A 227,249-nucleotide genomic window follows, 5' to 3' on the forward strand; every position below is an offset into this window, starting at 1 on the left:
CCGTTGGCAAGCAGGTCGAGCGCGTACTGCACCTGCTGCGCCTTGTCCCCGGGCACGCGGCGCGCGATGTCGGCCGCGAGGCTGGCCGTGCGCGGGTTGCTGCCGGTGGGCACGTAGAGGTATTCGGGAAGGAGGCCGTTGCGCGTGTCGGGGCCGTGGCGGAACTGCGTGAAGGCCGTTGCGCGATAGCGCAGCAGATCGGTGACCGCGCGCGTCGAGAGCCACTGCAATTCGTTCGTCATCACGCTTTCGAGGCCCGGGGCCATGGGCGCGTCGGGCGTGGCGTCCAGCGTGAGGAGCCACGGCCGGTTGTTCGGCTCCAGCGTCACTTCGTAGCGCACGGGCTCGCCAGCCACCTGCAGGTGAGAACTCACGCCGAGGAATTCGGCGAACGACACACCCGGACGCGGCGCGAGCGGCCGCCACGTGCGCCCGTCGAACGAGGACAGCACCGGGCCGCGGAAATAGAGATCGGCCAGCGCCGGCGGCGCGCCGTCGAACTTCACGCGCAAGGCGATGCTGGAGTCGAGCGCGAGGCTCGCGATCGTGCCGACGTTCATCTCCGACGTGAGGCCGCTTCTGCCGGCCAGCGCGTCGTTCGGGATGCCCCAGAGCGGCGCGAAGCGCGGGAAGAGAACGAAGAGCGTCGCCATGATCGGCGCGCCGAGCAGAGCCATGCGCCCGCCGATCAGCGCGGCTTCGCGCAGCGACGGCCGGCCCGCGGGCATGTGCGCGTTCACGAGCGCGGTGAGCAGACCGAGCAGCGCGACGAGCATCGCCGCGGCCACCGGCAGCGACTGCGAGAAGAAGAAGTTGGTGAGCATCGCGAAGAAGCCGAGGAAGAACACCACGAAGGCGTCGCGCTTCGCGCGCAGCTCGAGCGTCTTCAGCGCGAGCAGCACCACGATCATCGTCACGCCCGCGTCGCGCCCGAGGAGCGTGCGGTGCGTGAAGAGTGTCGCGCCGAGCGTAAGGACGATGAGGAGGATCATCCACAGGCGGTTGGGCAAGGGCTTGCCGCGCACGGCGAGCGTGCCGCGCCACACCAGCACGACGGCCGTGAGGGCCGAACACCACAACGGCAGATGCGCGACGTGCGGCAGCACCACCCACCCGATCACCACGAGCAGAAAGAGCGTGTCGCGCGTGTCGCGCGGCAGCGCGGCAAGCCGCTGGCGCAGGTCGCTCAGCATGTGGCGAGCGCCTCCAGGCAGCGGCGCTTGTGCGCCTCGCCCGACCCGGGCTTCATCTGCAGGTGCGGCAGGCGCAGGCCGAAGTCGACTCCCATCTTGTCGGCCTGCAGCACCCAGGCGGTGAGCCGCGAGAGCTTGTGCTCGATGTCGAGATGGCCCGCGAGCGCGAGGTCCAGCCACAGTTCGTAGCGCTGCGCCTGCATCGTGTCGCGGCTCACGAGCTCGTTGCTTTTCGCGGCCTTCTTCCACACGACGAGCTTCAGCGGATCCCCGCGCCGGTAGGCACGCACCCCCTCGAACTCGCCGCTGTTCGTGATGCGCGCCACCTGCGCGCCGCCCGAGCGCGGCTCGCCCGGCGGCAGCGGCGGCGGGAAGGGCTCGGGCATCGGGTACACGAGCACCTGCGAGGCCGGCCGCCACACGGTCCACACGCGGAAGGTACCGAGCGGAAAGCGCGTCTCCGCGGTGAGCGGCGGCACGCGATGCAGGCCGCGCCGCTCGGGCTTGAAGGCGACCTGCACCGTGCAGCTGCCCTGGGCGGGCACGTCGGTCCAGCTCCAGCGGTCGGGGTGCGCCTCGTCGAGCATGGCGAAGCCGATGCCGTGCCGCACCGAGCGGCGCGCGTTGAAGAGGGTGATGGAGAGCGTCGCGCTCGCGCCCGCGAACTGCGGGTCGGGCGGCTTCAGATTCATCGTGAGCCCGCGCAGCGTGGAGTGGCATACGTGCATGCCGACCACGGCGCTGCCCGCGAGGAGGAAGGTGAGGAGGTAGCCGAGATTGAGCTGGTAGTTGATCGATGCGATGAGCAGCACGACCAGCGTGAGCGCGAGCATGAAGCCCGGGCGCGTGGGAAGGATGTAGACGTTGCGCTGCGTGAGCGTGATCGTGTCGGTGAGCGGCAGGCGAAGCTGCCACCACTGGCGAAAGCGCTTCCTGGCGTAGCCGAACGGGTTGAGGAGCGTCGCGATCACGGCAGGGGCACCGCCTCCAGCATCGCCTTGGCCTGCTCGATCGGGCCGCGGCCGGCGTCGCCTACCGGGATCATGCGGTGAGCGGCGGTTTGCGCGAAGATCGCCTGGATGTCGTCGGGGGCGACGTAGTCTCGGCCGGAAAGAAGCGCCTGCGCCTTCGCCGCGCGGATCACGGCGATGCCCGCGCGCGGGCTGAGGCCCTGCAGGAACCAGCGGCCGGACCGGCTCGTCGTCACGAGGTCCTGCACGTAGTCCAGCAGCGCGGCCGAGGCATGCACCTCCAGCACCTGCTGCTGCAGCGCCTGCAGCTCGATCGGCGAGAGGGTGTTGTGAAGCGTGCCGATCATGTCGCGCCGATCGGTGCCGGTGTAGAGCTCGCGTTCGGCCTTGCGGTCCGGGTAGCCGAGCGAAATACGCATGAGGAAGCGATCGAGCTGCGACTCCGGGAGGGCGAAGGTGCCGAGCTGGTCGTGCGGGTTCTGCGTGGCGATCACGAAGAAGGGAGAAGGCAGCACGCGCGTTTCGCCCTCCACCGACACCTGCTTTTCCTCCATCGCTTCCAGCAAGGCGCTCTGGGTCTTGGGACTCGCCCGGTTGATTTCGTCGGCGAGCAGCACCTGCGCGAAGATCGGACCCGGATGGAAGATGAAGGTTTCCTTGCCTCGGTCGTAGACGGAAACGCCGGAGAGGTCACTGGGCATCAGGTCCGCCGTGAACTGCACGCGGGAGAACTGCAGGCCGAAGGACCGCGCGAGGGCCAGCGCCAGCGTGGTCTTGCCGACACCCGGGACGTCTTCGATCAGCAGGTGCCCCCCCGCGAGCAGGCAGGCGACGCAGTCGCGCATCTGGGTGGGCTTTCCGACGATCACCGTGTTAAGCTGGTCGAGGAGCGTTCTGAGTTTTTGTTGTGGGTCCATGCAGGAACCTTACTGCAAATCGGGCCGATTGGAGACGAAGCGTGGGCAAGACCGGCTACTTCACCCACCCCGACTGCCGCCGCCACGACATGGGCCGCGGCCATCCCGAGTGTCCCGAGCGGCTCGACGCCATCGAGGACCGCCTGCTCGTCACGGGCGTGGGCGACGCGCTCGAACGGCGCGAAGCCCCGCTCGCGCCCACGGCGGACATCGAACTGGCGCACGACCGCCGCCACGTCGCCTCGATCCGCGGCCTGGCCGACGAGATTCGCGACCAGCAGGCGGCCGGCGGCGGGGAACTGCTCTATATCGACCCCGATACGGCGATGAACGAGTTCAGCTGGAACGCGGCGCTTCGGGCGGCCGGCGCGGCGCTCGCGGCCACGGACGCGGTGATCGGCGGCGAGCTGGAAAACGCCTTCTGCGCCGTGCGCCCGCCCGGGCACCACGCCATGCACGACCGGGCGATGGGCTTTTGCATCTTCAACAACATCGCCGTCGCGGCGCGCTATGCGCTCGAGCGGCACGGCCTGAAGCGCGTGGCGATCGTCGACTTCGACGTGCATCACGGCAACGGCACGGAAGACATCTTTTCCACCGACGAGCGCGTGCTGATGGTGGGCATCTTCCAGCACCCGTTCTATCCTTACAGCGGCACGAATCCGAAGTCGGACAACATGGTGAACGTGCCGGTGCCGGCGTATACGAAGGGTCCGGCGATCCGCGAGCTGGTGGAGCAGATGTGGCTGCCGCGGCTGGAAGAATTCAAGCCGGAGATGATCTTCGTCAGTGCGGGGTTCGATGCGCACCGCGAAGATGACCTGGGGCAGCTCGGGCTGGTGGAGGCCGACTACGAATGGTTCACGCAACAGATCAAGGCGGTCGCGAAGCGGCACTGCAAAGGCCGCATCGTCTCCAGCCTGGAAGGCGGCTACAACCTGAGCGCGCTCGGGCGCAGCGTGGAAGCGCACTTGCGCGTGCTGGCCGATGTCTAGCGGGTCATTCACAAGGCGACCGAGGCATCGTGCATCGTTCGTCATCCCCGCAAAAGCGGGGATCCAGGGCACCCCGTAACGCGTGGACGACACATCGATGAACGACGAACAACCCCTCCTCCTCGAAGAGCGCGACGCGCGCGGCGTCGTCACGCTCACGATGAACAGCCCGAAGACCTTCAACGCGCTCGGCGACGACATGCTCGCCGCGCTGCAGTCGGCCGTCGACCGCATCGCCTCCGACGGGTCGGTGCGCGCCGTGGTGATCGCAGGAAGCGGCAAGGCTTTCTGCGCCGGGCACAACCTGAAGGAAATGATCGCCCGGCCCGAACGCGCCTACTACGAGGACCTCTTCGCGCGCTGCAGCCGCCTCATGCTGTCGATCCAGGCGCTGCCCGTGCCCGTGATCGCGCGCGTGCATGCCATCGCGACGGCCGCGGGCTGCCAGCTCGTGGCGCAGTGCGACCTGGCCGTGGCCTCCACCGATGCGAGCTTCGCGATCAGCGGGGTGAACTTCGGCCTCATCTGCGGCACGCCGAGCGTCGCGCTCGTGCGCAACCTGCCCGTGAAGCAGGCGATGGAGATGATGCTGACGGGCGACTTCATCGACGCGAACGAGGCGCGCGAGCGCGCATTGGTCAACCGCGTCGTGCCGCCCGAACAGCTCGACGACGAGGTGGAGCGGCTCGTGGCGAGCATCGTCGCGAAGCCCCGCTTCGCGATCGCCCTGGGCAAGGAGCTGTTCTACCGCCAGCGCGAAATGGGCACGGCCGCGGCCTACCAGCTCGCCAACCAGGTGATGGCGACCAACATGATCCACGAGTGCGCGCAGGAAGGCGTGACCGCCTTCGTCGAAAAGCGCAAGCCGTCCTGGAAGTGAGCTGCCTTTCCCTCTCCCCCTCCGGGGGCGGGCTGGGGCGAGGACACTTCGCGCCACAACAACAACAACAACGATGACCGAACTCGATCGCCTGATCCGTGATCTCGCCCATGGCGCCGTGGGATGGGAGCTGCTCGCCCTGGTCGCCTGCATCGCGGCGGCGTGGGGCATCGCCTGGCTGCTCGGTCGCAGCCGCAACGAGGAATCGGTGTGGTTCGGCCGCGCGATCGTCGACGGGCTTCTCTTCCCGCTGCTGGCGCTCGTGCTGGTCTACTCCGCGCGCGGCGTCATGGGCAAGTTCCAGGCGGTGCCGCTCTTGCGGATCGCGGTGCCGGTGCTGATATCCCTCGCGGGCATCCGCTTCCTGGCGCGCGTGTTCACGATCGTGTTCCCGCGTTCGCCGCTTGCGCGACTGGTCGAGCGCCTGTTCTCGTGGCTCGCGTGGATCGCGGCCGTGCTGTGGATCGTCGGCCTGCTGCCCGACGTGATGGCCGAGATGGACAACATCGAATTCGCCTTCGGCAAGTCGAAGGTGACGTTGCTCGCGCTCGTGCAGGGAGTGCTTTCGGCCGGCGCGGTGCTCGTGTTGACGCTGTGGATTTCAGCCGCCATCGAACGCAACGTGCTGCGCGAGGCCGTGCACGATCTGTCGCTGCGCAAGGTGGCGAACAATTCGATCCGAGTCGTGCTGGTGATCGTGGGGCTGCTCTTCGCGCTGTCGGCGGTCGGCGTGGACCTCACCGCGCTGTCGGTGCTGGGTGGCGCCGTCGGCGTGGGCCTCGGATTCGGCCTGCAGAAGCTCGCTGCGAACTACATGAGCGGCTTCGTGATTCTCTGGGAGCGCAGCCTGCGCATCGGCGACACGGTGCGCGTCGACAATTTCGAGGGCGTGGTGGCGGACATCAAGACGCGCTACACCTTGATCCGTTCGTTGACGGGGCGCGAATCGATCGTGCCGAACGAGAAGCTCATCACCGAGCGCATCGAGAACCTGTCGCTCGCCGACCCGCGCGTCCTCGTGCAGACGGAAGTGACGGTGGGATACGACTCGGACGTCGATGCCGTGCAGCGCATCCTCGTCGAATCGGCGGCGGGCACGCCGCGGGTGATCGCGGAGCCGGCGCCGTCGCCGCGGCTGGCGCGCTTCGGGCCCGACGGGCTGGAGTGGGTGCTGTATTTCTGGATCGAGGATCCGGCGAACGGGCAGATGAACGTGAAGTCGGATGTGAATCTGCGGATTCTGAAAGGGCTGCGCGAGGCGGGGATCGAGATTCCGTATCCGCAGCGGGTGGTGGAAGTGCGTCATGCCCGGGAGGCACGGCCCCTCAATCCAGCGTCTGCCGATACCTCTTCAGCGCCACCGCCGACGCCACGACCATGAACGCGAGCAGCGGCCACAGCTCGCCCCATAGCTCCGCGAACCCCGTCCCCTTCAGCATGATCCCCCGCACGATCCTCAGGAAGTGCGTGAGCGGCAGCAGCTCCCCGATCGCCTGCGCCCACTCGGGCATCCCGCGAAACGGGAACATGAAGCCCGACAGCAGCATGCTCGGCAGGAAGAAAAAGAACGTCATCTGCATCGCCTGCAGCTGGTTGTGCGCCAGTGTGGAAAACGTGAAGCCCACGCCCAGATTCGCCACGATGAACACACCGATCATCGCGAGCAGGAGCGGGATGCTGCCCGTCATCGGCACGCGAAAGAGAAGCCACGCCGCACCGAGGATCACCGCGAGCTGCACGTACCCCATCACCACATAGGGCAGGATCTTGCCCGCCATCACCTCGGCCGGCCGCACCGGCGTGGCCAGCAGGTTCTCCATCGTGCCGCGCTCGCGCTCGCGCGTGATGGCCAGCGACGTGAGCATCACCATCGTCATCGTGAGGATCGTGCCGACGAGACCCGGAACGATGTTGTAGCGGGACAAGCCCTCGGGGTTGTACCGGCGGTGGACCACGACGTCATAGGGCAGCCCCTGCGCCTGCAGACGCATCAGCGGACCTTGCAGATCGCGCCTGAGCGCCTGCGCGGCCGCGCCCTGCAAGGCCGCGAGCGCCGGCCCCGCGGCCGACGGATCGGTCGCATCCGCGGCCAGCAGCAGCGCGGGTTTTTCGCCTCGCACGATGCGTTGCCCGAAGCGCGGCGGAATCACCACGAGGAACTGCACGTCGCCGGTCTCCAGCAGTCGCTCGGCCTCGGCTTCGCTCGTGCCGACGTGCGCGATCCTGAAATAGCCCGTGTTCTGCAGCGTGGCCACGATGCTGCGCGCCATGGGGCTCGCATCGGCCGAGACGAGCGCCGTCGGCAGGCCGCGCGGATCGGTGTTGATCGCGTAACCGAAGAGGATGAGCTGGATCACCGGAATGCCGATCGCCATCGCGAACGTGAGCCGGTCGCGCAGCATCTGCTGGAACTCCTTGATGAAGACCGCGAGCGTGCGGTTCCACGACAGGCCGATCATGCCGCGGCATCCGCGAAGTTGTCCTTCGCCCGGCCGATGAGACTCACGAACGCTTCCTCGAGCGTCGCGCCCGGCTCGAGCCCCGCCTGCCGGATCACCTCCTCGCCCGTGCCGCGCGCGAGCACCGTGCCGTACGCGATGTAGACGAGTTCGTGGCAGCGCTCGGCTTCATCCATGTAGTGCGTGGACACGAGCACCGTGATGCCTTCGGTCGCGAGCCGGTGGATTTCGTCCCAGAACTCGCGCCGCGCCTTCGGGTCCACGCCCGCCGTCGGCTCGTCGAGCAGGAGCAGCTTCGGGTGATGGATCATGCACGCGGCCAGCGCGAGCCGCTGCTTCCAGCCGCCCGAGAGCGTGCCCGCGAGCTGGTGCTGCCGCTGCACGAGGCCCAGGCGCTCGAGCGCGTCGTCGACTTCGCGCTGGCGGTCGGGCAGCTCGAAGAGGCGGCCGATGAAGTCGAGGTTCTGCCGGATCGTGAGGTCTTCGTAGAGGCCGAACTTCTGCGTCATGTAGCCCGCCTGCACCTTGATCCGGCGCGACTCGCGGATCACGTCGAGCCCGAGGCACGTGCCTTCGCCTTCGTCGGGCTTCAGGAGCCCGCACAGCATGCGGATGGTCGTCGTCTTGCCGCTGCCGTTCGGGCCGAGAAAACCGCAGATGCGTCCCGCGCCCACGCGCAGGTCCACGTGGTCGACCACCGCGCGCCCCGAATAGCGCTTCGTGAGCCCGCGCACGTCGATGGCCCACTGCGGGTCGGTCATGCGGGGTCGCTCATGAGCCGGTTGCGTTGCCCGCCGGACGCACGTCCAGCGGCTGGCCCGGACGCAGCCGCCGGGCATCCGCGGGCGCGGGCCGCGCCTCGATCAGGAACACGAGCTTTGCGCGCTGCGAATTCGAATAGATGACGGGCGGCGTGTATTCGGGCTGCGTCGCGATGAAGCTCACGCGCGCGTCGATCGGCGCGCCGCAGCCGTCGCACGAAAGCTTCACGCTGCGGCCGAGCGCGATCGAATGCAGTTCGTTTTCGGCGACGTAGAACCGCGCCTTGATGTTGGCAGCCGGCAGCAGCGCGAGCACGGGCTGCCCCGCCGCCACGAATTCACCGGGGCGGAAGAAGGTGTCGCTCACCACCGCGTCTTGCGGCGCCGTCTGCTGTTTCTGCCCCGTGCGCCACTGCGCCTGCTGCAGCGCCTGCTGCGCCGCTTCGACCTGTGCCTGCGCCGCGGCTTGCGTGTCGCCGCGCGCGGGCAGATGCGCGACCTGCAGCGCGGCTTCGAGTTCGGCCACACGCGCTCGTGCCTGCACGGCGGCCGCGCGCGACTGATCGAGGTCTTCGCGCGAGACGGCGCCGCCTTCGGCCACGCTCGACTTGCGCGCGAACTCGCGTTCGGCCAGGGCCTGCTGCGCGCGCGCCTGTTCGAGCTGGGCGCGTTGCACGGCGATTTCGGGTGGGCGGCGGCCTTTTTCGGTGTCGAGGGCCTGGGCGCGTGCGCTTGCCAGGCGCGCGCGCGCTTCGTCGCGGGCCGCCTCTTCAGAGCCGGATTCGAGTTCGAAAAGCGGTGTGCCGCGTTTCACCTGCTGGCCGGCGGCGACGGCAAGGCGCGAGAGCGTGCCCGCGAGCGGCGCGGCGATGTAGACGTAGTCGCCTTCGGCGTAGCCGGACCAGGGCTTGTCGCTGGAGTCGTTGCATGCGGCGAGCGCGAGGACAGCGGTCACGATCCAGGCGCTCGGTTTCATGGACCGGATCGTAGCGCCAAGATCGTGCTCACCGCAGAGGCGCAGAGAAACGCAGAGGGCCGCAGAGAGAATTCTTTCTTTTGTTCCTCTGCGGCCCTCTGCGCTCTCCGCGCCTCTGCGGTGAATGCCACAAGAGCGAAGACCCGCCCCTACCGCGGCGCCGCAGGATGCATCGAAGGCGGCTCCTGCTGCATGTACCCCTGCCCGTCCTTCACGCCCTTCCTGCCGAGAATCTGCCACGCCGTCTTCTGCCCGATCAGGCCCGCCATCGCTTCCAGTTCCTCGTCGGTGTGATTGATCGCCTTCGCGGGCGTGAGCAAGCGCCCGTTGCGCGGCTCGGGCTCGGCCCAGAACGACTGGTGGTATTCGGCCTGCGAGACGACCTGGTCGCCTCCCGCGTCGATGTCGATGGTGCCGTAGCAGTTGCAGAAATACGTGCGGTCCGCCTGGTTGGTGAAGATTTCCGTGTACACGCCCGTGCCGCGAATGCCCGCCGTGAGCGTCGGCGTCTGGATCGTGCGGGTGTTGCCGCGCGACCAGACGCTGATCACCGCGCCCGTGATCATCCGCAGCACGCTCACCGCGTCGAGCGTCGCGCCGCGCTCCACGGTCATGCGCGTGTTCTCGCGCGCGCCGAAGGCGGCATTGCCCATCACGAAGACGATGTGCGACCGCGGCCCCGTCTCGATCCGGTCGCCGGTCTGGATGTACGCGCCCGGCACGAGCTTTTCGCCGTTCAGGAGGATGTCGCCGCTGCGCTCCACCACGTTCGTGCGCTGCTGAGCCCACGCGGCGGAGAATCCGCCCATCGCGGTCCATGCGGCCGCCGCCCGCAGGAAGCTGCGGCGGCGAAACCAGAGAATCTCGTCTTCGGTGCGGCCAAGCAGGATGTGCTGTGTCATGGGTCTTCTCCGTGAGGGGGGGTCGATGCGGGCAAGTCGGGCGCTTCCTCGGGCGTCGCGACGAAGATGTCCCGGAAAGTGAAGTACATCGAAGTCGACATGATGGACATCACCAGCAGGCAGACGGGGATCATCGCTTCCAGCGTGGGCACGGTGCCGAAGAGCATCAGCACGAGATTGAGCGCGAGGCTCACGCCCATCAGGAAGACGAACCAGGTGACGCCGAACACGGCGAAGGCCCCGAGGTTGCGCCAGAAGGCGACCGCGCTGAAGAAAAGGCTCTTGGCGGGCCCGAGGCCGTGCCAGTGCACGAGCGCGGGCGCATGCGCGAAGAGCACCGCGAGCGGCAGTTGCAGCAGGGCGTAGACGAACACGCCCGTGCTCAGGCGGCCGAGGGCGGCGTCCACGGTGCCGCCCTGCGGGTCGGCCGCGTCGGGGCCCATGAAGGGGGCCACCGAGAAGAAGAGCACGAGCAGCGCCGCGGCGTAGATCGTGCCGAGCACGAGCATCGCACGGCCCCTCAGCTGCCCGGCCTGGAAGGCGCTCAGCAGCACCGACGGCATGGGAAACCGGCCCTCCGAGGCCTGCCGGCTCGCGGCCATCATGCCCAGCGTGGCGGCGGGCATCAGGACCATCGCGAGGAGCGGGCCGATCGTCGGCACCGCGGAAAGCAGGATGAACACCATGAAGAACATGAAGAAGAGTCCCGCGAGCGCCAGCGGCTGGCGCAGGAAGGTCTGGATGCCGAGCTTGACCCACAGGATGCCGGTGCGTGCCGGGACGATATTCAGTTTCACAGATGGATACGCAGGGAAGTCGTCATTGGACGCGGCAAAGTGACAGGCGAAGAGCATCGCCTCTTTCCGCTTGCGTGACAAATTTAACGGGTGGGCTCAATCCATGCGCAGCGGGTGGGCGACTCGTTCGCGCAACACCCTCTCGAAATGGGTCGGATCGTGCGGTTTCAGCAGCGCCGCGTCGCGGGGCAGGTGGAAGTCCCACAGGCGCGACACCCAGAAGCGCAGGGCGCCGGCGCGCAGCATGGCCGGCAGCAGCCCGCGCTCGGCCGCCGAAAGCGGCCGCACGCGCATGTAGGCGGCGAGCAGCGCCCGGGCGCGGTCGGGTTCGTGCCGGCCGGTGGCGAGGTCGATGCACCAGTCGTTCAGGCACACGGCCAGATCGAACAGCCAGCTGTCCACCCCCGCGAAATAGAAGTCGAAGACGCCCGTGAGCCGCCCGTCCTGGAACATGACGTTGTCCCGGAAGAGATCGGCGTGCACCGGGCCGCGGGGCAAGGCGGCGTACGCCGAGCCGGCGGCGACGTGGTTCTGGTAGGCGAGCTCGCCGGTGAGCAGCGCCGCCTGGCTTGCCTCGAGGAAGGGGAGCACGACCGGCACCGTCTCGTTCCACCACGCGAGGCCGCGCAGGTTCGGCTGCCGGCCCTCGTAGTCGCGCGCCGCGAGGTGCATGCGAGCCACCATCGCGCCCACCTCCGCGCAGTGATGCACGGCCGGGGCGAGCTCGCTGTGGCCCGGGAGCCTGTTCACGATCGCCGCGGGCTTGCCGCGAAGGCTGTGCAGGATTTCGCCCCCGGCGTCCGGTTGGGGGTCGGGCACGGGGATGCCGTGGTGCGCCAGGTGCTTCATCAGGTGCAGGTAGAACGGCAGGTGCTCGAAGTCCAGCCGCTCGAAGAGCGTGAGCACGTAGTCGCCCGATTCGGACGTGACGAAGTAGTTGGTGTTCTCGATGCCGCCGTGGATGCCGCGCAGTTCCTTCAGCGCGCCCAGGTTCAGCTTGCGCAGGAGCGCTTCGGCCTCGTCCGCGGAGACTTCGGTGAAGACGGCCACGGGTTCAGAAGGAAAAGACGTTCCAGACGCGCTTGCCGTTGGCGGCGGAAAGCCCGTCGCGCGCGTCGCCGGGGCGGTCGCGCAGCATGTGCGAAGGCTCGATCTCGTAGGCGGGCAGCGAGCTGTGCTTCGGCTGGACGGTGATGCGTTCGGCCTGGCCCGCGACGCGCAATTCGTCGATGCGCGTGGCGTCGTCCTCGGTCACGATGTGCTCGATCTTCTGGTTCTTGCGCGGGTCGAGCTTCTCGCGGGGCGCGTCGGGGGGTGTTTGTGCCAGGGCGGAGGAGGCCAGAGCCAGCGTGAGCAGGAGCGGGGCGCGCATGAGGGGGATTGTAGGTAGGTTTTTCGACGCAGAGGACGCAGAGGTTACGCAGAAGACGCAGAGGAATCAGAAGGTCTGGATCGGCTTCGAATTCTGAAGGGGACTTTCTTTGCGTCCTCTGCGTCACCTTCGCGTCCTCTGCGTAAAAGGTATCCCGCCCCCCGCGAGGCACAATCCAACCCATGAGCGAGCCCCAATCCAAGAAGGTGCTGCTGCTGGTCGACGGGTCCAGCTACCTGTACCGCGCCTTCCACGCCATGCCCGACCTGCGCGTGGTCCCGGGTGACCCCGCGAGTCCCGCGACCGGCGCCATCCGCGGCATGATCAACATGATGCAGAAGCTGCGCAAGGACGTGCGCGCGGACTATGCCGCCTGCGTGTTCGATGCGCCCGGCACCACGTTTCGCGACGACATCTATCCGCAGTACAAGGCCACCCGCTCGCCGATGCCGAGCGATCTGCGCGCGCAGATCGACCCGATCCACGAAGTCGTGCAGCTCCTCGGCTGGAAGGTGCTCAACGTGCCCGGCGTGGAAGCCGACGACGTGATCGGCACGCTCGCGTGCGTGGGCACGCGGCACGGCTTCGAAACCGTCATCTCGAGCGGCGACAAGGACCTCTCGCAGCTCGTGAACGAGTCGGTGGTCGTGATCGACACGATGAACGACCGCAAGCGCGACATCCGCGGCGTGGAGGAAGAGTTCGGCGTGCCGCCGCGGCTCATGGTGGACTACCAGGCGCTCGTCGGCGATTCGGTCGACAACGTCCCCGGCGTGGACAAGGTCGGGCCCAAGACCGCGGTGAAGCTGCTGCAGGAATACGGCTCGCTCGACAACCTGATCGCGCACGCGCACGAGGTGAAGGGCGCCGTCGGCGAGAACCTGCGCCGCGCCCTCGAATGGCTGCCCACCGGGCGCAGGATCCTCACGATCCGCACCGACTGCGACCTGAAGGACCACATCGCGGGCTTCCCCTCGCTGGAAGAAATCGCGATCGGCGGGCAGGATACCGAGAAGCTCAAGGTCTTCTACGACCGCTACGGCTTCAAGGGGCTCGTGAAGCAGCTCGAAATCCACGACGTGCCGCCGGAGCTGATCGAGGAGCAGCGCACGAAAAAGCGCGTCGGCCCGGGCTCCGCCGCGCCGATCGACGAGCCGGACCTGAGTGGCCTCTCGCGCGTCACGAACCTTCAGTACGACTGCATCTTCCACTGGGACGAGTTCGACCGGTGGCTCGCGAAGATCGAGTCCGCCGAACTCGTCGCGCTCGACACCGAAACGGATTCGCTCGACGAGATGCGCGCATCGATCGTGGGGCTCTCGTTCAGCATCGAGCCCGGCGTGGCGTGCTACATCCCGCTCACGCACGACTACCAGGGCGCGCCGGACCAGCTGCCGCGCGACGAAGTCCTCGCGAAGCTGAAGCCGTGGCTTCAGGACCCCGCGAAGGCGAAGCTCGGGCAGCACATCAAGTACGACCGGCACGTGTTCGCCAACCACGGCGTCGAAGTGCAGGGCTACGCGCACGACACGATGCTGCAAAGCTACGTGCTGGAAGTGCACAAGCCGCACGGCCTGGCGTCGCTGGCCGAGCGCCACCTCGGGCGCAGCGGGATCGACTACGAGACGATCGCGGGCAAGGGCGCCAACCAGATCGGCTTCAACCAGGTGCCGATCGACAAGGCCGCCGAATACTCCTGCGAGGATTCGGATCAGACGCTGGACGTGCACCTGGTGCTCTGGGACAAGCTGCAGCGGGACGCGAAGCTGCGCTTCATCTACGAGCTGGAAATCCAGTGCAGCGAAGTGCTTTACCGCGTGGAGCGCAACGGCGTGCTGATCGACGCGGCGGAACTCGAGCGGCAAAGCAAGGAACTCGGGGCGCGCATCATGCAATTGGAGCGCGATGCGCACGAACTCGCGGGACAGCCCTTCAATCTCGGCAGCCCCAAGCAGATCGGCGAAATCTTCTTCGGCAAGCTCGGCCTGCCCGTCGTGAAGAAGACGGCCAGCGGCAGCCCGAGCACGGACGAAGAGGTGCTCGAAAAACTCGCCGAGGATTTCCCGCTGCCCGCGAAGGTGCTGGAGCACCGCTCGCTCTCGAAGCTGAAGGGCACCTATACCGACAAGCTCGCGCAGATGCAGCATCCGCGCACGGGCCGCGTGCATACACACTACGCGCAGGCGGTGGCGGTGACGGGGCGCCTTTCGAGCAACGATCCGAACCTGCAGAACATTCCGATCCGCACGGCCGAGGGCCGCCGCATCCGCGAGGCCTTCATCGCGCCGCCGGGGCACCTGATCGCAAGCGCGGACTATTCGCAGATCGAACTGCGCATCATGGCGCACATCAGCGAGGACGAGGCGCTCACGCGCGCGTTCCGCGAGAACGTCGACGTGCACCGCGCGACCGCGAGCGAAGTGTTCGGCGTCGCGGTGAACGAGGTGTCGAGCGAACAGCGGCGCTATGCGAAAGTGATCAACTTCGGACTGATCTACGGCATGTCGAGCTTCGGGCTCGCGCGCAACCTGGGCATCGAGAACGCGGCGGCCAAGGCCTACATCGACCGCTACTTCCAGCGCTATCCGGGCGTGAAGCAGTACATGGACGAAACGCGGCTTTCGGCCAAGAGCCGGGGTTATGTGGAGACGGTGTTCGGCCGGCGCCTCTATCTGCCCGAGATCAATTCACCCAATGGCCCGCGGCGCGGCAGCGCGGAGCGGCAGGCGATCAACGCGCCGATGCAGGGAACGGCGGCGGACCTCATCAAGCTGTCGATGGTGAAGGTGCAGCAGGTGCTCGATGGCGAAAAGCGCCGCACGAAGATGATCATGCAGGTGCACGATGAGCTCGTGTTCGAGGTGCCCGAGGACGAAGTCGAGTGGGCGCGCGCCGAGATTCCACGGATGATGGCCTCGGTCGCGGAGTTGCGGGTGCCGCTTTTGGCCGAGTTCGGAGTGGGACCGACGTGGGAGAAGGCGCACTAGACCTGATGGCGGCGGCGGGGCTGTTTCTCCCTCTCCCTGTGGGAGAGGGTGGGGGTGAGGGCAGTGCGATCAGCGGGCCAGCAGGTTCTCGAACTTCGTGTGCGTGTGGTTGGCGTGCATCGCATCGCCCACTTCATCCTTGTAGTTGGCCGATGTCCCCCGAGTCCCGCTAGCATAGTGACCCACATGCTTGGCGAAGCTTCGCAACGCAGGCGTCGAACCGCGCACTTGGCGATAGTAGCTGTCGACAGACAGGCGCAACACCTCGCTCACGCTCACGCCCAACGACTTGACCAGGTATTCGACCTGCCGTTCGGCTTCGCCCTCGAATCTGCCGTTGACCCGCACGATGGACTCCTCTTTCATGTCATACAGCGTATGGCATCGACGCACGCCCCGCAAGCGCAGCGGCAATCCCTGCCCGCACCTACGATCCCTTGTGCCGAACGCGTTGCTGCTTCAGTCCGGCACCCCGCACCTCCACATGCGCGGTCTCGATCAACGCGCCGCCTTCATCGACCAGTTCGATCGCATGACGGCCCGGCCACGGCATCCACGCGGCCGTCGTGCCGCGCGCGATCTCGCGGCCATCCACTCGCCAACGCACGCGCGCGCCGGTTGCCGACAGCGCAAGCCGCTGGCGCGCGGGCGGGATGTCGGGGTCGAGCGCGATGATCGTGCCGTCGGCGGGCGTGCGAATCCTGCGCGCCGCCGCCATGGCGCTCTCGTCCTGCAACGCGATCACCGGCTGCCCGGTCCCGGCGATGAACCACTCGTCGCGTGAGGCCTCGACGTTGTCGGTGAAGCGGATGCGCGTCCGCTCCAGACCAGGTGGCGCAGCGGGCGCGCGCGATGGCGTGCGAGCGTGCAGATACCGCATCACCTCGGCCCACACCGGGGCGGCGCCGCTCGTGCCGCTCACGTCGTGCATCGGCTCACCGCTCGCGTTGCCAACCCACACGCCCACGGTATAGCGCTCCGACCAGCCCACCGCCCAGTTGTCGCGCATGTCCTTGCTCGTGCCCGTCTTCACGGCCGTCCAGAAGCGGGTGGCGAGCAGGCTGTCCGTGCCGAACGTCCGCGCCCGCGCGTTCGGATCGGAGAGGATGTCGCCCACGATGAACGCGGCCGCGGGATCGAGCGCCGCAACGGCCGGCGCGGGTCGGCCCGGCAGCCACTTCACGGCGCCCATGCGGCCCTGGTTCGCGAGCGTGCGATACGCGTTGGCGAGCCCGAGCAGCGACACTTCGGCGCTGCCCAGCGCGAGGCTGTAGCCGTAGTACTCGCCCGACTGCTTCAGCGCGAGGCCCGATGCGCGCAGCGCGCGCGCCATCGATTCCGGCGTGACCATCACGAGTGCGCGCACGGCCGGCACGTTCAGCGACGCGCCGAGCGCCGTGCGCACCGAGACCCAGCCCTTGAAGTGATGATCGTAGTTCTCGGGGATGTAGAGGCCCGACGCGGTCGGGATGCTCGCGGGCGAGTCGTGCAGAAGCGATGCGGCCGTGAGGCGCCGCTCGGCGAACGCCTGCGCGTAAAGAAAGGGCTTGAGAGTCGAGCCGGCCTGGCGCGGGGCCGTCACCGCGTCGACTTCCGGCGCGTCGCTCAGGTCGCCCGAGGAGCCGACCCACGCGAGGACGTCGCCGCTCGCGTTGTCGAGCACGAGCACGGCGCCGTCCTCGACATTGCGACTGCGCAGTTCACGCAGATGGCGGCGCAGCGACTCGGTCGCGAACCGCTGCACGTCGGCGCGCAATGTGGTGCGTATGCGCGCGCCCGGCGGTTGGCCTCGCACCGCGACGCGCGCGAAGTGCGGCGCGATCCCCGCGCTGCCCGGGTACGAGCTCGCGCGCAAGGCGCTCGCGGTGACGAGGTCGATGCTCGCGCAGTCGCGTGCGCCGCCGGCGTCGCGCAGCACGGCGCACGCGCGCTTCGCGACCTGAACCGCGGAGGCGTTGGGCGCGCGCACCAATGCCGCCGCGATCGCGCCTTCTTCCGCATCCAGTCCATGCGGCGCCTTGCCGAACAGCGTGCGCGACAGCGCGTCGATGCCGACGATTTCGCCGCGAAACGACACGAGATTCAGATACGCCTCGAGAATCTGCTCCTTGCGCCAGCGGGTTTCCAGCCACGCGGCCAGGGCGGCCTGCTCCAGCTTCGTGCCGAGGCCGCGCGGGCCACGCGAGCGCTTCACATCCTCGTCGAGCAGCCCGGCGAGCTGCATGGTGAGCGTGGAGGCGCCGCGCGTCCTGCGGTTCCACAGGTTCGCCCATGCCGCGGCAGGCACCGCGCGCCAGTCGATGCCGCTGTGTTCCCAGAAGCGGCGGTCCTCGGAGTACACGATGGCCGCGAGCAGCGCCGGCGACATGTCCGCAAGCGCCACCCAGCCGCCTCGGCGCACGGACGCGTCGGTGCGCACGCGCTGCAAGGTTTCACCGTCGCGATCGAGCACGAGCGTTTCCGAGGAACGCCACGCGTTGCGCACTTCGTCGAAGGAGGGCGTCGCCTGCGCGAGCGTGATGGCGCAAGCGCACAGGATCGCCGCGAGCACGCGCCTCATCGGCCTGGCTCCACCTTCACTCGCACGTTCGGAAGCTCGCCGAACATTTCCGGCGCGTACATCGCCTCCACGCGCGTGGGCGGGAGCGCGAAGTCGCCGACATTGTTCAGGCGCATCGTGTAGTCGACGCGCAGGTTGCCCTTCGGCACGTATTCGTAGTAGCCGCGGAAGCCCTCGAAGCTTCGCTCCTCGAAGGCGGGCCAGGCCGAGCCTGCTCGTTTCTCGCCTTGCGTGGCGATCTGCGAATCGTGCCCGAGGCCCGAGCCCAGCAAGGTGGCGCCACCAGGGACCGGGTCGGAGACCACGACCCACGTCATGTCCGCCGAGGCGTTGACTTCCAGCGTCACGCGCACGACGTCGCCCCGGCTCCAGCGTCCGGCGACTGCCTGCTCCACGGGCGCGATCGTCTTCTTTACTTCGTAGCCCGCGAAGAAGGGCGCGGCCAGCGGCACGGCCGCCACCGATTGCACGGTGAGCCAGGGCTTGCCCGTGCCCTGCTGCGCGATGCTGAGGGCGCGCGTCTCCTGTTTCGCGCCGGCATCCTGCGGCCAGGGCAGCAGCACGGTGTTGTTGCGCAGATTGCCGGGACTCGCGGGTGCACCGAAGACTCGCGTCTGCGGCAAGCCACCGGAGGCCGCGCCTGAGCCTGCGGCCCCCACGCGTTCCACTCGCGACCAGTCCACCGCAGCCGAAGAAGCGCCCAGCGATGCGCGCGTGGCGCCCGTGACCGCCGCGGATTCGAACTTTCGCGAGAACTTCTCGAGCGTGAGCCCGCCCCAGAGGTTGGCGGTGGTTGTGAGCCACGCGCCGCGCCGCTGGCGCGCGATGAAGCCGTTGGCCAGACGCCCCATGTCGTCGCTCCACGCGGGGTCGTCGAGCACGGCGAGGATGAGGCGCGCGGTGTTCACGTCGCCGTTGGCCATGAGCCACCACCAGAAGTCGTCGCGTTCCGTACTGAAGACGAGCTTCGTGCCCTGGTAGGAAAGCCGCGCCCGCAGCACCTGAGCGGCTTCGGCCAGGCGCTGGTCGCGCTGCGGGATGTCCGGCACGCGCTTCAGGATGTCGAGCCAGTCGATGACGGCACTCGTGGGCCACTGGTTCGGCGCGATCGTGATGCTCGCCAGGAGCCGCGCCGGCGCCTTGCCGTAGCGCGAGAGCGCTTCGATCGCCGCGAGCTTGCGCACGTCGAGGTCCTTGCGCGGCGCCCAGAAGTTGCGCTGGATGCGGCCTTCGACGAAGGCGGTGAGACCGCGTTCCATCGGCGCCCGCACGTCGTCGGGCAGCGCGAAGGCCGGATCGAGCGACGCAGCCTCGTGCGTCGCGGCCAGCACATACGCCGTGAGGATGTCGCTGCCGTGGTCGGCCTCGCCGTCGCGCGGCGGGAAGTAACTGGCGAGACCGTCCCGGTCGAGGTAGGAGGGCAATTGCGCGACGACGGCTTGCCACATCGCCGCGTCGCGCAGGCCGACCGACTTGCTCGCCTTCTGTTCGAGGCAGATGAAGGGATAGGCAGCGAACCAGTCGCGCACGCCGTCGAGGCCCTCGGCAAGCTTCGGCTGCAGCGCAAGGCGAATGCCGCCGCGCCCCGCGATCGCGCCCACGGGCGGCGCCACGTCGAGCGTGTAGGGCTTGTCCAGCTGCACGAGGGTTGCCTGCTGCACCGTGAGCGGCACGGCCGGCACGATCCGCTGGCTGATCTTCAGCGCATCGCGTGCGCCGCCGAGCGTGTCGCGCGCCTCCACTTCCCACAGGATCGCCTCGGTGCGCGTGAAGGCGAGCGACGCGGGCGCCGTCACGTTCCACTCGAGCGTGCGCGCTTCGGAGGCGGGGATGTCGATCGTCTGCGGCGGCAACGTGATGAGCGTCGCCCGCGGCGCGACCTCGACTCTCATCGCGCGGGCCGTGGTGTTGCGAAGCGTGAGCTGCGCGGCGAACTGGTCGCCTTCGCGCACGAGCGGCGGCAAGCCGCTGATGATCTGCAGATCCTGCGTCGAGCGGATCGTGGTCCGGCCGGTGCCGAACAAGCCCGTGCCCATGTCGGCAACGGCCACGATGCGGAAGGTCGTGAGCGCATCGTTCAGCGGCACGTCGACCGTCGCGCGCCCCTGCGCGTCGAGTTGCACCCGCGGATTCCACACGAGCAGCGTGTCGAGCAGCTCGCGCTGCGGACTCTTGCCGCCACCGCCGCCTGCCGGTGCGGCCTTTCTGCCGTAGTGGCGCCGGCCGATGATTTCCATCTGCGCGGTGGAAGTCTCCACGCCCCAGCTGCGGCGCTGCAGCATCGCTTCGAGCAGGTTCCACGTGTCGTTGGGCATCAGCTCCAGCAGCGCCTGGTCCACCGCGGCGAGCGCCACTTCCGCATTCGCGGCAGGCTGGCCGCCCGGCTGCGTCACCTGAATCGAGACACGCGCATGGCCGCGAACGGGGTAGGCTTCCTTGTCGGCCTTCACGCTCACGCCGAGTTCGTAGCCCTTCGTTCCCACGCGCACTTCGGCGAGACCCAGGCGGTACGCCGGTTTCGACAGATCGACCAGCGCGGTCGGTGCGACGTATTCGCGGCCTTCGAACCAGAACGCATGCCACCACTCGCGCGGCACCTTGTAGCCCCACGTGAAGAAGCTGTACCACGGCACTTCGCGCAGCCGGCCGCGCAATGCGAGCACGCTCACGTAGACGTTGGGTCCCCAGCCTTCCTCGATGCGAAGCTGCACGGTGGGATCGTCGCCGCGCAGTTGCACCACGTGCGACGCGATGATGCCTTCTCGCTCCACGGTGACCAGCGCGGTCGCGTAGCGAAACGGCATGCGCACCTGGAATTTCGCGGTCTCGCCGGGCTGATAGCTCTTCTTCTCCGGCAGCACGTCGATGCGATCGGTGTTGTCGCCGCCGAACCAGAGCTCGCCTTGCTTTGTGACCCACACGCTCGTCGCGGCCTGGCTCGCGTGGCCCTGCGCGTCGGTGGCGCTCGCCACGAGTTCGATCTCCCCCGCATCGTCGAACGACGCTTCGCAAAGGACGAGCCCGCGCGCATCGCTCTTGCCATCGCACACGGCGCCGAGATCGCGGGTCGATGTGCGGTTGTCATAGGTGTAGAAGCCCCCGACCATGCGCTTGCGGCTCGTCGTGGTGACTCGCGCCGTGGCCTTCACCGCCACCGGGACACCCGCCTGCGGCTTGCCGTCGAGCCCCAGCGCGATGGCCTGGAAGCGGATCTTGCGTCCCACGGAGACCCAGTTCTCGGCGCGGATGCCGGCGACCACCGCCGCGGGCCACAGCGCGTTCACGCTGCGCAACGTCTGCACTTCGCCGTTCGGGTCGGCGTAGCTCGCCTCGAGCACGAGTTCGCGTGCGCGGGGAGATTTCGGGATCGGCTCGATGGTGACTTGTCCCGTTCCGTTGCGGTCCAGCGTGACGGGCAACTTGTCCGCGACGATGCGCGAATCGTCCGCGCTTTGCGCATCCTCGTCGTCGGCCGCGCCTTCTTCGCGACGCTGTCGCGGCGGATCGAATCCGAATTCGTCGTAGTCGGCAAATCGTATGGCCTTCGTGCGAACCAGCGCGGAGACGCGCACCGGCAGATTGGCGGCCGCGCCGCCCGAGACGTAGTGGACCTCCACGCCGGCCGCGACACGCTGGGCATCGACCAGCGCGCCCTTTTGAGCCGGCGCGACGCGGCCTTCGAAGACCGGCAGCCGGAACTCCTCCACGCGGAACTCCACCGTCTGGAAGGAGCGCGACTCCGGCCCGCCCAGCGTGACCGAGTAGACACCCAGCTTCGCCGCGGGCGGCACCTGGAACCGCGACTCGGCGCTCAGGCCGCCGGTCGGCGTCTTGCGCCACGCGAGCGGTTGCGTGAATTGCTGGCCGCTGCCCACATGCGTCACCACCAATTCACCGGGAGGGTCGGGCGGCAGTCCCAGGCCGCGACTCGTTTCCACGCGCGCGATGTGCTTCATCGACACCGTCTCGCCGGCGCGCACGAGCGTGCGGTCAAGGATGCTGTGAAAGCGGCGGTCCGGTTGCGCTTCGCGGCTCACCGGCACGTTGAAGCGCCAGGGGTCGATGCCGCGATACCAGTCGCTGAAGGTGAAGGCGAGGTCCTCGCCGCTGTGCGCATCCTTCGTCCGCGCGCTCACGAAGTACGCCGCGCGGCCGCCGTCGTCGTCGCTGCCGCCGCAGCGTGGCGGCTGCGGCGCGATGGCCTTGAATTCGGCGATGCCCTGCGCGTTGGTGACGCCGCTCGCGACTTCGGTGCCATTGCAAGTCGAGACACGCACACGCGCATTGGGCACGACCGTGCCCTTGTCGAGCGTCGTCACCCACGCGATCGCGTTCTCGCGACCCAACTTGAAGTGCACGCCGAGATTGGTTACGAGCGCCGTCGTGCGGACGTACATCTTGCGGCGCGCGCCGTAGCGCGGATCGAGCAGCGATTGCGCGAGCAGCGGCGACGCAATCTCCACCACGTGAAAGCCGGGCTGCAGCGGAATGCCCACGACTTCGAAGGGCCGCGGGTCGTCGCCTTCCGCGCGCGGCAACTGCAGCACGCGCGTGCCCGGCTGGCCGTCCAGCAGGGACACCGCCCGCGCTTCCACGCGGTCGGGCTCCTGCGGGTCCACCACCGGCGGCAGCGGCACGCGCGAATCCGCCTTGGCCTGCGCGCGATCCACCCAGCTCTCGTGATACTGCTGCACCTTGAGCAGCCAGCGCACGATGTCCGCGTCGGCCTTCGGCTGCAGGTCGCCCACCTTCGACGGCGCGGCGCCCTGCACGCGCAGTGCCTGTTCCACACGACGCAGCGTCACGGGCAGCAGCGGGCCCGAATCGGGCTCGGCATACCGCTCGACGATGCCGAAGGGCGCGGCCGCGAATTTGGCGAGCGGCGGCATCGCGGCGGTAGTGAACTTCAGCGGGAACGCATCGGCATTGCGCAAGGCTCGCCCGGAGGCATCGCGGAAATCCCTGGGCAGTTCGACGGCCATCTCGGCTCGCTCGGCGAGCGGCCCGGGAAAGGTCACGGAGTCGACGACGCTCTCGGCGTCCGTTGCGCCCGCGTCCAGCTTCGGCGCGATCGTGCCTCGGGCCGTCTTCAGGCGGATCTGCTCCGCGTACTTGCGAGGCACCGGCGCGTTGAAGGTGAGCGTGACGGGACGGATCGGAAGGCAGGGCGACTGCGCGTTCTCGCGCTCGCAGCCGAACGCGATCGCGAACGGCTCGCGCACGCGGTATTCGAAGCGCTTCTCCACCGCGTTCGCGATGCCGCTGGGCGTGCGAACGCCTTTGCCGTAGACGATCTGCACCTTCGCGTCGGCAGGCAGCCGCCGGTTGCAAGCGAAGGTGAGGTAGCGCAGCGGCGTCTTCGCGGCCGCCTTGTCCACGCGCAGGGCCTCGAGCATCTCGTCACGTTCGCGGCCTTGCACGAGCCGCACGGGTACGCGTTCGCCGATGCCTTCGACCACGCAGCCGATGCCCTCCCGCACGCTCGCGAGCGTGGCGTCGCCGTTCAGGACGAAGAGAAACTGTTGCTCTTCGTCGATGCGGTCGCCCGCGGGACGCGCCCAGCGTACATAGGGGCCGCCCGTGTTGAAGCGCCATTCGCCCGCGGTGAGTTCGCCCTTGATCGGCTTGAATGCTTCGCGCGTTCGCAGGGTGCAGGCGATGCCGGGCGGAAGATCCTCGCGGAAGTCGAACACCCATTCGCGCTCGCTCGTCCAGCGGCCGTTGCCCGCGGTGGCTTGCGCATCGCTGCAGGTGATCTGCAGCGGCGCGGGCGCCTTCGGGTCTCCGAAGGCGAGCACGGCGTTATCGAACTTCGCGACCACCTGCCGCACGCGCGAGACTTCGCCCTGAGGCGAGACGCTCACGATGCGCGCCGCGTGCGCGCCGATCATGGTGCAGCAGCCGAGCAGGGCTGCCGCAAGGCGGATTCTTGTTTTTTTCGTCAGCACTCCGATCCCTCTCGCTTCGCTCTGGAGATGCGCACCTGGCGCGAAGCGAGATGATCGGTGCAGCGCTACGGTGGGTCAAGCGAGCCGAACTCGGTCGCCGCTGACGCTCCCTCTCCCTCTCCCTCCGGGAGAGGGTTGGTCTTCCCTACGCCGCCGTCATCGACACGAGTTCCTGCTGCCTTTGCCGCAACTGGTCCCGCAACGCCACCAGATCCATCCCCGGTGCCGTCCTCGCTTTCGGAAACAGCTCGTCGCGTTCCTCCTTCACGTGATGCTCGATCGCCCTGTTCAGGCGGGCCACGAGATCGTCCACTTCCGCGCTCGCCGCGCCTGCTTCGCGAATCTGCGCGATGAGTGCCTTGGCTTGCGCATGCTCTTCCTCGGCTTCGTCCAGCAAGTCGCCATCGGCGGGCAGTGCCTCGCGCAGCGCGGGGTAGAAGATTTCTTCTTCGATCTGCGCATGCACGCTGAGCTCGTCGCAGATCTTCATCGCGATGTCGAGCCGGTTCACGGCATCCGGCGAATCCGGCGCGACCGCAAGGCGCGCGTAGCCGACGAAGAGGTGCTTGACGGCAATGTGGTCCGCATCGAGCAACTCGCACGCGTCCCGGTATTCCATGGTGATCATTTCAGTTCTCACGTTGGGTCGTTCGACGAAGTTCACAGAAGCGGCGGATCCATCTCGCGGCCGAAATGGCGGTGCTTGCCCATCGCCGCGATGAAGGCCGCCGCGGCATTCGCCCCATCGGCCGCATCCGCCATGAGCAGGCCCGTGTCGCCTTGCGACTGGCTCTTGTCCATCGCGGCGGGCAGTCCGGCCTTGGCGAGCAGCGTCCGTGACGCGCCGAGCGCAAGGATGGTCTTGCAGTGGCGAAACTGGTCCTTGACGAATTCCAGCGCGTGGCCGTCCTGCGCGAGTGCGGCCACGGCGGCCTCGCCGTCCGGCAGCACGAGCGCATCGAAGAGGAAGCCGGGCTCGTTTTCCAGCGACGCATCGGCGTCGAGCGTCTCGCCGCCCGCGGTCGGCATCGGTCCGATGCGCGTCCCCACGAGGCGCGCCACCGCGCCGGCTTCGACGAGGGCCTTCTGCACGCTCGCGATCGATTCGCCTTCCACGCCGGGCGCCACGAGCAACGCGACCTTGCGCCCGCGGATGCTGCCGTCACCGGGCCGCGCCATCAACGAAAGCGCGGGCGACTTGCGCACTTCCGGCGTCGGCGGCTCGGCCAGCACGCGCGCAAGCGGCGCGGGCAGCGGGTCCATGCCGAGTCCCATGCCCACCTTGTTCGCGAGCCATTCGGAAACGTTGCGCAGCGACGCGACCATGCGCTCGCGCACGGCCGGGACCGTCACTTTCGAGAGCTCGAAGCGGAACGCATTGGCGATGTGGTCCTGCTCCACGGGCGTCTGGCTCTCGAAGAAGAGCGTGGCCTGCGTGTAGTGGTCCGCGAACTTCTCGGGCTTGGCGCGCACCTTGCCCTGCTCCTCCTTCGCGTGGATGCGCGCGGGCACCGAAACGAAGCCCTGCTGCGCGCCCGCCTGGAAGGGGCAACCACCCGCGAGCGAGTTGGGCTCGTACGACACGCGCCCCCGCGGGATCGCCTGGCGATGGAAGCCGTCGCGCTGGTTGTTGTGCACCTGCACGACCGGCGCGTTGATCGGGATCTCGTGGAAGTTCGGTCCGCCCAGCCGCGAGAGCTGCGTGTCGTGATACGAGTGGATGCGCCCGGCGAGCAGCGGATCGTTGCTGAAGTCGATGCCCGGGATGATGTTGGCCGTGCAGAACGCGACCTGCTCCGTCTCCGCGAAGAAGTTGTCGGGATTGCGGTCGAGCACCATGCGCCCGACGGGGCGCAGCGGCACGAGTTCCTCGGGCACGATCTTGGTCGCGTCGAGGATGTCGAAGCTGAATGCGTCGGCCTGCTCCTCGGTGAACACCTGCAAGGCCAGTTCGTATTCGGGGTACGCGCCGGATTCGATGCGTTCCCACAGATCGCGGCGATGGAAGTCGGGGTCGGGTCCGGCGATCTTCACGGCCTCGTCCCACACCAGCGAATGCGTGCCCGCCACCGGCGACCAGTGGAACTTCACGAACACCGACGCGCCTTCCTCGTTGACCATGCGAAACGTGTGGACGCCGAAGCCCTGCATCGTCGCGAAGCTGCGCGGAATCGCGCGGTCGCTCATCACCCACATCAGCATGTGCGTGGATTCGGGCATGAGCGACACGAAGTCCCAGAACGTGTCGTGCGCGCTCGCCGCCTGCGGCATCTGGTGGTGCGGCTCGGGCTTGACGGCGTGAATGAGGTCGGGGAACTTCATCGCATCCTGGATGAAGAAGACCGGGATGTTGTTGCCCACCAGGTCCCAGTTGCCTTCGTCGGTATAGAACTTCACTGCGAAGCCGCGCACGTCGCGCGCGGTGTCCTTGGAGCCGCGCTCGCCCTGCACGGTGGAAAAGCGCACGAAGACGGGCGTGCGCTTGCCGGCTTCCCGGAACGGCGCGGCCCGGGTGATGTCCGTGAGCGGCTCGTAGCATTCGAAGAAGCCGTGCGCGCCGGAGCCGCGCGCATGCACGATGCGCTCGGGAATGCGCTCGTGATCGAAGTGGGTGATCTTCTCGCGCAGCACGAAGTCTTCGAGCAGCACGGGGCCGCGCGTGCCGTACTTCAGCGAATTCTGGTTGTCCGAGACAAAGACGCCCTGGTTGGTCGTCATCGCGCGGCCGCTCGAGTCCACGCGCACCCGGTCGAGCGGCTCGATCGTGGCGTTCAGGCCGGCGGGCGCGACGCTGCCGGTCTTCTCGGAACCGTTTTCTTCCGACAGGGTGCTCGCCAGCGGCAAGCGCGACTCCGCTTCCACGGTCTTGCCGGGCGGCGGCTCGAGGCCGTTGGCGAAACCGTGTTCCGGCCCCTTGTTGGGATTGTCGGGCAGGCCGCGCGCCAGCGCGTCGGTTTGCGCGTGCTGCAGCGATTGGGGATCGTCCTCGGCGGCAAGGGCCTTCGCGGGGCCGCTGTCGGTGTTGCGGGCCGCGGCCTTGGGCGCGGCGGATTTCAAGGCTTTGGGGGGCTTCGAATTGGATTGGGTGGACTTCGGCATGGGTTCGATTTCAGAGATGGATCGCACCCGCGGTGACGACCTGTCACCGCCTGGGGCGTCTGAAATCTGCCAGCGGCCGCGGCCCGGCTCTGTGGGCCCTGTCCGACGCTCATGTCGGACTGGCGCTGCTCTTGCGTGGATTCGGCGAACGCGCGCTTCAGCTCGATTTCTCGGACCAGAGTTCACCGCCCGTCGCCCAGTTGGCGGGCTTCACGTCGAAGAGGATGACGTCGACGGATTCGGGCTTGCTCCCGAGCGCCTTCACGCAGGCCTGCGTGAGCTCCTTCACGAACTCGCGCTTCTGCTCGGGCGTGCGTCCTTCGAAGAGTTCGACTCGGATGGTGGGCATGGGGACTCCTTTTGCTTGGATGACAGGGCGTGAAGACTCGCAACGATACACTGCGGGGTTTCCCATGAATCCCATCCTTCCCATCGTTGTCGCGACGCTCGCGGCCGGCATCGGCAGCGTCTGGATCGCCGCGGGGATCATGCGAGTGGGCTGGCTTGCCGGCCACGACGCGCAGGCGCGCGGCAAGGGCGAGCAGCATCTGCTGAGCCTCGCGGCCGGAGCGCTCCTTGCCACGTCGTTCATGCACCTGCTGCCCGAAGCGTTCGAAAGCCGCAGGGACGCGCGGGACCTGCTCACGATGCTGCTCGCGGGCGTCGTGTTCTTCTTCCTGCTCGACAAGGCCGAGCTCTGGCACCACGGCCACGAGCATCATCATGACGAGGGCGAGGGCGAGGGCGAGGGCGAGGACGCGCACGGTCACGGCGCCCACGCGGCGCATCCCCCGACCGGGCATCGTCGCAAGACCCCCTCGCGTGGCGGCGGCTGGGCGGTCCTCACCGGCGACAGCGTGCATTGCTTCGGCGACGGCATCCTCATCGCGTCGACCTTCATGGCCGACCTGCGGCTCGGCCTCGTGGCGGCGCTTGCCGTGCTCGCGCACGAAGTGCCGCACCACATCAGCGACCTGGTCGTGCTGCGCCAGACGAGCGATCGCGGCGCCGCGCTGCTGAAGGTCTCGCTCGCGGGGGCGTTCACGGCGCTGGGGGGCGTCGCGGGATGGTGGCTCGTCGACCGGCTCGCGAACTACCTGCCGTTTTTCCTCGTGGCGGCGAGCTCCAGCTTCATCTACGTGGCGCTCGCCGACCTGATTCCGCAGCTGCAAAAGCGCCTGGGCGCACGCGAGACCATGCTGCAGATCGCGTGGCTTTTCGCGGGCATCGTGCTCGTGATGCTCGTCAGCAATCTCGCGCACGAGCACTGAAAGCGGCACCGCGCGGGCGCAACAGCCGCGCGAAGGACCGCGTCGGAAGTGTCGGCCGCGTCCGACAGCCGGTGTCGTGGCGTCCGACAAATTCATGAGGCTCACCGTCCTATCGTTGACGCAGATGGCCGCGTAGTCGCGGTCGTTCGTGCCGGCCGATGCGAAGGCCGGCAGCAAGGACATCCTCATCCACAGGAGAACGGCAGATGGCATCCAGAGATTACGAAGACCGCGACCGTCAAGGCCGCTGGGGCGCAAGCGCCGAGTCCGGCTCGCAGCAAGAGTCCGCACGGGGGCAGGGACTGGGCGGCGAATCGCGCAACTGGACCGGCGCCGCGGGCAACGGAGCGTCCGCCCAGCAGCCGGGGGGCGCTTGGGGTTCGCAGCAGGGATCGCAGGGACCGCAGGGCAGCTGGGATTCGCGTCCCGGCACGGAATTCGGCTCGCAACAGTCGGGCGGATACGGTGGCTATGGCGGCGAAAGCCACGGCTACGGCCGCGGTGACCGCGGCGAATATGGCGCAGGCCAGAACTACGGCCGCGGCGAGTTCGGCTCGCAAGGCGGCAGCGGCGACTACGGCAGCCACGGCGCCTGGAACCGCAACGCGGGTGGCGGCACCCACTCGGGCGGCTTCGGCGGCGCGGGCCACTACGGAGGCCAGCAAGGCCCGCAAGGTCAGCAAGGTCAGTGGGGCGGCAGCGGCCAGGGCTATGGGCAAGGCGGCGCATGGGGCGGCCAGCAAGGCGACTGGAACCGCTATGGCCAGCAAGGCCAGTGGGGCAGCGGCGGCGGCTCGCAGGGCGGGTCCGGCCAGTACGGACAAGGCGGCCACCAGGGCATGGGCCAAGGCGGTGGGTACGGCGGCGGATACGGTGGCGGTTATGGTGGCCAAGGTGGCGGCGGGTACGGCGGTACGGGCGGCGGCACGGGCGGCGGCACGGGCGGCGGCATGGGCATGCACTCGCAACCCGGCTACGGCGGCCAGGGCAACACGTACAACCAAGGCAGCTACGGCAACCAGGGCGGCGGCTACGGCCCGTATGGCGGCTCGCCCGGCCAGGGCGGCGGCTTCGGCAGCGGCTATGGCCAGCAGCCGGGCGGCGGCTATGGCGGCCAGACGTTCAGCGGCCAGGGTGGCCCAGGCTACGGGCAGGGCTACGGCCAGAGCGGAGGCGGCTACGGCAGCGCCTACGGCCAGGGCGACAGCTACGGGCAAGGCGGCAGCTGGGGACAGGGCAGCCACGGCGGCCAGGCAGGCGGCAGCTATGGTGCCTCGGGCAGCCATGCCCAGGGTCACGGCGGGCAGCATCACGACCCCGACTACCACCAGTGGCGCGAAGAACAGATTCGCAACCTCGACAACGACTACCAGACGTGGCGGCAGGAGCGCTATCGCAAGTTCTCCGACGAGTTCACGAACTGGCGCAACAGCCGCAGCGGCGGACTCGGCTCCGACACGGGCTCTCGCGGTTCCGCGAGCAGCTCGCAAGGTTCCGCCGGCACGCGGGGCGACTACGGCACCACGGGCCAGAGCGGCTCGAGCAGCCTGCAGGGCGGCGCGAGCGGCGGCACGAGTGGCGGCGGCACGAGTGGCACCACCACCAGCGGTACGAGCGGCATGAGCGTCGGCGCCGGCGGCAGCACGAGTGGCATCGGTGGAGCCGCGGGTGGTTCGGCGACGAGCGGATCGGGCACGACCGGCGGCGGCAGCACTTCGTCGAGCAGCGGTTCGCCGGGTCGCAAGTGAAACGCTGGAGTCCGCTCATGAAAAGACCATTGCATCCGCTGGCCGCGTGCATCGCGCTGGCATTCGCCGCCGGCGCGGCCCTCGCGGCCGGCTCATCCACGGCGCCTCCCACGCCGACCGCTCCCGCTGTCGCCACCGCGCCCGCCGCGCAGCCCGGCACGGGCACGCGCAACGCCGAGTCGAAGAAGGACGACAAGCTGTCCCACGGCGACCGCCGCTTCGTCGAGAAGGCCGCGGGCGGCGGCCTCTTCGAAGTGCAGATCGCGCAGCTCGCCCAGGCCAAGGCGAGCGACCCGAACGTCAAGAACTTCGCGACCATGATGGTGGACGACCACACGAAGGCGAACAACGAGCTCGCGCAGATCGCGAACGCGAAGAAGGTCGAACTGCCGGCGGCGCCGCCGCATTCGGACCGCAGGAAGATCGAGAAGCTCGGCAAGAAGACCGGCTCGGACTTCGACCAGGCCTTCATCGACGAAGTGGGCGTGAAGGGCCACAAGAAGACCATCCGGATGTTCGCGAAGGCCGCCCAGCAACTGAAGGACGCCGACTTGCGCGCGTTCGCTCAGAAGACGCTGCCCACGCTGCAGAAGCACTTGGCCGAAGCCGAGAAGATTCAGACCGCGATGAAGGGTGGCAGCAATCCCGCTTCCATGGGCAGCGGCCCGATGCCGCGAGGTCCGTCCGCGGGGACGCCCAGCCCGAAGAACAAGGGAAGCTGACCCGGTGAGGCGGCCGCGCGCGCTGCTGGGCGTGGCGGCCGCCGCGGCGCTCGCGGTCGCCGGGACGCCGTCGAACGCCGCGGCCCCTTCGCGAGCGGATGCCGCGGGCGAGCCGATGTTCGGTGCCACCCGGCCCGCCGGCGCGAGGCATCTCACGCCCGAGCAGCGCCAGGAGCGCAGGTTTCTACAGGATGCCGCCGCCTCCCTGCGATTCGCGTCCGATGCGTCGAAGCTTGCGCTGAAGAAGTCGAAGGACCCGCTCGTGCGCGAACTCGCAAGCGCGATCCTGCGCGAACACGAATCCAGGGCGGGCGATCTGCGCTGGCTGCTGCACGTGCGCGAGATGGCGCCCCCGATGCTTGCCGACGCCCAGGTGAAGGCGCTGAAGGTCCTGAACCGCGCGGGCGCACGCAGGTTCGACCGCCTGTATCTCGAAGCGGTGGGTCTGCGTTCGCGCTCTGCCGCCATCGCGGATGCCGAGCGCATGGCCACCGCCGCACCCGACCCCGCGGTGCGCGCGTGGGCCCGGTCCGTCCTGCCCGCGCTGCGCGATCAGTTCGCGATGGCCGAGAGGGACGCGACCGCGACGCGGCGCTTCTCACGCGGCTCGAGTCCGCACGCGGCATCGCGCACGCGCACGGTGGATATCTCTACTGCACCTGGTAGCCGGTGACGCGCCAGCGGCCGTCGCTTTCGCGCAGGGTTGTCACGATCTCCTTCGCGTCGGCCTTGCGCTCGAACTTGCTTTCGAAGAGCACGGTGACGTAGTCGCCGTCGGGGTAGCCGGGCAGCGACGTCTTGTACATCACCCCGGCGACTTCGCGCTCCACGAGCGCGCCGAGCGGCTCGCGCACCTTCGGAACGTTGTCCATCCACATGCCGAGCGACACGTTCTTGCGAAAAAGCGCGCTCGAACGTTCCCAGGCCGTGCCCCAGTCCCGGCGGTCGAGCAGGCCGATCCAGCCGGTCGCGGCCAGTTTGCCTTCGTTTTCCTTTTCGGTGTCCCGCTTCACGCCGCTCGCGGCCGCAGCGGGCGCGGCAGGTGCCGCCTCGGGAGGCGCCTTCCCGGATGGCTTGAGCTGCGCGAAGGCGCGCGTGACGGCCGTGAGGCCCAGAAGTGACAGGAGGTGAACTCGGCGCTTCATTCGTCTGGCTCTTCAATGCAATAGTCTGCGATGCGGGCAGTCTACCGCGTGGGCTGCGGACGCCCTCCGCCGGCTTCGTGCCGCTTCAGTCTCCGCGCCTCTCCGCGCCTCTCCTCATGCGCGCGCGAGGAGCTCGCGCATGAGGCGCGCATGCACCTGGCCCTGGTCTTCGAAGTTCGTGTTGAAGACGACGTGCACGCTCTGCGCGAGTGTCGCGAGGTGCTTGATTTCCGGCACCATCGCGGCGAGCTCGTCCCGGTGGTACCAGTAGTTGAAGCGCGCGCTCGAGGAAGGCGCTTTCGTGAGGTTCCAGGTGTCCGCGTTTCGCCCGTGCAGCCGCACGAGCGCGAGCATCGGATTCGTCACGGCCCACACGCAGGGCACGCAGTTGGCGAAGCCCTGCGGGCCGTCGACCACCGTGTGCACGACGCCGAGCCGCGATTGGAGCGCGAGCGTCTTTTCCGCATGGTCGCCTTCGAACCAGGTGCGGTTGCGAAATTCGTACGCGAGGAGGTGGCCGGGCATCTTCGATGCGCAACGCTGCACGAACGCGATGCCTTCGCGGTTGCGCAGGATGCCGGGCGAGAACTGGAAATGCACCGCGCCCAGCTTGCCGGCGGCCTTCAGCGGCGCCAGTGCCTCGGCGAAGCGGCGCCAGAGTTCGTCTTCGATCTCCGGCGGGAGGTCTCCGAGGTAAAGCGAACGCAGTGGCTTCGCACCGAGGGCCTGCCGGATGTCCTTGTGCAGGACCATCGGTTGCGCCGAATGGCCGGTGAAGAGCCGGAAGGCCTTCACGTTGAACACGAAGCCCGGCGGCGTGCGATCGGCCCAGAGCTGCGCGTTCTGCGGCGTGGGCATGCCGTAGTAGCTCGAATCGACTTCCACCATCGGGAACTGCGTGGCGTAGTAGCGCAGCCGCGCCTCGGCGGTCTTCGCTTCCTTCGGATAGAAGCGCCCGCACTCGATCAGGGTCTTGTCGGTCCACGACGCGGAGCCGACGAGGATGGATTCGCTCACTGGATCAATGTACAGTATCGGCTCAGAAAATGCAGCACCCTGAATCGACTGGCAATCCATCGGACCTTCCACCCGAGCGGTCCGACCCGCTCGCTTCGCTCAATCCGGCGCAACGCGAGGCCGCCACGCACGGCACGGGCGACACCGCTGGCGACAAGCGGCCGCTGCTCGTGATCGCGGGCGCCGGATCGGGCAAGACCAGCACGCTCGCGCATCGCGTTGCCAACCTCATCCGGCATGGCGCCGATCCGCAGCGCATGATGCTGCTCACCTTCAGCCGGCGCGCCGCGCAGGAGATGGAGCGTCGCGTCGAAGGCGTGTTGCGTCCCTTGCTCGCCGGCGCGAACGTCCGGCTGCCTTGGAGCGGCACGTTCCACAGCATCGGGGCGCGGCTCCTGCGCGAATACGCGCTTCGCATCGGGCTCGAAGACAACTTCACGATCCACGACCGCGCCGATTCCGAAGATCTCCTCGGGCTCGTGCGCCACGAAGCGGGCTTTCGCGAATCGAAGAACCGCTTTCCCCAGAAGGCCACGTGCCTGGGCATCTACTCGCGCGTGCTCAACACCCGCGAGCCGCTCGGCCGCGTGCTGCAGGCGCTCTACCCATGGTGCGTGCAGTGGGAAGACGAGCTGAAGAAGCTCTTCGGCGCGTACGTGGAAGCCAAGCAGCAGCAAAACGTGCTCGACTACGACGACCTGCTCGCCTTCTGGGCCGACATGATGGCCGAGCCCGCGATCGCGCGGGAGGTCGGCGCGCGCTTCGACCATCTCCTCGTGGACGAGTACCAGGACACGAACCGGCTGCAGGCCGAAATCATCTTCGCGATGAAGCCAAGCGGCGAAGGCGTGACCGTGGTCGGCGACGACGCGCAGTGCATCTATTCGTTTCGCGGCGCGACGGTGCGCAACATCCTCGACTTCCCGAACCGGTTCGCGCTGCCGGCGCGCATCGTGACGCTCGAGCAGAACTACCGCAGCACGCAGGCGATCCTGGATGCGAGCAACGCGGTGATCTCCGAGGCGCGCGAGCGCCACACCAAGAATCTCTTCAGCGACAAGGCCCTCGGGGGCCGCGCACGGCTCGTGCTCGTGCCCGACGAGGCGCAGCAGGCGCGGTGGGTTGCGGACGAGGTGCTGCGCGAACGCGAAGCGGGCACGGTGCTCAAGCGCCAGGCCGTCCTCTTTCGCGCGAGTCACCACAGTGCCGCGCTGGAGCTGGAACTCGCCCGGCGCAACGTGCCCTTCGTCAAGTTCGGTGGCCTGAAGTTCCTCGAGTCCGCGCACGTGAAGGACCTGCTCGCGGTGCTGCGATTCGCGCACAACCCGCGCAGCCGCATGGCAGGCTTTCGCGTGGCTCAGCTCGTCCCCGGCATCGGCGCCGCGACCGCGACGCGCCTGCTCGATGCGATGGCCGAAGCGCCGGAGCCGGACACGGCGCTCGCGCGATTCGAGCCCGCGCCCGGCGCGAGGAATGAATGGGCGCGATTCGCCGCGCTCTTCGCGAAGCTGCGCGACCGCGAGATCGCGTGGCCCGCGGACATCGAGCTCGCGAAGGCCTGGTACCTGCCGCAGCTCGAACGCATGCACGACGACGCTTCGGCGCGCAAGCTCGACTGCGAGCAGCTCGCGCGCCTGGCTGCCGGCTACGCGAGCCGCGAACGCTTCCTCACGGAGCTCACGCTCGACCCGCCGGAAGCCACGAGCGACTTCAGCGGCCCGCCGCTGCGCGACGAGGACTACCTCATCCTCTCGACGATCCATAGCGCGAAGGGCCAGGAATGGAAGGCGGTGCACGTGCTGAACGTGGTGGACGGCTGCATTCCGAGCGACATGGCCACGGGTTCCACCGAAGAGATCGAAGAGGAACGCAGGCTCCTTTACGTGGCGATGACGCGCGCGAAGGAGCATCTGCACCTCGTCGTGCCTCAGCGCTTCTACGTCACGCAGCAAAGCGGCGGCGGCGACCGCCACATGTACGCGGGCCGCACGCGCTTCATCGGCGAGGGGATGTTGCGCCACTTCGATCAGGTGACGTGGCCCGAGGCCGTGCCGGCGGTGAAGGGCGCCGCGGGACGCGAGGCGGCCGTGCTGCAGGTGCGGGAGCGCGCCCGCTCGGCGTGGCGCTGACGCTCTTGTGTTCATGCTCGTGCAAGCGAGCGCCGGCGGCTTGGCCGGCTTCCGGCTCAGTCCCCTGGTCTATCCATCAGGAGACCTTCTTTCAGGAGTGCCTCCACGATGTCTGCCTGACGGGCGTCCCGCCGCCTCTTCAGGGCCAGCCTGCTTCGCGTCTGCGAGGCCATCCAACGTTTGAACTCGACGAAGGTCTTTGGAGAGACTGTGCGCATGAGGGCCATGCGGCCGGACGAAGCCGCGACCACATGCTCGAACCTCCTGGCGGTGGTCAGGACCGAAGCCCGTACGGCCTGGACTGGCCACAGGTCGTCCTCGTCGTCCGAAAAGCGAAAAGGGTGCGGGTCGGCGCCTTCCGGCTGGCGCCGAAGGAAATCCACTTCGAAGCCTCGCGCATTCACGGCGGTTTCGTTCTGGCCCTCCTTGCGCCGAAAGCTTGGATCGGCACGCCGCAGCACGCCCAGCATCGATGTCTGCAGCTTGCCGAGGTCGGTCACGAACTGGATTCGCTTTCTCGCATCCCAAAGCAGGTCGATGTCCTGGGTTGCCAAGGCTCCCTGCACGATCCGGACCCCGGCGGCGGTTTCGTATGCGTAGAGCGCGTTCGTTCCGACCACGGCGAAGTGGTTGCCGAGGCCGACGTCCTCGAGAGTCCTCAACAGATCCACGACGGACGAAGGCACCCGACCCACCTTCAGTGCCCTGTTCAATCGCTCGGCCTCCAGCAGCGCCGACTGCAGTTGCGAAAGTCTGGACTGCGCTTGCGACTGCCCGGCCTTGAATGCGTCGTAGACCCGCTGAGTCGCGGCCGAGCGGGGACCGATGCGGCGCTGCCGGCCGCCCGCCAGCGTGCGCACCAGGTATTCGTAGTCGCCCTGGCGCTTCCAGTACATGCCGCCTTCATAGCGGCTGGCCTGGAGCTTGAGCCGGTTCCACTCCGAAAAGAGGGTCGACGAGTCGATCAGCTGTCGCGCCGCGCCGTCCGACAGGGGAAGGTAGTCCATGGCCGTGGATTTTCCGCTTTTTTGTTTTGGACGGCCACTTGTCTTTCTTGTATTCTTGACAAAAGAATAAATTCTTGTATTCTTGAATGAGAGCGGAGACGTACCCGGAGCAGCCGATGCCGAGAATCGAAATCGACGACGAGGTATTCGCGTTTCTTCAGGCGAGGGCCAGGCCGTTTGTCGATACGCCCAACTCCGCTCTGCGCAATCTGCTCGGGATCGGGCAGGCCGTTGCCTCGCCAGCGCCGACCGAATCCGATCCGGAGCTCGACGCGCTGCTTGCGCAGGCGGTTGCCCAGCCGCGCTCGTCCAAGGCTCCGAAGGTCGACCTGATGCAGCTCGTTTCGAAGGGTTCGCTGCGCGAAGGGCAGAAAGTCCACCTCATCGACTACCGTGGCAACCGCGTTCGCAAATTGAGTGCGGCGGTGTCTTCGGGCGCCCTGCTGTTCGAGGGGAAGCGCTACTCGATGAGTAGTCTCGCCACCGAATTGCTTAGACGCGAGGGCTACAGGAGCGGCGCGGTGCGCGGCCCGACACACTGGGTGATCGATGACGGGCGCACGGTCAAGGAGCTTTGGGACGCCAAAGGCTTGTCGAAGACGAGGAAGTGAATCCCCGTCGATCCGGGTCGGGATACTCCTGCGTCCTACGGGCACGCGATGGCCCAGCCGACAACGAGGCCGCGGTGCCTGCGTGGGTGGCGAGGCCGTTCACCTCGGCGATAATCGGTGAGTCATGCAACTCACCGGTTCCCCGAACTTCCGCCTCCTTCCGCGCGTCAGGCCCCACACCCTGTTCCGCTCCGACCACCTCGGCGCGCTCGACGAAGACGATGCGCGGCAGGTCCGCGCGCTCGGCATCACGCGCGTGCTCGACTTCCGCGGCGTGAACGAACGCGAGGAGGCCGTGTGCCGCCTGCCCGGCGTCACCGTGCATTCGCTCGCGATCGAGCCCACCGTCGTGCAGAAGATCGACGAGGCGCTCGAGCAGGGGCTCACGCTCTCGGGCGACGACGTGGTCGAGCTGATGCGCGACACCTATCGCGGCTTCGTGCGCACGAGCTCGGACCGCTTCGCGCAGTTCTTCGCCTATCTGCTCGCTTCCAACGAGCCGACGGTGTTCCACTGCACCGCCGGCAAGGACCGCACCGGTTTCGCGGCGGCGCTCGTGCTCTACGCGCTCGGCGCGTCGCATGAAGAAGTGATGCGCGACTATCTTCTTACGAACGAGCTCGTGCGGCCGAGAACACCGGCCGCCGGCCGGCTCGCGCCCGAGATCCGCGACGTGCTCTTCCGCGTGCAGCCGGAATTTCTGCTGGCGGCTTTCGAAGCCATCGAAGAGGACCACGGGACGCTCGACGCCTACCTGCGCGATGCGCTCGCGCTCGGGGAACGCGAGCGGCGAAGGCTTGCAGAGCTCTATCTCTGATCGCGCGGTCCGCGGCCATCCCTGCCGGACTCGGGGGAGCGACACGATCTTCAGCGACGAATGGATGTCGAAGCAAGGGTTCCCCACCGACGCGACGAACGCGGTCGAGCGTTGATCGCGCGGCCGCCGCCGCGCCGCTTTCCGTAACAGCGCCGCGACAGTCTCCTACGTAACGCAACGGGCAGAGCCGACAGTTCGCGCGCTTTGCGTGGACGCACACTGCCTTCACACCGCCGGAGACACCGGCGCCGAAACGAAGGAGCAGAGGCGATGCCAAATCAGGAAGAGTCCGCGACCGGCAAGCCGACGCAAGAGCGGGACCGTCCCTTACCGGACACCCGGCAGGACGACCGCGGAGATGGACCGGCGCGGCCGGGCCTCACCAGTGATGCCCAGCCCGACCTGGTCGCGCCTTCCGGCGTGAACCAGCGCGACCACGGGGCCGCGGAAGACCGGCCGGACGCCGGCGGCACGCTCGACTTCGACGACGGCGGCGACATGGTGCATCCGCGCGGCAAAGTCACGCGGGCCGGGCGCACCTGGGATGAGAAGAATCCATCCGACGCAGGGGACCTGGGAGCGCCGAACGTGGGAATGTCGGATCGCATCGGCCCGAGCGACCCCGACGCCAAACAGACTCGCGACGGCGACCGCCGTGAAGACCCTCGCGCAGACACTCGTGAAGACCCTCACGAGTAGGGCGGCGCGAGAAGCAGTACCCGGCACCGAAGGCAGGCGCATCATGGTCTACGCGATTTTCTCCGCCTCCGTATTGCTGGCCGTGGGCACCGTCTACGCCGCGGCCATCGGATGGCTCTACTTCTGGCAGGAGCGCCTGCTGTTCGAGCCGGCGCCGCTCGCGATCGACGACCCGGTGTGCAGCGACGCGGACACGCGCGAGTTCTTCATCGACGTGCCGGGCGCGCGCCTTTCCGTTGCCCACCTGAGGCTCGAGCGTCCGCGCGGGGTGTTCTTCTTCCTGCACGGCAATTCGGGCAACCTCAAGAAGTGGTTCACCGATCTCGACGCATTCCGCCAGGCCAACTTCGACGTCGTGATGTTCGACTACCGCGGCTTCGGCAAGTCGAGCGGCGAGATCGAAAGCGAGGAGCAGCTGCGTGCCGACGTGTGCGCGGTGTGGGAACACTTCGCGCCGCACTACGCGGGCAAGCGCGTGGTGATCTCGGGGCAGTCGTTGGGAACCGGGCTGGCGGCGGGCCTCGCGGCACAGTTGTGCGCCGCGGGCCACGCGCCGGACCTCACGCTGCTCGTGTCGCCCTACAGCAGCATGCGCGCGCTCGCGGCGGAGCTCTACCCATGGGTGCCGGAAAAGGTGCTGCGCTATCCGCTGCACACGCTCGAGCACGCAGCGAAGCTGTTGGGCCCCGTGATGCTGATCCACGGCAGCAAGGACGAACTGATCCCCATCCACCACAGCGAGACGCTTTGCAAGTCGATGCGGCGGGCCGAACTGCTGCGGGTGGACGGCGCGGGCCACAGCGACGTGCACCAGTATCCGAGCGTGCGCAAGGCGCTCGTGGCGGCGCTGGGGCGTCTTTGAATCGCGCGCATCCGGGCATGCGCGTTCACTTCGCGACGATCACCAGCGCAATGCCGGCGTCACGACCGGTGCGTCCCACAGAGCCTTGAGCTCCTCATCCAGCACCGTCACGGTGATCGAGGCGCCGGCCGTCTCGAGGGAAGTCGTGTAGTTGCCCACGAGCGATCGCGCCGGCGCGACGCCCCGCCGCACGAGCGCTTCGCTCGCCTCCCGATACAGCAGGTAGAGCTCCATCAGGGGGGTTCCTCCGAGCCCATTGACGAATAGCAGCACTTCGTCTCCCCGCACGGGCGCGATGTCCTTGAGGATGGCGTCGAGGAGGTCGGCCACGATCTCCGCCGCGGACCGGACTTGCGTCCGGCGCCGTCCCGGCTCGCCATGGATGCCGACGCCCACCTCCATCTCGTCTTCGCCGATCTCGAACGTCGCGACGCCCGCTTCCGGCACGGTGCAACTGGTGAACGCAACACCCATCGAAGCGGTTCGCGCGTTCACCTTGTCGGCCAGACGCTTGCAGTCGCCCAGTCCGTCGCCTCTCTCGGCTGCCGCGCCCACCATCTTTTCGACCACAACGGTGCCGGCGACACCGCGGCGCCCCGCGCCGTGCGCGCTCGTGTCGAGCGACACGTCGTCGTTGACCAGGACCGAGGCGAACTCGAGGTCCATCATGTCCATTGCCATCTGGAAGTTGAGGACGTCGCCCGCGTAGTTCTTGACGATGAAGAGCACCCCGGCCTCGCCTCCCACCGCCTGCGCCGCCGCGAGCATCTGATTCGGCGTGGGCGAAGTGAAGACCGCGCCGGGGCAGGCGGCATCGAGCATTCCCGATCCGACGAAGCCGATGTGCAGCGGCTCGTGCCCCGAGCCGCCGCCCGAGATGATCGCGACCTTGGAGCGATCGGGGTGCCTGCGCGCGAAGAACAAGGGATCGGCATTCAGCGTGACCAGCCCCGAGTGCGCTGCCGCGAAGCCCAACGCGCTTTCGAAGACGATATCGCTCGGTATGTTGGTGAACTTCTTCATGCGTCCCCAGCCGTTCCTGCATCATTATGGTCACGCTGTCAGCGGGCTGTCACGCGGTTCAGGCCAGGTTTTCGGCGGTGATGATTTCGATCCGCGGATTGCTCACGGCGAGCGCGCCTCGCACCTCTTCGCACAGGAGCCGCAGCACTCGTGCGGCGGTCATGATCCCGTAGTGCACGTCCTGCTGCAGCACGTAGGTGACGACGTTCGCCACGAGCAGCGTCCGATGCATTTCCAGCAGGTCGTGGACGGCGAAGCCGAGCGAGCTGTCGTAGCCGTACTCCTGCAGCGCGCGGCTGACTCCGTGCGAACCGGGACCGACGTTGTAGAGCGCATGGATGCGGCCGCCGACCTTCTGCGGATCGAGAAATTCCTTGGCGAACGCGTAGGCTTGCTCCTCGGCCTCCGGCATGTCGGGCAGCTCGAACAGCATCGCGTGGGGAAAGCGTTCCTCCAGCACCTGCGCGAAGCCGATGCGCCTGTCGATCTCGGCGGCGAAGCGCGTGGGCGGCGATAGCATCACGCAGCGGCTTTCCTGTGCGGAAGGCAGGCCGCGCCCGAGCAAGAGCCCCGCCGTGCGGCCCGCGGCGCGGTTGTCGGCGCCGACGAAGGTCTCGCGCTGCGAGCCCGGCACGTCGGAAAAGAGCGTGACCACGTGCACGCCCGAGCGCACCAGCTCGTTGATCGCGAGCTTCACTTGCGGCACGTCGGGCGCGAGCAGGGCGATGCCGTCCAGGTCGGTCATCTTCGCAAGCTCGCCCGCGAAGTCCGCGCCGTCGCTGTTGGGCAACCGGTGCGTGATCTCCGTGATGTGCTGGTGGCGAAAGTCGCCCGCGGCCTGAGCGACCATGCGGTCGATCATGTCGAAGAACCCGCGCCGGGCGGCCGGCAGCACGAAGCCGAAGCGGTAGTTCGGCGTCGCGCGCGGCCGGCCGCGCGTGGGAGCGCCGGCGCCCAGCGACGCCATCACCGAGCGGACCCGCTCGACCGTCGCCGGGTTCACGCCGGGGCGATTGTTCAACACCCGGTCGACCGTCGCTGTGCTGACGCCGGCTGCCTCGGCGATCTGGTTGATGGTTGCAGGCATTCCCCTCAATCAATCAATCGCCATCCTGGCATTGATGGGAATGTACTGCAGTTTTCGCCAGCCCGACACCGCAAGCGCCGGCCGCGGCATGCACGACGGCGTTCCAGGCCACGAGTGAGGACCATGATTGATTTGCATTGCAGCATAGGGTTTGTATTGATGGATTTATTAAATGATGTAAATACCATCAATCCCATCAGACGGTCGCCCCCGGCCTGGCGTGAGGTACCCGGCGCAGGACGCGGACGAGAGGCTGATGCGCGAGGCGGATGGGCCGCCTCGCATCTTCCGCAACTCTTGGAGACACTAGATGAGCAAAATCCGATCGAGCCTCTTGCGGCTGCTCGCCGGGGCATCGCTGGCCCTCACGGGGCTCGGCGCGCACGCGCAGGACAAGACCCTCACCCTGTGCTGGGCCGCGTGGGATCCGGCCAACGCATTGGTGGAGCTGTCGAAGGACTTCACCGCGCGCACCGGCATCCAGATGAAGTACGAGTTCGTGCCCTGGCCGAATTTCGCGCAACGCATGCTCAACGAGCTCAACTCGAAAGGCAAGCTGTGCGACTTGCTGATCGGCGACAGCCAGTGGATCGGCGGCGCGGCGGAGCAGGGGCACTACGTCAAGCTGAACGACTTCTTCGACAAGAATGGCATCGGCATGAAGGACTTCATGCCGGCAACCGTCAGGGGCTACTCCGAGTGGCCGAAGGGCACGCCCAACTACTGGGCGCTGCCCGCCATGGGCGACGCGGTCGCTTTCTCGTATCGCAAGGACTGGTTCTCCCGGCCCGAGCTGCGCGCGGAGTTCAGGAAGAAGTACGGCCATGAGCTCGAAGCGCCGAAGACCTGGGAGGAGTTCAAGCAGGTGGGCCAGTTCTTCCAGGGCCGCATGATCGACGGCAAGAAGGTCTACGGCGCGGCGCTTTATACCGAGCGCGGCTCCGAAGGCATCACGATGGGCGTGACCAACACGCTGTACGCCTACGGCTTCGAATACGAGGACCCGAAGAAGCCGTACGAGATGAAAGGCTGGGTCAACAATGCGGGCGCCCTGAAGGGCCTGAAGCTCTACAAGGAGCTGTACGACACCGTCACTCCGCCCGGCCACAGCAATGCGTACATGACCGAGAACCTCGACGCGTACAAGTCCGGGCAGGTCGCGATGCAGATGCAGTTCATCGCCTTTTTCCCGGGGATCTCCAAGGACCCGAACGTCGGCGGCGACAAGAGCGGCTTCTTCCCGATCCCCAGGGGCGACAAGCAATTCGCGCAACTCGGCGGCCAGGGCATTTCGGTCGTGCAGTACTCCGACAAGAAGGACATGGCGCTGCAGTACATGAAATGGTTCGCGCAGCCCGCCGTGCAGAAGAAGTGGTGGGATTCGGGCGGCTTCACGTGCCTGCAGTCGGTGCTGAACGCACCTGGATTCGACAAGAGCACACCGTACGCCAGGACGTTCCTGGACTCCATGAAGATCGTGAAGGACTTCTGGGCCGAGCCGTCGTACGCGCAGCTGCTGCTCGCGATGCAAAACCGCGTCCACGATTACGTCGTCGCCGGCAAGGGCACGCCCCAGGCCGCGTTGGACGGGCTCGTCAAGGACTGGACCGAGATCTTCCGCGAAGACGGCAAGCTGAAGTAGAAGCCCACCCCCCCCGCCAAGCGCCTTCGGCGCCTGCGCCTCGCGGGAAGCGCCGGCGGACCGGCCGCGAGCCGGGCCCGCGGGGGGCTTCCGAACGCGGAAGCGGCCAACCAGAGACAGACGATGAGGAGCTTACCGTGAAGCCTCGGTTTTTCATGCAAGGGAATGCGTCGGCCGGCATGCGGCTCGAAGCCGCCAGCCTGCCCGCTGCCGGCGGCGCGCTGTTGCGCCACGGCTTGTCCGACCGGGCGCTCGCGTGGCTCTTCGTCGGCCCCACGGTTGCGCTGCTGCTTGCGTTCAACATCTTTCCGTTGCTGTGGACGATCTGGCTGTCCTTCACGCGCTACCGCGCGAACCGGCCCGATGCGGGCAGCGCGTGGGTCGGCCTGGACAACTACCGCCGGGTCCTCGGCAGCGAAGCGGTGTGGGACCACATGCAGGTCACCGCGCATTTCATGTGCTGGTCCATCGCCCTCGAGATGCTGCTCGGCTTCGGCCTGGCGCTTCTGCTGAACCGCAAATTCCGCTCGCACAGCTTCTGGAGCACGGCCATCCTGCTGCCGATGATGCTCGCGCCCGCGGTCGTCGGCACGTTCTGGAAATACTTCTTCGAGCCCCAATACGGCATCTTCAACTACATCGTCGGCTTCTTCGGCGGTCCGCAGAAGTTCACCATGCTCGGCGACGTCGATCTGTCCCCGTGGGCGATCGTGCTCGTGGACACCTGGATGTGGACGCCGTACGTGATGCTGCTGCTGCTCGCGGGACTGCGTTCGATTCCGCCTTATCTCTACGAGGCCGCGGAGATCGACCGCGCGTCCGAGTGGACCAAATTCTGGCGCATCACCTTGCCGATGGTGTTGCCCTTCATCGTCCTCGCGCTGCTTTTTCGCTCCATCGAGAACTTCAAGATGTTCGACCTCGTGAACAACCTCACCAATGGCGGGCCGGGCTCGGTGACGGAGGTCGCGTCGATTTCGCTCGAGCGCGAAGCGTTCGAGAAATGGCGAACGGGCCACGCCTCGGCGTTCGCGATCATCCTCTTCGTCGCGATCTACGGCATGTCGCTCGTGACGGTGCGCTTCCTGGACAAGGTGAAACAGCGATGAAAGCCGCGCCGCACAGCCCCCTTGAGCCGAGCCGTCTTTCCAGGTGGTTCGCCGCTGTCGCCGTGGTCACCTACGCGGTGCTGTCGCTGATCCCGCTCGCGTGGATCTTCATGACGAGTTTTCGCACGCCGAGCGACGCGATCGCCTACCCGCCCAAGGTGTTCGCCGAGCCCTCGCTCATCGGCTACGTGAACCTGTTCACGACGCGCTCGCGCGTGTCGCAGGAAGAACTGCGATCGCTTCCGCCGCCGGCGGCATGGTATGAAAAGCTCGTGCGCGAGCAGCAGATGATTCTGGCCGGTCCCTCGCGCTTCAAGGACCGCTACGTCAATTCGCTTGCCATCGGCTTCGGCTCCACGCTGCTGTCGGTCGTTCTGGGCACCCTTGCCGCCTATGCGTTCTCGCGCTTTCGCGTGCCCGGCAAGGACGACTGGATGTTCTTCATCCTGTCCACGCGGATGATGCCGCCGATTGCCGTGGCGATCCCGATCTACCTCATGTTCCGCCAGGTCGGGCTGAGCGACACGCACACGGGCCTCGTCCTCATGTACACGGTGGTCAACCTGTCGCTTGCGGTATGGCTGCTCACGGGCTTCATGGACGAGATCCCGCGCGAGTACGAGGAAGCCGCGATGGTCGACGGCTACACGCGGCTGCAGGCTTTCCTGCGCGTGGTGCTGCCGCAGGCTGCAACCGGCATCGCGACGACCGCCATCTTTTGCCTGATCTTCGCCTGGAACGAATACGCTTTCGCGCTGCTGCTCACGAGCGGCACCGCGCAGACCTCCGCGCCATTCATCCCCACGATCATCGGCGAAGGCGGCCTCGACTGGCCCGCCATGGCCGCGGGCACGACGCTCTTCCTGCTGCCCGTGCTCGTCTTCACCGTCTTGCTGCGCAAGCACCTGCTGCGCGGCGTCACCTTCGGAGCGATCCGCAAATGACCGCACTCGCAAACACGCGCCGTCTCTTGCGCCGCGCACCCTGGGAGCGTGTCACGACGCTTGCGATCGGCACCGGCCTGGCCATGCTGATGCAGCCCTGGTCGCTGGATGTCTACAGCTACGGATTTCCCGTGCTGCTCACGGGCGTCGTCGGCCTGTCCGTTGCCGGCAAGCTGCCTCGAGGGGACCGCGAGTGAAAGGCGCACCCCCGATGCGACTTCCCCGATGCCCCGTCGGGCTGCGCCCTATCCACCTCGAGCTGCGCGGCATGGAGAACTGACATGGCCGAAATCTGCATCCGCAACCTTCACAAGCGCTTTTCGGACTTCACCGCCGTGAAGGACTCCTCGCTCGTCTTCGAGGACGGCCGATTCGTCGTGCTGCTCGGCCCGTCGGGCTGCGGCAAGACGACGACCCTGCGCATGATCGCGGGCCTGGAATATCCGACCTCCGGCGAGATCACGCTGGACGGGGACGACGTGACGTACCTGCGTCCGCGCGAGCGCGACATCGCCATGGTGTTTCAGCTGTTCGCGCTCTACCCGCACCTGGGCGTGCGCGGCAACCTCGAGTTCCCGCTGCGCAACGAGGGCGTGGCGCGCGCCGAGATCGACCGCCGCGTGGGCGAGGTCGCCTCCATTCTTCGCATCGGCCACCTGCTCGGCTCCAGCGTGTCGGGGCTTGCGGGGGGCGACAGGCAGCGCGTGGCGCTCGGGCGGGCCATCGTGCGTCAACCGAAGGCATTTCTGATGGACGAGCCGCTCGGGACGCTCGATGCGGAATTCCGCGAACTGATGTGCGTGGAACTGCGCAAGCTGCACGACCGGCTGAGGACCACGACGGTGTTCGTCACGCACGACCAGAACGAAGCCATGGCGCTCGCGGACCACATCGTCGTCATGGACCAGGGCGACATCCTGCAGGCCGACACCCCGCGCGGCATCTACGGCTTTCCGGCGTGCCTGTTCGTCGCGAAGTTCATCGGCCGCCCGGCCATGAACCTGCTCGAGGCCGATGCGCCGGTCGTGCGCGGCGACACGACCGTGCGCATCGCGCGATGCGCGGTCGCCGTTCCGCGCATCGAGGCGCCCGCGGCCTCGGTGGTGCTGGGCGTGCGGCCCGAGTACGTGCGCCTGTGCGACGCCGGCCGGGGCTGCCTCGGCGGGCGCGTGCGCCACGTCGAGTACTTCGGCTCCCACTGGGTCGTCGAAGTGCGGACCGATGCCGGCGCGCTGAAAGTGCTCGCCGACAAGTCGGCGCGGCCCGAGACCGGCCTGCAGGTCGGCCTCGAATTCGAGACGCGTCATGTCGTGCTGTTCGACGCCGCGACGCAAAGACTGCTCCCGAGCGAAACCACGCTCGCCCACACATCGGGAATGCGCCATGGCTAGCATCCAGCTGCAGGGGATTTCGAAGAATTTCGGCACTGTCGCGGCACTCGACGGCATCGACGTCGAAGTGGCCGACGGCGAATTCTTCGTGCTGCTCGGCCCGAGCGGCGCGGGCAAGACCACGGCGCTGCGCGTGATCGCGGGCCTCGAGCGGCCCGACGCCGGCCGCGTCCGCATGGACGGCGCCGACGTGACGTCGATGCCGCCCGCGCGGCGCGATTGCTCGTTCGTCTTCCAGCAGTATTCGCTGTACCCGCATCTGAGCGTCTACGACAACCTGGCGTTTCCGCTGCGCGCGCCGATGCGGCGCGTGCACGAAGCCGAGATCGGCCGGCGCGTCGAGCGCGTCGCGGCCACGCTGCGGATCGAAAGCAAGCTGCAGCGCAAGGCGACGCAGCTCTCCGGCGGCGAGATGCAGCGCGTGGCGATCGGCCGTGCCCTTGTGCGCGAGCCGCGCGTGTTCCTGATGGACGAGCCGCTGTCGTCGCTGGACGCCAAGCTGCGCGAGGAGCTGCGCGTGGAACTCGAGCGCGTGCACAAGGCGAGCGGCGCCACGGTCGTCTACGTCACGCACGACCAGGTCGAGGCCACGACGCTTGCCGACCGCATCGCGATCCTGGAGGCAGGCCGCATCCGGCAAGTCGGCACGCCCGAGCAGATCTACCGCTCGCCCGACTCGATCCCCGTCGCGCAGCGCCTCGGATCGCCGCAAATCAACGTGCTGCCGGCCGCCTGGTTCGGGCAGCAGCACGCCGAAGCCGTCGCGAACGTGGCGATCCGGCCCGAGGACGTGCGCGTCGGGGCGCGGGACGAGGGCTTCGACTGCACCGTCGTCGAATCGTCCCTGCTGAAGCATCACGTCGTCGCCGAGTACCAGGGCGTCGAGGTCCGCGCGCGCTTCATGGGCGACGTGGCGCCCGCGCCCCGATCGCGCATTCGCCTCGAGTTTCCACGCGAACACCGCTTGCTGTTCGACGCAGCCGGGCAGCGCGTGGCCTGACACATCGAAGGAAGGACCCCAGCATGAACACCCACGACATCGTCAGTGCCGCCGAGGCAGTGCAGGCCGCCATCATCGCCAACGAGGAGCACATCGAGTCGCTCGATCGCGCGATCGGCGACGGCGATCACTTCATCAACGTGAGGCGAGGCTGCGAGGCCATCGTGGCGCTGCGAAGCGACTTGCTGCCGCTCGCGCCGTCCGAAGCCTTCAAAAGGATCGGCATGAAGCTGCTGTCCACCATCGGCGGCGCCTCCGGCCCGCTCATCGGCAGCTTCTTCATCTCGATGGGCAAGGCCCTGGAGGGCCTCCCCGAGCCCGATGCGAGACAGTTCGCGCACGCGCTCGCAGCGGGCGTCGATGCGATCAAGACGCGCGGCAAGGCCGACGTCGGCGAAAAGACGATGCTCGACGTGCTGATCCCGACATCGCGGCTGCTGCTGCGGCTCGCCGGCGAAGGCAGCGACCGCGGCACCCTGTGCGCGAAGCTCAAGGCCGAAGCCGAATCCAACATGCTCGCCACGCGCGACATGATCGCGACCAAGGGCCGCGCGCATTTCCTGGGCGAGCGCGCGCTCGGCCACATCGACCCCGGCGCGAAGACGAGCCAGGTGGCGGTGTTCGCGGTGTGCGACTTGCTCACCGTGGGAGCGACCTCATGAAGAAATTCGTCAACGACACCGGCTCGCTCCTGCAAGAAGCGCTCGAGGGCCTGGCGGCCGCGCACGGCGAGCTGCTTGCGCTGCACCTGGAGCCGACCTTTGTGCGGCGCCGGCAGCGCTCGGTGAACAAGGTGGCTCTGATCTCCGGCGGCGGCTCGGGTCATGAGCCGCTGCACTGCGGCTTCATCGGCCAGGGCATGCTCGACGCCGCGTGTCCCGGGCAGGTGTTCACCTCGCCGACGCCCGACCAGATGCTGGCCGCGGCCGAATCGGTCGACAACGGGCGGGGCGTGCTCTTCATCGTCAAGAACTACGCCGGCGATGTCATGAACTTCCAGATGGCCACGGAGATGATGGACCGCCCCTGCGCCACGGTGCTGGTGAACGACGACGTGGCCGTCGAGCGCTCGACGCACACCACGGGCCGCCGCGGCGTGGCGGGCACGCTGATCGTGGAAAAGCTCGTGGGTGCGGCGGCCGAAGCCGGTGCGAGCCTGGAGCAGTGCAAGATGCTGGGCGACCGCGTGAACAGCCTCACGGCATCGATGGGCGTGGCCTTCACGAGCTGCACGGTGCCCGCGGCAGGCCGGCCGACATTCGACATCGGCGAGGGCGAGATGGAGTTCGGCGTGGGCATTCACGGCGAGCCGGGCCGCAGGCGCGGGCCGCTCAAGCGCGCGCGGGAGCTCGTGGACGAACTGATGGCCGCGATCCTGGGCGACCTGAAGCCGGCGCGGGGCCGCGAGGTGCTGCTGCACGTGAACGGCTTCGGCGGCACGCCGCTGATCGAGCTGTACGTCCTCTTCCATTGCGCAAGCCGGCTGCTCGAGCGCGAAGGCCTGAAGGTGGCGCGCTCGCTGGTGGGCAACTACACGACGGCGCTGGAGATGGCCGGCGCGTCGCTCACCGTATCGATGATGGACGATGAACTGAAATCCCTGTGGGATGCGCACGTGCGCACGGCCGCGCTTCACTGGTAGGCCCGCCCGCGCGAAGGCGTTACGATGGCGCGACCACCATGTCCGCCTCCCTGCCATCGAGCACGCGCGCCGATCTCCTGCTGAAGGTCACGCCGCCTCGCGTGCCTCGCCACCTGGTCGCGCGAACGAGGCTCGCGATCCGGCAAGGGCCGCTTCTGGATCGTCCCGTGGTGCTCGTGCAGGCTCCCGCCGGCTTCGGCAAGACATCGCTGCTCGCCCAGTGGAGGCGCGAATTCCTCGCGCACGGCTTCGCCGTCGCGTGGCTCTCGGCGCAGCCGCAGGACGATCCGCCGCGCTTCGCGCAAAGCCTCGCGCTCTCGGTGCGAGTCGGCGCGGGCCGTCCCACCTTCGGCCATGCGCTGCTCGCCGAGGCACCGGCCGACGCGCTCGAGGGCATCACCATGTGGCTCGCCGAAGTCGCGCAAAGCGCGCTCGACGTCGTGCTGTTCGTGGACGAGGCCGATCGCCTCCCCGCCGCTTCGCGCGAATCGCTCGCCTACCTCCTGCGCAACCTCCCCGCGAACCTGCGCGCGATCGCGGCGGCCCGGGCGGACTGCGATCTGCAGCTCGACGATCTCGTCGCCTATGGCGAATGCGCCGTCGTCGGCGCCTCCCAGCTGAGATTCACCTTGGACGACGCCCTGGCCGTCGTGCGCGGCCGCTTCGGTCAGGCGGCCGATGCAACGCAGGCCGCCCGCCTGCACGAAATGACCGAAGGCTGGCCGCTCGGGCTGCAACTGGCCCTCTCCGTGATGGGCGCGGCCGGCGCGGATGCGGGCCTGCCGGCGCTCGACTTGCATGGGGGCGCGCTGCGCGAGCAATTCGTGGGCTTCATGCTCGCCAACCTCGCGCCGGCGGACCTCGGCTTTCTCACGCGCGTCTCGCTGGTGGCGCATCTGCATCCGCGGCTCGCCGCGGTGCTCGCGGGCGAGGAGGGTGCGGCCGAGCGGCTTGCCCGCCTCGTGCGCGAAACGCCCGTCTTCGTCGCGGCTGAACAAAGCGAATGGGTGCGCATGCATTCGCTCGCGCGCGCGGCGCTCATGCCGCGCCTGCACGACCTCCCCGCGCAGGAGCGGCGCGAGCTGCATGCGCGCGCGGCCGACTGGTTCGCGCAGCAGGGCATGCTCGACGTCGCCGCGCAGCACGCGCTCGCCGCGGGGCACGACCGGCAGGCCTACGAGCTCGCCGAACGCAGCCTCTACGAATCGATGGTGAAGCGGGGCGAGCAGGGCAGCGTGCTCGAATGGCTTGCGCAGCTTCCGCGCGAGGAAGTCGATCGCCGGCCGCGCCTGCTGCTCGCCGCCGCATGGTCGCTCGCGGTGAGCGAGCGGCACCGTGAAGCGGGCGCGTACGTCGACCGGCTGCTCGCGAACCCCGAGGCGGATGACGAATTGCGGTGCGAATGCGCCCTCATCCTCGGCGGCGCCGCGAACTTCGCGGACGACCCCGACGCCTTCGCGGCGTTGCACGACCCGTGGGCGGACGCTCCCGCGCTGAAGGCGCCGCTGCTGCTGCAGATCCATGCGAATCGCAGCGCCTTCCGCGACCTGCTGGAGGGCCGGCCCGCGCTCGCGCGGCTGCGCCAGCAGCAAGGGCCGCACGCCGTCGGGTCGCTGAACCTGGACCGCTGGGGCGAGCTGATCGTGGGTCTCAGCTATCTGTGGGAGGGCCAGGTGGCGCTCGCGGACCAGCTCCTGCGGCCCACGCTCGCGGCGGCCGAAGGCGACCTGGGCCGGCGCAGCGCGTTCGCGACCATGGTGGCCTCCATCGTGAGCGCCGCCGCATGGGAAGAGGACCGGCCGCAGGAAGTCGCCGCGCTCATGGCCAACCGGCTCGACGTGCTGGAGCGCACGGGCCTGCCCGAATGCGTGCTGCTCGGCTATCGCACTCTGGCGCGCGCCGCGGCGGCCTCCGGCTCGGACCCGCGCGCGGGCGAACTGCTGGGTGCGCTCGACGCCGTCGGCATCGCGCGCAATCTGCCGCGCCTGCGCGTCGTGAGCCTGGCCGAGCAAGTCCGGCTGCACGCAAGCCGGTCACGCCGCGAGAGCTGCGCAGAATCGATGCGGCAGCTCGACGAGCTGGTCGCGCAGCACGCGCAGCGCGGCCCGCTTTGGCAGCGCGCGGTGGGTTCCGTGCGGGCCGTCGCTCACGCCTACGACGCGATCGCGGCGCAGGACTGGCGCTTGGCCGCCGAGCGGCTCACGGCCGCGGATGCCCACGCGCTCGAACTTCGCCAGGGCAGGCTGCACGTGGAGCTGCTCGGCCTGCGGGCCTACGCGCTGGACCGCTGCGGCGAACGCGCGCGGCCGCTCATGGCCGAGGCGATGGACCTTGCGCAGATGCACGGCCTGAAGCGGGTGTTCGAGGATGCGCATCCCGCGCTCGCCGCCTGGGTGCGCGAGCTCACGGGAACCGGCCCGGCCGCCGCGCCGAAGCCGGCCCCACTCACGGCCGGGCCCGCCGAAATGGCCCGCGCCATGCCGAGCACCGCCCTCACGCCGAAGGAGCGCGAAGTGCTGGCGCTCGCGGCGCGCAACCTGTCCAACAAGGAGATCGCGCTCGCGATGCAGGTGGGCGAGGAGACCATCAAGTGGCACATGAAAAATCTCTTCGCCAAGCTCGACGCGGGCCATCGCAAGCAGGTGGTGGCGCGGGCGCGCATCCTCGGGCTGCTCGCGCAGTAGCGTGGGCCGGCGGCCCCCCTCCCCGCTGGGGGGGATGCCATCGGGGCGGGGGCCTAATCTCGCGGGATTCGAGGAGACCTTCATGATTGCCGCATCTGCCGCCACAGCTTTCGCGTCGCCCGTTCGCATGTTGCGCGCCCAGCCGCTCACCTGCGCCATCGGCGCCGTCGTGCCCGACGTGAATCTCGGCGCGGCGTCGCGCGACCCCGCGCTCATCGCCGAAATCCGCGGGCTCCTCCTCGAGCACAAGGTGCTCTTCTTCCGCGACCAGGACATCACGCGGGCCGAGCACGTCGCCTTCGCGCGCCACTTCGGCGAGCTCGAAGACCATCCGGTGGCCGGCAGCGACCCCGACCACCCGGGGCTCGTGCGCATCTACAAGTCGCCCGAGACGCCGAACGACCGCTACGAGAACTCGTGGCACTGCGACGCCACGTGGCGCGAGAAGCCGCCTTTCGGCTGCGTGCTGCGCTGCGTCGAGTGTCCGCCGGTGGGCGGCGACACGATGTGGGCGAACATGGCGCTCGCCTACGCGAAGCTGCCCGAACGCGTGAAGGAGCAGATCGCCGGCTTGCGCGCGCGCCACAGCATCGAGGCGAGCTTCGGCGGCGCGATGCCGATCGACAAGCGCCTCGCGCTCAAGGCGCAGTTCCCCGATGCCGAGCATCCCGTCGTGCGCACGCATCCGGAGACCGGCGAGAAGATCCTCTTCGTGAACGCGTTCACCACGCACTTCACGAACTTCCACACCGCCGCCAACGTGCGCTACGGGCAGGACTACACCCAGGGCGCCGCCGCGTTGCTGCAGTACCTCATCAACCAGGCGATGATCCCCGAGTACCAGGTGCGCTGGCGCTGGCGGCCCAACGACGTCGCGATGTGGGACAACCGCTGCACCCAGCACTACGCCGTGATGGACTATCCGCCCTGCGATCGCAAGATGGAGCGCGCGGGCATCGTCGGCGAAGCGACGTACTGAGGCCACGCTCCGGCGCGCGGGCCCCCCCGACGGCGGGGGGACGAAGGGCGCATCGGCCGCCTAAGCTTCGAACCATCCCGCTCACCACCTCGCTTACCACCCCGCTCACCATCCAAGGAATCCATCATGCATTTCCTCGACGGCTCGATGTATCCCGAAAACCAGGACAAGCTCGTGATCACCGTGGCGCCCTACGGCCCCGAGTGGATGCCGGAAGATTTTCCGGAAGACATCCCGGTGACGATGCAAGACCAGATCCAGAAGGCGGTGGACTGCTACGACGCGGGCGCCACCGTCTTGCACCTGCACGTGCGCGAACTCGACGGCAAGGGCAGCAAGCGCCTGTCGAAGTTCAACGAGCTGATCGAGGGCATCCGCGCCCGCGTGCCGGAACTCATCATCCAGGTGGGCGGCTCCATCTCGTTCGCGCCCGAGAGCGAGGGCGAAGCGGCCAAGTGGCTGTCGGACGACACGCGCCATATGCTCGCCGAGCTGCGGCCGAAGCCGGACCAGGTGACTGTCGCCGTCAACTCCAACCAGATGAACATCGTGGAGCAGATGAGCGACGCCGACCTGCACGGCACCTCCATCGGCCAGCCCGAGCTGTACGAGGCGTACCGCGAGATGACGATTCCCGCCGGCCCCGGCTGGCTCGAAGAGCACGTGAGGCGCCTGTCCGCCAACGGCATCCAGTCGCACTTCCAGCTTGCCAACATCACGCAGCTCGAAACGATCGAGCGCATGATGCGGCGTGGCGTGTGCAACGTGCCTTTCATCCTCACCTGGGTGGCGATCGGCGGCGGCTTCGACGCGCCGAATCTCTACAACCTCGCCAACTTCGTGCGAGCCTGCCCGGACGGCGCGGTGCTCACGCTGGAGACTTCGATGCTCAACGTGCTGCCGCTCAACACGATGGCGATCGCGATGGGCCTGCACGTGCGCTGCGGCATCGAGGACAACATCTGGACGCAGGACCGCAAGCAGAAGATGACGTCCGTGCGGCAGATCGAACAGCTCGTGCGCATCAGCCGCGAGCTCGGCCGCGAAGTGGCGAACGCGCAGGAAGCGCGGCGCATCTACCGCATCGGCGAGTTCTACCGCGACGCGGACGAGACGCTCGCGAAGAACGGGTTCGCGCCGAACCGCAAGCGCGGCCAGCGCGGCTTCACGCACCACGCGCTCGCCACGGCGTGATGCCCGGTGGCGAGAGCGCAATCCGATCCCGAACGCAAACACCGACAGGAGACATCCCCATGACCCCCATGCACTCGTACCGCCGCCGCGCCGTCTGCGCCGCCATCCTTGCATGCGCCGCGACGTCGGCGTTCGCGTGGGCCGACAAGCCCGTGAAGCTCGTCGTCCCCGCGCCGCCCGGCGGCGTGATGGACGTGATGGCGCGCGTCGTCGGCGAGCAGCTCGCCAAGGACATCGGTCAGAACGTGATCGTGGAGAACAAGCCGGGCGCCGGCGGCGGCATCGGCATGTCGGCCGTGCTCAACGCGCCGGCCGACGGCAACACCCTGATGGTGACCGCGAGCAACGTGCTCACCGAGATCCCGCACGTGATGAAGACCGCTTTCGATCCGCTGAAGGACGTGAAGCCGGTGTACGCGGTCGCTCGCGTGCGCAACCTCCTCGTGTCGGGCACGGCGGTGCCGGCGCAGGATTTCAGGCAGCTCGTCGCCTACCTGAAGGCCGGCCCGGGCAAGTACAGCTACGCGTCGCACAGCCCGGGCACGGCGTCGCATTACGCCGGCCTCTTCCTGAACAACGACTACGGGCTCGATCTGCAGCACGTGCCCTTCGCCGGCGCGCCGCCGGCGCTCACGCAAGTGATGTCGGGCCAGATCACCGTGCTCTTCGACAACGTCATCACGTCGCCGCCGATGATCGCGGCGGGCAAGCTGCGGGCTTACGGCATCGGCGGCAGCACACGCAATCCGGCCCTGCCCAACGTGCCCACGTTCATCGAGCTCGGCCGCCCCGACCTCGACTACACGAACTGGTTCGGCTTCGTCGCCTCGGCCAAGGTGTCCGATGCGGACGTCGAGCGCATCGCCCGCGCCGTGCAGAAGGCGGCCGAAGTGCCCGCCGTGCGCGAGCGGCTCGTCGGCCTCGGCTTCGAGATCATGCCGCCGCAGACGCCCGCCGCCTTCGCGCAGTCCGTGCGCGCGGAGTACGCGCGCAACGCCGCGATCGTGACGAAGTTCAACGTGCAGCCGTGAACTGCGACAGCGGCACCGGCGCGGCGTTCGAAGTTGCCGCCGGCGGGCTGCATGGCTGAAGCGCGCGCACTGGCGGTCGAGCGGCTCGCGCCTGCGCGCGACACGCTGGCCGCGGACGCCTCCCGCGGGGCGATCGCGGGGGCCGTGGTGCTCGTCTGCCATCGGGACGAGGCCGTCTGGTTCGAAGCCTTCGGCCTCGAGGACCCGGGGGAACCGTCGCGGCCGATGCGCCGCTCGACGGTCTTTCGCATCGCCGCCATGTCGCGGCCTCTCGTGGCCGCGGCGGCGCTGTCCCTCGCGCAGGAGGGACAGCTGAGGCTCGCCGACCCTGTGTGCGAATACCTGCCCGAATTCGCGCACGTAGAGGTCGGGTGCGAAGAGGCCGTCAAAGAAGGCGGCAAAAAAGAAGGCCCTCGGCTCGTGCGGCATGCGCCCCGGCGTGCGATGACGGTGCTGGACCTGTTGCGCCACACCTCGGGCCTCACCTACGGCATGTTCGGCGATTCGGCCGTGCAGCGCCTCTACCGCGAGGCGGGCGTGATGGAGCCCGGGCAGAGCAACGCGGAGATGGCGCGCAAGCTCGCCCTCTTGCCGCTGCAATGCCATCCGGGCGAGCAATTCGAGTACGGCATGTCCACCGACTTGCTCGGGCGCGTGCTGGAAGTCGTGTCGGGCCACGCCCTCGGCCGCGTGATCGCCGAGCGCATCACCGGGCCGCTCGGCATGCGCGACACCGGCTTTCGCCTGCGCGAAGGCGCTCGCCTCGCGCGGCCGCGCACGGGCCCCGGTGCGCCGACAGCGGTGCTGTTCGACTTCGACCCCGCCTGCCCGCCGGCGTGGCAATCCGGCGGTGCGGGGTTGCTTTCGACGGCGGCCGACTATGCGCGCTTTTGCAGAATGCTGCTGGCAGGCGGCACGCTCGACGGCGCGCGAGTCCTCGACGCCAGGTCGGTGGACTGGATGCTGGCCGATCAGCTGCCGCGCGGCATCGGGTTCGGCACATCGACCGAAGGCCTCGGCATCAATGCGCCGCTGCCGCGCCTCGGGCAGGGCCACGGGCTCGGCGTCGGCGTGCGCACGCACGCGGGCCTCGCGCCGGTGCCCGGCTCGATCGGCGACTTCTTCTGGGGTGGCGCGCTCGGCACCTACTTCTGGGCCGATCCAGGCGAGCGGCTGGTGGCCGTGCTGATGCTTCAGGAAAACGACGTCGCGGTGCGCGGGCGCTACCGCGCCTTGCTGCGCCACGCCGTGTACGGCGCCCTCGCGTGACACGAAACGGAGAAAGACGCTTCATGAAAGACCTCACCAACCGCCGCTGGGTGCTGCGCCGCCGCCCCGCCGGAGAACTGCGCGACGACGACCTCGAGCTTGTCGAGGCTCCCGTGCCCGAGCCGCGCGAGGGCGAGGTACTCGTGCGAAACGTGTACCTGATGGTGGCGCCCACCAACCGGGTCTGGATGAGCGACATCGACCAGTACATGGCACCGGTGGCGCTGGGCGAGCCGATGCGCGGCATGACGATGGGCGTGGTCGTCGAATCCGGGCGCGGCGACATTCGCCCCGGTGACGTGGTCGAAGGCCCGATGGCGTGGGAGGAGTACTCGATCGCGCGGCACGTGCGCCCCGTGCCGCTGCACCACGGCCTGCCGCTGGCCGCGCTCGCGAGCGTGCTCGGCAGCTCGGGGCTGACCGCCTACTTCGGCCTCACCGACGTGGGCCGCCCGAAGGCGGGCGAGACCCTCGTCGTGTCCGCGGCGGCGGGCGGCGTCGGCTCGATCGCGGCGCAGATCGGCAGGATTCTCGGCGCCCGTGTCGTCGGCGTCGCGGGCGGCGAGCGCAAGTGCCGCTTCGTTCAGGAGGAATTCGGCCTGGCCGCGTGCGTCGACTACAAGCGCGGCGCGGTGCTCGAGGACCTGCGCGCGGCTTGCCCGGACGGAGTGGACGTGGACTTCGAGAACGTCGGCGGAGAGGTGATGGATGCCGTTCTCGCCCACATGAACGCGGGTGCGCGCATCGCGATGTGCGGGATGATCGCGAGCTACAACGCCACCGGAGACTGGTGGAGCCCGAAGCTCTTTCGCAACGTCATCATGAAGCGCGCGCTGATCCAGGGCTTCCTGATCTCGGACTACATCCCGCGGTTCGCGGAAGGCACCGCGCAGCTCGCCGAATGGGTGCGCGACGGCAGCCTCAAGTACCACGTGGACATCGTGGACGGCATCGAGCGTGCGCCGGAGGGGTTCGCGCGCCTTTTTTCCGGCGCGAATTTCGGCAAGCAGCTCGTGCGCGTCTCGCCGGAGCCGCTCGCGTGACGACGCCGTTCGACTTCGCGGGCACCACGGCCGTCGTGACGGGCGCGGCATCGGGCATCGGGCGCGCCATCGCGTGCGCGCTCGCGCATCGCGGCGTGAACCTTGGCCTCGTGGACGTCGACGCGCGGGGGCTCGCCGAAACGCAGGACCGGATCCTTGCGACCGGCAGGCGCGTGGCCGCGCGCACGGCCGACGTGTCGGACGACGCGGCGGTCCGCGCCGCCGCGAGCGCGTTCGACCGCGAGCTCGGGGCGATCCACCTTCTCTTCAACAACGCGGGCGTGGACGCGAGCGGCGCGCTCGAATCGCTTTCGCATGCCGACTGGCAGCGCGCCTTCGGCGTCAACGTGTTCGGCGTGGTGAACGGCCTCAGCCATTTCCTGCCGCTCATGCATCGGCACGGACAGCGCGCCCACGTGGTCAACACGGCGTCGGGCGCGGGCTTCTGGGTGAGCGGCGACGTGCGCATGGGCGCGTATGCGGCCACGAAGTACGCCGTCGTCGCGATCAGCGAGGCGCTGGAGCAGGAGCTCGCGGGGTCCCGCGTCGGCGTGTCCGTGCTGTGCCCCGGGCCGGTGGCGACGCACATCGCCGAGCGCTCGCCGCGCGCCGAGCGGGCATTGCGCGAAAGCATCGCGGCCGGCGCGGCGCCGCAGCTTGCCGCCGAAATCGCACTCGGGGGCGTGCAGCGCGGCGACTTCTACATCTTCACGCCCACGCGCATGCGCGCGCGCGTGCAGGCGCGCCACGAGCGAATCCTCGAAGCGCTCGACCGCGTGCCGCAAGCGGCGCCGTGAGCGTCCAGTCGCGCCCGCGGTGAGCGGGCCGGCCGTCAGAAGATGTGCCGAATGCCGATGTCCTGGGCGTTCACGCTGCTGTTGGGCGAAGTCGCGACGCCGCCCACCTGGTAGCCGGCGCCCGGGCCGTTCACGTAGTTCGAGTTCTTCACGCGCGTCACGGTGGCGATGATCGCCGTGCGCTTCGACAGGTTGTAGACGTAGCCGAGCGCCACCTGGCTCACCTTGCCTTCGGCCGCGATGTCGGACGTGCGCGTGACGCGGCCCCACTGGAATCGCACCTGGCCCGGGCCGGCCGGCACCCAGGCGCCCAGCACGTAGCCCTTCTTGCGGCCGTTCGCGCCGGCGGCGCCTTGCTTGTCCTCGCTGTACTCGAACATCGGCTTCACGACGCCGAAGTCGTAGGAGGCGCCGAAGCTCGTGGTGCGCAGGTCGCCGACCGCCGCGAGCGTCGTCTTGCCCATGGCGAAGTCGGCGTTGGCGGGACCCTTGGCGTAACTCAGGCGCAGCCCCGTGTACGAGCCGTCCTTGGGCGCCGTGCTTTGCGCTTCGCTCGGCGCATAGGCGAGCGTGGCGGCGAAGCCGCCGAACTTCGGCGTGACGTAGCTGATCAGGTTGGATGCGCGCAGATGGTTCACGCTGCCCACGGCCGTGTAGAACACGCCCGTGCCGCTGATGAGGCTGAAGCCCACGCCGTTGGACGTGAACGGATCGTACGTGGCATCGACCAGGAAGGTCGGCGTGTAGTTGCGGCCGAGCGAGAGTTCGCCGAAGCCGCCCGCGAGTCCGACGGTCGCGATGCGGTTGAACTGGAAGCCGCCGCTCGCCCCGCCCGTGGTGTTGGTCGTGGAGGCCCAGCCCGGCAGCGGGGTGGTCACGCCGCTGCCGCTGTCCACGAGCACGTCCCCTTCGAGCGTGAAGCTCGCCGAGAGGCCGCCGCCGAGATCTTCGCTGCCCCTGAAGCCGAGGCGCGACGACGCGTTGCGATTGGAGTTCATCGCGGTCACGCTGCTCACGCTGCCCGAAGCGTGCGTGAGCCCGACGTCGACCACGCCGTAAAGCGTGACGCTGGAAGATTGCGCGAAGGCCGGTGCCGAGGCCAGGGCGGCGCAGACGGCGGTGAGTCTGAGTTTCATGAGGTCTCCGTGGAGGATTTCGATGTGCGCGGGATGCGAACGCTTGCGCACTCGCGGTCTGCAATCTAGGCGCCCGAGTCTTCCGCGGCCCCACTCGCGTGGAGGGGGGAGGGCAAGGTGAAGGAGCGTGAAGGAGCGGCGCGGCGGTCGCTCCCACCCGACGGGAGGGGGGAATTCGCGCGTGGCCCGGCCTACGCTTGGGGCATGACGAAACCCGCCGTCCTCATCGTCCCCGGCCTGCGCGACCACGCGGCGCAGCATTGGCAGACGCTGCTGGCCGCCGAACTGCCCCGCGTGCGCTGCGTGCCCCCCATGGGTCGCGAGCGGCTCGATTGCGCGGCTCGCGTCGAGGCCATCGAGCGCGAGGCGCAGGCGATCGAAGGCCCGCTGGTCGTCGTCGCGCACAGCGCCGGCACGATCATGGTGGCGCACTGGGCGCGGCGCACCACGCGGCGCGTGCTTGGCGCGCTGCTTGCCACGCCGCCGGATTTCGAGCGGCCGATGCCCGAGGGCTACCCGACGCTCGACGCGCTGCGCGAAGGCGGCTGGCTGCCCGTGCCGCGCGGGCCGCTGCCGTTCGCGAGCATCGTCGCGGCAAGCCGCAACGACCCGCTTGCCGAGTACGGCCGCGTCGCGCGACTCGCGAACGACTGGGGCAGCTCGCTGGTCGACCTGGGCGAGGTGGGCCACCTCAATCCGGCATCCGGCTTCGGCTCATGGCAGCGCGCGCACGAATTCATCGACCGCATCGCGGCCACGCGGCAGGCGGCGTCCGATGCCTTGCCAACCCAGCCGCTTCCCAACTGAGGAGAACGCATCATGGCCCGTGCCATCCGATTCCATCAGACCGGCGGCCCCGAAGTGCTGCAGCTCGAAAGCGTCGAGCCCGGCGAGCCCGGACCGGGCGAGGCGCGCGTGCGCCACACACGCATCGCCGTCAACTTCATCGACATCTATTTCCGCACCGGGCGCTATCCGCTCGCGCTGCCGAGCGGGCTCGGCTCCGACGCGGTGGGCGTGGTCGAAGCGGTGGGGCCGGGCGTCGACTGCGTGCGTGCCGGCGACCGCGTGGGCTACCTGCTCGGCCCGCAAGGCGCGTACGCCGACGTCCGCGTCATGCCTGCCGACGTGCTGATCCCGCTGCCGGGCGGCATCGACGATCGCACCGCCTCCACGCTGATGATGAAGGGGCTCACGGCGCAGTACCTCTTTCGCCAGGTGCATCCGCTGAATGGCGGCGAGACGATCCTCTACCACGCCGCCGCGGGAGGCGTCGGCCTGATCGCCTGCCAGTGGGCGCGCGCGATCGGCGTCACGATGATCGGCACGGCCAGCACCGAAGAGAAGGCCGCCGTGGCGCGAGCCAACGGCTGCGCCCACACGATCGTGACGGGCGGCATGACCCCCGAGGACATGGCGCGCGAGATTCCGCGGCGCGTGCGCGAGCTGACCGGCGGCCGGGGCGTGCCGGTGGTGTACGACTCGGTTGGCAAGGACACGCTCGCGGCCTCGCTCGACAGCCTGCAGGTGCGCGGCACGCTCGTGAGCAACGGCACGACCTCGGGCCCCGTGACGCTCGACACCACGCTGCTCGCGGTGAAGGGATCGATCTGGGTCACGCGGCCCGCGATGATCCACTACGCCACCCCGCGTGCGCACATGCTCGCGATGGCCGACGAGCTCTTCGGCCACGTGCTGGCCGGACGCATCGCGAGCGAGCCCAGGCAGGAATTCGCGCTGGCCGACGCGGCCGAGGCGCACCGCGCGCTCGAGTCGCGCGGCACGACCGGCGCGACGGTGCTCGTGCCCTGAGGCGCACGGGCGAGGGCTGTGGTCCTCGGTCCTGCATGCGCATGCGCATGCGCTGCCGGCATCATTCGCACTGTCCGCGCGCGAGGTGGCGATGCTGCGCGTCTTGCAGGAGCGCTACGGCGTGACGGTTGCTCAGCCGAGCCAGCGCACGGCACCGTACACGAGCGCGGCGGCGGCTGCCGCGGCGAGCCCCACCATCACGTAGGCCCCGCGCACGATGTTGCGGATTTCCGCCTTGATCTGCGCGCGGTCGTTGACATTGGGAAACGGGCTCTGCGGCTCCGCGACGCCGAGGAAGCGGCAAAGCGGCCCCCAGCCTTCATCCACCGAGAACACGAGCAGCCGCTCGGGCGGCACCGCCGCCTTCACCTCGGCCACGTGTTCGTCGTGCCGGGCGATCGCCCGCGCGCGATCGTTCATCGTGCCGTGCAGCGTGCGCTGCCAGATGAGCTTGCGGCTCATCTCGCCGAACTTCGCGCCGAACGGCGTGAGCGCCTCCAGCACCTTGAACTGCCACATCGATTCGGTGAAGTAGATCGTGTCGATCGTGCTGTCGTACCACGCGGCCGCGCCGCGCGGATGCGTGGTGAGAATCACCTTCGCATCCGGATAGGCCGCCAGCAATTCGCGCCACACGCAGCACGCCGGATTGTCGACCGCGGCGGCGTAGTGCTCGAAGACCTGTTCCCAATCGTGCTGCTCGCCGCCCGTGCCGCGGGCAACGCGCAGCCAGAAGTCGAGGTGCGTCCGGTTGCGCGGGTTCTTGAGCACCTCGATCATGTGGTAGCAAGGCAGTCCGAGCTGATTGAGCGCGGTGTAGAGCGACATCGTGCCCGTGCGGCCGAACCCGGCGCCGATGACTTTCAGGGCCATGGGGAAAGCCTCCTCACGCAAAAGGCGCATCATGCCCTTTTCTTCGGCGGCAGGAGACAGGCATGAAAAGATTCGCGGCGCAGACGCTGCGCGAACGGTGCGCGGCCGTGCTTCGGGGCGCGGGCAGCAGCGAAGAGGAAGCGGCTTCGGTGGCGCGCAACCTGGTGTTCGCCAACCTGAGCGGCCACGACTCGCACGGCGTGGGCATGGTCCCGCGCTATGTCGACGCGGTGCTCGAAGGCGGGCTGCAGCCGAACGCGCGGGCCGCGGTCGTGCTCGATGTGCACTCCCTCATGACGCTGGACGGACAGCGGGGCTACGGCCAGGTCGTGGGTGAAGACGCGATGCGGCTTGCGATCGCGCGTGCGCGCGAGACGGGCAGCTGCATCTGCGCACTCGCCAACGCGCATCACCTCGGCCGCATCGGCCACTTCGCGGAAATGGCCGTGGCCGAGGGGCTCGTGTCGCTTCATTTCGTGAACGTGCTGTCGCGTCCCATCGTCGCGCCCTGGGGCGGCGCCGACGCGCGCTATGGCACCAATCCGTGCTGCATCGGCATTCCGCTGCGGGGGCGCGAGCCGTTCGTGCTCGACTTCGCGACGAGCCGCGTGGCGCAGGGGAAGATGCGGGTCGCCTACAACGAAGGCCGGCGCGTGCAGGAGGGGCTCCTGATCGACGAGCAAGGCCGGCCCACCACCGACCCCGGGGTGGCGGTCGTGCCGCAAGCCGGCGGCCTCTTCGGTGCGCTGCTGCCCTTTGGAGAACACAAGGGCTACGGCCTCGCCGTCGCGTGCGAATTGCTGGGAGGCGCGTTGACCGGCGGCGGCACGCTGCACCGCCCGGCCGATGGCCGCAGCTCGGTCGTGAACGGGATGCTCACGGTCGTGATCGATCCTGAGCGGCTCGGCACCGGGTCGGCGTTCGAGCAGGAAGCGCTCGCCTTCGTCGACTGGCTGAGGCAAAGTCCTCACGCGCCGGACAGCGACAAGGTGCGGATCGCGGGCGAGCCCGAGCGCACAGCTCGCGCGCAGCGCGAGCGCGAGGGCATCGAGGTGGACGAGACCACCTGGTCCCAGATCGTGGCGGCCGGCGGCAAGGTCGGGGTGGGAGTGACCCATCCGTGAAATCCGCTGGCAACCAAGGCGATGGCCGTCAATTGCTGTAGATTTGCACCATCTACAAAACGGGGAATTGGATATGCATCCCAGCTTGAATGTCGATGAAGCCGCGGTTGCCCGATTTTGCCGAAAGCATCACATTCGGCGCCTGGCGCTCTTCGGGTCTCAGCTGAAGGGAACGTCGAGGCCCGACAGCGACATCGACCTGCTGGCGGAGTTCGAACCAGAGCACATTCCTGGCCTGATCGGTGTGGCGGCGATGGAAATCGAGTTGTCCGATCTACTTGGCGGCCGCAAGATCGACTTGCGAACGCCCGAAGATCTTTCTCGGCATTTCAGGGACGAAGTCGTGCGCACGGCATTGGTTCAATATGCGCAGTGAAGACCGCATTCGACTCGAACACATGATCGGCGCCGCGCACGATGCGATTGGCTTTCTGACTGGACGCAGGCGCGAGGACTTGGATGCGGACCGAATGCTGCTGTTCGCTGTCGTTCGCGCAATCGAAATTTTCGGCGAGGCTGCGAGCAGGATTTCGGAGGATACACGCGTTGCCGGAAGCGCGATTCCCTGGAAAGCCATCATCGGAATGCGCAACCGCCTTATCCACGCCTACTTCGACATCAACGCCCAACTCGTCTGGGAGTCAGTCACCGTTGAGATTCCGGCGATCCTGCCCCTGCTGCAGCAACTCGCCGCACCGCCTGGAGCCGATTCGACCTTTCGCAATGGGACGGGCGATTCCTGAAGGGCGAACCGCTCGCTGAAGCGCATGGCCGATCGAGGACCGGGGAAAATCCGAGGAGCCTACCTACACTACTTTCCGCGCCTTCCGACGGATCCGAAGATCGAACGCCTCTACCGTGAACTTCCATGTCCAGGGAGTTCAGGAACGGCGGCGACGAAGCCGACCTCATCCAGAACGCTCCGGCGCGCAGCGGCTTTGTGCGCGTGCGGGGCGCGCGCGAACACAACCTGAAGGATGTGGACGTCGACGTCCCGCGCGACGCACTGGTCGTCTTCAGCGGCGTCTCGGGTTCGGGGAAGAGTTCGCTCGCCTTCGGCACGATCTACGCGGAAGCGCAGCGCCGCTACCTCGAATCGGTGTCGCCTTACGCCCGGCGGCTCATCGACCAGGCGGGCGTGCCGGACGTGGACAGCATCGAAGGCCTGCCGCCGGCCGTCGCATTGCAGCAGCAACGCGGCACACCGAGCACGCGCTCTTCGGTCGGCAGCGTCACGACGCTGTCGAGCCTCCTGCGCATGCTCTATTCGCGCGTCGGCCACTACCCGCCTGGACAGCCGATGCTCTACGCCGAGGACTTCTCGCCGAATACGCCGCAGGGCGCGTGCCCGCACTGCCACGGCCAGGGCCGCGTCTTCGATGCCACGGAAGCGTCGATGGTCCCGGACGATTCGCTCACGATCCGCGAACGTGCCATCGCCGCCTGGCCGCCCGCGTGGCACGGCCAGAACCTGCGCGACATCCTGGTGAGCCTCGGCCACGACGTCGACCGGCCCTGGCGCGAGCTGCCGCGCAAGCTCCGCGACTGGATCCTCTTCACCGACGAGACGCCGACGGTGCCGGTGTATCCGGGCTTCACTCCGAAGGAAACGCGCGCCGCGCTGCGAAGCCGAACCGAACCCGCGTACATGGGCACCTTCACGAGCGCGCGCAACTACGTCCTGCATACTTTCGCGGGCACGCAAAGTGCGCTCATGAAAAAGCGCGTCTCGCAGTACATCGTGAGCGCGCCATGCCCCGTATGCGCGGGCAAGCGGCTGAAGCCGGAGGCGCTTGGCGTCACCTTCGCGGGTCACGACATCGGCGCGCTGGCGGGCAAGCCGATCGAGGAGGCGATGGCGCTGCTGCGTCCCGCGGCCGAGGGCCGGCTGCAGGACGACGCTTTCGCGGGTGACAAGCTCACTCGCGAACAGTCGCGCCGCGCCACGGCCGCGCGTGTGGCGCGCGGCGGCGCGGCGCATGCGGGCGCGCCCGATGTCCGGCTCACTTCCGCGGTCTCCGAAGAAAAGCGCCTCGCGGCGCAGCGTCTCGCACGCGATCTCGTGGAGCGCATGAGCGTGCTGTGCGAACTCGGGCTCGGGTATCTGTCGCTGGATCGCAGCACGCCCACGCTGTCACCGGGCGAACTGCAGCGCCTGCGGCTTGCGACGCAGCTCGGCTCGCAACTGTTCGGCGTCATCTATGTGCTCGACGAGCCATCGGCCGGATTGCACCCCGCCGATGGCGAAGCGCTCGTCACCGCGCTGCAACGCCTGAAGGCGGGCGGCAATTCGGTGTACGTGGTGGAGCACGACCTGTCGCTCATGCGGTGCGCCGACTGGCTGGTGGACGTGGGACCGGCGGCCGGCGAGCGCGGGGGGCGGGTGCTCTATAGCGGTCCGCCCGCGGGCCTTTCGGAGATCGCCGAATCCGAGACGCGTCGCCATCTGTTCGCGAAAGCGCCGCCGCCCTCGCGCAAGACGCGGCCGGCACGAGGCTGGCTGGAGCTCAAAGCCATCACGCGCAACAACCTCGAGGCACTGGATGCCTCGTTCCCGCTCGGTTGCATGACGGCGGTGACGGGCGTGTCCGGGTCGGGCAAATCGACGCTCGTGACACGTGCCTTGCTGGAACTCGTCGCTCGGCACATCGGCAGCGCTTTGACGGAAGACGACGCGCAGCCGCACGACCTGCTGGACCCGGGCGCGGCGGCGGGCTCCTGGTCCGGCGGGCTTGCGGGCGACACTGTCGCGGTCCGGCGGCTCGTGCAGGTGGACCAGAAGCCGATCGGGCGCACGCCGCGCTCCAACCTCGCGACCTACACCGGACTCTTCGACGCCGTGCGCAAACTGTTCGCCGCAACGCCCGCGGCGCGGAAGCGCCGCTACGACGCGGGCCGCTTCTCCTTCAACGTGCCCAAGGGCCGCTGCGCCACCTGCGAGGGCGAAGGGTTCGTCTGCGTCGAGCTGCTTTTCATGCCGAGCGTGTACGCGCCGTGCCCGGATTGCCACGGCGCGCGCTACAACGCGCAGACGCTCGAGGTCCGCTGGCGCGAGCGCAGCATCGCCGACGTGCTGGCGATGACGGTCGAGGAAGCCGCGGCCTTTTTCGCCGAAGAGGCGCAGGTGCTGCGACCGTTGCAGCTGCTGCTGGACCTCGGGCTCGGCTATCTCCGCCTGGGCCAGCCCGCCACCGAGCTCTCGGGCGGCGAAGCGCAGCGCATCAAGCTCGCCACCGAGCTGCAGCGCATGCACCGCGGCGACACGCTCTACATCCTGGACGAACCCACGACGGGCCTGCATGCGGCCGACACCGATCGGCTGGTTGCGCAACTGCAGCGTCTGGTGGACGAGGGCAACACGGTCGTCGTCGTGGAGCACGACATGCGCGTCGTGGCGCAATGCGACTGGGTGATCGACATGGGCCCGGGCGCGGGGGAGCAGGGCGGGCGCGTCGTGGCTGCCGGTACGCCGCGCGAAGTCGCGATGTCGCACGAAAGCCGTACGGCGCCCTATCTGGCGCAGTGCCTGACATCGGCGCGTTGATCGCGGGGCGCAATGCGCGAGGAAACGGGGGATGCCTCCATAATGCCTTGTCGAGCCTGCGCCATGGATCTCAAGCAGCTGGAATACTTCGTCAAGGTCGCGGAGTTCGGAAGTTTCTCCCGGGCCGCGACGGCGATGCACGTGGAGCAGCCCGCCGTGAGCAAGCAGGTCCGCCTGCTCGAAGTCGAACTGCGGCAGACCCTCCTCACGCGTACCGGCCGCGGCGTGATCCCCACCGCCGCGGGACGCCTTCTCCTCGATCATGGCCGCGGCATCCTGCACCAGATGGCACGCGTGCGCGAAGAGCTCGGCCGCGTGCAGGGCGCGCTCGCCGGCCGCGTGGCCGTGGGCATGTCGCCGAGCATCGCGCGGGTGCTGGCTGCGCCGCTCATCCTCGACGTGCGCGAGCGGCTGCCGCAGGTGGTGCTCGCCGTGTCGGAGGGCATGACGCAGTCGATGCAGGAGGCGGTGGTCAACGGCAGCCTCGACGCGGCCTTCCTCTACAACCCCACGACGTCACCGGACCTCATCTCCACGCTCCTCGTCGAAGAGGAACTGTTTCTCGTGCAGAAGTCCGTGCGGCCCGGCGCCGAATCTCCCCGCGAGGCGAGCATCGAGGAACTCGCGCGACTGCCGCTCGTCATGCCGACGCGTCCGAACACGCTCAGGCTGCTCGTGGAAACCGAGATGGCCAGCCGCGGCTGCAAGCCGGTGATCGCCTTCGAAGTCGATGGTGTTCCGACGATCCTCGACCTCGTCGCGGACGGCGCGGGCAGCACGCTGCTGTCGCGCCGCGCCGTGAAGACTTCGCCGCATGCGGGCCGCTTCACGATCCGCCGGATCGCCGGGCCGCCGGTGAGGAGCCGCCTGAGCCTCGTCGTGAGTTCGCAAAGGCCGCCCACGCTCACGCAGCAGGCCGTGCTCGACATCATCGTGCCGCCGGCGCGCAAGCTGCTCGCTTGATGCGCGGCTGCCGATCCGAAGCGCCCGTGCCCTCACGAAGCCTGCGAACGCCGGGCGAGCATGTCGATCTCGATGCGCGCGCCGCGCGCGAGGCCGCTCACGCCGATGCAGGTGCGAGCCGGCCTTCGCCCCGGTGCGAAATAGCCCTCGTACACCGCATTCATCGCGGCGTAGTCCTCCTCGAAGTGCGTGAGATAGACGCGGCACACGAGCACGTCGGCAAGCGAGAGCGCGCAGCCCTCGAGCACGCGCGAGAGATTCGCCATCACCTGGCGCGTCTGCGCTTCGATGCCTTCGGGGTAGGGCGAATCGTTGGCCGTGCCCGCGAAGGGCATCTGGCCCGTGAGGAACACCCAGCCATCGCTTTCGACGGCATGCGAAAAGGGCGCGACCGGATCGGGCGCGCCGTGGATCATGTGGAAGATGGGAGGTGACATGGTGTTCAGTGTGATGCGAAGGCCGGGCCGGACGTGCGCAGCGCCTCCAGCCTATCGAGCAATCCAGCGGCCAGCGGCCCCGCCGCCGCGGCGTCGGCCGCCTGCGCGATCTGCGCCAACGACGAGAAGCCCACCAGCGCGCAGGAGATGCCCGGCTGCGACAGCACGTAGCGGATCGCGCCTTGCGCGGGCGCGATGCCTTCCGCGGCGAAGCGTTCGCGCACGGCCGGCGCGAGCCGCCACATGCGCTCCTGCTCCGATCCGGCTTCGGGCGGCGGCATCGCGGCGCCGAGCAAACCGGCTTCCAGCACGCGCAGCGCGATCGTTCCCATCCCGCATGCGGCGGCGCGGTCGCCGATGCCTGCGTAGTCGCGCAGCGCCGCACCCGCCGCGCAAGCCTTCCACGCGGTCGGATTCAACGCGCTGAAGCTCACGACGAGCGCATGGAAGCGATGGGCCTCCACCACGGTCCGAACGCAGTGCATGTCGCCTCCGTAAGCAGAGCATCCGAAGTAGCGAACGAGGCCGCGCGCGCGAAGGAAATCGAACGCTTCCATGACACCGGCGGGTCCCAGCACGTCATCGACGGTGAGCATCGCACCCGAGCCGAAAGCCGCGCGGGCCGCGCGTGCGGCACCGATCCGGTTGTGCAGATGGATGAGCGTGACGGGGCGCCCGAGCCTTTGCACGCTCGCTTCGACGGACCGAACCGTCGCCTGCGCGATGTCGCCGAAGTCCTGCGCTTCGAGCGCGACCTTGGTCGCGACGACCGGATTCGCATCGAGCTCGGCGAGCGCCTGTCCGAGATGCGCTTCCGACATGCCGCCGCCATAGACCGGCGCCGTGTCGAAATAGGTGATGCCGCGCTCGAGGGCGGCGCCCACGGCTTCGCGGCGTTCGGCCGCGCTCGCCTCGATCATCAACCCTGCCGTCGGCCCGCAGCCGAATCCGATTTCGGAGACGGCGAGTCCGGTGGCGCCGAGCGGCCGCTGCCTCACCAGGCCCTCCGTCCCTTCGCGGGGCCTTCGGCCGCTGAGAGTTCGTCGCGATACGCCGCCATCCAGTCGATGCCGGCCGGCGCGACGAAGTGACCGCCGCGCGCGCCGAGATAGCTCTCCGGCTCTTCCAGTGCCGGCGGCGCGTTGCCCGACTCGGCGAACTTGCGCGCCTCCGCGAGGAGGCGGCGGCGCGTGCGCACCACCATCAGGTCTCCCGGGCCGAGGTGCTCGTGCGAGTGGTCCGTGATCGGCCCCATGCTCTCGCACACGGCCTGGTCCTGCAGGTAGATGCTGTCGATGCCCGTGAAGATGATGTTGCGGCTCTGCGCCTCGCGGTCCAGCCCCCAGTCGTTGCGCTCGTTCGCGGTGACGCGGAATCGCCCGAGCCAGTCGCTCGTGTTCGGCAGGTACTCTTCCCGATGGCTCGGCGAGAGATGCACGCCGCCCAGCAGCGGCTCGCGCCTGGGCTGCGTGCGCTTCCACCTCAGGTAGATCGTCATCGTGTGTTCGTCGTCGAGCGGCACCCAGGCGCGCGCGTGCAGGTGGTCGTGCAGCGCGTTCTGCGGGAACTGCGTCCAGAACGGAAACATGAAGTGGCCGAAGCGCCAGTACGTCTTCTCGGCGCCGCCGATGGTGACGTTGCGGTAGGCGGCGTAGGCCGTGCCCCAGCGCGTGTCGCTCACGTGATACTGCGGCGAGCGCGGCGTGAGCGTGTGCTCCATGTAGTGGCCCTCGGGAATGTCCTCGGGCTTCACGTGGCCCATGTGCAGGAAGCCGACGTGCGACGTGTCGATGTCTCCTTCGAGGCTTTGCAGCCAGTTGCAGGCGCGCTGGATGAAGATCACGTCCAGCTCCGCCTCGGGCAGCAGCGTTGCCTCGATGGCAGGCAGCGGAGGCGGCTCGGCGCGCGTGCCCATGTAGACCCAGACGAGCCCCGCGCGTTCGGCTGTGCGATAGGCGCGCGCCTTCACGTTGGCCTTGAAGTCGAGCTGCGGCGGCACGCTCGGCATGTCGATGCATTGGCCGTTCACGTCGAACTTCCAGCCGTGGTAGACGCATCGCAGGCCCGCTTCCTCGTTGCGCGCGAGAAAGAGCGACGCGCACCGGTGCGGGCAGCGGTGATCCATGACGCCGACGCGGCCCTGGCCGTCGCGAAAGGCGATGAGCTTCTCACCGAGGAGCAGGAGGCGGATCGGCGCTCCGCCTCGCGCGAGTTCGCTCGACTTCGCGGCGGGCACCCAGTATTGCCGCATGAAGCGGCCCATCACCGTGCCGGGGCCGACGCGGGTGAGATCGATGTGGTCCTGTGCTGTTCTCATGGCGAGGATCGGAAGGGATGCTCCGGCAGGCCGGGGACGTCGCTGCGGTGTGCGAAGAGGCCGCCTGCAAGAGGCTGCGCGCTCGCTTCCTCGCTCGTGAGGCCCGCGGACACGGTCGTGATGAAAAGGGTGCGCAGGTCGTCCCCGCCGAACATGACGCTCGAGGGCTTGCGCACCGGCAACTCCACGCGCTGGAGCAACTCGCCGCGCGGCGAGTAGCGCGCGACGCGCGAGCCCTCGACCTCCGCGACCCAGAGGCATCCCTCGGCGTCGACGGTGCAGCCGTCGGGGCGGAAGCCCCGACCCGTGTAGTCGATGAAGACGCGGCGATTCGACAGGGACCCGCTGGCCGCATCGAAATCGTACGCATCGATGCGGCCGGGCATCGAATCCGTGTGATAGAAGGTGGCGCCGTCGGGGCTCCACGCACGGCCATTCGAGATGACGAAGCCTTCGTCCATGCACCGGGCGCGCAGGCCGGGGCCGACGCGGTAGAGCTTGCCCACGCGCGCGCGCGGTGCCGGGTCCGGATCGCGCGTGCCGATCCAGAGGCGCCCGGACGCGTCGCACGCCGCATCGTTGAAATCTTCCCGCGCGAAGTCGACGCCTTCGATCGGAAGCGTCCACGCCCGCTGCAAGTCGAAGTCCACCGCGCCCAGACCCTTCTTGAAACTCACGACGAGGTGACCGGCCGCGTGTTCCACGAGGGCCGTCGGCCTGGCAGGCAGCTTCATGAGCCCGGTGCGGCCTGTGGCCGGCTCGTAGCGCAGCAAGGTGTCCTCGCGGATGTCGATCCAGTAGAGCGCGTTGCGCGATGCCACCCAGAGCGGCCCTTCGCCGAGCGTCGCCCGGTATGACGTCACGCACTCGGCCACGCGCTCACTCGTCGGCACGCACGTAGCCGCTCGCCTTGGCGAGCACCTCCACGCGAGCGTATTCATCGCGCAGCGACTGCGCGAACTCCGCCGTCCCGCACGGCTGCGGCAGGATGCCGTGGATGCCCAGGCGCGGCGCGATGTCCGCGCCCTGGAACGACTTGAGGAACGAGTCCGCGATGCCGGCTACGAGCGGCGGCGGCATCTGCGCGGGGCCGAAGAGGCCGATCGTCGCGGTGCCGCTCACGTTGATGCCGTTTTCCTTGAGCGTCGGCAGATCGGGCAGCACCGGCGAGCGCCTTTCGCCGGAGACGGCGACGATGTGGATGCGTCCGGCCTTGTGCAGTTCGATCGTCGTGCTCATGCCCGTGATGTGCATCGGCAGGCGTCCCGCGGCCACGTCGAGGACGGCGACGTTGCTGTCCTTGTACGGCACGTGCGTGAGCGGCTCGTTCAGGCCGAGCGAGAGTGCGATGCCCACGAAGTGCGAAAGCGTGCCGTTGCCCGGCGAGCCGAATGCGGCCTTGCCCTTCTGTGCGCGAATCCACGCGATGAGCTCGGGCATCGTCTTCGCGCCCGTCATCGGCCCGGTGGAAATGCCGACGTCGAAGACGGCCGCGCCCGCGATCGGCGTGAAGTCCTTGAACGGGTCGTAGTCGAGCTTGCTGTAGATGTGCGGGTAGATGCTGAAGGGCCCGCTCGTGGCGAGCAGCAGCGTGTTGCCGTTGGGCGCCATGCGCCTCAGCTCGCCCATCGCGAGGCGCTGGCCGGCGCCCGCCTTGTTCTCCACGACGATCGCGCGTCCGGTCTGGTTGTGCAGCTTCTCGGCGACGAGCCGGGCCGCGACGTCCGTCGAAGTGCCCGCGGGAAGACCGACGAACAGGCGCATGGGCGGCAGGTCCGACTGCGCGCGGACGAACGGCGCGCCGGCGCCCAGCACGGCGGCGCCCAGGCCCTTGATGACGACTCGACGGGAACTCATGACGGCGACTCCTTGTCGGCAAAGTTGGAACGTGGGGCGAAGGAGAGGCGACGCGAAGACGCACGCATCACGCCTCCTCGAACGCGACGAGGCCCATGCCGGTGGTCATCGGCGCGTAGTAGTTGCGATGCACGCGGCGCGCCGCGGGCGAGATGGCGCCGCGCATGACCATCCACATGACGAGTTCGATGCCTTCGGCGCCGAAGCGCTCGATCATCTCCTGGTGCGTGAGGGCGAGCAGGCTGTCGGGGTCGGATTCGATCCGGTCCAGGAAGTCGAGATCGCCTTCGCGATTCAGGAACCCGAAGCGCGCGCCTTGCAGCTGATGCGACATTCCGCCGGTGCCGAGAATCGCGACACGACCGTCCGGCGCATACGAATCGATCGCGCGGCGGATCGCCTGGCCGAGGCGGAAGCACCGCCGCATGGTGGGCAGGGGATGCCGCAGCACGTTGACCGCGACCGGCACGCAGAGCACGGGCCAGCCCGCCGAGACATCGAAGCACATGCTCATCGGAACGAGGAAGCCGTGGTCGACGTTCAGTTCCTCGCAGACCGTGATGTCGAACTCGTCGTAGACCAGCGACTCGCACAGGTGCCACGAGAATTCGAGCGCGCCGGGCACCTGCGGCAGCGGCCGCTTGCCGAAGCCCGCGTCGGCCACCGCATAGCTGCCGGCCGCGCCGACGGCGAAGGTGGGGTACTTGTCGAAGAAGAAATCCGCGCCGTGGTCGTTGTAGACGGTGATCGCGATGTCGGGCTTCAGGCGCGCAAGCCATTCGCGCACGGGCACGTACGCGTCGAAGAGCGGCTTCCACTCGGGCGTCTCGTGCTTCGCCTGGTCCTGCGCGACGCCGATGGTGGGCACGTGCGACGTCCCGATGCCCGCGACGAGCCGTGCCATCAGGTCGCCCCCGCCTGCTCGCGCGTGGCGAGGAAGGCCTCGTAACTCTCGCCGCGCATCTGCGCGCCCATGCGGTAGAGAGGAAGCCCCGTCACGGAAGCGAGCTTGATGAGAAAGAAGATGTTGCCGCCGGCCTGAAGCAGGCCGTTGAAGTCGCGCGCGAGCACGAGCCGGGTCTCTTCCTCGGTGAGGCCGAACCGCGACAGGTAGGCGCCCTCATCCTGCCGGTACGCCTCGCGATTCGCGGCCTGCGTGAGCGAGTGGCAGAGGCGGTTGATGCGCAGGCCCTGGTGCGACTCCCTGAGGCCGAAGACCTGGGTGCCCGCGATGGGCCGCTCGCGATCGATCTGTGGGGTTGGCATGGAGGTCACGCTCCTGATGTGCCGCATCTTCCGCGCGTCGCGGGCGGGGAGGAAGGGGAGCGTCCTACTACCAGCTATTCCAACCGGGAATGCAAACCGGCTACCGCAACCCCACCTGCCGGTCCGCCATGTTCACGAGTTGCACGAGCGTCGGCCCGATCGTCTTCATCAGATCCGCGGGCTTCGCGCGGTAACCGGGCACCGCGCAGTTGAAGAGCAGGTTGCGCGGGCCGTAGCGGATGTTCGACGCCACGCCCACTGCGAGCACGCCCAGGCCCGCATCGCCCATGTTGATGGAAAAGCCGCGCTTGCCGTAGTTGGCGAGGCTGTCCTTCAGGCCTTCGGTGCTGCGCGTGTATTCGTCCGCGCGGTCCTGCCGGGCACGCGCGAGAAAGCGGTTGCGCTCGGCCACCGTGAGCCGCGCGAGCCACGCCCGGCCCATCGCGGTCTCGACGATGCCGCGCACCGCGCCCACGCCCGGGCGTTTCAGCGTGCCGTGCTCGTGCGCGCACGTCTCCACATAGACCACGTCGAGGTCCATCACCACGCCCACCGACACCGCGCCTTCGAAGCGGTCCGCCATCGACTGCATCGCGGGCCGAAGCTGTGACAGCAGCGGCGTGTTGATCACGTAAGGGTAGCCGAGCGTCACGGCGGCCGGGCCGATGAAGTAGCGGTCCAGCCGGTCGTCGTGGTCGAGAAACCCGAGCGCCTGCAAGCTGCGGCACAGCCGGCTCACGGTCGGGCGCGGCAGGCCCAGGCGCTCGGCGAATTCGCTGTTGGCGTGCGCGCGCGGGTCCTTCACGAAGCTTTGCAGGATCATGAGTCCCTTCGCGAGCGTGCCGGAGAAATTGGGGTCCTCGTCGCGAATGCGGCGCAGGTCTTCCTGGTCGTCGATCCGATGCACGGGGCGGTGCTTGCGCATGGCGCCATTCTCGGGCCGTGGCGGCGCGGACGCGCATCGCTGTTTCAATATTTGAAACTGCAGTTCGCAATTTCCGCCGCCGCGGCCTACAGTGCGCCGCATGATCCGCGACACCGCCCGCCTGAACGCCTTGCTGGACGACATACGCGCCTTCGTGCGCGATCGCTGGCATCCCATCGAAGACCAGGTCGACCGCGCCGGCGAAATTCCGCAAGCCGTGGTCGACGAGCTTCGCCGCAAGGGCTATTTCGGCTGGAGCATTCCCGAGGCGTATGGCGGCCTCGGCCTCACGTCGGAGGAACTCGTGCTGTGCGCGATGGAGTTGTCGCAGGCTTCGGTCGCGCTGCGCGCGCGCGTGGGTACCAACACCGGCATCGGCTCCGAGGCGCTCGTGGCCGACGGCACGCCCGCGCAGAAGGAACGCTGGCTGCCGCGCATGGCGCGCGGCGAGCTCACCGGCTGCCTCGCGCTCACCGAGCCGGATGCGGGCTCGGAGGCGACCAACGTCCAGACTCGGGCGCGCCGCGAGGGCGACCACTACGTCCTGAACGGCGTGAAGCGCTTCATCACCAACGCGCCGCTTGCAGACGTGTTCACCGTGATCGCCCGCACGGACGCCGGCACGACCGGCAGCGCCGGGCTCACGGCCTTCATCGTGGAGCGCGGCGCGGGGCTGCGCACGGGCGAGCCTTATCGCAAGATGGGCCAGTCCGGCTCGCCCGTGTCGGATGTGCATTTCGAGGACTGCCGGGTGCCGGCGGCCAACGTCATCGGCGAGAGGGAAGGCGAGGGTTTCAGGACGGTGATGAAGGTGCTGAACAAGCAGCGGCTGCACCTGGCGGCGCTGTGCACGGGGCCGGCGATGCGCATGCTCGAGCTCGCGATGGCCCACACCTCGCGCCGCGAGCAGTTCGGCCAGGCCGTGGCGAGCTTCCAGCTCGTGCAGGGGATGATCGCCGACTGCCGCACCGAGATCTTCGCGGCGCGCTCGATGATCGTCGAGGCCGCGCGCGCCCGCGACCGCGGCGAAGACGTGGTGCTGGCCGCATCGATGTGCAAGTACTTCGCATCCGAGATGTGCGGCCGCGTGGCCGACCGCTGCGTGCAGATGTTCGGCGGCTCGGGCTACATCGCCGACTTCAGCCCCATCGAGCGCTACTACCGCGACGTGCGGCTCTTCCGCCTGTACGAGGGCACGAGCCAGATTCACCAGCTCAACATCGCGAAGCTCGCGCTGCGCGAACACGAGGCGCGGGCGCGATGAACCTCGTCGAAGTCGAGCGCGACGCCGCACTGGTGGAGCTCAAGGCACGCGTGCGAGCGTTCGTGCAACGGCATGCGATGGCGATGGAATCTTCCTCGCATGCGAACAATCCGGAGGCGCTCGACGCCGCGCTCGCCCGGCTCAGGCCGATCGCGCGCGAGCACGGCCTGTACCTGCCGCAGATGCCGCGCGCCGAAGGCGGAATGGGGCTCGGCTGGGTGGAGCGCAGCGTGGTGCTGGAAGAAGCCGGCCGCAGCTATCTCGGCCCCGGCGCGCTCAATTGCGCCGCGCCGGACCAGCCGAACATGATCAGCCTGCTGCGCCAGGGCTCCGATGCGCAGCGGCTCGCTTACCTGCGGCCGCTCGCCGCAGGCGAGTTTCGCTCCTGCTTCGCGATGACCGAGCCCGCGCCCGGCGCCGGGTCCGATCCCTCGATGCTCCTCACGCGCGCGAAGCGCGTCGCCGGTGGCTGGCTGATCGAGGGCCGCAAGTGGTTCATCACCGGCGCCGTGGGCGCGCGATTCGCGATCGTGCTCGCGCAGACCGAAGAAGGTCCCACGCAGTTCATCGTGGAATCGTCCAATCGCGGCTTTCGCCTGCAACGCGCCATCGCGGCGATCGATCCGTATGCCATCGGCGGCCATGGCGAGATCGAGTTCGCGGATTGCTTCGTCGAGGACGACGCCGTGCTCGGCGAAGTGGGCAAGGGGCTCGTGTATGCGCAAGAGCGGCTGCAGCCCGCGCGCGTGTCGCATTGCATGCGCCTGATCGGCCGAGCCCGCCGCGCGCTCGAGCTCGCGAAAGAGTACGTGAACGAGCGCCGCTCGTTCGGCAACCGGCTTGCCGAGCTGCAGCAAGTGCAGGCCATGGTGGCGGACTGCCACCTGGACTTGCATGCGTGCCGGCTTTTCATCCTCGACTGCGCGGCGCGCATGGATGCGGGCGTCGACGTGAAGACCGAGTCGGCGATGGCGAAGGTGTTCGTGTCCGAGGCGCTTTATCGCGTCGCCGACCGCGCCGCGCAGCTGATGGGCGCGCTCGGCATGTCCGAGGACGCGCCCGTCGCGCTGATCCTGCGCGAGCTGCGGCCTTTTCGCATCTACGACGGCGCCACCGAGCTGCACCGCGCCACGCTCGGCCGCCGCTTTCTCCAACCCAACCAAGGAACGAACCGATGAATGTCCGATGCACGATCCGCGGCGCGCTGGCCGCGATGGCCGCGCTGGCCCTGCCCCTGGCTGCGACGCTCGCGCACGCCGCGTACCCCGAGCAACCCATCAAGCTGGTGGTGCCTTTTCCACCCGGCGGCAGCACGGACCTCGTCGCGCGCGCGATCTCGATCGACCTCGGCAAGGAGCTGGGCCAGCAGGTCATCGTGGACAACAAGGCCGGCGCGGGCAGCCTCATCGGCTCGGAGTTCGTCGCGAGGGCCGCGCCCGACGGCTACACGCTGCTGATGGCGGGCCTCACGAACGTGTTCCTGCCGTACGTGCACAAGGACCTGCGCTTCAACCCCGTGGACGACTACGCGCGCGTGGGGCTCGTCGCCGACCTGCCCAACGTGATCGCGGTCAACGCGATGACGCCGTACAAGTCGCTGAAGGACCTCGTTGCCGCCGACAAGGCGAAGCCGGGTTCGCTGTCGTTCGGCTCGGCCGGCGTCGCGACGCCCTCGCACCTCGTCTGCGAAATGATCAATCACGAGACGAAGATCAGGATGCAGCACGTGCCCTACAAGGGCAATGCGCCCGCGGTGAACGACCTGATCGGCGGCGTGATCCCGGTGATGTGCAACAACCTGGGCGGCACGCTGCCGTACATGAGTAGCGGCCAGATTCGCATCCTGGCGCAGACCGGCAAGAGCCGCTCGCCCTCCGCACCCGACGTGCCCACCTTCGCGGAACTCGGGCTCGGCAGCCTCGACACCGGCCTCTGGATGGGCATCGTCGCGCCCAAGGGCACGCCGCAGCCCATCGTCGACAGGCTGAACCAGGCGCTCGCGAAGGTGATGGCGGAGCCTTCCACGAAGGAGAAGCTGGCGAAGCTGGGCGCGGCCCCGCTCAACCCGAGCCCGGCGGCTTTCGAGGAACGCATCAAGGCCGACCGCCGCGCGTGGGAGCCGGTGCTGCGCTCGGCGGACCTCACGAGCAAGTGATGGCGAACCCCGGTTATCCGCTCGGCGGCGTGCGCATCCTCGACATGGCGACCGTGTTCGCCGCGCCGTTCGCAGCGACGCTGTGCGGCGACATGGGCGCGGAGGTCGTCAAGCTCGAACTGCCGCAAGGCAACGACGCGTTGCGCGGCCTGGCTCCGGTGCACGAAGGCCACGCGCTCTTCTGGAAGACGGGCAACCGCGGCAAGAAGGGCATCTCGCTCGACGTGCGCAAACCCGAAGGCCGCGAGCTCTTCCTGCGGCTCATCGAAGGCTTCGACGTGCTCGTGGAGAACTTCCGCACGGGTACGCTGGACGGCTGGGGCCTCGACATCGCGACGCTGCACGCGCGCAATCCTCGCCTCATCGTGCTGCGGCTCACGGGCTTCGGCCAGACCGGCCCGTATGCGCGCAAGCCCGGCTTCGCGCGCATCTTCGAGGCGATGAGCGGGCTCACGCACCTGAGCGGCGAGCCGGGCGGTGCGCCGCAGCACATGAATTACCCGCTCGGCGATGCCATCGCGGGCGTCTTCGGCGCGTTCGCGATCGCCACCGCGCTCGCCGAGCGCAATGCGTTGCCGCGCGGCGAGCAGCGGGGCGCGGAGATCGATCTCTCGGCCACCGAAGCGCTGATGCGCATTCTCGATCCGCTCGCCGCCGAATACCGTTTTTCGGGCGTGGCGCGCGAACGCACGGGCTCGCGCGCGAGTTACACCGCGCCGTCGAACGTGTACCGCAGCGCCGACGGAGCCTGGATCACGCTGGTGGGCTCGTCCGACCCGATCTTCGCGCGGCTGTGCACGGCGATGGAGCGGCCCGAGCTCGCGAAGGACCCGCGCTACCGCACCAACGTCGAGCGCACGAAGCATCACGTGGAACTGGACGACATCGTGGGCGCGTGGTGCGCGGACCTGCCGCTGCAGGAGCTGTCGCGCCGGCTCGATCGCTGCGAGGTGCCGTTCAGCAAGGTGTATTCGATCGCCGATGCGCTCGAGGACCCGCACTTTCGCGCGCGCGAAGCGTTCGTCCAGCTGCAGGATCCGGAGTTGGGCTCCATTCCCGCGCCGGCGATCGTGCCGCGCTTCGCGGGAAGAACATTCGCAGTCTCCTCCGTGGGCCCGGCGACGGGGCAGGACAACGCGCAAATCTATGCCGGCATCGGTGTCGATGCGGCTCGCCTCGCCTCGCTGAAGGAAGCCGGCGTGGTTTAGGGCCGGGTCGCAGGGCCCGGGCCGCACGATAAGCCGCCCTGATAGCAGCCTTCACACATTTTCGTTGGCTCCGTGGCGCGAGCGGTGGCAGCATGAGCGCCGTCTGGCAGAGATAGAAGGCTCGCAAACGCAAATGGGAACTCGGCTCGGCGGGGTCTACATGTTCACCGGCGACGACGGATCGACGGCGCTCGGCGATGGATTGCGTGTGCAGAAGAACCACGAGCGGGTGGAAGCCTGCGGCTGCGTGGAAGAGCTGAGCTGCGCGATCGGCATCGTCACGGCGATGCCGTCACTGCCCCAGCCCGTGGCCGACTGCCTGCTGCGCATCCAGGACGATCTCGCCACCGTCGCCGCCGAGCTGCGCGTTCCGGCCAGGGCGACGATCGTCCGCGCGGACGTCGCTCGCATCGAGCAGGAGCTCGACGCGTTCGATGCGCAGCGGGCCGCGACGGGGGCATCCATCGCCCCGGCCGCCGCGCAGTCGAGCGCAGCGTGTCTTTTCGCGCGCGCCGTCGCGCGGCGGGCGGAACGCCGGCTGTGGACGCTCGTCGAGCTCGAGGCGCAGGCTCCGCGCGGAAGCGTTGGCCATGCGCTTGGGCAGGAAAGCGTGAATCGCGAGACGGCGCGGTATCTGAACCGTTTGTCCGACCTGCTCGCGGTCGTGGCGCAAGTGGTCGCGCGCGTCGACACGGGCGCGCTCGATCGGTGGCACCATCGGTAGTCCGCGCAAGCCGCGTTTCGGATGGAGACCGCTCGCTCCCATGGCCCAATACCGCATCGGTGACAAGCAACCCTTCGTGCCCGCGGACGCCTTCGTGGCGGCCGAGGCCGTCCTCATCGGCGAGGTCATCGTCGGCGCACGCGCGTCGCTCTGGCCCGGCTGCGTCGTCCGCGGCGACAACGAGCCGATCCGCATCGGCAACGAAAGCAACGTGCAGGAAGGCGCCGTTCTGCACACCGACTTCAACTATCCGCTCACGCTCGGCGAGCGCGTGACCGTCGGCCACCAGGCCACTCTGCACGGCTGCGAGATTGGCTCCGGGTCCCTCATCGGCATCCAGGCGATCGTGATGAACGGGGCCGTGATCGGCGAGAGCAGCATCGTCGGCGCGGGCGCGCTCATCACCGAAGGCAAGCGGTTTCCGCCCCGCAGCCTCATCATGGGCGTGCCCGGCAAGGTGGTGCGCGAACTCTCCGAGCAGGACCTGGCGCATCTGGACCGCGCCGCCGAAGACTACGTGCGCAAGGCGAAGCAGTACCTCGTCGAACTCGTCCGCACGGGCTGAGAGGCTCACCGCCCGAGCAGCTGCTCCACCGCCGCATACGGGTCGAGCTCGCGGGCGACAACGAGATTCACCAGCGCATCGACTTCCCGCGCATCCAGGCGCGCCGCCAGGTCGCGCAGCACCTGCTCGCGCAGGAGCGCATGGATTTCGGCGCGCATCGCATCCGCGTTTCGCCGCTGGGCTTCGCCGCCCCGTGCCGCCCAGTCGCGATGCTCGTTCACGGCATCCATGAGCTCCTCGATACCGGTGCCGCCGGCCGCCGACGTCTTGATGACCGGCACGCGCCAGTCGTTGCGGGGCATCCCGAGCTTGAGCATCTGCATCAGATCCAGCACGACCTCCTCGGCACCCGGCCGGTCCGACTTGTTCACGACCAGGATGTCCGCGATCTCGATCACCCCCGCCTTGATGGCCTGGATGTCGTCCCCCGCCCCGGGAATGGTGAGCAGGCAGACGGTGTCCACGACGCTCGCGACGTCGATTTCCTGCTGGCCGATGCCCACGGTCTCGACGAGGATCACGTCGAATCCCACCGCATCCAGCACGTTCACCACGCGCCGCGTCGCGCGCGCGAGCCCGCCCGACTGGCCGCGATTGGACATGCTGCGGATGAAGACACCCGCATCGAGATAGCTGTCGCGCATGCGGATGCGGTCGCCGAGGATCGCGCCGCCCGACCAGGGGCTCGAGGGGTCCACGGCCACGACGGCCACGCGCGGCACTTTGCGGCGGTAGGCGCTCGTGAGCACCGACACGAGCGTGCTCTTGCCCGCGCCGGGCGGGCCGGTGACGCCCAATTTCGTCGCGCGGCCCGCCTGCAGGTGCGCGGCGCGCATCACGTCCGCGCACTGCGCCTCTTCGTTTTCCACGATGGAGACGAGCCGTGCGATGTCGGCCATGCGGCCGGCGCGGGCGCCCGCGAAGAGATCCTCCACCGTCTTCACCGGACCGGCTTCCTTTGCTTCGACAAGGGAACGACGGCGACCGCCGTGGCCTTGACCACGAGAAGCGGCTCGGCAAGCACGTCGGCCGCCGAGTCGGCCGCGTCCACGAGCTCGATCACCTTGTGCGCGGTGCATTCGAACCGGCGCGACGAGTTGCCGGTGGACACGAGCGCCGCCTTCACTTCGAGGAAGTCGCCGCTTCGAACCGGCGCGAGGAATTCCGCGTTCATGGTGCGCATCAGGCCCTCGTCGCCGTCGTGCCGCACGAGCGCCTCGGTCACCGCGTCGCCGAAGAGCTGCAGCACGCGAGCGCCATCCACCAGCCCGCCGCCGTAGTGGCCGTCGGCGGTGGACATGCGAAGTCGAATGATCGTTTCCATGGACGGGGACCTCCAGGCGCTTCAGCGCGTCGCGGATGCGAGCACCCATTCGCGCACGATGCGCCGCGCGATCTTGCCGATGCCCGTTTTCGGCAGCTCGGGCACGAAGTGGATGACCTTCGGCCGCTTGTAGCCGGCCAGGCGCTCCTGCGTGAACGCCTTCAGGTCGGCCTGCGTCACGCAGGCGCCGGGCGCGAGCACCGCGAAGGCGTGGACGGCCTCGCCCCATTGATCGTCCGGCACGCCGACGACGGCCGCCTCGCGCACCCCGGGATGCGCGACGAGCACCTCTTCGACTTCCGCCGGGATCACGGTCATGCCGCCGGACTTGATCATCTCCTTCACGCGGCCTTCGAGCTGCAGGAAGCCCTCTTCGTCGAAGCGGCCCAGGTCGCCCGTGCGCATGAAGCCGGAGTGCATCACTTGCGCGGTGGCGGGCGCATCCTGCCAGTAGCCCGCGAACATCGACGCACTGCGGGCGTGAATTTCTCCGGCGTCGTCCACGCGCAGCTGCGCGCCGATCATGAGGCGGCCGACCGTCCCCGATTTGCGCACCTGGTCTTGCGAGTCCATCACCGTGAGGCACAGGTGCTCGATCATTCCGTAGAACTGCACGAACCGCACGCGGGGCATCCGCTCCACGAGCGCGGCGATCAGCGGACGCGGCATGCGCTCGGACGCATACGAGACGAGCGCGAGCGAGGGCGGTATCTCCTCGGGCGCGCCTTCGAGCAGCCGCCTGAGGGTCGTGGGCACCGCGTTCATGTGCGTGATGCCGCACGAGCGCGCCGTCTCCCAGATCGTGGGGGCGTCGAACCGCGCGAGGATCACGTGCGTCGCGCGCACGAGCGTGAGCGGCAGCAGGTGTTCCAGACAGGAGGAGAACATCGGCAGGAAGTGCAGCGTGCGTTCGCCGTCGCGCAAGTCCAGCTCGAGCGCCATCGTCGCCGCGGTCGCCGTGAGGCTGCCGTGCGTATGCACCGCGCCTTTGGAGCGGCCGGTCGAGCCGGAAGTGAAGAGGATCACCGCCGGATCCGATGGAGCGACCTGCGACGGTTCTTCCAGCGGCGCGGATCGCGCGATCAAATCAGCGTAAGAGTCGAACGCGGCAGTGGAAGGCGGTGCGTCCAGGCAGAACACGTGTTCGATCCCGCACTCGCCGAGGCTTGCGCGCGCCGCGAACGCGGCTTCGGCCTGCGCCGCGCCGAGAATCAGGATGCGCGGGCGCAGCTGCGTCAGCGCGGCGAATGCTTCCTGCCAGTTCCACCAGTAGTCGAGCGGCGACGCGATCGCGCCCAGCATCGCGGCGCCGAAGAAGACTTCCATGAACTCCGCGCAGTTGGTGGTCCACATCGCCACGCGGTCGCCCTTTTGCACGCCGAGCGCGCGCAGGCCGCCCGCGAGCCGCAGGGTGCGATCGTGCACTTCGGCGTAAGTGCGGCGGATGTCGCCGAAGACCACGGCTTCGCGCCGCGGGCGGGATCGCGCGGCGCGGTCCAGCAGGGCGTCCAGCCTCAGGATTCCGCCCTTCGCTCCCGGCGTCACACCCGTCATCGCTGCGCCTGCCACCGATGGATGTAGTCGACGATGGCGGATGTCGGCGTGCCCGGGCCGAACACCTCCGCGACGCCGTGCGCCTTCACCTGCGGGATGTCCGGTGGCGGCAGGATGCCGCCCATGATCACGAGCACCTCCCGGCTGGCCTGCTCGCGCAGGCCGCGGCAGATCTCCTGCGAGAAGTGCAGATGCGCACCCGACAGGATGCTGAGGCCCAGCACGTCCGCATCCTCCTGCACCACGGTGCTCACGATCATCTCCACCGTCTGGAAGATGCCCGTGTAGATCACTTCCATGCCGGCGTCGCGAAGCGCTCGGGCGATGATCTTCGCGCCGCGATCGTGGCCGTCCAGGCCCGGCTTGGCGACCACGACGCGCAATGGCTTGCTCATGGGCTCGATCCTCGGTTTTTCAGTAGACGATGGGTGCGCGGTATTCGCCGTACACGCCGCGAAGCACGTCGCAGATCTCGCCGACCGTCGCCTGCGCGCGGATCGCGCGCACCACGGGCGGCATCGTGTTGCGGCCTTGCCGCGCGGCCTGCTCGACTTCGTTCAGCGCCGCGGCATGCTCGGCTCGCGGGCGCGACTGCCTGATGCCCTGCGTGCGCCGGATCTGACGCTCGCCGAGCCCGGGGTCCAGCACGAAGGGCTCGAAAGGCAGGGCGCCCTGCGGCTCCACGTGCACGTTCACGCCCACGATGTATTCGCTGCCGGTTTCGAGCGCGCGCTGGTAGGTGGCCGACGCGTCGGCGATCTGGCGCTGGATGAAGCCATCCTCGATGCACCGGACCATGCCGCCGCGATCGAGCACCTGCCGGATCGACGCCTCGGCTTCTTCCTCGAGCCGGTTCGTGAGCGATTCCACGTAGTAGGAGCCGCCGAGCGGATCGACCACGTCGGCGACGCGGCTCTCGAGCGCGAGGATCTGCTGCGTGCGCACGGCGATCTTGATCGCGCCTTCCGAGGGGATCTGGTAGGCCTCGTCCTTGGAGTTCGTGTGCAGCGACTGCGTGCCGCCGAGCACGGCGGCGAGCGCCTGGATCGCGGTGCGCGCGATGTTGTTGTCCGGCTGCTGCGCGGTGAGGCTCACGCCCGCCGTCTGGCAGTGCGCGCGCATCGTCCACGACCGCGGGTCCTTCGTGCCGACCCAGTCGCGCATCATGCGCGCCCACAGCCGCCGCGCCGCCCTCAGCTTGCAGATCTCCTCGAAGAAGTCGTTGTGGATGTCCCAGAAGAAGGACACGCGCGGCGCGACGAAATCCGCCTCGAGCCCGCGCTTGACCGCTTCGGTCACGTAGCAGTGGGCACCCGCGAGCGTGAAGGCGAGCTCCTGCACCGCAGTCGCCCCGGCTTCCCGGATGTGGTAGCCCGACACGCTCACCGGGTTGTAGCGGGGCATCATCTCCGCGGCGTATTCCATCGTGTCCACCACGAGCCGCACCGCGGGGGCGGGCGGGTACACGTATTCGTTCTGCGCCGTGTATTCCTTCAGGATGTCGTTCTGGATCGTGCCGGTGATCTTTTCCTTGCCGACACCCTGGTTCTTCGCGACGACCTCGTACATTCCCATCAGCACGAAAGCCGAGGCGTTGATGGTGTACGACGTGGACACGCGATCGAGCGGGATGTCCTTCATGAGGAGGCGCACGTCCTCCACGGTGTCCACCGCCACCCCGATCTTTCCGATCTCGGGCACGGCCACCGGATGGTCCGAGTCGTAGCCGAGCAGCGTGGGCAGATCGAAGTCGGTCGACAGGCCCGTCTCGCCGTGGTCCAGCAGGTATTTGTAGCGGCCGTTGGTGTCTTCGGCGGTGCCGAAACCCGCCACTTGCCGGATGGTCCACGGCCGCGCGCGATACATCGTCGGGTGCACGCCGCGCGTGTACGGGTACTCGCCGGGAAAGCCGATGCCGCGCGCGGCGTCGCCGCTCGCGCCCGCGTCCGCGCCCGCGTCCGCGGCCGTGTAGAGGTCCTTGATCGGCAGGCCCGAGAGCGTCGTGAACGTCCCCTGGCGTGCAGGCATCTTCCGCACGCTCGACGCGAGCGTCGTTTCGCGCCACGCTTGCAGGTCCGGCGAGCCTGGTGCCATGGCCGGTTCGTTCGATTCGTTCACCACCGCTCCTTCCAGTGGGCACCGCATGTGCCGACGCCGTGGATGCTGCCAGCGGCCGCCGCGCGGCGCCAACGAAAATGCATGAAGGCAGGTATCAGTGCGGCTTAAGCCATGCTCTCGGGCGCGCGTCCGCCGCCGCTACAGCGCGGGAAGGAGCGCCTGCAGGTGATGCGCGAATTCCGCGACGAGCGTCGGCGGGCTTTGCAGACCGAACCGCACGACGAGTCCCACGTCGGGCAGACGCGGCAGCACGCTGCCCGGCGGCAGGATGCGCAGGTCGGCGGGCACCGCGCACTGCGTGAGCACGGCGATGGCCTGGCCCGAACGCACGACCGCGAGCAGGCCCGACATGCTGCCGCTCGCATAGGCGATGCGATAGCTGCGGCCGGCCGCTTCGAGTTCCCGGCAGGCCGCGCGATGGTCGGGCGTGTCGGGGTCGGAGAGCGCGAGCTGCAGCGGCTCGCGCTGCGCCGCTTCGTCATCGCGGTTGCCCACCCACACGAGCGGTTCGCGGCGCAGCCACGACGCGCTTTGCCCCGCGTCGCTCGCCGAGACCAGCGCGAGGTCCAGGTCGTGGCTCCTCAGGCGCTCCTCCAGCCGCGGCGTGGGAGCGCAGAAGACCTCGACGAACACCTGCGGATGGCGGCTCGCGAAGCTGCGCAGGATGTGCGGCAGGAACGCGGCGGCGTAGTCGTCGGGGCAGCCGAAGCGCAAGGTGCCCGCGAGGCCCGCGCCCGTGATGTCGGCGAGGGCGGCGTCATGCAGGCGCAGGATCGCGCGGGCGTGGACGAGCAGGCGCTCGCCATGCAGCGTGAGCTCCACGCCGCGGCCCGTGCGGTTCAGAAGCGGCAGGTCCAGCAGGTATTCCAGCTTCTTCACCTGCATGCTGAGCGCGGCCTGCGTGCGGCCCACGCGATGCGCCGCCCGGCCGAGCGTGTGATTCTCCGCGATGGCGACGAAAGTGCGCAGCAGGTCGATGTCGAGATGAGGCATGAATCTCCGCGAGGTCGCGCGTCGCGCTTGACGCCCCGATTGTTCTCCAGTATTTTCTAGTTGACTAGTTATCAAGGATACAGGATGAGCACCTCCCCGAGGATCGACCGGCCGTTCACCGGCATCGCCTCGTTCCTGCGGTCTGCCGTCTGCACGGACCGTGGCGAGTTCCGCGGCCTGATCGCGGTCATGGGATTCCCGTTCGACGAAGGCTCGCCCTTCATGCCCGGCACGCGGTTCGGCCCGCGGGGCATCCGCGAGCATTCGCTGCGCTTCGGCGCGGGCTACTTCCATCCGGAGACCGGGCGGGAGTATCTCGTGCCCGAGTGCACGCAGGCGTTGATCGTCGATGCGGGCGACGTGGACGTGGCGCCCACGAACGTCGAGCAGACGTTCGCCGACGCCACCGCCATGGCGCGATCCCTCTTCGAGCGCGCGCCGCTTCTCGTCGTGCTGGGCGGCGACCATTCCATCAGCGACCCGATCGTGCGGGCGATCGGCGAGGACGTGCACATCGTCCACTTCGACGCGCACCTGGACTTCGAGCCGATCGCGCAGGGCTTGAGCCACACCAACGCGCATGCCTTCCGGCACATCCGGCGCATGCCCCACGTGAAATCCCTCACGCAAATCGGCATTCGCAGCATCCGCCATTCGCGCGCCGTGTACGAAGACGCGGTGGCCTCGGGCAACACGATCGTGACGATGGGCGAGTTCCGCACCGGCGGACTTGCGAAACTGTTCGAACGCGTGCCCGCCGGCGCGCGCTGCTACGTGAGCATCGACATCGACGTGCTCGACATGACGCTGATTCCGGGCTGCGTTTCGGGCGAGCCGGACGGCATGTCGTTCGCGCAGCTGCGCGATGCGCTGAAGGAAGTGGCCGAGCGCTACGACGTCCTGGGCTTCGACATCGTCGAGGCCAATCCCTCGCTCGACGTCGCCACGGGCGCGACCTCTTACCTCGCCGCGCATTTCGTGGTGGAGTTCATGGGGCAGATATGCGACCAGCCCCGCTGGGCCGCGAAGCGCGAGAAGTGGCTGGCCGCGCATCGAAGCGGCGCGGCCCGCAAGGAGTGATCCGATGACAGAAGCACACGTCGAAAACGTCGACGAGGCCGCCGTCGCCGCCATCTGCGGCGAGGCGCCTTTCATCAACGCGAGCGACCTCACCGCCATCACGCGCGGCATGCCGTATCGGCCGCAGTTCAACGCGGAATACATCGGCAAGCTGCGCGAAGGCGGCGTGACCGCGATCCATTCGTCGCTCGTCGTCTGGTTCTGGGACAGCATGACGCCCGCCGTGAAGCGCCTGAGCTCGACGCTGCGCTTTCTCGACGAACACGCGAACGACCTCGTCCTCGTGCGCACGGCAGCCGACATCGACCGCGCGCGCAGTGACGGCAAGATCGGGCTCATCGTGCATTTCCACAACAGCAGCGCGCTGGAGGACGACATCTCCATGGTCGCGACCTTCCACCGACTGGGCCTGAGGGTGATGCAGCTCACCTACCAGGGCAGGAGCCTGCTCGGCGACGGCTGCGCCGAGCCGAGCCCCGGCGGGCTCAGCGCGTTCGGCATCAAGGTCGTGGAGGAGATGAACCGCGTGGGCATCCTCGTGGACCTCGCGCACGCGGGCGAGCGCACGTTCATGGAGGCGCTGGAAGTGTCCACGCAGCCGGTGGTCTGCTCGCACGGCGGCGTGAACGGGGTGCGTGCGCATTCGCGCAACCTGAGCGACGAGCAGCTGCGCGCGCTCGCGAAGAAGGGCGGTGTCCTCGGCATCATGGCGAAGGCCGACACGCTCGTCGAAGGCGGCGCCACGCGCGGCGCCACCTTCGAAGACTACTTCGCGCACCTGGACTACGCGGTGAAACTCGTCGGCCCTGATCACGTCGCGATCGGCCTGGAAAACGGCTGGGGCGTGGACAACGGCCAGCTGCAGGACATGCTGGTGGACGTCATTCTTCATACCGACAAGCCCTTCGTGCGCGGCCGCATTCCGAGGGACTACGAGTTCGACAAGTACTACTCCGCGCAGGGCGTGAACGATACGTCCACCGTGAAGGCGAACCTGGTGCGCGAGATGCTGCGCAGAGGCTATGCCCGTGCCGACATGGAGAAGATCCTGGCCGGCAACCTGATGCGCGTCTATGCGCAGGTCTGGAAACCCTGAAGGGAGACGGACGCGATGTCCCTGCATGTCCACATCGAGAATGCCACGAGCCTCATGCCGGTCTTCCAGGTGCGGCCGGACCAGTACGAAGCCGCGTTGCAGCGCCATCCGGACGTCGCGGCGCGCATCCGCACGACCTGGGGCCGCGACCAGGACATCTATGCGCGCGAAGCCCGCACGGCCGAGGCGATGATCTCCTACCGGTTTCCGAAGGACACGCTGGGCGAAGATGCGCCGCGGCTGAAGCTGCTGCAGATACTGGGAGCGGGCGTCGACTACCTGCTGCCGCTCGACTGGGTGCCGCCGGGCGTCACCGTGCTCACCAACAGCGGCGCGCATGTGCCCAAGGCGGGGCAGTCCGCTCTCATGACGCTGCTCATGCTCAATGCGCGGCTGCCGGAACTCGTCACGTCGCAGAAGCGGCACGAGTGGAACCGCCGGTTCACGACGACAGTGGACGGCAAGACGGTGCTCATCGTCGGTGTCGGCGCCATCGGCGGCGCGGCGGCGAAGCACGCGCGCGATTTCGGCATGCGCGTGATCGGCATTCGCCGCAGCGGCGAGCCGCATCCGCACGTGGAAAGCATGCATCGCCCCGACGAACTGCTCGAGGTGCTGCCCGAAGCCGACTTCGTGCTGCTCAACACCGCCCTTACCGAGAACACGCGGTTTTTCTTCGGCGAGCGCGAGTTCGCCGCGATGCGGCGCGGCGCGAGCTTTGCCAACATGTCGCGCGGCGGCCTCGTGGACCCGGCCGCGCTGGACCACGCGTTGCGGTCGGGGCATCTCGCGGGGGCCGTGATCGACGTGACCTACCCCGAGCCACCCGGCGCCGACTGGCCCTGCTGGGACACGCCCAATCTCATCGTCACGCCGCATGTGCTGTCGGACGACATCGACAACTACATTCCGCGCACGCTGGACCTGTTCTTCGCGAACCTGCGCCGCCACTTCGCGGGCGAACCGCTCACGAACCGGGTCGATCTTGGACGCAGCTACTGATTTCGCGCGGGAGCCGGCCGCGATGAGAACCGAGCTGGAATCGCGCCGCGTGCGCGTGAGCGCGATCCGCGAAGCCGCCATCGACATCCTCGCATTCGACCTCGCGCCGCTCGACGGCAGGCCGCTGCCCGCCTTCCCGCCGGGCGCGCACGTCGACGTCCATACGCCCAGCGGCCTCGTGCGGCAGTACTCGCTGTGCGGGGATCCGGCCGCGGCGGCGGGCACGTGGCGCATCGCCGTCAAGAAGGAATCGCAGGGGCGAGGCGGGTCGCTCAGCATGCACGAGGCCGTGCGGGCGGGGACGATGCTCGGTGTCACCGGGCCGCGCAATCACTTTCCGCTCGCGGCCGACGCGAGCGAGCACCTGCTGATCGCGGGCGGCGTGGGCATCACGCCGATGCATGCGATGGCGCAGGCGCTGGCCGCGCGCGGCGCAGCGTGGAAGCTGCACTACTGTGCGCGCTCGCGCGAGCATGCGGCATTCCTGGACGAGCTGACGCTGCTCGGAGGCAGCCGCGTCGTGCCGCACTTCGGTCTTTCCCCCACGCTCGACGTGACCGGGCTGCTGCGCGCGCGTGCGGTTGGCACGCATGTGTACTGCTGCGGCCCGCAGGGACTCATGAAGGCGGTGGAGGCGGCAGCGTCGCACTGGAATCCGGCTCACGTGCATTTCGAATGGTTCGTGGCCGCCGAGACCGATGGCAGCCGGAACGTTCCTTTCGAAGTCGAACTCGCGCGCCGCCGCATGACCCTGGCCGTGCCCGAAGACAAGTCGATCCTGCGGGTTCTGTGCGAACACGGCGTCCACGTCGAAAGCGCCTGCGAGCAGGGGATCTGCGGGACCTGCGAGACCGCGGTGCTGCAAGGCGATGTGGAGCATCGTGACAAGCTGCTTTCGCGCGAGGAGCGCGCGGCCAACCGCTCGATGATGGTCTGCGTGTCGCGCGCGAAGTCGCCGAAGATCGTTCTCGATCTGTGAACGCTTCCGCCCGCTCGGGCGGGCGTTCACGCGGCCACGGGTGCGGACCAGATCGTGGGGTTCGGGTTGTACGCTTCTCGCGCCCGGCGGCCCGGGCCGTCGTCGGGCCCCACCACGCGGTCCAGCACGAAGTTGGCGATCCGGTGCACGACGTACTCGTCCAGCGAATAGCGCCCGGGCTGGAAGGCGCCCGAGCGCATCGCCCTTTGCACCTTGGGATTGATTTCGAGGTCCTCGTCCACGATCTGTGCGTACTTCTCGTAGTACGCGGGGCCGACGATCTGGTCGAAATCAGCGCGCGCCACGGTGCTTTTCGGAAACGTCCAGTTCTCCTGGATCCGCACTTTCTCCGGACCTCCGGGCAGATACTGCCTGAACTTCATGTACGAGCTGGCAAGGATGATCTGCAGGCTGGGCTGCAGCCACAGGTGGAACAGGCCCTGCGCCTTTTCGTCCTCCAGCGTTGCGATGCGCGGCAGCCCGGAGAAGGACGTGATGGCGTGCCGGCTGAACATCGCCGTCCACGGCCCGCGCCGGGGACTCTCGAAAGCCCATTCCTGCGGTACCGACATGTGCTTGCGGTGAACCGTCCACGCGTGATAACTCTCGAATGCGTTTTCCGCCCACACTTTCCAGTTCACGTCCACATCGAGGGTGTCGCGATGCGTCCACTGCATGTTCTCGAGGTCGTAGCCGGCCAGGAATTGCGGCAGGTCGCCGAGCCACTCGTGCAGCGCGGGCGCCGTGGCGTCGAACGTGACGAAGATGAAGCCGCCCCAGATCGCCGATCGCACCGGGCTCAGCCCGTAGTCGGCCGCGCGAAAGCCCTCCACGCCCGCCATGGGCGGCGGCGTGCCCGGCGTGCCGATCAGCTTGCCGCCCAGCCCGTAGGTCCAGCCGTGGTAGGGGCACACGAAGGCGCGGCAGCGTCCCGCGCCCTCGGCGACGACCGCGCCGCGGTGGCGGCAAAGCGCCGAGTGCACGCGCACCTCGCCGCCCTCGTCGCGCACGACCACGAGAGGCCGGCCCACGAGATCCATCGTGAAGTAGTCGCCGGCGGCGGGTATCTGCTCGGCCCTGCCGACGCACAGCCAGTCCTTCAGGAAAATCGTCTCGACTTCCCTTCGGTACCAGTCCGCCGACGAATAGCACCAGCCGGGCAGGTTGGAAGCCTGGTGCAGCGGCAGCCGCGTCGCGGCGTAGTGTTCGGGGGAAAAGATGGATGTGGGGGGCATGTCGGGTTGCAGCGAGCGTTGCGGGGCGTCGGTCGAAGGAAAAGGAAAGGGAATGAGGGAAGCCGGGTTTTGAGCGACTAGTTAACCAGTGCATCGTATTCAAAGCGCCCCTTCGCGTCAACCGCCGGCGATTCGGCGCTCGCTCGGCGCTCGCTCCGGCGCACGACACGGCCGCCTCCATTGACAAACTAGTTGTCTAGATGCGTAGATCGCAGTATTCTTCCTCCCACCCCCAACCGTCACCGAGGATCACGCCATGACCTTGCGCATCGCGTCCATCGTTCTCGTCGCCTGCTGTTCGCTCTTCGCGGTGCCCGCGCGCGCGCAGTTTCCGGACAAGCCCATCAAGATCATCGTGGGCAACGCGCCCGGCGGCGCGACGGACATCATCGCCCGCCTGGTCGCCAAGCACATTTCCGGCCCGCTCGGGCAGCCCGTGATCGTCGAGAACCGGCCGGGCGCGAGCGGCGCCGTCGGCGCCATGGCGGTGGCGGGCTCGCCCCCGGACGGCTACACGCTCGGGCTCGCGGCGACTTCGTCGATGTCGGTGAATCCGCTGCTGCGCAAGCTCCAGTACGACCCGAAGAAGGACTTCACGCATCTCACGCTGATCGCGACGATCCCGCACGCGCTCATCGTGAACACGAATCTTCCGGTCACGAACCTGAAGGAGTTCATCAGCTACGCCCGGGCGAGGCCGACGCAGTTGAACTACGGAAGCGCGGGCGGCCAGAGTTCCGTGCAGCACCTGGCCGGCGCGATGCTCAACCAGATGGCCGCAATCCAGTTGACGGACGTGCCCTTCGACGCCGGCGGCTCCAAGGCCGTGACGGAGCTCATGGCCGGCCGGCTGGACATCATGTCGCTCGACCTCGAGGGCGCGCTGCCGTTCATCGTGTCCGGCAAGGTGCGGGCCCTTGCCGTGGCCGCCGACTCGCGCATCGCGCAGTTGCCGGACGTTCCGACGGCGGCCGAAGCCGGGCTGCCAGGGTTTCTGATGCGGGGCTGGTATGGCATCGTCGGGCCCGCCGGTCTTCCGAAGGATGTCGCGGAGCGCCTGGCCAAGGCGATGTCCGATGCCGTGAAGACGCCCGAGATGCGCGAGCAGCTCGCTCACATCGCCGCCACGCCCGAAGGCCGGTCGCTGCAATCGTTCGGCGACTTCATCGAGGGCGAGCGCGCCAAGTTCGCGAAGATCATCAAGGACGGCAACATCAAGGTGGAGTGAACGCCGGCGCGCCCGGCACGCCCGCCATCACGGCGGGGCCGCTCCCGCGAGCTGCGTGTGCTATCGTCAAGATTCGCATGGAACGCACCGTGGACGACCAAGCCGAGCAACGACGATGATGACCCGGGACACTTCGGCGAGGGCTTACGCCGCCTATGAGACGATCAAGAAGCGCATCATCGAATCGGGCTTTCTGCCGGGCAGCAAATTGTCGGAGGAGCGTCTCGCGGGCGAACTCGGCCTGGGCCGCTCGCCGATCCGCTCTGCTTTCGCGCGCCTGAACAGCGAGGGCTGGATCGACATCAGCCCGCAAAGCGGCAGCTACGTGAGGGCGCTCGGCGAGCGCGAAATCGCCGAGATCTTCGAGCTGCGCCTCGTGCTGGAAAGCCACGTGACCGATCTGGCCGCGCGACGGATCACCGACGAGCAGCTGCGCAAGCTGCAGCTCGCGCTGAAGCGCACCAAGGTCGTCGCGGCGGCGGGCGCGGACAAGGCGGCCTTCGACGAGATCGATGCCGTCGATTCGATGGTTCATCTGACGATCTACGAGGCGGCCGGCAATGCGCTCATCAGCCGCATCCTGCTCAATCTCTGGGAAAAGGCGCAGTGGCTGAAGAAGCTGGTGTCGCCTTCCACGCCCGCGCGCATGAAGAGCTGGATCGCCGAGCTCGAGGGCATCGTCGAAGCGCTCGCGCTGCACGACCCTCGGCTTGCGGTGCAGCGCGTGTGCGATCACGTCCAGCATGGCGAACAGTCCCATCAGGACAGCAAGGCGCAGGGTTCGCGTGCGGCCGCCACGCCAGCGCGCGCGGCAACGTCTTCGAATGCGCCTGCGAAGCGGCGGCCCGCCGCCAAGCCCGCGCAGCGCACGAGGAGCAAGGCGGACGCCCGGGCCCGCACGGCAAGGGGCCAGAGAGCCTCGAGTTCGCGCTAGGCGCGCCTCGAGCCCCGTGAGCCGGCGCACGAAGGGACTGTCCATGCCGTTCGGCGGGTGCGGCAAACTCGGCGGATGACGACCGAAGCCGGCCACGATCGCCGCGTGACGCTCACCGTCGCGGGCATCGTGTTCATGCTGCTTCTGGACAGCACCATCCTGAACACGTCGCTGCCTTCCATCGCGCGGGCGCTCGATGTCGCTCCGCTCGATCTCAGTGCTTCGGTGACGGTGTACCTCCTCGCGGCCGCCGCGATCCTCCCGATGAGCAGCTGGCTCGGGACACGTTTCGGCTTGAGGCGGGTGTTCGTCGCGTCGATCGCCGCGTTCACGCTCGCGTCGCTCGCATGCGGCTGCAGCCAGAACCTTGCGCAGTTGCTGATCGCGCGCGCGCTGCAGGGGCTGGGCGGCGGCCTGATGCTGCCCGTGGGCCGCACGCTGGCCCTGCATCGCGCGCGCAGCGAGGACATCATCGGCGTCTCGTCATTGCTCACCTGGCCCGCGCTGTTCGCGCCGGTGCTCGGGCCGCCGCTCGGCGGCTTCATCACCACCTATGCGTCCTGGCGCTGGAACTTCCTGCTGAACGTGCCGCTCGGCGTGGCCGCGATCGTCGCGCTCTTTCGCCTCGTGGCCGTTGAAACCCCGACGGAGCGGCGACCGCTCGACGTGCCCGGTGCCGTGGGCGCCGCGGCCGGCCTGATGCTGCTGCTGGGTGGGCTCGAGTGGCTCGCGCATGCCGAGGGTCCCGCTCAGTTGGGCGCGGCCGCGTGCGCGCTGAGCGGCGGAGCGAGTCTGGCATGGACCGCGCGGCATCTGCGGCGCACGCGCCATCCCGTCGTGAGCCTCGCGCCGTTCGAGCGGCGGACCTTCGCGGTCGCCACCGCGGCGGGCGGCACGTTCGCTTCGATGGCATTGCAGTCCACGCCGTTTCTGCTGCCCCTCATGTTCCAGCTCGCGCTCGGCCGCGGCGCGGTGGCAGCGGGCGCGTTGCTGCTGCCTTACTTCCTCGGCAATCTCGGCATGAAGTCCATCACCACACCCGTTCTCGTGCGCTTCGGGTTTCGTCGCGTCATGGTGGTCTCGGGCCTGGGCAACGCGATCGCCATCGCCGGCTTCGCCGCGGTGCAACCCGGCACGGCCTGGCTCATGCTGATCGCGTGGCTCGTCTTCGCGGGCTGCACGCGGTCGATGCTGCTCACGGCGGTCAACACACTCGCGTTCGCACAGTTGCCGCCCGCGCAACGCGGCGCGGCGTCGACGCTCTCCGCGGTCTCCATGCAGGTGGCCGGCGCGTTGGGCGTCGCCTGCGGCGCCGTGCTGCTTGCGTTCTCGCGCGACGCGCACGCAAGAAGCGCGCTGCAGCTCGCGGACTTCCAGCTCGCGTTCGCCGTCATGGGCGCGGTGTGCGCGGTGACCGTGATCCAGTTCTGGCGGCTGCCCCACGATGCGGGAGCGGATGTGACGGGCCGGACCGCGGCTGGGCCGCGGGCGTGATCCGCTATGGATCGCGCACCAGCGTCTGGCTCGTCACCATTGCCGATGCGGCGACGACCAGAGGGACGGAGCAGGCACAATTCATTCTTCGAAGATGGCTCGACTCACACAAAGAAAGCTCCTGTCGCTTGTCGCGATCCTCACGTTGATCTGGGGCACGAACTGGGTTCTCTTCCCGATGGCGGTCGAGGAGGTCTCCGTCTGGACGTTCCGCTCGATCTGCGTGCTGGGCGCCGGAGGCCTGCTGCTTGTTTTCGCGCGCATGCGCGGCGTGTCGCTTTTCGTTCCGGGAAACGAACGCCGGCCCCTCGCACTGGCCGGGCTCACGTATCTGGCGGTGTGGAACGCGGCGAGCGTCTACGCCGCCGTGCTCTTGCCGTCGGGACAGGCCGCCATGATCGGGTTCAGCATGCCCGTCTGGGCGAGCCTTCTCGCATGGCTCGTCCTCGGGCAGCGGCCCACGGCGCGCGTGTTCGTGAGCCTCCTGCTCGCAACGCTCGGCATCGGCCTTCTGGCGTACGCGGGCCGCCACGCATTCGCGTCGGCTCCTCTCGGCTTCGCCCTGGGGCTCACAGGCGCATTCGGATGGGCGATCGGAACGACGATCCTCAAGCGCTCGCGCGTGACGGTGCCGCCGCTCGTTGCCACCGCGTGGCAACTCGTCATTGCGGGCATTCCGCTCACGATCATCGCGCTCGCCACCGGCACGCGCGAGCTCTTCATGCCGACCTGGACGTCGATTGCCGTGATCGGCTACGTCACCATCTTCTCGATGGCGGTCGGCAACGTCGCGTGGTTCCAGATTCTCGACGTGCTGCCGCCCACGATCTCGGGCCTGGCGATCGTCATGGTGCCGATCGTGGCGATGGTGACGGGTGCGCTCGTGCGCAGCGAACCGCTGGGCGCGCTGCAGGTGAGCGCCATGGTGTGCTGCGCAGCGGCGATGGCGCTGGTCCTTCTGAATCGGACAGCGACGGCGCCCGGATGAACCTCAGACGATCTGGACCTGCCGGTCGATCCACGTACGCAGCACCTTGGCCCCGGAGGCCTTCGTGTGCTCGCGCGCGCGCGTCCACTCCGCGGAACGGTACGCCGTCATCGCTGCATCCCAGTCGTCGAACGTGAGCGTGTCGGTGCCGCAGATGTCGGGCTCCTCGCCGTTCTCGCCCTTGCCGGCGAGATTGATCGAGTAGCCGCGCAGGCCCGGCATCGTTCGCGCGATCGGCGCATGCTCGTCGAGCCACCAGCGGTGCTGCTCCTCGAGCGTCATGTGGTTGCGAAATAGGATGATTTCGATCCGGACCATGGGGTTGTTTCCTTCGACTGCAAATCAGGCCTGCGCGCCCGCGGCGGCGTCGTCGCGCACGCAGAAGTAGAAGTCCTTCTTGCGGACTTCGCAGATCTCGAGATTGCCGCGGCCAAGCAGTTCCTTCGCAAGGAGCGAGGCCGGGTTCGTCGCGTGCGTCCACTGCCGCACGTTCATCCGCGCGATGCGGTTTTCCTCCACGGTCTTCGCCGAATAGAAGATCTTGAGCGCGAGTTCCTCGTCCGTCGCGTAAGGGCGCAGCTCCCTGCGGTACTGCTCCATCATCGGCGGGATGATTTCGCCCGGGCGCACCGTGATGCCTTCTTCGTCGCCCGCGATCAGCTCGCGCACCTTCGGGTCGATCGTGCCCGGCACCTGCCCGTAGTAGCCGAGCACGTACTGCTTGATCTCCTGCGGCACGATCTGGTAGCGCTCGCCGCACAGCACGTTCAGCACCGACTGCGTGCTCACGTATTGCGCCATGGGGCTCACGATGATGGGGTAGCCCAAGTCCTCGCGCACGCGGCCGATCTCTTCCAGAACTTCCGGCAGGCGATGCTCCTGCCCCTGGTCCTTCAGCTGCTGGATGAGGTTGCTCAGCATGCCGCCGGGCGCCTGGTGGCCGAGGTCGCCTTCCTGCATCGGCTGAATTTCCCCGGGCGGACGTCCGCTGCGGCGCGTGAGCATCGTGAAGTAGGCTTCCATCTCATCGACGGCCGCGCGGTCGAGCGTGCTTTCGAATCCGTACTGCGGCAGCAGGTCGAGCACGTCGTGATAGCTCGGCAGAGAAAAGCCGTACGCGAGCGGCCGGCTCGCGCAGTGGAAGAGATCGACACCGCGTTCGCCCAGTTCCAGCGCCTTGCGATAGACATCGACGCCGTGGCCGGTCGTGCAATGCGAGTGGAGCTGCACCTCGAGGCCCTGTGCCGCTTCGCGCACGGCAGGCAGGAGCTTCTCGCAGACGGCGGGCGTGAGGATGCCGCACGAATCCTTGATCTCGATCGTGTCCACGCCCATCGCCACCAGCTCGCGCACCTTCTGCACGAAGCTTTCGATCGTGTGCACGGGGCTCGATGCATAGACGAAAGCGCCGATCACGTAGAGGCCGAGGCGCTTGGCAACCTTCACCGAATGCTCGATGTTGCGAAGATCGTTCAGCGCGTCGAACGCCATGATCGACCGGATGCCGTTGCGCTGCATGAGGCCGAGCGTGAAGTCGATGACGTCGTCGGCGTACTGCATCCAGCGGAAGATGCTCTGGCCGCGCGTGTTGAAATTCAGCCGCGAGTTCGGCATCAGTTCCGCCAGCGTGCGGATGCGCTCGAAGGGGTCTTCGGCGAGGAACATCATGGCGGTGTCCATCGCCGCGCCGCCGGTCAGGTCGACCACGGAAAACCCGGCCGCGTCGATCGTCTGCGCGATCGGCGTCATCTCCGACGTGCGCATGCGCGTGGCCCACAGGCACTGCTGCGCGTCGCGTATCGTGATGTCCATGAACTTCATGGGCTTCGGCTTCTTCGTCATGGCGCAAGCTCTCCTTGAATGGCGGTTTCGACCCAGCGCGTGCTGTAGGCGGAGTCGATGAACGATCGTGATGCGAGAAGGCGGATGTGAAAGGGAATCGTCGTCTCGACGCCTTCGATGTGGAATTCGCCGAGCGCGCGCAGCATCCTGAGCCTCGCCCGCTCGCGGTCGCGGTCCCACACGATGAGCTTGGCGATCATCGAGTCGTACCAGGGCGAGACGTCGCTGCCGGTTTCGCAGTGCGTCTCCACGCGCACGCCCGGCCCGCCCGGCGCCGCGAAGCGCGTGATCCGTCCGGGCGAGGGCATGAAGCCCTGAGAGGAATCTTCCGCGTTGATGCGGCACTCGATGGCCCAGCCCTCGGGCTTCGCTTGCATCACCTCGGGCGAGAGAGGCTCGCCGGAGGCGACGCGCAGCTGCTCGCGAACGAGATCGATCCGGTGCACTTCCTCGGTGACGGGGTGCTCCACCTGGATGCGCGTATTCATCTCGATGAAGTGGAAGCTTCCCCGGTCGGCGTCGAAGAGGAATTCGATCGTGCCGGCGCCGCGGTAGTCGAGCGCCCGCACGATGCGCACGGCGCACTCGCAGATTTCGCTGCGCGAGCCACGGCTGAGCATCGGGCTCGGGCTTTCCTCGAGCAGCTTCTGGTGGCGCCGCTGCAGCGTGCAGTCGCGCTCGCCCAGGTGGATGTGATGGCCGTGCGAGTCGCTGAAGACCTGCACTTCGATGTGGCGCGCGTTGCCGATGTAGCTTTCCCAGTACACCGTGCCGTTGCCGAAGGCTTCGAGCGCCTCGTTGCTCGCCTGCCGCACCGACCCCGCGAATTCGGATGCCTCGCGCACGATGCGCATGCCGCGGCCGCCGCCGCCCGCCGCGGCCTTGAGCAGCACGGGGTAGGAGAGGTCCTTCGCCGCGTGCTCGAGATCGACACCGGCTTCGAGCGTGCCGCCGGGCACGAGCGGCACGCCGATGGATGCGGCAAGCTGCTTGGCCGCGATCTTGTCGCCCATGCGGCGAATCGCATCCGCGGGCGGGCCCACGAACGCGAGGCCCGCTTGCGCGCAGCGCTCGGCGAAGTCGGCGTCCTCGGAGAGGAAGCCGTAGCCCGGGTGGATCGCGTCGGCGCCCGTCACCTTCGCCGCGTGAATCACGAGGTCCTTGTTCAGGTAGCTCTGCTTCGCGGCCGGCGGTCCGAGCCGCAGGCTCATCGTGGCTTCCTTCACGTGCAGCGACTCGCTGTCCGCATCCGAATACACCGCCACCGATTCGATGCCGAGTTCACGGCACGCGCGCACGACGCGCAGCGCGATCTCGCCGCGGTTGGCGATCAGCAGGCGCTTGATCATCCGGCGGCTCCCGCCAGGCGGAACACCGGCAACTGGAAGCCTTCGCGCAGCGGCCGGAATTCGAGCTGCACAGGCATGTCGCATCGGAGGCTCGCGGCCGGCGTGTCGACGATGTGCGTGAGCAGCGTCACGCCTTCTTCCAGACGCACGAGCGCGACGACATAGGGCGCGGGCAGATCTTCGTAGGGGCTGCGATGCACTTCGGTGAACGACAGCAGCGTCGCGCGTCCGCACGCATCGATCCAGTCGGGCTGCGCGCCACCGCACGACGTGCAGAACGGGCGCGCATAGTGCTGCGCCGCGCCGCAGGCCTTGCAGCGCTGGATCACGAGCCGGCCTTCGCGCGCCGCGCTCCAGTACTCGGCCGCGAGGCCGTCCGTTTCGGGCAGAGGTCTTTCGAGTCCCATCAGCGCACTCCCAGGATCACGGTGGAATGGGCGCCGAAGATGCCGCCCGTGGCATGGCACATGGCGGTGCGCGCGCTGGCGACCTGGCGCGCACCGCACTCGCCGCGAAGCTGCCGCACGGCCTCGATCAGCGGGAAGATGCCGAACATGCCGGGGTGGCAATACGACAGCCCGCCGCCTTGCGTGTTGAGCGGCAGCTTGCCGCCGGGCGCGGTGTGGCCCGCGTTGACGAAGGCCGAAGCCTCGCCGGGGCCGCAGAAGCCCAGGTTCTCCAGGCCCACGAGCACGTTGATCGTGAACGCGTCGTAGATCTGCAGCGTGTCGATCTCGGACGTGCCCACGCCCGCCATCTCCAGCGCCTGTCGCCCGGTCCGCGCGGACCCGTGCTTCAGCAGGTCGGGCGCCTGCGACATCGCGTCGTGCGTGCTCGTCTCCGCCTGGCCCAGCACGCGAACGGGCGCCTTCTTCAGCTTGCGCGCGCGGTCCATGGAAGTCACGACGACCGCGCCGCCGCCGTCGGTGACGAGGCAGCAGTCCAGCACGCGCAGGGGCGAACTCACGACGGGCGAGGCCTTCACTTCATCGAGCGTGAGCGGCTCGCGCTTGAATGCGGCGGGGTTCAGCATGGCCCACCTGCGCGCGACGAGCGCGACCTGCGCGAGATCGTCCGCGGTCGCTCCGTACTCGTGCATGTAGCGCTGCGCCACCATCGCGTAGAACGACAGCGGATAAAGCGGCGCGTACATGTTCTCGTACTGCGATGCCGACGTTCCCGATTCGCCGAAGCCTTCGAGCTTGCGTGCCTTCTTGGAGCGCTGCACGCTGCCGTAGGCGATGAGCGCGACTTCGCACTGCCCCGCCTCGATGAGCGCGCAGGCATGCCCCAGGTGCATTTCGAAGGAGCAGCCGCCCACCATCGTGCCGTCGAGCACGCGGGGACGCACGCCGAGGTGTTCGGCCAGCTGGATGGGCGAGAAGCGCGACAGGTTCGCGGTGAAGACGCCGTCCACGTCTTTCAGGGAGAGCCCGGCGTCGGCGAGCGCACGGATCGAACCCTGCACGGCGAGGTCGACCGCCGTGCGATTCGGCACGGCGCCCAGGTCCGACTCCGCGACGCCCACGATGGCGCAATTGGGCGACGCCATCACGCGCCCCCTTCCGGGCGAATCCACATGAGCGCCGAGCCCCTTCCGACCGACTGCGCGTTCTGCACGGCGATCTCCGCCACGACGCCCGCGCAGGGTGCCTTGATCGTGTTCATGATCTTCATCACTTCCACGATGCACAGATCGTCGCCCTTCGATACTTTCTGCCCCGCCTTCACGAAAGGCTCGGCGCCCGGCGAGGGTGCGGCGTAGAACACGCCCATCATCGGCGAGCTGACGGCAACGAGCCCTTCGCGCACGGCGGGCGGTTCGGGTGCCGCGGCGGTCTCCGGCTTCGCGGGGCTCGCGGCGGCGGCATTCGCGCCCGCATGGGCCGAAGGCTTCTCAGAGGTCGGCGCAGGCTGGACCGGCGTCGCCTGCGGTGCGAGCGCGGCAGGCTGCGCTCGCGGCCCGTCCGACCCCGCGCGGCGTACGTGAACCTTCAAGTCACCGTATTCGAAGCGCACTTCGCTCGCGGGAAACTCCTCGATGATCCTGAGGATCCGATCGACTTCCTTGAATGTCAGCGACATGCTCCCGCTCCTAGATGTAGGTCTGCGGACGGAAGCCGAAGGCGAGATAGCCGCCGTCGGTCGCGAGGCAATGGCCCGTGACGAACGATGCATCGTCGCTTGCGAGGTACGCGGCGGCCGCCGCGATCTCGTGCGGCTTGCCGTAGCGGCCCATCGGAATGCGCTCCTCGCGCCGCGCGCGTTCGGCACCCACCTGCTCGGCCGTCATCGGCGTTTCCACCTGCGCCGGCAGGATCGCGTTCACCCGCACGTTCATCGGGGCGAGTTCGCAGGCGAGCGTCTGCGTGAGAGAGATCACGCCCGCCTTCGAAGCGTTGTAAGCGGCCATGCCTTCGCATGCGCGCACGCCGTTCACGGAGGCGATGTTCACGATCGCCCCACCGCCTTGCGCGAGCATCATGCGCGACGCGGCGCGGTTGCAGAGGAACAGGCCCGTGAGGTTGATGTCGATGCAGCGCTTCCACACGGCCAGGTCGTGTTCGGCGACGCGGCCCATCGACTTCACGCCCGCGCCGCACACGAGCACGTCGAGCCGTCCGTGGCGCCGCTGGATTTGCGCGAACGCGTTGTCCACGCTCGTCTCGTCGCCGACGTCGACGACGATGCCCGTCGCGCGACCTTCCACCGCCTGCACGCCCGCGGCGACGATCGATTCCGTCGCGTCGAGCACGACCACGTGCGCGCCTTCCTGCGCGAACCGTTTCGTGAAGGCGACGCCGATGCCGCCGCCTCCGCCCGTGATGGCGACGACCTTGCTGTCGAATCTGGACACTGTGACTCCTTGGTGGTTCATTCGAGCGCGAAGCGCGCGGGCGCGCCGATGGCCGCGCGCATGTCGGATTCCGTGACGCCGGGCGCGAGTTCGCGCACGACGAAGCCTTCCTTCGTGCAGTCGATCACGCCGAGGTCGGTGAAGACCTTGTCCACGCAGCCGACGCCGGTGAGCGGAAAGGTGCATTCGGCCAGCAGTTTGCTGCGGCCTTCCTTGTCGGTCTGCCGCATCATCGCGAACACCTTGCGCGCGCCCACGGCGAGATCCATCGCGCCGCCGACGCCGCCCACGCCCTTCGCGCCGGGCACGCGCCAGTTGGCGATGTCGCCGCTCGAGGACACCTGCAGCGCGCCGAGGATCGAGTAGTCGAGGCGGCCGCCGCGTATCAGCGAGAAGGAATCGGCCTGGTGCACGATGGCCGCGCCCGTGATGAGCGTCACGGGCTTCTTGGAGGCGTTCACGACGTCCGGATCGAACGTCTCGTCGGTCGCGTCCGGGCCCATGCCGATGATGCCGTTTTCGCTGTGCAGGAAGACGGTCTTCGATTCGGGAATGTAGCCGCCCACGAGGATCGGCAGGCCGAAGCCCAGGTTCACGCAGGCGCCGTCCTCGAACTCCTGCGCGACGCGGCGCGCCATGTCGTTTTCGCTCCAGCTCATTGCGCCACCTCCACGATTTGGTTCACGAAGACGCCGGGCGTGTGCACGTCGTCGGGGTCGATGCCGCCCGCGGGCACGATCTCGCCGACCTGCGCGATGGTGTGCCGCGCCGCCATCGCCATGAGCGGATTGAAGTTGCGGCTCGCGAGCCGGTACCTGAGATTGCCGAAGCGGTCCGCCTTCGCCGCCTTCACGAGCGCGAAGTCGGCCGTGAGCGCCTTCTCGTACACGTAGCCGCGGCCGTCGATCTCTCGCGTCTCCTTGCCCCTCGTGAGTTCCGTGCCGTAACCGGTGGGGGTGAAAAAGCCCGCGAGCCCCGCGCCGCCCGCGCGCAGGCGCTCCGCGAGCGTGCCCTGCGGGACGAGTTCGACATCGAGCTTGCCTTCCTCGTAGGCCGCGAAGAAGTGGTCCGCGCCCGCCTGCGAGGGAAACGACGCGATGACGCGGCTCACGCGGCGGTGCTTGAAGAGCAGCGCGAGGCCGCGCTCGCCGGTGCCCGCGTTGTTGGACACGATGGTGAGGTCGCGCACGTCCCGCTCGGCAAGGGCGGCGACGAGTTCGAGCGGAACGCCGATGTCGCCGAATCCGCCCACCAGGACGGTGGCGCCGCTCGGGATGACCGCCACGGCCTCGGCCAGCGATCTGCCTGATTTGTCGATCAAGTGAGTCTCCTTGGAAACTGTGTGCGAAGCGACCGTCAGCGGCCGTCAGCGGCCGCGCCAGTGCACGATGCGCGCTTCGATGAAGTTGAGGACGAGGTTCAGGCCGAGCCCGATGGCGCCGATCAGCGCGATGCCGATGAACACCGTGGGAATGCGAAACGTGAGCGCGGCGTCCGCGATCATGTAGCCGAGACCCGATTGCGCGCCCGTGAGCTCGGCGGCGACGACGACCGCCCAGCTGAGGGCGAGTGCCACCTTCAGGCCGGTGAAGATCTGCGGGATGGCCGCGGGAAACACGACGTTCGTGAAGAGCTGAGAGGGCGTCATGCCGAGCGAGCGCGCGGCGCGCAGATAGGCGATCGGCACGTTCGCGGCGCCCGCGTGCGCATTCACGTGTACGTAGTTGAAAGAGGTCCAGAAGATGAGGACGACCTTGCCGAGTTCGCCGAGGCCGAAGTAGAGCACGACCATCGGGATGAAGGCGATCGGGGGGATGGGCCGGATGAACGCCATGATGGGCGACGCGATCGCGTTGCCCACGCGGCTGTAGCCGGTCCACAGGCCGAGCGGCACGCCGAAGAGGATGCCCAGGCCGAAGCCCGCGAGCGTGCGCATGAGGCTGATCTTCACGTGAGCCAGCAGGCTCACGTCCTTGTAGCCGTCGTTCACGAGGGTGGCGCCGTCGCGCCACAGTTCCATCGGCGTGGGCAGGTAGCCCGCGGGAATCCAGCCCGAGGTGCTCACGATCGTCCACAGCGCGCACAGCGCGGCCACCGCGGCCACCGAGATGACGATGGACGGAATCGGCGCCTTGCGGGGCTTGCCGCCGGAATTCGTGGCGGCCGATGGCACGACGGTGGAGGCGGATGGCGTTGCCGATGCCGATGCGGAGGTCAGGGCGCTGGCGGTGTTCGACGGTGAATTCATCTCAATGCTCCGACAGCCTGCTGGCCGCCGCCTCGTCGGCCACCTGGGCGGCGGCGGCCTGCACGGCCTCGATGAGGCGCGCCTGCAGCGTCACGAATTCGGGCGAACTGATGAACGAGTAGGGCCGCGGCTTCGGCTCGGTGACTTCCACCTTCATCTTGACCTTGCCCGGGCGTCCGGTCATCACCACGACGTGGTCGGAGATGTAGATCGCCTCGGCCACGTCGTGCGTGATGAAGAAGATGGTGGGCTTGAACTGCTGCCAGAGCTCCAGCAGGAGCTTTTGCATCATGAGCCGCGTCTGGTAGTCGAGCGCGCCGAAAGGCTCGTCCATCAGCAGCACGCGCGGCTCGGAGATGAGCGCGCGCGCGATCTGCACGCGCTGCTGCATGCCGCCCGAAAGCTGATAGGGATAGTGGTTCTCGAATCCCGTGAGCCCGACCTTTTGCAGCAGGTGGCGGCCGCGCCGCTCGCGTTCGTCCTTCGACACGCCGCGGCACTTGAGGCCCGCCGTGACGTTCTTCATGACGTTCAGCCAGGGAAAGAGCGACGGATGCTGGAACACGACCGCGCGGTCCATGCCCGGCTCGCTCACGGGCGTGCCGCCCACCAGCACTTCACCCGCGGTCGCGTCCTCGAAGCCGGCCACGATGTTGAGCGCGGTGGACTTGCCGCAGCCCGTCGGGCCGACGATGCTGAAGACTTCGGAGCGGCTGATCTCGAGGTCGAAATGATCGAGCGCGAGCGTGCTGCCCGCGGAGCCGTTCGCACCCGCATACCGCTTCGTCACGCCGCGCAACACGATGCTGGAGCCGGCCACCCCGGGGGTGCCGGCCGCTGCCGGCGCGTCGGTAGTCATGGTCTGTCTCCTTGGGCTGAATGAGCGATGCGACATGAGCGATACGGCACTTGCCACTCGAGATATTGTCTGCTATTGTCTGCACATGATAGACGTCATTTCCGGACAAAGGCAAGCATTTTTTTTCGCGGGACATATTTCATCGGGAGGTCCGCATGGTTGACATGAGCGCGGTGCTGGTGCGAGGCAGCGAGCGCGCGCTGTACGAGCAGATCACGGACATGCTTCGCCATCAGCTCACGAGCGGCCTCGCCAAGGGCGATCAGCTCCCCACCGAAGCGGAGCTCGTCGAGCGATTCGCCACGAGCCGCGCCACGGTGCGCCGCGCGATGCAGCAGCTCGTGGACGAAGGCGTGCTCACGCGGCGCCGCGGCAAGGGCACGTTTCTCGCGCGGCCCATGCCGAAGGTCGTGCACCCGATCGATCGGGTCATGCCTTTCATGGAAACGTTCAAGCAAGTCGGCGAAGACGTCCACACGAAGCTGATCCACTTCGGCTGGGAAGAAAGCCCGGTGCTGCCCGAGGCCCTGAACGGGTGGGACCGCCCGGTGCTCACGTTTCAGCGCCTGTACGTCTCGCGCGGCGTGCCGCATGCGGTGACGAGCGTGATCGTGCCGCGCCGCATCGGCCGCATGTTCAGCCACGCGGACGTGGAGAAGAACCCGATCTATCACATGCTGCAAAAAAAAGCGAAGGTGACGCCCGTGCGCGCGGAGTTCCTCGTGAGCTGCCGCCAGCCCACGCCGCAGCTGAGCGAGGTGCTGGAGATGTCGCGCAGCTCGCTTTTGCTCGTGCTCGAACGCATCTCGCGCGACGCGGAGGGCCACCCCGTGGAATACAGCACGCACTTCCTGAGGCCCGACGTCTACCAGTTGAGCGTCGCCATCGACGATCTGCCCTCGCGCCGGTCGTGAAACCTCTGTCCGTTCCCGCCCCACCCACACAGGAGACAAGCACATGCGAACAATCGTGAAGAGTGTGATCTGCACGCTGGCGCTCGCCGCCGCCGCGCTCACGGGCCTGGCCGCCCGGGCCGCCGAGCCCGAGCCCATCCCGATCAACATCGGGCTGCCGATCTCCAACTACTGGCCCGCTTACATCGCGCGCGACCTGAAGCTGTTCGAGCAGGTCGGGCTCGCGCCGAAGTTCGCGAGCTTCACCACGGGCTCGCCGCTCATCGCGGGCATGAAAAGCGGCAGTCTCGACGTAGCCTGGACGGGCCTTGCCACGCTTTTCATGCTCGGGCAGAACATTCCGCTCAAGTTCGTGCTCGTGCCGCTCGACTCCTCCAGCCAGATGGCGCTGGTCGTCGATCCGAAGTCCGGCATCCAGTCGTTCAAGGACATCGCCAAGTCGAAGAACATCGGCGCGCCCACGGCCACGTGCGCGGAAGTCTCGATGGTGATGGCGGCGCGCGCCGCGGGCACGCAGCGCTCGGCGCTGAAGGTGTCCAACCTCGCGCCCAACCTGCTCGAGACGGCCATGAAGAACGACCAGATCGACTCGACCTTCATCTGGGGACCCTGGAACCTGAGGCTGCGCGACGCGGGCTTCAAGATCGTGAGCTGGGACAAGGACTTCATGAAGGACGGCGGCGTGTGCGCGACGACGGTCGCGATCCGCCCCGAATTCCTGAAGCAGCATCCCTCGGTCGGCTGCAAGCTCGTGAAGGTGCAGGCACTGGCCCTTGCCGCGGCGAAGCGCGATCCTGCGCACGCGATCCGCACGATGCAAGAGACGTTCAACATCTCTCCCGCGCTCGCGAAGGAAACGTACGACACGCTGCTCATCCCCTCCATCGAATCCCAGCTGGAGCCCAACAGCCCCTGGACGCTATCCAACAAGAACGCCGGCCTCACGGAGAAGCTGTACGTCGCGGGCCAGGCGCTGCTGGAAGCCAAGGCCATCACGACGCCCATCTCCCGCGAGACCATCGCCGAGTCGGTGGATGACCGCTACATCCGGGAATTCCTGAAGACGGACTGCAAGTGAGCGAGCCGACATCGACACAGGAGGCGCGCGGCCCCGCGGTCGTCGCACGCGCGAAGGCGGGCAGCGTACGGCTGAACGAGGAGGAGGAGGCGATCCTCGCCGGAGCCCGCGGCCCCGCCGCGAAGAAGGCCCTGCGGTTTCAGATCGAGGTGGGCAACTTCTTCGGCGCGAAGCGGATGGTGCCCATCACCAATGCGCACGTGATGGGCGACATCGAGGTGATGGGCGACGGCGGGCTCGAGTACATGCGCGCGCTCTCGCAGGACGACTCCGTCTGCGCCGTGCCGACGTCGCGCAACGCCACCTGCATGCACGGGGACGACCTCGCGTGCCTGAAGCAGGACGACGACGAGATCGCCAAGGAGCACGAGATCGTGATGCACATGCGCCGCTCGCGCATCGCGACGACCGACACGTGCATCAACTACCAGACCGTGTACCAGCCGAAGCTCGGCGAGCATGTGGCCTGGGGCGACACCGGCACCGTGGCCTACGCCAACTCGGTGTTCGGCGCGCGAACCAACTACGAAGGCGGCTACTCGTCCTTCGCGGCGGCGCTCACGGGCCGCACGCCCGACTACGGCTTCCACCTGGACGAAGCGCGCCGGGGCAGCTTCCTCGTGAGGGTGCGCGCGAAGATGGACGACATCGCCGACTGGGGCGCGCTCGGCAAGATCGTGGGCCATCCGAATCAGGACTACTTCGCGGTCCCCGTTTTCGACTACACGCGCGAGATGCCGCCTTCGGATTCGCTGAAGCACCTCGGCGCGTCGCTTGCGAGCTACGGCTCGATGGCGATGTTCCATATGATCGGCGTCACGCCCGAAGCCCATACGCAGTCGATGGCATTCGGCGGCGCGCGGCCCGCGTTCGATCTCACCGTGACCGACGCCGACCTCGACGGCGTCTATCGCGCGGCCCGCTTCGTCGAAGGCGGCAAGACGCTCGTCGTGTTTTCGGCGCCGCAGCTGTCGCTCTTCGAAATCAAGCGGCTGGTCGAACTCTTCGACGGCCGGCGCGTCGCGCGGGGGATGGAAGTGTTCATCACGACGTCGCATTCCAACTATTCGGAGGCGCAGCGCCTCGGCTACGCGCAGGCGCTCGAGCGATCGGGCGCGGTGTTCCTGAAGGGCGTGTGCTTCTACATCCTGCAGGGGCTCACTCGCATGCGGCAGGAAAACGGGTGGGCCAATCTCGTGTCAAACTCCGGCAAGCTCGTGAACACCATCACCGCGCACCGGTTCAATACCGTATTGCGCCGCACGCGCGAGTGCGTCGAGATCGCGTGCACGGGAGACCCGCGATGAATCCGATCGAGTTCCCGGTCCGGCGGGCGTGGGGAGCCAAGCTCACCGGCACCGCGCTCGTGATGCGCGAGGGCTTCAGCCCGCGCTACGACCTCGATCGCCTCACGGGCGTCATTTCGCGCGTGGGCCACAGCGCCGAAGGCGAATCGGTCGCCGGGCGCGTCCTCGTCATTCCGACCGTGAAAGGCGGCGTGGCCGGCGGCTGGGCCTTCGCGGACATGCTGCACAAGGGCATCGCGCCGCGAGCACTCGTCTTCGGCAGGCTCAACCCGGTCATGGTGCAAGGCGCCGTGCTCGCGGGGCTGCCCATCATGGAGGGCCTCTCCGCGCAGGCGCTCGAGCGCATCCGGACCGGAGACCTGCTCGAAGTCGATCCTTCGTGCGCCTGCGTGCGGCTCCTCGAGGCAGCGGCACCGTCGTAGGGCGCGGGAACCGGCAACCGGCAACCGGCAACCGGCAAAGGGCCACGCCACGCGGCATCCACCACTTCGAGGATGCGGCCGCGGCGTCCGCCCGATACACTTGGCCTCACTTCAACGAGGAGGTCAATCCGATGGGCTACTTCATGAGGGAGCACGACATCTACGTCGGCTCGATGCTGGACGACCTGAACCAGCGTTTCGCGCCCTCGGCGCCCGGCAGCGAACAAAAAGGCGGCATCCGCGAGATGGCGGAGCTGCAAAAGGAGTTCGGCATCTTCAAGGAAGGGCGGGCGCTGCGCACGAGCGTGATGGCGCTGCACCTGGGCAACGGGGCCAACCACGAGGCGAAGAACCGGTTCCTCCTCTACCTCGCGAGCCTGCGCGGCGTGAAGTCGAACGTGAAGGGACTCAAGGGCGAGGCGGCCATCGTGCAGGCGCTCGTGCGCAACTTCGCCGCGAAGAGCCCGCTGCCCGTCTACTTCGAGGGGCACGACCTGCGGGGCGAGGGCGAGGCCGCGGGCGTCATCATCCGCGAGAACGCGAAGCCTCTTTTCTACATGCACGAGGCCTACCTCTCGATCTCGCTGCCGATGCAGCCGCGCGTTCCCGAAGCCCGCGCGGCGAAGAAGACACCCGGGAAGAAGTAGTTGCCCGCGAGTGCGGCCGCGCTCGAAGCCCTGCACGGGCGCATCGCGGCCTACTACTCGCGCAGTGTCGCCCGGTACGGCGCCACGCCGGCGGGCGTGGACTGGCCGAGCGCGCGCGGCCAGCGCATCAGGTTCGAGCAGTTGCTGCGCGTGTGCGATTTCGATGCACCGTGCACGTTGCTGGACGTCGGCTGCGGCTATGGCGCACTGCTCGATTACCTGCGCCGCGTCCATCCCGCCGCGCGCATCTCGTATGTCGGCGTGGACCTGTCGCCCGCGATGATCGACTGCGCGCGCCGCCGCTCGCGCGCAGACCCCATGGCCCGCTTCGAAACCGGCGGCGCCGACGGTGCGCGGGCCGACTACGCGGTGGCCAGCGGCATCTTCAACGTGCGCATCGACGAGCCGGTGGCGCTTTGGCGGACCTTCGTCGCGCACACCCTGCAAGGCATCGCCGCTTCATGCTCGAAGGCTTTCGCCGTGAATTTCCTGAAACCGCTCCCGCGCGGGACGGACACGGTGCCCGAGCTGTACCGGCCGCGCGCTGTGCGCTGGGCGCGCTTTTGCGAGTCGCAGCTCGGCGTGCGCGTCGAGCTGCTCGAGGACTACGGACTGCACGAAGTCACGCTGCTTGCACGGCATTGAGGCGCTCGCGCGCGGCCGCCACGTTCGCGGCCCACGCGCTCGCGCCCGTCTCCTCGACGAGCGCCTGTGCCGCGGCGAGGTCCGCCTGCGCATCCTCGAGGCAGGCGCGCCCGCCGAGCGCGATGCTCGCGAGCGAGCGCACGATGCGCGCGCGGCATTGCGCAAGACGCGTGCGCCGCGCGAGCGCGAGCTCGATGGCGAGCGACGCATGCTCGCGGGCCTGCCGGGCGTCGCCGGCCTGCAGCCGTGCCTCGGCGAGGCCCGCGAGCAGCTCGGATTCGTATTCGCGCGCCGCGCCTCGCTCCATCATCAGCGCGAGCGCGTCGCGGTAGAACGCGGCCGCCTCGGCGGGTTTGCCCGCCACCATCGCCGCAAGCGCGCGGTAGCCGTGGAAGAACACCTGCACGTAGGGGGTCGCCGCATACTTGTCGAGCACACGGCCGAGGTCCTCGGCATGGCGCTCGGCGAGCGCGGCGTCGCCTCGCACGCGGGCGAGCTCGATGAAGCCGAAGCGGGCCATTCCGGGCACCGGCGGCTCGGTGGAGACGGTCTCCAGATCGAGCATGCGCTCCAGGCAGTCCTCGGCTTCCTCGAAGCGGCCCATGCGCACGAGCAGGCGGATGCGCACGCCGAGCACCCACTGCTCGATGCTGAAGCCGATGAACTCGCGGTCGTACGCCTCCACGTGCCGCTCGCCCGCGAGCGCGATGTCGTTGGCCGCGAGGGCCTCTCGCAGCAGGCCCGCCCAGGCGTAGGCCTGGCTCAGGAAGGCGTGCGCCATCGCGAAGCGCCCCCGGTCGCGCTCGACGTCGATGTAGAGCAGCGCCTTGCGCACGAGGTCGACGTAGCCGTCGGCGGGGCCGCCGCTTGCGACGAGCATCCTGCCTTCGATCGTGAGCAGCCACGGCACGAGCCGGTCGTCGCCTTCGTTCGCGACGGCCAGCGCATCGTCGATGAGCGGCTTCACTTCGTCGAACGTCATGCCCTCGCGCCAGCCGAGGAGAGCGACCTTGCCGCCGGCGGTGACGCGAAGGCGATCGGCTTCGTCGCTTCGCGGGACGTGCGCGAGCAGCTCGCGCACCTTGCGCCAGTGCCGGATCGCGATGCCCGGGTTCGTGTTGCCCACCCAGCCCGCGGCGCGCGCGTTGTAGCGCGCCGCCTGGAGGAATTCGCCGGCGTGCTCGTAGTGATAGCCGATGAGCCCCGCGTATTCGTCGAGCCAGTCGGCGTAATACAGCTCCATCGCCACGGCCACGTCCGCGTGCACCTGGCCGCGCCGCACGCGGAACTGCATGCCGTAGGCGACTTCCTGGATCAGCGGATGGCGGAACGTGAAGCGCTTTTCGCCGCCGGCCGCCTGCGGCAGGATGAGCCCCGCTCGGGACAGGCCGTCGAGCCCCGCCTGGATCTGGTCCGCGAGCGGCGAGGCCACGCGCTCCAGCACCGCGAGCGGGATGTCCTTGCCGATGATCGCGCACATCTGCAGCAGGGTCTTTTCGGGCTCGCCGATGCGGTCGAGCCGGGCGCCGATCACGGCCTCGACGGTCGCGGGCAGCGCGAGGGCGACCGCTTCCAGTCCGGCGGCAGGCAGCCCCGTGTCCGGCAACAGCATGCGCGACTCGATGAGCGAGCGGGCGAGTTCTTCCGCGAAGAACGGATTGCCCGCCGCGCGTTCGCGCACGAGCCGCCGCACTTCGGCCGACGGTGTCGCGGACGCGAGCGCTTCGGCGACGAGCGCGTCCATGTCCGACTCGGCGAGTTCGGCGAGTTCGATCTGCTCGAAGTGCGCGAGTGCGCTCCAGGGGGCGCGATACGTCGGCCGGTAGTTCAGGACGAGAAGCGTGCGGGTGCCCGCCACCGCTTCCACGAGCACCGAGACGAATTCCTCGCTCGCCTCGTCGAGCCAGTGCAGGTCCTCGATCAGGATCACGCGTTCGATCGCGGCTTCGGCCCGCAGGAGCTCCTTCAGCATCGTGACGAGCCGGGCCTGCCGCGCGCGCGGGCCGAGCGTGTGCACGGTGTGCGCGGTGCCGACCCCGAAGAACTCGTTCAGGATCGCGAGGTCGGCCTCGGCGGGTCCGATGGAAGCGAAACGGGAGGCGATCCGCTCGCGCGCCACCGCGGGTTCGTCGTGCGGCGCGAGCCCGAAGAAGTGCGTGCGAAAGAGCTCGAGGATCGGCTGCATCGGCAGTGCGTGGCCGTAGAGCTGCGCGCGGACTTCGTGCACCGGAATGCCGCCCGAGCGGCACGCGATCGCGAATTCCTGGCACAGGCGGCTCTTGCCCGCGCCCGGCTCGCCCGCGATGCCCACGACGAGCGAGCCGCCTTGCCGGATGGCGGCCAGCGCTTGCTCGAGTAGTGCGAATTCGCGCTCGCGGCCCCGGAAGGTGCTGCTGTGGCCCGCCTGCGTGTCGGTGCGCGCGCCCGCCGGCAGCCGCACGCCCGTGAGCTGGTGGAGGGCCATCGCGCCCATGATGCCTTTCAGGTTGTGCGGGCCGAGCGGAATCGTTTCGCAGGTGGCTCCCGCGGCGACGCGGCATGCCTCGGTGAGGCAGATGCCCCCGGGCTGCGCGATGCCGATCACGCGGCTTGCGATATGGATCGTGAGGCCGTGTGCGCCGCCGCCGCGTCCGTCTTCCGCGTCGGATGGGTCGGAGGCCACCTGGCCGGAGTGCAGGCCGATGCGCATGGTGAGCGCGTCGCCGTGCGCCGCGAAGGTCTGCTGCATGTGCAGCGCGGCGCGGCATGCGAGGAGGGCGTGGCCTTCGAGTGCGCGGGGCACGCCGAAGAGCGCCATGACGCCGTCGCCGAGCGTGCGCACGACGGTGCCGCCGAAACGCTCGACGGAGTGGCGCATGCGCAGCACGGCGGGGCGCAGCAGCGCCATCGCTTCTTCGGGGTCGAGCTGGGAGATGAGTTCGGTGGAGCCCACGATGTCGGCGAAGAGCACCGTGGCCTGTTTCAGCTCGCCCCATTTCGGAGCGGTTTCGGCGATGCTCGTGGCTGTGGTGGCGGCCGCGTGGCCGCAATTGCCGCAGAAGCGGGCGTTCGGCGAGAGGTCGTGCCCGCAACGGGTGCATGCGAGCTGCAGTTGCGCGCCGCACTGCTCGCAGAATCTGTTGCCTGCCGGATTGACCGTCATGCACGACCGACATTGCATGCGCGCTTGCCTTTTTGTTGCGTGCCCGATGGGCTTGCGGCGGAGGATAGCAAACCGGCGGGGATTTGGCCCTGCGGGGCGGCGCGTGGGTTGCCCTATCGCATGGGTGTCGGACTTGGGTTCAATTGCCCTTGCAGGGCGGCACCTCGCTTGCGTTATCGCATTAGTGTCGGACTTGGGTTCAATTGCCCTTGCAGGGCAGCACCTCGCTTGCCCTATCTCTCCCCCCGCCCTCTCTTCCCCAGCGGGGAAGAGAGGGAGCTAACACGGACATCCGATTTGGGCTCGTCGTGTCGACAAAGGGCCGAAGACCCGAAAGGTCGGGTGGCGGGGCGACATGTGTAGCTCCGTCACTGCCGTGGCACGCGACGGCGGACATGCGTGGTCTCGTAGTCGTTTCTAAAGTTGGAGCACCGCCCGACCCATCGGGTCTTCGGCCTTTTGTCGGCACGACGAGCCCAAATCGGATGTCCGTGTTAGCTCCCTCTCTTCCCCGCTGGGGAAGAGAGGGCGGGGGGAGAGATAGGGCAAGCGAGGTGCTGCCCTGCAAGGGCAATTGAACCCAAGTCCGAGACCCATGAGATGGGCAAGCGAGGTGCCGCCCTGCAAGGGCAATTGAACCCAAGTCCGACACTAATGCGATAAGGCAAGCGACGCACCGCCCTGCAAGGGCAAAAGAATTCACCCCACCTTCACCGTCCTCCAGGCCGACACGACGGCCTCATGCTCGACCGAGCCCTCGCCATACCGCCTGCGCGCAACGCCAATCGTGGCGCGAGCGAAATCCGCGAACTGCGCCCGGCGATCCAGCCCATCGTAAGCCTCGAACCAGATCGGCCCGGCCTTCAGCCACGCCCGCCCACCGATCTTCAAGGCCGCACGATAGAACGCACGATTCGGAATCCCCGACGCATCATGCACCTCGCACCCTTCGAAGTACTGGTCCATGCTGCGCATCTGCTGATCGCCTTCCCACGTGACGCGCTCGTTGCCAGGGCTCCTCAGCGACCGCACGGCCCGGCCCACGCCGCGGCCCAACACCCTCCGGCCGATCAGCCAGTCGGCTTCGCGCACGTCCTGCCCCGCATGCCACTGCTTGACGAGACTCGCCATCACGTCGCAGAACGACTCGTTGAGCGCGCCGCCCTGGCCCTCGAGGCGAAAGCGCTGCTCCTTGAATTCGCGCTCGGCCACGGGCACGCGCTCGACACCGAGCCCGCCCGGGATCAGGTATTGCGACACACCATGGCAAAGCTCGTGCGCGACGATATCCAGATTGGCCGCGAAGTTGCCGATCGACTCGTCGCCGTCGCCATAGATCATCCGCTCGCCGTTCCAGAAGGCGTTGCGAAATTCGAAGCTGTAGTGCACCGCCGAGACGATGGCCGCGCCCCGCCCGTCGATGGAGTTGCGCGCGAACACCTCGCGCAGGAAGTCGAGCGCGATGCCCGTGTTCTCGAAAGCGTCGTTGGCGGCCGCGTCGTCGATGGGCCCGTCGCGTTCGCCGCGCACCTTGCGCCCCGGCAGCTCCTCCGAACCGCCGAGGTCGTAGACGACACGTCCCGCCCGGCCCGAGCGCCGCGGCATCGGCGGCACCGCTCGCACCGCTTGCCCATGCGCGGCCGAGCGCGACGCGCGCATCCGCGACGCCTGCTGCGCCTGCCGCGCGGCCACGCGCTTCGCATCCTTGCCGGCAGGCTTCGCCACCGCCTTGCCGCGTTCGACGAGCCGCGTGAACATCCGCGGCGGAATCGCGAGGCACAGACACGCCCCGGCAAGGGCGGCCCCGCAGTTCACTCGCGAATCTCCGGCTCGGTGAGTTTCGCGAGCTGCTCGAGCGAGTCCTGCCAGCCGAGGTAGCACATCTCCACGGGGATCGCTTCGGGAATGCCTTCCTGCACCACGTCGAGTTCGACGCCGAAAGGCAGCGCCCTGAGCGACACGGTTACCTGCATCGTGCCCGGCAGGTTGGGGTCGTCGAAGCGGTCGGTGTAGCGGATGCGCTCGTTCGGCACGAGCTCGAGGTACTCGCCGCCGAAGCTGTGGCTCGCACCGGTCGTGAAGTTGCGAAACGACATGCGGTGCGTGCCGCCCACGCGTGCTTCCAGCCGCTCGACGCTGCAGGTGAAGCCGTGGGGCGCAAGCCACTTCGCCGCCGCGTCGGGCTCGAGGAAGGCGCGGTAGACGCGCTCGGCCGTGGCACGAAGCACGCGATGCAGATGAACGGTTCCGGCAGCCATGAAGGTTTCCTTTCAGGAAGAAAAGTCCGTGGACGAGTCGCCACGTCCGCATGACGAGTGGACGACACCGAAATCGACAGATGCCCAGACTTTACTCGTCCGCCCCGTGCGCCCGGCTCGGCCATTCGCTTCGGGGAAGCAGCCGGGCCATCCACGGACGAGCACGAAGCCGGCTCACAGCTCGCGCGTGCGCGCGCACAATGCGGCGCAGCGGCAAAATACTTCGTGCCACTACAAAAATCGCTGGAGAACGATGCATGTCCACCCCACCGTCCGAGCCGCGGCTCACCTCGCTCTCGCACGGCGGGGGCTGCGGCTGCAAGATCGCGCCCGGCGTGCTTTCCGAAATCCTGAGGAACACCGCGCGCACGCCGATGCCTCGGGAACTGCTGGTCGGAATCGAAACATCCGACGACGCCGCGGTCTACCGGCTGAACGATGAGCAGGCGCTCGTCGCCACCACCGATTTCTTCATGCCGATCGTGGACGATCCCTTCGAGTTCGGCCGCATCGCCGCCACCAATGCGATCTCCGACGTGTACGCGATGGGCGGCAAGCCGATCATGGCGCTGGCGGTCGTCGGCATGCCGGTGAACGTGCTTTCGACCGCGACCATCGGCAGGATCCTCGAAGGCGGCGAGTCCGTGTGCCGCGCCGCGGGCATTCCGATCGCGGGGGGCCACACCATCGATTCGGTCGAGGCGATCTACGGGCTCGTCGCGATGGGCCTCGTGCATCCCGCCCGCGTGAAGAGAAACTCCGACGCGCGCGCGGGCGACGTGCTCGTGCTCGGCAAGCCGCTCGGCGTGGGCATCCTCTCGGCCGCGCTCAAGAAGGACAAGCTCGATGCCGCCGGCTACGAACGCATGATCGCGAACACGACGCGGCTGAACACGCCCGGTCCCGAGCTGGCCGGGCTGCCCTGCGTGCATGCGCTCACGGACGTGACGGGCTTCGGCCTCGCGGGGCACGCGCTCGAAATCGCGCGCGGCGCGAAGCTCGCGGTCACGCTCGACTTCGCGGCAGTCCCGCTCATCGAAGGCGCGCGCGAGCTCGCCGCGGCGGGTTTCGTCACCGGCGCCTCGGCGCGCAACTGGGCGGGCTGCGAAGCGGACGTGAAGCTGCCGGCGGGGTTCGACCCGGTGAACCAGGCGCTCCTCACCGATCCTCAGACGAGCGGGGGCCTGCTCGCGACCTGCAGCCGCGAGGGCGTGCAGCAGGTGCTCGATGTTTTCCGGCGGCATGGTTTCGCGCGGGCGGCCGTCATCGGCGAGTGTGCCGCCGGCGCGCCCGGCCTCGTGGTGCGCTGAAATGACGAACGTTCGACGCGGCCAGGCGCCGCCCACGCTGGACCGCGCGGCGTTTCACGAGCGCTTCATGCAGTCGTTCTTCGATCCCGCGTACCAGCCCGAGCACGCCGCGATCGCACGCATCGAGGAGATCGCGTGGCAGGCCTACGAGCAGGGCCGCAAGGCGCCGCGCACCGTGAAGGCGGGCCCGGAGTTCGCCGACCCCGGCTACGACCTGTCGGTCGAGTGGCTGGACACGCGCGACAAGCTGCTCGCCGCGCAGGCCGCGTGGAGCACGTCGCCTTCGCGCGTGCTCGTCGTGTGTTCGTCCTCCCGCAACGACGGCACGTGCCCCGGCGAAGTGTCGAAGACGTGGCGTCTTTCCACCCTCGCGTGCGAGGTGCTGGAGCAAGGCGGCATCGAGGCGGACCTGCTCGATCTCTCGCGTCTTGCCTCCGACTTCGACCGTCACATCCATCCGTGCAAGGGCTGCGTCGGCACCGCAATGCCGCTGTGCCACTGGCCCTGCAGCTGCTACCCCAACCATGCGCTCGGGCAGACCGGCGACTGGATGGCCGAGATCTACGAGCGCTGGGTGAAGGCGCACGGCGTGATCGTGCTCACCCCCGTGTACTGGTATCAGGCCGCGAGCCCGCTGAAGCTGATGATCGACCGGATGGTGTGCGCCGACGGCGGCAATCCCGACCCGACCTCGACGCACGGCAAGAACGTCGAGATGGCCAAGGCGCTGGAGCTCTCGGGCTGGGACTATCCGAAGCACCTCGCCGGCCGCGCGTATGGCGTGGTGGTGCACGGCGACGTGGCGGGCATCGAGGCCGTGCGCCGGGCCTTGTGCGACTGGCTCGACTGGATGGGTCTTCTCGAGGCCGGATTCGAGGCGCGGATCGATCGCTTCATCAACTACTACCAGCCGTATGCCACGAGCCACGATGCGCTCGATGCCGACACGGCCGTGCAGGAAGAGGTGCGCAACGTGGCGCGCGCTGTGGCGAACGCGGTGAGCGAATTGCGTGCGGGACGGCTGAAGCGCCCCGACGCGGGGTTGAAGCCGCCGCGGCCGAAGTGAGGCTTGCCGGCGCGGGGCATGAGCTTATGCCCGGATGCATCTGAGGCGGGTGGGATAATCGGGCGGCCATGAGTGCCTTCCTATGAGTGCCTTCCTCGAAGAGAAAGTGCTGTCGGTCCACCACTGGACGGACAAGCTGTTCACGTTCACGACGACACGCGATCCGGCGCTGCGTTTTTCCAACGGCCACTTCACGATGATCGGCCTCCGGCAGGAAAGCGGCAAGCCGCTCCTGCGCGCCTACAGCATCGTGAGCGCGAATTACGAGGACCACCTCGAGTTCCTTTCGATCAAGGTGCCCAACGGACCGCTCACCTCGAAGCTGCAGCACATCCAGCCCGGAGACTCGATCGTGGTGGGCAAGAAGCCCACGGGCACGCTGCTCATCGACTATCTGCTGCCCGGCAAGCATCTTTATCTGCTCGCGACCGGCACGGGGCTCGCGCCTTTCATGAGCATCGTGCGCGACCCCGAGACCTACGAGAAGTTCGACCACGTGATCCTCGTGCACGGCGTGCGGCAGAAGGACGAGCTCGCGTATCACGATCTCCTCATCGAGCACCTGCCCAACCACGAGTTCCTGGGCGAGATGGTGACGAGCAAGCTGCGCTACTACCCGACGGTGACTCGCGAGGCGTACCGCAACATGGGCCGCATCACGCACCTGATCGAAAGCGGCAAGCTCCTGAAGGACCTGGGCATGCCGCCCATCGACCCTCGCAACGACCGCGTGATGATCTGCGGCTCACCCGGCATGCTGCGCGACCTGAAGCGCATGCTCGAGGAGCGCGGCTTCAAGGAAGGCAATACGACCACGCCCGGTGACTTCGTCATCGAGCGCGCGTTCGCGGAGCAGTAGCGCTTGCCGCGCGCGGGCGCGGGATTGGATGCTTCGACGCCTGGATTCCCGCGTTCGCGGGAATGACGGGGTGGATTTCCGCCTCGCGGGAATGACGGGCTGGATTCCCGCGTTCGCGGGAATGACCCGGTGGGTTCGCGGGAATGACGGGGGTGGATTCCCGCCTTCGCGGGAATGACGGCGCCGTCAGGCCTTCAAGAGGTTCGAGGCGAGCCGGTCGCGCCGCGCATCCGGCAGGCCAAGCTGCTCTCGCGCGGTCGGAAGGTCGCGCCGATCGGAAAAGCCCATCAGGTTCTCGAGCTCGCGCAGGCACTGGCGGTGCTCGCTGTCTTCGAGCGCGCGCGAATCGCGCAGTACCCGCTCGAGCAAGTCGGCGAGTTCGGCGGGAACCCACAGGTCGCCTTGCAGGTCGCGGATGGCCTTGGGCAGTTGCTTCATTGCCGGTCCTCCAGGAATGAACCCCACTATCGCCCGCCCTCGCGCGAGGCGCTGTCGGCTGGACAAGCGAAACGCCGAAGTCCGGCTCCGACCGCCATGTAGGGGCGTTTCCGCGGCAGTAAGGCCCAGGCCTCAGGTCGGGTGCGCGCGCGCCAGGTCCTCGCTCGCGAGCGCGCTGTCGGCTTCCTTGCGCGCGAGGTCGGCCGGGTTGTCCCAGGGGGTGAGCGCATTGACCACCCGGCGAACGCCCGCCATGTCGCGCACACGGATCAGAAGCCCGTCGAGTTCCTGCTGGAGCACGTCGCCCGAGAGGCGCACGCAGCCTTCTTCGGCTTCCACCTGGACGCACTGCGGGTGGCTCACGAGCCGGCTCACGCGCGCGAGCACGGCTTCGCGCAGCTGCGCATCGTCCTGCGGATGCCGCGTGCTCCACGCCGGATAGCGATTGTCGAGGCGGCCGCCGCTCGCGAGCGCGAGCAGCTTCGCGCGGCGGCGCGCGCCCGAGTCCGGGTCGAAGTAGTACATGGTCGCGGCAGCGGCCGCCGCCGCGGCCGCGAGGCTCAGCAGATTCTTCATGGCTCGATTCTCCAATCTTTTATGCGGCGCTGCGTCTGCGCGAGGCAGGCTTCCTGCGAGCGGCCGTGCGCCTGGCGCTCGCCTTGCCTGCGGTCGTCTTGCTCGCGGTCGCCTTGCCCGCCGTCGCCTTGTCAGCCGTCGCCTTGTCAGCGGCCCCGCGAGCGCTCTTGCCGCCATGCGCCAGGCTGCGCTTGAGCAGCTCGGTGAGGTCGACGACGTTCGTCGTGCCGGACTGCGGTGCTTCCTCGAGCGGCTCCACGGCCTCGGCCTTGCCGGCCTTCGCCTTGGCGTCGACGAGTTTCATGATCGCGTTGTGGAACTCGTCGCGGAATTGCCCCGCGTCCCAGTGGCCTGCCATGCTGTCGATCAGCTGCTTGGCCATCTTCAGTTCCGCTTCCTTCACGCCGGCCTTCGCGCCCGGCAGGTTCAGGTCGGCCGGCGAGCGGACTTCGCCGCCCCAGCGCAGCAGGTTCACCACCAGCACGTCCCCATAGGGCATCACGACGGCCAGATGCTGCTTGGCCGCGATCACCACGCGGCCGATGCCGGCCTTGCCGGTCTGCCTGAGCGCTTCGCGCAGCAGTGCGTAGACTTTGTCGCCCCTGTCGATGGGGGCGGTGTAGTACGGCTTTTCGAGATAGAGCACGGGCAGCTCGGCGAGGTCGATGAAGGTCTCGATCTCGATCGTCTGCGTGGTGCGCGGATACGCTTCGGCGATCTCGTCGGGCGAGAGCACGACGTACTCGCCCTTGGTCACCTCCACGCCCTTCACGATGTCGTCTCGGTCGATCTCGCGGCCGGTGCGCTTGTTCACGCGCTTGTAGCCGACCGGGTCCATCGTGCGGCGGTCGAGCCAGTCGAAGTTCACGTCGCTCTCGGCCGTGGCGGAATAAAGGCCCACCGGAATCAGCACGAGCCCGAACGTGATCGCGCCTTTCCAGAGCGCGCGCGTCGAAGTCCTCGGCATCTCCGCGCCGTCGGCCCGGGAGGCCTTGGCGGGGGTGCGGGTCCTGCGGGTCTTGCGGGTCTTGTCGGCCATCGGCTCTCAGCGAAAGCTCGTGAGCGCATTGCGCAAGGTGGCGCCGAGCGAGGCGTGGCCGCGCGTCTCGCACGGCTTGCCGCACTGCTCCCATTTCCGTGCGAGCCGGCCGAAGCGCCATCTGCAATCCTCGCCGAAGCATTCCAGGCCTTGCAGCGTGTGCAGGTTGCGCGCGATGCGCCGGGCAAGCAGGGCGCGATGCGCTGCCGCTTGCTGATGCATGTAGGCGGTCATGAGCGACAGCGTCGCGAGCCAGAGCGCGCAGCCGGCCCGCGCGAGCTCGGCCTGGAGCCGGGCGTCGGGCTGCTCGTCGGGTCGGACGTCGGGCCGGGATGCCGAAGAAACGGAATGTGGGATGTTCGATACGGGCATCGGCTGCGGACGAGTCCTGGATGGCTGCGTGGTTGCGAATGGCTCTTCCGTCATCCTAGGATCGTCCCGGGCCCGGCCCTGTCAGTGACGGGGGCGAGCCCTGGCGCGCAGCGTCCTACAGGCGCGCCCGGTTCAGCGCGGGCCCGCCTCGCCGAGTGCAGTGCGGGCGTGGCGCTTCTTGCCTGCGGCGCGCGCCTCCTCGCTCGTGAATTCGTGAGCGTGGCCGCTCTGGTGAGCGGCGCGCCCGCCGAGGCTTGCGATCTCGCGCTGGCGTTGCGGGTCCATCGCGGCGAAGCCGCGCAGGGATTTCCTCGTCATGCTGGGCTTGTCGCTGGAGATGTCCTGGGTGCCGGTTTGGGAATCCATTGAAGTCCTCGTCTAGGTTCGGGTCGAAACAAAGTGGGCCGTGAGCCCCGGTTTGCACTGGCGCGCCCGATGCTGTCCCGGGTCGCGTCGATGGGCTCTGCTGCCACGGAAGAGTCTGTGCGCAACGGCGTTGCCGGGCTGTAGGACGATGCCGATACCGTTGTGAGCGCCGGGGTGGATTCGTGCAAATAGGGGGTTGGCCTGCGTTCGTCTAAACTTTTTTGAATATGAAGCCCGACCTGCCGGTTGCCGCCGCCACGCCCGCCGAATCGCTGTGGGTGGAGGGCGAGCTCGTGCGCAGCCTGATGCGCACGCAGCGCAACACCGCGCTGGTCGGCCTCGCGCTCATTCCCATCTTCCTTGCCGTGCTCTGGACGGACGCCGAGCTGTGGCAGCTCATGACATGGCTCGCGTGCGCCGCCGGCGTGGCCGCGCTCCGGTTCTGGGTGATCGCGCGCTACCAGGGCGAAGTGGTGAATCGCGGCGCGCAGGAGCACGTCGACTTCTTTCGCCGCTTCAGCTTCGTCTTTCCGCTCGCGGCACTGGTGTGGGGCGCGACCACGCTGCTTTATTTCGACCGCTCGCCCCTTTCGGACCAGTTCATCTGCTGGCTCGTGATGGCCGGGCTTGCCATGTTCTCGATCAACGCGCTGTCGGGGCGGCTCGCGACCATGCGCGCCTACCTGAACACGCTCGCGATCACCGCGCTCGCGGTGATGGGCTGGCGCATCGGCGTGGAGCTCGAGTTCCAGGGGCCGACCTATCACTGGTGGCTGCTGCTCCTGCTCGTCATCTTCTGGTACGTGCTGCGCGAAGCGGGCCGGCGGCTGCACCTCACGCATCGCCGCAACTTCGAGCTGCAGTATCGCAACAACCAGCTGATCGAGTCGCTCACGCGCCAGACGCAGGCGGCGCTCGACGCGGTGGAGATCAAGAACCGCTTCCTCGCGAGTGCCGCGCACGATATCCGCCAGCCGGTGCACGCCCTGTCGCTCTACGCCGACTGGCTGAGGAGCGAGCCGGAGCTCGTGGACGAGATCGCGCCGAAGATCGTGGAATCGACCAAGGCGGTGAACCAGCTTTTCGATGCCCTCTTCGACCTCGCGCGGCTCGACTCGGGCAAGGTCAGACTCAACGTCGAGCCGATGGACCTCGAAAAGCTGCTGCGCGACCTCGAACTGCAGTATCGGCCGCTCGCCGAAGCCAAGGGCCTGCAGTTCCGCGTGCGCGCGAAGCCGGGCACGGCGGTGTCCGACCCGATCCTGTTGCAGCGCGTGCTGGGCAACCTGATCGCCAATGCGGTGAAGTACACGCAAAAGGGCGGCGTGCTCGTGGCCGCGCGGGCGGCGAAAGGCGCGCGGCGCATCGAGATCTGGGACACGGGCATCGGCATCGCGCCCGTGCATCAGCGCGAGATCTTCCGAGAGTTCTACAAGGTGCCGAGCCACGCCGGCACGGAAGACGGCTTCGGCCTCGGGCTCTACATCGTGGCGCGGCTCACGCAGATCCTCGGCCACCCGCTCTCGCTCGCGTCCAGGCCCGGCCGGGGGACGGTGTTTCGCCTCACCCTGGAGCCGACCGACGAGAAGGCCGCCGCGGAGCGGGCGCAGGCCTCGGTCGCGCAGATCAGGTCGCGCTGAGCGCCTTCAGAGCGACAGCAGCCCGTGCGTTCTCGCGTAGTGGATCGTCTGCGTGCGGCTTTTCACGCCCAGGCGCCGGAAGAGCCGCCACAGGTGCACCTTCACCGTGTGTTCGCTGATGCCGAGTTCGTCGGCGATCTCGCGGTTCGACAGCCCCCGGTCGAGCATCACGATCAGCTGCTTTTGCCGCTTCGAGAGCTTGTTGTCGGTGGGCGTGAGTTCCTCGAACTGGCCGTCGGCCGAAAGGAGCGCGCGCAGCGCATTGCCGATCTCCTGGGCGCCGGAGGACTTCTCGATGTAGATGTCCGCGCCCGCTTCGACGCAGACCTCTTCCGCGTCGGCCGCGGGAGAAGCCGAGAGGACGGCAAGCGGCGTGTCGGGGAAGCGCTTCTTCAGTTCGACCACGCCGGACGTGCCGGTGGTGTCGGGCAGCTTCAGGTCCAGGCAGATCAGGTCCGGAGCGCCGTGCTGCTTCACCGCGGACTCGACGCCGCCGATGCGGTCGAGCTCGACGATGTTGGCGCCCGGTCTCAGGCGCCGCAGCAGCATGACCACCGCTTCGCGCATGAGAGGGTGGTCGTCGATGACGTAAAGAGCCATGGGGTTGATTGAGTTTGGTGCAAAGGCAGTTACACAGGATAACTGGATTAGAACCCGCCCGGATACTCTAATCCCTTAGTTGCCGGCATCTGTCAGCTCCTGTAAGGCGGAGCTCACTTCCGTTAACACGATGCCAGGCGCCAGTTCCACCATGCCGTCCCCCAGATGAGGGCCGCTCGCGGTGGATCTGAGCTCGGCGACGCGCCGCCCCGCCTGCTGGGGCGAGTCGAAGCCCTTGCTTTGCAGCAGCAGGCGTCCCTGAGCGTCCACGAGCTTGAAGTAGAACTTGCCGTCGGCTTCGCGGTATTGCTTGAACTGCGGCAGCGCGGCCTTCGCCTTCGCCTCCTTCGCGGGCGCGGCGCGGCGAGCGAGGTTGCGCAGCCCCACGGCGTCGCGCAGTTCGGCCATGAAAGGCGTTGCCCGCTCGCGCGCTTTCGCGGCGCCGCGCTTCAGGATGTCTTCGAGCTCGCCGGGATGGGCGACGAGGTGGTCGTACTTCTCGCGCATCGGCGCGATCTCGCGGTCGATGCGCTCGAAGAGGAGCTGCTTCGCGTCGCTCCACGCGATGCCGCTCGCGTAGGCGTCGAGCAGCTGCTGCGTCTCGTCGGCCGATGCGAAGGCCTGGAAGATCTGAAAGAGCGCGGAGCCTTGCGCTTCCTTCGGCTCGCCCGGCGCGCGCGAGTCGGTGACGATGGAGAAGATCTGCCGGCGCATCTGCTCGCGCGGCGCGAAGAGCGCGATCACGTTGTCGTAGCTCTTGCTCATTTTGCGGCCGTCCAGCCCCGGGAGCATCGCCACCGATTCGTCCACTTCGGCCTCGGGCAGCACGAGGTGCTCGCCGTAGAGATGGTTGAAGCTCGACGCCATGTCGCGCGCCATTTCGATGTGCTGCACCTGATCGCGCCCCACGGGGATGCGGTGCGCCTTGAACATCAGGATGTCGGCGGCCATCAGCACCGGATACATGAAGAGGCCGGCCGTCACGTCCTGATCGGGGTCGAGTCCGGCCTCGAGATTCTTGTCCAGCTGCGCCTTGTAGGCGTGCGCCCGGTTCAGGAGCCCCTTGCCGGTGACGCAGGTGAGCAGCCACGTGAGCTCGGTGATTTCGGGGATGTCGGACTGGCGGTAGAAGAAGACCGCCTCGGGGTCGAGCCCGGTCGCGAGCCAGCACGCCGCGATCTCGAGCGTCGAGCGCTGCATGCGAGCGGGGTCGTCGCACTTGATGAGCGCGTGGTAGTCGGCGAGGAAGTAGAAGTTCTCGGTGCCGGGCCGGCGGCTCGCCTGCACGGCGGGCCTGAGCGCGCCGACGTAGTTGCCCAGGTGCGGCGTGCCCGTGGTCGTGATCCCGGTGAGGTAGCGGATCGGGGAAGTCATTGCACTACAGGCCGATGAGATTCAGGAATGCGTAGCCCACGCCGATGAGCGGCGAAAGCCACCAGGCGCTCACGATGCCCGCGAGCACGAGCGCCATCACGATGAAGAAGCCCCAGGGCTCGATCCGGCTGAACGCATAGGCCTGGCGGCGCGGCAGCAGGCCGACCAGCACGCGGCCGCCGTCGAGCGGCGGGATGGGAAAGAGATTGAAGGCCCACATGACGAGGTTCACGAGCACGCCCGCCTTGCACATCTGGATGAAGAAGCGTTCCTCGTAGCCGACGGCCACGAGGATGTTGAAGAGGATTGCCCAGAGGATGGCCTGGATGAAGTTCACGGCCGGCCCCGCGAGCGCAACCCACACCGAGTCGGCCTTCGGGTGCCTCAGGCGGCCGAAGTTCACCGGCACCGGCTTGGCGTAGCCGAAGAGGAATGCGCCGTGCGTGGCGAAGTAGAGCAGGAGTGGCATGAGGATCGTGCCGATCGGGTCCACGTGCTTGATCGGGTTGAGCGTGACGCGGCCTTGCACCCACGCCGTGTTGTCGCCGAAGTACTTCGCCACGTAGCCGTGCGCCGCCTCATGGATCGTGATGGCGAAGAGCACCGGCAGTGCGTAGATCAGGACGGTTTGTATGAGATTGGAAGTGTCCACGGGGCCCATTGTCTCAGAGCCGTCTCAAAGTCCGAGCGCCGCCCAGTCGCCGCGGCCCTTGCGCACCAGCACGGGGTCGCCGCCGCTGCCCATGGGCGTGAGGTCGATCACGGTGGTCGGCTCGTCCGCGCACGGCCCCGCGTCGATCACGCCGGCCACCTGCTTGCCGAAGCGCTCGCGGATCGTCTGGGCATCGTGCAGCACTTCGCCGGAGAACGGATCGGCGAGCGTGGCCGCGAGCAGCGGCGCGCCGTGCTCCTCGAGCAGCATCTGCAAAGCCTTGTGGTCGGGCACGCGCAGGCCGATGGTCTTGCGCTGCGGATGGCTCACGCGGCGCGGCACCTCGCGCGTGGCCTCCAGGATGAACGTGAAAGGCCCGGGCGTGCCGTGCTTGAGCAGGCGGTACTGCTTGTTGTCGACGCGCGCGTAGCTCGCGAGCTCGCCCAGGTCGCGGCAGATGAGCGTGAGCAGGTGCTTGTCGTCCATGTGGCGGATGCGGCGCAGGCGGTCCGCGGCGTCCTTGTCGTCGAGGTGGCACGCGAGCGCGTAGCTCGAATCGGTGGGCACCGCGAGCACGCCGCCCGAGGCGAGCAGCGCCGCCGCCTGCTTCAGCAGGCGCGGCTGCGGATTGCCGGGGTGGACTTCGAAGTAGTGCGCCACCTCAATCCCCCCGGAGCTCCTCGCGGCGCGAGTGCCAGGCGCCGCCCGCGCCGCACACGACGATGAGGAGCATGGCGGCCATCGAAGCATCGTCGGGGAAGTGGTCGAAGACGAGCCAGCCCGCCAACATCGAGAAGAAGACCTGGGTGTAGAGAAAGGGCATGAGCGTCGAGGCCCGCGCCTTGCCGAAGGCGAGGATCAGGAGGAAATGACCGACGGTCCCCATGAGGCCCATGAACCCGAGCGCGAGCCACAGGCGCGCGTCCGGCAGTTCGGCCCAGACGAAGGGCAGCACGAGCGTCGCGGCGACGGCGCCCGTCCAGCCCGTGTAGAGATGCGTCGTGATGGGGTCTTCGGTGCGGGCGAGCCGGCTCGTGAGCAGCTGGAAAGCGACGTTGAAGATGACGGCGCAAAGCGGCAGCAGGCTCGCGATCGAGCGGAACGCGGTGCTGCCCGGCCGCATGACGACGAGCGTGCCCGCGAAGCCGCCCGCGACGAAGGCCCAGCCGACAGGCGAGACGCGCTCCTTCAGCACGGTCGCGGCGATCACGGTCATGGCAAGCGGCGTGAGCATCACGATCGCCGTGAATTCGCCGACCGGCAGAAAGCGCAGGCTGAAGAAGGCGGCCAGGCTCGTGAGGAGCAGGAGCAGCCCGCGCAGCAGCTGGAAGTGCAAGTGCCGCGTGCGCCACACCACCCAGCCGCGTTGCGGCAGCACGACCAGGGCCGTGGCGCCCGCCTGGAACATGTAGCGCGCCCACAGCGCCATGAGAAGGGGCACCGACTTGCTCACGTACTTGGTGGTGGTGTCGAGCGCGCAGAAGCATGCGCAGGCAGCGATGACGAGCCCGATGCCGGCCAGCGAACGGGAGACTTGGGTCACGGGATGCTCAGTTGCAAGCTCCGCATCCTAGTCCATGGCAGAGATCCTCGGCCGGATGTCGGGTGCCGGGTTGCGGCCCATATCCGGCCCATATCGTTTCGCTGCTCACGGACCACGGGTCCGCGAGCCGCCCGGACTCCCACGCTAGAGAATGCGGTCGGCCAGCACTTCCCACACAGGCGTGAGTTGACCGGGCAGATAAGGCAGCTTGCCCAGGTCGGTGCGGCTTTCCTCGGGGCTGTGGAAGTCGCTGCCGCGCGAAGCCGCGAGTCCGAATTCCTGCGCGACGTCGGCGTACTGCGCGTACTCGGCCGTCGTGTGGCTGCCGGTCACGACCTCCACGCCGCGCCCGCCGTGCGTCGTGAATTCGAGGAAGAGGGCGTATTCCTCGTTGGCGGTGAACCGGTAGCGCGCGGGGTGAGCGATCACGGCCATGCCGCCGGCGCGCGTGATCCACGCGATCGCCTCGCCGAGCGACGCCCACTTGTGCTCCACGTAGCCGGGCCGCCCCGGCGTGAGAAAGCGGTGGAAGACGTCGCCCATGTCGCTGCACACGCCGGCATCGATCAGAAAGCGCGCGAAGTGCGTTCGCGAGATGAGGTCCGGGTTGCCGACGTAGCGCAGCGCTCCTTCGTAGGCGTCGGGGACGCCGGCTTGCGCGAGCCCCGCGGCGATCTCCCTCGCGCGGGTGGCGCGTCCGCCGCGCGTGGCAACGAGGCCTTGCAGCATGTCCCGGTCGTCGGGGTCGAAGCCGAGCCCCACGATGTGCACCGTCTCGCCGGCGAACGTGACGGAGATTTCGGTGCCGGTGAGGTACCGCATGCCGTTGGCCTTCGCGGCCGCGGCCGCGCGGTGCTGGCCGCCGATCTCGTCGTGATCGGTGAGCGACCACAGCTCCACCCCGTTGGCCGCGGCGCGCGCGGCGAGGGCTTCCGGTGTCAGCGTGCCGTCGGAGACCACCGAATGGCAATGCAGGTCGGCGTTGAGGAGGGCCACGCCCGATTCTAGGTGGCGCGCACGCCAGCGCGCGCGCCTACGAGATTGCCCCCGCTTCCATCCTGATGTCGCGGCGGGTGGCGAGCGCGCATTCGGCCGCGACCTTCAGCCCCTGCACGATCCGCGCGAGGCGCATCGAAGGCTGCCCCTGCTCGGGCAGGAAGGGCACGTGGATCAAGCCTCCGCGCGTCTTGCGCCATCGAGGATCGGTCGCCAGCTCGTGCATGAGCGCATAGAACACGTGGTTGCAAACGAAAGTGCCCGCGGTCTGCGAGACTTCCGCCTCGATGCCCGCGTGCGTCAGCGCGGCGAGCATCGCCTTGATGGGCAGGGTCGTGAAGTAGGCCGCGGGCGCGCCATCGATGACCGGAGCGTCCACCGGTTGCGCGCCCGCGTTGTCGGGGATCCGCGCGTCGTCGACATTGATGGCGACGCGCTCCAGCGACAGCCTTGCGCGGCCGCCCGCCTGGCCCGTGCACAGCACCAGCGTGGGACGGTGCTGGCGAAGCGACTCGCGCAGCGCCTGCACGGAGCCCGCGAAGGTCGTGGGAAGCTGGGCGCCGATCAGCGGATGGCCGAGAATGTGCGTGCCGTGAAGCGCCTGGACGGCCTGCCAGCTCGGGTTGACCGATTGGCCGCCGAACGGATCGAAGCCGGTCACGAGCACGGGCGCGGGCACTGCCATGGCTGCAATGTAAACGCCAGGAGAACCTAGGAGAATCACGACATGCGCTGGGAAGGCAATCGCGAATCGGACAACGTCGAGGACATGCGCGACTCCTCGGGTGGCGGCGGCGGCGGCTTCGGCTTCGGCGGCGCGAGCATCGGCATCGGCAGCATCGTGCTCGCGCTCATCGGTGGCGCGGTGTTCGGCATCAATCCGCTCACCATCCTCGGCCTGCTGTCCGGCGGCGGCATGCCGGTGGCTCAGCAACGTGCGCCGGCCCATGCGCCGCCTGCCAGCGACAAGATGGCGAAGTTCGTCTCCACGGTGCTTGCCGACACCGAGGACGTGTGGACGGACATCTTCCAGCGCGGCGGCGCGACGTACCGCGACCCGAAGCTCGTGCTCTATCGCGGCTCGATTCCCACCGCGTGCGGCTCGGGCCAGTCCGCGATGGGCCCCTTCTACTGCCCGCGCGACGAAAAGGTCTACATCGACCTCGGCTTCTACCAGACGCTGCGCGACCGGCTCGGCGCGCCCGGCGATTTCGCGCAGGCCTACGTGATCGCGCACGAAGTCGGCCATCACGTGCAGAAGCTGCTCGGCATCACCTCGCAGGTGGAACGCGCGCAGGCGCGCGCGGGCTCGCAGGCGCAGGCCAACGCGTACAGCGTGAAGCTCGAACTGCAGGCCGACTGCTTCGCGGGCGTGTGGGCGAATCACGCGCAATCGGCGCGCCACATCCTGGAGCAAGGCGACATCGAAGAAGCGATGAATGCCGCCGAGAAGATCGGCGACGACGCGCTGCAGAAGTCCGCGGGCCGCGCCGTGGTGCCCGACAGCTTCACGCACGGCACGAGCGAGCAGCGCCAGCACTGGTTCATGACGGGCTTCCAGCAGGGCACGGTGAAGTCGTGCGACACGTTCGGCGCGCGCAACGGGTGAGCACGCTTTCATGACGGGCGTGTGACATGCACGGGCAGTAACATCGCGAGCGGGCACATGCATTTCGCCCCGCGAGCGTGAACAGCACTTTCGGCGTCGTCCCCGATCACGATACCGCTGCGGCTCGCAGCGGCTCGGGCATGCTCGCGGCTCTTTCGGCGGCGGCGATCACCGTGCCCCACGCGCTCGGCCTCGGCCTGCTCGCGTTCGCGCCGCTCGCGGGCGACATGCCGGTGGCCGCGCTCGCACTCTGGTCTGCGGCACTGCCGAGCGCGGTGCTCGCGGTCTTCGCGAGGCGGCCGGGTGTGGTGCACGCGCCGACCACCGTGGTCGCTCTGCTCTTCGCGAGCGTGGTCGCGACCGTCACCGCGTCGGCGTCGAACCTGGGGCTTGCGCCTGCGCAAGTGCTCGCGGTGTGCGGGGCGACCGTCGCGCTCGGCTTCGCGTTCCAGTGGCTCTTCGGTGTGCTGAGGCTCGCGAGCGTGGCGAGCTTCCTGCCGATCTCGGTCACGCACGGCTTCGCCGCGGGCGTGGGTCTGTCGATGGTGGTGGGCCAGATTGCGGGCGGCTTCGGCGCGGGTTCGTTCGCCTTCGACGCGCGCACGCTGCGCCACGCGATCCTCGCCGTCGTCGTCATGCTCGCGGCCCGCGCGTTCCAGAAGCGCTGGCGACATTGGCCGGGCCTCTTGCCCGCCGCGTTCGCCGTCTCGGTGCTTGTGGTCGCGAGCGGCATGCTGCCGCTCTTCCGGCCGGCCGCGGCCGCCGCGCATTTCGCGTGGCCGCCGCTGCCGGAATGGTCGACCGTCCCGTGGCTGCAGGTAGCCAACACCATCGGCATCCATCTCGTCTCGCTCGCGATGCTGATGGCGATCGTGAACAGCATCGACGTGCTCGTGTTCAACCAGGAGCTCGAGCTCGAGCACGGCTTGCGCAGCGAGCCGAACCAGGCGCTCAGGCGCGAGAGCCTCGTGGGCGTGCTGTGCGGGCTCGCCGGGCTCATCCCGGCGTCCACCAGCGCTTCGCGCTCGCGCATCGCGCTTTCGCGCGCCGGGCCGAACGCGGCCGTCGCGCCGATGCACGCGGCGATGCTGCTGGGTGTGGCCGCCACCGGCTACCTCTGGCTGCCCTTCGTGCCCATGGCATGCCTCTCCGGCGCGCTGCTGCTCGCGGGATTCACGCAGGTGCCGAGGCCGCTCTGGTCACGCACGTTCGCGCGCGCCGCGCCCGCGACGTGGAGCCAGGGCTGGCTCGTGGCGCTCGTGTTCGCCGTCTCCGGCGGCGTCGGCGCGCTGGTCGCGGGTCTCGTGGTGGCGACCTTCGTGCTGCTGCACGCATCGGCGAGCACGGCGCTCAGACGCTCGCTCCTCGACGGGCAGGTGCGATCGCGCAGGCTGCGTCGCGCCGCCGACGAGGCGTGGATCGGCCCGCGCATGAACTCCGTGGCCGTCTTCGAGCTGCAGGGCGTGATGTCGTTCGGCGTGGCCGCGCATCTCGCCGACCAGGTCCTCGCCCAGCTGCGCGAGCGCCATCATCGCGCGATCCTCGATGCGAGCCGCGTGCCGTCGTGGGACGGCACCGCGACCGCTCGCCTCGCGCTGCTCGCACGGGACGTCGGCCACCGGGGCGTGCCGCTCACGGTCTGCGGGCTCGATGCGCGCACGGCCGCGACGCTGCCGGGCTGGATCCGCCAGGAGCCGGACCTCGACCGCGCCCTCGAGCGCGCGGAAGACGAGATCCTCGAAGAGCGGCCCGTCGAGGCGCGCGAGAGCGCCCGCCGCGAAGGCCTGCTCGGCGAGCTGGCCGAGGGCATGAGCGAGCCGGGACGCCGGTCGCTCGAAGCACTGCTGGAGCCGGCGACGATCGGGCCGGGCGAAGCCGTCTTCGCATTCGGCGACACCGAGCGCGAGATGCTGATCGTGCAGTCGGGCCGCATCACGCTGTGCACGTCGTGGCCGCCGGCGGGCGGCATGCGGCTCGCGACCGTGGCCGGCGGCATGGCGTTCGGCGAAATGGCATTCCTCTCGGGCCAGCCGCGCACCGCGTCCGCGGGCGCGGAGAATGCGCCCGCGACGCTCGTTCGCCTCTCGCGCGAGCGCTTCGACGAATGGGCTCGCGGCCACGCGGCCGAGGCGCTCGTCTTCATGAGCAATTTGGCGCAGATCGGCACGCGCCGGCTGGCCGCGACCACGCGTCAGCTGCGCTCGGCGCTGGAGTGAAAGGCGCTCGGGGGCTCAGCGCATGACCACAGGGGCATGAGCGCGGGCGTCCAGCCTTCGCCGGACATCAGGTCCGCGTACAGATCGCGGTACTGCGCGAAGACGGCATAGATGCCCTGCGCCCAGAGCGCGGCCCCCTGCATCGAAAATCCCATCTCCCGCAGCGATGCATAGACGGCGTTGCGCCCCGCGATGAGAGTGAAGCGAACCGCCGACTTCTGCAGCACCGACGAGACCCGATCGGCGAGTTCCTTCTTCTTCGGCCGGTATTCGAGCGGATTCGCGGGCTCGCCGTCCTTGCGCCAATACCCCCACGAGTGCTCCACCGCCACGAAGTTGGCCGTGCCTCGCACCCAGTTGGGCAGGCATCCGAGAAGAACCGTCGGTGCGAGCTGAGAGAAGTGGACGCGTCCGCCGAGGCCGTCGGTCTCGGGCAGGAAGCTCGTTCCCGCCAGGCCGTTGATGAATACCGATGCGGCGACGTAGGCCGGCAGGCCCTTCGCCGCGGCGCTGATGCGGCCTTCCAGCGTGAGGCCCCTGCGGTCGGGCGGCGAGCCGACGCCGGAAAGCGCGTCCTTGAAGCATTCCACGAGGATCGCCTCGAAGATGACGCCCGACTGCCGTGCCATGAAGTTCGGATCGGAGGGACGCCAGAACGTACCGACCGCGCGTCCGCCAACCTGGATGTGACCGTGCAGCGCGTAGCCGATCGCGCCCACGCCGACGGCCGCGAGCGCCGCGACCGCCTTCTCGCGGGGGTGGCCTTCGTCGCCCGCCCTCACGGCAAAGCAGCGGAACATCACGATCAGGAAGCCCGCTTCCAGCACGGCCCACTCGAGCGCGAGCGCGGCGGGGGCATGACCCACCGTGATCGCGGCGCCCAGGCCGGCCCCCGCGACGGCGGAAAGCGCGGTCGCCGCGCGAGCAGCCGCGGTGTCCGTGCCGAACTGATGCCGGGCGATCCTGACGGCGATGACCGCCCCGCTCACGGCGCCGGTGGCGGTGACCACGTTGGACACGACCCGCACGGCGGTGCCGCCGGCCATGGAGCTCGCGCTGAACACGGCCAGGCCGGTGAGCTTGGCGGCCACCTGGCCCGCCGCGTCCTTGAACCCCTGGAACACGGCGGCGCCGCAGCGAGGAAAGCAGGTCCGCCGGCGCGGACGAAAAGGCTCTTCGGGTTCTGGCGCGACGTGAATGACGACGGCGGGCGCCCCGCGCGCCGCAGTGGAGGGCGATGTCATGGTTGCCGGCCCTTACACCATCAATGCATCGCGAAGCTCGGGCGCGTTCACGCGTGGCGCATCGAGGTAGAAGCCTTGCCGCCACACGGCCGCCTGCTGTACGGCCATGTCGAGGCTTCCGAGCAGCTTCTGAGCGGTGAGGCCCTGCACGGGATAGGCGTAGGTGAAGATCACGCGTCCGGTCTCGGCATCGAGTCCGAGCCGCGGGCTTCCCTGCGCGCAGACGAGCAGGTTGATCTCGAGCAGGCGCTCGAAGATCGCGAGCGCCCTCTCCCGCGGGAAGTCGCCGAAGTCGACGAAGACATTCACGAGGCCCCCGCCGGCTTCGTCGAGGAAGAGCGTGAGGGCGACGTCCTTGAAGACCAGACTGCAAGGCTCGTCGATGTCGTCGAAACGGCCCGCAAGGCCGATGCGTTGCGAAAACTCCGAGAGGAGTGCGCGATAGATGTCTTTGCTCATAGGTGAAAGCGCGAGTGCGGGAACGCGCGGATCGGCCGCGCCGGTCGTGAAAATTGTGAGGCGAGCCGGTGCCTTCGCTTAGCCATGTTTCGCATTTGAAAATTCCCCGGGGCCCCGTTCGACCCCGGCCGGCACGCCGTTTCTCCTCGACGGCGGACCTGGCCGAAGGCCGCGGCCATCCGGAAGTCTCGGTGGGTCGCGCGGGGTCTTTTCAGTCTCGCGCCAGCGAGACCCTGAGGCGGTTCATTCCGTCGCGGCGTTCGTAGCTGAGGCTCTTCGCGAATCGCTTGACGAGGGAAACGCCGAGCCCGCCGACTTGCGCCTGCGCGATGTCGTGCACCGCGATCGGCGGCGCGGCCGTGCTCGGGTCGAACGGGATGCCGTGGTCCTCGAACCGCAGCACGATCTCGCCGGGCGCGGAGTCGACTTCCACCGCCATGCCCTGCTCGTCGCCTTGCGGGTAGGCGTGCATCACGACGTTCATGAGCACCTCCTCGAGCACGAGCTCCGCCCGGTACACGAGGCGGGGCGTCGGTTCGAGCGGGCGCAGCATTTCGAGCATCGCCTGGCGGGCCGCCTCGAGCGCGTCGCGCCGCGCGGCGAGCTGGATGCGCATCGCAAGCACTGCCCGTTTCACCGGGCCAGCGCCCGCAGCGCCTGGTCCTGGTCGGCGGCGACGGGAATGATCTGGTCGATGGCGACCGATTCGAGCACGTCGCGCACCATCTCCGTCGCGCCGAAGAGCGCGAGACGTTTGCCCTTGCCGCTCATGGCGCGCGCATTGGCAATGAACATGCGGATGCCCATCGACGCGAGAAAGTCGACGCCCGAGAGATCGACCACCGCGTCGCGGTTGGCGGCGGTGACGGCGGCCGTGAACCGCGTTTCGATCCGGTCCACGCCGGGCGAATCCATGCGGCCGGTGAGGCGCACGAGGTTGCAGTGGTCGTCCAGCTGCGAGACTTCGAATTCCATGGGGATCCCTCCGAAGCACTCACCCTATGTCATCCAGATGACACGAATGTGACCGTGAGCAGGGTGAAGTCGTCTTCCAGCGGCCCCGGCCGGGCGCTGTCGCGCACCGCCGATTCGATGCGCTTCGCTTCCGAGCCCTCCACGGCGCGAGGTTGCATGAGAAACGGCAGGAAGTCGGGCAAACCCTTCTGCGCGCCGTCGGCGCCCACGACTTCGAACACGCCGTCGCTGAACACGTAGAGCGTGCTGCCCGGCTCCACCTCGACTTCGGACGAGGAAAACGGCGCGCCCGGCATCGCGCCGATCACGAGGTTGCGCGTCCGGAGCGGCGTCATGCGCGAGCGGCCGGCATCGACGAGGTACGAAGCGTGGTGCCCGCCCGAGGCATAGCGCAGCGTGCGCCGGGCGATGTCGTACACGCCGTACCACATCGAGAAATACATGCCGTCGTGCGCTTCCATGCCGAACATGTCGTTCAGGCGGGCGAGCACCTGGCCCGGGTCGTTGAAGTCGCAGTCGGGCAGGGCGCGCTGGCGCATCACGTTCATCACCGACACGCTGTGCATCGCGGCGCCGACGCCGTGCCCCGAGACGTCCATGAGGTAGCCGCAGAAGCGCTCCTCGGAGAGCTGGTGGTAGCCGAAGGCGTCGCCGCCGAGCTGCGCCGAGGGCACGTACACCCAGTCGGTTGCGATCGGCCCGGCCGCGATCGGCTGCGGCAGCAGCGACTCCACGTAGTGCCGCGCCTTGTCGAGGTCGCGCTGGTGCAGGTCGTCGCGTTCGGCTTCGCTGCGAAGAAGGTATTCATGCCGGATCGTTTCGCCGCCCAGCCGCATCATGCCGCCGGGCGGCAGGCTCGCCGCGCCGTTCACCCGCTCGCCCTCGACGAACGTGCCGTTGGTCGAGCCGAGGTCGCGCACGACGAGCTGCGGGCCGAGCGGAGTGAGGCTGAGTTCGCAGTGGCGCGCGGAGACCTGGGTGTCGGCGATCGGGAGGTCGCAGTCGCTGCGGCGTCCGATCACGAAGGGCCGGGGGCCGAGCTTCAGGCGAAGGCCCGCGTGGGTGCCCTCGAGGATATGGAGGTAGTGGTCGCGCGGCTCGTACGACTTCGCCGCCTCGGCGTACATGGCCGAGGTGGAGATCATCGTGCGGTCCGCGTCCGCCTCGTGGGAGCCCTCTTGCATGCCTTGTTCATCCATGTAATGCAGTCGAAACATATCGGGATTCGGTCGGTGAGACAATAGAAGGTTCAGATGACCGATTCCTTCTCCCAACTCTCGCTCGCCGAACCGCTGGCGCGCGCCGTGGCCGAAATGGGCTACGAGACCATGACTCCCATCCAGGCGCAGGCGATTCCGGTGGTGCTCGCGGGCCGCGACGTGATGGGCGCGGCGCAGACGGGCACGGGCAAGACCGCCGCGTTCGCGCTGCCCCTTCTGCAGCGCATGCTGAAGCACGAGAACGCCTCGACCTCGCCCGCGCGCCACCCCGTGCGCGCGCTGGTGCTCTTGCCCACGCGCGAACTCGCCGACCAGGTGGCCCAGCAGGTGAAGCTCTATGCGAAGTACACGAATCTGCGCAGTGCGGTGGTGTTCGGCGGCATCGACATGAAGCCGCAGACGGCGGAGCTGAAAAGAGGCGTCGAAGTGCTCGTGGCGACGCCGGGACGCCTGCTGGATCACATCGAGGCGAAGAACGCGGTGCTGAACCAGGTCGAATACGTCGTGCTCGACGAAGCCGACCGCATGCTCGACATCGGCTTTCTGCCGGACCTGCAGCGCATCCTTTCGTACTTGCCGAAGCAGCGCACCACGCTCCTGTTTTCCGCGACGTTCTCGCCGGAGATTCGCAGGCTCGCCGCGAGTTATCTGCAAGACCCGGTGGTGGTCGAGGTGTCGCGCCCGAATTCGACCGCATCGACGGTGGAGCAGCATTTCTTCAGCGTGCCGGACGACGACAAGCGCCGCGCGCTGAAGCAGCTCATTCGCCAGCGCGGGCTGTCGCAGGCCTTCGTCTTCAACAACAGCAAGCTCGGTTGCGCGCGGCTGGCGCGCGCGCTGGAGCGCGATGGCCTGAAGGCCGTGGCGATGCACGGGGACAAGAGCCAGGACGAGCGGCTGAAGGCGCTCGATGCGTTCAAGCGGGGCGAGGTGGATCTGCTTGTCGCGACCGACGTCGCGGCCCGGGGGCTCGACATCAAGGACGTGCCCGCGGTGTTCAATTACGACGTGCCGTTCAACCCCGAGGACTACGTGCACCGCATCGGTCGCACGGGGCGAGCGGGGGCGTCGGGTCTGGCGATCACGCTGGTATCGCCCGGGGATGGACGGCTCATGGCCGATCTCGAGCGGCTGCTGAAGAAGAAGGTGGAAATCGAGCCGATCGAGTGGGACGACGATCGTCCGCGTGGCCGCATCAACGATGGGCGGCGTGCGTGGCGCGAGGCGGGCGAGCTGGGCGATCCGCGCGATGTGCTGGATCAGCCGCCGCCGCCGCGCGAGTATCGCGAGCGGGAACGGCGGCAGGCTTCTTCCGCGCCGCGCGATCCGTTTTTCGATCAGCCGTACGTGACACCCGAGCGCGAAGCGGCGCCGGGGTGGGAAGCGGCGAAGGCGACTTCCTCGGGCCGGGTGTCGCAGAACATCAAGCCGAAGCGGAAGGTGGCGGCGCTGTTCAAGGCGCCGTAGCAGGGCGTCGTCAAGGAAGATTCGACCATGCAAGTCGCCGCAGGCACGGTCGTCGGGGGAAGACTGGTGGTCGAGGGGCTCGACATCCCGGACGGTGAGGCCGCCGTGGTCCTTGCCCGTGAATCCGCAGGGCATCCCGTGTTGGACCTTGGGAGTAAGATGGGCTCGCTACCCGGGCCTCGGAGCCTCTGAATGAACGTCTCTCTCGCCAAGATCGAAGCCGAAGCGCTGCAACTGCCTGTTGAAGAGCGGGTGCGCCTCGCAGACCATCTTCTTGCGAGCATAGCTGGCGAATCCGACATCGAGGAGGAGTGGGGCGAGGAAGTGGAGCGACGCCTGGCGGAAGCCGAGACCGGCGCGCCATTCCTTCCTCTGGAAGATGCGGTTGCCCGCGCGCGTCGCGCGATTTCGTGAAAATCTCGATCAACGCACAGGCAGAGCTCGAGCTAACCGAAAGTGCCCTCTACTACGCGCGAAAGGCCGGTGCAGCGGTTGCGCATTCCTTTCTCTCGGAGTTCGACCGGACCGCCAGACTGCTCGCCGAGTATCCAAAGCTAGGTGCTGCCTAGCGTGGCCGCATTCGCCGCCTGCCGTTGCGTCACTTTCCATATAGTGTGGTCTACTACCTGCGCGAGACAGAAATCCGAGTTCTGGCCGTCGCCCACCAGCGACGCAGGCCTGGCTTCTGGCGGGCACGGTCGTAGTCGGGTCGCTTGCAGCCGAACTCGACGCGTCACTCCCCAGGCGCCTGCGCCTCATCGCACTTCACCTGCACCACCTCCATCGTCTCAACGCAGATCGCGCTCAGGCATCCGCCCCACACGCACCCCGTGTCGAGCGCGATGATGTCCTCGCGCACGAGCAGCCCGAGCGTCGACCAATGCCCGAACGCGATGCGCACGTTCGCACTGCGCCGTCCCGGCACGTCGAACCACGGCAGGTAGCCCGGCGGCGTCTTGTCGAGCCCGCCGGACGCCTTCAGATCCATCGCGCCCTCGGGCGTCACGAATCGCACCCGCGTCAACGCATTCACGATCACGCGCAAACGCGCGGCGCCCGTCAGCGAATCGTCCCAGCGATCCGGCTCGTTGCCGTACATGTGCCGCAGAAATTCCGCGATGTCCGGCCCGCGCACCGCTTCCTCCACTTCGCCCGCGAGCGCCATCACCCGCGCCGCATCCCACTGCGGCAGCACACCGCCGTGCACCATCAGAAGCCCCGCTTCGCTGAGCGCCATGCTGCGATGGCGCAGCCACTCGAGCATCGCGCCGCGATCCCTCGCCTGCAGCACGGCGTCGAGCGTGTCGTTGCGATGCGGCGCGCGCAGCCCGTAGGCGATTGCAAGCAGGCTCAGATCGTGATTGCCGAGCAGGCTCTTCGCCGAATCGCCGCAGGCCATCAGGCGCCGCAGGACCTGCGCGGACTCCGGCCCGCGATTCACGAGATCCCCCAGCAGGTACAAGGTGTCCCGGCTCGGCGAAAAACCGATTCGATCCAGCAATCGCCCGAGCGCCGCGTCGCACCCCTGCACGTCGCCGACGAGCCAGCGCGCCATCAGTGGCTTCCGCGCCGCTGCATGCGATACGGCGTGGTCGACCGCACCACGCGTGTCGCCCACGCGGGCCGGTGGATTTCCAGCATGCGCCGCGTCGAGCGCAGCGACAGCGGCGTCGCGAGCACGGGGCCGAGGATCACCCGCTCGACGAGCGCGTCCAGTGGCGGCGCGTCGGTGCCGAGCGCCGGCACGGCGAAGCGCAGCCGCGGCTCGATCCCGCGCGGGCCGATCGCATAGTTCAGCTGCTGCGCGAGCACGCCTTCGCGGTCGCGTTCGCGCAGGTACACCATGCGCCATTCGCGCTCTTCGTGGAAGCCGCGATGCTTCGTGAACAGCGCAAAGAGCTTGATGCGCTCGAAGAGTTCCTCGGCCGTGGCCGCCATCTCCTCGAGCGGCACGCGCAGCGCCGCGAGCGCGCGCGCGAAATTCGCGAGCTTGCCGTCCATCCAGGCGCGGCTCTCCTCGTACGAGTGATACTGCACCTGGCGCAGCAGCAGCGCGGCCGGCTGGGTGCGCGCCACGAGCTCGTTGAAGTCGAACACGATCGCGATGCCGTTGCCGTCGCTGCCGTAGCCGCGCCACATCGAAAGCAGCCCGTCGTCGCCGATGCCCGGGCCGTGCTCGGAACAGCTGAAGACGTACACGTCGAACGCCGATTCGTCGTCGAATGCCGTGTAGAGCTGCCCGAACGCATCGAGCAGTTCGTTGTAGTGATCCGGCGGGCAGGCGTGGCGCAAGCCCGCGTGCGTGCGCACCGCCTCGAGCCCGAGCGTCATGCCGTAGCGCAGCTCGTCCACGTCGTTCATGTACAGCGGGTTGGAAAACCAGAGCTCGCCCGTTTCGGCGATGCGCTCGAGCGTGGCGATGGACGTGTAGTGCGCAAGCAGCGGCAGGCCGCCGGCCGAAGGCGGGGGCTGCATGTCGCTCCACAGGACGGCGCTGAGCGCCTCTCGCAGCTCGTGATCGGGCATGGGCGGTGTCGCGGCTCGCGGGGCAGGTCGGTACTGCGGCTTGCAGTAAAGTCGGGCGGATGCCCGATTCTGCCCGCGATTCATGGATTTCCTTCTGATCGGGCTGCTCACGCTCGTGAACGGCCTGTTCGCGATGTCGGAGATGGCGCTCGCGACCAGCCGCAAGGCGCGGCTCGCGGCCATGGCCGAAGCCGGAGACTCCGGGGCCGCCGCGGCGCTGGCACTCATCGAACATCCCACGCAGTTCCTCTCGACCGTGCAGGTCGGCATCACGTCCATCGCCATCCTGAACGGCATCGTGGGCGAGGCCGCCTTCAGCGAAAGCGTCGCGCACTGGCTGCGCGACTACGGCATGCCGCCGAAGCCCGCCGGGACCACGGCCACCGCGATCGTGGTGGCCATCATCACGTTCATCACGATCCTCTTCGGCGAGCTCGTACCCAAGCGGATCGGGCAGCTCTACCCGGAGCCGGTCTCGCGCTGGGTGGCCAAGCCGATGGCATGGCTCTCGCGCGCGGCGGGGCCCTTCGTCCGGCTGCTGTCGGCGTCGACGCACGCCACGCTCAAGCTCCTCGCCATCGACCCGAGTCCGTCGCGCGCGATGACGCAGGAAGAGATCGCGCACAGCCTCGAAGAGGGCGTGGACGCCGGCGTGATCGAGGAGCACGAACACCAGATGGTGCGCAACGTCTTCCACCTCGACGACCGCGCGCTCGCCTCGATGATGGTGCCGCGCACGGACGTGGTGTGGTTCGACGCGACGCTGCCGATCGGCGATGCGCTGCAGCGCGCGGGCAGGCCGGAGGAGGCGCATTCCTGGTACCCGGTGTGCCGCGGCTCGCTGGACGACGTGGTGGGCATGGTGAGCATCGCGAAGCTGCTGTCGCTCGGGCGCGATGCGCAAGGCACGGTGGCCGATCATGCCGTGCCCGCGCTCTTCGTGCCCGAGACGCTCACCGGCATGGAACTGCTGGAGCAGTTTCGCGCGCGCGCGGCGCGCCTCGTGTTCGTGGTCGACGAATACGGCGTGGTGCAGGGCCTCATCACGCCCCACGACCTGCTGGAGGCGATCACCGGCGAATTGCAGCCCGAGGCGCAGGGCGACGCGTGGGCGACGCGGCGCGAGGACGGCACCTGGCTTCTCGACGGGCTCATGCCGGTGTCGGAGCTGAAGGCGCGGCTCGACATCCGCGACCTGCCCGAGGAGGACAAGGGCCGCTACAACACGCTCGCGGGTCTGCTGATGTCGCTCACCGGGCGGCTGCCCGTGACGGGCGAGCGCATAGACTGCGACGAGTGGCGTTTCGAGGTGGTGGACCTCGACGGCAAGCGCATCGACAAGGTGCTCGCGGGGCGGCTCGCCGACCGCAAGGTTACGATCCGGGCAGGAGGGTGAAATGTCGGACATGGTGTATTACGAAAGGCCGGTGCTGCTGGACAGCGAGAAGCACCGGAGGCGGCGCGTGCTGCCGAGCTCGAGCTTCGCCTTCGCGCGCAGGGCGAATTCGCTGTTCGTGGCGGGCGTGGAGTTCGGCGAGGCCTGCAAGGAATACGCGATCGTGTTCACGCGCCAGGGCAACGGCCGCGTCGCGCCGGTCGTGATGCTCGGGCTGCGCGCGCGCGAGAACCTGTTCGTGAACGACGCGAACCAGTGGACCGGCCGCTACATCCCAGCGTTTCTGAGGCGCTACCCGTTCGTGCTCGCGCAGCTGCCCGGGCAGCAGGCGATGGGCGTGTGCGTCGACGAGGCCTACCCCGGGATGAACGAGACCGACGGCGAGCCGCTCTTCGATGCGAAGGGCGGCTACACGCCCTTTCTGCAGAACGCGCTCGACTTTCTCGGGCAGTACCAGCGCGAATACCTGCGCACGGAGTCGTTCTGCCAGCGCGTGGAGCAAGCCGGGCTCCTCACGGAGATGAACGCTCGCGCCGACTTGGTCGACGGCCGCAGCTTCACCATCGCGGGGCTGATGGTGGTGGACGAGAAAAAGCTGATGGCGCTGCCCGATGCCGTGGCGCTCGCGCTCTTCCGCACGGGCGAGCTGCACCTGATTTCGATGCATCTCATGTCGCTCGCGAACATGAAGGCGCTGGTGGACAAGATGGCCGAGCGGCAAAGCCCGCTCACGGCGCCGCCCAAGCCCTGATCAGGCGAAGCGGGAGGGGTCGATCACCTCCACCCAGCCCGATTCGATCCAGTGCTCGAGGAGCGGGTCGAGTTCGCGCGCGGGGAGCTTGGAGTTGGAGAGCATCCAGCGCCGGTTCACCGGCCGATTGCTCATGACGGAGAGGGTGCTCAGGATGCGCGCCGTTCTCTCGCGGTCGGCGAGCTGCGGCCACTGCTTCAGCCGGTAGATGAGCATCGCGCCTGTCAGTGGACGACAGGCGATTCGATCGCTTCCACCCAGCCCGAATCGATCCAGTGCTTCAGCATCGGGTCGAGCTCGCGCGCCGGCAGCTTCGATTGCGCGAGCATCCAGCCGCGGTCCACGGCCGTGTGGCTCATCATCGACAGGGTGCGGAAGATGCCGGCCTTGCGCTCGTTTTGCACGAGGTGCGGCCACTCCCGCAGGCGGTACGTGCGGCGGGCGGTGGCATGAGTGACGGCGGGCGCGGTCGCGGGGGCGGTGCGCTTCCAGCTCAGAAGGACGTCGATGACACTGTTCATGAGGGCTCCCGATGGCGTTGACACTGTCGATGAAGGCAGTGTGCCCGCCCGCGCGAGGGGCCTCCTAATCGGATTGCCGCGAGCGGCTTAGGCCGTTTCCCTATCGGGCGGCCTGCTGCGCCCGGGTGTCGTGCACGAAGCGGCGGTTGGTGGCCGTGTCGACCGCAGGCAGTAGCGGGGCGCCGGGAGGCAGGCGGATGAAGCCCGGGAGCGGTGCTTCGCGCGAGGCCGCACCGGCGCTGCCCGCGGCACCCGCGGCACCGGCGTCATCGCTTGTGGCAGGCTGCGCATTCGCCGCCAGCGGCAAGCCCACGACGTCGAGGCGCGCGCGAGTCTCGCCGTGCGCGAGGATCACGTGATCGGGCCGCACTTCGGCCAGCGTCCAGCCCTGGGCGAGCGGCTCGCCTCGCGCGAATGGGCGCGAGGCGGCGCCGCCCACGCTGATGAACGCCTGCGACGCGGGGTGGCCCGCGCCGCGAAACAGCACGCCGTCGACGCGCATGCCGCTGGGGGAGAGCGTACTCGCCGTCGCCGCAGGGATGGCGGTGACCGCGGCCGACGGTCCGCGCGGCCCGGTGGCTTCCATCGGCGGCGAATCCGATCGCGCGGCCGGCCTCGAGGCGAGCCAGGCGAACACGGCGGCGACGGCAACGAGCAGCGCGAGGACGATCTTCACTGCAGCGTGAGATGGGCTGTGCCGAGGACGCTTCCGTTGTTGTTGTAGATCGTGCAGTCGCCGTGGAAGCCCGACATGCCGCTGCACTGGAGCTGGTTGGCGACGCCCAGGTCGACCTTCATGTTGAAGCGGCCCAGTTCGTCGAAATAGGCATTGCCGTGGCTTGCGTAGTAGCCGCCGAGGAGAGGGCAGTAGAGGCGGCCGTAGACCGAATACTCGACACTGTGGCCGGGGTTGCCGCTCGCATCGATGTGCAGGGCCGTGCAGTTCGCGAAGCCGCCCGCCGAGGTGCTGAAGTCCCACACGAGCCCGGAATAGGTGAAGGTGAGCTCCTGCGCGGACGCGGCCCACGGGGCCGCCGAGACCGCGAGCAGTGCGAGAAGCCGGCAAAGCATGCGCATGAACGATTCTCCGTGAAGGCTGGCTTGCCCGCCGATTCTGCCCGCTTCGGCGGGCCCGGTGGAGATTCGGGAGAAAATTCGAGCCGAGATGAACGCAACCCCCACCCCCCCGCATCCCTCGCATCCCGCGCACCTGCCCGAAGGCGTCGAGGACATGCCGCAGGCCACGCGCCTGGACGACGTCCGCATCCGGCAGGTCTGCCCGCTGATTTCACCCGCGCTGCTGCAGTACGACCTGCCGGCCGACGACGCCGTGCAGGACTTCGTGGAGCGCAGCCGCCGTTCGGTGGCGGCGATCGTGCACGGCGCCGATCCGCGCCTGCTGGCCGTGGTCGGCCCGTGCTCCATTCACGATGCGGACCAGGCGCTCGAATATGCGGGCAAGCTGCGGGCACTCTCGCTGGAACTGGAAAAGCAGCTTTTCGTCGTCATGCGCGTGTACTTCGAAAAGCCCCGCACGACCGTCGGCTGGAAGGGCTTCATCAACGACCCCCATCTGGACGGAAGCTTTCGCATCAACGAGGGCTTGCGGCGAGCGCGCCAGTTGCTGCTGGATGTGGCGCACATGGGGCTGCCCGCGGGCACGGAGTTCCTCGATCTGCTGTCGCCTCAGTACGTGTCGGACCTCGTGAGCTGGGGCGCGATCGGCGCGCGGACCACCGAAAGCCCGAGCCACCGCCAGCTCGCCTCGGGGCTTTCCTGCCCGATCGGCTTCAAGAACGGCACCGACGGCGGAGTGCAGATGGCAGCCGATGCGCTCGTCGCCTGCCGCGCGCAGCACGCATTCATGGGAATGACGAAGATGGGGCAGGTGGCGGTGTTCGAGACCGCGGGCAACGACGACTGCCACATCATCCTGCGCGGCGGCTCCAGGGGCCCGAACTATTCGAAGCCCGATGTCGACTCCGCCTGCGCGATCCTGCGCAAGGCAGGTGTCGGCGAGCGCGTGATGGTCGACTGTTCGCATGCCAATTCGCAGAAGCAGTACGAGCGCCAGATCGAAGTCGCCGAAGACGTCGCAAAGCAGATCGAAGGCGGCTGCCGCCGGATTCTCGGCGTGATGGTGGAAAGCCACCTCTTGCCCGGCCGGCAGGACCTGTCGCCCGGCGTGCCGCTCGCGCACGGCGTCTCCATCACCGACGGCTGCATCGGATGGGAGCAGACCGAGAGCGTGCTTCGAAGGCTCGCGCAAGCCGTGAGCGCGAGACGGCAGGGCGAAGTCGTCGTATGACAGAATGCGGCGATGCCTTCGCCTGCGGCGCTGCGCCGCCCCCGTTCGCTCACGGCCGACCTCGTGCAGGCCCTCGGCGACCGCGTGCGGGACGGGCGCTGGCCCGCGGGGACGAAGCTGCCGACCGAGGGCGAGATCATGTCGGAGTTCGGCGTGAGCCGCACCGTCGTGCGCGAAGCGATCTCGCGAATGCAGGCGGCGCACGTCGTCGAGACGCGCCACGGCGTGGGCACCTTCGTCGTCGGCCTCGGTGACAGCAGCACGTTTCGCATCGATCCGGGCAGGCTCGCGACGCTCGAGGACGTGATCGGCGTGCTCGAACTGCGCATGGCCGTGGAAACGGAAGCGGCCGCGCTCGCGGCGTCCCGCCGCGGCGACGCCAACGTGCAGGCGATGCAGTCGGCGCTGCAGGCCTTCGCCTCGGCCGTCAACGACGGGCGCGACGCGGTCGGGCCCGACTACCAGTTCCACCTCGAAATCGCGCGTGCCACGCACAACGACCGCTTCGCGCAGCTCATGGCGACGCTCGGCGGCATGATGATCCCGCGCGCACGGCTCGAACCGGGCCAGGTCCTCACACCCGAGCGGCTCGCCTACCTGAGGCGCGTGAACGCGGAGCACGAGAACATCCTGGACGCGATCCGGCGCCAGGACCCGGAGGGCGCGCGCGCCGCGATGCGCACGCACCTCGCCAACAGCAAGGAACGCCGGCAACGCACCGCGCAGGCCGCCCGGCGCAGATGAGGCTTGCATCGGTTTCAAGTGAGTTGTACGATGTCAGATGTCAACCCTGATGCGATCCAACGCACCGCGCCCATGTCTCCCCTCGAACTGAAGCACACCCTCTCGTCGGGCTTGCTTTCCTTTCCCCTCACGGATTTCGACGCGCGGCTCGACTTCGATGCGCGCGGCTATGCTGAGCGTCTCGAATGGCTGATGCCTTACGGCGCGAAGGTCCTGTTCGCCGCGGGGGGGACGGGCGAGTTCTTCTCGCTCGAGCCCGGCGAATACAGCGATGTGATCCGCACGGCGGCCGAGACGTGCCGCGGCCGCGTGCCGATCGTGGCGGGCGCGGGCGGCGGCACGCGGCTTGCGATCCGGTACGCGCAGGAAGCGCAGCGCTGCGGCGCGCAAGGCGTGCTGCTGCTGCCGCACTACCTCACCGAAGCGACTCAGGAAGGGCTCGTCGCCCATGTGGAGGCGGTGTGCGCCAGCGTGGAATTCGGCGTGATCGTCTACAACCGCGGCGCGTGCAGGCTCACCGCCGACTCGCTCGCGCGCCTGGCCGAACGATGCCCGAACCTGATCGGCTTCAAGGACGGCCTGGGCGACATCGAACGCATCGTCTCCATCCGCAGCAAGCTGGGCGACCGCTTGGCCTACGTCGGCGGCATGCCCACCCACGAGGTCTACGCGCAAGCGTACCAGGCGCTCGGCGTGCCGGTGTATTCGTCGGCCGTCTTCAACTTCATCCCGCGCACGGCGATCCGGTTCTACGACGCATTCGCGAGCGGCGACTCGGCCACCACGAGCCGGCTCATGAACGAATTCTTCCTGCCGTACCTCGAGATACGCAACAAGGGCCAGGGGTACGCCGTGAGCATCGTGAAGGCGGGCGCGGCGATCGTCGGCAAGAGCGCGGGCGGCGTGCGGCCGCCGCTCACGGCGCTGAAGGCCGATGAAGTCGAGGCGCTCGCGCAATTGATCCGCCGGCTCGGTGCGCAGTAGTCGTTGCCGAGGCAGTTCATTCCGAGGAGCAAAGCAATGATCAAGAAGACCCTTGCGGCCCTCGCGTTGGCCGGCGTGGCCGCCGCGAGCGCGTTCGCGGCCTATCCAGACCGGCCCGTGACCCTCGTCGTGCCGTTCCCGCCGGGCGGGTCCACCGACATGATCGCTCGCGTGCTGTCGCAGAAGCTGCAGGAAAAGCTCGGCGCGAGTTTCGTGATCGACAACAAGCCCGGCGCCACCGGCACCATCGGCGCCGCGCTCGTGAAGCGCGCACCCGCCGATGGCTACACGCTATTCGTTTCGTCGCTCGGCCCCTTCGTGATCGCGCCGCACCTGATCAAGGGCGTGCAGTACGACGCGCTGAAGGACTTCGACCCGATCACGATCGCGGTGCAGGCGCCCAACGTGCTCGTCGTGCCGGCGAGTTCGCCGTACAGGTCGGTCGCCGACTTGCTGGGCGGGCTCAGGAAGAACCCCGGCAAGGTGAGCTTCGCATCCTCGGGCAACGGCTCGTCCGACCATCTCTCGGCCGAGCTCCTCTGGCAGCAGACCGGCACGCAGGGGCTGCACGTCCCGTACAAGGGCGGCGGCCCGGCCATCAACGACCTGCTGGGTGCGCAGGTGGAGGCCGCGTTCGTCAACATCAACAGCATCATCGGCCACATCCGGGCGGGCAAGGTGCACGCGCTCGGCGTCTCCTCCGAGAGCCGCAATGCGCTGCTGCCGGATGTGCCCACGCTGCAGGAGCAGGGCGTGAAGGGCGCGGAAGTCCAGTCGTGGCAGGCGGTGGCCGCGCCACGGGGGCTGCCGCCGGACGTGCGCGCGAAGCTGCACGATGCCATCGTGACTTCGCTGAACGAGCCCGCGGTGAAGGAAAAGCTCGTGGCCCTCGGTTTCGAGATCGTCGGCGACACGCCCGAGCACTTCGCGAAATACCAGGCGGCCGAGTTCGCGCGATGGAAGCAGCTGATCGAATCGCGCAGAATCACCGCGGACTAGATACCCACCCCCGAGGCGGCCCCGGAAAGATACGACGCATGACGCTGCCGGCCGTGCGAGAGATGCGCGTGGTCCCCGTGGCGGGGCGCGACAGCATGCTGCTGAACCTCTCGGGCGCGCACGCGCCCTTTTTCACGCGCAACGTGGTGCTCCTCACCGACGACATGGGCCACACGGGGCTTGGCGAAGTGCCCGGCGGCGAGAAGATCCGCCGCACGCTGGAAGATGCGCGGCCGCTCGTCGAAGGCCGCCCCATCGGCGAGATGCACTCGATCCTGAATGCGATGCGCACGCGATTCGCCGATCGCGACGCGGGCGGGCGCGGCCAGCAGACCTTCGACCTGCGCACAGCGGTCCATGCCATCACCGCGGTGGAGTCCGCGCTCCTGGACCTGCAGGGGCAGTTTCTCGGCGTGCCCGTCGCCGCGCTCCTCGGCGAAGGGCAGCAGCGCGACAAGGTGCGAGTGCTCGGCTACCTCTTTTACGTCGGCGATCGAACGAAGGCGGACCTGCCGTACGCCACCGAGCCGGATGCGGGCGACGACTGGCTGCGCCTGCGCCACGAGGAGGCGCTCACGCCCGAGGCGGTGGTGCGGCTCGCGCAGGCGGCGCAGGCACGCTATGGCTTCGAGGACTTCAAGCTGAAGGGCGGCGTGCTGCGCGGCGAAGAGGAAGTGCAAGCCGTGCGCGCCTTGCATGAGACGTTTGCGCAAGCACGCATCACGCTCGATCCGAACGGCGGGTGGCTCCTGAAGGACGCGATCCGCCTCATGCGCGACATGCACGGCGTGCTCGCGTACGCGGAAGACCCGTGCGGCGCGGAAGAAGGCTTTTCGGGCCGCGAAGTGATGGCGGAGTTCCGCCGCGCAACGGGTTTGCCGACCGCGACCAACATGGTCGCCACCGATTGGCGTGAGCTCGCGCACGCGCTTGCGCTGCAGGCCGTGGACATCCCGCTGGCCGATCCGCATTTCTGGACGATGGCCGGTTCGGTGCGTGTGGCGCAGACCTGCCGCGACTGGGGGCTCACCTGGGGCTCGCACTCCAACAACCACTTCGACATCTCGCTTGCGATGTTCACGCACGTCGGCGCGGCGGCGCCCGGCGAGGTGACGGCGATGGATACGCACTGGATCTGGCAGGACGGCCAGCGTCTCACGAAGGAGCCGCCGCGCATCGTCGGGGGCTGCATCGACGTGCCGGCGAAGCCGGGGCTCGGCATCGAGATCGACCCGGCCGAGCTCGAGAAGGCGAATGCCTTGTACACGCGGCACGGCCTGGGCGCGCGTGACGACGCGACCGCGATGCGCTACCTCGTTCCCGGCTGGACTTTCGATCCGAAGCGTCCCTGCTTCGTGAGGTAGCGTTTTTGCCCGGCGGCGGGCGCTATCTGGACGAATTCGATGCGGCCGCGCCGGTGCGCGCGCAGAGGGCGCACCGGGTCAACCCTGCGAACCTTCCGCCTTCTTGCCGTGCGCCTGCTGGCTGAATTCGGCGCGCACGCGGCCCTTCTTCGATGCCGCCGCGTTGCGGGCCGAAGCCGTCTTCGACGAGGAGCTTCGCTGGGCCTTCGCGTGGGTTTCCTTCGAGCGGGTCGACGCCTTCGCCTGCTTCGTGCCTTTCACGGAGTTGGCGGATTTGGCGGACTTGGCGGATCTGGCGGTCTTCTCCCCCTTCGCCGCGACGGCCTGCGGATGCGCGCGTTTCGCGTCGCGGGCCACCGCCGGATGGCGCGCCGGTTCCGCGAGCGCCAGCTTCACCGCGTTGTCGTCCGCGCCGAGCTCCACCCACCTGCGCAGGCGCCGGGCGTCGGCCGAACGCGTGCGATTGTCGCCGGCATCGAGCACGACCATCGCCACGTCGCGTCCATAGGCGCGCGTTCGCATCACGACGCAGTGGCCCGCCTCGACGATGTAGCCGGTCTTTTGCAGATCGATGGTCCAGGCCGGGTCCCGCAGCAGCGGGTCCGAATTGCGATAGACGAGAATGCGCCCGGCCACGACGGTGCGATGCTCCGGTGTCGTGGAATATTCGCGCAGCAGGGGATAGCTCGACGCCGCGAGCACGAGCGTCGCGAGGTCGTGCGCGCTCGACTGGTTCTTCTCCGACAGGCCCGTCGGATCGACGTAGGTCGTGTGCGTCATCCCGAGCTGCTTCGCCTTGCGGTTCATCGCCTCCACGAAAGCCTGCAAGCCGCCCGGATAGGTGCGCCCGAGCGCGTGCGCCGCGCGGTTCTCGCTCGACATCAGCGCGAGCCTCAGCGCCTCCGCGCGCGAGAGCACGGCGCCCACGCGCATGCGCGAGCGGCTCATCCGCTCGCGGTCGACGTCTTCTTCCGTGATGGTGATGGGCTCGTCCATCGGCAGCTTCGCCTCGAGCGTCACGAGTCCCATCATCAGCTTGGTGACCGAAGCCATGGGCAGCACCGCGTCGGGGTTCTTGCCGTAGAGGAGCTCCTTGCTGTTCGCGTCCACCACCGCCACCGCGCTGGAGCCGAGATGCAGCGGATCGGAAACCCGGTGCAGGCCCTCCGAATGGCCGATCGACGCGCGCGGCAGCAGCCGCTCGAGCGTCGTCTCGGTGTCGGGCGACTCGTGGATTTCCTCCACCGGCTTGCCGGCGCGCTCCGCTTCGGCCACCGAGCCAGGTGCTTCACGCTGCGCGGCCGCGGGGCCGCCCGGCCGGGCGATGGGTCCGGGCGCGAACGGCAGCCCGGAGTCCCGGTATTCCTCGACCCAGAGCACTCCCGCCAGGCCCATCAGCAGGATCGCGAGCACGATGAGCTGGCCGCGCGTGTTGTGTTTCTTCATGGCACTCCGAGCCTACCCATCCGTCCCGCGCGGCATGACGGCGGCGGCAAGCAGTTGCTGTAGTCATGCGCCGATGCAGCGCATCGGCACATGGGGCGCGAGCGGTGCAGGCCGGTGGATCGTCCTCACGCCTGCGCGGTCACGCGGATGCCGCGAATCTGCCCGGCCTCGCGCGAAGCGGCGGGCCGCGGGTAGGCCCGCGGATCGTAGCGGTGCAGCAGCTCGGCTTCCTGGGCGCGCGCGAGCGCGGCGTTCGCGAGCTTCACGTGCCCGAAGCCGCGAATCGTCATCGGCAGCGCGGCAATCTCGATCGCGGTTGGCAGACGGTCCTTCGACAGCGTCGGCAGCAGCGCTTCGATCCGCCGCACGTACTGCTCGATCAGCTCTCGTTCCATCCGGCGTTCCTCGGTGCGCCCGAAGATGTCGAGCGGCGTGCCGCGCAGGCGCCTGCACATCGCCAGCAGCTTCATCGCCGGCATCATCCAGCCGCCCAGGCGCAGCTTGCGGGGCGGCTGGCCGTTCTTCGGGCGGGTGAGCACGGGGGGAGCCATGTAGAACTCGAGGCGGACGTCGCCTTCGAACTGGTGCGCGAGCGTCCGGCGGAATTCGCCGTCCGTGTAAAGACGCGCGACCTCGTATTCGTCCTTGTACGCCATCAGCTTCGCGAGCGACTGCGCGAAGACGCGGGTGAGCGGCAGCGACACATCGGCGAGCAACGCCCGCTCGTACGCATTCACCTTGGCCACGGCGTCGCTGTAGCGCTGCGCGTAGGATGCGTTCTGATAGGCCTTCATGCGCGCCGTCTCCCGCGCGATGAGCTGCGCCACCGTCTCCGGCCGGCCCCGGCGCGGCAAGTCCTCGCTCAGCAGCGAGCGCAACGCGCGCGGAGCGTCGGAGGCAAGCCGGCCGAGCGAGAACGCGAGCTTGTTGCTCTCCACGGCCACCGCGTTGAGCTCGATCGCGCGCAGCATCGCTTCCAGGCTCACGGGCACCAGGCCGCGTTGCCATGCGTAGCCGAGCGCCACGATGTTCGAGTAGATCGTGTCGCCGAGGAAGGTTTCGGCAAGCGCCTGCGCGTCGAGCGTTTCCAGGCGCCCTTCGCCGCAGGCGAAGCGGAGCTTGTCGAGCAGCGCGGGAGCTTGCAGGTCCGCATCGGGATTGCGCAGGCTTTCGGCGACCGGCACTTGGTGCGTGTTCGCGAGGATGCGGGTTCGGCCATGGCGCACGGTCGTGAGCGCGTCGGCCGAAGCGCCGACCACGAGGTCGCACGCGAGGAGCGCATCGGCCTGCTGCGTGTCGATGCGCACCTGGTTCAGCCGCGAGGGGATGTCCGCGAGCCGCACGAAACTAAGCACCGAGCCGCCTTTTTGCGCGAAGCCCATGAAGTCGAGCACGCTCGCGCTCTTGCCTTCCAGGTGCGCGGCCATCGCGATCAGCATGCCGACGGTCACGACCCCCGTGCCGCCGACGCCCGTCACGAGCAGGTCGTACGGCGCGGACCACTCATGCGTCGCCGGGCGCTCGAGCGCCTGCACGTGCTTCATGAATTCGCCCGTGTCGCCCTCCAGCATGCCCGCGCGCTTGCGCAACTTGCCGCCCAGCACGCCGACGAAACTCGGGCAGAAGCCCTTCGCGCACGAATAGTCCTTGTTGCAGGAAGACTGGTCGATCCTGCGCTTGCGTCCGTGCGGTGTCTCGAGCGGCAGCACCGCCACGCAGTTCGACTGCACCGAGCAGTCGCCGCAGCCTTCGCACACCCGCTCGTTGATGAAAAGCCGCCGCGCGGGGTCGACCAGTTCGCCTTTCTTGCGGCGGCGGCGCTTCTCTGCGGCGCACGTCTGCTCGTAGATGAGCACGGTCACGCCCGCCGTCTCGCGCAAGCGCCGCTGCACCGCGTCGAGTTCGTCGCGGTCGTGGAATTCGGTGCCCGCGGGGAAGCGGTCGCGGATGCCGTCGTACTTGCGGATGTCGTCGGAGAGCACGACGACCTGCTTCACGCCTTCGGCTTCCACCTGCCGCGCGATGCCGTCCACGCTGATGATGCCGTCCACCGGCTGCCCGCCGGTCATCGCCACCGCGTCGTTGAAGAGGATCTTGTACGTGATGGTGGCCTTCGCCGCGACGGCCTGGCGAATCGCGAGATAGCCCGAGTGGTAATAGGTGCCGTCCCCGAGGTTCTGAAAGACGTGCGGCACCTTCGTGAACATCGCGTGCGACACCCAGTCCACGCCTTCGCCCCCCATCTGGATCAGGCCTTCGGTCTCGCGGTTCATCCAGCTCGCCATGAAGTGGCAGCCGATGCCCGCCTGCGCGCGCGAGCCCTCGGGAACCTTCGTGGATGTGTTGTGCGGACAGCCCGCGCAGAAGTAGGGCACGCGCTTCACCTTGTCGCTGTCGTTGGCGAGCAGTTCGGGCGGCGTGAAGTTGCGCACGAGGCTGCGGCGGTCCAGGTCCGGGAAACGCACGACGAGCCATTGCGCCACGATCCCGATCAGCCGCGAGGGCCGCAGCTCGCCGAGGGCGGGAACGAAGGGCCAGTCGTGAAGATTCTTCTTTCCGACGATCAAGGGCCGATCGGGCGCGTTGTAGAACATGGCGCGCAGCTGGTTTTCGACGACGGGCCCCTTTTCCTCGATCACGAGGACTTCCTTCAGGCCCTTGGCGAACTCCGCCATGCGCGTGGGCTCGATCGGATACGTGAGCCCCAGCTTGTAGACGCGAACGCCGTGCAGCGCGAGCGTTTCCGGCGAGATGTCCAGGCGCCGCAGCACTTCCATGAAGTCGTAGTGCGCCTTGCCGGCGGTGACGATCCCGACGGTCGCGGCGTCGCTCTGGACGATGTGGCGGTCGATGCTGTTCACGCGGGAGAACGCCCTCACCGCATCGAGCTTCGCATGCAGGCGCTCTTCGATCGCGAGGGAAGGCAAGTCGGGCCAGCGGTAGTGCAGGCCGCCCGCGGGCGGCCGGTACCGCGTGATCCGCAGCACGGTGTCCGCGTCCTGCCACGCGGCGACGCGCGCGTTCACGAGATCGAGATCGACGGTCGAGCCGCTTTCGACAACTTCCGACAGGGCCGTGAAGCCGACCCAGTTGCCCGAGAAGCGCGACAGAGCCCAGCCGTACAGGCCGAACTCGAGATACTCCGCGACGTTCGCGGGCGAAACGATGGGCGCATGCCACGACTGGAACGCCTGGTCGCTCTGGTGCGGCATCGACGACGACACGCACCCGTGGTCGTCGCCCGCGACCATCAGCACGCCGCCGTGGGGCGATGCGCCGTAGGCGTTGCCGTGCTTCAGGGCGTCGCCCGCGCGGTCCACGCCCGGACCCTTGCCGTACCACATCGCGAATACGCCTTCGCAGGTCTTCTCGGGGTCGGCTTCGACGCGCTGCGTGCCGAGCACGGCGGTCGCCCCGAGCTCCTCGTTGATCGCGGGCAGGAAGCGGATGCCCGCCTCTTCGAATTTCCTGCCCGCCTTCCAGACCTGCTGGTCGACCATGCCGAGCGGCGAGCCGCGATAGCCGCTCAGGAAGCCTTGCGTGTTCAGCCCGGCGGCGGCGTCGCGCTGGCGCTGCATGAGCATGAGGCGCACGAGGGCCTGCGTGCCGGTGAGGAACACGGCGCCACCCGTGGCCCACAGGCTGTCGCTGAGCTTGTAGTCGGGGTGGACGATGGGGGAATCGAGTGTCTCGGCCATGGGGAACGCGTCCGAACGTTTGGGAGGGCCGAAGCTTAGTGCGCATCGGCGGGAAAGAGATTCTCTTTTTTGGCCGATGCGCGTGCCGCCTGAGAATAATGTTCTCCCAGGAAAGGAGTTTCGAGAATGAACGATCTCGACCGCCACGACCTCGTCTTGCTCGCCGAGCTTCAGCGCGATTCGCGCCAGACCGTGGGCCAGCTGGCCGAAGCCGCGGGACTGTCGAGCACGCCGTGCTGGAAGCGTGTGAAGGAAATGGAGGCGAGCGGCGTGATTCGCGGCTACACGGCGCTCGTCGACCGCGAGAAGGTGGGCCTCGCCCTATGCGTGCTGGCGGAGGTGAACCTCACGCGCCACAACGAGGACGACGTCCTGCGCTTCCAGCAGCAGGTGCTCGCGGTGCCGCAGATCGTGAGCTGCTACGCCACGACCGGACAGGCCGACTACGTGGTGAAGGTGCTCGTGAACGACATCAAGTCCTACGAGAGCTTCCTGCACGACGTGCTGTTCAGGCTGCCCGGCGTGACGCACGTGCGCTCGAGCGTCGTCCTGAAAGAGATCAAGTCGGAGACGCGGCTGCCGATTGCCGGTCCGGCATCGACGAGGTCGGCGCGCAAGCGCCCTGCGAGGCGGCGTGGCTGAAGCTCGATCGCACCGCACGGCCGATGCCGGCCCCGATGGCGGCGCCGATCGTGCCGAGGGCCAGCCCGCCGCCCGCGGCTTCAGCGCCCGCGACGAGGCTCAACGCCTGCGATCCGTCGGCGTCGCGGCTCGCACCGTCGAACGCTCCTCCCATGATCCCTGCCGCGGCGAACGACACCCCGAGCGACAGCGCGCCGCGAGCCGGCGTGGAGAAGAAGCGGTCGCTAAATGCGGCGAGGCCGTGGCGCACCGAATCTCCCGCCGACCGCAGTGCGGCGCCGATGGCAAAGCCGGGGCCCGAGCCGAACGAAACCGGCGGCGCGAGGCCGGCGGTTTCCGAGCCGCGCGCGGCGAGGCCGGGACTGGCGCGGTCGTGAACCACGACCAGCAGGCCTTCAACCTCGCCGGTCTCCGCAAGACTGCCACGTTCGCTCGTGACGCTGCCGCGTGTGGATTGGCACTGGCAATAGGAGACGGAGGTTCGGGTGGATAGCGAGCCGAGTTCAGGCATGATGATTTTCCGTTTCGAGAGGGTTTGAAAGAGCCGTTGCGCGCGCTTCGCGGGAGTCACGCCGCCAGTCCAGCGCGATCCGCGCAGCCATGCGGCATGCGGCGTGGAGTCGCGCCGGCGAGGCGCCGGCAAGCGTGAAGGCGCACACCAGCGAAGGATCGCCCGCGGCTTCCCGGCCGATGCGAGCGGCGGTGTTGCCGGTGGCGAGATGAAAGCCGAGCTCCATGAGCGCGGCACATTCCTCGAGTGCGGCGGATGCGTCCGACGGACCGAGCGAAGCCAGGATGAAGAGGCAACCCGGGTCCGCGTCGACGCTCTGGACGACGCGCGTGCGCTCTCCGTCGCAATCGAAGTCGAAATGGCGCGTTCGCCCGGCCGGGCCAAGTGCCGTTCGGGGCGGGCCCTCGGGCGAGCAGGCGGCCGCGACCAGCTCATCGAAGCGTCGCAGGTCGGCGTCGAACGCTTCGAGCGGCAGCGTTCGTGCGTCGCGGTCCCGCAGGAACCAGGCGTGCGCGCGGGTGGAATCGTCCAGGAAATGGTCTTCGCGCCATTGGCGGGCGGCTTCGACGAGCGCGATGACGCGTCGGCGGAAGTCGGTGACCGTCGCCTCCATGAGGGGGCAGGGCCAGTGCAGCACCGCGCGGCCGGTGACGGGGCTGCGGCTGAAGGAGGGCGCCGAGGTGCCGGTCATGCGCAGGTTGGCCTCCATGAGGAGTCGCCAGGCTTCGAGCTCGCGGCCGGCCGGCGGCTCGCCGAGGTCCGCCGCGAGGAAGACGATGTCCTCGTAGCGGTCCGCGAACTGTTGCATGGCCACGTCGACCCCCTCCATGCGAATCGTGGCGGCGCGCGTGCCGTCCGCGCCGCGCGTCAAGGCGGGCGGCGCCGCGCCGGCGAGTTCGCAAAAGCCCTTGCAAAGTTCTTCGATGTCGGCGATGGCCACGCGGTCCCACTCCCTTTCTCGTCCGGATTTGCTGATGAGCTTTCCTTCGTGACGGAAAGGCGAAAGTGGTTCCATCCGGCGTGCACCGGCGCGCGGCGCCGCGCGGTCGCCGCTTTGACATTCGCGGAGGCCTTCGTTATTATCGACTGATCGGTCGGCAATTGAATCCGGCCGCTTTGGAGACGGCGGCATGTACACGCAAGCGATGGACACGATGGGCCGCGACGGCGCGGACAAGCCCCGGGCGGTCCGCTCGGCCGAGGATGCGCAGCGCGAGGAAGGCTTCGACACGCGCATCGACAGCGGCGAATTCATCGAGCCCAAGGACTGGATGCCCGATCACTACCGCAAGACACTCGTGCGGCAGATCAGCCAGCACGCGCATTCGGAAATCGTGGGCATGCTGCCGGAGGGCAACTGGATCTCGCGCGCGCCGACGTTGAAGCGCAAGGCGATCCTGCTTGCGAAGGTGCAGGACGAAGGCGGCCACGGCCTCTATCTCTATTCGGCGGCCGAGACGCTCGGGACGTCGCGCGACCAGATGATCGAAGCGCTGCACTCGGGCAAAGCCAAGTACAGCTCGATCTTCAACTACCCCACGCTCACGTGGGCCGACGTCGGCGTGATCGGCTGGCTGGTGGATGGCGCGGCCATCATGAACCAGGTGCCGATCTGCCGCTGCTCCTATGGGCCCTATGCGCGCGCGATGATCCGCATCTGCCGTGAAGAGAGCTTCCATCAGCGGCAGGGCTTCGAAGCGCTCCTCACGATGATGTCCAAGGGCACCGAGGCGCAGCGCGAGATGGTGCAGGACGCCGTGAACCGCTGGTGGTGGCCCTCGATCATGATGTTCGGCCCGCCGGACGACCAGTCGCCCAATTCGGCGCAGTCGATGCGCTGGGGCATCAAGCGCGTCTCCAACGACGAATTGCGGCAGAAGTTCGTGGACGCGACGGCCGATCAGGCGAAGGTGCTCGGGGTGACCTTGCCCGATCCGCTGCTGAAGTGGAACGAGGAGCGCCAGCACCACGACTTCGGGCCGATCGACTGGGACGAGTTCTGGCGCGTGGTCGGCGGCAACGGGCCGTGCAACCGCGAGCGCCTTGCCGCGCGCGTGAAGGCATGGGAAGAAGGCGAGTGGGTGCGCGAAGCGGCACTCGCGTATGCGAATCGCGAAACGACACTCGAGGAGGCAGCATGAGCGACGGCGACGTGAGGAAGCCCTCCCCTGGAGAGGGGCGGGTTGGGGCGGGGTCGAGTCCCGAGTGGCCGCTCTGGGAAGTCTTTGTTCGCAGCAAGTCCGGCCTCGACCACAAGCACTGCGGCAGCCTGCACGCCGCGGACCCGAAGATGGCCATCCAGATGGCGCGCGACGTCTACACGCGCCGCCAGGAAGGCACGAGCGTGTGGGTGGTGCGTTCCGACCACATCGTGGCGAGCGACCCGGGCGAGAAGGGCATGTACTTCGATCCGATGGAAGACAAGGTGTACCGCCACCCGACCTTCTACAAGCTGCCCGAATCCGTGGACCACATGTGAGCGCCGCGATGCAAGCTTCGATCCGCGTGAACCCGAGTCCCGAAGTGCAGTACCTGCTGCGCATCGGCGACACGGCTTTGATTCTCGGCCAGCGCATCGCCGAATGGACCGGCCACGCGCCCGTGCTGGAAGAGGACATCGCCCTTGCCAACATCGGGCTCGATCTCATCGGGCAGGCGCGCGCGGTGCTCACGCGCGCGGGCGAACTCGAGGGCCACGGCTACGACGAGGACCAGCTCGCCTTCCTGCGGGAAGAACGCGACTTCCGCAACGTGACGCTGGTCGAGTTGCCCCGCGGCGACTTCGCCGTGACCGTGCTGCGCAACACGATGATGGCCACGTTCTTCAAGCTGCTGTGGCAAAGGCTCGGCGAATCGTCCGATGCGCAACTCGCCGCGATCGCCGGCAAGGCCGTGAAGGAAGCGCGCTACCACCAGTCGCATTCGGCCGACTGGATGGTGCGCCTCGGCCGCGGGACGGACGAATCGAAGCGCCGCATGGAAAAGGCGCTCGGCGAACTGTGGCACTACCACGCCGAGCTGTTCGCGGGCGACGCGATCGACGCTTACGCGAATGGAGCGGGTCTGGGTCCGGACTGGGCGGCGCTCGAGGAGCCGTGGCGCGCTGAAATGACGTCGATCTTCGACGAAGCGGGTCTGGCCATGCCGGCGGCAACACCGTTTCTCTCCACCGGCAAGAACGGCGTGCACAGCGAGCACATGGGCTACATCCTCGCGGAAATGCAGCATCTGCAGCGTGCGTACCCGGGAGGCGTATGGTGACGACGCGCAGCGATCGCGCGTGGGAGGTGCTCGCGGGCGTGCTCGACCCGGAGGTGCCCGCGCTTTCCGTGCGCGATCTCGGCATCGTGCGCGACGTGATCGATCATGGCGAGGAACTGGAAGTGGTGCTCACGCCGACTTATTCGGGCTGCCCTGCCACGGAAGTGATCGAGTCGAGCGTGCTTTCGGCGATCGAAGCCGAGGGTCTCGGCCCCGCGCGGGCCACGCTGAAGCGCGCGCCGGCGTGGACCACGGACTGGATGAGCGAGGAGGGCAAGCGCAAGCTGCGCGAGTACGGCATCGCGCCGCCGCACGCCTGCGCCGAACCCGCGTCCGCCGTCATCCGCATCGTCCGCCGCGACATCGTCCCGTGTCCGCGCTGCGGCAGCAAGGAGACGGAGCGCATCTCCGCCTTCGGTTCGACCGCATGCAAGGCGCTCTACCGTTGCGTTGCCTGCCGCGAACCGTTCGAATATTTCAAGCCCCTATGATCCCCAGCCGTCGTCCCCGCGCAAGCGGGGACCCAGCGTCTTCATGCGCGAGAGAAAGCCACTGGATGCCCGCCTTCGCGGGTATGACGGTGGTGATTGGCAGGTCCGCCTTCGGGCGCATGGCGAAGGTCGATTCATGAGCACACTCTTCCACCCCCTTCGAGTCCGCGCCGTCACCCCCGATACGCCGGAAGCCGTGATCGTGACCTTCGACGTGCCGCCCGAGCTGCGCGAAGTCTTCGGCTTCACGCAGGGCCAGTACCTCACGCTGCGCAAGGAGATCGAAGGCCAGGACCTGCGCCGCTCCTATTCCATCTGCGCCGGCCTCGACGACGGCGAGCTGCGCGTCGGCGTTCGCAAGGTGAAGGGCGGCGTCTTCTCCAACTGGATCAACGAACACCTGGTGCCCGGCGACTCGATCAGCGTCATGGCGCCGCAGGGCCGTTTTTTCGTGCCCATCGATCCCGCGGCCGAGCGCCACCACGTCGGCATCGCGGGCGGCAGCGGCATCACGCCGATCCTCTCGATCATGAAGACGGTGCTCGCGCGCGAGCCGAAGTCGCGCTTTACGCTCGTCTACGGCAACAGGAGCCTTCGCTCCACGATGTTCAAGGAGGAGATCGAAGACCTGAAGGACAGGTACATGACGCGGCTCGTGCTGCATCACGTGTTCTCCGACGAGCACACGGATGCGCCGATCAACATGGGGCTCATGAACCGCGACAAGATCGGCGAGTTCCTCGGGACGCTCGTTCCTGCCGCATCGATCGACCACGCCTTCATCTGCGGCCCGTTCCAGATGAACGACGAAGCCGAGGCCGCGCTGCTTGCCGCGGGCGTGCCCGAAGAGCGCATCCACATCGAGCGCTTCGGCGTCGCGCAGGCGCCGGGGCAGGTCGGCGCCGTGGTGCACGAAGCCAAGCCGGGCGATGCGGAGCAGGCGCGCGTCACGATCATCCGCGACGGCCTGAAGCGCGAGATCCAGTTCTACAAGGACCAGCCGAGCATTCTCGACTGCGCGTCGGCCGCGGGGCTGGAGGTGCCGTTTTCCTGCACGTCGGGCGTGTGCGGCACGTGCCGCGCGAAGGTGATCGAAGGCGATGTGCGGATGGAGCGCAACTTCGCGCTCGACAAGAGCGAAGTCGCCGCGGGGTTCGTGCTCACCTGCCAGGCGCACCCGATGACGGAGCGCGTGGTTCTCTCCTTCGACGAGAGGTAGCGCAGTGGGCCGGGGCCGCCACGCGGGCTATGAAGACCAGCGCGAGCTGATCCTCGCGCAGGCGGCCTCGCTCTTCGCGCAGCGCGGCTATCCCGGCACGTCGATGAACCAGGTGGCCGAAGCGTGCGGGCTTTCGAAAGCGACGCTCTATCACTACTACCGCGACAAATACGACCTGCTCGTGAGCATCGCCGAGGATCACGTCGACCGGCTGCTCGAAATTCTTCGCGAGGCGACGGACGAGACGCTGCCGCCGAAGCAGCGCATGCGTTCGCTGATCCGGCGGCTGGTGGAGGAATACGCGCACGCGCAAAACGAGCATCGCGTGCTGACGGAAGACGTGAAGTTTCTCGACGACGGCGACCGCAAGCGCGTTCTCTCCAAGGAGCGCGAGGTGGTGAACGGCTTCGCCGACGTCGTCGCCGCGCTGCGTCCCGACCTGAAGGAAGCGGCGATGACCAAGCCGCTCACCATGCTTCTCTTCGGCATGGTCAACTGGCTTTTCACCTGGATGCGTCCCGAAGGGACGCTCGATTACGACGACATCGCCCCCATCGTGGCCGATCTCTTCCTCGACGGATTGGGCGCGGTCAAGCTCCCTCTCCCCCCGGCGGAGAGGGTTGGGGTGAGGGGCAGGCAAGGAGCAACCACATGACCACCACCACACTACAAAGCTACATCGCCGGCCGCTGGATCGGCGCCGAGCCCGCGCAGACCTTGCGCAGCGCCGTCAACGGCAAGCCGGTCGCGGCCACGCATGCCGAGAAGCTCGACTTCGCCGAAGCGGTCACGTACGCGCGCAAGACCGGCGTGCCCAATCTGCTGAAGCTCGACTTCCAGCAGCGCGCGGCCATCCTGAAAGCGCTTGCCAAGTTCCTCGTCGAGCGCAAGGAGGCGCTGTACGCCGTCTCGGCGCACACCGGCGCGACGCGCAACGACAGCTGGATCGACATCGAAGGCGGCACGGGCACGCTCTTCGCGTATGCGAGCGTGGGCGCGAACGAACTGCCCTCGGGCAACATCGTGCACGAAGGCCCGGCAATCCCGCTCGGAAAGAAAGGCACGTTCGCGGGCACGCACATCCTCGTGCCGCGCGGCGGGCTCGCGCTGCACATCAATGCCTTCAACTTTCCCATCTGGGGCCTGCTCGAGAAATTCGCGCCGAGCTTTCTCGCCGGCGTGCCGTGCATCGGCAAGCCCGCCACGCAGACGAGCTATCTCACCGAGGCGATGATGCGTCTTGTGGCGGAGTCGGGGATCCTGCCCGAAGGCGCGCTGCAACTCGTGATCGGCAGCACCGGCGACCTGATGGACCGGCTCGACGGCTCGGACGTCGTCACCTTCACCGGCTCGGCCGACACGGCCGCGAAGCTGCGCGTGCATCCGAACGTGGTGCGCAACTCGATCCCCTTCAACGCCGAAGCCGATTCGCTCAACTGCGCCGTGCTCGCACCGGAAGTGACGCCCGACGACGCGGAGTTCGATCTCTTCGTGAAAGAGGTCGCGCGCGAGATGACGGTGAAAGCGGGCCAGAAATGCACCGCCATCCGCCGTGCGATCGTGCCGCGCGAATACGTGGACGAAGTAGCGAAGCGGCTGCGCGCGCGGCTCGCGCAAGTCGTGATCGGAGACCCGTCGCTCGAAGAGGTGCGCATGGGCGCGCTCGCCTCGCACGACCAGCGTGGCGACGTCGCCGAGAAGGTCGCGGCGCTCGTGAGGAATGCCGAGATCGTGTTCGGCGAGAAAGATGGCTTCTCACCGAGAGGCCAGGGCGTGGCCGAAGGCGCGTTCTTCGCGCCCACGCTGCTGCTCGCGAAAAGCCCGATGGCCGACGACGGGGTGCACGACATCGAAGCCTTCGGACCCGTGAGCACGCTCATGCCTTACGAGGACCTCGACGAAGCACTCGCGCTGGCCGCGCGCGGCAAAGGCAGCCTCGTGTGCTCGCTCGCGACGAAGGACCCGGCGACGGCCGCGCGCTTCGTGCCCGCGGCGGCCGCGACGCACGGCCGCATCCTCGTGCTCGACCGCGAGGCGGCTGCCGAATCGACGGGACACGGCTCGCCGCTTCCGGTGCTGAAGCACGGCGGCCCCGGCCGCGCGGGCGGGGGCGAGGAACTGGGCGGCGTGCGCGCGGTGAAGCACTATCTGCAGCGCGCGGCCGTGCAGGGGTCGCCCTCGATGCTCATGGCCGTCACGGGCGAGTTCGTGCGCGGCGCGAAGGTCGACGAATCGGACGTGCATCCGTTTCGCAAGTACTTCGAGGACCTGCGCGTCGGCGATTCGCTGCTCACGCATCGGCGCACGGTGACGGAAGCCGACATCGTGAACTTCGGCGGCATCTCGGGCGACTACTTCTACATGCACTTCGACGAGATCGCGGCCAAGGAGTCGCAATTCGGCAAGCGCATCGCGCATGGGTACTTCGTGCTGTCGGCGGCGGCCGGACTCTTCGTCTCGCCCGCCCCGGGGCCGGTGCTTGCGAACTACGGGCTCGATACGCTGCGCTTCGTGAAGCCGGTGGGGATCGGCGACACGATCCGCGCGCGGCTCACGGCCAAGCGCAAGATCGACAAGAAGAAGGACCAGGGCGTGGTGGCGTGGGATGTGGAAGTGACGAACCAGGACGGCGATGTCGTGGCGAGTTACGACATCCTCACGCTCGTGGCGAAGCGAGGGTGAAGGCGGCTCAATCGCGCAGGCCCGGCCTCAGTCGCTCCTTGCGCAGCACGCCCGACCGGTCGAACAGCAGCACGAGCTCCGTCGCGGCGCGCGTCGAACGGTCGGCACCGGGCCAGCGGTAGACCCACACTTCCCATCCCGAATCGAACGGGATCACGTTCGCATCGCCGAGCGCGCGACGCACGTCGCTCTTCGTACCGATGCCCGCATGCACCTCGCCTTGCGCCGCGAAGGGTGCGAGCGTGCGCGCATCGCGAACGCCCGGCGCGCCTTCGGTCAATTCGTCGGTTCCGAAGACGGCGCATCCGGCGAGGGCCGTGCACACGAGCGCCGCGGCGAACTTCACGGCGCGTCCTGCATCCACTCGAACTGCACGAGCGTGTCGTCCGGCCAGCTCTCGTCGCCGAGCGGCAGGAAGTACGTGCGGTCCACGAGCATTTCGCAATCGCAGAACGGCAAGTCCGCCTTCAATCCCGGATCGTCGCTCGCGCCGGCATAGAGCTGGTCGATGGGCATCACTTCGCGCCGCGCGCCTGCGACGAGCGTCACGCTGAAGATCGGCCGGTCGGCGAAGAAGAGGTACTTCGAATTCCTGCGGCCGCAATACGTCGCCGCGTCTTCGAGCAGGCTGCGCACGGCCTGCATCAGCGGATTGGTGTTGGAGACGAGGCCTGCTTCGATCCCGACGAGGCATTCGAGCCGCAGATCGCCGAGCCTGCGCGTCGCGGGCGGCAGGCCGGGTGTGCGGATGTCCGTGCGCCAGGTCATGGTGAGGCGACGCCGCTCGGGGGACACGACCGCGTCCTCCGCGAGAGCCCGCTCATCGCGCGTGAGCGTGAAAGTGTGATCGGCCACGACCGGCACGGGATACGAGAACGTGTGCCCGATCACCGCGAGGTGAATGTCCTCGAGTGGGGTGCCGGGCTTGCGCGGCAGCAGCTTGTAGCGCAGGTGCGCGCCGGGTGCGCGAGCGTGCATGCGCTCGAAGAGGTCCATGCCGCGCAGCATGCGGCGATACGATTTTTCCACCGGATCGCCCATCGCGCTCACGGTGACGGGCGCGAGCGAGGACTGCGCGAGCACGGCGAAACAGATGAGGCATGCCGCGAACAAAGCGGCCACGCGTTTCATGCGCACATCGTAGGCCCTCAGGCCTCGAAAGTGTCGCGATGGGCGAGGGCAGGAAAGGCCTTGCGCCAGACCGCGACGACCGCGAGCGTCGCCACACCGCCGAGCACGACCGAACCGACGGGGCCGAAGAGCGCGGCCGTCGCGCCGGATTCGAATTCGCCGAGCTGGTTGCTCGCGCCGATGAAGATGGAGTTCACGGCGCCGACGCGGCCGCGCATGTTGTCGGGCGTGTCGAGCTGCACGAGCGTCTGCCGCACGACCACGCTCACCATGTCGGCGGCGCCCGAGAGCGCGAGCGCGAGCAGAGAAACCGCGAAGCTCGTCGATACGCCGAACACGAGCATGCACACGCCATACGCGGCCACCGCCATCAGCAGGCGGTGGCCCACCGCGCGGCGGATCGGAAAGCGCGCGAGCAGCACCGACATGACGAGTGCGCCCACGGCCGGCGCGGAGCGAAGCAGGCCGAGCCCTTGCGGGCCGGAATGCAGGATGTCCTTGGCGTAGATCGGCAGCAGCGCGGTCGCGCCGCCGAAGAGCACCGCCATGAGGTCGAGCGAGATGGCGCCCAGCAGGAGCTTGCGATGCCACACGAAGCGCACGCCCGCGAGCGCCGAATCCATCGTGAGCGGGTGGCCCTCGGACGTGCGCTCGTAGTCGACGCCCGCGAGCACGAGGAACGCGACGAGCAGCAGCACGACGCAGGTCAGGTACACGGCCTGCGCGTGAATCGAAAAGAGCAGGCCCGCGAGTGCCGGGCCGCCGATCGTCGCGACCTGGCCCGTTGCCGAACTGAGCGCGGTGGCACGCGGCAGAAGGCTCACGGGCACGAGGCTCGCGACCAGCGACTGCTGAGCGGGCATCTGGAAGGTTCGCGCCGCGCCGAGCAGGACGGAGATGCCGAAGAGCAGGGTGCGCGAGAGATGGTCCGTCGCCGTGGCGCCCAGCAGGATGGCGGCCGCCGCGAACTGCAGCGCGACGGCGAGCGAGACGACGCGCGCGCGGTGGAAGCGGTCGGCGACGTGTCCCGCGGGCAGCGTGAAGACGACGACCGGCGCGAACTGGAAGAGACCGACGAGGCCCAGGTCCCATGCGCTGCCGGTGAGCTCGTACATCTGCCAGGCCGCGGCGACGAAGAGCATCTGCGAAGCCGCGCCGCCGAAGAGGCGCGAGATGAGGAGCCGGATGAAATGCTGGTGAATGGCGAAGTCCGAGAGTTCGCCGGTACTGTCGCGTGATGGGTCGGCGCTCAGGCGGGGACCTCCAGCCCGCGTGGTTCCTCGCGATGATCGCGCATGGCTTCTTCGAAGCCGGGGCCGAAGTGGTCCGGGCGCAGGTATGCGAAAGCGGGCAGGACCGTCAGCGCTGCCGAGGAGGGAAAGAGGGGATGGCTACCGTTCACTGGTTCGGATTTCTAGCACAAGGCCGCTTGCCGAGCTTCTGGAGGGGCATGATCACGGGGCGTTCGACAGATGAGCCGCGGGGCTATACGGCCGCTGCATGACGCGTGGTACAGTCCTTCGTATCAACCGCCGCGCCCCAGGGCGGGACACTTTCCGCATGTTTTCGGATCCGTACATCGAAGCCAAAGCCGCGCATTCTGCCGCCTACTTCCTCAAGAAGGCGGGCGGTTCGCTGGAGCTGCTCAAGCTCATGAAGCTGATGTACCTGGCGGAGCGCCGCTGCTACGCGCAGTACGGCAGACCGATGATTGGTGACCGGCCGATGGCGGATCGTCATGGCCCCGTGCTGGATGGCGTCTATCGCGCCGCGGCGGATGAGAACCATCGTGATGGCCATGCAGGTCCGACCTGGAGGTCGTTGATCCTGCCGCGCGACGGCAACGACATCGTTTTGCGCGACCCGGACCCGACGCTGAAGAAGCTCAGTCGCGCTGACCGTCTCTTGATGGACGAGGTCTGGGAAGAGCACAAGGACAAGACGAGTTCTCAGCTGCGCAAGTGGACACATCTGCATTGTCCCGAGTACGACGAACTGTCCTTTACCGAGTGGGATCCTCGCAAGCCCATCGAGCTCGATCACTTGCTCATGGGCATCGGTTTTTCCGGTGAGGAAGTCGCGCAGCTCATGGAGAGCCTCGCGCAGCAAGAGCACGTCGACGCACAGCTTCGCCGGGCCGCGTAGTCATGGCCGGAGAATGGCGCGCCGTGGCGGGAGCCACGCTGCTGATCGCGGATGGCCCCAACGGAGAGAAGCATCCGACGTTCATCCTGAACGATCCGTTTTCGGTCGAAGGCTACGGCAGTCAGGTGTGTGTGCTGGTCAATGCCAGCACGCCGAGGCTGATCTACGACAAGACGTGCATGCTGCCGGCGGGTTGTCATCCGTCGATCAAGCATGAATCGTTCGTCTTCTTCGCCAAGGCGCGTGTTCGCCAAGCCGGCGAATTGGAGAGGCTCGTCGCTGCTCGGACCTACGATCCGGGGCAGCCGGCGGACATTCGGTTGGTCAAGAAGATCGTGGCGCACATGCACGACGCGATCGAACTGGATGATGAAATCCGGGAGATTGCGAGGCGAATCGAGGCACAGCTGGAGGGGAAGCGATAGGGGCGAGAGGGTCCCGCGGATTCGGTGGTGCCGGAGAGAGGAATCGAACCCCCGACCTTCTCATTACGAATGAGCTGCTCTACCGACTGAGCTACTCCGGCGACAAACCGAAGATTATAGCCACACCCAAAGCGCGAGACTTGCGCGTACCATTCGTCAAGGGCGCGTCCAGTGGGACTAGCCCTCATATGGAAAACGCTCACTGCGAGCCCTGCGCGACAGGGGGTGCCCGGGCACCGCCCTATACTTCCGGCCTCGGAGCGGAGCTGAGGCGGTCTGACCCCTTCCGCCGGCAGGCGCGCCTCCAGCCTTTACACCACCAAGTCAAAAGGAAGTCATCTTGCGTTCTCCTCTCTTGCGCGCCTTCGCGGCGGTCGCGCTGCTGACCCTCGCCATCTTCGCAGGCCAATCCGCGCTGGCCCAGGCCCCCGCCTCTCCCTCGGCCCCGGCTACTCCCGCTGCGCCGGCTGCACCCGCGGCACCGGGCGCCACCGAGCCCAATGCAGGCGCCTCCGCCATGGTCGCGGCACCGGCGGCCAAGAAGCCCGACAGTGCCATCGACAACCCCTACGGCATCGAAGCGCTCTGGATGGGCTCCGACGTCGTCGCGCGTTCCGTGCTCGTGCTGCTTGGCATCATGTCCGCGGGCAGCTGGTACATCCTCATCGTGAAACTGCTCGAGCAGATGAAGATGAACCGCCACGCGCGCACGGTGGACCGCAAGTTCTGGGACGCGCGCAGCGTCACCGACGGCGTCGCCGCCCTCGAGAAGAACAGCGCCTACCGCTTCATCGCCGAAGCGGGCGTGGCCGCCACCACCGACCACGGCGGCCTGAAAAGCCACATCCCGATGAACGACTGGATTCCGATGAGCATCACGAGCGCGGTGGACCGCGTGCAGGCCGCGATGCAAAAAGGCCTCGCGTTCCTCGCCACCGTCGGCTCCACGTCGCCCTTCGTGGGCCTTTTCGGCACGGTGTGGGGCATCTATCACGCCCTCACCGCCATCGGCATCTCGGGCCAGGCGTCCATCGACAAGGTGGCCGGCCCCGTGGGCGAAGCGCTCATCATGACGGCCATCGGTCTCGCGGTGGCCATTCCAGCCGTGCTCGCCTACAACTGGCTCGCGCGCCGCAACAAGGCCATCATGGACGAAGTGCGCGAGTTCAGCGACGAACTCAACGCCGTCATCGTGGGGTCGGCGGGCCGCGCGGCCTGACATCGGCGAACACAGTCCACGGGAGATTCCCATGGCCATGGCAGTCGGTCCCCAGGACGGCGACGAAGACGCCGTCATCTCCGCCATCAACACCACGCCGCTCGTGGACGTGATGCTGGTGCTTCTCATCATATTCCTGATCACGATTCCCGTCGTGACCACGTCGATCCCCGTGCAGCTGCCGAAGCAGCGCGTCGAGGTGCGCGAAACCAAGCCGGAAAACGTGATCATCTCCGTCGACAAGGCCGGTAACGTCTACTGGTACGAAGCGAAGATGAACACGCCGCGCGACCTGATCGAGCGGCTGAAGAAGGTGTCCCACATGAAGCCGCAGCCGGAAGTGCAGATTCGCGGCGACCTCGCCGCCAAGTACAACGGCGTGGGCAAGGTGCTCTACGCCTGCCAGGTCGCGGGCATCGTGAAGGTCGCCTTCATCACCGAGCCGCCGCCGCTCAACGCCGGGGTATGACGCGATGAAACTGCGCAAGTTCGGCCGCGCGAGCGACCCCGACGTGATGATGGACATCAACACCACGCCGCTCATCGACGTGATGCTCGTGCTGCTCGTGATGCTCATCATCACCATCCCGATCCAGCTGCACGCCGTGAACCTCGAAATGCCCGTGGGCACGCCTCCCACCAACAACGAGCCGCAGAAGCTGCAGATCGACATCGACGAGAAGAACACCGTCTACTGGCAGGGCCTGCCGGTGTCGCAGGGCGAGCTCGAAGCGAAGATGGTGGAAGTGTCGCGGCTCACGCCGCAGCCCGTGATCACCGTGCGCCCCAACAAGGAGTGTTCGTACGCCGTCTTCGCCGACGTGCTCGCCACTTCCAAGCGCAAGGGTCTCGACAAGCTCGCCGTGCTCGGCGCGGAGCAGTTCGTCCAATGAAGCGCGCAGCCCTCGAATCGACCCCGGTGGCGGCATCATGAGCGCGACCAGCATGCACCAGAAGAAGTACCCGGGCACCGACCCGGGCCGCAAGGGCGCGGGCATCGCGGCCGTGATCGTGCTGCACATCCTGATCGGCTGGGCGCTCATCACGGGCACGGCGCGCAAGGCGCTGGAAGTGATCAAGAAGCCCATGTCGGCCGAAGTGATCCAGGAAGTAATCATCCCGCCGCCACCGCCGCCTCCCCCGCCGCCGCCGCCCAAGCAGGTGGAAAAGCCCATCGTGAAGCAGGAAGCGCCGCCTCCGCCCTTCGTGCCGCCGCCCGAGGTGTCGCCGCCGCCCAGCACCGCGCCCGCGGTGTCCGCCGTGACGACGCCTCCGGTGGCGCCGCCCGTGATCGCACCGCCTCCGCCGCCGGCGCCGCCCGCGCCCGCGCCTACGGGCCGGATGGAAATGGGCGTCGCCTGCCCGACGCAGGTGAAGCCCGAGATGCCGCGCCAGGCCATTCGCGAGCACATCGAAGGCGTGGTGCGGGCGCAGGCGCGCATCGTGAACGGCAAGGTGCAGGAAGTGACGATCCTCTCCGGCCCGCGCGTTTATCACAACGCCGTGCGCGACGCCATGATGCAGTACCAGTGCATCTCATCCGGTGGCGAAGTCCTCGCCACGCAGGAATTCAGTTTCCGCATCGAATAGCGTTCCTTCGCGCAGCGCTTGCCGGGCCTCCCGCCCCAATGCCGGGAGGCCCCGACACGGTTGTACGAAGCATTGGTACGCTGACGTTTTTGGGCAACGTCACAGACGCAACGCGGGCAAATTCCAAGTGACGGACACGCCCGGTGTGTGCAAGATTCACCGGCATGTCTGCGTAGCGGCGCGACGATCTCGGGCCGGTGCGAGGACTGGAGTGCGGGCCGGGGCAACCCCCTGGGCCGAAAAGGAAACTGGTCTGGAGATACACATGCAAACGGACACCCTGAAGAGGTTCAGGAGGACCGGGGTTGCGCACGCCGTCCTCACGGTGCTGTGCGGCACGGCCTCGATGCTTGCGGCGCACGAAGCGCTCGCGCAGCAGACGACGCCACCGCCGCAGCAAACGCTGCAGCGCGTCGAAGTCACCGGCTCCAACATCAAGCGCACGGACACCGAAACGGCTTCGCCGGTGCAGATCCTCACGCGCGAGGACATCGAGAAGACGGGCAAGCAGTCGATCCAGGAAGTGCTTCGGACCGTGACCGCGGACAACCAGGGGTCGATCCCCACGTCGTTCTCCGCGGGCTTCGCTTCCGGCTCCTCGGCCGTGTCGCTGCGGGGCATGGGCGTGAACTCCACGCTCGTGCTCGTGAACGGACGCCGCATGACGACCTACGGGCTCGCGGACGACGGCACGCGCAACTTCGTCGACCTGAACTCGCTGCCGCTCGAGGCGGTCGACCGCATCGAGGTGCTGAAGGACGGCGCATCGGCCATCTACGGCGCCGACGCCGTGGGCGGCGTGGTGAACGTGATCCTGCGCAAGAACTACTCGGGCCGATCGATCGGGGCTTCGCTCGGCATGGCCGAGAAGGGCGACGGCCAGATGGCGCGCGTGTTCGGCTCCGCCGGCTTCGGCGACATGGACCGGGACAAGTACAACTTCTTCTTCACGGCCGAGTACTCGCAGCAGCGCAACATCTGGTCGACGGACCGCGGGTTCCTGGGCGTGAGCGACCTGCGTTCGCGCAACTTCTACGACACGTCGCTCGGCGCGCCACGCCTGTACCTCGGCGTCACGTCACCGACGATCAACTCGCCTTGGGGAACGCTGCGGGATCTGCCGGTGCCGGGCGCGGGCACCAGGACGAACGTGATCGCGTGTCCGCCGGGGCAAGTCGATCCGGATACGAACGTCTGCCGCTACAACTCGCTCATCGATCAGGAAATCCAGCCGCAGATCGACCGCTTCAACATTTTCGCCCGGGGCACGCGCGAGTTCTCGCCGAACCTCACGGGCTACATGGAGCTCGGGTTCTTCAACTCGATCACCAAGGCCAACGGCACGCTCGGCGCGAACAACGACGGCGGTGTGTTCAACCCGAACGACCTGTTCAACCCGCTCGTCTTCCACGATCCGATGATCCTGCCGGCGGGACACCCGGACAATCCGTTCGGCGTCGACAAGGTCCTCGGCTATCGCCCGTTCGAGCTGGGCGGGCGCGACCAGGAAACCAACAACCAGGTGTGGCGGCTCGTGGCCGGCCTGCAAGGCACGGCGTGGGGCTGGGACTACGACACCGGCCTCGCGTGGATCCACAGCCGCCTGCACAACAGGAACACGGGCTACATCATCTACGACCGGATGCAGGAGACGCTCAACAACGGCACCTACCGCATCAACCTGCCGAACACGACGCCGCAGTCCGTGCTCGACTACGTGTCGCCCGAACTCGTGAACGTGCCCACGAGCTCCGTGAAGCTGATCGACTTCAAGGCCAACCGCGAGCTCATGAACCTGGGCGGCGGGCCGCTCGGCGTCGCGGTCGGCGCGGAAATGCGCTGGGAGGAATCGGACAATCCGCCGGTGCCGTTCACCGACACGGCCTCGATCGTGGGCCTGGGTTACTCCACGTTCCACGCGAGCCGCCACGTGAGCTCGGTGTTCGGCGAAGTGAATGCGCCCGTCACCAAGTGGCTCGAGCTGAACGGAGCGCTGCGCTACGACAACTACTCCGACTTCGGCAGCACGACGAACCCGAAGCTCGGCTTCAAGCTGAAGCCGATCGACCAGTTCGCGGTGCGCGGCACGTACTCCGAATCGTTCCGCGCGCCGGGCCCCGCCGAGACGGGCGGCTCGAGCTTCGGCTTCACGAGCGTGGGCATCCTGTCGCAGGGCAATCCGAACATCCAGCCGGAGACATCCAGGAACTACACGCTCGGCATCATTGCCGAGCCCTGGGCGGGTACCAGCGCAACGGTCGACTACTGGAAGATCGATCGCAAGAACGAGATCATCCAGGCGGACCCGGCCGCGATCATTCCTCCCGGCACGCCGATCAGCGGCGGGCCGCCGAGCACGAGGCTGCCGGGGCTCTTGCCCAACACGTTCCTGTACTACGACTCGCAGGGCGTGCTCACCACGGTCACCGGTTTCTACCGGAACGCGAACAGCACCAAGACCGACGGCTACGACGTCGAGTTGCGCCACCGCATGAACCTGGGCGCCATCGGCAAGCTGACCGCGCAGCTCGCCTGGTCGCACACGAACAAGTTCCAGCGCACCGATGCCTCGGGCACGACGTCCGACTACGCCGGCACGCACGGTCCCATCGCGCTCAGCTCGGGCGCGGGCACGCCGAAGGACAAGGCCACGTTCGCGCTGACGCTCGATCGGGGCGCGTGGACGATCTCGGGCCAGGTCAACTACGTCGGCCCGCTCAAGATGATCGACCACCAAGGCGAGATGGCGTTCGACAACGGCGACGGCACGGTGAGCGACTCGTCCAACGGGCTCGTGTGGAACTACGACGGCACGAGCAGCCTGAACTGCGGCGTCTACAACCTCACGGGCCAGCCCTACAACGGCTGCAAGCTGCCCTCGTTCACGACGTTCGACCTCTACGCCAAGTGGACGCCGATCAAGAACCTGGACATCAACTTCTCGGTGCAGAACCTCTTCGACCGCAAGGCGCCGTTCGATCCGTACCTCGTGCTCACGTACGGCATCAACTACAACCAGACCTGGCATCAGGCGGGCGCCGTCGGCCGGTTCTTCACGATCGGGGCGCGCTACACGTTCTGATCGCGCGCCTTTCCTTCGCTTCGAGAAAAGCCTTCCCGCGCGACGCCGGGAAGGCTTGTCTTGCGCGCGCTTCCGTGCATCGAAAGCGCTGACGTATTTGGGCAACATCCTCTGTAAACCGGGTCACTGCCGAGTGACTCGCAATGTTGCGTATGTAAGAGTTCGTATTGGACCGCCATCTGCATGGTGCAGTCCGGCTTGCGGAGTGCGGGCCTTTTACGGGTGGGGGCGATGCCCTGGCTCATTCAGGAATTTGGTCTGGAGAAAATATGAAATCGGAAACACTACGGTTTAGAAAAACCGCTGTTTCGCGCGCCGTCATCGCGGCGATCTGCGGGACGGCGTCGATGTTCGTGGCGCAGGAAACACTTGCGCAGAGCGGGGCATCGTTGCAGCGAGTCGAGATAACCGGCTCGAACATTCCTCGCACGGAAACCGAAACACCGAGCCCTGTGCAGGTGATTACGGCCGAACAGCTGAAGAACTCGGGCTACACGACCGTTTCGGAAGTGCTGCGCGAAATCACGGCTAACGGCAACGGAACACTGACCCAGGGCTTCAACCAGGCATTCTCGGGAGGCGCTTCCGGCGTCTCGCTGCGCGGCCTCACGCTCGGTGCGACGCTCGTGCTGATCGACGGGCATCGGATGGCGCCGTATCCGCTCAGCGATGACGGCGAGCGCCAGTTCGTCGATATTTCGAGCATCCCCTTCGCGGCCGTGGAGCGAATCGAAATCCTGAAGGACGGCGCATCCGCGGTGTATGGATCGGATGCGATCGCCGGCGTGGTGAACGTCATTCTCAAGAAGTCGTTCGAAGGAACTCTCGTGAGCGCGGATGCGGGCATGACGGAGAAGGGCGGCGGCACGACGAAGAGCTTCGCGCTGACACATGGCTTCGGAAAATCCTCCGACAACGTGAACGGGTACGTCGCCCTCGAATACCGCAAGCAGGACGAAATCAGGTTCTCCCAGAGAAGCGGAGACTGGACCAGCCTGAACTGGACCGCCCTCGGAGGCGAGGACCTGAGGCCCGGCGCGACCAACGTGTACACGCAGACGCCGCGGGTCCTCACGCCGATCCTCCAGAGGCCGGGCAGTGCTTCGTCGAACGCCGCGAACTTTGCCTTCCTGGATTCGCGCTGCAACTACGCGAGCTGGCGTGCCGGCGGCTGCGTGTGGCAGGACAACTTCAACCAGATCATTCCGAACACCGAGAACATCAACGTTCTGGGCAGCCTCACGGCCAGGCTCAATCAGGACTGGGACCTGAACGTCAAGGCATCGATGTTCGAAAGCAAGTCGCAGCAGGTGCGCTTCGGTGCGACGATTCCCTTCGGAAGCTTCGCGGGCTCGACGATCACCGGGCCGGGCATCGTGCCCGTCATCGTGGGTGCGATTCCGACATTCACCGTTCCTGCCACCTACCCGGGCAACACGCTGGGCGTGCCGGCGAACGTGCGCGGCTATCTGCCCGATACGGGATATCAGCGCCGGGAGGACATCGATTCGAAGTCGTATCGCCTGGTGGCGGACCTGAGCGGCACGATCGGCGCATGGGATACCAAGGCGTCTGCCGGCTGGACGCGAGTCGACACGAAGGTGACCTACTCCGGCTACATCAATCCGGGCAATCTCTACGCGGCGTTGAACGATCCGATCAATCCCTTCCTGCTCACCGGCGGCAACAGCGCGGCAATGATGAACTTCGTCGCCCCGACGGTTTCCAACACGTCGAGCGACACACTCTCGTTCATCGAACTGCGCGGTTCGCGCGAGGTCATGAAGCTGCCCGGTGGCCCGCTCGGCATCGCGATCGGCGCGAGCGCGATCCACAAGAAGCTGTACGCACCCGACCCGATCGGCAGCCAGACGGGCCTGCAGCCCACGAACGGTGCTTATGCGCTGGGCAGCGATACGAACATCGCGTTCTACGCGGAAGCCGTAGCGCCCGTGACCAAGATGCTCGAGCTCGACGCCGCCGTGCGCCACGATCACTTCAGCACCTTCGGCAACTCCACGACGCCCAAGGCCGGCTTCAAGCTCACGCCGATGCCGGAACTGGGAATTCGCGGCACCGTGGCGAAGGGCTTCCGTGCGCCCGCGCCGACCGAAAACGGCACGGCCGGCGCCCTGTACAGTTTCAACCAGATCACCGACCCGGTGCTGTGTCCGAACCCCGGTACGCCGACTTCGCCGTCGAACGTTCCGGCCTACTGCGGCTTCTCACCGACCTACCTGCAAGGCACCAACGCCAATCTGCAGCCCGAGAAGTCGACTTCCTACACGCTGGGCGTGATCCTGGAGCCGGTCAAGAACTGGTCGACGACGCTCGACTTCTACAAGATCACGATCAAGAACCAGATCGTCTCCGGCGGCCTGATCGCGGGGTTCGATCCGCTGCCGTACGCGGTGCGGGGTACGCCTCAGGTCGTGACTTTCGGCGACGGCTCCACGGGCCTGTCGTCGGTGGGCCCGATCCAGTTCATCCCGGTTCCGTACCTGAACGGCCAGTCGACGACGACCAGCGGGATCGAGCTCGATACGCGCTACAAGTTCAACCTGCACGAGTACGGCGCGCTCACGGCCGGCCTCACGTGGACGCACATCTTCAACTTCAATCAGACGTTGAACGGCGCCACGTTCAGCCTGGCCGGCACGCACGGTCCGAGCGGTGTGGGCGGCGACACGGCCTCCCCGCGCAACCGCGCGCAGCTGATCCTCACGTACGAGCGCGGGCCCCTGTCCGTCACGTCCACCACCAACTATGTCGGAAGCTACGATGTGACCGACCCGTCGGCGGGCTACGGCGACTGCATCAGCGGCATTACCGGCATCACGGCACTCTGGGCCTCGGTCAATCCGCCGAGCAATTTCTGCCGCGTGAAGGCATTCACGTACATGGACCTGACGGCTCGCTACAAGGTGAACGACAAGCTCTCCATCCGCGCGGGCATCACGAACGTGTTCGATGCGAAGCCCCCGGTCGACATGGCGACGTATGGCGGTACGGGCCGCAACGACAACAGTGTCGGAAGCTCGGCGCCGTACAACGCCGCGCTGCATCTGCCCGGTGCCATCGGGCGCGGCCTGAGCGTGGGCCTGGACTACAGGTTCTGATGACGGCGAGTTGAAGTCGCCGCCGCGGCCCTTCACGGGGACGCGGGCACTCACGGAAGAAGGGCCGCCTCGCGCAAGCAGGCGGCCCTCGATGCGTTCAGGGGGTTTGCAGCATCTTCTTGAACTTCGGTGCAAGCGGACTGCCGCGATCGGCCGCCTCGAGCATGACCACCTGCTCGCGCGCCTTGTCCCGACGGCCGAGCTGCCAATAAGCGATCGCGAGCTGGCGATGGACTTCGCCGAAGCCTTCGACGAGCGCGTCGGCTCGCAGCAGCGAACGAACCGCGTCCGCGGGCCGGCCCTCGGCGAGAGCGCTCGTTCCACGCGCGATCCAGTAGTACGGGTCGGCTTCCTGGCGCCTCTCGAGCTGGGCCTGCACGACGGCCGCTTCCGGGTCGCGGCCCTGCTCCCGCAGCAGGTCGAACAGAGCGTGCATCGCTGTCTCGGGCTGCGTGCCGAGCGCGACGCCCACGCGCAGCATCCGTTCGGCTTGCGCGTCGAGCCCCTCGCGGCGATAGAGAAGCGCGATGTTGGTGTACGTGGGGGCATGCGCGGGGTCGTTCGCGAGCGCCGCCTTCAGGTAGGCATACGCGTGACGGTAACGGCCCTGCGTCAGCAATTCCGCGGCGAGATTGCTGTAGACCCGTGCGACGATCGCCTGCTCGGACAGCTTGTCGCCGAGGCGTCCCGGCGGGGCGTCGGGATTGAAGTCGACGACAAGCTCCCGCTTGCCTTCCATGCTGGTGGGCGGCACGTGGACCACCAGATTGACGTGATGATTCACGAACTCGAACCCGCGCTGGCGGACATAGAGCGCAGGCACGCCGACTTCCTGCATGTCCGCGTCCAGGTGCATCGCGCGGGCGGCGCTGTACGCGAGCACGGTGAGGGAAATGCAGTCGCCGCGCTTCTCCCGCCATGTCTCGGCGGCCACTGTCGTGTGGCCTGCCTGATAGGCGAATTGGTCGCGCTGGGGACCGAAGATGAGCGTGAGCAGGCGCTTCGTCCGCGACAGAGGGCTCGACGACATCGGCTTGTCTTCCGCGATCAGCGCGGCAACGTCCGGGTCGAGTCGGAAGATGTCCTGCGCGGATACGGTCACGAGCGCCGGGTCGTAGGCAAATCGGCCATCCTGCCAGGGGAGATCGGCGAACCTCGGCGGCGCGGGTGTCGATGCGCAACCCGCAAGCGCGGCCGCGATCGCGATCGCGCACAAGATTCTTGCAGCGTGCATCCGGAAATGCCTCCTTGCCCCATGCTAGGCCTTCCGGAGGCAAAATCAAGCCGGGTCAGGCGATGGCACGAGTCGCATCCATGGGAAAGTCATGCGCATCCCGTGGCAACTCGCGCAGCGTGCGCAACTGCGTGAACGCATACCCCGCCCCCGCGAGCATCAGCGCGCCCACGCCGCCCAGCCCCAGCGCCCAGCGCAGACCCACGTGTTCGCCGAGCCAGCCGCCCGCGAGCGCACCGGGCGCGGCGGGGATCAGGATCAGCCAGCGCATGGTGCTCGTCATGCGTCCGAGGAGCGGTTGCGGCGTCACGGCCTGCCGCAGCGCGAGGAAGTTGATGAAGATCATCACCGCGCCGCCGCCGAAGCACACGAGCATGAAGACGAAAGAAGCGATGCCCCAACTCGTCTTCGGCGCGAAGGCGAGCTGCAGCCAGCCGACGCCGCACAGCGCGAACCCCGCGAGGAGACAGCGGCCGACGCCGATGCGGCGCGAGATCGCGTGGCCGAGGGCGCTGCCGAACACCGTGCCCACGCCCAGGCCGATGTAGCAAAGGCCCACCTGCCGCTCGTTCAACCCCAGCTCGCGCGTGGCCACGAGGATCTGCACCACCATCGCCATCTGGTGAAAGAGCTGCCAGCATCCGACGAGGATCGCGAGCACGACGAGGAGCCGCACGCTCGCCACGAACCGCATGCCGTCGCGCAGTGCGGGCCAGAATGCGTCGCGGATCAGCGCATGCGGCGGCTCCTCGATCTTCAGGCCGCGCAGGATCGCCACGCTGAAGGCGAGCAGCACGGCATCCGCGAGCAGCGCGAACGGCGCGCCCACGAGCCGGATCAGCGCACCCGCCACGCCCGGGCCCGCCACTTCGGCTGCGGAGCCCGCGAGCGCGTTCTTGGCGTGCGCTTCCACGAGCCGTTCGCGCGGCACGACCTGAGTGAGCACGATCTGCGCGGCGCTGCCGGCGGTCGTGAACACGCAGCCGATGAAGAATGCGACGCCGTAGAGATAGGGCATGCCCAGCCAGCCGAAGTACCATGCGATCGGCACGGTGGTGAGCGCGAGCGCGACGCTGCCTTCGCCGGCGATGTACACGGGAAGCTTGCGCACGCGATCGAGCCAGACGCCCGAGGGCAGCGAGAGCAGCACGAAAGGCACGATCTCCATTGCCGTGAGCACGCCCATCTGCTCGGCGGTGGCATGCAGCATCACTGCCGCCGTGAGCGGGAGCGCGAGCATGGTGATCTGCGCGCCGAATGCGCTGATGAGGATGGAAAGCCAGAGGCGGCGATAGGTGCGGTCGCGCAGGAGGTTGTCGTCGGAGAGTTCGAGGCGGGCGAGCCATCGCCCGTCGCTGGCGGGAGGAACCTGCTTGCCGTCGTTCCCGCGAGGAATCCGCTCGTCGTCGTTTCCGCGAAGGCCCCGCTCGCCGTCGTTCCCGCGAAGAACTCCCTCGTCGTCATTCCCGCGAAGGCCCCTCTCGTCGTCATTCCCGCGAAGACACTCCTCGTCGTCATTCCCGCGAAGACCCCGCTCGCCGTCGTTCCCGCGAAGACCCCCCTCGTCGTCATTCCCGCGAAGGCCCCCCTCGTCGTCATTCCCGCGAAGGCGGGAATCCAGGGTGCCTCTCTCTGGAAGGCTCTGGATCCCCGCGTTCGCGGGGATGACGGCACTGCGCTCGCGGACGACGGCATTGCGCTCGGGGACGACGGCACTGCCCCCCGGGACCACGGCACTGCCCTCCGGGACGTCGGCATTCCCCTCCGGGATAACCGATCCGGATTCGCCCTCACTCATACAACCAGCAAGCCACGTCCGCCCGGCCATCCACATTCTTCAACGGCGGCACCTCTTCCGCGCACTTCGCGAACGCATGCGGGCACCGCGAACGGAACACACAGCCGCTCGGCGGATGAATCGGCGACGGGATCTCGCCTTGCAGCAGGCGAATCTCCTTGTTGCGTTCCACGCGCGGATCGGCGATCGGCACCGCCGACTGCAGCGCCTGCGTGTACGGATGACGCGGGTGCTCGTAGATCTCACGCTTGTCCGCAAGCTCCATCACACGCCCGAGATACATCACGAGCACGCGATCGCTCACGTGCCGAACGACCGCGAGGTCGTGAGCGATGAATAGCAGCGACAGGCGCAGCTCCCTTTGCAGATCCTTCAGCAAGTTGATGATCTGCGCCTGGATCGAGACGTCGAGCGCCGACACCGGCTCGTCGCAGATCACGAGCTTCGGCTCCAGCACGAGCGCACGCGCGATGCCGATGCGCTGGCACTGCCCGCCGGAGAACTCGTGCGGATAACGATACAGATGCTCCTCCGACAGGCCCACGCGCTTGAGCATCGCCTTCACGCGCACGAGCACTTCGGCTCTCGGCATGCCGGGTTCATGCGTGATGAGCGGCTCCCCCACGATCTGCGCGATGTTCATGCGCGGATCGAGCGACGCGAGCGGGTCCTGGAACACCATCTGCACTTCACGCCGCACCTTCTGCCATGCGGCCGGCGCGGCACCGCGCATCTCATTGCCCCGGTAGACAATGCTGCCGGCCTGCGAAGGCACGAGGTTCAGCAGCGCTCGCGCCAGCGTCGACTTGCCGCAACCCGACTCCCCGACGATGCCGAGCGTCTCGCCCGGCCGAAGGTCGAAGCCGACGCCGTTCACCGCCTTGAGCGCGAATTTCGGCGCGGGAAAGCCCGCGCCCCGCACGGCGAACTGCACGTGCAAGTCGCGCACGGAAAGCAGCGCTTCCTCCCGCCCGCGCTGGGGAAGCCCCGGGGTGGGGGCCGCGGCGTTCATCGTGCACCTCCCCAGCCGCGCGACTGCACGATCGCCACGTCGCGATGGCAGGCCCGCAACACGCTCGTCGCCGGGACTTCCACGAGAGGCGGCATTTCGTTCGCGCATTGCTCGTCGGCGAAGGGGCAGCGCGCATGGAACGGGCATCCCGAGGGCAGCCGCGCCATGTTGGGCGGCGTGCCGGGGATCGCCGCGAGCGCGCCGCCTTCGTGGTCGAGCCGCGGCACCGCGTTCAGCAGCCCGAGCGTGTAGGGGTGCGTCGGGCGGTAGAAGATGTCCTGCGCAGTGCCTTGCTCCATGATGCGGCCGCCGTACATCACGATCACGTCGTCGCACAGCCCCGCGACGACGCCCAGGTCGTGCGTGATCATCACGATCGCCGTGCCGAAGTCGCGCTGCAGGTCGCGCAGCATCGCGACGATCTGTGCCTGCACCGTCACGTCGAGCGCGGTGGTCGGCTCGTCGGCGATCAGGAGATCGGGCTCGGTGAGCAGCGCCATCGCGATCATGATGCGCTGCCGCATCCCGCCGGAGAATTCGTGCGGATACATGCGGATGCGCCGCGCGGCATCGGGGATGCGCACCTTCTCCAGCACCTCGATCGAGCGCTTGCGCGCGTCGGCGCGCGAGAAGCCCTTGTGGAATTCGAGCACCTCCGTCATCTGCCGCTCCACCGTGAGGTAGGGGTTGAGCGACGTCATCGGGTCCTGGAAGATCATCGCGATGCGGTCGCCGCGGATTTCGTTCAGGCGCCGCACGGGAAGCGAAAGCAGGTCCTCTCCCTGGAACATCGCGCGGCCCGTGGCGCGACCGTTGGCCGCGAGCAGGCCCATGAGCGAGAGCATGCTCTGGCTCTTGCCCGAGCCGCTTTCGCCCACGATCCCGAGCGTGCGGCCGGGCGCGAGCGATAGGCTCAGGCCGTTCACGGCACTCACCACGCCGTCGGGCGTTTCGAAGCGCACGTTGAGGCCGCTCACTTCGATCAGCGGCGCGGTGGAGGGTTTCGGCACGGCGCTCACTTCAGCGCTCCTTGGGGTCGAGCGCGTCGCGCAGGCCGTCGCCGATGAAGTTGAAGCAATAGAGCGTGATCGAGAGCAGGGCGCCCGGAAAAAGCAGCAGCCAGGGCATTTCTTCCATCACCTTCGTGCCGTCTTCGATCAGCACGCCCCAGCTCGTCATCGGCTCCTGAATGCCCAGGCCGAGGAAGGAGAGCACCGACTCGGTGAGGATCACGCTCGGCACCGTGACGGTCGTGTAGACCACGACGATGCCGAGCAGGTTGGGCACGATGTGCGAGAAGATGATGCGCCGCGTGGGCACGCCGATCGCGCGCGCCGCTTCGACGAATTCGCGGTGGCGCAGCGTGAGCGTCTGGCCGCGCACCACGCGCGCCATGTCCATCCACGAAAACGCGGTGATCGCGAGCACGACGAGGTAGAACTCGCGGCCGAGCAGCGTGACGAGCAGGATCGCGATGAGCAGATAGGGAATGGCGTACATCATGTCGACGAAGCGCATCATGAAGGAGTCGACGCGGCCGCCGAGGAAGCCCGCGGTCGCGCCCCATGCGATGCCGGCGGCGACCGAGGCGAGCGTGGCGAGCACGCCCACCATGAGCGAGATGCGCCCGCCGACGAGGCAGCGCACGAGCACGTCGCGCCCGGAATCGTCGGTGCCCCACCAGTGCATGCCCTGCGTGGTGGGCGCGAGCTTCATCGCGTCCCAGTCGGTGCTGTCGAAGGCGTTGGGCAGGAGCATCGGGCCGAAGACGCAGGCGGCGGCGATCACGACGAGGACGATCACGCTGGCGACGGCCGCCTTGTTGCGCACGAAGCGGCGGCGGGCGTCGGACCAGGGGGAGCGGCCGGGCCGCGCGGCTTCGACCGTGGCGAGCGCTTCGACGAGCGCATTGTCGCGCCGGGAGGTGATGAGGCTCATCTCAATACCGGATCTTCGGGTCGAGCGCGGCATACGCGAGGTCGACCAGCAGGTTCAGGGTCACCGCGATCACCGTGATGAGAACGACGAGCCCGAGCACCAGCGTGTAGTCGCGATTGGCCGCGCCGTTCACGATCAGCTTGCCGATGCCCGGCAGGTTGAAGACCGTCTCGGTCACGAGCGCCGCCGTGATGGAGGAGATCGCGAGCGGGCTTACCACCGACACCACCGGCAGCAGCGCGGGCTTGAACGCGTGCCGCACCACGACGGTGAGCGTCGGCAGCCCCTTGGCGCGCGCGGTGCGGATGAAGTTGCTGTGCATCACTTCGATCAGGCTGCCGCGCATCACGCGGCCGATGGTCGCCACGTTGATGAGCGTGAGCAGCACGATCGGCAGCAGCATGTACTGCCAGGCGAAGTTGTCCCAGCCGCCGGCGGGCAGCCAGTGCAGCCACAACGCGAACACCAGCACGAGCACGGGGCCGATCACGAAGGAAGGCACGACGCTGCCGAGATTGCTCACGAGCATCAGCGCATAGTCGGCGATGCTGTTCTGGCGCAGCGCGGCGAGCGTGCCGAGCGCGATGCCGAGGACGAGCGAGACGAGCATCGCCGTGCCGCCGATCGAGAGCGACACCGGCAGCGCCTTGGCCACGAGGTCGTTCACCGACCAGTCGGCATAGCGGAACGAGGCGCCGAGGTCGCCGTGGATGAGGTTGTCGAGGTAGTAGAGGTACTGCTTCCACGTGGGTTGGTCGAGGTGGTACTTCGCGTTGAGGTTCGCGAGCACCGCTTCGGAAACGTTGCGGTCGCTGTCGAATGGGCCGCCGGGGGCGGCGTGCAGGAGGAAGTAGCTGACGGTGATGACCGCGAGGAGGGTGGGGAGGGTCGCCACGAGGCGGCGTAAGGTGTAGGACCACATGGTGCGATGGCTTTCGCGAGGAAGCCGCTGGGTCCCCGCCTGCGCGGGGACGACGCTGGTAGAGGGCCGTCATTCTCACGAACGCGAGGATGACGGGCGAAGCCGTCATTCCCGCGAACGCGAGCACGACGGGCGAAGCCGTCATTTTCACGAACGCGAGGACGACGGGCGAAACCGTCATTCTCACGAACGCGAGCACGACGGGCGAAGCCGTCATTCCCACGAACGCGAGCACGACCGACGAAACCGTCATTCCCGCGAACGCGGGAATCCAGAGTCTTCCGATGCTCAATGCTTGACGATGTACAGGTCCTTGCTGCGATAACGATCCTGCGAATTCAGCAGCGAATACCCGCCCACGTACGATTTTACCAACCGGGGCAGCGAATACTGCACGAGCGGAATGATCGGATAGTCGTCCAGGATCATCTTCGTGGCCTGGGTGAGAAGCTGCTTTCTCTTGCCCGTATCGTCGCTCTGCTCGGCTTCGTTGATGAGCGCCTCGGCCTTGCGATTGCAGTTGCGGTTGTTGTTCTGGTCCGAATCGCAGCGCACGAGCGCAAGGAAGTTCGTCGCGTCGTTGTAGTCGGCGATGAAGCCGTCGCGCGCGATCTGGAAGTCGCCGTCGTGGCGCTTCTTCACGAGCACCTTGAATTCCATCGCCTCGAGCTCGATGTCCACGCCCAGCTTCTTCTTCCACTCCGACTGCGCGAAGATCGCCATCTTCTTGTGGTATTCGCTCGTGTTGTACGAGAAGACGAATTTCGCTCCCGGCTTCACGCCGGCCTCGGCCAGCAGCTTCTTCGCCTCGGCCACGCGCCTGTCCATCGGCCACGACTTCCACTCGTAGTCGGTCATGTCCGCGCCTTCCATCCCCTTCACGATGAGGCCGTAGGCGGGCGCCTGCCCGTCGGCCGTGACCTTGTCCGCGAGAATGTCGCGGTCGATCACCATCGACAGGGCCTTGCGCACGCGCACGTCCTTCATCGCGGGGCTTTGTGTCTGCAACGTGTAGAAGCGCAGGCCCAGCATCGGCGCGTTCTTCACTTCCTTCGGCATCTTCTTCTTCATTTCCTCGTAGGTGCCGGGCGGGAGTTGATACACCATCTCGTTTTGCCCGGCCTCGAAGAGCTTCACGTCCGTGTTGCCGTCTTCCACGCCGAGGTACGTGACGCGCGTGAGCTGCACGTTCTTCGCGTCCCAATACTGCGGGTTCTTCTCGATCACCACGCTGCGGTTCACGACCCATTCCTTCAGCACGAAGGCGCCGTTGCTCACCATGTTGCCGGGCTTGGTCCATTCCTTGCCGTACTTGTCGACCGTCGGCTTGTGGATCGGGCCGAGGTTGTTGTTCGACACGAGCTGCGGCAGGAAGGTGACCGGAAACGGCGTCTTCAATTCCACCGTGAACTTGTCGAGCGCCTTCACGCCGACGGCGCCGGGCGGCTTCTTGCCCATCGCGACTTCCTTGCCGTTCAGCAGGAAGACGCCATAGGTGGCCGCGTACTTCGACGCGGTCTTCGGATCGAGGAAGCGCTGGATGCCGTACACGCAGTCCTGCGCCGTGACCGGGTCGCCGTTGGACCATTTCGCGTTCTGGCGCAGCTTGAAGACCCACGTCGTGGCGTTGGTCTGCTTCCAGCTTTCGGCCACGCCGGGGATGATCTTGCCGTCGCCGTCATTGGCGGTGAGGCTCTCGAAGAGATCGCGCGTGATGTTGTTGGCACCCACCGTCTCGGCGATCGCGGGGTCGAGCGACTCGGGCTCCGAGCCGTTGTTGCGGATCAGGGTCTGCGTGGGATGGAGCTGCACGCCCGGCGGGATCACCGCGGCGGAAGCGGGCAAGGCGGTCAGGAAGGAGCCGAGCGCGAGCGCGGCCGCGAGTGCGTTGTTCTTCATGGACTTCATTTCCTCGGAAGCTTGCTCGTGTCGATATCGACGAACCGCCAGAAATCGCGCGCGAACGGATGGCGCATGTAGCCCACCACCCACGGCTGCGTGAGGTCGATGCCGATGCGGTGCGTGCGGTACTTGTAGGGCATGTAGGCAACGAGGATGCGCACCATCTCGCGCAGGAGCGCGTCGCGCTCGGGCCCGTTGGGCATCAGGCTCTGCTTCTCGTAGAGTTCGTCGAACTTCGCGTTCTTGAACCACGCGAGGTTGTCCTCGCCGAGCGACTTGCCGTAGCCGTAGGCGAACGACGGGCCGCTGTCGGGCGTGCTCGCCGAAAGACCGAGCGCCCACATCTGAAGTTTTCCGGCGCGCGCGTTCTTCAGGTGATCGGGCCACTTGCCGATCTTCAGGACGACTTTCACGCCGATCGCGTCCATGCACTTCTTGAAGATCTCGTCGAGCTCGCGGTAGTCCGCGGAACTCAGCGTGTAGTACTCGATCACGAGGGGCTGGCCGTTCGGCTGCTCGCGCCAGCCGTCGCCGTCGCGGTCCGTGTAGCCGTACATGTCCAGCAGCGCGATGGCGCGCGCCGGATCGTAGGTGCCCATCTCGGTGCGGAAGTTCGGGTCGTAGCTCGCCGTGCGCGGCATGATCGGACCCTGCGCCACGATCGCCTGGCCCCGGCGCGGCAGGCGCACTTCCGCCTTCGCGTCGTACGCGAGCGCCATCGCGCGGCGCAGCGCCACCTTTTCCGGCGTATAGCCGCCCGTCACCGGGTCGGTCATGTTCCAGTACATGAAGGTCACGTCCGAAAGCGGCACGCGTTCGAGCTGTATGCCGCGCTTGGCGAGCTTGGGCGCGAGCTGGTTGCGCGGCACGACTTCCGGCGCGTAGGCATAGGGCAGCCGCTCCACCAACTCGTGCTCGTTGTTGAGAAACGCAAGCCAGCGCGGCTGCGGCTCCTCGATGATGGAGACTTCCACCTTGTCCACGAGCGGCAGGCGCTTGCCCTTCAGCCGCGCGTAGATCGCCTGCGCCTTCGCGTCGCCCGGCGCCGGATCGGCCGTGTAGTAGTCCTCGTGGTAGTTCGGGTTCTTCACGAGCGTGATCTTCGAAGCACGCCGCCACTGCGAAAGCATGAAGGCGCCGGTGCCGACCGGATGCTCCATGATCGAGGCGCCGTATTTCTCCACGACCTCGCGCGCCACGATGCCCGCGACGCCGGGGTCGGCGAGCGTGTAGATGAAGCGCGGGCGCGGCTGCTTCAGCTTGAACTGGATCGTGTAGCGATCGAGCACCTGGATGCCTTCCACCGGCGTGTCGTACTCGAACTTGCCCACCTCGATCGCGCGCTTGTTGAGCTCCTCCATGCCCACGATGCCCTCTTCGAGCATGCTCGCGAGCTGCTGGCTCTTGGTGGCGGGGTCGTAGAAGCGCTTGTAGGTGTAGGCGACGTCGTTGGCGGTGACTTCATGTTTCTTCCCCGCGAAGGCGGCGTCGTCGGCGAAGAAGATGCCGCGCTTCAGCTTCACGGTGTACGTGCGGAAGTCGGGCGCGACTAGCGGCATGCCGTCGGCGATGACGGGCACGATCTTCACCGGCCGCGCGAGGTAGTCGTAGCCGTAGAGCGCCTCGAAGATGTTGGCGGTGACGATGCGCGAGTAGAGGTCCGACAGCTGCGGCGGATCGAACCCGGTCTCGGCGACCGGAAACGCGTAGCGGAAGACCTTCTCGGGCGGTGGGGGCTGCTGCGCGCTCGTGGGGTAGCAAGCGGCTGCGAGGCCCAGTGCCAGGCCGAGGCTGGTGGCCCGGGCCCAGGTTCGGATGTTCATGCCTGGAAACACCTATGGGGGAAACGCAAGACCGCAAGCATAATGCGCGGCCAGACGGCCGCCACGAGCGGTTTCCCCTAAGCTTTCCCGGCGCCCCTCACCCCGCTGACGCCGCATTCCCCGAACCATGGTTTCGTATCTCATCCGACGGATCTGGCAGATGATCCCGACCCTGGCCGGCGTGATCCTGCTGGTCTTCTTCCTCTTCAAGTATTTCGGCGGCGACCCGGCCGAAATCCTCGCCGGCCTGAAGGCCTCGCCCCAGCAGATCGCGTCGCTGCGCCAGCAGCTCGGGCTCGACAAGCCGGTGGCCGAACAGCTCTGGATTTTCGTGCGCGAAGTCCTGATGTTCGACTGGGGACGCAGCTGGACCACGAACGAGGAAATTTCCAACATCTTTCGCACGCGCCTGCCCGCCACGCTCACGATCATGGTGCCGATCCTCGTGCTCGACGTCGTGCTGGGCACGGTCTGCGGCATGGCCGTGGCCTATGTTCGCGGCAGCCTCACGGATCGCGCCGTGATGGTGATCACGACGCTCGCGCTGTCGATCAGCTTCCTCGTCTACGTGATCGTCGCGCAATACGTCTTCGCGTTTCGCCTCGGATGGTTTCCGGTGCAGGGCTGGACGGACAGCTTCTGGACCAATCTCACCGTCTTCACGCCGCTGCCGGTGATGCTCGCCGTGCTCGTGGGGCTCGCGCCCAGCACGCGCCTTTACCGCACGTTCTTCCTCGACGAAATGGGGCACGACTACGTGCGCACGGCACGCGCGAAGGGCGTGGGCGAGAAGACGATCCTCTTCAAGCACGTGCTGCGCAATGCGCTGATTCCGATCCTCACCAATCTCGCCACGCAGTTGCCCGGCATCTTCATCGGCTCGTTCCTGCTCGAGATCTTCTTTTCCGTGCCGGGGCTCGGCCGCGAGGTCTACAACGCCGTGAACCGCAGCGACTATCCCGTGATCCAGGCCGTGACCGTCTATCTCGCCGTGCTCACGATGGTGATCAACCTCCTGACCGACATCATGTACAAGCTGGTGGACCCGCGAGTGGTGCTGAAGTGAGCACGCCTTCCGATCGGGTGGCCGGCGCCCTCTCTCCCCTGCGGGCGAGGGCGGGGGACCCTCACCCCAACCCTCTCCCGCAAGCGGGAGTGGGAGCCGTCGTCGCCCTGCCTCAGTCCCCTGGCGTCTGGGCGCAAGCATGGAAGCGCCTCAGACGCGATCGCGTCGGGCTCGTGTCGCTCTGGATCGTCTGCGTTTTCCTGCTGCTCGTGCTGCTCGCGCAGGCCGGTGTCGTCGCGGCCGACTGGCAGCGCGAGGTGGCCGAGCCCTTCGCGCCGCCCACGGTGCTCGGTCCGGCGGTGCGCGAAGAGGCGCAGGGGGAAACGGCGAAGCTTCCGAACGTGGACCTGAGCGACATCGATCCGCTCGCGCCCAGGTACAAGGAATGGGCCGAACGCGCCGCGCGGGTCCAGATGGAGACGGTGCGCAAATCCGAAACGCGCCCGTTCGGCGCGGACCGGCTCGGCCGCGACGTGCTCGCCAAGGCGATCAAGGGCGCGCAGATCTCGATTCTCGTGGGCATCGCGGCGGCTCTTCTCGCCACTTTCATCGGCACGATCCTCGGCGCGCTCGCGGGTTACTTCGGCGGCTGGGTGGACGACGCACTCGAGTGGCTCTACAACGTCTTCACGGCGATGCCGTACATCCTGCTCATCTTCGCGCTCGCGGCCGTGTTCAAGTCGGGGCCGCTCGCCAAGACCTTCACCAACGGCATCGCGGCGGTCGTGATCATCCTGAGCGCCGTGGGCTGGACCACGATCTACCGGCTCGTGCGCGCCGAATACATCAAGCACCGCGCGCGCGAATACGTGCGCGCGGCCGAGGCGATCGGCGCGAGCCATGCGTCGCGCATCTTCGGCCACATCCTGCCGAACGTTTCGCACGTGGTGCTGGTGCAGCTGAGCCTGCACGTCGTGAACTTCATCAAGGCCGAAGTGATCCTCTCGTTCCTCGGCCTGGGCGTGCCGATCGACATGGTGAGCTGGGGCACGATGCTCTCCGACGCGCAGACCGAGCTCGTGCTCGGCTACTGGTGGCAGCTCGCCGCGGCGACGCTCTTCATGGCTGTCTTCGTCACGGCGTTCGCGCTCCTCACGGATGCGCTGCGCGATGCGCTGGATCCCAAGCTTCGGTGAAGTTTTTTTTTGACGCAGAGGTCGCAAAGACTACGCAGAGGACGCAAAAGAAGCGATGTCGATCACGGATACCTTGAATCCTTTGCGTACTCTGCGTCACCTTTGCGTACTCTGCGTAGAACACCGAATCGCCCCATGACCCACCTCATCGAAGTCCAGGACCTCCGCGTATCCTTCCGGCTCGGCAAGAACGAATTGCAGGAAGCCGTGCGCGGCGTGAGCTTCGCGATTGCCGAGAACACGACCGTGGCGCTCGTCGGTGAATCCGGCAGCGGCAAGAGCGTGAGCGCGATGAGCATCGTGCGGCTGCTGCCCGACAACGCCGTCGTGCCGCCGCAAAGCCGCATCCTCTACCAGGGCCGCGACCTGCTGCGCGAAACGCCGCAAGCGATGCGCGCCCTCCGCGGCAAGGACATCTCGGTCGTCTTCCAGGAACCGATGAGCTCGCTCAACCCGGTGTTCCCGGTGGGCGAGCAGATCGCGGAAGTCCTGCGCATCCACATGGGCATGTCGATGCGGCAGGCGCGCGAGCGCGCGCTGGAGCTCCTGCAGGAAGTCGGCATCCCCGAGCCGCGCGCGCGGCTCGATGCGTATCCGCACGAACTCTCGGGCGGCCAGCAGCAGCGCGTGATGATCGCGATCGCGATCGCGTGCGAGCCCAAGCTCCTGATCGCCGACGAGCCCACCACCGCGCTCGACGTGACGGTGCAGCGGCAGATCGTCGACATGCTCGCGCGGCTGCAGCAGCGGCATCGCATGAGCATGCTCTTCATCAGCCACGACCTCGGGCTCGTGGGCGAGATCGCGAGCGAAGTCGTCGTCATGCGCGGCGGCGTGATCCGCGAGCAGGGCAGCGCCGCGCAGATCTTCAACGACCCGAAGGATTCGTACACGCAGGCGCTGCTCGCGTGCCGCCCGCGTCTGGACGCACGGCCGCGGCGGCTCACGGTGATCGACGACATCATGAACCAGCGCGCGGCCGCGACCGAAGAGCGCGAGCCGACGGTGGCCGAAGGCGCGCCGCTCATCGAAGTAACCGGCCTCGGCAAGGCCTACCGGCTGAAGACGGGGCTCTTCGAGCGCAAGGTCCTTCAGGCCGTGCGCGGGGCCGACTTCTCGCTCCACAAGGGCCGCACGCTCGGCATCGTGGGCGAATCGGGTTCGGGCAAGACGACGGTGGGCATGATGCTCACGCGGCTTACCGACGCGAGCACCGGACGCATCCTCTTCGACGGCACGGACCTCACCGCGCTCGGGCCGAAGCAGATGCGCGACTGGAGGAGGCGCATCCAGATCATCTTCCAGAATCCGAACGCGAGCCTGAACCCGCGCTTCACGGTCGGGCAGATCCTGCTGGAGCCGATGCGCATCCACGGTATCGGCGCGAACGATGCGCAGCGCACGCAGCTCGCGCTCGGCTGGCTCGAAAAGGTCGGATTGCCGCCGCAGTCCTTCGGCAAGTATCCGCACGAATTCTCCGGCGGCCAGCGCCAGCGCATCGCGATCGCGCGCTGCCTCACGATGCGGCCCGAAGTCGTGATCTGCGACGAAAGCGTGAGCGCGCTCGACGTGAGCGTGCAGGCGACGGTGCTGAACCTCCTGTTGGACCTGCAGGAGGAATTCGGGCTCACGTATGTCTTCATCAGCCACGACCTCGCGGTGGTGAAGTACATGGCCGACGACATCCTCGTCATGAACAGGGGCGAGATCGTCGAGCGCGGCAACGCGCAGCAGATCTACGCCCACCCCGAACACCCCTACACGCGGCAGCTGCTCGCCGCGATTCCGCGCGGATGGGGCGCACGCGCCCGAGCCGCCGAGGAGAACACCGCATGAAGACGAATTCGAAGTGGATCGCCGCGTTGTGCGCGGCTTGGCTGGCGATGGCCGCGTTCGCGCAGGCGCCCGCGAAGCCGCGCATCGAGCGCGCGGCCGATCTGCCGGTTTTCACTTACAAGGTCGAAGGCGATCTCGAGCCGCTCGTGCGCGACGGCGCGAAGTTCTCCGCGTTCGTGAAACCCGTGTACGCGGACATCGAAGGCGTGCTCGCGAAGTACGACATCGCCGAGAAGGCGGCGCGGCGGCAACTGCTGGGCGTGCTCACGCAGGTGGACCTGATCGAAGGCCGCTGGGACGGCGCGCTCGCTCGGTCCGAGCAGGTGCGCGAGCTGCAGGAAAAGCCCGCGGACAAGCTGCTTTCGGGCCTCACCACCCGCGCGATCGCCCATGCCGCGAAGAAGACGGGTGCGTCGTCCGGTGCCGCTTTCGACGCCGAAGTGGGACGTCTCGTGAGCGAGGAACTCGCGAAGCTGCCGTTCGAGATCGTGCGCAACGACATCCTCCAGTTCAAGGCCGGGACGGAGACGATCGGCGAAAGCCTGGTGCTCGGACGCGTGCGCGAAGTGCTGCAGCCGGTGGCGGCGAAGCAGGGCGCGCTCAGCTCCGATCTCGTGCCGGCCCTCGTCGGCACGCGCTACGCGCTCGTGTATTCGCTGCCGCTGAAGACGGTGCTGAACCGCGCGCTCGTGGCGTACGTTGCCGCCCACAACGTCGACAAGCCCGACATCTGGGGCGCGCGCGACGTGGCGCTTCCGCCCGGGCGCGGCTACAAGCCGGTCACCGTCGTGGTGTGGGACAGCGGCGTGGATGCGGCGATCTTCGCGGACCGGTTCGTGCGCTTCGGCGCCGACCCGGCGTTCGTCGCTTTCGACAAGTACGAGCGCGCTTCGGCTTCGCCGCTGAAGGAGATTCCCGACACCCTGAGGACGCGCCTGCCGGAACTGATCGCGCGCAGCAAGGGGCTGTCGGACCTGCAGTCGAACATCGACAGTCCCGAGGCGAGCGAGGTGAAGAAGCTGCTGTCGACGCTCGCGCCGCAGCAGTACAAGGCGACCGTCGAGGAACTGCGGCTTGCGAGCGTGTACGAGCACGGCACGCACGTTTCCGGCATCGCGGTGGCGGGCAACCCGTATGCGCGGCTTGCGAACATGCGCATCGATTTCAGCACCACGCTGCTGCCCGATCCGTGTCCTTCGATGGAAGTCGAACAGCGAGGCGTCGCGAACCTGCAGACCTACGCGGACTTCCTTCGCAAGGTCGGTGCGCGCGTGGTGAACATGAGCTGGGGCGGTAACGTGCGCAGCGTCGAAGTCGAACTCGAGCAATGCGGGATCGGCAAGGACGCCGCCGAGCGCAAGACGCGGGCGCGAGAGCTCTTCCAGGTGCGGCGCAACGCGCTGGAGAAGATGTTCGCCTCGATGCCGAACGTGCTTTTCGTGACGTCGGCGGGCAACTCGGGCGATGACCCGACGTTCAACGAGTCGTATCCGTCGGGCATCGAACTGCCGAACCTCGTCGCCGTGGGCGCCGTGGACAAGGCGGGCGACGAGGCTTCGTTCACGAGCTACGGCAAGACCGTGCTGCTGCACGCGAACGGCTATCAGGTCGTGAGCTACGTGCCCGGCGGCTCGAAGGTGGCGCTTTCGGGAACGTCGATGGCCTCGCCCCAGGTCGCGAACCTGGCGGCCAAGATGCTCGCGGTGAATCCCTCGCTCAAGCCGACTGAATTGATCGGGATCATGCGGCACACTGCGGACGTGAGCGCCGATGGCCGCCGCACGTTGATCCATCCCGCGCGCGCCTTGGCCGAGGCGGGCTACAGGCCATGAAGCGAGCCCTGCATTGCGCCCTCTCCCTGTGGGGGAAGGCAGGGGAGTGGGCTGGGGTGAGGGCTCTGGCACTTTTACTGCTCTTGCCCCTGGCCACCTTCGCGGCCACCCCCGACCCCGCCGAATCCAAAACCCTCCACGCGCTCTTCGATCGCGCGTGGGAAGAGCGCGCGCGCGACTACCCGGAATTCGCCACGTTCCAGGGCGATCTGCGCTACAACGACCGGCTGACCGACGAATCGTTCGCGGCACGCGATGCGCGCGACGCGAAGGCACGCGAATGGCTGGCCGAGGCGAGGAAGATCCATCGCGATCGCCTGGGCGAGGCCGACCGCGTGTCGCTCGACCTCTTCATCCACAACCAGGAGGATCAGGTGGAGGAGCAGGCCTTCCCCGGTCCGCGCACGATGCTCGTGGGCGCGCTCGGCGGCGCGCAGAGCTTCTTCGCCAATCTGCTGCAGGCAACACCCGTCGCCAGCGTGAAAGAGGTGGAGCAACTCCTCGCGCGCATGGCGGCGTATCCGAAGCAGATGGACCAGAACATCGAACGTCTGCGCGAAGGCGTGACGCTCGGCTGGGTCGCGCCGAGGCCGGTGCTGGAGCGGGTGCTCGCGCAGATCGACGACGAACTGCCCGCCGATGTCGAGAAGGGACCTTTCTTCGAGCCGTTTTCAAAGCTCGGGCCCGACATTCCCGCTGCCGAGCAGACACGGCTGCGCGCCGCGGGCAAGCGGGCCATAGAACAGAGCGTCGCGCCAGCGCTTCGCAAGCTGCGCGCTTTCCTCGTCGCCGAATACATGCCGAAGGCGCCGGAAAGCGGCGCGATGCTGAACTATCCCGATGGGCAGCGCGTCTACGAGATGCAGGTGCGGCACAACACGACGACGTCGCTGAAGCCCGCCGACATCCATGCCCTCGGCCTGCGCGAGCTCGCGCGCATCCGCGCCGAAATGGAAGACGTGATGCGCCGCACCGGGTTCACGGGCGACTTCGCGGCCTTCGTGCATTACATCGAGACCGATCCGAAGTTCTTCCACACGAGCCCCGAGGCGCTCGTGGCCGGCTACCGCGACATCGCCAAGCGCATCGACGCGCAGTTGCCGACGCTCTTCGCCGAGCTGCCCCGCATGCCCTACGGCGTGCGCGCGATGCCCGCCTTCATGGGGCCGAATGCCGCGGAGTATTACGACGGCCCCGCGCTCGACGGCTCGCGCGGCGGCTGGTTCAATGCCAACGCGGTCGGCTGGAAGACGCGCGCGAAATGGGGCATGGTGACACTCACGATGCACGAGGCCGTGCCGGGTCACCACTTGCAGGTCGCGCGCGCGGCCGAGCTGAAGGACTTGCCCCGGTTCCGCCGCGACGCGGGCTATACCGCCTACGTCGAAGGCTGGGCCGTGTACGCCGAAACGCTCGGACGCCGCATCGGCATGTACGACGATCCGTACGATCTCTTCGGGCATCTGCAGTGGCAGGCGTTCCGCGCCGCGCGGCTCGTCGTCGACACGGGGCTGCACTCGATGGGATGGAGCCGCCAGCGGGCGATCGATTTTCTGGTGGAGCGCACCGGCACGGACCGCGCGTTCGTGTCGCAGGAGGTGGACCGCTACGTGTCCGATCCCGGCCAGGCGCTCGGCTACATGATCGGCAAGCTGAAGATCGACGAATTGCGCGACCGCGCCCGGGCAAGGCTTGGAGACGGCTTCGACCTGCGCAGGTTTCACAACGCGGTCATCGACAACGGCGCACTGCCGCTGGACGTGCTGGACCGGCTCATCGACGATTGGATCGCGAAGGAGCAGGCGAGGTAGTGGGTGGTGCCGAGCGCGCGCGCCTATACTCGTGAAATGAACGAAACAGTTCGTGCCCGCGCGGGCCGCGCGCGCTCGCGCAAGCCGCCGACGCGCACCAACGACCCCGAGCGCACGAAAGCCGACATCCTCGAAGTCGCCGAAGCGGAGTTCGGCGAAAAGGGTCTCGCCGGGGCGCGCATCGATGCGATCGCCGATGCGACGAAGACCAGCAAGCGGATGATCTACTACTACTTCGGCGGCAAGGAGGGCCTGTACCTCGCCGTGCTGGAGGAAGCCTACCGCCGGGTGCGGGACATCGAAGCCGAATTGCATCTGGACGACCTGGAGCCGGAAGCGGCGCTCAGGCGGCTCGTCGCCTTCACGTTCGATCATCACCTGCACCACGAGAACTACATCCGCCTCGTGATGTCGGAAAACATCCATCGCGGCCAGTTCATCGCGCGCAGCCGCCGCATCCAGGAACTCAACGTCCCCGCGATCGCCGCGATCCGCCGGCTCTACGGCCGCGGAGTGAAGGCCGGGCTCTTCCGCAAGGGCCTCGATGCGGTCGACATCCACGCGTCGATCTCGGCGCTCAGCTTCTTCAACGTCTCCAATCGGCACACGTTCGGCGTGATCTTCAAGGTCGACATGGCTTCCCGCGCGTACATCGGGCACCGCCGCGACAACGTGGTGGAAATGATCGTGCGCTTCGTGCGCAAGTAGGCGCGGCGACCGCGGGCGCGCGGCGGTGCGGGTTGCGGGGCTACGTAGTAACCCTTGCCGGAAAACTAACCAGTCCGTACAAAATAAGCCGCTGGAGGCCCACCTGGTGCAGCACCTCATCGACGCGATCTGCCGCCTGTTCTCGTTTCTCATGGTCGCGTGCCTCGCCCTCATGGTCGTCATGGTGTTCGGCAACGTCGTCCTGCGGTACGGCTTCAATTCCGGCATTGCGACGTCCGAGGAGCTCTCGCGGTGGCTCTTCGTGTGGATGACCTTCCTCGGCGCCGTGGTGGCGATGCGCAACCACGCGCACCTCGGGACCGACTCGCTCGTCTCGCGGCTGCCTCTCGCGGGCAGGAAGGTCTGCTTCGTGCTCGCGCATCTCGTCATGCTCTGGATGTGCTGGCTGATGTTCAAGGGCGGCTGGCAGCAGACCGTCATCAACTACGCGACGACGAGCGCGGTCATGCAAGTGTCGATGGCCTGGTTCAACGCGGGTGGCGTGGTGTTCGCGGCGCTGGGCGCGATCATCGTCGTCCACGAACTGTGGCAGCTCGCCCGCGGCCGCATCGAGGAGACGGACCTCGTCGGCGTGAGCGAATCGGAGGACGAACCGCATCCGCAACGCGCGTTGCGGCCGCCGCGATGACCATCGCGATCTTCCTCGGCGCGCTCCTGGGCGCCATGGCGCTCGGCGTGCCGATCGCGTTTTCGCTCCTCTTCTGCGGCGCCGCGCTCATGTGGCACATGGACATGTTCGACGCGCAGATTCTGGCGCAGAACACGATCGAAGGAGCCAACAGCTTTCCGCTGCTGGCCGTGCCGTTCTTCATGCTCGCCGGCGAGATCATGAACGCCGGGGGGCTGTCGCGCCGCATCGTGCAGCTCGCGATGACGCTCGTGGGCCATGTGCGCGGCGGCCTCGGCTACGTGGGCATCATGGCCGCGGTGCTCATGGCGGCGCTGTCGGGTTCGGCGGTCGCCGATGCCGCCGCGCTCGCGGCCTTGCTGCTGCCGATGATGAACCGCGCGGGCTACGAAACGGCGCGCTCCGCGGGCCTGTTGTCGTCGGCCGCGATCATCGCGCCGATCATCCCGCCTTCCATCGGCTTCGTCGTGTTCGGCGTCGCATCGAACGTGTCGATTTCCAAGCTTTTCATGGCGGGCATCGCGCCGGGCGTGATGCTGGGCGGCGTGCTGTGGCTCACGTGGTGGTGGCTCGTGCGCAAGGAGAAGATCGCGGCCACGCCTCGCGCCACGCGCAAGCAGGTGCTCGTGGCGCTGAAGGACGCGACGTTCGCGCTCGGCCTGCCCGTGATCGTCGTCTTCGGGCTGAAGTTCGGCGTCTTCACGCCGACCGAGGCGGCCGTGGTCGCCGCGATGTACGCGCTGGCCGTCTCGACGCTCGTCTATCGCGAGCTGAAGCTGTCGCAGCTCTACGGCCTCTTCCTCGCGGCCGCGACGACCACGGCGGTCATCATGTTCCTCGTCGCCGCCGCGATGGTCTCGGCCTGGATGATCACCGTCGCCAATCTCCCGAACGACGTGATCGCGCTGCTGAAGCCGCTCCTGGGCAACCCGACCCTTCTCATGCTCGCGATCATGGTGCTCACGATGGTGGTGGGCACGGCGATGGACATGACGCCCACCATCCTCATTCTCACGCCCGTGCTGATGCCGCTCGTGAAGGCGGCGGGCATCGATCCGGTGTATTTCGGCGTGCTCTTCATGATCAACAACGCGATCGGCCTCGTCACGCCGCCGGTGGGCACCGTGCTCAGCACGGTGGCGGGCGTCGGCAAGGTGAGCATGGACGCCGTCACGCGGGGCGTGTGGCCCTTCATGGCCGCGCAGTTCGCGCTGATGTTCCTCATGGTGTTCTTTCCCCAGCTCGTCACCGTTCCGGCGCGCTGGTTCTACGGCTGAAACCGACTGGCCGCTTCGACCTCAAGGAGACAAGGCAATGAGAAGACTGTTCCTGAAGACCCTGGCTGCCGCCGCCGCGATGGCCGGCTTCGGCATCGCGCGGGCGCAGCCGCGCACGATCAAGTTCGCCAACCAGAATGCGAAAGGCCACCCGGTGATCCAGGGGATGGAACGGTTCGCGCAACTCGTGGAGCAGAAGTCCGCCGGCCGCCTCAAGGTGAACGTCTTTCCGGGCGGCGCGCTCGGCAGCGACCAGGCCAACGTGTCGGCGCTGCAAGGCGGCACGCTCGAGATGGCGTCGATGAATTCCGGCATCTTCGGCAGTCTCGTGAAGGACTTCGAGATCTACGACTTTCCATTCCTCTTCGCCAACGGCCGCGAAGCCGACGCGGTCGTGGACGGCCCCATCGGGCAGGCGCTGCACCGGAAGCTCGAGGACAAGGGAATCGTGGGCCTCGCGTACTACGAGCTGGGTTTTCGCGACCTCACCAACAGCAAGCGGCCGATCACGAAGGTGGACGACATCGCGGGGCTCAAGCTGCGCGTGATCCCGAATCCGATCAACGTCGACTGGGTGAGCGCGCTCGGCGCCAACCCGACGCCGCTGCCGTTTCCCGAGCTGTATGCCGCGCTGGAGCAGGGCGCGGTCGACGGGCAGGAGAATCCGGTCGCGACCATCCAGGGCGCGAAGCTCTATGAAGTCCAGAAGTACCTCGCGCTCACGCACCACCAGTACAACCCGCAGTCGGTCGTGATCAGCAAGAAGTTCTGGGATTCGCTTTCCGCCGATGACAGGCGGGCGCTGCAGGACGCCGCGAGCGAGTCGGCCCACTACCAGCGCGAGCTGGCGCGCGGCGCGGCCGCCGGCATCCTCGAGCAGCTGAAGAAGGCCGGCATGCAGGTCACCGAACTGCCGCCTGCCGAGATGGCCAAATTGCGCGAGAAGATGAAGCCCGTGATCGCGAAGCATTCCGCGGCGGTGGGCGAAGCGAACGTGAAGGCTGTGATGGCCGAAATCGACAAGGTCCGTTCGGCGAAGTAGGCAAAAAATCCCGACACGCGCGGATCGCCATGCCCATGCAGATCGACGGCCGCACGGAGCTCATCGCGCACCTGGGCTGGCCCACGCACAGCTTCAAGGCGCCCATGATCTACAACCCGTACTTCGAGTCCGTGGGCGTCAATGCGGCCGTGGTGCCGATGGGCTGCCGGCCCGAGCATTTCGCGGCGGTGCTGCGCAGCGTCTTCCTGCTCGAGAACATGCGCGGCGCGCTGATCACCATGCCGCACAAGGTGAGCGTCGTGGAGCTGCTTCAGGAGGCTTCGCCGGCCGTGAGGATCGCCGGGGCCTGCAACGCGGTGAGGCGCGACGCGCAAGGCGCACTGGTGGGTGACATGTTCGACGGGGAGGGATTCGTGCGAGGGCTCGCGCACAAGGGGTTCGCGCCGCGCGGGGCCCGCGCGCTCGTGGTCGGCTGCGGAGGCGTCGGCTCGGCGATCGCCGCGTCGCTCGCGCGTTCGGGCATCGCCTCGATGGGGCTTTTCGACGTGAAATCGGAATGCGCCGACGCGCTGGCCGGGCGGCTGCTCGCGCACCATCCCCGGCTGGCGGTCGCGACCGGCGCCAACGACCCCGCGGGGTTCGACCTCGTCGTCAATGCGACACCGCTCGGCATGAACCCGGACGATCCGCTGCCCGTCGACGTGTCGCGCATCGAGCCCGGCGCCTTCGTCGGGGAGGTGGTCATGCAGACCGAGCGGACCCCGTTGCTCGCGGCCGCCGAGGCACGCGGCTTGCGGGTGCAGGTGGGCACCGACATGCTCTTCGAGATGATTCCGGCGTACCTCGAATTCTTCGGCCTGCCTTCCACGACGCCCGAACATCTGCGCGCACTCGCGCGGCTGCAATACTGACCCCCGGGATGTCCGGCCGAACGCGGCAATCGCGTTCGCGCCTCTTCCCCACGCGCGCAATCCCGGTAACATGGACTGCCGGAACCCCTCTGGCGGAGCGCGGGCATGCGACACGAACAGGCCTTCGAAGCGCACTTGCGCGCCCGGCGGGCGCGCGTGCTCGCGACGCGCGCCGTGTTCTATGCATGCCTCGCGTACCTCGTGTTCCTGCTGGTCCACCTTCCCGTCGAGGACGCCGCGGATGCCTTCGATCGCTATGCCGCCTCGCACGGACTCGCATCCGCTGCCTGTGCGAGGCAGGCGCCCGGGCGCGCGGCGGATGCCGAATCGCTCGCCTGTTTGCGCGAAGACCTGGCGGGCCTCGTGGACCGTGCCCGCACCAACCGCATCCAGGTGCTCGTCCTCGCGGGGCTGCTGAGCGCGGTGGCCTTGTTGACGGCGCGCCAGCGAAGGCGCGACGAGCAGGTGCTGCGCGAACAGCTTCGCTTCGACGAACTGCTGATCGACGCGATGCCGCTGCCGCTGTCGCTGCGTTCGCCCGAAGGCCGCTTCCTGCTCGTGAACCAGGCGTTCGAGCAGCGCTTCGGCATTGCGCGCGACGCCCTCATTGGCGAGCGCGTGGACGACGCGCTGGGCGCCGAGCGGGCGCAGCGGATTTTCGAGATGGATGCTCGGGCGGTGGCCTCCCCGCTGACGCAGGAAGGGCGCTTTCACGTGCCCACGCAGCAGGGCATGCGCCACATCCAGGTGAGCGTGCGGGCGCTGCATCGCGCCGACGGCTCGCTGATCGGCACCGTGGGCGTGCAGGACGACGTCACCGAGCTCATCGAGAAGGAAGCGCAGCTGAGCGAGTCGAACGCGCGGCTCGCGCAGCTGTCGATGAAGATGATCGGCGCGCAGGAGGACGAGCGCCGCCGCATCGCGCGCGACCTGCACGACCAGGTGGGGCAGATCCTCACCGCGCTCAAGCTGCATCTGGCCGCGCTCGCGAAGAAGGAGCGTGTCGACGCGCCCGCCGCGGCGCTCGCGGCGCCGATCGAGCTCGTGGAGGAGGTGCTCTCGCACACGCGCAACCTGAGCGCGTCGCTGCATCCGCATCTGCTGGACGACCTCGGTCTCGAAGCGGCGCTGCACTCGCTCATCGACCGGTTCATCCGGCCGTCGCTGCCGCGGGTGGACTTGCGCTGCCGGCTCGCGCCCGCGCGCGGGCCCGAGGCCGTGGAGATGGTCGCTTTCCGCGTGGTGCAGGAAGCCCTCACCAACGTCGTGCGGCATGCGCACGCGACGCGCGCGGGCGTGATGCTGGAAGCAGGCGAAGGCTGGCTCGCCATCGAAGTGATCGACGACGGTGTCGGCTTCGAATCGCCGGACTCGGGCTTCGGGGTGCAGCCCGGCGCGTCGGTGGGCCTCGCGAGCCTGCGCCAGCGCGTCGTGGAAGCGGGCGGCACCGTGCAGCTGCAAAGCGAGGCGGGGCGGGGCACCAGCGTGCGGGCGCGCCTTCCGTGGGCGTCGCAATCCGTGCGGGAATCCGTGCAGGAATCCGCGCGGGAATCCGGGCGCAAGGAGGATGCGGCATGAAGGTCCTGCTGGCGGACGATCACCGCCTCGTGCGCGCGGGGCTGCGCGCGCTGCTCGATTCGATCGCCTCGGTGGAAGTCGTGGCCGAGGCCTCCGACGGCGAAGAGGCCATGCGGCTCATGCACGAGCTGCGGCCGGACGTGGCGATGGTCGACATCGCGATGCCCCGGCTGAGCGGCCTTGCCGTGCTGCACCAGGTGTGCGCGGCGGGGCTCCCGACGCGCGTGCTGCTGCTTTCCATGTACGACAACGACGAATACGTCGCCGAAGCGGTGCGCGCGGGCGCGGCGGGGTACCTGATCAAGGATTCGGCAGTGGAAGAACTCGGCCTCGCGCTGCAGGCGCTCGAGCGCGGGGACGTCTATCTGAGCCCCGCCATCTCGCGCAAGCTCGCGGCGGCATTCAGCGCGGGCCGCGCATCGCCCGGGCTCACCGCGCGGCAAACGCAAGTGCTCAGGCTGATCGCGCTCGGCATGTCGTCCAAGGAAGTCGCGCGCGAGCTCGATCTTTCGGTGAAGACCGTGGAGACGCATCGCACGCAGATCATGGACCGCCTGCAGATCCGCGACCTCGCCGGGCTCGTGCGCTACGCGGTGCGCACGGGGCTCGTGGGCACCGATCCCTGATGCCGCCATCGGGGTAATTCCGTAGGCCCGGCAGGGGCCACGCACGGATGGGCCGCGAGCGTTCGCTTGCCTACGATCGCGGCCATGGTCACACGCATCATCTGCGCAAGCGTCTCCACGGTACGGGGCTCGGTGATGGACGAGCTCTTTCGCATCCGGGACCACATCTGCGCCCACGGCGAAGGCACGTCCGTCATGGGCGCGCTGCTTTTTTCCGCCGGCTGGTTCCTGCTTTGGCTCGAAGGCCCCGACGACGACGTGGAAGCCGCGCGAAAGCGCGCCGCGCGCGATCGGCGCAACATGCACCAGCGCGTGATCCACCGCAGCGTCGGGCCGGCCACCCTCACCACGATGGCGACGGTGGTCATGGCCCAGATGGCCGAGTCGCCGGCGGGCTTCTGGCATCGCATCGTGCGCGTGCGCGACGGCCTCGGCCCCGCGCTGGATCCGGCCGGAATCTGGCACGCGCTGAGCGCGCCCTGCGTGGCGCCGCCGGGGGCGGGCATGGACGACTGTCCGCGCCGGCACGTGGCGCTCGTGTCCGCGGAAGACAACGGCCCGATCCATCTGCTGCGCAACTTGAGCGACCGCTGCGGCACCACGCTCGTCTACCAGCGCATCGCCGATTCGGCCTGCCGGGGCAGCGACGTCGGCGTTGCCTATGCGGACATTCCCACGCACTCGGGGATCGTGCGCGTGCAGCTGCTGTCGCGGCGCGCGCTGTCGAAGGAACTCGTGCGCGCATCGATCGACGGCGCCGAAAGCCTCGTCTTGCTGCTCGGAAGCCGCGACGCGCTCGCGCAGGAACTCGCGGGCCGTGTCGCCGAATGCACCTGCGAGAGCGGTCGCCACCCGAGATTCATCCTCTGCGGCGACGATCGCGAGATCGTCGCGCGGGCGTCCGATCAATTGCGAGCCGCGGGCGGCCGCGAGTGCGCGCGGCTCGATCCGTCGCAGCTCGAGGCCTTCATCGTCGGGCAAAGCGCCGCGCGGCCGCGCCATCGGCACGAGTACGGAGCCTGCGATGCGTGAATCGATGCTTGAACCGATGCCGCAGGCCGCGCCCGGTGCGTCGTCCGAGGGCGCCGTCGTGAAGCTGCTCGTGAAGGGTTTCGGCGCGATGGAGCACCGGCTGCTGCAAGGCGCGGTGAAGCTGTCGCAGCGCCGCGCCCCGCGCATCGATCTCCTGGCGGACTCCGAGGCCGCGAGCGCCGACGTCGTGCTCGTCGACGCGACCGAGGCAGCCGCCTTGCAATGGTCGGCGCTGCAGCCGTGGCTCGCGGGCAAGGCCGTCATCTGGGCCGGCGCCAAGGCCGCGCGGCCCGGTCACATGGTGACCGAGCGTCACGTCATGTGGCCGATCCTGCCCGTGCTGCTGTATCGCGCGCTGGAGCAGCACGGCAATGCGCGCGCCGCCACGCGAGCTCATGCCGGCGCGGGACGCGTGCTCGTCGTCGATGACAGCCTCGCCGTGCGCCACCACCTTCGCTCGCTGCTCGAGCGCCGCGGCATCGAAGTCACGGACGTCGCCACGGCCGAAGCCGGTATCGAAGCCTGCGCCGCGGCGAGCGACATCGCCTGCGTTCTGATGGACGTGCTCATGCCCGGCATCGACGGCTTCGAGGCGTGCCGCCGCATCAAGGCGCGCGGCCGCGCCGCGCCGCCGGTCGTGATGCTCACGAGCAAGTCGTCTCCCTTCGACCGCGTGCGCGGAAAGATGGCCGGCTGCGACACCTATCTCACCAAGCCCGTCGATCCCGAGCAGCTCCACGACGTGCTCGGCCGCCTCGTTTCCCACAACGCCACACCCTCTTCACCCCCTTCCGAAAGGACTCCCGCATGACCCGCAACATCCTCGTCGTCGAAGACAGCCAGGTCGACCGCACCCGCCTCGAGAAGCTGCTCGCCGGCGCGGGCTACGTCGTGAGCACCGCCGAGAACGGCGAACAGGCGATCGCCTCCGTGCGGCGCGCGCGGCCCGACGCCATCCTCATGGACGTGAACATGCCCGGCATGGACGGCTTCGCGGCGACGCGCGCGCTGCGCGGCGACGCCGTGACCCGGGACATCCCCGTGGTCCTCGTGACCGCCAAGGACCAGAAGGCCGACAAGGCCTGGGGCCAGATGCTCGGCGCGAAGGGCTACGTCACCAAGCCGTATTCGGACGACGAGCTGCTCGCGCAGGTGCGCGCGCTCTGAGGCGAACGACGATGCGCCGCCGGATCCTGATCGTCGACGACGCGCTCGCGGACCGTCGCAGCCTCGAAGGCATCCTCGCCGAGGCCGGGCACGCCGTGCTCTCGGCGGAAAGCGGCGAGGAAGCGATCGAGCGCGCGCGCACCGACCGGCCCGACGTGATCCTCATGGACGTGAACATGCCCGACCTCGACGGCTTCGCCACGACGCGCCGCCTGAAGGCCGACGACGCGACGAAGGACATTCCCGTCGTCTTCGTCACCGGCAAGCACCAGAAGGCCGACATCGCATGGGGCCGCATGCTCGGTGCGCGCGGCTACGTGGGCAAGCCCTACACGCGCGAGGACATCCTCGCGCAGCTTCAGGCGTGACGATGATGATGAGTCCTCTGCAAGCGCTCGCGCCGCCGGAAGCGGCGAATGCGGACGCATCCGCGTTCGCGTTCGCGATGCCGCAGCCGAAGGCCGCCGCCGAAACGCTCTCCCGCCAGGGCCTGCGCATCGGCGAGTTGCGCATGACGATCCGCTACGAAGACGGCAGCGAGCTCACCGAAGTCCCGCCGCTGCACCGCCTGCCGAACGCCCCGGCGTGGTTTGCGGGCATCGCGAACCTGCACGGCGCGCTCCTTCCCGTGTTCGATCCCGGTGTCTTCGCGGGCGTGCCGCATGACGAGCAGGCCAGGCCGATGCTGCTCGTCATCGCGCACGGCGCGGATGCCGCCGGCATCCTGATCGACGGCTTGCCGCGGCGCCTGAAGGTGCCGCCGGATTCCCCTCTTTCCCCCGACACCGCGCCCGCGCGCATCGCGCCCCACGTGCGCGGCGCCGCGCTCGTCGGCGACCACCTCTGGTTCGAGCTCGATTGCGCCGCGCTGCTGGATGCGCTCGAACAATCCCTTTCGCAGATCAACGGAGCCTGAGCATGAGCAAGACACAAGCCGCCCGCGCAAGCGGGCTCGAATTCAACTTCCTGCCGCGCCTGAAGCTGTGGCAGAAATTCGCCATCCTGGGCGCGCTCGCGCTCGCGCTGGCCGCATTCCCCACCCTGCGCCTGTTCCAGGACGTGCAGGAGTCGATCGGCCAGGCGCGCGCCGAACAATCGGGTCTCGCCGCGATCACCGCGGCGCTCGAAGCGATCCGCACGGCGCAGGACCATCGCGCCTCGGCCAGCTACTTCGTGCTGGGCGACGAGAAGCGCGGCGCGGCGCAGCCGAAGAACGCGGCCGACTTCGAGACGGCGCTCGCGCGCCTCGAGTCGATCCTCGCGCCGCTCGGCGACGCGACGGTCTCGCAGCAGGCCTCGGCCATTCGCAAGTCGTGGGCCGCGCTGAAGGACAAGGTGACCGCACGCCGCATCGACCAGCGCGAAGTGACCGAGGAGCACATCGCGCTCGTGCGCGACCTCCTGGGCCTCGTGGAGGAACTCGTCTCGGTGTACCGCATCGACCTCGACCCCGACGCGGGGACCAACCACCTTGCGCGCTCCACGCTCGTGGATCTGCCGAGGCTTTCGGAAACGCTCGGCCAGCTTCGCAGCCCGGTCGTGTCGCGCCTGCAGCAGCTCGCCTCCGCGCGGGCGGAGACGGCCGATCCCGCGAAGCTCGATGCCGCGCTGCACGATGCGCTTCGGCCCGCCGACCGCGCACGCATCGCCGAGACCGTGAAGGACCTGCAGGAGGCGCTCGGCCAGTACGTAGCCGGCCAGCGCAAGGCGATGCGCGCGCTGCCGGAGCTTTCGGCGTCGTCGGCCGCGCAGGTGGCCGAGATCGAACGGGCCACGCGCCAGGTGATCGACCTCGTGCAGCGCGAAGTGCTCGGGCGCGAGACGCCTTCGATCGACGCGGGCGTGTATCTGAAGGAAGTGTCCGCGCCGCGTGAGCTCGTGCAGAAGGCCGCGACCCAGCAGGACCTGCTCGCGCGCCAGCTGCAGCGCCGCGTGGATGCGCAAAGCGCCGAACGGCTGAAGACGCTCGCCGCGGTGTTCGCGCTCTTCGCGATCGGTGTGGCGCTCGCCGCGGTCATCGTGCGCAACATCACGTCGACGGTGCACGGCCTGCAGGCTTCGGTGGAGCGCGTGCGCGCCGGTGACCACGGCGCGCTGCAGCGCATCGAGGCGAAAGACGAGATCGGCGAGCTGGGCCGCACGGTGAACCTGCTGCTGCAGGACCGCATCGCCGCGCAGCTCGCATCGGACGAAGCAGCCCGCAAGGCCGAAGCCGAAAACGAGATGCTGAACAATTCGGTGATCTCGATCCTGCAGGCGGTGAACCAGCTCTCGCAGCGCGACCTCACGGCACGCGCCCCGGTGACGCAGGACATCATCGGAACCGTGTCGGATTCGATCAACGCGCTCACGGAAGAGACTTCGCGCGTGCTGCGCGAAGTGGCGGCCATCGCGGGCAACGTGGCGCACGCCTCGGGCAAGGTGAAGGGCCAGGCCGACCAGGTGTCGCTCACCGCCGAGGACGAGCGCCGCAGCGTCGGCGAGGTGATCCAGTCGCTCTCCGACGCGACCGACACGATGCACCGCGTGGCGACGCTGGCCGAGGAGAGCAACCGCTCGGCCGAACGCGCCACGCAGGCCACGCACAGCGCGCTGGAGACGGTGAACGGCACGGTGAAGGGCATGGAGGCGATCCGCGAGACCATCGCCGAAACGGAAAAGCGCATCAAGCGCCTGGGCGAACGGTCCCAGGAGATCACGGGCATCGTGAACCTCATCAACACGATTTCCGAACGCACGCACGTGCTGGCCCTGAACGCTTCGATGCAGGCCGCCGTGGCCGGGGAAGCGGGCCGCGGCTTCGCGGTGGTGGCCGAGGAAGTGCAGCGCCTTGCCGAGAGCTCGCGCGGCGCCACGCAGCAGATCGGCACGCTGGTGGGCAACATCCAGCTCGAGACGAACGAGACGATCTCCACCGTGAACCGCACCATCGGCCAGGTGGTCGCGGGTTCCGAGCAGGCGCAGAAGGCCGGCGAGCAGATGCGCCTCACGCAGGAGATCACCGGCGAACTCGTGGCGCAGGTGCGCCGCATCGCGGAATCGTCGGAGTTGCAGAAGGCCACGTCGCAGGTCCTCCTGAAGTCCGTGCAGGGCATCGGCGAGAGCACGGAGCGCACGGCGCGGCAGATCGAGTCGCAAAACCGCGAAACCGAATCGCTCCTCGAGTCCGCACGCCGGCTCGTCGAATCGGTGAACGTGTTCAAGCTCGCCCACGCGTAAACGTCGAGCGCGCGATGAAGCTGAAGGACCTGATCGAAGCGCTGGCCGGGGAGGTCGAGCGTGCGCAGCCGCAGCTCGCAGCGAGCCTCGGCGAGCTGGCCGCGCGCGAAGTCGACGACCCGTCGTTCCTCGACGCCTTCGACCGCTACAGCGGCCAGGCGCAGCGCATGGGCGAAGCCGCCGGCCTCGCGGGCTTTCCCGGCCTGCAAGCGGTCTGCGCGCACGTCGAGCAGAACTGCCTGCTGCTCACCGTCACGCCGCCGCCCGAGCGCGAGGCGTTCGTGCGGTTCCTGCGCGACTGGCCCGCGCTCATCGTGGACCATCTGCGCAATCTGGAAGATCCTTCGACGGCAGCCGGGCTCGTGGACCACTTGCGTGCGGCGCCCGTACCGATGGAGGAGGAAGCGGCGCTGAAGGTGATGCACATGCTGGGCGCGATGCCGCTGCAGGTGACGAGCGTCGCGGCGGACGACGCACCGCGCCGGCCGCTCGCGGCGACGCCCGAGGACGTGGCGATCGAACTGCCGACCGACGTGGACGCGCACCTGCTGGAAGGCTTCTTCCAGGAAGCACCAGAGCAGGCGCGCGAACTGGTCGCGCTGGCGCGCAGGCTCGCTTCCCTCGCGGTCGACGGCGCCGATCCGCGCGATGCGGCCGAAGACCTCGTCTGTGCCCGGCGGATCGTGCACACGCTCAAGGGATCGGGCGCGATCATCGGTCTGCGGGGCATCGCATCGCTCGGACATCACCTGGAGGACATCCTCGAACATGTCGAGCGCGATGGCGCGAAGGTCGATCGCGCCGTGGCGGAAACGCTGCTCGATGCCGCGTTCTGTCTGGAGCAGATGATCTCGCACGCGCTCGGCGCCGACGACGCGCCCGGGCAGGCGCAGCAGGTGCTGCAGGCGGTGCTCGACATCGCCAACCGCATCGACCGCGGCGAAGCGGTGGACGCGCTGCCGGTGCGAGAGGCTCCAATGCGCGACACGGCGAACGGCGCGGACTCGCGCGCGGCTCGCGCTTCTTCCGTGCCGCAGGTCGTCCCGGGCGCTGCGATGCGCGTTGCCGTGCAGCGCATCGATGAGCTCTTTCGCGTCTGCGGCGAAGTCTCGGTGCACTCGGCGGCGATGGAGGCACGCTTGAAGGCCGCGGCCAGCGCCGCGAAGGAACTCATGTCGCAGAACCTGCGGCTGCAAAAGCGCCTCTTCGAGCTGGAAACGCTCGTGGACGTGCGCGCGCTCTCGACGATGCGCGCGCGCAGCCGGCGCGACAGCGATGCCGCCTTCGATCCGCTCGAGCTGGACCAGTACAGCGAGCTGCACGGAACGTCGCATGCGCTCATGGAAGAAGCCGCCGATGCGCGCACGATGGCCGCGCGGGTGGAAGAGGGCATCGCCCAGCTCGCGGCGCTGCAGGCACGCCAGCAGCGGCTCGCCCGGGACATGCAGCATCTCGTCATGGGCACGCGCATGAGCGAAGTGGGCACGCTGGAATCGCGGCTGCAACGCACGGTGCGCACGAGCTGCCAGGCGACGGGCAAGGAAGCGCGGCTCGTGCTCGAAGGCGCGCGCACGCTCATGGACGGCGACGTACTGAACCGGCTCGGCGAGCCGCTGCTGCACATGCTGCGCAACGCGGTCGACCATGGCCTCGAATCGCCGCAGGAACGTATCGATGCGGGCAAGCCGCGCATGGGCACGATCGCGCTGTCGTTCGCGCGTCAGGGCCAGCAGGTGGTACTGCACTGCCGCGACGATGGCCGCGGGCTCGATCTGCCTGCCATTCGCAGGCGGGCCATCGAGCGCGGGCTGCTCGATGCGAGCCGCCATCCGGGCGACGAAGACATCGCGCGGCTCGTCCTGTTGCCCGGTTTCTCGACGCGCGACACGGTCAGTGAGCTCTCCGGCCGCGGCGTGGGACTCGACGTCGTGCGCGAGTGGGTGGGGCAGATGAACGGTACCGTGCGGCTTTTCTCGCGGCCCGGTGAAGGCTGCACGATCGAGTTGCGCTTCGCGGCATCGCTCGCCACCGTGCAGACGCTGATCGTCGAGGCAGCGGGCCAGCGCTTCGGCGTGCCGTCGGCGCAGGTGGAGCAGGCCGTGCCGCGCGGCGTGGGCGAGTTTGCCGCGCTCGGCGGCGAGCTCACGTATCGCCACGGCGATCGTGTCCATCCGGCGCTCCGGCTGGTCGATGCAGTCGGACTGCCCGTCGACACGAGCAGGTCGCTGAGCGAGTGCGATGCGGTTGTCGTGCGCGTCGACGACCGCGTGTACGCGCTCGCCGTCGACCGTCTCGTGGATGCGCGCGAGCTGCTGGTAAAGAGTCCCGGCCGCTACGCACGGCACGTGCGCGGCGTCGCGGGTCTTTCGGTGCTCGGGGATGGGACGGTGGCGGTCAACCTCGATCTGCAGCAGCTGCTCGGTTCGCGGGCGCGGCCTGCGGTGCAAGGCACCGAGCGGTCCGAGGCCCCGCGGCCCGCACAGCGCGAGCTCCCCGGCGTGCTGATCGTGGACGACGCGCTTTCGGTGCGGACCTTCCTGCGCCGGGTCGTGCAGGACGCGGGCTACCGCGTCGAAGCGGCGCGCGACGGCATCGAGGCCATCGATGCGTTGCGCAGCTTCAAGCCGCGACTCGTCCTCACCGATCTGGAGATGCCCAACATGAATGGCGTCGAGCTCACGTCGCACCTGCGCCGGCGCGACGACATGAAGGAAGTGCCCGTGATCATGATCACGTCGCGATCGCAGGACAAGCACCGGCGCATGGCACGGGAGGCGGGTGTGGACGAATATTTCACCAAGCCCTGCAGCGAAGGCGAGCTGCTGCGGGCGATCCGCAGGCACGTCGCGGCATGATCGGCATGCCGCTCCACGGAGACTTCGTGCTCCTGCGCGCCGGACGGCTCGCGCTCGTCGTGCCGCAGCGCGAAGTCGGCGAGGCCCGCCATCTCGGCACGTGCCCCGCGCGCGGCGACGGCCGATTCGCTGCATTGTCCGAAGCGATGACGCTGATGCGAGCGTGCCCACCGGGCCGCTTCGTCGCAGCCGCGTTCGCGGGGGACGACACCGGCGTCCTCTGGTGCTGGGACGAGCTGCGCGTGCTCATCGGCGCGAGGCTGCAGGCAAAGGAAATTCCCGGCATGCTCCTCGCGGCGAACGCGCCGGTTGCGCGCTACGTGGAACTCGACGGCGATGTCGCGTACCTCTGCTGCGCGCGGGACATCGCGCGGTTCGCGATGCGGGAGATGAGCGCATGACGACAGCCATCGCAAGGCTCGTGGAATACGCGCCCGGCAAATGCATCGCGCTTGCAGCGCACGCGACCGTGGAGATCGTCAAGCAGCCCGCGCCCGTGGCCGTGCCCGGCGCGGCTCACCACGCGATGGGATTGCTCGCATGGCAGGGACAGCGCATCGCGATGATCGACCTCGCGGCATGGGCGAAGGGCGCACGCGCACGCGAATCCGCGCGCTATGCGCTCGTGCTGGCGTGCGGGCCCGGTGCGTTCGCGGCGCTCGCGCTCGACGCGCTTCCCGTGAACGTCACGGTGCGCGACGCGCAGCAGTGCGATCTTCCGGAAAGGGATGCGCCGTTGCGGCACGCGGCGCTTTCGTGCGTCGACATCGACGGAGAGGCCGTGCCGATCGTCGACGTCGCGAGGCTGCTCGGCGCGCCGACTTCTACTTGAGTTCGAACGCGGGCAGCTTCTTCTCGACCGCGACGTTCTTCAGCGTCGCGTAGAGCGGCATGCCGTCCTTGCCGTACTTCGGGTAGTCCTCGCCCTGGATCAGCGGTCGCAGATAACGCTTGCACTTCTCGGTGATGCCGAAGCCGTCGGCCGTGATGAAGTCGCGCGGCATGAACTTTTCCTTGTTCGCGACTTCGGACAGCGCGGCGACGCCGATGCGGTACTTGTACGGCGCGTCGCTCACGCGGTCCACGGTGGGCATCACCGCGTTGCGGCCCTTGAGCGCGAGCTTCACGGCCGCGGCACCGAGCTCGTACGCCTGCTTCGCATCCGTCTTCGAGGCGATGTGCCGCGCCGCGCGTTGCAGGTAATCGGCCACCGCCCAGTGGAACTTGAGCTTCAGCTCGCGCCGGACCATGTCGGCCACGATGGGTGCCGCGCCTCCGAGTTGCGCGTGGCCGAAGGCGTCTTTCGTGCCCTGCTCGGCGAGGAAGCGGCCGTCCGGATAGTGGCAGCCTTCGGAGACCACCACCGAGCAGTAGCCATTTTTTTTCACCAGCGCATCGACGCGGGCGATGAACTTCTTCTCGTCGAATTCGATTTCGGGAAAGAGCACGACGACCGGAATGCCGTGATCTTCGACCAGGCCGCCCGCCGCGGCGATCCAGCCCGCGTGTCGGCCCATCACCTCGATCACGAACACCTTGGTCGAGGTCTTCGCCATCGAGCGCACGTCGAACGACGCTTCGAGCGTGGACACCGCGACGTACTTCGCGACCGAGCCGAAGCCGGGGCAGCAATCGGTGATCGGCAGGTCGTTGTCCACCGTCTTGGGCACGTGAATCGCCTGGATCGGGTAGCCCATGCTTTCGGAGAGCTGGCTCACCTTGAAGCACGTGTCGGCCGAGTCGCCGCCGCCGTTGTAGAAGAAGTAGCCGATGTCGTGCGCCTTGAAGACTTCGATGAGCCGTTCGTACTCGCGCCGGTTGGCGTCGAGCGACTTCAGCTTGTAGCGGCACGAGCCGAACGCGCCCGAAGGCGTGTAGCGCAGTTGCGCGATTGCGGCGGCGGATTCCTTCGTGGTGTCGATGAGGTCTTCGGTGAGCGCGCCGATGATGCCGTTGCGTCCCGCGTAGACGCGGCCGATGCGGTCCTTGCTGGCACGCGCCGTTTCGATCACGCCCGCGGCCGAGGCGTTGATCACGGCGGTGACGCCGCCGGACTGGGCGTAGAAGGCGTTCTTCTTCTGCTGCTTGGCTGCCATGCTTTTTTTGTTTCGTGGAAAGGATGATCAGTCGGCGAGCGCGCGAGACACCACCTCCCGCACGTCGTTGCTCAGGTCGGGCCGCGCATCCACGCGCGCGATCGCTTCGCGCGCCGCGCCGCGCAGCGGCTCGGCGAGCTTCTTCCACCGGTCGAGCGCGCGCGCGAGCCGCGCGGCCACCTGCGGATTCATCGCATCGAGTTCGATCACGCGGTCGCTCCAGTACACATACCCCGCCGCGTCGCCGCGGTGGAACGCGCCGGGGTTGGCATTGCAATACGTGAAGATCAGGCTGCGCGCGCGGTTCGGGTTGCGGATGTTGAAGTCCGGATGGTTCATGAGCTGCTTCACGACCGGCAGCACGTTGCCGCCGCGGTCCGGCGAGCCCGCCTGCAGCGCGAACCACTTGTCGATCACGAGCGGCTCGTGCCGGAACATCGCATGGAAGCGCTGCAGCGCCTCGGCCGCGAGTTCATGGCCGCTCACCACCAGCGCCGAGAGCGCGTTGAAGCGGTCGGTCATGTTGTTGGCGTCCTTGAAGCGCTGGTACGCCTTGCCCGGCCACACGGGGTCCTGGCTGGATCTCGCGGCGATGCATGCATGCGTGAGGGCAAGTCCCGCCAGCGCGCGCCGCCCGGACGACACCGGGTCCGGCCGATACGCACCGTTTTCCTTGTGCGCCTCGAAGGCCCACTGCCAATCGTCGCGCAGTTCGATCGCGAGCTGCTCTCGCATCGCCTCGCGCACTTCGTGGATGCGCTGCGGATCGACCACGTCGAGCTGCTCGGCAAGGAACGTTTCCGCGGGCAGCGTGAGCACGAGTTCCTTGAAGGACGCATCGAGCCCGGGATGCCGCAGGATGCCGCGCATCGCATCGATGAAGGCGCCATCGAGCCGGATGTCGCGCGCGGCGAGCCCCACGCTGCCGACGAACCTGAGCGCCCGCGCCGTCGCGAGGCGCTGCGCCGCCTCCCACCGGTTGAAGGGATCGGTGTCGTGCGCAAGGAGGGCAAGAAGCTGTTCGTCCGTGTAGTCGAACTCCAGGATCACGGGGGCGCTGAAGCCCCGCAGGAGCGACGGCACGGGTTCTTCCTGCAGCCCGGGAAAGCTCAGTGTCTCGCTCGACTCCGAGAGAACGTGCATGCCCGTCGTGAGCTCGCGGCCGTCCGCACCGAGCAGGCCGAGCGCGATCGGGATCACGAACGGCTGCTTTTCGGCCTGCCCCGGCGTCGGCGGGCACGACTGCGACAGCGTGAGGTTGTAGATGCCCGATGCGGCGTCGTAGTGCGGCACCGCCCGCACGCGGGGCGTGCCCGACTGGCTGTACCAGCGCTTGAACCGATCGAGCTGCCGCGCGAGCGGCGAGCCGGGGTTGGCGTCGGCGATGGCGAGCGCGAAGTCGTCGCACGTCACCGCCTGGCCGTCATGGCGCTGAAAATACAGCGACAGTCCCCTCGCGAATCCGTCTCGTCCCACGAGCGTCTGCATCATGCGCACGACCTCGGCGCCTTTTTCGTACACCGTGACGGTGTAGAAGTTGTTGATTTCGAGGTACTGGTCGGGCCGCACGGGATGCGCCATCGGCCCCGCGTCCTCCGGGAACTGCGCGGTGCGCAGCACGCGCACGTCCTCGATGCGCTTCACCGCGCGCGCCGAGTCGCTGCCCGCGAGGTCCTGGCTGAACTCCTGGTCGCGGAACACCGTGAGGCCTTCCTTCAGCGAGAGCTGGAACCAGTCGCGGCAGGTCACGCGGTTGCCGGTCCAGTTGTGGAAGTACTCGTGGCCGACCACCGATTCGATGTTGGCGTAGTCGACGTCGGTGGCCGTGGCCTGGCTCGCGAGAACGTACTTCGTGTTGAAGACGTTCAGGCCCTTGTTCTCCATCGCGCCCATGTTGAAGTCGCTCGTGGCGACGATCATGAAGCGCTCGAGGTCGAGCGACAGGCCGAAGCGCGACTCGTCCCACGCGACCGACGCCATGAGGGAATTCATCGCATGTTCGGTCTTGTCCAGGTCGCCCGGGCGCACGTAGACCTGCAGCAGGTGTTCCTTGCCCGCGCGCGACACGATGCGCTGTTCGCGGCAGACGAGCCGGCCCGCGACGAGCGCGAAGAGGTAGCTCGGCTTGCGAAACGGGTCGACCCACTTCGCGTAGTGGCGGCCTTCTTCCAGCTCGCCGTGCTCCACCAGGTTGCCGTTGGAGAGCATCACCGGGTAGCGCTGCCGGTCGCCGCGCAGCGTGACGGTGTAGCTCGCCATCACGTCGGGCCGGTCGAGGAAATACGTGATGCGGCGAAATCCTTCGGCTTCGCACTGCGTGAAGAACGAGTCGTTGCTCGTGTAGAGCCCCATCAGCTTCGTGTTCTTCGCGGGGCAGCAGGTGGTGAAGATTTCCAGATCGAAGGGCTCGGCGCCCTCGGGCAGGTTCTCCAGCACGAGCTGGCCTTCCTCGATCTTGAAGGAGGTGCCCTGGCCGTTCACGAGCACGCGCGCGAGGTTCAGCTCCTCGCCGTCGAGGCGCAGCGCCTGAGCGGCCTCGCCCGGGTTGCGGCGCACGCGCATGCGGTTGAGCACGCGCGTCTTGTTCGGCTCGAGATCGAACGTGAGGTCGACCGCGTCGATCCAGTACGCGGGCGGCTGGTAGTCGGCGCGGTGGATGATCTTGTTGTGTCCTTCACGCATGGTGATGTTCCTTCCGGTTGCGGCTACACGCCCTGCTTCAGCGATGCCTCGATGAACGCGTCGAGATCGCCGTCCAGCACCTTCTGCGTGTTGGAGATCTCCACGTTCGTGCGCAGGTCCTTGATGCGGCTCTGGTCCAGCACGTAGCTGCGGATCTGGTGGCCCCAGCCGACATCCGTCTTGGTGGCTTCGAGCTGCTGCTGCGCCTCCATGCGCTTGCGCATCTCGTGGTCGTACAGGCGCGAGCGCAGGCGCCGCCACGCGACGTCGCGGTTGCTGTGCTGGCTGCGGCTGTCCTGGCACTGCACGACGATGCCCGTCGGCAGGTGCGTGAGCCGCACCGCCGAATCGGTCTTGTTGATGTGCTGGCCGCCCGCGCCGGAGGCGCGGAACGTGTCCACGCGCACGTCGGCGGGGTTGATGTCGATCTCGATGGAGTCGTCGATCTCGGGATACACGAACACCGACGCGAAGGACGTGTGCCGACCGCCCGAGGAGTCGAACGGCGACTTGCGAACGAGCCGGTGCACGCCGGTTTCCGTGCGCAGGAGGCCGAACGCGTATTCGCCTTCGATCTTGAGTGTCGCGCTCTTGATGCCCGCGACGTCGCCGGGCGTTTCGTCTTCCACCGTCGCCTTGAAGCCGCGGCGTTCGGCGAACTTCAGGTACTGGCGCATCAGCATCGATGCCCAGTCGCAGGCTTCGGTGCCGCCGGCGCCCGCCTGCAGGTCGAGGAAGCAGTTGTTGGGGTCGGCGGGCTGATTGAACATGCGGCGGAATTCGAGGTCTTCCACCAGCTTCTTCAGCTTGTCGCCTTCGGCCTCGATGGTGGCAAGACCCGCCTCGTCGCCTTCTTCCTTGCTCATCTCGTACAGCTCGAGGTTGTCCGCGAGCTCGCGATCGAGATTGGCGAGGGTGAGCACGATGCCGTCGAGCTGCTTCTTTTCCTTGCCGAGTTCCTGGGCCTTCTTCGGGTCGTTCCAGACCGAGGGGTCTTCCAGGGAGGCGTTGACGGTTCTCAGGCGCTCCGATTTGGCATCGAAGTCAAAGATACCTCCGAAGGTCGGAGGTGCGGGTTCGAAGATCGGTCAGCGTCGTGCCGATCGCGTTGATGTGTTCTGCGTCCATGAATGAAAAATCCTCTGCGAACAGAAGATTCTCTCATGCGCCAGGGGCGCGCTTCAGCGGAACGCGCCCAGCCTCGCCTGCGCCGGCCGGTTGCCCTCGCTCGCGGCGCGCTGCAGCCACTTCATCGCCTGCGTCGGATCGGGGTCGACTCCCGCTCCCTGCAGGTAGGCGACGCCCAGGAAGTAGCTCATCTCGCTGCGCCCGTGCCGGATGCCGTCGAGCGTCCACTTGCCCGAGCGCTTCACGATGGCGGGCACGTCGCCACTGCCGTCGGCGAACGACTGCATGTCCGCGATGGTCTTCGTGAGGAACTTGTCCCGCTTCTGCGACGCTTCCAGCCGGTCGGGCTGCACCTGCACCAGCTCATCGGCGAGCACCGCCATTTCCTCGAAGGGCGTCATGCCGCCGCGCATGCGCGGGGAATACCACGCATGCAGCATCACCTTGTCGAGCGGCAGCAGCCCGTCGACCTTGGAGGGAAAGTACGAGAGCACGGTCTTGCCCGCCGGGTGGCCGCGCACGCCCATCACGTGCATCGACTCGTGGTAGGCGCAGCGGCGCACGTCCTTCGAGCGCATCTGCATGGCCGCGGAGTCGATGCGCGTTTCGCTGTAGAAATTCAGGTAGGTGACGCACGGCTGGATGTCTTCCAGCATCGTGTTGGGAACGATCTCGACGCTCAGGTTGGCGATCTGCGCCGCGTCGGGGCGGTCGCTCACGTCGGTGATGTTGATGCCCGATTCGGCGGCCACCGAGCGCAGCGCCTGCAGCGTATAGGCCTTGTGCTGGGCGAGGTTGACGCCGGTGATGCGCACCCGGATGTCCTGTTCCCAGCGAACGAGGCGGGTGGGGGTGCCGCTCTGGTGCCACAGCACTTCCCACATGGTTGCGAGTCCCTGTTCGAACTCGTCTCCGCTCGGCGGCGGGCGAAAGCCTTCCAGAGCCGAGGCAGGAGTTGCCAACACAGCCGCGAGCACTGCGCCCAGGAGCGCGGCCAATACACCCGACTTCCTCATCAAGTCACCCCACAACAATGGGAGGCAGTGTGGGGTAGGACAGCTCCTACGACAAGGGGTGTTACTTACTGCTCAGTTCGGAGTGCAGGCTGAGCGGAAAAATTCACGTCTCCGGAGGGTTTCGACCCAGTGGGGCCGAGCCCAGCGGGGCTCAGGCTCGCAGGAAATCCTCGATGAGCCGGGCGAGCTCACGAGGTTGATCGTGGTGCAGCATGTGGCCCGCGTCGTCGATGGTTGTCCTACGCACGTCGGACACGGCCGACAGCCTTTGGTGCCACTCCGCGAGGCCGTAGCGCCCCTGCCACCACTGCTCGAGGCTGTTGTCGGACGCCTCGACCATGAGCGTCGGCGCCGTGATCGAGCGGTAGAGCTCGAGCGTCTCCTCGACCTGGTGCAGGTTGGCGTTCACGATCTTGTGCGCGTCATGGCCGAGGATGCGCCAGAGGCCGTCCGCGCCTTCCCTGGCCCAGTGGCGCGCCAACCATTCGGCCTTGTCGCGTTCAAGCCGCGGGTTGGTCTTCATGAGCCGGCGGGCGACGCCTTCGGCGCTGTCGTAGGCCTTCAGGGCCAGGTCGCCGCGATGCAGCGCCTTCAGCTGGTCGATCCACTTCGCGTAGCGCCCCGGCGCCTCACCGGGCGAAGTGCGGGCCATGCCGAAGCCTTCGAGGTTCACGAGACGCCGCACGCGCGCGGGCCGCACGCCCGAGTACATCATCGCGACGTTGCCGCCCATGCTGTGGCCCACGAGGTCCACGGGCGCTTCGGGGCAGTAGCGATCCAGCAGGAAGTCGAGGTCGGCGAGGTAGTCGGCAAACCAGTAGCTGTCGGTGTCGGGCATCTCCGTGAGCCCGTAGCCGCGCCAGTCCGGCGCGATCGCGAAGCGGTCCGCCCCGAATTCGTCCACGACGAACTGGAAGGACGCGCCGATGTCCATCCAGCCGTGGACCATCACGAGCGGCGGCACGCCTTCGCGGCGCTCGCCCCAGACCCACACGTGGTAGTCGAGGGTGCGGATCGGGACAAACTCGCTGCGGGGGATGCGCCGGGGTTGATACATTCGCCCGGATCATAGGAGAGTCGACCCATGACCCCCAGTCAAGGAAGGGACAACTACCTCGCGCTGCACGCGGGCTTGCGCTGGCTCGTGCCGGAACGCTTCAACATCGCCGAGGCATGCTGCGCCCGCTGGGCCGCGCGCGCCGATGCGAACGAAAGGATCGCCATCCGCGCGCATGGGGTCGAAGGCGAGGGCGCCACGCTCACGTACGCGCGGCTGGCGGCCGAGGCGAACCGCATGAGCAACCTGCTCGCGGGCGTGGGCGTGCACCGCGGCGACCGCGTCGCCATCGTGATGCCGCAGCGCTTCGAGACGGCGATCGCGTACATGGCGGTGTTCCAGCTCGGCGCGGTGGCGATGCCGCTGTCGATTCTCTTCGGACCCGAGGCGCTGCAATACCGGCTTCGCGACAGCGAAGCGGTGGTCGCGATCTGCGACGAATCGTCGATCGGCAACGTTGCCGAGGTGCGCAGCCAGTGTCCGCTGCTGCGCGAAGTGATCGGCGTGGACGGCGCCGAGGCGCATTCGGATGTCGCGTGGGGCGCGGAGCGGCCGCTGCTCGATGCCGACTTCACCGCGCTGCGCACGCACTCGGAAGATGGCGCGGTCCTGATCTACACGAGCGGCACGACCGGCCCGCCCAAAGGCGCCCTCATCCCGCATCGCGCGCTGATCGGCAACCTGCCGGGGTTCGTGTGCAGCCAGAACTGGTTCGGCTTCGACCCGCGCGGCCGCGCGCTCACAGAAGGGGAGCAAGCCTTGCCGCTCGGCAGCGACGCCGTGTTCTGGTCGCCGGCCGACTGGGCGTGGACGGGCGGGTTGATGGATGCGCTGCTGCCCACGCTCTATTTCGGCCGTCCCATTGTTGCCTACAACGGCCGCTTCAATCCGGAAGTCGCCTTCACGCTGCTGCAGGAGCACCGCGTGACGCACACGTTCGTCTTCCCGACGGCGCTGAAGGCGATGATGAAGGCGTATCCCGAGCCGCGCGAGCACTTCGCGCTGCAGCTCAGCGCGATCATGAGCGCAGGCGAAGCCGTGGGAGACGCGGTGTTCGCGTATTGCCGCGACCGGCTCGGCGTGACCGTGAACGAGATGTTCGGCCAGACCGAAATGAACTACGTCGTGGGCAACTGCGCGCCTCAGTGGCCGGCGCGCGCGGGCAGCATGGGCCGGCCGTATCCCGGGCATCGCGTCGCGGTGATCGACGACGACGGCAACGAGTGTCCAGCGGGCGTTGCGGGCGACGTGGCCGTGAACCGGTTCGACCGGCACGGCGACCCGGACCCCGTCTTTTTCCTCGGGTACTGGAAGAACGAGGATGCGACGCGGCGCAAATTCACGGGCGACTGGTGCCGCACCGGCGACCTCGCCGTCCGGGACGAGGAGGGCTACCTCTGGTATCAGGGCCGGGCCGACGACGTCTTCAAGGCCGCGGGTTACCGCATCGGGCCGAGCGAGATCGAGAACTGCCTCGTGAAGCATCCCGCGGTCGTGAATGCGGCCGTCGTGCCCAAGCCCGATCGCGAGCGCGGCGCGGTGGTGAAGGCGTATGTCGTGCTGGCGCCGCACGTAGCCGAGGCGAGAACGATCGCCGCCCACGGCATGCACGCGTTCGATGTGGAGCTCATCGCGCAGTTGCAGGCGCACGTGCGCGGCCGGCTCGCGCCCTACGAGTACCCGAAAGAGATCGAGTTCATCGAGGCGCTGCCGATGACGACGACGGGCAAGGTGCAGCGGCGCGTGCTGCGCCTGCGGGAGGAAGAGAAGGCGAGGGCGGTGCCCGATCGCCCCTGAGCGCATGGCGAAGAAAGATCGCGTGAGCGAAACCCCCGCGACCGCCTTCCTGAAGGCGCACGGTGTCGAATTCACCGAACACCTCTACGAATACGTCGAGCACGGTGGCGCGCAGCACAGCGCGGAGGTCCTGGGCTGCGATCCGTTCATGGTCGTGAAGACGCTCGTGATGGAAGACGAGAAGGCGCGGCCGCTCGTCGTGCTCATGCACGGCAACCGCACCGTCTCCACGAAGAACCTCGCCCGGCAGATCGGCGCGAAATCCGTGCAGCCGTGCAAACCCGAAGTCGCGAACCGCCACAGCGGCTATCTCGTGGGCGGCACGTCGCCCTTCGGCACGCGCAGGTCGATGCCCGTTCACATCGAAGAGACGATCCTCGCCTTGCCGCGCATCCTCATCAACGGCGGACGGCGCGGCTATCTCGTGGGGATCGACCCCAAGGTGTGCGTCGACCTGCTGGGCGCCAAGCCCGTGCATTGCGCGCTCGAAGAGTGACGGCACAATATCGCCCGTGGATTTCGCCTACGCCTTTCTCGCCGTCATCGCCTCCTACCTGCTCGGCTCGCTCGCGTTCGCCGTGATCGTGAGCCGCCTCATGGGCCTCACCGATCCGCGCACTTTCGGCAGCGGCAACCCCGGCGCGACCAACGTGCTGCGCTCCGGCAGCAAGCCCGCCGCCGCGATCGTGCTCGTGCTCGATGCCTGCAAGGGGCTTGTGCCGGTGCTGCTCGTGCGGGCGTTCGGCGCTCGATTCGGCCTGGGCGAAGGGACCGTCGCGATGGTGGGGCTCGCCGCCTTCCTCGGCCATCTCTTTCCGGTGTTCTTCCACTTCAAGGGTGGCAAGGGCGTGGCCACGTTCATCGGCGTGGTCTTCGGCATCCACTGGGCCCTCGGCCTCGCGACGGGCCTCACCTGGCTCATCATCGCCTTCTTCTTCCGCTATTCCTCGCTCGCCTCGATGGTGTCGGCCGTGTTCGCGCCGACGTACTATCTGCTCGGCGACCGCGCGGCGTGGTATGCCGACGCATCGGTCGCGCTCGCGCTTGCCGTCATGGCGGGGCTTTCCCTCTGGCGCCACCGGCAGAACATCCGGCGCCTCCTCGAAGGCCGGGAGCCGCGCCTCGGCGCGAAGAAGGCGCCACCGCCGCATGCGCACTGATTGCGCGGGCGTAATATCGCGCCCATGAAATCGATCGCACTCTTTCCGGCCGGCGCGCTGCTCCTGCTCGGCGCGCTGTCCGTGCACGCACAGTCGGCCCCGCCTCGCACCATTTCGCGCGACGAACTGCGGGCCTGCCTGGATTCCGAGGACCGTGTCGCCGCGCGCCGCAAGGCGTTCGACGAGCGCATCGCAAAGCGCCGCGAGCAGGAAGCCGCTCTGAAGGCGGAGAGCGCCGAGCTCGAGGAGGAAGCGAAGCACGCGGACGAAGACCAGTGGAAGGGCAACCGGTTCTCGCGCCACCAGAAATCGTTCCAGGCCAAGGTGAAGGCCTACAACGACGAACAGGCCGGCTTCATGGCCGAACTGGAAGCCATGAAGCAGGCGGCCGCGGCGCACAACGACAAGTGCGCGGGGATCGCCTTCAATCCCGAGGACAAAGAGGCGATCCTGCGCGAACGCGAAGCAGCGAAGAAGTAGCGGCCGGGCACCGGCGGAGAACAAGCAATGGCGAACGCACTCACCTTCCTCCTGCACTGGGCCATCACCGCTTTCGCGCTGTGGCTCGCGAGCCTTCTTTTCAAGGGGCTGCGCTTTCGCGACACACCCTCGCTCGTGATCTCGGCTTTGCTGCTCGGGCTCGCCAATGCCATCGTGCGCCCCGTCCTCATCGTGCTCACGCTGCCGATCACTTTCGTGACCTTCGGGCTGTTCCTGCTCGTGATCAACGCGGTCATGCTGCTGCTGGTCGCCAAGCTCGTGCGCGGCTTCACCGTCTCGGGGTTCTGGACCGCGCTCTTCGCGAGTCTCTTCGTCTCGGTCGTGAGCCTCGTGCTCGGCGCGCTCATCGGCCGCGCGAATCCGGGTCAGGAGATCGAGTTGCCGAGCGGCGCCAAGTGGGTGCTCAGTCCTCTTCGATCACGAACCGCGTGACCTGGGGCGGCCCCTCGCCCACGTGGAAGGAAAGCCGCCGCTCGCGCAGCTGGACGTCCGCGGCCGTCACGCGGTCGAATCGCCGCAGGTGCTCGGTCCACGACTCGTCGGTGATCTGCTCGATGAAGCGCGCCGGATCGTGCAGGTCGTGCAGCAGCTGCCACGCGAGCGCACCTTGCTGCAGGCGGCTGCGCCGGCTTTCCTCCATCAAGGCGATGAAGTCTTCCCGGCGCGCCGGATCGATCCGGTATTCGACGTTCACCTGGATGCGCCCGGGACGATGCGGCGGTGCCATCTTCGGTGCCTTCACCTCGCCGCGCTGCGGCGAGAGGTCCTCTTCGGTGTCCGGGTCGATCACGAAGCGCTGGGCAAGCGCCATCGACACGATCGAAGTGCCCGCGGCGATCGTGATCGCCATGTGGATGCCGCTCCAGGTGGCGACCTGCCCCCAGAGCGCCGCGCCCGCTGCGGTCGAGCCCATCAAGGCCATCTGGTAGATCGACATGCCGCGCGCGCGCACCCAGTCGGGCAGCGCCATCTGCGCGGAGACGCTCAGCGAGTTCGCGACCGTGATCCACGCGGCGCCCGAAAAGAGCATCCCCGGCACGGCCAGTTCGATGTTGGGCGCGAAGGCCACCGCCACGGCGCTTGCCGACTGGATCGCCGTGCCGGCGAAGATGCGCCGCTCGGGCGGCATCCACCCGCGGATGCGCGGCATGGACAGCGCGGCGGCGATGGCGCCCGCGCCCATCGAGGCGAGCAGCACGGTGAAGGTGCCTGCCTGCCCGCCGGGGATCGCGCGCGCGAGCAGCGGCAGCAGCGCGAGCAGCGCGGTGGAGTGGATGAAGAAAAGCGAGATGCGCAGCAGGATCGCGCGCATGCGGCTCGATTGCCAGACGTACTGCATCCCCACGCGCATGGCGCTCGCGAGCCGTTCGCGCCCGAGCGGATGTTCCCGGTGCACGCGGCGCCAGCGCATGATCGTGAAGCCCGCGATGATCGAGACCACCGCGTTGGTCACGAACACCCATTGCGCTCCGGCGCTCGCGATCAGGGCGCCGGCGACGAGCGGGCCGAGGATGCGAGACGCGTTCATCGCGACGCCGTTGAGCGCGAGCGCCTGCGGCAGCTGCGGGCGGCTCACGATCTCCGGCACGATCGCCGAGAAGACAGGCCAGCGCATCGCGAGGCCCACGCCGTTGGCGAAGGTGAGCGCGAGCAGCAGAGGCGCCGTCAGGTGGCCGATGAGGATCACGATGCACAGGATCGTCGCCACGGTCGCCACCCAGAACTGTGTGGCCATGAAGTAGCGCCGGCGGTCCACGATGTCGGCGAGCGCGCCGCTCGGCAGCCCCAGCACGAAGACCGGCAGGGTGGAGGCGCTCTGAACGAGCGCGACCCACAGCGGCGTGGGGCCGAGCGAGGTCATGAGCCACGACGCGGCCACGTCGTTCATCCACATCGTCGTGTTGGCCGCCATCCAGGTGAGCCACAGCATGCGAAAGACGGGCGTCTTCAGCGGACCCAGCGCGGACTGGCGGGAGGCAGCGCGTTCAGCCAGGACGCTCAATACCTTCGCTCCAGCACCATCTGGTTGTTGGTGAGCTGGACCTTGAAGCGGCCGAGGTAGGAGTTGCCGAGCAGCACGAAGGGCATCGACGCGGGCGCGATGATGGCGTCGACGTCGTACACCTCGACGTCGCCGATGCGCACCGAAGCGAGCTTCACCACCCAGCCCGCGACCGCGCCGTTGGCGGTGTCCATTCGCACGCGGCGGGCGTGTTCGTAGTCGATGCCGATCCGATCGGCCTGGCTCTGGCTCATCGACACCGCCGAGGCGCCGGTGTCCACGAGGAACTGCACCGGCCGCCCGTTGATCGTGCCGGGCGTCGTGAAATGGCCGCCCGTGCCCGCGGCGAGCACGACCCGGCTGCCGCGAGCCCAGTCGCCGCCGCTCGCGCCGACGCTGGCCGGGGCTTCGCCGACTCGCAGCGTGAGGCGCTTGCCTTCCACCTCCACCACGGCTTCCTGGCCGGAGGTGGAGAGCACCTTCACGCCCCGGAAGGTTTCCCCGGGCGCGACGGTCTTCGGCGGCGAGCCGTTCACGATGAGGAGGGCCTTGTTGCCGAGCATGCCCTGCAGCGCGACCTGTTCGCCGCCAAGCGCATCGGCCGTGCCGGCGGCCGAGCCGCACGCGAGCAGGACCGCCACGAAGGTTCTCATGCCGGGTGCATCTTCAGTCGCGGAAATTGTTGAAGCCGAGCGGCAGCTCGGCCAATTCCCGGCGGATGAGCGCGATGGCCTGCTGCAGGTCGTCGCGCTTGGCGCCCGTCACGCGCACGGACTCCCCCTGGATCGAGGCCTGAACCTTCAGCTTGCTTTCCTTGATGAGCTTTTGCAGCTTCTTCGCATGCTCGGACTCGATGCCGCTTCGCACCTTGAGCACCTGGCGCACCTTGTCGCCGCCCATCTTCTGCACCTCGCCCTTGTCGAGGAAGCGCACGTCCACGCCTCGCTTGGCCATCTTGGCAAGGAGCACGTCCTGCACCTGCTGGAGCTGGAAATCGGCGTCGCCGTGCAGCGTGATTTCCTTGTCCTTCAGCTCGATGGAAGCGGACGTGCCCTTGAAGTCGAAGCGCGTGCCGATCTCCTTGGCGGTGTTCTCGACGGCGTTCCTCACCTCCACCATGTCGGGTTCGCAGACGGCATCGAATGAAGGCATTTCCTTGGGTTCCCGGCTCGCTGGCTTGGGTGACAATTGTCCCATGAACGTCGAGCACAATGCGCCGCTTCAGCCGCACAACACCTTCGGGATCGTGGCGCGGGCCAGAACGCTCGTGCGCGTGGGAAGCGAAGCCGACGCGCAGGCGCTGCTCGCCCATCCCGAGTACGGGCCGGGCCCCAAGTTCGTGCTCGGCGGCGGCAGCAACATCGTGCTCACGGGCGACGTGAAGGCGACGGTCCTGAAGGTCGAGATCATGGGGCGGCGCGTGCTCCAGGAGACGTCGAAGTACACGCTGATCGAGGCGGGAGCGGGGGAGAACTGGCACGACTTCGTCACCTGGACGCTCGACGAGGGCCACTTCGGACTGGAAAATCTCGCGCTCATTCCGGGCACCGTGGGCGCCGCGCCGGTGCAGAACATCGGGGCCTACGGGGTGGAGCTGCAGGACACGTTCGATTCGCTGGACGCGATCGACCTGAACACCGGCCGGCTTTTCACGCTGAACGCGGCGCAATGCGCCTTCGGCTACCGCGATTCGGTCTTCAAGCACAGCGCCGCGAAGGACAGCGACCTGGGTCTTGCCGGGCGCGCCCTCATCCTGCGCGTGCGCCTGCGCCTGCCCAAGCCCTGGCGGGCGGTGACGGGCTATCTCGACTTGCAGCGCAAGATCGCGGAAACGGGCATCGGCGAGCCCGATGCGCGGCAGGTCTACGACTGGGTCTGCGCGATCCGCAGCGCGAAGCTGCCGGACCCGCGCGTGATCGGCAACGCGGGCAGCTTCTTCAAGAATCCGACGGTGACGCCGGAGCAGTGCCAGGACATCATCGCGCGCGACCCCGGCATCGTGCACTACCCGATGCCCGACGGCAGCGTGAAGCTCGCGGCGGGCTGGCTGATCGACGCGTGCGGCTGGAAGGGCAAGTCGGTGGGCAAGGCGGGCGTGTACGAGAAGCAGGCGCTCGTGCTCGTGAACCGCGGGGGTGCGACGGGTGGGGAAGTGGTGACACTGGCGCGCGCGATCCAGACGAGCGTGTACGAGCGGTTCGGCATCCGGCTGGAGCCGGAGCCGGTGGTGGTATAGATGCGCCGGCTCAGCGCGCGACGGGCTCCTGCCGGACGAGGCGCGCATGCGCCACGCGGTCGATGAGCCCCACGTGATCCGCCGGGCCGCCGCCGCCGCGGCGCACGAGCCCCGTCAGCATCAGCATCGTGAGCGTGAGCGTGCCGGTCTGCAGGAAGACCACCAGCAGGATGCCCACCACCATCGAAAACCAGCCCGGCGTGGCAAGGCCCGCCAGCTTCAGCACGAGCGCCGTCGTGGCGCCGAGCATCGACGCGCCGGCGAGGAGCGCGCATGCGACGCCGACGCGCACCAGCACGTCTTCGGCGAACACCATGAGACCGCGAAAGCCGTGCAGCGCGAGCCCGATGAAATTGAGCTTGCTGCGCCCGGCGTAGCGCGGTCCGCGGTCGAGCGGGCAGCCGGCGATGCGCAGCTTCGACGCGAGCACGCTCGACGCCACGTGCACCCACGTTTCTTCCATGCCCACGAGACGCCGCGCCGCGGCCGGCTTCATCGCCATGAAGTTGCCGAAGCTGATCCAGCGGCCCGTGAGCAGGCGAAAGACGCGCTTGTAGACCTGGTAGAAGATGCGAAAGCGCAGCGTCTCCACGCGGCTTCTGCGCTGCGCGACCACCACGTCGACGTCGTCGGGCGCGAGGGCGTCCAGCAGTGGGAGAACGGTCCGCGGGAGGTCCTCGCCGTCGGAGTCCATCGTGACGAAGGAGCTCGCTCGCGCCGCGAAATGTTCCACGGCATATGCAAGGCCGACGGCGATCGCGCGCTGGTGCCCGACGTTGCGTCGCAGCGTGACGACGGTGCCTTCGATGCCCGCGTCGATCATCGGCTGCGTCGAAAGCGGCTCGTGCACCGAGCCGTCGTCCACGGCGATCACGTGCACGGAAGGGCCGAGCTCCTTCGCCAGCTCGCGCAGCAGCTGGGTCGCGGCGGCCGCATCCTCGTACACCGGGGTGACGATGACCACTCGATCGTCCATCTCCACTCCTGCGGCCCGCGCATCGGGCCGGTGAGCTCTTCCCACGCGTAGCGTCAGCTCACCGCATCCGCCGGCTGCCGCTGCAGCATCGCAAGAACGTTGGCGATGGTCCTGCGCAGTTCGCGCCGGTCGCAGATGAAGTCCACCGCGCCCTTTTGCTGGAGGAACTCGGCTCGCTGGAAGCCTTCGGGCAGCGTCACCCGCACGGTCGATTCGATCACGCGGGGGCCGGCGAAGCCGATCAGCGCCTTGGGCTCGGCGATCACGACGTCGCCCACGAAGGCGAAGCCCGCGCTCACGCCGCCCATGGTGGGATCGGTGAGCACGCTGATGTAGGGCAGTGCCTTCTTCGCGAGCCGGGTGAGTGCCGCATTGGTCTTGGCCATCTGCATGAGCGAGAGCAGGCCTTCCTGCATGCGCGCGCCGCCGGTCGCGGTGAAGCAGACGAACGGGACCTTCTGCTCGATGGCGGCTTCCACGCCGCGCGAGAAGCGTTCGCCCACGACGCTGCCCATGCTGCCGCCCATGAAGTCGAATTCGAACGCCGCGGCGACGAGGTTCATGCTGTGCACCGCACCGCCCATCACGACGAGCGCGTCGGTCTCGCCCGTGTTCTCCAGCGCCTCCTTCAGGCGTTCCGGATAGCGGCGGCTGTCCTTGAACTTGAGCGGATCGACCGGCAGCACTTCCTGGCCGATCTCGTAGCGGCCTTCGGGATCGAGGAAGGCATTGAGCCGCGCGCGCGCGCCGATGCGATGGTGATGCCCGCAGCTCGGGCAGACGTTCTGGTTCTGCTCGAGATCGCTCTTGTACAGCACGGTCTCGCAGCTCGGGCACTTGATCCACAGGCCTTCGGGGACGCTGCGGCGCTCCGCCGGGTCGGTGGGCTGAATCTTCGGCGGCAGCAGTTTCTCGAGCCAGCTCATCGGGTGCACTCCTCGCGCGAATTCATCCTACGAGTCTAACGCGGCGCGGATGCCGCGCAGGAACTCCGCGAGTGCCTGAGCCATTCGCTCCCTCGGCTCGGCTTCCACCACCTGGATCACCTTGCTGCCGATCACGACCGCATCCGCCACGCGGCCGATCGCCTTGGCCGATGACGCGTCGCGAATGCCGAAACCCACACCCAGCGGAATCTTCACGTGCTCGCGGATGCGCGGCAATGCCTGCTCCACCGCCGCGGTGTCGAGGTGGCCCGCACCGGTCACGCCCTTCAGCGACACGTAATACACGTAGCCGCTTGCGATGCGCGCGACTTGGCGCATGCGCGCTTCGGTGCTGGTGGGCGCGAGCAGGAAGATGAGGTCGAGGCCGTTGGCGCGCAGTTTCGCCGCGAAGTCCTCGCATTCCTCCGGGGGGTAGTCCACGATCAGCACGCCGTCCACGCCCGCGGAGGCCGCATCGCGCGCGAAGGCGTCCTGCCCGTGGTTCAGGTCGTAGCGCTCCACAGGGTTGGCATAGCCCATGAGGACCACGGGCGTGGCGGTGTCGTTCCTGCGGAATTCGCGCACCATCTCCAGCACCTGCGCGGTGCCGATGCCGAGC

The 227,249-nt window shown here is 68.0% G+C and carries 214 protein-coding genes, 1 tRNA gene and 1 pseudogene (2 of these 216 only partly in view); 114 read left to right on the forward strand and 102 right to left on the reverse strand.

Annotation, left to right across the window (positions count from 1 at the left end; genetic code table 11):
* The 3 genes in view from VHA82_RS18790 to VHA82_RS18800 are tightly spaced (each overlapping or abutting the next) and all read right to left on the reverse strand, a layout consistent with a single transcriptional unit that may run on beyond the window.
* Window positions 1–1,193, reverse strand: the 5' portion of a protein-coding gene (locus VHA82_RS18790) for a DUF3488 and transglutaminase-like domain-containing protein (RefSeq protein ID WP_325546602.1). 817 nt of this gene lie to the left of the window's left edge; the window shows 1,193 of its 2,010 coding nt (coding positions 1–1,193); it begins with the start codon at window positions 1,191–1,193; its stop codon lies beyond the left edge, outside the window.
* Window positions 1,187–2,164, reverse strand: coding sequence for a DUF58 domain-containing protein (locus tag VHA82_RS18795; protein WP_325546604.1), 978 nt, complete (start codon window positions 2,162–2,164; stop codon window positions 1,187–1,189). The genes VHA82_RS18790 and VHA82_RS18795 overlap by 7 nt, the downstream gene beginning before the upstream one ends.
* Window positions 2,161–3,081 (reverse strand): MoxR family ATPase, encoded by a 921-nt coding sequence (locus VHA82_RS18800; protein WP_325546606.1) that lies wholly within the window; start codon window positions 3,079–3,081, stop codon window positions 2,161–2,163. Before VHA82_RS18800 ends, VHA82_RS18795 begins: the two co-directional genes overlap by 4 nt.
* Before the next feature lie 41 nt (window positions 3,082–3,122).
* On the opposite strand from VHA82_RS18800, the gene VHA82_RS18805 reads away from it, so the two are divergent.
* From VHA82_RS18805 to VHA82_RS18815, 3 genes are all read left to right on the forward strand, one after another.
* Entirely contained in the window at window positions 3,123–4,076 is a 954-nt protein-coding gene (locus VHA82_RS18805) for a histone deacetylase family protein (protein WP_325546608.1), read from the forward strand.
* A gap of 97 nt (window positions 4,077–4,173) precedes the next feature.
* On the forward strand, window positions 4,174–4,956 hold the full coding sequence (locus VHA82_RS18810; protein ID WP_325546610.1) for an enoyl-CoA hydratase: 783 nt from the start codon (window positions 4,174–4,176) through the stop codon (window positions 4,954–4,956).
* Between the two features lie 73 nt (window positions 4,957–5,029).
* Window positions 5,030–6,337 (forward strand): mechanosensitive ion channel family protein, encoded by a 1,308-nt coding sequence (locus tag VHA82_RS18815; RefSeq protein WP_325546612.1) that lies wholly within the window; start codon window positions 5,030–5,032, stop codon window positions 6,335–6,337.
* Here the strand turns inward: VHA82_RS18815 and VHA82_RS18820 are convergent.
* From VHA82_RS18820 to VHA82_RS18850, 7 genes and pseudogenes are all read right to left on the reverse strand, one after another.
* Window positions 6,282–7,415, reverse strand: a complete 1,134-nt coding sequence (locus VHA82_RS18820) for an ABC transporter permease (RefSeq protein ID WP_325546615.1) — start codon at window positions 7,413–7,415, stop codon at window positions 6,282–6,284. The genes VHA82_RS18815 and VHA82_RS18820 overlap by 56 nt on opposite strands.
* 65 nt (window positions 7,416–7,480) lie before the next feature.
* Window positions 7,481–8,176 (reverse strand): annotated as a pseudogene (locus VHA82_RS18825) (ABC transporter ATP-binding protein); the annotation flags it as partial.
* A 10-nt stretch (window positions 8,177–8,186) separates the two neighbouring features.
* Window positions 8,187–9,152: an HlyD family secretion protein gene (locus VHA82_RS18830; protein WP_325546617.1), complete on the reverse strand. Its 966-nt coding sequence runs from the start codon at window positions 9,150–9,152 to the stop codon at window positions 8,187–8,189.
* A gap of 149 nt (window positions 9,153–9,301) precedes the next feature.
* Entirely contained in the window at window positions 9,302–10,054 is a 753-nt protein-coding gene (locus VHA82_RS18835; protein ID WP_325546619.1) for an iron dicitrate transport regulator FecR, read from the reverse strand.
* Window positions 10,051–10,851 carry a BPSS1780 family membrane protein gene (locus VHA82_RS18840; protein WP_325546621.1) on the reverse strand — a complete coding sequence of 267 codons (801 nt, stop codon included), beginning with the start codon at window positions 10,849–10,851 and terminating at the stop codon, window positions 10,051–10,053. The genes VHA82_RS18835 and VHA82_RS18840 overlap by 4 nt, the downstream gene beginning before the upstream one ends.
* Before the next feature lie 96 nt (window positions 10,852–10,947).
* Entirely contained in the window at window positions 10,948–11,901 is a 954-nt protein-coding gene (locus VHA82_RS18845; protein ID WP_325546623.1) for a homoserine kinase, read from the reverse strand.
* 4 nt (window positions 11,902–11,905) lie between these two features.
* Window positions 11,906–12,223, reverse strand: coding sequence for a hypothetical protein (locus VHA82_RS18850; RefSeq protein WP_325546625.1), 318 nt, complete (start codon window positions 12,221–12,223; stop codon window positions 11,906–11,908).
* A 182-nt stretch (window positions 12,224–12,405) separates the two neighbouring features.
* On the opposite strand from VHA82_RS18850, the gene polA reads away from it, so the two are divergent.
* Complete coding sequence (gene polA / locus VHA82_RS18855; RefSeq protein ID WP_325546627.1) at window positions 12,406–15,210, forward strand: DNA polymerase I; 2,805 nt, start codon at window positions 12,406–12,408, stop codon at window positions 15,208–15,210.
* 69 nt (window positions 15,211–15,279) lie between these two features.
* Here polA and VHA82_RS18860 read toward each other — a convergent pair whose 3' ends face one another.
* The 6 genes from VHA82_RS18860 to VHA82_RS18885 all read right to left on the reverse strand — a co-directional run bounded on the left by VHA82_RS18860 (window position 15,280) and on the right by VHA82_RS18885 (window position 27,166).
* On the reverse strand, window positions 15,280–15,576 hold the full coding sequence (locus VHA82_RS18860) for a hypothetical protein (RefSeq protein ID WP_325546629.1): 297 nt from the start codon (window positions 15,574–15,576) through the stop codon (window positions 15,280–15,282).
* Window positions 15,577–15,637: 61 nt separating this feature from the next.
* The gene (gene pbpC / locus VHA82_RS18865) at window positions 15,638–17,770 is read right to left on the reverse strand and encodes a penicillin-binding protein 1C (RefSeq protein ID WP_325546631.1); all 2,133 of its coding nucleotides are present in this window, start codon (window positions 17,768–17,770) and stop codon (window positions 15,638–15,640) included.
* Window positions 17,767–23,661, reverse strand: a complete 5,895-nt coding sequence (locus tag VHA82_RS18870) for an alpha-2-macroglobulin family protein (RefSeq protein WP_325546634.1) — start codon at window positions 23,659–23,661, stop codon at window positions 17,767–17,769. The genes pbpC and VHA82_RS18870 overlap by 4 nt, the downstream gene beginning before the upstream one ends.
* A 202-nt stretch (window positions 23,662–23,863) precedes the next feature.
* Window positions 23,864–24,337, reverse strand: coding sequence for a hemerythrin domain-containing protein (locus tag VHA82_RS18875; protein ID WP_325546636.1), 474 nt, complete (start codon window positions 24,335–24,337; stop codon window positions 23,864–23,866).
* A 41-nt stretch (window positions 24,338–24,378) separates the two neighbouring features.
* Window positions 24,379–26,817 carry a catalase gene (locus VHA82_RS18880; RefSeq protein WP_325546639.1) on the reverse strand — a complete coding sequence of 813 codons (2,439 nt, stop codon included), beginning with the start codon at window positions 26,815–26,817 and terminating at the stop codon, window positions 24,379–24,381.
* A 157-nt stretch (window positions 26,818–26,974) separates the two neighbouring features.
* Complete coding sequence (locus VHA82_RS18885; RefSeq protein ID WP_325546641.1) at window positions 26,975–27,166, reverse strand: 4-oxalocrotonate tautomerase; 192 nt, start codon at window positions 27,164–27,166, stop codon at window positions 26,975–26,977.
* Between the two features lie 64 nt (window positions 27,167–27,230).
* Here VHA82_RS18885 and VHA82_RS18890 point away from each other — a divergent pair, with 64 nt between their 5' ends.
* The 4 genes from VHA82_RS18890 (at window position 27,231) to VHA82_RS18905 (ending at window position 31,231) form a co-directional block, all read left to right on the forward strand.
* A complete protein-coding gene (locus VHA82_RS18890; RefSeq protein WP_325546643.1) occupies window positions 27,231–28,088 on the forward strand; it encodes a ZIP family metal transporter in 858 nt (285 codons plus the stop codon).
* Between the two features lie 206 nt (window positions 28,089–28,294).
* Window positions 28,295–29,836, forward strand: coding sequence for a hypothetical protein (locus VHA82_RS18895; RefSeq protein WP_325546645.1), 1,542 nt, complete (start codon window positions 28,295–28,297; stop codon window positions 29,834–29,836).
* A 17-nt stretch (window positions 29,837–29,853) separates the two neighbouring features.
* Window positions 29,854–30,558, forward strand: a complete 705-nt coding sequence (locus VHA82_RS18900) for a DUF4142 domain-containing protein (RefSeq protein ID WP_325546647.1) — start codon at window positions 29,854–29,856, stop codon at window positions 30,556–30,558.
* A gap of 4 nt (window positions 30,559–30,562) precedes the next feature.
* The gene (locus VHA82_RS18905) at window positions 30,563–31,231 is read left to right on the forward strand and encodes a DUF4142 domain-containing protein (protein WP_325546650.1); all 669 of its coding nucleotides are present in this window, start codon (window positions 30,563–30,565) and stop codon (window positions 31,229–31,231) included.
* Here the strand turns inward: VHA82_RS18905 and VHA82_RS18910 are convergent.
* The gene (locus VHA82_RS18910) at window positions 31,209–31,703 is read right to left on the reverse strand and encodes a DUF4019 domain-containing protein (RefSeq protein ID WP_325546652.1); all 495 of its coding nucleotides are present in this window, start codon (window positions 31,701–31,703) and stop codon (window positions 31,209–31,211) included. The genes VHA82_RS18905 and VHA82_RS18910 overlap by 23 nt on opposite strands.
* A gap of 114 nt (window positions 31,704–31,817) precedes the next feature.
* Window positions 31,818–32,720, reverse strand: coding sequence for a DUF72 domain-containing protein (locus VHA82_RS18915; protein ID WP_325546654.1), 903 nt, complete (start codon window positions 32,718–32,720; stop codon window positions 31,818–31,820).
* Between the two features lie 29 nt (window positions 32,721–32,749).
* Between VHA82_RS18915 and VHA82_RS18920 the strand changes: the two genes are divergently transcribed.
* Window positions 32,750–34,849: an ATP-dependent helicase gene (locus VHA82_RS18920; protein WP_325546656.1), complete on the forward strand. Its 2,100-nt coding sequence runs from the start codon at window positions 32,750–32,752 to the stop codon at window positions 34,847–34,849.
* A 56-nt stretch (window positions 34,850–34,905) separates the two neighbouring features.
* Here VHA82_RS18920 and VHA82_RS18925 read toward each other — a convergent pair whose 3' ends face one another.
* A complete protein-coding gene (locus VHA82_RS18925) occupies window positions 34,906–35,856 on the reverse strand; it encodes a GSU2403 family nucleotidyltransferase fold protein (RefSeq protein WP_325546658.1) in 951 nt (316 codons plus the stop codon).
* Between the two features lie 116 nt (window positions 35,857–35,972).
* On the opposite strand from VHA82_RS18925, the gene VHA82_RS18930 reads away from it, so the two are divergent.
* The 4 genes from VHA82_RS18930 (at window position 35,973) to VHA82_RS18945 (ending at window position 38,845) form a co-directional block, all read left to right on the forward strand.
* On the forward strand, window positions 35,973–36,467 hold the full coding sequence (locus VHA82_RS18930) for a hypothetical protein (protein ID WP_325546660.1): 495 nt from the start codon (window positions 35,973–35,975) through the stop codon (window positions 36,465–36,467).
* A 124-nt stretch (window positions 36,468–36,591) separates the two neighbouring features.
* Entirely contained in the window at window positions 36,592–37,284 is a 693-nt protein-coding gene (locus tag VHA82_RS18935) for a tyrosine-protein phosphatase (protein WP_325546662.1), read from the forward strand.
* 270 nt (window positions 37,285–37,554) lie between these two features.
* Window positions 37,555–37,983, forward strand: coding sequence for a hypothetical protein (locus tag VHA82_RS18940; RefSeq protein ID WP_325546664.1), 429 nt, complete (start codon window positions 37,555–37,557; stop codon window positions 37,981–37,983).
* Window positions 37,940–38,845, forward strand: a complete 906-nt coding sequence (locus VHA82_RS18945) for an alpha/beta hydrolase (protein WP_325546666.1) — start codon at window positions 37,940–37,942, stop codon at window positions 38,843–38,845. Before VHA82_RS18940 ends, VHA82_RS18945 begins: the two co-directional genes overlap by 44 nt.
* Window positions 38,846–38,884: 39 nt before the next feature.
* Here the strand turns inward: VHA82_RS18945 and dhaK (VHA82_RS18950) are convergent, their stop codons facing one another.
* Both dhaK (VHA82_RS18950) and VHA82_RS18955 read right to left on the reverse strand, forming a co-directional pair.
* Window positions 38,885–39,868 carry a dihydroxyacetone kinase subunit DhaK gene (gene dhaK, locus VHA82_RS18950; RefSeq protein ID WP_325546668.1) on the reverse strand — a complete coding sequence of 328 codons (984 nt, stop codon included), beginning with the start codon at window positions 39,866–39,868 and terminating at the stop codon, window positions 38,885–38,887.
* A gap of 58 nt (window positions 39,869–39,926) precedes the next feature.
* Window positions 39,927–40,955 (reverse strand): LacI family DNA-binding transcriptional regulator, encoded by a 1,029-nt coding sequence (locus VHA82_RS18955; RefSeq protein WP_325546670.1) that lies wholly within the window; start codon window positions 40,953–40,955, stop codon window positions 39,927–39,929.
* 310 nt (window positions 40,956–41,265) lie between these two features.
* Here VHA82_RS18955 and VHA82_RS18960 point away from each other — a divergent pair, with 310 nt between their 5' ends.
* The 15 genes from VHA82_RS18960 (at window position 41,266) to VHA82_RS19030 (ending at window position 57,680) form a co-directional block, all read left to right on the forward strand.
* The gene (locus VHA82_RS18960) at window positions 41,266–42,597 is read left to right on the forward strand and encodes an ABC transporter substrate-binding protein (RefSeq protein ID WP_325546672.1); all 1,332 of its coding nucleotides are present in this window, start codon (window positions 41,266–41,268) and stop codon (window positions 42,595–42,597) included.
* A 137-nt stretch (window positions 42,598–42,734) separates the two neighbouring features.
* Entirely contained in the window at window positions 42,735–43,706 is a 972-nt protein-coding gene (locus VHA82_RS18965; RefSeq protein WP_325546674.1) for a sugar ABC transporter permease, read from the forward strand.
* Window positions 43,703–44,650 carry a carbohydrate ABC transporter permease gene (locus VHA82_RS18970; RefSeq protein WP_325546676.1) on the forward strand — a complete coding sequence of 316 codons (948 nt, stop codon included), beginning with the start codon at window positions 43,703–43,705 and terminating at the stop codon, window positions 44,648–44,650. The genes VHA82_RS18965 and VHA82_RS18970 overlap by 4 nt, the downstream gene beginning before the upstream one ends.
* On the forward strand, window positions 44,647–44,847 hold the full coding sequence (locus tag VHA82_RS18975; protein ID WP_325546678.1) for a hypothetical protein: 201 nt from the start codon (window positions 44,647–44,649) through the stop codon (window positions 44,845–44,847). Before VHA82_RS18970 ends, VHA82_RS18975 begins: the two co-directional genes overlap by 4 nt.
* Window positions 44,848–44,931: 84 nt before the next feature.
* Window positions 44,932–46,041: an ABC transporter ATP-binding protein gene (locus VHA82_RS18980; protein WP_325546680.1), complete on the forward strand. Its 1,110-nt coding sequence runs from the start codon at window positions 44,932–44,934 to the stop codon at window positions 46,039–46,041.
* Window positions 46,034–47,041 (forward strand): ABC transporter ATP-binding protein, encoded by a 1,008-nt coding sequence (locus tag VHA82_RS18985; RefSeq protein ID WP_325546682.1) that lies wholly within the window; start codon window positions 46,034–46,036, stop codon window positions 47,039–47,041. Before VHA82_RS18980 ends, VHA82_RS18985 begins: the two co-directional genes overlap by 8 nt.
* Before the next feature lie 23 nt (window positions 47,042–47,064).
* Window positions 47,065–47,703 carry a dihydroxyacetone kinase subunit DhaL gene (gene dhaL, locus VHA82_RS18990; RefSeq protein WP_325546684.1) on the forward strand — a complete coding sequence of 213 codons (639 nt, stop codon included), beginning with the start codon at window positions 47,065–47,067 and terminating at the stop codon, window positions 47,701–47,703.
* Window positions 47,700–48,683 (forward strand): dihydroxyacetone kinase subunit DhaK, encoded by a 984-nt coding sequence (gene dhaK, locus VHA82_RS18995; protein ID WP_325546686.1) that lies wholly within the window; start codon window positions 47,700–47,702, stop codon window positions 48,681–48,683. The genes dhaL and dhaK (VHA82_RS18995) overlap by 4 nt, the downstream gene beginning before the upstream one ends.
* A 38-nt stretch (window positions 48,684–48,721) precedes the next feature.
* Entirely contained in the window at window positions 48,722–51,367 is a 2,646-nt protein-coding gene (locus tag VHA82_RS19000) for a LuxR C-terminal-related transcriptional regulator (RefSeq protein ID WP_325546688.1), read from the forward strand.
* A gap of 130 nt (window positions 51,368–51,497) precedes the next feature.
* Window positions 51,498–52,346, forward strand: a complete 849-nt coding sequence (locus VHA82_RS19005) for a TauD/TfdA dioxygenase family protein (RefSeq protein ID WP_325546915.1) — start codon at window positions 51,498–51,500, stop codon at window positions 52,344–52,346.
* 126 nt (window positions 52,347–52,472) lie between these two features.
* A complete protein-coding gene (locus VHA82_RS19010; RefSeq protein ID WP_325546690.1) occupies window positions 52,473–53,540 on the forward strand; it encodes a 3-keto-5-aminohexanoate cleavage protein in 1,068 nt (355 codons plus the stop codon).
* A gap of 59 nt (window positions 53,541–53,599) precedes the next feature.
* Entirely contained in the window at window positions 53,600–54,571 is a 972-nt protein-coding gene (locus VHA82_RS19015; RefSeq protein WP_325546692.1) for a tripartite tricarboxylate transporter substrate binding protein, read from the forward strand.
* Window positions 54,572–54,622: 51 nt separating this feature from the next.
* Window positions 54,623–55,840, forward strand: a complete 1,218-nt coding sequence (locus tag VHA82_RS19020; RefSeq protein WP_325546694.1) for a serine hydrolase domain-containing protein — start codon at window positions 54,623–54,625, stop codon at window positions 55,838–55,840.
* 23 nt (window positions 55,841–55,863) lie between these two features.
* Entirely contained in the window at window positions 55,864–56,883 is a 1,020-nt protein-coding gene (locus VHA82_RS19025) for an NADP-dependent oxidoreductase (RefSeq protein ID WP_325546696.1), read from the forward strand.
* Entirely contained in the window at window positions 56,880–57,680 is an 801-nt protein-coding gene (locus tag VHA82_RS19030) for an SDR family NAD(P)-dependent oxidoreductase (RefSeq protein ID WP_325546698.1), read from the forward strand. Before VHA82_RS19025 ends, VHA82_RS19030 begins: the two co-directional genes overlap by 4 nt.
* Before the next feature lie 35 nt (window positions 57,681–57,715).
* Here VHA82_RS19030 and VHA82_RS19035 read toward each other — a convergent pair whose 3' ends face one another.
* Window positions 57,716–58,816: a porin gene (locus VHA82_RS19035; RefSeq protein ID WP_325546700.1), complete on the reverse strand. Its 1,101-nt coding sequence runs from the start codon at window positions 58,814–58,816 to the stop codon at window positions 57,716–57,718.
* A 204-nt stretch (window positions 58,817–59,020) separates the two neighbouring features.
* Here VHA82_RS19035 and VHA82_RS19040 point away from each other — a divergent pair, with 204 nt between their 5' ends.
* Both VHA82_RS19040 and VHA82_RS19045 read left to right on the forward strand, forming a co-directional pair.
* Window positions 59,021–59,623 carry an RBBP9/YdeN family alpha/beta hydrolase gene (locus VHA82_RS19040; RefSeq protein WP_325546702.1) on the forward strand — a complete coding sequence of 201 codons (603 nt, stop codon included), beginning with the start codon at window positions 59,021–59,023 and terminating at the stop codon, window positions 59,621–59,623.
* A gap of 12 nt (window positions 59,624–59,635) precedes the next feature.
* Complete coding sequence (locus tag VHA82_RS19045) at window positions 59,636–60,628, forward strand: quinone oxidoreductase (protein WP_325546704.1); 993 nt, start codon at window positions 59,636–59,638, stop codon at window positions 60,626–60,628.
* Between the two features lie 132 nt (window positions 60,629–60,760).
* Here the strand turns inward: VHA82_RS19045 and VHA82_RS19050 are convergent, their stop codons facing one another.
* Window positions 60,761–61,501: a sulfotransferase family protein gene (locus tag VHA82_RS19050; RefSeq protein WP_325546706.1), complete on the reverse strand. Its 741-nt coding sequence runs from the start codon at window positions 61,499–61,501 to the stop codon at window positions 60,761–60,763.
* 62 nt (window positions 61,502–61,563) lie between these two features.
* Here VHA82_RS19050 and VHA82_RS19055 point away from each other — a divergent pair, with 62 nt between their 5' ends.
* From VHA82_RS19055 to VHA82_RS19075, 5 genes are all read left to right on the forward strand, one after another.
* Entirely contained in the window at window positions 61,564–62,625 is a 1,062-nt protein-coding gene (locus VHA82_RS19055) for a malate/lactate/ureidoglycolate dehydrogenase (RefSeq protein WP_325546708.1), read from the forward strand.
* Window positions 62,626–62,710: 85 nt separating this feature from the next.
* The gene (locus VHA82_RS19060; RefSeq protein ID WP_325546710.1) at window positions 62,711–63,001 is read left to right on the forward strand and encodes a nucleotidyltransferase family protein; all 291 of its coding nucleotides are present in this window, start codon (window positions 62,711–62,713) and stop codon (window positions 62,999–63,001) included.
* Window positions 63,002–63,023: 22 nt separating this feature from the next.
* Window positions 63,024–63,368 carry a DUF86 domain-containing protein gene (locus tag VHA82_RS19065; RefSeq protein WP_325546713.1) on the forward strand — a complete coding sequence of 115 codons (345 nt, stop codon included), beginning with the start codon at window positions 63,024–63,026 and terminating at the stop codon, window positions 63,366–63,368.
* Window positions 63,369–63,493: 125 nt separating this feature from the next.
* On the forward strand, window positions 63,494–66,169 hold the full coding sequence (locus VHA82_RS19070) for an excinuclease ABC subunit UvrA (protein WP_325546715.1): 2,676 nt from the start codon (window positions 63,494–63,496) through the stop codon (window positions 66,167–66,169).
* Window positions 66,170–66,232: 63 nt separating this feature from the next.
* Window positions 66,233–67,132 carry a LysR substrate-binding domain-containing protein gene (locus VHA82_RS19075; RefSeq protein WP_325546717.1) on the forward strand — a complete coding sequence of 300 codons (900 nt, stop codon included), beginning with the start codon at window positions 66,233–66,235 and terminating at the stop codon, window positions 67,130–67,132.
* Window positions 67,133–67,164: 32 nt separating this feature from the next.
* On the opposite strand, the gene VHA82_RS19080 is transcribed toward VHA82_RS19075, so the two are convergent.
* The 8 genes from VHA82_RS19080 to VHA82_RS19115 form a co-directional block, all read right to left on the reverse strand.
* A complete protein-coding gene (locus VHA82_RS19080; RefSeq protein ID WP_325546719.1) occupies window positions 67,165–67,569 on the reverse strand; it encodes a RidA family protein in 405 nt (134 codons plus the stop codon).
* Window positions 67,570–67,574: 5 nt separating this feature from the next.
* Complete coding sequence (locus tag VHA82_RS19085) at window positions 67,575–68,567, reverse strand: aldo/keto reductase (protein ID WP_325546721.1); 993 nt, start codon at window positions 68,565–68,567, stop codon at window positions 67,575–67,577.
* Window positions 68,564–69,886: a Rieske 2Fe-2S domain-containing protein gene (locus VHA82_RS19090; RefSeq protein ID WP_325546723.1), complete on the reverse strand. Its 1,323-nt coding sequence runs from the start codon at window positions 69,884–69,886 to the stop codon at window positions 68,564–68,566. Before VHA82_RS19090 ends, VHA82_RS19085 begins: the two co-directional genes overlap by 4 nt.
* Window positions 69,883–70,761 (reverse strand): SMP-30/gluconolactonase/LRE family protein, encoded by an 879-nt coding sequence (locus VHA82_RS19095; protein ID WP_325546726.1) that lies wholly within the window; start codon window positions 70,759–70,761, stop codon window positions 69,883–69,885. Before VHA82_RS19095 ends, VHA82_RS19090 begins: the two co-directional genes overlap by 4 nt.
* Window positions 70,762–70,765: 4 nt before the next feature.
* Window positions 70,766–71,743, reverse strand: a complete 978-nt coding sequence (locus VHA82_RS19100; protein WP_325546728.1) for a Bug family tripartite tricarboxylate transporter substrate binding protein — start codon at window positions 71,741–71,743, stop codon at window positions 70,766–70,768.
* Between the two features lie 67 nt (window positions 71,744–71,810).
* The gene (locus VHA82_RS19105) at window positions 71,811–72,647 is read right to left on the reverse strand and encodes a class III extradiol dioxygenase family protein (protein ID WP_325546730.1); all 837 of its coding nucleotides are present in this window, start codon (window positions 72,645–72,647) and stop codon (window positions 71,811–71,813) included.
* Window positions 72,647–73,009, reverse strand: coding sequence for a protocatechuate 3,4-dioxygenase (locus VHA82_RS19110; RefSeq protein ID WP_325546732.1), 363 nt, complete (start codon window positions 73,007–73,009; stop codon window positions 72,647–72,649). Before VHA82_RS19110 ends, VHA82_RS19105 begins: the two co-directional genes overlap by 1 nt.
* Before the next feature lie 100 nt (window positions 73,010–73,109).
* Entirely contained in the window at window positions 73,110–73,934 is an 825-nt protein-coding gene (locus VHA82_RS19115; RefSeq protein WP_325546734.1) for an IclR family transcriptional regulator, read from the reverse strand.
* A gap of 100 nt (window positions 73,935–74,034) precedes the next feature.
* Here VHA82_RS19115 and VHA82_RS19120 point away from each other — a divergent pair, with 100 nt between their 5' ends.
* The 6 genes from VHA82_RS19120 to VHA82_RS19145 all read left to right on the forward strand — a co-directional run bounded on the left by VHA82_RS19120 (window position 74,035) and on the right by VHA82_RS19145 (window position 79,850).
* A complete protein-coding gene (locus VHA82_RS19120; protein WP_325546736.1) occupies window positions 74,035–75,198 on the forward strand; it encodes an acyl-CoA dehydrogenase family protein in 1,164 nt (387 codons plus the stop codon).
* The gene (locus VHA82_RS19125) at window positions 75,195–76,376 is read left to right on the forward strand and encodes an acyl-CoA dehydrogenase family protein (protein ID WP_325546737.1); all 1,182 of its coding nucleotides are present in this window, start codon (window positions 75,195–75,197) and stop codon (window positions 76,374–76,376) included. Before VHA82_RS19120 ends, VHA82_RS19125 begins: the two co-directional genes overlap by 4 nt.
* Complete coding sequence (locus tag VHA82_RS19130; RefSeq protein WP_325546738.1) at window positions 76,373–77,353, forward strand: tripartite tricarboxylate transporter substrate binding protein; 981 nt, start codon at window positions 76,373–76,375, stop codon at window positions 77,351–77,353. Before VHA82_RS19125 ends, VHA82_RS19130 begins: the two co-directional genes overlap by 4 nt.
* Window positions 77,353–78,561: a CoA transferase gene (locus VHA82_RS19135; protein ID WP_325546739.1), complete on the forward strand. Its 1,209-nt coding sequence runs from the start codon at window positions 77,353–77,355 to the stop codon at window positions 78,559–78,561. Before VHA82_RS19130 ends, VHA82_RS19135 begins: the two co-directional genes overlap by 1 nt.
* Window positions 78,562–78,694: 133 nt before the next feature.
* Complete coding sequence (locus VHA82_RS19140; protein WP_325546742.1) at window positions 78,695–79,285, forward strand: ATP:cob(I)alamin adenosyltransferase; 591 nt, start codon at window positions 78,695–78,697, stop codon at window positions 79,283–79,285.
* Between the two features lie 40 nt (window positions 79,286–79,325).
* The gene (locus VHA82_RS19145) at window positions 79,326–79,850 is read left to right on the forward strand and encodes a gamma carbonic anhydrase family protein (RefSeq protein WP_325546744.1); all 525 of its coding nucleotides are present in this window, start codon (window positions 79,326–79,328) and stop codon (window positions 79,848–79,850) included.
* 5 nt (window positions 79,851–79,855) lie between these two features.
* Here VHA82_RS19145 and meaB read toward each other — a convergent pair whose 3' ends face one another.
* From meaB to VHA82_RS19175, 6 genes are all read right to left on the reverse strand, one after another.
* Entirely contained in the window at window positions 79,856–80,794 is a 939-nt protein-coding gene (gene meaB, locus VHA82_RS19150; protein WP_325546746.1) for a methylmalonyl Co-A mutase-associated GTPase MeaB, read from the reverse strand.
* Window positions 80,791–81,174 (reverse strand): hotdog domain-containing protein, encoded by a 384-nt coding sequence (locus VHA82_RS19155; RefSeq protein WP_325546748.1) that lies wholly within the window; start codon window positions 81,172–81,174, stop codon window positions 80,791–80,793. The genes meaB and VHA82_RS19155 overlap by 4 nt, the downstream gene beginning before the upstream one ends.
* 21 nt (window positions 81,175–81,195) lie before the next feature.
* Window positions 81,196–82,743, reverse strand: coding sequence for a class I adenylate-forming enzyme family protein (locus tag VHA82_RS19160; protein ID WP_325546750.1), 1,548 nt, complete (start codon window positions 82,741–82,743; stop codon window positions 81,196–81,198).
* Window positions 82,725–83,123, reverse strand: a complete 399-nt coding sequence (locus tag VHA82_RS19165) for a cobalamin B12-binding domain-containing protein (RefSeq protein ID WP_325546752.1) — start codon at window positions 83,121–83,123, stop codon at window positions 82,725–82,727. The genes VHA82_RS19160 and VHA82_RS19165 overlap by 19 nt, the downstream gene beginning before the upstream one ends.
* 19 nt (window positions 83,124–83,142) lie before the next feature.
* Entirely contained in the window at window positions 83,143–84,846 is a 1,704-nt protein-coding gene (locus VHA82_RS19170; RefSeq protein WP_325546754.1) for an acyl-CoA mutase large subunit family protein, read from the reverse strand.
* A gap of 138 nt (window positions 84,847–84,984) precedes the next feature.
* On the reverse strand, window positions 84,985–85,839 hold the full coding sequence (locus tag VHA82_RS19175) for a LysR substrate-binding domain-containing protein (RefSeq protein ID WP_325546756.1): 855 nt from the start codon (window positions 85,837–85,839) through the stop codon (window positions 84,985–84,987).
* Window positions 85,840–85,923: 84 nt separating this feature from the next.
* On the opposite strand from VHA82_RS19175, the gene VHA82_RS19180 reads away from it, so the two are divergent.
* The 4 genes from VHA82_RS19180 to VHA82_RS19195 are packed head-to-tail and all read left to right on the forward strand — an operon-like array spanning window position 85,924 to window position 89,996.
* Window positions 85,924–86,919, forward strand: coding sequence for an arginase family protein (locus tag VHA82_RS19180; RefSeq protein WP_325546758.1), 996 nt, complete (start codon window positions 85,924–85,926; stop codon window positions 86,917–86,919).
* 4 nt (window positions 86,920–86,923) lie between these two features.
* A complete protein-coding gene (locus VHA82_RS19185) occupies window positions 86,924–88,015 on the forward strand; it encodes a dipeptidase (protein WP_325546759.1) in 1,092 nt (363 codons plus the stop codon).
* Window positions 88,016–88,030: 15 nt separating this feature from the next.
* Entirely contained in the window at window positions 88,031–89,017 is a 987-nt protein-coding gene (locus VHA82_RS19190; RefSeq protein WP_325546760.1) for an NAD(P)-dependent oxidoreductase, read from the forward strand.
* A gap of 22 nt (window positions 89,018–89,039) precedes the next feature.
* Window positions 89,040–89,996, forward strand: coding sequence for a PDR/VanB family oxidoreductase (locus VHA82_RS19195; protein WP_325546761.1), 957 nt, complete (start codon window positions 89,040–89,042; stop codon window positions 89,994–89,996).
* Window positions 89,997–90,022: 26 nt separating this feature from the next.
* Here the strand turns inward: VHA82_RS19195 and VHA82_RS19200 are convergent, their stop codons facing one another.
* Complete coding sequence (locus VHA82_RS19200) at window positions 90,023–91,231, reverse strand: aromatic ring-hydroxylating dioxygenase subunit alpha (RefSeq protein WP_325546762.1); 1,209 nt, start codon at window positions 91,229–91,231, stop codon at window positions 90,023–90,025.
* A 256-nt stretch (window positions 91,232–91,487) separates the two neighbouring features.
* Between VHA82_RS19200 and VHA82_RS19205 the strand changes: the two genes are divergently transcribed.
* The 4 genes from VHA82_RS19205 to VHA82_RS19220 all read left to right on the forward strand — a co-directional run bounded on the left by VHA82_RS19205 (window position 91,488) and on the right by VHA82_RS19220 (window position 95,875).
* Entirely contained in the window at window positions 91,488–92,459 is a 972-nt protein-coding gene (locus VHA82_RS19205) for a tripartite tricarboxylate transporter substrate binding protein (RefSeq protein WP_325546763.1), read from the forward strand.
* A gap of 115 nt (window positions 92,460–92,574) precedes the next feature.
* Entirely contained in the window at window positions 92,575–93,393 is an 819-nt protein-coding gene (locus VHA82_RS19210; RefSeq protein ID WP_325546764.1) for a GntR family transcriptional regulator, read from the forward strand.
* A gap of 75 nt (window positions 93,394–93,468) precedes the next feature.
* The gene (locus VHA82_RS19215) at window positions 93,469–94,887 is read left to right on the forward strand and encodes an MFS transporter (RefSeq protein WP_325546765.1); all 1,419 of its coding nucleotides are present in this window, start codon (window positions 93,469–93,471) and stop codon (window positions 94,885–94,887) included.
* Between the two features lie 94 nt (window positions 94,888–94,981).
* Window positions 94,982–95,875 (forward strand): DMT family transporter, encoded by an 894-nt coding sequence (locus VHA82_RS19220; protein ID WP_325546766.1) that lies wholly within the window; start codon window positions 94,982–94,984, stop codon window positions 95,873–95,875.
* A 3-nt stretch (window positions 95,876–95,878) separates the two neighbouring features.
* On the opposite strand, the gene VHA82_RS19225 is transcribed toward VHA82_RS19220, so the two are convergent.
* Genes VHA82_RS19225 through VHA82_RS19275 form a run of 11 tightly spaced genes read right to left on the reverse strand, consistent with a single transcriptional unit; the run spans window position 95,879 to window position 105,030 of the window.
* Window positions 95,879–96,193 (reverse strand): EthD family reductase, encoded by a 315-nt coding sequence (locus VHA82_RS19225; RefSeq protein ID WP_325546767.1) that lies wholly within the window; start codon window positions 96,191–96,193, stop codon window positions 95,879–95,881.
* 24 nt (window positions 96,194–96,217) lie between these two features.
* Entirely contained in the window at window positions 96,218–97,717 is a 1,500-nt protein-coding gene (locus VHA82_RS19230) for a pyruvate carboxylase subunit B (RefSeq protein WP_325546768.1), read from the reverse strand.
* On the reverse strand, window positions 97,714–99,066 hold the full coding sequence (locus VHA82_RS19235) for an acetyl-CoA carboxylase biotin carboxylase subunit (RefSeq protein WP_325546769.1): 1,353 nt from the start codon (window positions 99,064–99,066) through the stop codon (window positions 97,714–97,716). Before VHA82_RS19235 ends, VHA82_RS19230 begins: the two co-directional genes overlap by 4 nt.
* On the reverse strand, window positions 99,063–99,473 hold the full coding sequence (locus VHA82_RS19240; RefSeq protein WP_325546770.1) for a Zn-ribbon domain-containing OB-fold protein: 411 nt from the start codon (window positions 99,471–99,473) through the stop codon (window positions 99,063–99,065). The genes VHA82_RS19235 and VHA82_RS19240 overlap by 4 nt, the downstream gene beginning before the upstream one ends.
* The gene (locus VHA82_RS19245; protein WP_325546771.1) at window positions 99,473–100,618 is read right to left on the reverse strand and encodes an acetyl-CoA acetyltransferase; all 1,146 of its coding nucleotides are present in this window, start codon (window positions 100,616–100,618) and stop codon (window positions 99,473–99,475) included. Before VHA82_RS19245 ends, VHA82_RS19240 begins: the two co-directional genes overlap by 1 nt.
* The gene (accB, locus tag VHA82_RS19250; protein ID WP_325546772.1) at window positions 100,618–101,151 is read right to left on the reverse strand and encodes an acetyl-CoA carboxylase biotin carboxyl carrier protein; all 534 of its coding nucleotides are present in this window, start codon (window positions 101,149–101,151) and stop codon (window positions 100,618–100,620) included. Before accB ends, VHA82_RS19245 begins: the two co-directional genes overlap by 1 nt.
* A 10-nt stretch (window positions 101,152–101,161) precedes the next feature.
* Window positions 101,162–101,923, reverse strand: coding sequence for an SDR family NAD(P)-dependent oxidoreductase (locus VHA82_RS19255; RefSeq protein WP_325546773.1), 762 nt, complete (start codon window positions 101,921–101,923; stop codon window positions 101,162–101,164).
* 17 nt (window positions 101,924–101,940) lie between these two features.
* Window positions 101,941–102,582 carry a 3-oxoacid CoA-transferase subunit B gene (locus VHA82_RS19260; protein WP_325546774.1) on the reverse strand — a complete coding sequence of 214 codons (642 nt, stop codon included), beginning with the start codon at window positions 102,580–102,582 and terminating at the stop codon, window positions 101,941–101,943.
* The gene (locus VHA82_RS19265) at window positions 102,579–103,244 is read right to left on the reverse strand and encodes a 3-oxoacid CoA-transferase subunit A (RefSeq protein ID WP_325546775.1); all 666 of its coding nucleotides are present in this window, start codon (window positions 103,242–103,244) and stop codon (window positions 102,579–102,581) included. The genes VHA82_RS19260 and VHA82_RS19265 overlap by 4 nt, the downstream gene beginning before the upstream one ends.
* A 45-nt stretch (window positions 103,245–103,289) precedes the next feature.
* A complete protein-coding gene (locus VHA82_RS19270; protein ID WP_325546776.1) occupies window positions 103,290–104,171 on the reverse strand; it encodes an ABC transporter permease in 882 nt (293 codons plus the stop codon).
* Window position 104,172: 1 nt separating this feature from the next.
* Complete coding sequence (locus tag VHA82_RS19275) at window positions 104,173–105,030, reverse strand: ABC transporter ATP-binding protein (protein ID WP_325546777.1); 858 nt, start codon at window positions 105,028–105,030, stop codon at window positions 104,173–104,175.
* 155 nt (window positions 105,031–105,185) lie between these two features.
* Between VHA82_RS19275 and VHA82_RS19280 the strand changes: the two genes are divergently transcribed.
* From VHA82_RS19280 to VHA82_RS19305, 6 genes are all read left to right on the forward strand, one after another.
* Window positions 105,186–105,944 (forward strand): GntR family transcriptional regulator, encoded by a 759-nt coding sequence (locus VHA82_RS19280; protein ID WP_325546778.1) that lies wholly within the window; start codon window positions 105,186–105,188, stop codon window positions 105,942–105,944.
* Window positions 105,945–105,987: 43 nt separating this feature from the next.
* Window positions 105,988–107,022 carry an ABC transporter substrate-binding protein gene (locus VHA82_RS19285; RefSeq protein ID WP_325546779.1) on the forward strand — a complete coding sequence of 345 codons (1,035 nt, stop codon included), beginning with the start codon at window positions 105,988–105,990 and terminating at the stop codon, window positions 107,020–107,022.
* Window positions 107,023–107,093: 71 nt separating this feature from the next.
* Complete coding sequence (locus tag VHA82_RS19290) at window positions 107,094–108,329, forward strand: aconitase X catalytic domain-containing protein (protein ID WP_325546916.1); 1,236 nt, start codon at window positions 107,094–107,096, stop codon at window positions 108,327–108,329.
* Complete coding sequence (locus VHA82_RS19295; protein ID WP_325546780.1) at window positions 108,326–108,751, forward strand: aconitase X swivel domain-containing protein; 426 nt, start codon at window positions 108,326–108,328, stop codon at window positions 108,749–108,751. The genes VHA82_RS19290 and VHA82_RS19295 overlap by 4 nt, the downstream gene beginning before the upstream one ends.
* A 131-nt stretch (window positions 108,752–108,882) precedes the next feature.
* Window positions 108,883–109,398 (forward strand): hypothetical protein, encoded by a 516-nt coding sequence (locus VHA82_RS19300; RefSeq protein ID WP_325546781.1) that lies wholly within the window; start codon window positions 108,883–108,885, stop codon window positions 109,396–109,398.
* Window positions 109,399–110,043 (forward strand): class I SAM-dependent methyltransferase, encoded by a 645-nt coding sequence (locus tag VHA82_RS19305; protein ID WP_325546782.1) that lies wholly within the window; start codon window positions 109,399–109,401, stop codon window positions 110,041–110,043.
* Here the strand turns inward: VHA82_RS19305 and VHA82_RS19310 are convergent.
* From VHA82_RS19310 to VHA82_RS19320, 3 genes are all read right to left on the reverse strand, one after another.
* A complete protein-coding gene (locus tag VHA82_RS19310; RefSeq protein WP_325546783.1) occupies window positions 110,021–113,185 on the reverse strand; it encodes an AAA family ATPase in 3,165 nt (1,054 codons plus the stop codon). The genes VHA82_RS19305 and VHA82_RS19310 overlap by 23 nt on opposite strands.
* A 699-nt stretch (window positions 113,186–113,884) precedes the next feature.
* Entirely contained in the window at window positions 113,885–114,943 is a 1,059-nt protein-coding gene (locus VHA82_RS19315; protein ID WP_325546784.1) for a M4 family metallopeptidase, read from the reverse strand.
* Between the two features lie 53 nt (window positions 114,944–114,996).
* Window positions 114,997–115,443 carry an SRPBCC family protein gene (locus VHA82_RS19320; RefSeq protein WP_325546785.1) on the reverse strand — a complete coding sequence of 149 codons (447 nt, stop codon included), beginning with the start codon at window positions 115,441–115,443 and terminating at the stop codon, window positions 114,997–114,999.
* Between the two features lie 257 nt (window positions 115,444–115,700).
* Between VHA82_RS19320 and selD the strand changes: the two genes are divergently transcribed.
* The 3 genes from selD (at window position 115,701) to VHA82_RS19335 (ending at window position 118,678) form a co-directional block, all read left to right on the forward strand.
* The gene (gene selD / locus VHA82_RS19325; protein WP_325546786.1) at window positions 115,701–116,753 is read left to right on the forward strand and encodes a selenide, water dikinase SelD; all 1,053 of its coding nucleotides are present in this window, start codon (window positions 115,701–115,703) and stop codon (window positions 116,751–116,753) included.
* A gap of 1 nt (window position 116,754) precedes the next feature.
* A complete protein-coding gene (locus tag VHA82_RS19330; RefSeq protein WP_325546787.1) occupies window positions 116,755–117,819 on the forward strand; it encodes a flavodoxin family protein in 1,065 nt (354 codons plus the stop codon).
* Between the two features lie 82 nt (window positions 117,820–117,901).
* Window positions 117,902–118,678: a ferredoxin--NADP reductase gene (locus tag VHA82_RS19335; RefSeq protein WP_325546788.1), complete on the forward strand. Its 777-nt coding sequence runs from the start codon at window positions 117,902–117,904 to the stop codon at window positions 118,676–118,678.
* A gap of 186 nt (window positions 118,679–118,864) precedes the next feature.
* Here the strand turns inward: VHA82_RS19335 and VHA82_RS19340 are convergent, their stop codons facing one another.
* The 5 genes from VHA82_RS19340 to VHA82_RS19360 all read right to left on the reverse strand — a co-directional run bounded on the left by VHA82_RS19340 (window position 118,865) and on the right by VHA82_RS19360 (window position 121,421).
* Entirely contained in the window at window positions 118,865–119,116 is a 252-nt protein-coding gene (locus tag VHA82_RS19340; protein WP_325546789.1) for a hypothetical protein, read from the reverse strand.
* A gap of 132 nt (window positions 119,117–119,248) precedes the next feature.
* Window positions 119,249–119,692 carry a BON domain-containing protein gene (locus tag VHA82_RS19345; protein WP_325546790.1) on the reverse strand — a complete coding sequence of 148 codons (444 nt, stop codon included), beginning with the start codon at window positions 119,690–119,692 and terminating at the stop codon, window positions 119,249–119,251.
* Between the two features lie 19 nt (window positions 119,693–119,711).
* Window positions 119,712–120,731 (reverse strand): Ku protein, encoded by a 1,020-nt coding sequence (locus tag VHA82_RS19350; protein ID WP_325546791.1) that lies wholly within the window; start codon window positions 120,729–120,731, stop codon window positions 119,712–119,714.
* A gap of 6 nt (window positions 120,732–120,737) precedes the next feature.
* Window positions 120,738–121,157: a hypothetical protein gene (locus tag VHA82_RS19355; RefSeq protein ID WP_325546792.1), complete on the reverse strand. Its 420-nt coding sequence runs from the start codon at window positions 121,155–121,157 to the stop codon at window positions 120,738–120,740.
* 78 nt (window positions 121,158–121,235) lie between these two features.
* Window positions 121,236–121,421: a KGG domain-containing protein gene (locus tag VHA82_RS19360; protein WP_325546917.1), complete on the reverse strand. Its 186-nt coding sequence runs from the start codon at window positions 121,419–121,421 to the stop codon at window positions 121,236–121,238.
* A 275-nt stretch (window positions 121,422–121,696) separates the two neighbouring features.
* On the opposite strand from VHA82_RS19360, the gene VHA82_RS19365 reads away from it, so the two are divergent.
* Entirely contained in the window at window positions 121,697–123,109 is a 1,413-nt protein-coding gene (locus VHA82_RS19365; protein WP_325546793.1) for a HAMP domain-containing sensor histidine kinase, read from the forward strand.
* Between the two features lie 6 nt (window positions 123,110–123,115).
* Here VHA82_RS19365 and VHA82_RS19370 read toward each other — a convergent pair whose 3' ends face one another.
* The 7 genes from VHA82_RS19370 to pcp all read right to left on the reverse strand — a co-directional run bounded on the left by VHA82_RS19370 (window position 123,116) and on the right by pcp (window position 128,959).
* Entirely contained in the window at window positions 123,116–123,709 is a 594-nt protein-coding gene (locus VHA82_RS19370; protein WP_325546794.1) for a response regulator transcription factor, read from the reverse strand.
* A gap of 75 nt (window positions 123,710–123,784) precedes the next feature.
* The gene (locus VHA82_RS19375; RefSeq protein WP_325546795.1) at window positions 123,785–125,083 is read right to left on the reverse strand and encodes a tryptophan--tRNA ligase; all 1,299 of its coding nucleotides are present in this window, start codon (window positions 125,081–125,083) and stop codon (window positions 123,785–123,787) included.
* A gap of 4 nt (window positions 125,084–125,087) precedes the next feature.
* A complete protein-coding gene (locus VHA82_RS19380) occupies window positions 125,088–125,744 on the reverse strand; it encodes a site-2 protease family protein (protein ID WP_325546796.1) in 657 nt (218 codons plus the stop codon).
* Between the two features lie 15 nt (window positions 125,745–125,759).
* Window positions 125,760–126,395 (reverse strand): L-threonylcarbamoyladenylate synthase, encoded by a 636-nt coding sequence (locus VHA82_RS19385; protein ID WP_325546797.1) that lies wholly within the window; start codon window positions 126,393–126,395, stop codon window positions 125,760–125,762.
* A 1-nt stretch (window position 126,396) separates the two neighbouring features.
* A complete protein-coding gene (locus VHA82_RS19390) occupies window positions 126,397–127,278 on the reverse strand; it encodes a DMT family transporter (protein ID WP_325546798.1) in 882 nt (293 codons plus the stop codon).
* Window positions 127,279–127,422: 144 nt separating this feature from the next.
* The gene (locus tag VHA82_RS19395; protein WP_325546799.1) at window positions 127,423–128,274 is read right to left on the reverse strand and encodes a 3',5'-nucleoside bisphosphate phosphatase; all 852 of its coding nucleotides are present in this window, start codon (window positions 128,272–128,274) and stop codon (window positions 127,423–127,425) included.
* 37 nt (window positions 128,275–128,311) lie between these two features.
* Window positions 128,312–128,959 carry a pyroglutamyl-peptidase I gene (gene pcp / locus VHA82_RS19400; protein ID WP_414708672.1) on the reverse strand — a complete coding sequence of 216 codons (648 nt, stop codon included), beginning with the start codon at window positions 128,957–128,959 and terminating at the stop codon, window positions 128,312–128,314.
* Between the two features lie 42 nt (window positions 128,960–129,001).
* Here pcp and ypfJ point away from each other — a divergent pair, with 42 nt between their 5' ends.
* Complete coding sequence (gene ypfJ, locus VHA82_RS19405) at window positions 129,002–129,883, forward strand: KPN_02809 family neutral zinc metallopeptidase (RefSeq protein ID WP_325546800.1); 882 nt, start codon at window positions 129,002–129,004, stop codon at window positions 129,881–129,883.
* Window positions 129,884–129,960: 77 nt separating this feature from the next.
* Window positions 129,961–132,099, forward strand: coding sequence for an SLC26A/SulP transporter family protein (locus VHA82_RS19410; protein WP_325546801.1), 2,139 nt, complete (start codon window positions 129,961–129,963; stop codon window positions 132,097–132,099).
* Here the strand turns inward: VHA82_RS19410 and VHA82_RS19415 are convergent.
* From VHA82_RS19415 to VHA82_RS19435, 5 genes are all read right to left on the reverse strand, one after another.
* Window positions 132,075–133,223, reverse strand: coding sequence for a hypothetical protein (locus tag VHA82_RS19415; protein ID WP_325546802.1), 1,149 nt, complete (start codon window positions 133,221–133,223; stop codon window positions 132,075–132,077). The two genes, VHA82_RS19410 and VHA82_RS19415, sit on opposite strands and share 25 nt — an antisense overlap.
* A 132-nt stretch (window positions 133,224–133,355) precedes the next feature.
* Window positions 133,356–133,802, reverse strand: coding sequence for a CesT family type III secretion system chaperone (locus VHA82_RS19420; RefSeq protein WP_325546803.1), 447 nt, complete (start codon window positions 133,800–133,802; stop codon window positions 133,356–133,358).
* 211 nt (window positions 133,803–134,013) lie between these two features.
* Window positions 134,014–134,439, reverse strand: a complete 426-nt coding sequence (locus tag VHA82_RS19425) for an ATP-binding protein (RefSeq protein ID WP_325546804.1) — start codon at window positions 134,437–134,439, stop codon at window positions 134,014–134,016.
* Window positions 134,436–134,777 (reverse strand): STAS domain-containing protein, encoded by a 342-nt coding sequence (locus VHA82_RS19430; RefSeq protein ID WP_325546805.1) that lies wholly within the window; start codon window positions 134,775–134,777, stop codon window positions 134,436–134,438. The genes VHA82_RS19425 and VHA82_RS19430 overlap by 4 nt, the downstream gene beginning before the upstream one ends.
* Window positions 134,778–134,806: 29 nt before the next feature.
* Window positions 134,807–135,961, reverse strand: coding sequence for a PP2C family protein-serine/threonine phosphatase (locus tag VHA82_RS19435; protein WP_325546806.1), 1,155 nt, complete (start codon window positions 135,959–135,961; stop codon window positions 134,807–134,809).
* A 69-nt stretch (window positions 135,962–136,030) separates the two neighbouring features.
* On the opposite strand from VHA82_RS19435, the gene VHA82_RS19440 reads away from it, so the two are divergent.
* Window positions 136,031–137,464, forward strand: coding sequence for a DEAD/DEAH box helicase (locus VHA82_RS19440; protein ID WP_325546807.1), 1,434 nt, complete (start codon window positions 136,031–136,033; stop codon window positions 137,462–137,464).
* 192 nt (window positions 137,465–137,656) lie between these two features.
* On the forward strand, window positions 137,657–137,878 hold the full coding sequence (locus tag VHA82_RS19445) for an addiction module protein (protein ID WP_325546808.1): 222 nt from the start codon (window positions 137,657–137,659) through the stop codon (window positions 137,876–137,878).
* A gap of 319 nt (window positions 137,879–138,197) precedes the next feature.
* Here the strand turns inward: VHA82_RS19445 and VHA82_RS19450 are convergent, their stop codons facing one another.
* Both VHA82_RS19450 and VHA82_RS19455 read right to left on the reverse strand, forming a co-directional pair.
* Window positions 138,198–139,019, reverse strand: a complete 822-nt coding sequence (locus VHA82_RS19450; protein ID WP_325546809.1) for a symmetrical bis(5'-nucleosyl)-tetraphosphatase — start codon at window positions 139,017–139,019, stop codon at window positions 138,198–138,200.
* A complete protein-coding gene (locus tag VHA82_RS19455) occupies window positions 139,019–139,990 on the reverse strand; it encodes a DUF2971 domain-containing protein (RefSeq protein ID WP_325546810.1) in 972 nt (323 codons plus the stop codon). The genes VHA82_RS19450 and VHA82_RS19455 overlap by 1 nt, the downstream gene beginning before the upstream one ends.
* Before the next feature lie 82 nt (window positions 139,991–140,072).
* On the opposite strand from VHA82_RS19455, the gene VHA82_RS19460 reads away from it, so the two are divergent.
* Window positions 140,073–141,386: a hemolysin family protein gene (locus tag VHA82_RS19460; protein ID WP_325546811.1), complete on the forward strand. Its 1,314-nt coding sequence runs from the start codon at window positions 140,073–140,075 to the stop codon at window positions 141,384–141,386.
* 1 nt (window position 141,387) lies between these two features.
* Entirely contained in the window at window positions 141,388–142,137 is a 750-nt protein-coding gene (locus VHA82_RS19465) for a SapC family protein (RefSeq protein ID WP_325546812.1), read from the forward strand.
* Here VHA82_RS19465 and VHA82_RS19470 read toward each other — a convergent pair whose 3' ends face one another.
* From VHA82_RS19470 to VHA82_RS19485, 4 genes are all read right to left on the reverse strand, one after another.
* Window positions 142,138–142,353: a hypothetical protein gene (locus VHA82_RS19470; protein ID WP_325546813.1), complete on the reverse strand. Its 216-nt coding sequence runs from the start codon at window positions 142,351–142,353 to the stop codon at window positions 142,138–142,140.
* Window positions 142,354–142,361: 8 nt separating this feature from the next.
* Complete coding sequence (locus VHA82_RS19475) at window positions 142,362–142,658, reverse strand: hypothetical protein (protein WP_325546814.1); 297 nt, start codon at window positions 142,656–142,658, stop codon at window positions 142,362–142,364.
* A gap of 100 nt (window positions 142,659–142,758) precedes the next feature.
* Complete coding sequence (locus tag VHA82_RS19480; RefSeq protein ID WP_325546815.1) at window positions 142,759–143,334, reverse strand: hypothetical protein; 576 nt, start codon at window positions 143,332–143,334, stop codon at window positions 142,759–142,761.
* The gene (locus tag VHA82_RS19485; RefSeq protein WP_325546816.1) at window positions 143,331–143,735 is read right to left on the reverse strand and encodes a hypothetical protein; all 405 of its coding nucleotides are present in this window, start codon (window positions 143,733–143,735) and stop codon (window positions 143,331–143,333) included. The genes VHA82_RS19480 and VHA82_RS19485 overlap by 4 nt, the downstream gene beginning before the upstream one ends.
* 88 nt (window positions 143,736–143,823) lie before the next feature.
* Between VHA82_RS19485 and VHA82_RS19490 the strand changes: the two genes are divergently transcribed.
* The 5 genes from VHA82_RS19490 (at window position 143,824) to VHA82_RS19510 (ending at window position 149,057) form a co-directional block, all read left to right on the forward strand.
* Window positions 143,824–144,966: a 3-deoxy-7-phosphoheptulonate synthase gene (locus tag VHA82_RS19490; RefSeq protein WP_414708673.1), complete on the forward strand. Its 1,143-nt coding sequence runs from the start codon at window positions 143,824–143,826 to the stop codon at window positions 144,964–144,966.
* 12 nt (window positions 144,967–144,978) lie between these two features.
* Window positions 144,979–145,710: a FadR/GntR family transcriptional regulator gene (locus VHA82_RS19495; RefSeq protein ID WP_325546817.1), complete on the forward strand. Its 732-nt coding sequence runs from the start codon at window positions 144,979–144,981 to the stop codon at window positions 145,708–145,710.
* A 72-nt stretch (window positions 145,711–145,782) separates the two neighbouring features.
* The gene (kdgD, locus tag VHA82_RS19500; protein ID WP_325546818.1) at window positions 145,783–146,694 is read left to right on the forward strand and encodes a 5-dehydro-4-deoxyglucarate dehydratase; all 912 of its coding nucleotides are present in this window, start codon (window positions 145,783–145,785) and stop codon (window positions 146,692–146,694) included.
* Window positions 146,695–146,733: 39 nt separating this feature from the next.
* Complete coding sequence (locus tag VHA82_RS19505; RefSeq protein ID WP_325546920.1) at window positions 146,734–147,693, forward strand: tripartite tricarboxylate transporter substrate binding protein; 960 nt, start codon at window positions 146,734–146,736, stop codon at window positions 147,691–147,693.
* A 38-nt stretch (window positions 147,694–147,731) separates the two neighbouring features.
* Window positions 147,732–149,057 carry an enolase C-terminal domain-like protein gene (locus VHA82_RS19510; protein WP_325546819.1) on the forward strand — a complete coding sequence of 442 codons (1,326 nt, stop codon included), beginning with the start codon at window positions 147,732–147,734 and terminating at the stop codon, window positions 149,055–149,057.
* Between the two features lie 78 nt (window positions 149,058–149,135).
* On the opposite strand, the gene pbpG is transcribed toward VHA82_RS19510, so the two are convergent.
* Together pbpG and VHA82_RS19520 are read right to left on the reverse strand one after the other, a co-directional pair.
* Window positions 149,136–150,503: a D-alanyl-D-alanine endopeptidase gene (gene pbpG, locus VHA82_RS19515; protein WP_325546820.1), complete on the reverse strand. Its 1,368-nt coding sequence runs from the start codon at window positions 150,501–150,503 to the stop codon at window positions 149,136–149,138.
* A gap of 125 nt (window positions 150,504–150,628) precedes the next feature.
* Window positions 150,629–154,201 (reverse strand): indolepyruvate ferredoxin oxidoreductase family protein, encoded by a 3,573-nt coding sequence (locus VHA82_RS19520; RefSeq protein WP_325546821.1) that lies wholly within the window; start codon window positions 154,199–154,201, stop codon window positions 150,629–150,631.
* 126 nt (window positions 154,202–154,327) lie between these two features.
* On the opposite strand from VHA82_RS19520, the gene VHA82_RS19525 reads away from it, so the two are divergent.
* Window positions 154,328–154,843 (forward strand): Lrp/AsnC family transcriptional regulator, encoded by a 516-nt coding sequence (locus tag VHA82_RS19525; protein WP_325546822.1) that lies wholly within the window; start codon window positions 154,328–154,330, stop codon window positions 154,841–154,843.
* On the opposite strand, the gene VHA82_RS19530 is transcribed toward VHA82_RS19525, so the two are convergent.
* Together VHA82_RS19530 and VHA82_RS19535 are read right to left on the reverse strand one after the other, a co-directional pair.
* On the reverse strand, window positions 154,761–155,354 hold the full coding sequence (locus VHA82_RS19530) for a hypothetical protein (RefSeq protein WP_325546823.1): 594 nt from the start codon (window positions 155,352–155,354) through the stop codon (window positions 154,761–154,763). The two genes, VHA82_RS19525 and VHA82_RS19530, sit on opposite strands and share 83 nt — an antisense overlap.
* The gene (locus VHA82_RS19535; protein WP_325546824.1) at window positions 155,347–156,294 is read right to left on the reverse strand and encodes a CesT family type III secretion system chaperone; all 948 of its coding nucleotides are present in this window, start codon (window positions 156,292–156,294) and stop codon (window positions 155,347–155,349) included. The genes VHA82_RS19530 and VHA82_RS19535 overlap by 8 nt, the downstream gene beginning before the upstream one ends.
* A 190-nt stretch (window positions 156,295–156,484) precedes the next feature.
* Between VHA82_RS19535 and paaA the strand changes: the two genes are divergently transcribed.
* From paaA to paaZ, 7 genes are all read left to right on the forward strand, one after another.
* The gene (paaA, locus tag VHA82_RS19540; protein ID WP_325546825.1) at window positions 156,485–157,495 is read left to right on the forward strand and encodes a 1,2-phenylacetyl-CoA epoxidase subunit PaaA; all 1,011 of its coding nucleotides are present in this window, start codon (window positions 156,485–156,487) and stop codon (window positions 157,493–157,495) included.
* Window positions 157,492–157,833 carry a 1,2-phenylacetyl-CoA epoxidase subunit PaaB gene (paaB, locus tag VHA82_RS19545; protein WP_325546826.1) on the forward strand — a complete coding sequence of 114 codons (342 nt, stop codon included), beginning with the start codon at window positions 157,492–157,494 and terminating at the stop codon, window positions 157,831–157,833. The genes paaA and paaB overlap by 4 nt, the downstream gene beginning before the upstream one ends.
* Before the next feature lie 8 nt (window positions 157,834–157,841).
* Entirely contained in the window at window positions 157,842–158,615 is a 774-nt protein-coding gene (gene paaC / locus VHA82_RS19550; protein ID WP_325546827.1) for a 1,2-phenylacetyl-CoA epoxidase subunit PaaC, read from the forward strand.
* Window positions 158,609–159,106, forward strand: a complete 498-nt coding sequence (gene paaD, locus VHA82_RS19555) for a 1,2-phenylacetyl-CoA epoxidase subunit PaaD (RefSeq protein ID WP_325546828.1) — start codon at window positions 158,609–158,611, stop codon at window positions 159,104–159,106. Before paaC ends, paaD begins: the two co-directional genes overlap by 7 nt.
* Window positions 159,107–159,242: 136 nt before the next feature.
* Window positions 159,243–160,325, forward strand: a complete 1,083-nt coding sequence (gene paaE / locus VHA82_RS19560; protein ID WP_325546829.1) for a 1,2-phenylacetyl-CoA epoxidase subunit PaaE — start codon at window positions 159,243–159,245, stop codon at window positions 160,323–160,325.
* A gap of 4 nt (window positions 160,326–160,329) precedes the next feature.
* A complete protein-coding gene (locus VHA82_RS19565) occupies window positions 160,330–160,980 on the forward strand; it encodes a TetR/AcrR family transcriptional regulator (protein WP_325546830.1) in 651 nt (216 codons plus the stop codon).
* Complete coding sequence (gene paaZ, locus VHA82_RS19570) at window positions 160,977–163,007, forward strand: phenylacetic acid degradation bifunctional protein PaaZ (RefSeq protein WP_325546831.1); 2,031 nt, start codon at window positions 160,977–160,979, stop codon at window positions 163,005–163,007. Before VHA82_RS19565 ends, paaZ begins: the two co-directional genes overlap by 4 nt.
* Before the next feature lie 7 nt (window positions 163,008–163,014).
* Here the strand turns inward: paaZ and VHA82_RS19575 are convergent, their stop codons facing one another.
* The 3 genes from VHA82_RS19575 to VHA82_RS19585 are packed head-to-tail and all read right to left on the reverse strand — an operon-like array spanning window position 163,015 to window position 165,280.
* The gene (locus VHA82_RS19575) at window positions 163,015–163,353 is read right to left on the reverse strand and encodes a hypothetical protein (protein ID WP_325546832.1); all 339 of its coding nucleotides are present in this window, start codon (window positions 163,351–163,353) and stop codon (window positions 163,015–163,017) included.
* A complete protein-coding gene (locus VHA82_RS19580; RefSeq protein WP_325546833.1) occupies window positions 163,350–164,138 on the reverse strand; it encodes a hypothetical protein in 789 nt (262 codons plus the stop codon). Before VHA82_RS19580 ends, VHA82_RS19575 begins: the two co-directional genes overlap by 4 nt.
* A gap of 17 nt (window positions 164,139–164,155) precedes the next feature.
* Complete coding sequence (locus VHA82_RS19585) at window positions 164,156–165,280, reverse strand: MFS transporter (protein ID WP_414708674.1); 1,125 nt, start codon at window positions 165,278–165,280, stop codon at window positions 164,156–164,158.
* A gap of 418 nt (window positions 165,281–165,698) precedes the next feature.
* Between VHA82_RS19585 and VHA82_RS19590 the strand changes: the two genes are divergently transcribed.
* A complete protein-coding gene (locus VHA82_RS19590; protein ID WP_325546834.1) occupies window positions 165,699–166,283 on the forward strand; it encodes a Panacea domain-containing protein in 585 nt (194 codons plus the stop codon).
* 23 nt (window positions 166,284–166,306) lie between these two features.
* Complete coding sequence (locus VHA82_RS19595; RefSeq protein WP_325546835.1) at window positions 166,307–166,708, forward strand: hypothetical protein; 402 nt, start codon at window positions 166,307–166,309, stop codon at window positions 166,706–166,708.
* Window positions 166,709–166,733: 25 nt separating this feature from the next.
* On the opposite strand, the gene VHA82_RS19600 is transcribed toward VHA82_RS19595, so the two are convergent.
* Window positions 166,734–166,809: transfer RNA gene (locus VHA82_RS19600), tRNA-Thr, on the reverse strand.
* 236 nt (window positions 166,810–167,045) lie between these two features.
* Here VHA82_RS19600 and VHA82_RS19605 point away from each other — a divergent pair.
* The 6 genes from VHA82_RS19605 (at window position 167,046) to VHA82_RS19630 (ending at window position 175,718) form a co-directional block, all read left to right on the forward strand.
* The gene (locus VHA82_RS19605; protein ID WP_414708676.1) at window positions 167,046–167,927 is read left to right on the forward strand and encodes a MotA/TolQ/ExbB proton channel family protein; all 882 of its coding nucleotides are present in this window, start codon (window positions 167,046–167,048) and stop codon (window positions 167,925–167,927) included.
* A 31-nt stretch (window positions 167,928–167,958) separates the two neighbouring features.
* Window positions 167,959–168,396, forward strand: coding sequence for a biopolymer transporter ExbD (locus VHA82_RS19610; RefSeq protein WP_325546837.1), 438 nt, complete (start codon window positions 167,959–167,961; stop codon window positions 168,394–168,396).
* A gap of 4 nt (window positions 168,397–168,400) precedes the next feature.
* On the forward strand, window positions 168,401–168,820 hold the full coding sequence (locus tag VHA82_RS19615) for a biopolymer transporter ExbD (RefSeq protein WP_325546838.1): 420 nt from the start codon (window positions 168,401–168,403) through the stop codon (window positions 168,818–168,820).
* A 37-nt stretch (window positions 168,821–168,857) separates the two neighbouring features.
* Window positions 168,858–169,517, forward strand: a complete 660-nt coding sequence (locus VHA82_RS19620) for an energy transducer TonB (RefSeq protein ID WP_325546839.1) — start codon at window positions 168,858–168,860, stop codon at window positions 169,515–169,517.
* A 265-nt stretch (window positions 169,518–169,782) separates the two neighbouring features.
* Window positions 169,783–172,599: a TonB-dependent receptor gene (locus VHA82_RS19625; protein ID WP_325546840.1), complete on the forward strand. Its 2,817-nt coding sequence runs from the start codon at window positions 169,783–169,785 to the stop codon at window positions 172,597–172,599.
* Between the two features lie 347 nt (window positions 172,600–172,946).
* Complete coding sequence (locus VHA82_RS19630; RefSeq protein WP_325546841.1) at window positions 172,947–175,718, forward strand: TonB-dependent receptor; 2,772 nt, start codon at window positions 172,947–172,949, stop codon at window positions 175,716–175,718.
* A gap of 97 nt (window positions 175,719–175,815) precedes the next feature.
* Here VHA82_RS19630 and VHA82_RS19635 read toward each other — a convergent pair whose 3' ends face one another.
* From VHA82_RS19635 to oppB, 6 genes are all read right to left on the reverse strand, one after another.
* A complete protein-coding gene (locus VHA82_RS19635; protein WP_325546842.1) occupies window positions 175,816–176,952 on the reverse strand; it encodes a tetratricopeptide repeat protein in 1,137 nt (378 codons plus the stop codon).
* Window positions 176,953–177,007: 55 nt separating this feature from the next.
* Complete coding sequence (locus VHA82_RS19640; RefSeq protein WP_325546922.1) at window positions 177,008–178,348, reverse strand: MFS transporter; 1,341 nt, start codon at window positions 178,346–178,348, stop codon at window positions 177,008–177,010.
* A gap of 394 nt (window positions 178,349–178,742) precedes the next feature.
* The gene (locus VHA82_RS19645; protein ID WP_325546843.1) at window positions 178,743–179,762 is read right to left on the reverse strand and encodes an oligopeptide/dipeptide ABC transporter ATP-binding protein; all 1,020 of its coding nucleotides are present in this window, start codon (window positions 179,760–179,762) and stop codon (window positions 178,743–178,745) included.
* Complete coding sequence (locus VHA82_RS19650) at window positions 179,759–180,772, reverse strand: oligopeptide/dipeptide ABC transporter ATP-binding protein (protein ID WP_325546923.1); 1,014 nt, start codon at window positions 180,770–180,772, stop codon at window positions 179,759–179,761. Before VHA82_RS19650 ends, VHA82_RS19645 begins: the two co-directional genes overlap by 4 nt.
* 10 nt (window positions 180,773–180,782) lie before the next feature.
* Window positions 180,783–181,700 (reverse strand): ABC transporter permease subunit, encoded by a 918-nt coding sequence (locus VHA82_RS19655; protein ID WP_325546844.1) that lies wholly within the window; start codon window positions 181,698–181,700, stop codon window positions 180,783–180,785.
* A 1-nt stretch (window position 181,701) separates the two neighbouring features.
* On the reverse strand, window positions 181,702–182,622 hold the full coding sequence (oppB, locus tag VHA82_RS19660) for an oligopeptide ABC transporter permease OppB (protein WP_325546845.1): 921 nt from the start codon (window positions 182,620–182,622) through the stop codon (window positions 181,702–181,704).
* An 89-nt stretch (window positions 182,623–182,711) separates the two neighbouring features.
* On the opposite strand from oppB, the gene VHA82_RS19665 reads away from it, so the two are divergent.
* Complete coding sequence (locus VHA82_RS19665; protein WP_325546846.1) at window positions 182,712–182,921, forward strand: hypothetical protein; 210 nt, start codon at window positions 182,712–182,714, stop codon at window positions 182,919–182,921.
* On the opposite strand, the gene VHA82_RS19670 is transcribed toward VHA82_RS19665, so the two are convergent.
* Together VHA82_RS19670 and VHA82_RS19675 are read right to left on the reverse strand one after the other, a co-directional pair.
* Window positions 182,911–184,521, reverse strand: coding sequence for a peptide ABC transporter substrate-binding protein (locus VHA82_RS19670; protein ID WP_325546847.1), 1,611 nt, complete (start codon window positions 184,519–184,521; stop codon window positions 182,911–182,913). The two genes, VHA82_RS19665 and VHA82_RS19670, sit on opposite strands and share 11 nt — an antisense overlap.
* Window positions 184,522–184,526: 5 nt before the next feature.
* Complete coding sequence (locus tag VHA82_RS19675) at window positions 184,527–186,347, reverse strand: ABC transporter substrate-binding protein (protein ID WP_325546848.1); 1,821 nt, start codon at window positions 186,345–186,347, stop codon at window positions 184,527–184,529.
* 127 nt (window positions 186,348–186,474) lie between these two features.
* Here VHA82_RS19675 and VHA82_RS19680 point away from each other — a divergent pair, with 127 nt between their 5' ends.
* From VHA82_RS19680 to VHA82_RS19780, 21 genes are all read left to right on the forward strand, one after another.
* On the forward strand, window positions 186,475–187,413 hold the full coding sequence (locus VHA82_RS19680; RefSeq protein WP_325546849.1) for an ABC transporter permease: 939 nt from the start codon (window positions 186,475–186,477) through the stop codon (window positions 187,411–187,413).
* 89 nt (window positions 187,414–187,502) lie between these two features.
* A complete protein-coding gene (locus tag VHA82_RS19685; protein WP_325546850.1) occupies window positions 187,503–188,549 on the forward strand; it encodes an ABC transporter permease in 1,047 nt (348 codons plus the stop codon).
* A gap of 135 nt (window positions 188,550–188,684) precedes the next feature.
* Window positions 188,685–190,385: a dipeptide ABC transporter ATP-binding protein gene (locus VHA82_RS19690; RefSeq protein ID WP_325546851.1), complete on the forward strand. Its 1,701-nt coding sequence runs from the start codon at window positions 188,685–188,687 to the stop codon at window positions 190,383–190,385.
* Window positions 190,382–192,217 carry a S8 family serine peptidase gene (locus tag VHA82_RS19695; protein ID WP_325546852.1) on the forward strand — a complete coding sequence of 612 codons (1,836 nt, stop codon included), beginning with the start codon at window positions 190,382–190,384 and terminating at the stop codon, window positions 192,215–192,217. Before VHA82_RS19690 ends, VHA82_RS19695 begins: the two co-directional genes overlap by 4 nt.
* Window positions 192,218–192,300: 83 nt before the next feature.
* Complete coding sequence (locus VHA82_RS19700; RefSeq protein ID WP_325546853.1) at window positions 192,301–194,028, forward strand: DUF885 domain-containing protein; 1,728 nt, start codon at window positions 192,301–192,303, stop codon at window positions 194,026–194,028.
* A 36-nt stretch (window positions 194,029–194,064) separates the two neighbouring features.
* Window positions 194,065–194,736, forward strand: coding sequence for a TetR/AcrR family transcriptional regulator (locus VHA82_RS19705; protein WP_325546854.1), 672 nt, complete (start codon window positions 194,065–194,067; stop codon window positions 194,734–194,736).
* A 106-nt stretch (window positions 194,737–194,842) separates the two neighbouring features.
* A complete protein-coding gene (locus tag VHA82_RS19710; protein ID WP_325546855.1) occupies window positions 194,843–195,385 on the forward strand; it encodes a TRAP transporter small permease in 543 nt (180 codons plus the stop codon).
* Complete coding sequence (locus VHA82_RS19715) at window positions 195,382–196,662, forward strand: TRAP transporter large permease subunit (RefSeq protein WP_325546856.1); 1,281 nt, start codon at window positions 195,382–195,384, stop codon at window positions 196,660–196,662. The genes VHA82_RS19710 and VHA82_RS19715 overlap by 4 nt, the downstream gene beginning before the upstream one ends.
* A gap of 37 nt (window positions 196,663–196,699) precedes the next feature.
* The gene (locus VHA82_RS19720; RefSeq protein WP_325546857.1) at window positions 196,700–197,704 is read left to right on the forward strand and encodes a TRAP transporter substrate-binding protein; all 1,005 of its coding nucleotides are present in this window, start codon (window positions 196,700–196,702) and stop codon (window positions 197,702–197,704) included.
* A gap of 35 nt (window positions 197,705–197,739) precedes the next feature.
* Complete coding sequence (locus VHA82_RS19725; RefSeq protein WP_325546924.1) at window positions 197,740–198,576, forward strand: shikimate dehydrogenase; 837 nt, start codon at window positions 197,740–197,742, stop codon at window positions 198,574–198,576.
* Window positions 198,577–198,681: 105 nt separating this feature from the next.
* Entirely contained in the window at window positions 198,682–200,154 is a 1,473-nt protein-coding gene (locus tag VHA82_RS19730) for a PAS domain-containing sensor histidine kinase (RefSeq protein ID WP_325546858.1), read from the forward strand.
* On the forward strand, window positions 200,151–200,780 hold the full coding sequence (locus VHA82_RS19735; RefSeq protein ID WP_325546859.1) for a response regulator transcription factor: 630 nt from the start codon (window positions 200,151–200,153) through the stop codon (window positions 200,778–200,780). Before VHA82_RS19730 ends, VHA82_RS19735 begins: the two co-directional genes overlap by 4 nt.
* Window positions 200,781–200,864: 84 nt before the next feature.
* Window positions 200,865–201,812, forward strand: a complete 948-nt coding sequence (locus VHA82_RS19740) for a BLUF domain-containing protein (RefSeq protein WP_325546860.1) — start codon at window positions 200,865–200,867, stop codon at window positions 201,810–201,812.
* Window positions 201,805–202,623, forward strand: coding sequence for a response regulator transcription factor (locus tag VHA82_RS19745; protein ID WP_325546861.1), 819 nt, complete (start codon window positions 201,805–201,807; stop codon window positions 202,621–202,623). The genes VHA82_RS19740 and VHA82_RS19745 overlap by 8 nt, the downstream gene beginning before the upstream one ends.
* A complete protein-coding gene (locus tag VHA82_RS19750; protein WP_325546862.1) occupies window positions 202,620–202,979 on the forward strand; it encodes a response regulator transcription factor in 360 nt (119 codons plus the stop codon). Before VHA82_RS19745 ends, VHA82_RS19750 begins: the two co-directional genes overlap by 4 nt.
* An 11-nt stretch (window positions 202,980–202,990) precedes the next feature.
* A complete protein-coding gene (locus VHA82_RS19755; protein WP_325546863.1) occupies window positions 202,991–203,347 on the forward strand; it encodes a response regulator in 357 nt (118 codons plus the stop codon).
* Window positions 203,348–203,355: 8 nt separating this feature from the next.
* On the forward strand, window positions 203,356–203,895 hold the full coding sequence (locus VHA82_RS19760) for a chemotaxis protein CheW (RefSeq protein WP_325546864.1): 540 nt from the start codon (window positions 203,356–203,358) through the stop codon (window positions 203,893–203,895).
* A 2-nt stretch (window positions 203,896–203,897) separates the two neighbouring features.
* Window positions 203,898–206,198, forward strand: a complete 2,301-nt coding sequence (locus VHA82_RS19765; protein ID WP_325546865.1) for a methyl-accepting chemotaxis protein — start codon at window positions 203,898–203,900, stop codon at window positions 206,196–206,198.
* 14 nt (window positions 206,199–206,212) lie between these two features.
* The gene (locus tag VHA82_RS19770) at window positions 206,213–209,053 is read left to right on the forward strand and encodes a hybrid sensor histidine kinase/response regulator (RefSeq protein ID WP_325546866.1); all 2,841 of its coding nucleotides are present in this window, start codon (window positions 206,213–206,215) and stop codon (window positions 209,051–209,053) included.
* Window positions 209,054–209,058: 5 nt separating this feature from the next.
* A complete protein-coding gene (locus VHA82_RS19775) occupies window positions 209,059–209,454 on the forward strand; it encodes a hypothetical protein (protein WP_325546867.1) in 396 nt (131 codons plus the stop codon).
* On the forward strand, window positions 209,451–209,885 hold the full coding sequence (locus VHA82_RS19780; protein WP_325546868.1) for a chemotaxis protein CheW: 435 nt from the start codon (window positions 209,451–209,453) through the stop codon (window positions 209,883–209,885). The genes VHA82_RS19775 and VHA82_RS19780 overlap by 4 nt, the downstream gene beginning before the upstream one ends.
* On the opposite strand, the gene VHA82_RS19785 is transcribed toward VHA82_RS19780, so the two are convergent.
* From VHA82_RS19785 to VHA82_RS19805, 5 genes are all read right to left on the reverse strand, one after another.
* Window positions 209,878–211,149, reverse strand: coding sequence for a 6-phosphofructokinase (locus tag VHA82_RS19785; RefSeq protein WP_325546869.1), 1,272 nt, complete (start codon window positions 211,147–211,149; stop codon window positions 209,878–209,880). The genes VHA82_RS19780 and VHA82_RS19785 overlap by 8 nt on opposite strands.
* A 27-nt stretch (window positions 211,150–211,176) precedes the next feature.
* Complete coding sequence (gene pepN / locus VHA82_RS19790) at window positions 211,177–213,831, reverse strand: aminopeptidase N (RefSeq protein ID WP_325546870.1); 2,655 nt, start codon at window positions 213,829–213,831, stop codon at window positions 211,177–211,179.
* Between the two features lie 23 nt (window positions 213,832–213,854).
* Window positions 213,855–214,959 (reverse strand): peptide chain release factor 2 gene (gene prfB / locus VHA82_RS19795; protein WP_325546871.1). Its coding sequence is split into 2 segments (ribosomal slippage): window positions 213,855–214,877 and window positions 214,879–214,959, totalling 1,104 coding nucleotides; the frame shifts between segments, so codons are not numbered across the junction.
* Between the two features lie 53 nt (window positions 214,960–215,012).
* A complete protein-coding gene (locus VHA82_RS19800; RefSeq protein WP_325546872.1) occupies window positions 215,013–215,921 on the reverse strand; it encodes a hypothetical protein in 909 nt (302 codons plus the stop codon).
* A gap of 205 nt (window positions 215,922–216,126) precedes the next feature.
* Window positions 216,127–217,032, reverse strand: a complete 906-nt coding sequence (locus VHA82_RS19805) for an alpha/beta hydrolase (protein WP_325546873.1) — start codon at window positions 217,030–217,032, stop codon at window positions 216,127–216,129.
* 27 nt (window positions 217,033–217,059) lie between these two features.
* Here VHA82_RS19805 and VHA82_RS19810 point away from each other — a divergent pair, with 27 nt between their 5' ends.
* Genes VHA82_RS19810 through VHA82_RS19830 form a run of 5 tightly spaced genes read left to right on the forward strand, consistent with a single transcriptional unit; the run spans window position 217,060 to window position 220,922 of the window.
* Complete coding sequence (locus tag VHA82_RS19810) at window positions 217,060–218,829, forward strand: acyl-CoA synthetase (protein ID WP_325546874.1); 1,770 nt, start codon at window positions 217,060–217,062, stop codon at window positions 218,827–218,829.
* 4 nt (window positions 218,830–218,833) lie between these two features.
* A complete protein-coding gene (locus VHA82_RS19815; RefSeq protein WP_325546875.1) occupies window positions 218,834–219,325 on the forward strand; it encodes an aminoacyl-tRNA deacylase in 492 nt (163 codons plus the stop codon).
* Between the two features lie 16 nt (window positions 219,326–219,341).
* Window positions 219,342–219,989: a glycerol-3-phosphate 1-O-acyltransferase PlsY gene (gene plsY, locus VHA82_RS19820; protein ID WP_325546876.1), complete on the forward strand. Its 648-nt coding sequence runs from the start codon at window positions 219,342–219,344 to the stop codon at window positions 219,987–219,989.
* A 24-nt stretch (window positions 219,990–220,013) separates the two neighbouring features.
* Window positions 220,014–220,469 carry a hypothetical protein gene (locus VHA82_RS19825; RefSeq protein WP_325546877.1) on the forward strand — a complete coding sequence of 152 codons (456 nt, stop codon included), beginning with the start codon at window positions 220,014–220,016 and terminating at the stop codon, window positions 220,467–220,469.
* A 27-nt stretch (window positions 220,470–220,496) separates the two neighbouring features.
* Window positions 220,497–220,922 (forward strand): phage holin family protein, encoded by a 426-nt coding sequence (locus VHA82_RS19830; protein ID WP_325546878.1) that lies wholly within the window; start codon window positions 220,497–220,499, stop codon window positions 220,920–220,922.
* On the opposite strand, the gene VHA82_RS19835 is transcribed toward VHA82_RS19830, so the two are convergent.
* The 3 genes from VHA82_RS19835 to VHA82_RS19845 all read right to left on the reverse strand — a co-directional run bounded on the left by VHA82_RS19835 (window position 220,894) and on the right by VHA82_RS19845 (window position 223,644).
* Entirely contained in the window at window positions 220,894–222,420 is a 1,527-nt protein-coding gene (locus VHA82_RS19835; protein WP_325546925.1) for an MFS transporter, read from the reverse strand. The two genes, VHA82_RS19830 and VHA82_RS19835, sit on opposite strands and share 29 nt — an antisense overlap.
* A gap of 68 nt (window positions 222,421–222,488) precedes the next feature.
* Window positions 222,489–223,145, reverse strand: coding sequence for a retropepsin-like aspartic protease (locus VHA82_RS19840; RefSeq protein WP_325546879.1), 657 nt, complete (start codon window positions 223,143–223,145; stop codon window positions 222,489–222,491).
* Window positions 223,146–223,158: 13 nt separating this feature from the next.
* Window positions 223,159–223,644 (reverse strand): YajQ family cyclic di-GMP-binding protein, encoded by a 486-nt coding sequence (locus VHA82_RS19845; protein ID WP_325546880.1) that lies wholly within the window; start codon window positions 223,642–223,644, stop codon window positions 223,159–223,161.
* Between the two features lie 43 nt (window positions 223,645–223,687).
* Between VHA82_RS19845 and murB the strand changes: the two genes are divergently transcribed.
* Window positions 223,688–224,728, forward strand: coding sequence for a UDP-N-acetylmuramate dehydrogenase (gene murB / locus VHA82_RS19850; protein WP_325546881.1), 1,041 nt, complete (start codon window positions 223,688–223,690; stop codon window positions 224,726–224,728).
* A 10-nt stretch (window positions 224,729–224,738) separates the two neighbouring features.
* Here murB and VHA82_RS19855 read toward each other — a convergent pair whose 3' ends face one another.
* The 3 genes in view from VHA82_RS19855 to trpA are tightly spaced (at most 53 nt apart) and all read right to left on the reverse strand, a layout consistent with a single transcriptional unit that may run on beyond the window.
* Window positions 224,739–225,704 (reverse strand): glycosyltransferase, encoded by a 966-nt coding sequence (locus tag VHA82_RS19855; RefSeq protein WP_325546882.1) that lies wholly within the window; start codon window positions 225,702–225,704, stop codon window positions 224,739–224,741.
* Between the two features lie 53 nt (window positions 225,705–225,757).
* Entirely contained in the window at window positions 225,758–226,630 is an 873-nt protein-coding gene (gene accD / locus VHA82_RS19860; RefSeq protein ID WP_325546883.1) for an acetyl-CoA carboxylase, carboxyltransferase subunit beta, read from the reverse strand.
* Between the two features lie 27 nt (window positions 226,631–226,657).
* Window positions 226,658–227,249: the 3' portion of a tryptophan synthase subunit alpha gene (gene trpA / locus VHA82_RS19865; protein WP_325546884.1), read on the reverse strand. It continues 218 nt past the right edge of the window; 592 of the gene's 810 nt are visible here — the last part of the coding sequence; the start codon falls outside the window, past its right edge — the gene reads right to left on this strand; it ends in the stop codon at window positions 226,658–226,660.

The organism is Ramlibacter sp., assembly GCF_035548915.1.
Classification (GTDB): domain Bacteria; phylum Pseudomonadota; class Gammaproteobacteria; order Burkholderiales; family Burkholderiaceae_C; genus Ramlibacter.

Coding starts and splice junctions, on each gene's coding strand:
- VHA82_RS18955 (WP_325546670.1), bottom strand. CDS start 40,955: ATGCCTGCAACCATCAACCAGATCGCCGAGGCAGCCGGCGTCAGCACA.
- paaZ (WP_325546831.1), top strand. CDS start 160,977: ATGACCACCACCACACTACAAAGCTACATCGCCGGCCGCTGGATCGGC.
- VHA82_RS18975 (WP_325546678.1), top strand. CDS start 44,647: ATGACCGCACTCGCAAACACGCGCCGTCTCTTGCGCCGCGCACCCTGG.
- VHA82_RS19855 (WP_325546882.1), bottom strand. CDS start 225,704: ATGGACGATCGAGTGGTCATCGTCACCCCGGTGTACGAGGATGCGGCC.
- VHA82_RS19050 (WP_325546706.1), bottom strand. CDS start 61,501: ATGGCCCTGAAAGTCATCGGCGCCGGGTTCGGCCGCACGGGCACGATG.
- VHA82_RS19610 (WP_325546837.1), top strand. CDS start 167,959: ATGGCCATGGCAGTCGGTCCCCAGGACGGCGACGAAGACGCCGTCATC.
- VHA82_RS19615 (WP_325546838.1), top strand. CDS start 168,401: ATGAAACTGCGCAAGTTCGGCCGCGCGAGCGACCCCGACGTGATGATG.
- VHA82_RS19670 (WP_325546847.1), bottom strand. CDS start 184,521: ATGAAGAACAACGCACTCGCGGCCGCGCTCGCGCTCGGCTCCTTCCTG.
- VHA82_RS19630 (WP_325546841.1), top strand. CDS start 172,947: ATGTTCGTGGCGCAGGAAACACTTGCGCAGAGCGGGGCATCGTTGCAG.
- VHA82_RS19240 (WP_325546770.1), bottom strand. CDS start 99,473: ATGGGACTCGAAAGACCTCTGCCCGAAACGGACGGCCTCGCGGCCGAG.
- VHA82_RS19765 (WP_325546865.1), top strand. CDS start 203,898: ATGAGCAAGACACAAGCCGCCCGCGCAAGCGGGCTCGAATTCAACTTC.
- VHA82_RS19075 (WP_325546717.1), top strand. CDS start 66,233: ATGGATCTCAAGCAGCTGGAATACTTCGTCAAGGTCGCGGAGTTCGGA.
- VHA82_RS19715 (WP_325546856.1), top strand. CDS start 195,382: ATGACCATCGCGATCTTCCTCGGCGCGCTCCTGGGCGCCATGGCGCTC.
- VHA82_RS19450 (WP_325546809.1), bottom strand. CDS start 139,019: ATGGCGCGCTGGCTCGTCGGCGACGTGCAGGGGTGCGACGCGGCGCTC.
- VHA82_RS19835 (WP_325546925.1), bottom strand. CDS start 222,420: ATGCTGTGGCTCACCTGGATGGCGGCCAACACGACGATGTGGATGAAC.
- VHA82_RS19225 (WP_325546767.1), bottom strand. CDS start 96,193: ATGGTCCGGATCGAAATCATCCTATTTCGCAACCACATGACGCTCGAG.
- paaD (WP_325546828.1), top strand. CDS start 158,609: ATGGTGACGACGCGCAGCGATCGCGCGTGGGAGGTGCTCGCGGGCGTG.
- VHA82_RS19510 (WP_325546819.1), top strand. CDS start 147,732: ATGACGCTGCCGGCCGTGCGAGAGATGCGCGTGGTCCCCGTGGCGGGG.
- VHA82_RS19750 (WP_325546862.1), top strand. CDS start 202,620: ATGACCCGCAACATCCTCGTCGTCGAAGACAGCCAGGTCGACCGCACC.
- VHA82_RS19110 (WP_325546732.1), bottom strand. CDS start 73,009: ATGCCAACCCCACAGATCGATCGCGAGCGGCCCATCGCGGGCACCCAG.
- VHA82_RS19585 (WP_414708674.1), bottom strand. CDS start 165,280: ATGCTCTTCGTCGCCGCGGCCTGGCAGATGTACGAGCTCACCGGCAGC.
- VHA82_RS19375 (WP_325546795.1), bottom strand. CDS start 125,083: ATGACTTCCCCGATCCGCTACCTCACCGGGATCACGACCACGGGCACG.
- VHA82_RS19215 (WP_325546765.1), top strand. CDS start 93,469: ATGACGACCGAAGCCGGCCACGATCGCCGCGTGACGCTCACCGTCGCG.
- accB (WP_325546772.1), bottom strand. CDS start 101,151: ATGTCGCTGACATTCAAGGAAGTCGATCGGATCCTCAGGATCATCGAG.
- VHA82_RS18815 (WP_325546612.1), top strand. CDS start 5,030: ATGACCGAACTCGATCGCCTGATCCGTGATCTCGCCCATGGCGCCGTG.
- VHA82_RS19725 (WP_325546924.1), top strand. CDS start 197,740: ATGCAGATCGACGGCCGCACGGAGCTCATCGCGCACCTGGGCTGGCCC.
- VHA82_RS18835 (WP_325546619.1), bottom strand. CDS start 10,054: ATGACACAGCACATCCTGCTTGGCCGCACCGAAGACGAGATTCTCTGG.
- VHA82_RS19245 (WP_325546771.1), bottom strand. CDS start 100,618: ATGGCGTCGCCCAATTGCGCCATCGTGGGCGTCGCGGAGTCGGACCTG.
- VHA82_RS19430 (WP_325546805.1), bottom strand. CDS start 134,777: ATGGAATTCGAAGTCTCGCAGCTGGACGACCACTGCAACCTCGTGCGC.
- VHA82_RS18985 (WP_325546682.1), top strand. CDS start 46,034: ATGGCTAGCATCCAGCTGCAGGGGATTTCGAAGAATTTCGGCACTGTC.
- VHA82_RS18885 (WP_325546641.1), bottom strand. CDS start 27,166: ATGCCCACCATCCGAGTCGAACTCTTCGAAGGACGCACGCCCGAGCAG.
- dhaK (WP_325546668.1), bottom strand. CDS start 39,868: ATGAAGAAGTTCACCAACATACCGAGCGATATCGTCTTCGAAAGCGCG.
- VHA82_RS19780 (WP_325546868.1), top strand. CDS start 209,451: ATGACGACAGCCATCGCAAGGCTCGTGGAATACGCGCCCGGCAAATGC.
- VHA82_RS19655 (WP_325546844.1), bottom strand. CDS start 181,700: ATGAGCCTCATCACCTCCCGGCGCGACAATGCGCTCGTCGAAGCGCTC.
- VHA82_RS19805 (WP_325546873.1), bottom strand. CDS start 217,032: ATGTATCAACCCCGGCGCATCCCCCGCAGCGAGTTTGTCCCGATCCGC.
- polA (WP_325546627.1), top strand. CDS start 12,406: ATGAGCGAGCCCCAATCCAAGAAGGTGCTGCTGCTGGTCGACGGGTCC.
- VHA82_RS18910 (WP_325546652.1), bottom strand. CDS start 31,703: ATGAAGCGCCGAGTTCACCTCCTGTCACTTCTGGGCCTCACGGCCGTC.
- VHA82_RS19590 (WP_325546834.1), top strand. CDS start 165,699: ATGTTTTCGGATCCGTACATCGAAGCCAAAGCCGCGCATTCTGCCGCC.
- VHA82_RS19010 (WP_325546690.1), top strand. CDS start 52,473: ATGCATTTCCTCGACGGCTCGATGTATCCCGAAAACCAGGACAAGCTC.
- pepN (WP_325546870.1), bottom strand. CDS start 213,831: ATGCGTGAAGGACACAACAAGATCATCCACCGCGCCGACTACCAGCCG.
- VHA82_RS19460 (WP_325546811.1), top strand. CDS start 140,073: ATGGATTTCCTTCTGATCGGGCTGCTCACGCTCGTGAACGGCCTGTTC.
- VHA82_RS19340 (WP_325546789.1), bottom strand. CDS start 119,116: ATGAAGCAACTGCCCAAGGCCATCCGCGACCTGCAAGGCGACCTGTGG.
- VHA82_RS19365 (WP_325546793.1), top strand. CDS start 121,697: ATGAAGCCCGACCTGCCGGTTGCCGCCGCCACGCCCGCCGAATCGCTG.
- VHA82_RS19330 (WP_325546787.1), top strand. CDS start 116,755: ATGACGAACGTTCGACGCGGCCAGGCGCCGCCCACGCTGGACCGCGCG.
- VHA82_RS19350 (WP_325546791.1), bottom strand. CDS start 120,731: ATGGCCGACAAGACCCGCAAGACCCGCAGGACCCGCACCCCCGCCAAG.
- VHA82_RS18920 (WP_325546656.1), top strand. CDS start 32,750: ATGCAGCACCCTGAATCGACTGGCAATCCATCGGACCTTCCACCCGAG.
- VHA82_RS19690 (WP_325546851.1), top strand. CDS start 188,685: ATGACCCACCTCATCGAAGTCCAGGACCTCCGCGTATCCTTCCGGCTC.
- VHA82_RS19145 (WP_325546744.1), top strand. CDS start 79,326: ATGGCCCAATACCGCATCGGTGACAAGCAACCCTTCGTGCCCGCGGAC.
- VHA82_RS19135 (WP_325546739.1), top strand. CDS start 77,353: ATGGCGAACCCCGGTTATCCGCTCGGCGGCGTGCGCATCCTCGACATG.
- VHA82_RS18925 (WP_325546658.1), bottom strand. CDS start 35,856: ATGGACTACCTTCCCCTGTCGGACGGCGCGGCGCGACAGCTGATCGAC.
- VHA82_RS19695 (WP_325546852.1), top strand. CDS start 190,382: ATGAAGACGAATTCGAAGTGGATCGCCGCGTTGTGCGCGGCTTGGCTG.
- VHA82_RS19140 (WP_325546742.1), top strand. CDS start 78,695: ATGGGAACTCGGCTCGGCGGGGTCTACATGTTCACCGGCGACGACGGA.
- VHA82_RS18980 (WP_325546680.1), top strand. CDS start 44,932: ATGGCCGAAATCTGCATCCGCAACCTTCACAAGCGCTTTTCGGACTTC.
- VHA82_RS18820 (WP_325546615.1), bottom strand. CDS start 7,415: ATGATCGGCCTGTCGTGGAACCGCACGCTCGCGGTCTTCATCAAGGAG.
- VHA82_RS19105 (WP_325546730.1), bottom strand. CDS start 72,647: ATGGCACGGCTCGTCGCGGGCATCGGGACGTCGCACGTGCCCACCATC.
- VHA82_RS19520 (WP_325546821.1), bottom strand. CDS start 154,201: ATGGCCGAGACACTCGATTCCCCCATCGTCCACCCCGACTACAAGCTC.
- pcp (WP_414708672.1), bottom strand. CDS start 128,959: ATGGCAGTGCCCGCGCCCGTGCTCGTGACCGGCTTCGATCCGTTCGGC.
- VHA82_RS19285 (WP_325546779.1), top strand. CDS start 105,988: ATGCGAACAATCGTGAAGAGTGTGATCTGCACGCTGGCGCTCGCCGCC.
- paaB (WP_325546826.1), top strand. CDS start 157,492: ATGAGCGACGGCGACGTGAGGAAGCCCTCCCCTGGAGAGGGGCGGGTT.
- oppB (WP_325546845.1), bottom strand. CDS start 182,622: ATGTGGTCCTACACCTTACGCCGCCTCGTGGCGACCCTCCCCACCCTC.
- VHA82_RS19345 (WP_325546790.1), bottom strand. CDS start 119,692: ATGAAGAATCTGCTGAGCCTCGCGGCCGCGGCGGCGGCCGCTGCCGCG.
- VHA82_RS19230 (WP_325546768.1), bottom strand. CDS start 97,717: ATGACGAAGAAGCCGAAGCCCATGAAGTTCATGGACATCACGATACGC.
- VHA82_RS19485 (WP_325546816.1), bottom strand. CDS start 143,735: ATGCGCATGCTTTGCCGGCTTCTCGCACTGCTCGCGGTCTCGGCGGCC.
- VHA82_RS19440 (WP_325546807.1), top strand. CDS start 136,031: ATGACCGATTCCTTCTCCCAACTCTCGCTCGCCGAACCGCTGGCGCGC.
- VHA82_RS19785 (WP_325546869.1), bottom strand. CDS start 211,149: ATGGCAGCCAAGCAGCAGAAGAAGAACGCCTTCTACGCCCAGTCCGGC.
- VHA82_RS19175 (WP_325546756.1), bottom strand. CDS start 85,839: ATGCCTCATCTCGACATCGACCTGCTGCGCACTTTCGTCGCCATCGCG.
- paaE (WP_325546829.1), top strand. CDS start 159,243: ATGAGCACACTCTTCCACCCCCTTCGAGTCCGCGCCGTCACCCCCGAT.
- VHA82_RS19720 (WP_325546857.1), top strand. CDS start 196,700: ATGAGAAGACTGTTCCTGAAGACCCTGGCTGCCGCCGCCGCGATGGCC.
- VHA82_RS18810 (WP_325546610.1), top strand. CDS start 4,174: ATGAACGACGAACAACCCCTCCTCCTCGAAGAGCGCGACGCGCGCGGC.
- VHA82_RS19280 (WP_325546778.1), top strand. CDS start 105,186: ATGGTTGACATGAGCGCGGTGCTGGTGCGAGGCAGCGAGCGCGCGCTG.
- dhaK (WP_325546686.1), top strand. CDS start 47,700: ATGAAGAAATTCGTCAACGACACCGGCTCGCTCCTGCAAGAAGCGCTC.
- VHA82_RS19445 (WP_325546808.1), top strand. CDS start 137,657: ATGAACGTCTCTCTCGCCAAGATCGAAGCCGAAGCGCTGCAACTGCCT.
- pbpC (WP_325546631.1), bottom strand. CDS start 17,770: ATGAGGCGCGTGCTCGCGGCGATCCTGTGCGCTTGCGCCATCACGCTC.
- VHA82_RS19370 (WP_325546794.1), bottom strand. CDS start 123,709: ATGGCTCTTTACGTCATCGACGACCACCCTCTCATGCGCGAAGCGGTG.
- selD (WP_325546786.1), top strand. CDS start 115,701: ATGTCCACCCCACCGTCCGAGCCGCGGCTCACCTCGCTCTCGCACGGC.
- VHA82_RS19090 (WP_325546723.1), bottom strand. CDS start 69,886: ATGAGAACAGCACAGGACCACATCGATCTCACCCGCGTCGGCCCCGGC.
- VHA82_RS19380 (WP_325546796.1), bottom strand. CDS start 125,744: ATGGGCCCCGTGGACACTTCCAATCTCATACAAACCGTCCTGATCTAC.
- VHA82_RS19470 (WP_325546813.1), bottom strand. CDS start 142,353: ATGCTCATCTACCGGCTGAAGCAGTGGCCGCAGCTCGCCGACCGCGAG.
- VHA82_RS18875 (WP_325546636.1), bottom strand. CDS start 24,337: ATGGAATACCGGGACGCGTGCGAGTTGCTCGATGCGGACCACATTGCC.
- VHA82_RS18860 (WP_325546629.1), bottom strand. CDS start 15,576: ATGAAAGAGGAGTCCATCGTGCGGGTCAACGGCAGATTCGAGGGCGAA.
- VHA82_RS19185 (WP_325546759.1), top strand. CDS start 86,924: ATGACAGAAGCACACGTCGAAAACGTCGACGAGGCCGCCGTCGCCGCC.
- VHA82_RS19270 (WP_325546776.1), bottom strand. CDS start 104,171: ATGAATTCACCGTCGAACACCGCCAGCGCCCTGACCTCCGCATCGGCA.
- VHA82_RS18850 (WP_325546625.1), bottom strand. CDS start 12,223: ATGCGCGCCCCGCTCCTGCTCACGCTGGCTCTGGCCTCCTCCGCCCTG.
- VHA82_RS18940 (WP_325546664.1), top strand. CDS start 37,555: ATGCCAAATCAGGAAGAGTCCGCGACCGGCAAGCCGACGCAAGAGCGG.
- VHA82_RS19125 (WP_325546737.1), top strand. CDS start 75,195: ATGAACCTCGTCGAAGTCGAGCGCGACGCCGCACTGGTGGAGCTCAAG.
- VHA82_RS19260 (WP_325546774.1), bottom strand. CDS start 102,582: ATGAGCTGGAGCGAAAACGACATGGCGCGCCGCGTCGCGCAGGAGTTC.
- pbpG (WP_325546820.1), bottom strand. CDS start 150,503: ATGAAGAAACACAACACGCGCGGCCAGCTCATCGTGCTCGCGATCCTG.
- VHA82_RS19745 (WP_325546861.1), top strand. CDS start 201,805: ATGCGTGAATCGATGCTTGAACCGATGCCGCAGGCCGCGCCCGGTGCG.
- VHA82_RS19275 (WP_325546777.1), bottom strand. CDS start 105,030: ATGACTACCGACGCGCCGGCAGCGGCCGGCACCCCCGGGGTGGCCGGC.
- VHA82_RS19845 (WP_325546880.1), bottom strand. CDS start 223,644: ATGCCTTCATTCGATGCCGTCTGCGAACCCGACATGGTGGAGGTGAGG.
- VHA82_RS19730 (WP_325546858.1), top strand. CDS start 198,682: ATGCGACACGAACAGGCCTTCGAAGCGCACTTGCGCGCCCGGCGGGCG.
- VHA82_RS19770 (WP_325546866.1), top strand. CDS start 206,213: ATGAAGCTGAAGGACCTGATCGAAGCGCTGGCCGGGGAGGTCGAGCGT.
- VHA82_RS19295 (WP_325546780.1), top strand. CDS start 108,326: ATGAATCCGATCGAGTTCCCGGTCCGGCGGGCGTGGGGAGCCAAGCTC.
- VHA82_RS19355 (WP_325546792.1), bottom strand. CDS start 121,157: ATGACGGAAGAGCCATTCGCAACCACGCAGCCATCCAGGACTCGTCCG.
- VHA82_RS19115 (WP_325546734.1), bottom strand. CDS start 73,934: ATGCGCAAGCACCGCCCCGTGCATCGGATCGACGACCAGGAAGACCTG.
- dhaL (WP_325546684.1), top strand. CDS start 47,065: ATGAACACCCACGACATCGTCAGTGCCGCCGAGGCAGTGCAGGCCGCC.
- VHA82_RS19130 (WP_325546738.1), top strand. CDS start 76,373: ATGAATGTCCGATGCACGATCCGCGGCGCGCTGGCCGCGATGGCCGCG.
- VHA82_RS19495 (WP_325546817.1), top strand. CDS start 144,979: ATGCCTTCGCCTGCGGCGCTGCGCCGCCCCCGTTCGCTCACGGCCGAC.
- VHA82_RS18970 (WP_325546676.1), top strand. CDS start 43,703: ATGAAAGCCGCGCCGCACAGCCCCCTTGAGCCGAGCCGTCTTTCCAGG.
- VHA82_RS19755 (WP_325546863.1), top strand. CDS start 202,991: ATGCGCCGCCGGATCCTGATCGTCGACGACGCGCTCGCGGACCGTCGC.
- VHA82_RS18870 (WP_325546634.1), bottom strand. CDS start 23,661: ATGATCGGCGCGCACGCGGCGCGCATCGTGAGCGTCTCGCCTCAGGGC.
- VHA82_RS19080 (WP_325546719.1), bottom strand. CDS start 67,569: ATGTCACCTCCCATCTTCCACATGATCCACGGCGCGCCCGATCCGGTC.
- VHA82_RS19680 (WP_325546849.1), top strand. CDS start 186,475: ATGGTTTCGTATCTCATCCGACGGATCTGGCAGATGATCCCGACCCTG.
- VHA82_RS19310 (WP_325546783.1), bottom strand. CDS start 113,185: ATGACGGTCAATCCGGCAGGCAACAGATTCTGCGAGCAGTGCGGCGCG.
- VHA82_RS19065 (WP_325546713.1), top strand. CDS start 63,024: ATGATCGGCGCCGCGCACGATGCGATTGGCTTTCTGACTGGACGCAGG.
- VHA82_RS19825 (WP_325546877.1), top strand. CDS start 220,014: ATGAAATCGATCGCACTCTTTCCGGCCGGCGCGCTGCTCCTGCTCGGC.
- VHA82_RS19360 (WP_325546917.1), bottom strand. CDS start 121,421: ATGACGAGGAAATCCCTGCGCGGCTTCGCCGCGATGGACCCGCAACGC.
- VHA82_RS19740 (WP_325546860.1), top strand. CDS start 200,865: ATGGTCACACGCATCATCTGCGCAAGCGTCTCCACGGTACGGGGCTCG.
- VHA82_RS19830 (WP_325546878.1), top strand. CDS start 220,497: ATGGCGAACGCACTCACCTTCCTCCTGCACTGGGCCATCACCGCTTTC.
- VHA82_RS19580 (WP_325546833.1), bottom strand. CDS start 164,138: ATGAAACGCGTGGCCGCTTTGTTCGCGGCATGCCTCATCTGTTTCGCC.
- paaA (WP_325546825.1), top strand. CDS start 156,485: ATGTACACGCAAGCGATGGACACGATGGGCCGCGACGGCGCGGACAAG.
- VHA82_RS18935 (WP_325546662.1), top strand. CDS start 36,592: ATGCAACTCACCGGTTCCCCGAACTTCCGCCTCCTTCCGCGCGTCAGG.
- VHA82_RS19620 (WP_325546839.1), top strand. CDS start 168,858: ATGAGCGCGACCAGCATGCACCAGAAGAAGTACCCGGGCACCGACCCG.
- VHA82_RS19775 (WP_325546867.1), top strand. CDS start 209,059: ATGCCGCTCCACGGAGACTTCGTGCTCCTGCGCGCCGGACGGCTCGCG.
- VHA82_RS19045 (WP_325546704.1), top strand. CDS start 59,636: ATGGCCCGTGCCATCCGATTCCATCAGACCGGCGGCCCCGAAGTGCTG.
- VHA82_RS18960 (WP_325546672.1), top strand. CDS start 41,266: ATGAGCAAAATCCGATCGAGCCTCTTGCGGCTGCTCGCCGGGGCATCG.
- VHA82_RS19100 (WP_325546728.1), bottom strand. CDS start 71,743: ATGAGTTCCCGTCGAGTCGTCATCAAGGGCCTGGGCGCCGCCGTGCTG.
- VHA82_RS19420 (WP_325546803.1), bottom strand. CDS start 133,802: ATGAGCAAAGACATCTATCGCGCACTCCTCTCGGAGTTTTCGCAACGC.
- VHA82_RS19315 (WP_325546784.1), bottom strand. CDS start 114,943: ATGTTCACGCGGCTCGTCGAACGCGGCAAGGCGGTGGCGAAGCCTGCC.
- VHA82_RS19665 (WP_325546846.1), top strand. CDS start 182,712: ATGACGGGCGAAGCCGTCATTCCCGCGAACGCGAGCACGACGGGCGAA.
- VHA82_RS19760 (WP_325546864.1), top strand. CDS start 203,356: ATGAGTCCTCTGCAAGCGCTCGCGCCGCCGGAAGCGGCGAATGCGGAC.
- VHA82_RS18830 (WP_325546617.1), bottom strand. CDS start 9,152: ATGAAACCGAGCGCCTGGATCGTGACCGCTGTCCTCGCGCTCGCCGCA.
- VHA82_RS19155 (WP_325546748.1), bottom strand. CDS start 81,174: ATGGAAACGATCATTCGACTTCGCATGTCCACCGCCGACGGCCACTAC.
- VHA82_RS19235 (WP_325546769.1), bottom strand. CDS start 99,066: ATGATCAAGCGCCTGCTGATCGCCAACCGCGGCGAGATCGCGCTGCGC.
- VHA82_RS19055 (WP_325546708.1), top strand. CDS start 61,564: ATGAAAAGATTCGCGGCGCAGACGCTGCGCGAACGGTGCGCGGCCGTG.
- VHA82_RS19840 (WP_325546879.1), bottom strand. CDS start 223,145: ATGAGAACCTTCGTGGCGGTCCTGCTCGCGTGCGGCTCGGCCGCCGGC.
- VHA82_RS19000 (WP_325546688.1), top strand. CDS start 48,722: ATGTCCGCCTCCCTGCCATCGAGCACGCGCGCCGATCTCCTGCTGAAG.
- VHA82_RS19025 (WP_325546696.1), top strand. CDS start 55,864: ATGAAAGACCTCACCAACCGCCGCTGGGTGCTGCGCCGCCGCCCCGCC.
- VHA82_RS19210 (WP_325546764.1), top strand. CDS start 92,575: ATGATGACCCGGGACACTTCGGCGAGGGCTTACGCCGCCTATGAGACG.
- VHA82_RS19455 (WP_325546810.1), bottom strand. CDS start 139,990: ATGCCCGATCACGAGCTGCGAGAGGCGCTCAGCGCCGTCCTGTGGAGC.
- VHA82_RS19645 (WP_325546843.1), bottom strand. CDS start 179,762: ATGAACGCCGCGGCCCCCACCCCGGGGCTTCCCCAGCGCGGGCGGGAG.
- VHA82_RS19465 (WP_325546812.1), top strand. CDS start 141,388: ATGTCGGACATGGTGTATTACGAAAGGCCGGTGCTGCTGGACAGCGAG.
- VHA82_RS19035 (WP_325546700.1), bottom strand. CDS start 58,816: ATGAAACTCAGACTCACCGCCGTCTGCGCCGCCCTGGCCTCGGCACCG.
- VHA82_RS19335 (WP_325546788.1), top strand. CDS start 117,902: ATGAGTGCCTTCCTCGAAGAGAAAGTGCTGTCGGTCCACCACTGGACG.
- VHA82_RS18800 (WP_325546606.1), bottom strand. CDS start 3,081: ATGGACCCACAACAAAAACTCAGAACGCTCCTCGACCAGCTTAACACG.
- VHA82_RS18880 (WP_325546639.1), bottom strand. CDS start 26,817: ATGCCGAAGTCCACCCAATCCAATTCGAAGCCCCCCAAAGCCTTGAAA.
- VHA82_RS18930 (WP_325546660.1), top strand. CDS start 35,973: ATGCCGAGAATCGAAATCGACGACGAGGTATTCGCGTTTCTTCAGGCG.
- VHA82_RS19220 (WP_325546766.1), top strand. CDS start 94,982: ATGGCTCGACTCACACAAAGAAAGCTCCTGTCGCTTGTCGCGATCCTC.
- VHA82_RS19675 (WP_325546848.1), bottom strand. CDS start 186,347: ATGAACATCCGAACCTGGGCCCGGGCCACCAGCCTCGGCCTGGCACTG.
- accD (WP_325546883.1), bottom strand. CDS start 226,630: ATGAGCTGGCTCGAGAAACTGCTGCCGCCGAAGATTCAGCCCACCGAC.
- VHA82_RS19490 (WP_414708673.1), top strand. CDS start 143,824: ATGAACGCAACCCCCACCCCCCCGCATCCCTCGCATCCCGCGCACCTG.
- kdgD (WP_325546818.1), top strand. CDS start 145,783: ATGTCTCCCCTCGAACTGAAGCACACCCTCTCGTCGGGCTTGCTTTCC.
- murB (WP_325546881.1), top strand. CDS start 223,688: ATGAACGTCGAGCACAATGCGCCGCTTCAGCCGCACAACACCTTCGGG.
- paaC (WP_325546827.1), top strand. CDS start 157,842: ATGCAAGCTTCGATCCGCGTGAACCCGAGTCCCGAAGTGCAGTACCTG.
- VHA82_RS19015 (WP_325546692.1), top strand. CDS start 53,600: ATGACCCCCATGCACTCGTACCGCCGCCGCGCCGTCTGCGCCGCCATC.
- VHA82_RS19190 (WP_325546760.1), top strand. CDS start 88,031: ATGTCCCTGCATGTCCACATCGAGAATGCCACGAGCCTCATGCCGGTC.
- VHA82_RS19810 (WP_325546874.1), top strand. CDS start 217,060: ATGACCCCCAGTCAAGGAAGGGACAACTACCTCGCGCTGCACGCGGGC.
- VHA82_RS19705 (WP_325546854.1), top strand. CDS start 194,065: ATGAACGAAACAGTTCGTGCCCGCGCGGGCCGCGCGCGCTCGCGCAAG.
- VHA82_RS19475 (WP_325546814.1), bottom strand. CDS start 142,658: ATGAACAGTGTCATCGACGTCCTTCTGAGCTGGAAGCGCACCGCCCCC.
- VHA82_RS19020 (WP_325546694.1), top strand. CDS start 54,623: ATGGCTGAAGCGCGCGCACTGGCGGTCGAGCGGCTCGCGCCTGCGCGC.
- VHA82_RS19120 (WP_325546736.1), top strand. CDS start 74,035: ATGATCCGCGACACCGCCCGCCTGAACGCCTTGCTGGACGACATACGC.
- VHA82_RS19180 (WP_325546758.1), top strand. CDS start 85,924: ATGAGCACCTCCCCGAGGATCGACCGGCCGTTCACCGGCATCGCCTCG.
- VHA82_RS19205 (WP_325546763.1), top strand. CDS start 91,488: ATGACCTTGCGCATCGCGTCCATCGTTCTCGTCGCCTGCTGTTCGCTC.
- VHA82_RS19530 (WP_325546823.1), bottom strand. CDS start 155,354: ATGCCTGAACTCGGCTCGCTATCCACCCGAACCTCCGTCTCCTATTGC.
- VHA82_RS18900 (WP_325546647.1), top strand. CDS start 29,854: ATGAAAAGACCATTGCATCCGCTGGCCGCGTGCATCGCGCTGGCATTC.
- VHA82_RS19625 (WP_325546840.1), top strand. CDS start 169,783: ATGCAAACGGACACCCTGAAGAGGTTCAGGAGGACCGGGGTTGCGCAC.
- ypfJ (WP_325546800.1), top strand. CDS start 129,002: ATGCGCTGGGAAGGCAATCGCGAATCGGACAACGTCGAGGACATGCGC.
- VHA82_RS19040 (WP_325546702.1), top strand. CDS start 59,021: ATGACGAAACCCGCCGTCCTCATCGTCCCCGGCCTGCGCGACCACGCG.
- VHA82_RS19165 (WP_325546752.1), bottom strand. CDS start 83,123: ATGAGCAAGCCATTGCGCGTCGTGGTCGCCAAGCCGGGCCTGGACGGC.
- VHA82_RS18895 (WP_325546645.1), top strand. CDS start 28,295: ATGGCATCCAGAGATTACGAAGACCGCGACCGTCAAGGCCGCTGGGGC.
- VHA82_RS19300 (WP_325546781.1), top strand. CDS start 108,883: ATGGGCTACTTCATGAGGGAGCACGACATCTACGTCGGCTCGATGCTG.
- VHA82_RS19525 (WP_325546822.1), top strand. CDS start 154,328: ATGAACGATCTCGACCGCCACGACCTCGTCTTGCTCGCCGAGCTTCAG.
- VHA82_RS19735 (WP_325546859.1), top strand. CDS start 200,151: ATGAAGGTCCTGCTGGCGGACGATCACCGCCTCGTGCGCGCGGGGCTG.
- VHA82_RS19195 (WP_325546761.1), top strand. CDS start 89,040: ATGAGAACCGAGCTGGAATCGCGCCGCGTGCGCGTGAGCGCGATCCGC.
- VHA82_RS19635 (WP_325546842.1), bottom strand. CDS start 176,952: ATGCACGCTGCAAGAATCTTGTGCGCGATCGCGATCGCGGCCGCGCTT.
- VHA82_RS19070 (WP_325546715.1), top strand. CDS start 63,494: ATGTCCAGGGAGTTCAGGAACGGCGGCGACGAAGCCGACCTCATCCAG.
- VHA82_RS18890 (WP_325546643.1), top strand. CDS start 27,231: ATGAATCCCATCCTTCCCATCGTTGTCGCGACGCTCGCGGCCGGCATC.
- VHA82_RS19435 (WP_325546806.1), bottom strand. CDS start 135,961: ATGCAAGAGGGCTCCCACGAGGCGGACGCGGACCGCACGATGATCTCC.
- VHA82_RS19200 (WP_325546762.1), bottom strand. CDS start 91,231: ATGCCCCCCACATCCATCTTTTCCCCCGAACACTACGCCGCGACGCGG.
- VHA82_RS19320 (WP_325546785.1), bottom strand. CDS start 115,443: ATGGCTGCCGGAACCGTTCATCTGCATCGCGTGCTTCGTGCCACGGCC.
- VHA82_RS19815 (WP_325546875.1), top strand. CDS start 218,834: ATGGCGAAGAAAGATCGCGTGAGCGAAACCCCCGCGACCGCCTTCCTG.